The organism is Bacillus sp. LBA3-1-1.1 (assembly GCF_040676495.1).
Lineage (GTDB): Bacteria > Bacillota > Bacilli > Bacillales > Bacillaceae_G > Bacillus_A > Bacillus_A nitratireducens.
The window spans coordinates 173,015-403,700 of the sequence record NZ_JBEGIB010000012.1; the positions used below are offsets into that span (position 1 = coordinate 173,015).

Annotated in this window: 215 protein-coding genes, 22 pseudogenes, 2 riboswitches and 4 other annotated features (2 of these 243 cut by a window edge); of the genes and pseudogenes, 180 read left to right on the forward strand and 57 right to left on the reverse strand. The window is 34.9% G+C overall.

The annotated features are described in order from the left end of the window. The 15 genes and pseudogenes from MRBLBA3_RS11855 to MRBLBA3_RS11925 all read left to right on the forward strand — a co-directional run. On the forward strand, positions 1–2,338 hold the 3' portion of the coding sequence (locus tag MRBLBA3_RS11855) for a sensor domain-containing protein (RefSeq protein ID WP_363381363.1). It extends 398 nt beyond the left edge of the window; the window shows 2,338 of its 2,736 coding nt (coding positions 399–2,736); its start codon lies beyond the left edge, outside the window; it ends in the stop codon at positions 2,336–2,338. Between the two features lie 156 nt (positions 2,339–2,494). Next, entirely contained in the window at positions 2,495–3,271 is a 777-nt protein-coding gene (locus MRBLBA3_RS11860; protein ID WP_000377425.1) for a TerC family protein, read from the forward strand. Between the two features lie 103 nt (positions 3,272–3,374). After that, positions 3,375–3,567, forward strand: a pseudogene (locus MRBLBA3_RS11865) (hypothetical protein). Further along, on the forward strand, positions 3,536–6,475 hold the full coding sequence (fdhF, locus tag MRBLBA3_RS11870; RefSeq protein WP_363381365.1) for a formate dehydrogenase subunit alpha: 2,940 nt from the start codon (positions 3,536–3,538) through the stop codon (positions 6,473–6,475). The pseudogene MRBLBA3_RS11865 and the gene fdhF overlap by 32 nt, the downstream one beginning before the upstream one ends. Before the next feature lie 15 nt (positions 6,476–6,490). Beyond that, positions 6,491–6,973 carry a DUF1641 domain-containing protein gene (locus MRBLBA3_RS11875; protein WP_000729918.1) on the forward strand — a complete coding sequence of 161 codons (483 nt, stop codon included), beginning with the start codon at positions 6,491–6,493 and terminating at the stop codon, positions 6,971–6,973. A gap of 150 nt (positions 6,974–7,123) precedes the next feature. After that, positions 7,124–7,468 carry a DUF2294 domain-containing protein gene (locus MRBLBA3_RS11880; RefSeq protein WP_000041502.1) on the forward strand — a complete coding sequence of 115 codons (345 nt, stop codon included), beginning with the start codon at positions 7,124–7,126 and terminating at the stop codon, positions 7,466–7,468. Positions 7,469–7,484: 16 nt separating this feature from the next. Next, positions 7,485–8,282, forward strand: a complete 798-nt coding sequence (gene fdhD / locus MRBLBA3_RS11885; RefSeq protein WP_097809232.1) for a formate dehydrogenase accessory sulfurtransferase FdhD — start codon at positions 7,485–7,487, stop codon at positions 8,280–8,282. A gap of 20 nt (positions 8,283–8,302) precedes the next feature. Further along, positions 8,303–9,319, forward strand: a complete 1,017-nt coding sequence (gene moaA, locus MRBLBA3_RS11890; protein WP_000844110.1) for a GTP 3',8-cyclase MoaA — start codon at positions 8,303–8,305, stop codon at positions 9,317–9,319. Positions 9,320–9,526: 207 nt separating this feature from the next. Then, complete coding sequence (locus tag MRBLBA3_RS11895) at positions 9,527–10,321, forward strand: formate/nitrite transporter family protein (RefSeq protein WP_002141133.1); 795 nt, start codon at positions 9,527–9,529, stop codon at positions 10,319–10,321. 25 nt (positions 10,322–10,346) lie between these two features. Further along, positions 10,347–11,363: a molybdopterin-synthase adenylyltransferase MoeB gene (locus tag MRBLBA3_RS11900; RefSeq protein ID WP_328022930.1), complete on the forward strand. Its 1,017-nt coding sequence runs from the start codon at positions 10,347–10,349 to the stop codon at positions 11,361–11,363. Positions 11,364–11,382: 19 nt separating this feature from the next. Further along, positions 11,383–12,696 (forward strand): gephyrin-like molybdotransferase Glp, encoded by a 1,314-nt coding sequence (gene glp / locus MRBLBA3_RS11905; protein WP_363381665.1) that lies wholly within the window; start codon positions 11,383–11,385, stop codon positions 12,694–12,696. Beyond that, the gene (gene moaE, locus MRBLBA3_RS11910; protein ID WP_000529411.1) at positions 12,677–13,141 is read left to right on the forward strand and encodes a molybdopterin synthase catalytic subunit MoaE; all 465 of its coding nucleotides are present in this window, start codon (positions 12,677–12,679) and stop codon (positions 13,139–13,141) included. The genes glp and moaE overlap by 20 nt, the downstream gene beginning before the upstream one ends. Positions 13,142–13,145: 4 nt before the next feature. Further along, positions 13,146–13,382 carry a molybdopterin converting factor subunit 1 gene (gene moaD / locus MRBLBA3_RS11915; RefSeq protein WP_242399792.1) on the forward strand — a complete coding sequence of 79 codons (237 nt, stop codon included), beginning with the start codon at positions 13,146–13,148 and terminating at the stop codon, positions 13,380–13,382. A gap of 48 nt (positions 13,383–13,430) precedes the next feature. Beyond that, the gene (moaC, locus tag MRBLBA3_RS11920) at positions 13,431–13,919 is read left to right on the forward strand and encodes a cyclic pyranopterin monophosphate synthase MoaC (protein ID WP_363381370.1); all 489 of its coding nucleotides are present in this window, start codon (positions 13,431–13,433) and stop codon (positions 13,917–13,919) included. Between the two features lie 20 nt (positions 13,920–13,939). Beyond that, positions 13,940–14,995: a P-loop NTPase gene (locus MRBLBA3_RS11925; RefSeq protein WP_328022932.1), complete on the forward strand. Its 1,056-nt coding sequence runs from the start codon at positions 13,940–13,942 to the stop codon at positions 14,993–14,995. Between the two features lie 303 nt (positions 14,996–15,298). Here MRBLBA3_RS11925 and MRBLBA3_RS11930 read toward each other — a convergent pair whose 3' ends face one another. Then, a complete protein-coding gene (locus tag MRBLBA3_RS11930; protein WP_363381372.1) occupies positions 15,299–16,270 on the reverse strand; it encodes a flagellin in 972 nt (323 codons plus the stop codon). A 244-nt stretch (positions 16,271–16,514) separates the two neighbouring features. Here MRBLBA3_RS11930 and MRBLBA3_RS11935 point away from each other — a divergent pair, with 244 nt between their 5' ends. From MRBLBA3_RS11935 to MRBLBA3_RS12015, 17 genes and pseudogenes are all read left to right on the forward strand, one after another. Further along, positions 16,515–17,273: a lytic transglycosylase domain-containing protein gene (locus MRBLBA3_RS11935; RefSeq protein WP_363381374.1), complete on the forward strand. Its 759-nt coding sequence runs from the start codon at positions 16,515–16,517 to the stop codon at positions 17,271–17,273. A gap of 251 nt (positions 17,274–17,524) precedes the next feature. Continuing rightward, a complete protein-coding gene (locus MRBLBA3_RS11940) occupies positions 17,525–17,749 on the forward strand; it encodes a flagellar motor switch protein FliN (protein ID WP_328022935.1) in 225 nt (74 codons plus the stop codon). A gap of 14 nt (positions 17,750–17,763) precedes the next feature. After that, on the forward strand, positions 17,764–18,750 hold the full coding sequence (gene fliM / locus MRBLBA3_RS11945) for a flagellar motor switch protein FliM (protein ID WP_000012184.1): 987 nt from the start codon (positions 17,764–17,766) through the stop codon (positions 18,748–18,750). Between the two features lie 10 nt (positions 18,751–18,760). Then, positions 18,761–19,120, forward strand: a complete 360-nt coding sequence (fliN, locus tag MRBLBA3_RS11950) for a flagellar motor switch protein FliN (RefSeq protein WP_363381377.1) — start codon at positions 18,761–18,763, stop codon at positions 19,118–19,120. Between the two features lie 12 nt (positions 19,121–19,132). Continuing rightward, a pseudogene (locus MRBLBA3_RS11955) lies at positions 19,133–19,455 on the forward strand (flagellar motor switch protein FliN). Further along, positions 19,452–20,210 (forward strand): flagellar type III secretion system pore protein FliP, encoded by a 759-nt coding sequence (locus MRBLBA3_RS11960; protein WP_328022939.1) that lies wholly within the window; start codon positions 19,452–19,454, stop codon positions 20,208–20,210. Before MRBLBA3_RS11955 ends, MRBLBA3_RS11960 begins: the two are co-directional and overlap by 4 nt. A 33-nt stretch (positions 20,211–20,243) precedes the next feature. Continuing rightward, a complete protein-coding gene (locus MRBLBA3_RS11965) occupies positions 20,244–20,519 on the forward strand; it encodes a flagellar biosynthetic protein FliQ (RefSeq protein WP_363381379.1) in 276 nt (91 codons plus the stop codon). 15 nt (positions 20,520–20,534) lie between these two features. Then, positions 20,535–21,296: a flagellar biosynthetic protein FliR gene (locus MRBLBA3_RS11970; protein WP_363381381.1), complete on the forward strand. Its 762-nt coding sequence runs from the start codon at positions 20,535–20,537 to the stop codon at positions 21,294–21,296. 10 nt (positions 21,297–21,306) lie between these two features. Then, a pseudogene (gene flhB, locus MRBLBA3_RS11975) lies at positions 21,307–22,352 on the forward strand (flagellar type III secretion system protein FlhB). A gap of 23 nt (positions 22,353–22,375) precedes the next feature. Further along, positions 22,376–24,437, forward strand: a pseudogene (flhA, locus tag MRBLBA3_RS11980) (flagellar biosynthesis protein FlhA). A 14-nt stretch (positions 24,438–24,451) separates the two neighbouring features. After that, positions 24,452–25,763, forward strand: a pseudogene (flhF, locus tag MRBLBA3_RS11985) (flagellar biosynthesis protein FlhF). 43 nt (positions 25,764–25,806) lie between these two features. Further along, positions 25,807–26,610 (forward strand): flagellar basal-body rod protein FlgG, encoded by an 804-nt coding sequence (locus MRBLBA3_RS11990; protein ID WP_363381383.1) that lies wholly within the window; start codon positions 25,807–25,809, stop codon positions 26,608–26,610. A gap of 170 nt (positions 26,611–26,780) precedes the next feature. After that, a complete protein-coding gene (locus MRBLBA3_RS11995; RefSeq protein WP_212089984.1) occupies positions 26,781–28,079 on the forward strand; it encodes an NtaA/DmoA family FMN-dependent monooxygenase in 1,299 nt (432 codons plus the stop codon). Between the two features lie 178 nt (positions 28,080–28,257). Further along, positions 28,258–29,094 carry a TrmB family transcriptional regulator gene (locus MRBLBA3_RS12000; protein WP_212089986.1) on the forward strand — a complete coding sequence of 279 codons (837 nt, stop codon included), beginning with the start codon at positions 28,258–28,260 and terminating at the stop codon, positions 29,092–29,094. Beyond that, positions 29,087–29,812: an AzlC family ABC transporter permease gene (locus tag MRBLBA3_RS12005; RefSeq protein ID WP_212089988.1), complete on the forward strand. Its 726-nt coding sequence runs from the start codon at positions 29,087–29,089 to the stop codon at positions 29,810–29,812. Before MRBLBA3_RS12000 ends, MRBLBA3_RS12005 begins: the two co-directional genes overlap by 8 nt. Then, the gene (locus MRBLBA3_RS12010) at positions 29,803–30,114 is read left to right on the forward strand and encodes an AzlD domain-containing protein (protein WP_000425945.1); all 312 of its coding nucleotides are present in this window, start codon (positions 29,803–29,805) and stop codon (positions 30,112–30,114) included. The genes MRBLBA3_RS12005 and MRBLBA3_RS12010 overlap by 10 nt, the downstream gene beginning before the upstream one ends. A gap of 62 nt (positions 30,115–30,176) precedes the next feature. After that, positions 30,177–30,347, forward strand: coding sequence for a DUF3951 domain-containing protein (locus MRBLBA3_RS12015; RefSeq protein WP_000602249.1), 171 nt, complete (start codon positions 30,177–30,179; stop codon positions 30,345–30,347). A gap of 212 nt (positions 30,348–30,559) precedes the next feature. On the opposite strand, the gene MRBLBA3_RS12020 is transcribed toward MRBLBA3_RS12015, so the two are convergent. From MRBLBA3_RS12020 to MRBLBA3_RS12040, 5 genes are all read right to left on the reverse strand, one after another. Further along, entirely contained in the window at positions 30,560–30,883 is a 324-nt protein-coding gene (locus MRBLBA3_RS12020; RefSeq protein WP_212089991.1) for a hypothetical protein, read from the reverse strand. 11 nt (positions 30,884–30,894) lie between these two features. After that, the gene (locus MRBLBA3_RS12025; protein WP_212089995.1) at positions 30,895–31,488 is read right to left on the reverse strand and encodes a dienelactone hydrolase family protein; all 594 of its coding nucleotides are present in this window, start codon (positions 31,486–31,488) and stop codon (positions 30,895–30,897) included. Positions 31,489–31,491: 3 nt separating this feature from the next. Beyond that, positions 31,492–31,827: an antibiotic biosynthesis monooxygenase family protein gene (locus MRBLBA3_RS12030; RefSeq protein WP_212089997.1), complete on the reverse strand. Its 336-nt coding sequence runs from the start codon at positions 31,825–31,827 to the stop codon at positions 31,492–31,494. Between the two features lie 186 nt (positions 31,828–32,013). Further along, positions 32,014–32,193 carry an H-type small acid-soluble spore protein gene (locus MRBLBA3_RS12035; protein WP_001025741.1) on the reverse strand — a complete coding sequence of 60 codons (180 nt, stop codon included), beginning with the start codon at positions 32,191–32,193 and terminating at the stop codon, positions 32,014–32,016. 66 nt (positions 32,194–32,259) lie between these two features. Beyond that, entirely contained in the window at positions 32,260–33,474 is a 1,215-nt protein-coding gene (locus tag MRBLBA3_RS12040; protein ID WP_212089999.1) for a helix-turn-helix domain-containing protein, read from the reverse strand. 118 nt (positions 33,475–33,592) lie between these two features. Between MRBLBA3_RS12040 and MRBLBA3_RS12045 the strand changes: the two genes are divergently transcribed. Beyond that, entirely contained in the window at positions 33,593–34,861 is a 1,269-nt protein-coding gene (locus MRBLBA3_RS12045; RefSeq protein ID WP_363381388.1) for an MFS transporter, read from the forward strand. A 109-nt stretch (positions 34,862–34,970) separates the two neighbouring features. Then, complete coding sequence (locus tag MRBLBA3_RS12050; RefSeq protein WP_363381390.1) at positions 34,971–35,495, forward strand: hypothetical protein; 525 nt, start codon at positions 34,971–34,973, stop codon at positions 35,493–35,495. Between the two features lie 40 nt (positions 35,496–35,535). Here the strand turns inward: MRBLBA3_RS12050 and MRBLBA3_RS12055 are convergent, their stop codons facing one another. Beyond that, positions 35,536–36,429: a LysR family transcriptional regulator gene (locus tag MRBLBA3_RS12055; RefSeq protein WP_363381392.1), complete on the reverse strand. Its 894-nt coding sequence runs from the start codon at positions 36,427–36,429 to the stop codon at positions 35,536–35,538. Positions 36,430–36,594: 165 nt separating this feature from the next. On the opposite strand from MRBLBA3_RS12055, the gene MRBLBA3_RS12060 reads away from it, so the two are divergent. The 4 genes and pseudogenes from MRBLBA3_RS12060 (at position 36,595) to MRBLBA3_RS12075 (ending at position 41,532) form a co-directional block, all read left to right on the forward strand. Then, positions 36,595–37,587 (forward strand): ABC transporter ATP-binding protein, encoded by a 993-nt coding sequence (locus tag MRBLBA3_RS12060; RefSeq protein WP_363381394.1) that lies wholly within the window; start codon positions 36,595–36,597, stop codon positions 37,585–37,587. After that, positions 37,565–38,590 carry an ABC transporter substrate-binding protein gene (locus tag MRBLBA3_RS12065; protein ID WP_363381396.1) on the forward strand — a complete coding sequence of 342 codons (1,026 nt, stop codon included), beginning with the start codon at positions 37,565–37,567 and terminating at the stop codon, positions 38,588–38,590. The genes MRBLBA3_RS12060 and MRBLBA3_RS12065 overlap by 23 nt, the downstream gene beginning before the upstream one ends. A gap of 12 nt (positions 38,591–38,602) precedes the next feature. Continuing rightward, positions 38,603–40,273, forward strand: a pseudogene (locus tag MRBLBA3_RS12070) (ABC transporter permease). Next, on the forward strand, positions 40,270–41,532 hold the full coding sequence (locus tag MRBLBA3_RS12075; protein WP_328022955.1) for an MBL fold metallo-hydrolase: 1,263 nt from the start codon (positions 40,270–40,272) through the stop codon (positions 41,530–41,532). The pseudogene MRBLBA3_RS12070 and the gene MRBLBA3_RS12075 overlap by 4 nt, the downstream one beginning before the upstream one ends. A 59-nt stretch (positions 41,533–41,591) precedes the next feature. Here the strand turns inward: MRBLBA3_RS12075 and MRBLBA3_RS12080 are convergent, their stop codons facing one another. Beyond that, entirely contained in the window at positions 41,592–42,014 is a 423-nt protein-coding gene (locus tag MRBLBA3_RS12080; protein ID WP_098762877.1) for a YfmQ family protein, read from the reverse strand. Positions 42,015–42,145: 131 nt separating this feature from the next. Between MRBLBA3_RS12080 and MRBLBA3_RS12085 the strand changes: the two genes are divergently transcribed. The 6 genes from MRBLBA3_RS12085 (at position 42,146) to MRBLBA3_RS12110 (ending at position 45,751) form a co-directional block, all read left to right on the forward strand. After that, complete coding sequence (locus MRBLBA3_RS12085; RefSeq protein WP_363381399.1) at positions 42,146–42,262, forward strand: multidrug transporter MatE; 117 nt, start codon at positions 42,146–42,148, stop codon at positions 42,260–42,262. 65 nt (positions 42,263–42,327) lie between these two features. After that, positions 42,328–42,489 (forward strand): hypothetical protein, encoded by a 162-nt coding sequence (locus MRBLBA3_RS12090; RefSeq protein ID WP_000109008.1) that lies wholly within the window; start codon positions 42,328–42,330, stop codon positions 42,487–42,489. Positions 42,490–42,650: 161 nt separating this feature from the next. Continuing rightward, positions 42,651–43,286, forward strand: coding sequence for a cupin domain-containing protein (locus MRBLBA3_RS12095; protein WP_363381401.1), 636 nt, complete (start codon positions 42,651–42,653; stop codon positions 43,284–43,286). Positions 43,287–43,497: 211 nt separating this feature from the next. Continuing rightward, entirely contained in the window at positions 43,498–44,589 is a 1,092-nt protein-coding gene (locus MRBLBA3_RS12100; protein WP_001023330.1) for a serine hydrolase, read from the forward strand. A 122-nt stretch (positions 44,590–44,711) separates the two neighbouring features. Further along, positions 44,712–45,287, forward strand: coding sequence for a histidine phosphatase family protein (locus tag MRBLBA3_RS12105; protein ID WP_363381403.1), 576 nt, complete (start codon positions 44,712–44,714; stop codon positions 45,285–45,287). Positions 45,288–45,376: 89 nt separating this feature from the next. Then, positions 45,377–45,751 (forward strand): hypothetical protein, encoded by a 375-nt coding sequence (locus tag MRBLBA3_RS12110; protein ID WP_363381405.1) that lies wholly within the window; start codon positions 45,377–45,379, stop codon positions 45,749–45,751. A gap of 18 nt (positions 45,752–45,769) precedes the next feature. On the opposite strand, the gene MRBLBA3_RS12115 is transcribed toward MRBLBA3_RS12110, so the two are convergent. The 3 genes from MRBLBA3_RS12115 to MRBLBA3_RS12125 are packed head-to-tail and all read right to left on the reverse strand — an operon-like array spanning position 45,770 to position 47,386. Further along, positions 45,770–46,702, reverse strand: coding sequence for an alpha/beta fold hydrolase (locus MRBLBA3_RS12115; RefSeq protein WP_363381407.1), 933 nt, complete (start codon positions 46,700–46,702; stop codon positions 45,770–45,772). After that, positions 46,663–46,992, reverse strand: coding sequence for a DUF3147 family protein (locus MRBLBA3_RS12120; RefSeq protein ID WP_363381409.1), 330 nt, complete (start codon positions 46,990–46,992; stop codon positions 46,663–46,665). Before MRBLBA3_RS12120 ends, MRBLBA3_RS12115 begins: the two co-directional genes overlap by 40 nt. Continuing rightward, positions 46,976–47,386: a MarR family winged helix-turn-helix transcriptional regulator gene (locus MRBLBA3_RS12125; RefSeq protein WP_363381411.1), complete on the reverse strand. Its 411-nt coding sequence runs from the start codon at positions 47,384–47,386 to the stop codon at positions 46,976–46,978. The genes MRBLBA3_RS12120 and MRBLBA3_RS12125 overlap by 17 nt, the downstream gene beginning before the upstream one ends. 124 nt (positions 47,387–47,510) lie before the next feature. On the opposite strand from MRBLBA3_RS12125, the gene MRBLBA3_RS12130 reads away from it, so the two are divergent. Continuing rightward, positions 47,511–48,338, forward strand: coding sequence for a protein phosphatase 2C domain-containing protein (locus MRBLBA3_RS12130; RefSeq protein WP_363381413.1), 828 nt, complete (start codon positions 47,511–47,513; stop codon positions 48,336–48,338). 46 nt (positions 48,339–48,384) lie between these two features. Here MRBLBA3_RS12130 and asnB read toward each other — a convergent pair whose 3' ends face one another. After that, the gene (gene asnB / locus MRBLBA3_RS12135; RefSeq protein WP_363381415.1) at positions 48,385–50,208 is read right to left on the reverse strand and encodes an asparagine synthase (glutamine-hydrolyzing); all 1,824 of its coding nucleotides are present in this window, start codon (positions 50,206–50,208) and stop codon (positions 48,385–48,387) included. Positions 50,209–50,477: 269 nt separating this feature from the next. Between asnB and MRBLBA3_RS12140 the strand changes: the two genes are divergently transcribed. Both MRBLBA3_RS12140 and MRBLBA3_RS12145 read left to right on the forward strand, forming a co-directional pair. Beyond that, positions 50,478–51,044, forward strand: coding sequence for a sigma-70 family RNA polymerase sigma factor (locus MRBLBA3_RS12140; RefSeq protein WP_363381417.1), 567 nt, complete (start codon positions 50,478–50,480; stop codon positions 51,042–51,044). Continuing rightward, complete coding sequence (locus MRBLBA3_RS12145; RefSeq protein ID WP_363381419.1) at positions 51,041–52,141, forward strand: DUF4179 domain-containing protein; 1,101 nt, start codon at positions 51,041–51,043, stop codon at positions 52,139–52,141. Before MRBLBA3_RS12140 ends, MRBLBA3_RS12145 begins: the two co-directional genes overlap by 4 nt. Positions 52,142–52,179: 38 nt before the next feature. Here MRBLBA3_RS12145 and MRBLBA3_RS12150 read toward each other — a convergent pair whose 3' ends face one another. Next, the gene (locus MRBLBA3_RS12150; protein ID WP_363381421.1) at positions 52,180–53,253 is read right to left on the reverse strand and encodes a WD40/YVTN/BNR-like repeat-containing protein; all 1,074 of its coding nucleotides are present in this window, start codon (positions 53,251–53,253) and stop codon (positions 52,180–52,182) included. Positions 53,254–53,521: 268 nt separating this feature from the next. Here MRBLBA3_RS12150 and MRBLBA3_RS12155 point away from each other — a divergent pair, with 268 nt between their 5' ends. Together MRBLBA3_RS12155 and fbpA are read left to right on the forward strand one after the other, a co-directional pair. Next, positions 53,522–54,421, forward strand: a complete 900-nt coding sequence (locus tag MRBLBA3_RS12155) for a cation diffusion facilitator family transporter (RefSeq protein ID WP_098588899.1) — start codon at positions 53,522–53,524, stop codon at positions 54,419–54,421. A gap of 193 nt (positions 54,422–54,614) precedes the next feature. Next, positions 54,615–54,785, forward strand: a complete 171-nt coding sequence (gene fbpA / locus MRBLBA3_RS12160) for a Fur-regulated basic protein FbpA (RefSeq protein WP_000098301.1) — start codon at positions 54,615–54,617, stop codon at positions 54,783–54,785. Positions 54,786–54,841: 56 nt separating this feature from the next. Here fbpA and MRBLBA3_RS12165 read toward each other — a convergent pair whose 3' ends face one another. After that, positions 54,842–55,513 carry a GntR family transcriptional regulator gene (locus MRBLBA3_RS12165; protein ID WP_002094656.1) on the reverse strand — a complete coding sequence of 224 codons (672 nt, stop codon included), beginning with the start codon at positions 55,511–55,513 and terminating at the stop codon, positions 54,842–54,844. Between the two features lie 16 nt (positions 55,514–55,529). Further along, positions 55,530–56,495 (reverse strand): DMT family transporter, encoded by a 966-nt coding sequence (locus tag MRBLBA3_RS12170; protein WP_363381424.1) that lies wholly within the window; start codon positions 56,493–56,495, stop codon positions 55,530–55,532. A gap of 255 nt (positions 56,496–56,750) precedes the next feature. Here MRBLBA3_RS12170 and MRBLBA3_RS12175 point away from each other — a divergent pair, with 255 nt between their 5' ends. Together MRBLBA3_RS12175 and nhaC are read left to right on the forward strand one after the other, a co-directional pair. Then, on the forward strand, positions 56,751–57,410 hold the full coding sequence (locus MRBLBA3_RS12175) for a class I SAM-dependent methyltransferase (protein ID WP_363381426.1): 660 nt from the start codon (positions 56,751–56,753) through the stop codon (positions 57,408–57,410). A 333-nt stretch (positions 57,411–57,743) separates the two neighbouring features. Further along, positions 57,744–59,147, forward strand: coding sequence for a Na+/H+ antiporter NhaC (gene nhaC, locus MRBLBA3_RS12180; RefSeq protein WP_098323485.1), 1,404 nt, complete (start codon positions 57,744–57,746; stop codon positions 59,145–59,147). Positions 59,148–59,187: 40 nt separating this feature from the next. On the opposite strand, the gene MRBLBA3_RS12185 is transcribed toward nhaC, so the two are convergent. Next, positions 59,188–59,577, reverse strand: a complete 390-nt coding sequence (locus MRBLBA3_RS12185) for a MerR family transcriptional regulator (protein ID WP_363381429.1) — start codon at positions 59,575–59,577, stop codon at positions 59,188–59,190. A gap of 7 nt (positions 59,578–59,584) precedes the next feature. Further along, a complete protein-coding gene (locus tag MRBLBA3_RS12190) occupies positions 59,585–60,295 on the reverse strand; it encodes an SDR family NAD(P)-dependent oxidoreductase (RefSeq protein ID WP_363381431.1) in 711 nt (236 codons plus the stop codon). 190 nt (positions 60,296–60,485) lie between these two features. On the opposite strand from MRBLBA3_RS12190, the gene fumC reads away from it, so the two are divergent. Beyond that, a complete protein-coding gene (gene fumC / locus MRBLBA3_RS12195) occupies positions 60,486–61,874 on the forward strand; it encodes a class II fumarate hydratase (protein ID WP_016129093.1) in 1,389 nt (462 codons plus the stop codon). Positions 61,875–61,969: 95 nt separating this feature from the next. On the opposite strand, the gene MRBLBA3_RS12200 is transcribed toward fumC, so the two are convergent. Further along, a complete protein-coding gene (locus tag MRBLBA3_RS12200; RefSeq protein WP_000669064.1) occupies positions 61,970–62,392 on the reverse strand; it encodes a PH domain-containing protein in 423 nt (140 codons plus the stop codon). Between the two features lie 132 nt (positions 62,393–62,524). Between MRBLBA3_RS12200 and MRBLBA3_RS12205 the strand changes: the two genes are divergently transcribed. Continuing rightward, positions 62,525–62,716 carry a hypothetical protein gene (locus MRBLBA3_RS12205; protein ID WP_363381434.1) on the forward strand — a complete coding sequence of 64 codons (192 nt, stop codon included), beginning with the start codon at positions 62,525–62,527 and terminating at the stop codon, positions 62,714–62,716. A 38-nt stretch (positions 62,717–62,754) separates the two neighbouring features. Here MRBLBA3_RS12205 and MRBLBA3_RS12210 read toward each other — a convergent pair. After that, a pseudogene (locus MRBLBA3_RS12210) lies at positions 62,755–62,970 on the reverse strand (MBL fold metallo-hydrolase); the annotation flags it as partial. Positions 62,971–63,221: 251 nt separating this feature from the next. Here MRBLBA3_RS12210 and MRBLBA3_RS12215 point away from each other — a divergent pair. Together MRBLBA3_RS12215 and MRBLBA3_RS12220 are read left to right on the forward strand one after the other, a co-directional pair. Then, the gene (locus tag MRBLBA3_RS12215; protein ID WP_001280295.1) at positions 63,222–63,986 is read left to right on the forward strand and encodes a DUF2087 domain-containing protein; all 765 of its coding nucleotides are present in this window, start codon (positions 63,222–63,224) and stop codon (positions 63,984–63,986) included. A 99-nt stretch (positions 63,987–64,085) separates the two neighbouring features. Beyond that, a complete protein-coding gene (locus MRBLBA3_RS12220) occupies positions 64,086–65,495 on the forward strand; it encodes an MATE family efflux transporter (protein ID WP_212090036.1) in 1,410 nt (469 codons plus the stop codon). Between the two features lie 54 nt (positions 65,496–65,549). Here the strand turns inward: MRBLBA3_RS12220 and MRBLBA3_RS12225 are convergent, their stop codons facing one another. Beyond that, entirely contained in the window at positions 65,550–66,248 is a 699-nt protein-coding gene (locus MRBLBA3_RS12225; RefSeq protein WP_000762106.1) for a peptidase E, read from the reverse strand. Between the two features lie 542 nt (positions 66,249–66,790). Between MRBLBA3_RS12225 and MRBLBA3_RS12230 the strand changes: the two genes are divergently transcribed. The 6 genes from MRBLBA3_RS12230 to MRBLBA3_RS12255 all read left to right on the forward strand — a co-directional run bounded on the left by MRBLBA3_RS12230 (position 66,791) and on the right by MRBLBA3_RS12255 (position 70,584). After that, positions 66,791–67,189 (forward strand): DUF3942 family protein, encoded by a 399-nt coding sequence (locus MRBLBA3_RS12230; RefSeq protein WP_000347523.1) that lies wholly within the window; start codon positions 66,791–66,793, stop codon positions 67,187–67,189. Positions 67,190–67,314: 125 nt separating this feature from the next. Further along, positions 67,315–67,731 (forward strand): BlaI/MecI/CopY family transcriptional regulator, encoded by a 417-nt coding sequence (locus tag MRBLBA3_RS12235; protein WP_000495057.1) that lies wholly within the window; start codon positions 67,315–67,317, stop codon positions 67,729–67,731. Between the two features lies 1 nt (position 67,732). Continuing rightward, positions 67,733–68,545, forward strand: coding sequence for a M56 family metallopeptidase (locus tag MRBLBA3_RS12240; RefSeq protein ID WP_363381437.1), 813 nt, complete (start codon positions 67,733–67,735; stop codon positions 68,543–68,545). 54 nt (positions 68,546–68,599) lie between these two features. Beyond that, positions 68,600–69,313, forward strand: a complete 714-nt coding sequence (gene ccdA, locus MRBLBA3_RS12245; RefSeq protein WP_363381439.1) for a cytochrome c-type biogenesis protein CcdA — start codon at positions 68,600–68,602, stop codon at positions 69,311–69,313. An 18-nt stretch (positions 69,314–69,331) separates the two neighbouring features. Continuing rightward, on the forward strand, positions 69,332–69,886 hold the full coding sequence (locus tag MRBLBA3_RS12250; protein ID WP_000733171.1) for a TlpA family protein disulfide reductase: 555 nt from the start codon (positions 69,332–69,334) through the stop codon (positions 69,884–69,886). Positions 69,887–69,903: 17 nt separating this feature from the next. Then, positions 69,904–70,584, forward strand: coding sequence for a prolipoprotein diacylglyceryl transferase family protein (locus MRBLBA3_RS12255; RefSeq protein ID WP_363381667.1), 681 nt, complete (start codon positions 69,904–69,906; stop codon positions 70,582–70,584). 56 nt (positions 70,585–70,640) lie between these two features. Here MRBLBA3_RS12255 and MRBLBA3_RS12260 read toward each other — a convergent pair whose 3' ends face one another. After that, positions 70,641–71,186 (reverse strand): helix-turn-helix domain-containing protein, encoded by a 546-nt coding sequence (locus MRBLBA3_RS12260; RefSeq protein ID WP_000427648.1) that lies wholly within the window; start codon positions 71,184–71,186, stop codon positions 70,641–70,643. 149 nt (positions 71,187–71,335) lie between these two features. Here MRBLBA3_RS12260 and MRBLBA3_RS12265 point away from each other — a divergent pair, with 149 nt between their 5' ends. Next, positions 71,336–72,673 carry a D-serine ammonia-lyase gene (locus MRBLBA3_RS12265; RefSeq protein WP_363381442.1) on the forward strand — a complete coding sequence of 446 codons (1,338 nt, stop codon included), beginning with the start codon at positions 71,336–71,338 and terminating at the stop codon, positions 72,671–72,673. Between the two features lie 153 nt (positions 72,674–72,826). Beyond that, on the forward strand, positions 72,827–74,074 hold the full coding sequence (locus MRBLBA3_RS12270) for a DUF445 domain-containing protein (protein ID WP_363381444.1): 1,248 nt from the start codon (positions 72,827–72,829) through the stop codon (positions 74,072–74,074). Positions 74,075–74,104: 30 nt separating this feature from the next. On the opposite strand, the gene exsE is transcribed toward MRBLBA3_RS12270, so the two are convergent. Genes exsE through MRBLBA3_RS12290 form a run of 4 tightly spaced genes read right to left on the reverse strand, consistent with a single transcriptional unit; the run spans position 74,105 to position 77,103 of the window. Next, positions 74,105–75,061 carry an exosporium protein ExsE gene (gene exsE / locus MRBLBA3_RS12275; RefSeq protein WP_212090045.1) on the reverse strand — a complete coding sequence of 319 codons (957 nt, stop codon included), beginning with the start codon at positions 75,059–75,061 and terminating at the stop codon, positions 74,105–74,107. Beyond that, the gene (locus MRBLBA3_RS12280) at positions 75,058–76,125 is read right to left on the reverse strand and encodes a hypothetical protein (protein WP_363381446.1); all 1,068 of its coding nucleotides are present in this window, start codon (positions 76,123–76,125) and stop codon (positions 75,058–75,060) included. The genes exsE and MRBLBA3_RS12280 overlap by 4 nt, the downstream gene beginning before the upstream one ends. Further along, on the reverse strand, positions 76,118–76,561 hold the full coding sequence (locus MRBLBA3_RS12285; RefSeq protein ID WP_000972336.1) for a hypothetical protein: 444 nt from the start codon (positions 76,559–76,561) through the stop codon (positions 76,118–76,120). The genes MRBLBA3_RS12280 and MRBLBA3_RS12285 overlap by 8 nt, the downstream gene beginning before the upstream one ends. Continuing rightward, positions 76,558–77,103, reverse strand: a complete 546-nt coding sequence (locus MRBLBA3_RS12290) for an RNA polymerase sigma factor (RefSeq protein WP_306475274.1) — start codon at positions 77,101–77,103, stop codon at positions 76,558–76,560. The genes MRBLBA3_RS12285 and MRBLBA3_RS12290 overlap by 4 nt, the downstream gene beginning before the upstream one ends. A gap of 220 nt (positions 77,104–77,323) precedes the next feature. Here MRBLBA3_RS12290 and MRBLBA3_RS12295 point away from each other — a divergent pair, with 220 nt between their 5' ends. The 5 genes from MRBLBA3_RS12295 to MRBLBA3_RS12315 all read left to right on the forward strand — a co-directional run bounded on the left by MRBLBA3_RS12295 (position 77,324) and on the right by MRBLBA3_RS12315 (position 82,425). Next, complete coding sequence (locus MRBLBA3_RS12295) at positions 77,324–77,962, forward strand: response regulator transcription factor (protein ID WP_000694090.1); 639 nt, start codon at positions 77,324–77,326, stop codon at positions 77,960–77,962. 4 nt (positions 77,963–77,966) lie between these two features. Further along, positions 77,967–79,067, forward strand: coding sequence for a sensor histidine kinase (locus MRBLBA3_RS12300; protein ID WP_212090050.1), 1,101 nt, complete (start codon positions 77,967–77,969; stop codon positions 79,065–79,067). 125 nt (positions 79,068–79,192) lie between these two features. Continuing rightward, the gene (locus MRBLBA3_RS12305) at positions 79,193–80,131 is read left to right on the forward strand and encodes an ABC transporter ATP-binding protein (protein ID WP_363381449.1); all 939 of its coding nucleotides are present in this window, start codon (positions 79,193–79,195) and stop codon (positions 80,129–80,131) included. Positions 80,132–80,168: 37 nt separating this feature from the next. Continuing rightward, complete coding sequence (locus MRBLBA3_RS12310; protein ID WP_212090053.1) at positions 80,169–81,278, forward strand: ABC transporter permease; 1,110 nt, start codon at positions 80,169–80,171, stop codon at positions 81,276–81,278. Position 81,279: 1 nt separating this feature from the next. Further along, the gene (locus MRBLBA3_RS12315; RefSeq protein ID WP_212090055.1) at positions 81,280–82,425 is read left to right on the forward strand and encodes an ABC transporter permease; all 1,146 of its coding nucleotides are present in this window, start codon (positions 81,280–81,282) and stop codon (positions 82,423–82,425) included. Between the two features lie 45 nt (positions 82,426–82,470). On the opposite strand, the gene MRBLBA3_RS12320 is transcribed toward MRBLBA3_RS12315, so the two are convergent. After that, on the reverse strand, positions 82,471–83,409 hold the full coding sequence (locus MRBLBA3_RS12320) for an esterase/lipase family protein (protein WP_328022977.1): 939 nt from the start codon (positions 83,407–83,409) through the stop codon (positions 82,471–82,473). A gap of 119 nt (positions 83,410–83,528) precedes the next feature. Here MRBLBA3_RS12320 and cls point away from each other — a divergent pair, with 119 nt between their 5' ends. Continuing rightward, the gene (cls, locus tag MRBLBA3_RS12325) at positions 83,529–84,740 is read left to right on the forward strand and encodes a cardiolipin synthase (RefSeq protein ID WP_363381452.1); all 1,212 of its coding nucleotides are present in this window, start codon (positions 83,529–83,531) and stop codon (positions 84,738–84,740) included. 49 nt (positions 84,741–84,789) lie between these two features. Here cls and pyrH read toward each other — a convergent pair whose 3' ends face one another. Beyond that, positions 84,790–85,533 (reverse strand): UMP kinase, encoded by a 744-nt coding sequence (gene pyrH, locus MRBLBA3_RS12330; RefSeq protein WP_000806132.1) that lies wholly within the window; start codon positions 85,531–85,533, stop codon positions 84,790–84,792. A gap of 378 nt (positions 85,534–85,911) precedes the next feature. Between pyrH and MRBLBA3_RS12335 the strand changes: the two genes are divergently transcribed. From MRBLBA3_RS12335 to MRBLBA3_RS12360, 6 genes are all read left to right on the forward strand, one after another. Then, positions 85,912–87,183 carry a cation:dicarboxylate symporter family transporter gene (locus MRBLBA3_RS12335; protein WP_000713279.1) on the forward strand — a complete coding sequence of 424 codons (1,272 nt, stop codon included), beginning with the start codon at positions 85,912–85,914 and terminating at the stop codon, positions 87,181–87,183. A gap of 24 nt (positions 87,184–87,207) precedes the next feature. Beyond that, positions 87,208–88,647 carry an aspartate ammonia-lyase gene (aspA, locus tag MRBLBA3_RS12340; RefSeq protein WP_000224172.1) on the forward strand — a complete coding sequence of 480 codons (1,440 nt, stop codon included), beginning with the start codon at positions 87,208–87,210 and terminating at the stop codon, positions 88,645–88,647. A 74-nt stretch (positions 88,648–88,721) separates the two neighbouring features. Continuing rightward, complete coding sequence (malS, locus tag MRBLBA3_RS12345) at positions 88,722–90,434, forward strand: oxaloacetate-decarboxylating malate dehydrogenase (RefSeq protein WP_363381455.1); 1,713 nt, start codon at positions 88,722–88,724, stop codon at positions 90,432–90,434. A gap of 64 nt (positions 90,435–90,498) precedes the next feature. Next, a complete protein-coding gene (locus MRBLBA3_RS12350; protein ID WP_363381457.1) occupies positions 90,499–91,797 on the forward strand; it encodes an ATP-binding protein in 1,299 nt (432 codons plus the stop codon). 2 nt (positions 91,798–91,799) lie between these two features. Next, positions 91,800–92,732 carry a response regulator gene (locus MRBLBA3_RS12355; RefSeq protein WP_363381459.1) on the forward strand — a complete coding sequence of 311 codons (933 nt, stop codon included), beginning with the start codon at positions 91,800–91,802 and terminating at the stop codon, positions 92,730–92,732. 118 nt (positions 92,733–92,850) lie between these two features. Further along, positions 92,851–96,045, forward strand: coding sequence for an SNF2 helicase associated domain-containing protein (locus MRBLBA3_RS12360; protein ID WP_363381461.1), 3,195 nt, complete (start codon positions 92,851–92,853; stop codon positions 96,043–96,045). Positions 96,046–96,196: 151 nt separating this feature from the next. On the opposite strand, the gene MRBLBA3_RS12365 is transcribed toward MRBLBA3_RS12360, so the two are convergent. Continuing rightward, a complete protein-coding gene (locus MRBLBA3_RS12365) occupies positions 96,197–96,328 on the reverse strand; it encodes a DUF3934 family protein (RefSeq protein WP_000047589.1) in 132 nt (43 codons plus the stop codon). Positions 96,329–96,736: 408 nt separating this feature from the next. Beyond that, positions 96,737–96,996, forward strand: a binding site (T-box leader). Between the two features lie 70 nt (positions 96,997–97,066). On the opposite strand from MRBLBA3_RS12365, the gene asnA reads away from it, so the two are divergent. The 3 genes and pseudogenes from asnA to MRBLBA3_RS12380 all read left to right on the forward strand — a co-directional run. Further along, the gene (gene asnA, locus MRBLBA3_RS12370) at positions 97,067–98,050 is read left to right on the forward strand and encodes an aspartate--ammonia ligase (protein ID WP_000284895.1); all 984 of its coding nucleotides are present in this window, start codon (positions 97,067–97,069) and stop codon (positions 98,048–98,050) included. Between the two features lie 122 nt (positions 98,051–98,172). Continuing rightward, positions 98,173–98,286 (forward strand): helix-turn-helix transcriptional regulator, encoded by a 114-nt coding sequence (locus MRBLBA3_RS12375; RefSeq protein ID WP_414646009.1) that lies wholly within the window; start codon positions 98,173–98,175, stop codon positions 98,284–98,286. Between the two features lie 128 nt (positions 98,287–98,414). Further along, positions 98,415–98,756, forward strand: a pseudogene (locus tag MRBLBA3_RS12380) (XRE family transcriptional regulator); the annotation flags it as partial. Between the two features lie 289 nt (positions 98,757–99,045). On the opposite strand, the gene MRBLBA3_RS12385 reads toward MRBLBA3_RS12380, so the two are convergent. Both MRBLBA3_RS12385 and MRBLBA3_RS12390 read right to left on the reverse strand, forming a co-directional pair. Further along, positions 99,046–99,498 carry a VOC family protein gene (locus MRBLBA3_RS12385; protein WP_363381464.1) on the reverse strand — a complete coding sequence of 151 codons (453 nt, stop codon included), beginning with the start codon at positions 99,496–99,498 and terminating at the stop codon, positions 99,046–99,048. Between the two features lie 452 nt (positions 99,499–99,950). Continuing rightward, positions 99,951–101,180: an aspartate kinase gene (locus tag MRBLBA3_RS12390; RefSeq protein WP_363381466.1), complete on the reverse strand. Its 1,230-nt coding sequence runs from the start codon at positions 101,178–101,180 to the stop codon at positions 99,951–99,953. 202 nt (positions 101,181–101,382) lie between these two features. Next, positions 101,383–101,569, reverse strand: a riboswitch (Lysine riboswitch). Positions 101,570–101,761: 192 nt separating this feature from the next. On the opposite strand from MRBLBA3_RS12390, the gene MRBLBA3_RS12395 reads away from it, so the two are divergent. From MRBLBA3_RS12395 to MRBLBA3_RS12405, 3 genes are read left to right on the forward strand one after another with little or no spacing between them, the layout of a single operon-like run. Beyond that, the gene (locus MRBLBA3_RS12395) at positions 101,762–102,670 is read left to right on the forward strand and encodes a DoxX-like family protein (RefSeq protein ID WP_363381468.1); all 909 of its coding nucleotides are present in this window, start codon (positions 101,762–101,764) and stop codon (positions 102,668–102,670) included. A gap of 4 nt (positions 102,671–102,674) precedes the next feature. Then, the gene (locus MRBLBA3_RS12400) at positions 102,675–103,295 is read left to right on the forward strand and encodes a DUF4166 domain-containing protein (protein ID WP_363381470.1); all 621 of its coding nucleotides are present in this window, start codon (positions 102,675–102,677) and stop codon (positions 103,293–103,295) included. Continuing rightward, complete coding sequence (locus MRBLBA3_RS12405; RefSeq protein ID WP_363381472.1) at positions 103,292–104,917, forward strand: YndJ family protein; 1,626 nt, start codon at positions 103,292–103,294, stop codon at positions 104,915–104,917. The genes MRBLBA3_RS12400 and MRBLBA3_RS12405 overlap by 4 nt, the downstream gene beginning before the upstream one ends. A 28-nt stretch (positions 104,918–104,945) precedes the next feature. Here the strand turns inward: MRBLBA3_RS12405 and MRBLBA3_RS12410 are convergent, their stop codons facing one another. Then, on the reverse strand, positions 104,946–105,431 hold the full coding sequence (locus tag MRBLBA3_RS12410) for an 8-oxo-dGTP diphosphatase (RefSeq protein WP_363381474.1): 486 nt from the start codon (positions 105,429–105,431) through the stop codon (positions 104,946–104,948). Positions 105,432–105,755: 324 nt separating this feature from the next. Here MRBLBA3_RS12410 and MRBLBA3_RS12415 point away from each other — a divergent pair, with 324 nt between their 5' ends. From MRBLBA3_RS12415 to MRBLBA3_RS12430, 4 genes are all read left to right on the forward strand, one after another. Continuing rightward, positions 105,756–107,000: an N-acetylmuramoyl-L-alanine amidase gene (locus tag MRBLBA3_RS12415; protein ID WP_363381476.1), complete on the forward strand. Its 1,245-nt coding sequence runs from the start codon at positions 105,756–105,758 to the stop codon at positions 106,998–107,000. A 259-nt stretch (positions 107,001–107,259) separates the two neighbouring features. Then, positions 107,260–108,639, forward strand: a complete 1,380-nt coding sequence (locus tag MRBLBA3_RS12420; RefSeq protein ID WP_363381478.1) for an S-layer homology domain-containing protein — start codon at positions 107,260–107,262, stop codon at positions 108,637–108,639. Positions 108,640–108,833: 194 nt separating this feature from the next. Further along, entirely contained in the window at positions 108,834–110,060 is a 1,227-nt protein-coding gene (locus MRBLBA3_RS12425) for an MFS transporter (RefSeq protein WP_363381480.1), read from the forward strand. 29 nt (positions 110,061–110,089) lie between these two features. Then, positions 110,090–110,368 carry a hypothetical protein gene (locus MRBLBA3_RS12430; RefSeq protein WP_363381482.1) on the forward strand — a complete coding sequence of 93 codons (279 nt, stop codon included), beginning with the start codon at positions 110,090–110,092 and terminating at the stop codon, positions 110,366–110,368. A gap of 19 nt (positions 110,369–110,387) precedes the next feature. Here the strand turns inward: MRBLBA3_RS12430 and MRBLBA3_RS12435 are convergent, their stop codons facing one another. Next, positions 110,388–110,852: a hypothetical protein gene (locus MRBLBA3_RS12435; protein ID WP_363381484.1), complete on the reverse strand. Its 465-nt coding sequence runs from the start codon at positions 110,850–110,852 to the stop codon at positions 110,388–110,390. Between the two features lie 90 nt (positions 110,853–110,942). Here MRBLBA3_RS12435 and MRBLBA3_RS12440 point away from each other — a divergent pair, with 90 nt between their 5' ends. The 5 genes and pseudogenes from MRBLBA3_RS12440 to MRBLBA3_RS12460 all read left to right on the forward strand — a co-directional run bounded on the left by MRBLBA3_RS12440 (position 110,943) and on the right by MRBLBA3_RS12460 (position 114,700). Beyond that, complete coding sequence (locus MRBLBA3_RS12440) at positions 110,943–111,251, forward strand: alpha/beta hydrolase (protein WP_363381486.1); 309 nt, start codon at positions 110,943–110,945, stop codon at positions 111,249–111,251. Between the two features lie 321 nt (positions 111,252–111,572). Beyond that, positions 111,573–112,385 carry a polyphosphate kinase 2 family protein gene (locus MRBLBA3_RS12445; protein WP_363381490.1) on the forward strand — a complete coding sequence of 271 codons (813 nt, stop codon included), beginning with the start codon at positions 111,573–111,575 and terminating at the stop codon, positions 112,383–112,385. An 88-nt stretch (positions 112,386–112,473) separates the two neighbouring features. Next, positions 112,474–112,596 (forward strand): annotated as a pseudogene (locus MRBLBA3_RS12450) (MFS transporter); the annotation flags it as partial. A 345-nt stretch (positions 112,597–112,941) separates the two neighbouring features. Beyond that, entirely contained in the window at positions 112,942–113,277 is a 336-nt protein-coding gene (locus MRBLBA3_RS12455) for a YrdB family protein (RefSeq protein WP_002064764.1), read from the forward strand. Between the two features lie 154 nt (positions 113,278–113,431). Then, positions 113,432–114,700 carry an MFS transporter gene (locus tag MRBLBA3_RS12460; RefSeq protein ID WP_363381492.1) on the forward strand — a complete coding sequence of 423 codons (1,269 nt, stop codon included), beginning with the start codon at positions 113,432–113,434 and terminating at the stop codon, positions 114,698–114,700. Positions 114,701–114,856: 156 nt separating this feature from the next. Here MRBLBA3_RS12460 and MRBLBA3_RS12465 read toward each other — a convergent pair whose 3' ends face one another. Beyond that, on the reverse strand, positions 114,857–115,840 hold the full coding sequence (locus tag MRBLBA3_RS12465; protein WP_363381494.1) for a ketoacyl-ACP synthase III: 984 nt from the start codon (positions 115,838–115,840) through the stop codon (positions 114,857–114,859). Between the two features lie 179 nt (positions 115,841–116,019). Between MRBLBA3_RS12465 and MRBLBA3_RS12470 the strand changes: the two genes are divergently transcribed. The 6 genes from MRBLBA3_RS12470 to MRBLBA3_RS12495 all read left to right on the forward strand — a co-directional run bounded on the left by MRBLBA3_RS12470 (position 116,020) and on the right by MRBLBA3_RS12495 (position 122,226). Then, positions 116,020–116,568, forward strand: a complete 549-nt coding sequence (locus MRBLBA3_RS12470; protein ID WP_363381496.1) for a cobalamin biosynthesis protein CbiN — start codon at positions 116,020–116,022, stop codon at positions 116,566–116,568. A 483-nt stretch (positions 116,569–117,051) separates the two neighbouring features. Then, positions 117,052–118,311 carry a GTPase HflX gene (gene hflX, locus MRBLBA3_RS12475; RefSeq protein ID WP_000391868.1) on the forward strand — a complete coding sequence of 420 codons (1,260 nt, stop codon included), beginning with the start codon at positions 117,052–117,054 and terminating at the stop codon, positions 118,309–118,311. Between the two features lie 267 nt (positions 118,312–118,578). Next, positions 118,579–119,790 carry an MFS transporter gene (locus MRBLBA3_RS12480; RefSeq protein ID WP_363381498.1) on the forward strand — a complete coding sequence of 404 codons (1,212 nt, stop codon included), beginning with the start codon at positions 118,579–118,581 and terminating at the stop codon, positions 119,788–119,790. Positions 119,791–119,800: 10 nt separating this feature from the next. Beyond that, positions 119,801–120,718, forward strand: coding sequence for a cysteine synthase A (cysK, locus tag MRBLBA3_RS12485; RefSeq protein ID WP_000762258.1), 918 nt, complete (start codon positions 119,801–119,803; stop codon positions 120,716–120,718). Between the two features lie 77 nt (positions 120,719–120,795). After that, positions 120,796–121,308 carry a GNAT family N-acetyltransferase gene (locus tag MRBLBA3_RS12490; RefSeq protein WP_363381669.1) on the forward strand — a complete coding sequence of 171 codons (513 nt, stop codon included), beginning with the start codon at positions 120,796–120,798 and terminating at the stop codon, positions 121,306–121,308. 93 nt (positions 121,309–121,401) lie between these two features. After that, complete coding sequence (locus MRBLBA3_RS12495) at positions 121,402–122,226, forward strand: DUF4037 domain-containing protein (RefSeq protein ID WP_363381501.1); 825 nt, start codon at positions 121,402–121,404, stop codon at positions 122,224–122,226. A 41-nt stretch (positions 122,227–122,267) separates the two neighbouring features. On the opposite strand, the gene MRBLBA3_RS12500 is transcribed toward MRBLBA3_RS12495, so the two are convergent. Further along, on the reverse strand, positions 122,268–123,902 hold the full coding sequence (locus tag MRBLBA3_RS12500; RefSeq protein WP_363381503.1) for a putative polysaccharide biosynthesis protein: 1,635 nt from the start codon (positions 123,900–123,902) through the stop codon (positions 122,268–122,270). A gap of 220 nt (positions 123,903–124,122) precedes the next feature. Beyond that, positions 124,123–124,345, forward strand: a binding site (T-box leader). Positions 124,346–124,646: 301 nt separating this feature from the next. Between MRBLBA3_RS12500 and MRBLBA3_RS12505 the strand changes: the two genes are divergently transcribed. After that, entirely contained in the window at positions 124,647–125,984 is a 1,338-nt protein-coding gene (locus tag MRBLBA3_RS12505; protein WP_001088176.1) for a sodium-dependent transporter, read from the forward strand. Positions 125,985–126,023: 39 nt separating this feature from the next. On the opposite strand, the gene MRBLBA3_RS12510 is transcribed toward MRBLBA3_RS12505, so the two are convergent. After that, the gene (locus MRBLBA3_RS12510) at positions 126,024–126,728 is read right to left on the reverse strand and encodes a polysaccharide deacetylase family protein (RefSeq protein WP_363381506.1); all 705 of its coding nucleotides are present in this window, start codon (positions 126,726–126,728) and stop codon (positions 126,024–126,026) included. 330 nt (positions 126,729–127,058) lie between these two features. Between MRBLBA3_RS12510 and MRBLBA3_RS12515 the strand changes: the two genes are divergently transcribed. The 5 genes from MRBLBA3_RS12515 (at position 127,059) to MRBLBA3_RS12535 (ending at position 130,564) form a co-directional block, all read left to right on the forward strand. Further along, a complete protein-coding gene (locus MRBLBA3_RS12515) occupies positions 127,059–127,322 on the forward strand; it encodes a CD3324 family protein (RefSeq protein WP_363381508.1) in 264 nt (87 codons plus the stop codon). A 193-nt stretch (positions 127,323–127,515) separates the two neighbouring features. After that, positions 127,516–128,202, forward strand: coding sequence for a DUF421 domain-containing protein (locus tag MRBLBA3_RS12520; RefSeq protein WP_016129120.1), 687 nt, complete (start codon positions 127,516–127,518; stop codon positions 128,200–128,202). Positions 128,203–128,365: 163 nt separating this feature from the next. After that, a complete protein-coding gene (locus tag MRBLBA3_RS12525) occupies positions 128,366–129,007 on the forward strand; it encodes a FusB/FusC family EF-G-binding protein (protein ID WP_363381510.1) in 642 nt (213 codons plus the stop codon). Positions 129,008–129,170: 163 nt separating this feature from the next. Continuing rightward, entirely contained in the window at positions 129,171–130,082 is a 912-nt protein-coding gene (locus MRBLBA3_RS12530) for an RCC1 domain-containing protein (protein WP_363381512.1), read from the forward strand. 251 nt (positions 130,083–130,333) lie between these two features. Further along, complete coding sequence (locus MRBLBA3_RS12535; RefSeq protein ID WP_363381514.1) at positions 130,334–130,564, forward strand: hypothetical protein; 231 nt, start codon at positions 130,334–130,336, stop codon at positions 130,562–130,564. 137 nt (positions 130,565–130,701) lie between these two features. On the opposite strand, the gene msrA is transcribed toward MRBLBA3_RS12535, so the two are convergent. After that, entirely contained in the window at positions 130,702–131,238 is a 537-nt protein-coding gene (gene msrA, locus MRBLBA3_RS12540) for a peptide-methionine (S)-S-oxide reductase MsrA (protein WP_363381516.1), read from the reverse strand. 90 nt (positions 131,239–131,328) lie between these two features. After that, a complete protein-coding gene (locus MRBLBA3_RS12545; protein WP_000911713.1) occupies positions 131,329–132,087 on the reverse strand; it encodes an SDR family oxidoreductase in 759 nt (252 codons plus the stop codon). Between the two features lie 258 nt (positions 132,088–132,345). Then, positions 132,346–132,591 (forward strand) — a binding site (T-box leader). A gap of 67 nt (positions 132,592–132,658) precedes the next feature. Then, positions 132,659–132,897, forward strand: a binding site (T-box leader). A gap of 150 nt (positions 132,898–133,047) precedes the next feature. Between MRBLBA3_RS12545 and ilvE the strand changes: the two genes are divergently transcribed. The 6 genes from ilvE to ilvA are packed head-to-tail and all read left to right on the forward strand — an operon-like array spanning position 133,048 to position 139,948. Continuing rightward, positions 133,048–133,947 (forward strand): branched-chain-amino-acid transaminase, encoded by a 900-nt coding sequence (ilvE, locus tag MRBLBA3_RS12550; RefSeq protein WP_000528143.1) that lies wholly within the window; start codon positions 133,048–133,050, stop codon positions 133,945–133,947. Between the two features lie 22 nt (positions 133,948–133,969). Further along, entirely contained in the window at positions 133,970–135,685 is a 1,716-nt protein-coding gene (gene ilvB / locus MRBLBA3_RS12555; protein WP_212090137.1) for an acetolactate synthase large subunit, read from the forward strand. Next, a complete protein-coding gene (locus MRBLBA3_RS12560; RefSeq protein ID WP_212090140.1) occupies positions 135,682–135,912 on the forward strand; it encodes an ACT domain-containing protein in 231 nt (76 codons plus the stop codon). Before ilvB ends, MRBLBA3_RS12560 begins: the two co-directional genes overlap by 4 nt. A gap of 14 nt (positions 135,913–135,926) precedes the next feature. Further along, entirely contained in the window at positions 135,927–136,934 is a 1,008-nt protein-coding gene (gene ilvC / locus MRBLBA3_RS12565) for a ketol-acid reductoisomerase (protein WP_212090143.1), read from the forward strand. A gap of 46 nt (positions 136,935–136,980) precedes the next feature. Beyond that, positions 136,981–138,654, forward strand: a complete 1,674-nt coding sequence (ilvD, locus tag MRBLBA3_RS12570) for a dihydroxy-acid dehydratase (RefSeq protein WP_098588931.1) — start codon at positions 136,981–136,983, stop codon at positions 138,652–138,654. Between the two features lie 31 nt (positions 138,655–138,685). Next, positions 138,686–139,948 carry a threonine ammonia-lyase IlvA gene (gene ilvA, locus MRBLBA3_RS12575; protein ID WP_071733813.1) on the forward strand — a complete coding sequence of 421 codons (1,263 nt, stop codon included), beginning with the start codon at positions 138,686–138,688 and terminating at the stop codon, positions 139,946–139,948. Positions 139,949–140,035: 87 nt separating this feature from the next. Here the strand turns inward: ilvA and MRBLBA3_RS12580 are convergent, their stop codons facing one another. Both MRBLBA3_RS12580 and MRBLBA3_RS12585 read right to left on the reverse strand, forming a co-directional pair. Next, the gene (locus MRBLBA3_RS12580) at positions 140,036–140,263 is read right to left on the reverse strand and encodes a hypothetical protein (RefSeq protein WP_000916800.1); all 228 of its coding nucleotides are present in this window, start codon (positions 140,261–140,263) and stop codon (positions 140,036–140,038) included. Positions 140,264–140,315: 52 nt separating this feature from the next. Continuing rightward, on the reverse strand, positions 140,316–141,419 hold the full coding sequence (locus MRBLBA3_RS12585) for a CapA family protein (protein WP_212090149.1): 1,104 nt from the start codon (positions 141,417–141,419) through the stop codon (positions 140,316–140,318). Between the two features lie 213 nt (positions 141,420–141,632). Here MRBLBA3_RS12585 and MRBLBA3_RS12590 point away from each other — a divergent pair, with 213 nt between their 5' ends. The 3 genes from MRBLBA3_RS12590 (at position 141,633) to MRBLBA3_RS12600 (ending at position 144,564) form a co-directional block, all read left to right on the forward strand. Further along, positions 141,633–142,352 (forward strand): DUF554 domain-containing protein, encoded by a 720-nt coding sequence (locus MRBLBA3_RS12590; protein WP_212090152.1) that lies wholly within the window; start codon positions 141,633–141,635, stop codon positions 142,350–142,352. 14 nt (positions 142,353–142,366) lie between these two features. After that, positions 142,367–143,233, forward strand: coding sequence for a GNAT family N-acetyltransferase (locus MRBLBA3_RS12595; protein ID WP_212090155.1), 867 nt, complete (start codon positions 142,367–142,369; stop codon positions 143,231–143,233). Positions 143,234–143,349: 116 nt separating this feature from the next. Next, the gene (locus MRBLBA3_RS12600) at positions 143,350–144,564 is read left to right on the forward strand and encodes a multidrug efflux MFS transporter (RefSeq protein ID WP_002202429.1); all 1,215 of its coding nucleotides are present in this window, start codon (positions 143,350–143,352) and stop codon (positions 144,562–144,564) included. 54 nt (positions 144,565–144,618) lie between these two features. Here the strand turns inward: MRBLBA3_RS12600 and MRBLBA3_RS12605 are convergent, their stop codons facing one another. Beyond that, complete coding sequence (locus tag MRBLBA3_RS12605; protein ID WP_363381522.1) at positions 144,619–145,380, reverse strand: DODA-type extradiol aromatic ring-opening family dioxygenase; 762 nt, start codon at positions 145,378–145,380, stop codon at positions 144,619–144,621. Positions 145,381–145,584: 204 nt separating this feature from the next. On the opposite strand from MRBLBA3_RS12605, the gene MRBLBA3_RS12610 reads away from it, so the two are divergent. The 22 genes and pseudogenes from MRBLBA3_RS12610 to MRBLBA3_RS12710 all read left to right on the forward strand — a co-directional run. Then, complete coding sequence (locus MRBLBA3_RS12610) at positions 145,585–146,508, forward strand: alpha/beta hydrolase (RefSeq protein WP_212090164.1); 924 nt, start codon at positions 145,585–145,587, stop codon at positions 146,506–146,508. 55 nt (positions 146,509–146,563) lie between these two features. Then, the gene (locus MRBLBA3_RS12615) at positions 146,564–147,169 is read left to right on the forward strand and encodes a pentapeptide repeat-containing protein (protein ID WP_212090167.1); all 606 of its coding nucleotides are present in this window, start codon (positions 146,564–146,566) and stop codon (positions 147,167–147,169) included. A gap of 81 nt (positions 147,170–147,250) precedes the next feature. Beyond that, entirely contained in the window at positions 147,251–147,895 is a 645-nt protein-coding gene (locus MRBLBA3_RS12620) for a LytTR family DNA-binding domain-containing protein (RefSeq protein WP_000389700.1), read from the forward strand. Positions 147,896–148,022: 127 nt separating this feature from the next. Further along, positions 148,023–149,537 (forward strand): acetyl-CoA hydrolase/transferase family protein, encoded by a 1,515-nt coding sequence (locus MRBLBA3_RS12625; RefSeq protein ID WP_212090170.1) that lies wholly within the window; start codon positions 148,023–148,025, stop codon positions 149,535–149,537. 230 nt (positions 149,538–149,767) lie between these two features. Then, complete coding sequence (locus tag MRBLBA3_RS12630; protein ID WP_212090173.1) at positions 149,768–150,211, forward strand: GNAT family N-acetyltransferase; 444 nt, start codon at positions 149,768–149,770, stop codon at positions 150,209–150,211. A gap of 27 nt (positions 150,212–150,238) precedes the next feature. Further along, a complete protein-coding gene (locus MRBLBA3_RS12635) occupies positions 150,239–150,598 on the forward strand; it encodes a YunG family protein (protein ID WP_000370947.1) in 360 nt (119 codons plus the stop codon). Between the two features lie 53 nt (positions 150,599–150,651). Continuing rightward, a complete protein-coding gene (locus tag MRBLBA3_RS12640; RefSeq protein WP_212090176.1) occupies positions 150,652–151,977 on the forward strand; it encodes a bifunctional S-methyl-5'-thioadenosine deaminase/S-adenosylhomocysteine deaminase in 1,326 nt (441 codons plus the stop codon). Positions 151,978–152,269: 292 nt separating this feature from the next. Then, positions 152,270–152,404: a hypothetical protein gene (locus MRBLBA3_RS12645; RefSeq protein WP_255259101.1), complete on the forward strand. Its 135-nt coding sequence runs from the start codon at positions 152,270–152,272 to the stop codon at positions 152,402–152,404. Then, positions 152,401–152,676, forward strand: a pseudogene (locus MRBLBA3_RS12650) (phage holin family protein); the annotation flags it as partial. The gene MRBLBA3_RS12645 and the pseudogene MRBLBA3_RS12650, both read left to right, overlap by 4 nt. Continuing rightward, positions 152,676–153,185: pseudogene (locus MRBLBA3_RS12655) on the forward strand (N-acetylmuramoyl-L-alanine amidase); the annotation flags it as partial. The pseudogenes MRBLBA3_RS12650 and MRBLBA3_RS12655, both read left to right, overlap by 1 nt. Before the next feature lie 99 nt (positions 153,186–153,284). Then, complete coding sequence (locus MRBLBA3_RS20100; RefSeq protein WP_369811979.1) at positions 153,285–153,449, forward strand: N-acetylmuramoyl-L-alanine amidase C-terminal domain-containing protein; 165 nt, start codon at positions 153,285–153,287, stop codon at positions 153,447–153,449. A 169-nt stretch (positions 153,450–153,618) separates the two neighbouring features. Next, positions 153,619–153,873, forward strand: a pseudogene (locus MRBLBA3_RS12660) (hypothetical protein); the annotation flags it as partial. A 182-nt stretch (positions 153,874–154,055) separates the two neighbouring features. Then, positions 154,056–155,684: a peptide ABC transporter substrate-binding protein gene (locus MRBLBA3_RS12665; RefSeq protein WP_363381527.1), complete on the forward strand. Its 1,629-nt coding sequence runs from the start codon at positions 154,056–154,058 to the stop codon at positions 155,682–155,684. Between the two features lie 464 nt (positions 155,685–156,148). Then, positions 156,149–156,648: pseudogene (locus tag MRBLBA3_RS12670) on the forward strand (ABC transporter ATP-binding protein); the annotation flags it as partial. 38 nt (positions 156,649–156,686) lie between these two features. Further along, on the forward strand, positions 156,687–156,896 hold the full coding sequence (locus tag MRBLBA3_RS12675) for a hypothetical protein (protein ID WP_001036913.1): 210 nt from the start codon (positions 156,687–156,689) through the stop codon (positions 156,894–156,896). Between the two features lies 1 nt (position 156,897). Continuing rightward, positions 156,898–157,182, forward strand: a pseudogene (locus MRBLBA3_RS12680) (DUF4176 domain-containing protein). 78 nt (positions 157,183–157,260) lie between these two features. Further along, entirely contained in the window at positions 157,261–157,641 is a 381-nt protein-coding gene (locus tag MRBLBA3_RS12685) for a hypothetical protein (protein WP_212090184.1), read from the forward strand. Positions 157,642–157,962: 321 nt separating this feature from the next. After that, a complete protein-coding gene (locus tag MRBLBA3_RS12690) occupies positions 157,963–160,008 on the forward strand; it encodes a class I SAM-dependent methyltransferase (protein ID WP_363381529.1) in 2,046 nt (681 codons plus the stop codon). Positions 160,009–160,010: 2 nt separating this feature from the next. Beyond that, positions 160,011–160,400, forward strand: a complete 390-nt coding sequence (locus tag MRBLBA3_RS12695; RefSeq protein WP_212090190.1) for a hypothetical protein — start codon at positions 160,011–160,013, stop codon at positions 160,398–160,400. 483 nt (positions 160,401–160,883) lie between these two features. After that, positions 160,884–161,267 (forward strand): hypothetical protein, encoded by a 384-nt coding sequence (locus MRBLBA3_RS12700; protein ID WP_245003017.1) that lies wholly within the window; start codon positions 160,884–160,886, stop codon positions 161,265–161,267. A gap of 142 nt (positions 161,268–161,409) precedes the next feature. Further along, positions 161,410–163,362, forward strand: a complete 1,953-nt coding sequence (locus tag MRBLBA3_RS12705; protein ID WP_212090193.1) for a bifunctional metallophosphatase/5'-nucleotidase — start codon at positions 161,410–161,412, stop codon at positions 163,360–163,362. A gap of 342 nt (positions 163,363–163,704) precedes the next feature. Next, positions 163,705–164,325, forward strand: a pseudogene (locus tag MRBLBA3_RS12710) (SPASM domain-containing protein); the annotation flags it as partial. 162 nt (positions 164,326–164,487) lie between these two features. On the opposite strand, the gene MRBLBA3_RS12715 reads toward MRBLBA3_RS12710, so the two are convergent. Beyond that, the gene (locus tag MRBLBA3_RS12715; protein ID WP_212090195.1) at positions 164,488–165,018 is read right to left on the reverse strand and encodes a GNAT family N-acetyltransferase; all 531 of its coding nucleotides are present in this window, start codon (positions 165,016–165,018) and stop codon (positions 164,488–164,490) included. A gap of 143 nt (positions 165,019–165,161) precedes the next feature. Between MRBLBA3_RS12715 and MRBLBA3_RS12720 the strand changes: the two genes are divergently transcribed. From MRBLBA3_RS12720 to MRBLBA3_RS12735, 4 genes and pseudogenes are all read left to right on the forward strand, one after another. Continuing rightward, positions 165,162–165,860: a response regulator transcription factor gene (locus MRBLBA3_RS12720; protein ID WP_212090197.1), complete on the forward strand. Its 699-nt coding sequence runs from the start codon at positions 165,162–165,164 to the stop codon at positions 165,858–165,860. After that, positions 165,850–166,916: pseudogene (locus tag MRBLBA3_RS12725) on the forward strand (sensor histidine kinase). Before MRBLBA3_RS12720 ends, MRBLBA3_RS12725 begins: the two are co-directional and overlap by 11 nt. Before the next feature lie 82 nt (positions 166,917–166,998). After that, positions 166,999–167,859, forward strand: a complete 861-nt coding sequence (locus MRBLBA3_RS12730) for a M23 family metallopeptidase (RefSeq protein ID WP_212090202.1) — start codon at positions 166,999–167,001, stop codon at positions 167,857–167,859. A gap of 12 nt (positions 167,860–167,871) precedes the next feature. After that, positions 167,872–168,720, forward strand: coding sequence for an alpha/beta fold hydrolase (locus MRBLBA3_RS12735; protein WP_363381533.1), 849 nt, complete (start codon positions 167,872–167,874; stop codon positions 168,718–168,720). 66 nt (positions 168,721–168,786) lie between these two features. Here MRBLBA3_RS12735 and MRBLBA3_RS12740 read toward each other — a convergent pair whose 3' ends face one another. Then, complete coding sequence (locus MRBLBA3_RS12740; protein ID WP_097809162.1) at positions 168,787–170,082, reverse strand: Nramp family divalent metal transporter; 1,296 nt, start codon at positions 170,080–170,082, stop codon at positions 168,787–168,789. Between the two features lie 495 nt (positions 170,083–170,577). On the opposite strand from MRBLBA3_RS12740, the gene MRBLBA3_RS12745 reads away from it, so the two are divergent. Further along, on the forward strand, positions 170,578–171,537 hold the full coding sequence (locus MRBLBA3_RS12745) for a rhodanese-related sulfurtransferase (protein WP_212090207.1): 960 nt from the start codon (positions 170,578–170,580) through the stop codon (positions 171,535–171,537). A gap of 48 nt (positions 171,538–171,585) precedes the next feature. On the opposite strand, the gene MRBLBA3_RS12750 is transcribed toward MRBLBA3_RS12745, so the two are convergent. Then, positions 171,586–173,061, reverse strand: a complete 1,476-nt coding sequence (locus MRBLBA3_RS12750; protein WP_212090210.1) for a hypothetical protein — start codon at positions 173,059–173,061, stop codon at positions 171,586–171,588. A gap of 175 nt (positions 173,062–173,236) precedes the next feature. On the opposite strand from MRBLBA3_RS12750, the gene panE reads away from it, so the two are divergent. After that, complete coding sequence (gene panE, locus MRBLBA3_RS12755) at positions 173,237–174,181, forward strand: 2-dehydropantoate 2-reductase (RefSeq protein WP_363381536.1); 945 nt, start codon at positions 173,237–173,239, stop codon at positions 174,179–174,181. Positions 174,182–174,242: 61 nt separating this feature from the next. On the opposite strand, the gene MRBLBA3_RS12760 is transcribed toward panE, so the two are convergent. After that, positions 174,243–174,371, reverse strand: a complete 129-nt coding sequence (locus MRBLBA3_RS12760) for a hypothetical protein (protein ID WP_000031870.1) — start codon at positions 174,369–174,371, stop codon at positions 174,243–174,245. A gap of 139 nt (positions 174,372–174,510) precedes the next feature. Beyond that, positions 174,511–174,657: riboswitch (cyclic di-AMP (ydaO/yuaA leader) on the forward strand. 144 nt (positions 174,658–174,801) lie between these two features. On the opposite strand from MRBLBA3_RS12760, the gene MRBLBA3_RS12765 reads away from it, so the two are divergent. From MRBLBA3_RS12765 to MRBLBA3_RS12815, 11 genes and pseudogenes are all read left to right on the forward strand, one after another. Then, positions 174,802–176,628 (forward strand): APC family permease, encoded by a 1,827-nt coding sequence (locus tag MRBLBA3_RS12765; protein ID WP_212090220.1) that lies wholly within the window; start codon positions 174,802–174,804, stop codon positions 176,626–176,628. Positions 176,629–177,232: 604 nt separating this feature from the next. Further along, complete coding sequence (nheA, locus tag MRBLBA3_RS12770; protein ID WP_212090223.1) at positions 177,233–178,393, forward strand: non-hemolytic enterotoxin NHE subunit A; 1,161 nt, start codon at positions 177,233–177,235, stop codon at positions 178,391–178,393. A 37-nt stretch (positions 178,394–178,430) separates the two neighbouring features. Continuing rightward, a complete protein-coding gene (gene nheB / locus MRBLBA3_RS12775; RefSeq protein ID WP_000162972.1) occupies positions 178,431–179,639 on the forward strand; it encodes a non-hemolytic enterotoxin NHE subunit B in 1,209 nt (402 codons plus the stop codon). Between the two features lie 107 nt (positions 179,640–179,746). After that, on the forward strand, positions 179,747–180,826 hold the full coding sequence (nheC, locus tag MRBLBA3_RS12780; RefSeq protein ID WP_363381540.1) for a non-hemolytic enterotoxin NHE subunit C: 1,080 nt from the start codon (positions 179,747–179,749) through the stop codon (positions 180,824–180,826). 233 nt (positions 180,827–181,059) lie between these two features. After that, complete coding sequence (locus MRBLBA3_RS12785) at positions 181,060–181,686, forward strand: LysE family translocator (protein ID WP_016129143.1); 627 nt, start codon at positions 181,060–181,062, stop codon at positions 181,684–181,686. 663 nt (positions 181,687–182,349) lie between these two features. Next, positions 182,350–182,697: pseudogene (locus MRBLBA3_RS12790) on the forward strand (acetyltransferase); the annotation flags it as partial. Between the two features lie 280 nt (positions 182,698–182,977). Further along, the gene (locus MRBLBA3_RS12795; protein ID WP_212090229.1) at positions 182,978–184,345 is read left to right on the forward strand and encodes a short-chain fatty acid transporter; all 1,368 of its coding nucleotides are present in this window, start codon (positions 182,978–182,980) and stop codon (positions 184,343–184,345) included. A gap of 95 nt (positions 184,346–184,440) precedes the next feature. Beyond that, a pseudogene (locus MRBLBA3_RS12800) lies at positions 184,441–184,638 on the forward strand (IS4 family transposase); the annotation flags it as partial. Between the two features lie 71 nt (positions 184,639–184,709). Further along, positions 184,710–184,793: pseudogene (locus tag MRBLBA3_RS12805) on the forward strand (HAD hydrolase family protein); the annotation flags it as partial. Positions 184,794–185,717: 924 nt separating this feature from the next. Next, a pseudogene (locus MRBLBA3_RS12810) lies at positions 185,718–185,831 on the forward strand (Holliday junction resolvase RecU); the annotation flags it as partial. A gap of 152 nt (positions 185,832–185,983) precedes the next feature. After that, the gene (locus tag MRBLBA3_RS12815; protein ID WP_212090231.1) at positions 185,984–186,931 is read left to right on the forward strand and encodes a sugar-binding transcriptional regulator; all 948 of its coding nucleotides are present in this window, start codon (positions 185,984–185,986) and stop codon (positions 186,929–186,931) included. A 48-nt stretch (positions 186,932–186,979) separates the two neighbouring features. Here MRBLBA3_RS12815 and MRBLBA3_RS12820 read toward each other — a convergent pair whose 3' ends face one another. Then, complete coding sequence (locus MRBLBA3_RS12820) at positions 186,980–187,342, reverse strand: hypothetical protein (protein ID WP_000477042.1); 363 nt, start codon at positions 187,340–187,342, stop codon at positions 186,980–186,982. Positions 187,343–187,498: 156 nt separating this feature from the next. On the opposite strand from MRBLBA3_RS12820, the gene deoC reads away from it, so the two are divergent. The 6 genes from deoC (at position 187,499) to MRBLBA3_RS12850 (ending at position 192,281) form a co-directional block, all read left to right on the forward strand. Next, complete coding sequence (deoC, locus tag MRBLBA3_RS12825; protein ID WP_001017444.1) at positions 187,499–188,170, forward strand: deoxyribose-phosphate aldolase; 672 nt, start codon at positions 187,499–187,501, stop codon at positions 188,168–188,170. A gap of 105 nt (positions 188,171–188,275) precedes the next feature. Beyond that, positions 188,276–189,457, forward strand: a complete 1,182-nt coding sequence (locus MRBLBA3_RS12830) for a NupC/NupG family nucleoside CNT transporter (RefSeq protein WP_000876193.1) — start codon at positions 188,276–188,278, stop codon at positions 189,455–189,457. Positions 189,458–189,493: 36 nt separating this feature from the next. Further along, positions 189,494–190,795 carry a pyrimidine-nucleoside phosphorylase gene (locus MRBLBA3_RS12835; RefSeq protein ID WP_002165965.1) on the forward strand — a complete coding sequence of 434 codons (1,302 nt, stop codon included), beginning with the start codon at positions 189,494–189,496 and terminating at the stop codon, positions 190,793–190,795. Positions 190,796–190,828: 33 nt separating this feature from the next. Continuing rightward, positions 190,829–191,224, forward strand: coding sequence for a cytidine deaminase (locus tag MRBLBA3_RS12840; RefSeq protein WP_000358534.1), 396 nt, complete (start codon positions 190,829–190,831; stop codon positions 191,222–191,224). Between the two features lie 163 nt (positions 191,225–191,387). Further along, on the forward strand, positions 191,388–191,783 hold the full coding sequence (locus MRBLBA3_RS12845) for a DUF2871 domain-containing protein (protein WP_000737877.1): 396 nt from the start codon (positions 191,388–191,390) through the stop codon (positions 191,781–191,783). 15 nt (positions 191,784–191,798) lie between these two features. Next, on the forward strand, positions 191,799–192,281 hold the full coding sequence (locus MRBLBA3_RS12850) for a CcdC family protein (protein ID WP_212090234.1): 483 nt from the start codon (positions 191,799–191,801) through the stop codon (positions 192,279–192,281). 50 nt (positions 192,282–192,331) lie between these two features. Here the strand turns inward: MRBLBA3_RS12850 and MRBLBA3_RS12855 are convergent, their stop codons facing one another. Beyond that, entirely contained in the window at positions 192,332–192,562 is a 231-nt protein-coding gene (locus tag MRBLBA3_RS12855; RefSeq protein WP_061689763.1) for a DUF896 domain-containing protein, read from the reverse strand. A 247-nt stretch (positions 192,563–192,809) separates the two neighbouring features. On the opposite strand from MRBLBA3_RS12855, the gene MRBLBA3_RS12860 reads away from it, so the two are divergent. Beyond that, positions 192,810–193,727 (forward strand): HPP family protein, encoded by a 918-nt coding sequence (locus tag MRBLBA3_RS12860; protein ID WP_212091527.1) that lies wholly within the window; start codon positions 192,810–192,812, stop codon positions 193,725–193,727. A 51-nt stretch (positions 193,728–193,778) separates the two neighbouring features. Here MRBLBA3_RS12860 and MRBLBA3_RS12865 read toward each other — a convergent pair whose 3' ends face one another. Both MRBLBA3_RS12865 and MRBLBA3_RS12870 read right to left on the reverse strand, forming a co-directional pair. After that, positions 193,779–194,510 carry a sulfite exporter TauE/SafE family protein gene (locus MRBLBA3_RS12865; RefSeq protein ID WP_245003019.1) on the reverse strand — a complete coding sequence of 244 codons (732 nt, stop codon included), beginning with the start codon at positions 194,508–194,510 and terminating at the stop codon, positions 193,779–193,781. A 15-nt stretch (positions 194,511–194,525) separates the two neighbouring features. After that, entirely contained in the window at positions 194,526–195,509 is a 984-nt protein-coding gene (locus MRBLBA3_RS12870) for a F510_1955 family glycosylhydrolase (RefSeq protein WP_363381545.1), read from the reverse strand. Between the two features lie 221 nt (positions 195,510–195,730). Here MRBLBA3_RS12870 and MRBLBA3_RS12875 point away from each other — a divergent pair, with 221 nt between their 5' ends. Both MRBLBA3_RS12875 and MRBLBA3_RS12880 read left to right on the forward strand, forming a co-directional pair. Continuing rightward, entirely contained in the window at positions 195,731–197,014 is a 1,284-nt protein-coding gene (locus MRBLBA3_RS12875; RefSeq protein WP_212090240.1) for an aminopeptidase P family protein, read from the forward strand. A gap of 118 nt (positions 197,015–197,132) precedes the next feature. Then, positions 197,133–198,773, forward strand: a pseudogene (locus MRBLBA3_RS12880) (multicopper oxidase family protein). A 39-nt stretch (positions 198,774–198,812) separates the two neighbouring features. Here the strand turns inward: MRBLBA3_RS12880 and MRBLBA3_RS12885 are convergent. Continuing rightward, positions 198,813–199,370, reverse strand: a complete 558-nt coding sequence (locus MRBLBA3_RS12885) for a hypothetical protein (RefSeq protein WP_000458524.1) — start codon at positions 199,368–199,370, stop codon at positions 198,813–198,815. A gap of 438 nt (positions 199,371–199,808) precedes the next feature. Here MRBLBA3_RS12885 and topB point away from each other — a divergent pair, with 438 nt between their 5' ends. Then, positions 199,809–201,953: a DNA topoisomerase III gene (gene topB / locus MRBLBA3_RS12890; protein WP_212090246.1), complete on the forward strand. Its 2,145-nt coding sequence runs from the start codon at positions 199,809–199,811 to the stop codon at positions 201,951–201,953. 440 nt (positions 201,954–202,393) lie between these two features. On the opposite strand, the gene MRBLBA3_RS12895 is transcribed toward topB, so the two are convergent. Next, positions 202,394–203,062 (reverse strand): YczE/YyaS/YitT family protein, encoded by a 669-nt coding sequence (locus tag MRBLBA3_RS12895; RefSeq protein ID WP_212090249.1) that lies wholly within the window; start codon positions 203,060–203,062, stop codon positions 202,394–202,396. 138 nt (positions 203,063–203,200) lie between these two features. On the opposite strand from MRBLBA3_RS12895, the gene MRBLBA3_RS12900 reads away from it, so the two are divergent. Continuing rightward, positions 203,201–204,076, forward strand: a complete 876-nt coding sequence (locus tag MRBLBA3_RS12900) for a LysR family transcriptional regulator (protein WP_363381549.1) — start codon at positions 203,201–203,203, stop codon at positions 204,074–204,076. Between the two features lie 710 nt (positions 204,077–204,786). Continuing rightward, a complete protein-coding gene (locus MRBLBA3_RS12905; RefSeq protein WP_212090253.1) occupies positions 204,787–206,034 on the forward strand; it encodes a DUF4153 domain-containing protein in 1,248 nt (415 codons plus the stop codon). A gap of 127 nt (positions 206,035–206,161) precedes the next feature. On the opposite strand, the gene MRBLBA3_RS12910 is transcribed toward MRBLBA3_RS12905, so the two are convergent. Next, the gene (locus tag MRBLBA3_RS12910) at positions 206,162–207,127 is read right to left on the reverse strand and encodes an arsenic resistance protein (protein WP_363381551.1); all 966 of its coding nucleotides are present in this window, start codon (positions 207,125–207,127) and stop codon (positions 206,162–206,164) included. Between the two features lie 312 nt (positions 207,128–207,439). Here MRBLBA3_RS12910 and MRBLBA3_RS12915 point away from each other — a divergent pair, with 312 nt between their 5' ends. The 5 genes from MRBLBA3_RS12915 to MRBLBA3_RS12935 all read left to right on the forward strand — a co-directional run bounded on the left by MRBLBA3_RS12915 (position 207,440) and on the right by MRBLBA3_RS12935 (position 212,868). After that, entirely contained in the window at positions 207,440–208,132 is a 693-nt protein-coding gene (locus MRBLBA3_RS12915) for an FMN-dependent NADH-azoreductase (protein WP_000522520.1), read from the forward strand. 237 nt (positions 208,133–208,369) lie between these two features. Next, positions 208,370–209,728, forward strand: coding sequence for a branched-chain amino acid transport system II carrier protein (gene brnQ, locus MRBLBA3_RS12920; RefSeq protein ID WP_212090270.1), 1,359 nt, complete (start codon positions 208,370–208,372; stop codon positions 209,726–209,728). 86 nt (positions 209,729–209,814) lie between these two features. Further along, positions 209,815–210,234 (forward strand): VOC family protein, encoded by a 420-nt coding sequence (locus MRBLBA3_RS12925; RefSeq protein ID WP_000750832.1) that lies wholly within the window; start codon positions 209,815–209,817, stop codon positions 210,232–210,234. Positions 210,235–210,563: 329 nt separating this feature from the next. Next, entirely contained in the window at positions 210,564–212,213 is a 1,650-nt protein-coding gene (locus MRBLBA3_RS12930) for a copper resistance CopC/CopD family protein (protein ID WP_212090273.1), read from the forward strand. A gap of 34 nt (positions 212,214–212,247) precedes the next feature. Continuing rightward, positions 212,248–212,868 (forward strand): YcnI family protein, encoded by a 621-nt coding sequence (locus MRBLBA3_RS12935; RefSeq protein ID WP_363381555.1) that lies wholly within the window; start codon positions 212,248–212,250, stop codon positions 212,866–212,868. 213 nt (positions 212,869–213,081) lie between these two features. Here the strand turns inward: MRBLBA3_RS12935 and MRBLBA3_RS12940 are convergent, their stop codons facing one another. Both MRBLBA3_RS12940 and MRBLBA3_RS12945 read right to left on the reverse strand, forming a co-directional pair. After that, positions 213,082–213,192 (reverse strand): YjcZ family sporulation protein, encoded by a 111-nt coding sequence (locus tag MRBLBA3_RS12940; protein ID WP_212090277.1) that lies wholly within the window; start codon positions 213,190–213,192, stop codon positions 213,082–213,084. 424 nt (positions 213,193–213,616) lie between these two features. After that, entirely contained in the window at positions 213,617–214,810 is a 1,194-nt protein-coding gene (locus MRBLBA3_RS12945; RefSeq protein ID WP_001009374.1) for a NupC/NupG family nucleoside CNT transporter, read from the reverse strand. A gap of 106 nt (positions 214,811–214,916) precedes the next feature. Here MRBLBA3_RS12945 and MRBLBA3_RS12950 point away from each other — a divergent pair. Both MRBLBA3_RS12950 and MRBLBA3_RS12955 read left to right on the forward strand, forming a co-directional pair. Continuing rightward, positions 214,917–215,420: pseudogene (locus tag MRBLBA3_RS12950) on the forward strand (tyrosine-type recombinase/integrase). A 187-nt stretch (positions 215,421–215,607) separates the two neighbouring features. Then, the gene (locus MRBLBA3_RS12955; protein WP_212090281.1) at positions 215,608–216,804 is read left to right on the forward strand and encodes an FAD-dependent monooxygenase; all 1,197 of its coding nucleotides are present in this window, start codon (positions 215,608–215,610) and stop codon (positions 216,802–216,804) included. A gap of 115 nt (positions 216,805–216,919) precedes the next feature. Here MRBLBA3_RS12955 and MRBLBA3_RS12960 read toward each other — a convergent pair whose 3' ends face one another. Beyond that, a complete protein-coding gene (locus tag MRBLBA3_RS12960) occupies positions 216,920–217,825 on the reverse strand; it encodes a DMT family transporter (RefSeq protein ID WP_016129156.1) in 906 nt (301 codons plus the stop codon). Positions 217,826–217,922: 97 nt separating this feature from the next. Between MRBLBA3_RS12960 and MRBLBA3_RS12965 the strand changes: the two genes are divergently transcribed. From MRBLBA3_RS12965 to MRBLBA3_RS12980, 4 genes are all read left to right on the forward strand, one after another. Beyond that, on the forward strand, positions 217,923–218,792 hold the full coding sequence (locus tag MRBLBA3_RS12965; protein WP_000156751.1) for a LysR family transcriptional regulator: 870 nt from the start codon (positions 217,923–217,925) through the stop codon (positions 218,790–218,792). Between the two features lie 120 nt (positions 218,793–218,912). Continuing rightward, the gene (locus MRBLBA3_RS12970; RefSeq protein WP_000704078.1) at positions 218,913–219,344 is read left to right on the forward strand and encodes an Rrf2 family transcriptional regulator; all 432 of its coding nucleotides are present in this window, start codon (positions 218,913–218,915) and stop codon (positions 219,342–219,344) included. Positions 219,345–219,416: 72 nt separating this feature from the next. After that, entirely contained in the window at positions 219,417–220,067 is a 651-nt protein-coding gene (locus MRBLBA3_RS12975) for a DsbA family oxidoreductase (protein ID WP_363381559.1), read from the forward strand. Between the two features lie 67 nt (positions 220,068–220,134). Then, on the forward strand, positions 220,135–220,737 hold the full coding sequence (locus MRBLBA3_RS12980) for a nitroreductase family protein (RefSeq protein ID WP_088007776.1): 603 nt from the start codon (positions 220,135–220,137) through the stop codon (positions 220,735–220,737). A gap of 163 nt (positions 220,738–220,900) precedes the next feature. Here the strand turns inward: MRBLBA3_RS12980 and MRBLBA3_RS12985 are convergent, their stop codons facing one another. Beyond that, positions 220,901–221,320: a GNAT family N-acetyltransferase gene (locus tag MRBLBA3_RS12985; protein ID WP_000860618.1), complete on the reverse strand. Its 420-nt coding sequence runs from the start codon at positions 221,318–221,320 to the stop codon at positions 220,901–220,903. Between the two features lie 184 nt (positions 221,321–221,504). Between MRBLBA3_RS12985 and MRBLBA3_RS12990 the strand changes: the two genes are divergently transcribed. The 3 genes from MRBLBA3_RS12990 to MRBLBA3_RS13000 all read left to right on the forward strand — a co-directional run bounded on the left by MRBLBA3_RS12990 (position 221,505) and on the right by MRBLBA3_RS13000 (position 224,566). Continuing rightward, positions 221,505–221,639 carry a hypothetical protein gene (locus tag MRBLBA3_RS12990; RefSeq protein WP_000997340.1) on the forward strand — a complete coding sequence of 45 codons (135 nt, stop codon included), beginning with the start codon at positions 221,505–221,507 and terminating at the stop codon, positions 221,637–221,639. A 107-nt stretch (positions 221,640–221,746) separates the two neighbouring features. After that, positions 221,747–223,357 (forward strand): amidase family protein, encoded by a 1,611-nt coding sequence (locus tag MRBLBA3_RS12995; protein ID WP_328023035.1) that lies wholly within the window; start codon positions 221,747–221,749, stop codon positions 223,355–223,357. A gap of 189 nt (positions 223,358–223,546) precedes the next feature. Further along, complete coding sequence (locus MRBLBA3_RS13000; RefSeq protein WP_212090291.1) at positions 223,547–224,566, forward strand: AI-2E family transporter; 1,020 nt, start codon at positions 223,547–223,549, stop codon at positions 224,564–224,566. Between the two features lie 45 nt (positions 224,567–224,611). Here the strand turns inward: MRBLBA3_RS13000 and MRBLBA3_RS13005 are convergent, their stop codons facing one another. Beyond that, positions 224,612–224,896, reverse strand: a complete 285-nt coding sequence (locus MRBLBA3_RS13005; RefSeq protein WP_098501095.1) for a YesK family protein — start codon at positions 224,894–224,896, stop codon at positions 224,612–224,614. 268 nt (positions 224,897–225,164) lie between these two features. Continuing rightward, positions 225,165–226,109: an L-lactate dehydrogenase gene (locus MRBLBA3_RS13010; protein WP_000715316.1), complete on the reverse strand. Its 945-nt coding sequence runs from the start codon at positions 226,107–226,109 to the stop codon at positions 225,165–225,167. A gap of 200 nt (positions 226,110–226,309) precedes the next feature. On the opposite strand from MRBLBA3_RS13010, the gene MRBLBA3_RS13015 reads away from it, so the two are divergent. The 4 genes from MRBLBA3_RS13015 to MRBLBA3_RS13030 form a co-directional block, all read left to right on the forward strand. Further along, positions 226,310–227,758, forward strand: a complete 1,449-nt coding sequence (locus MRBLBA3_RS13015; RefSeq protein WP_212090293.1) for a flavin monoamine oxidase family protein — start codon at positions 226,310–226,312, stop codon at positions 227,756–227,758. 104 nt (positions 227,759–227,862) lie between these two features. Next, positions 227,863–228,780 carry a CobW family GTP-binding protein gene (locus MRBLBA3_RS13020; protein ID WP_212090295.1) on the forward strand — a complete coding sequence of 306 codons (918 nt, stop codon included), beginning with the start codon at positions 227,863–227,865 and terminating at the stop codon, positions 228,778–228,780. A 296-nt stretch (positions 228,781–229,076) separates the two neighbouring features. After that, positions 229,077–230,294, forward strand: coding sequence for a substrate-binding domain-containing protein (locus MRBLBA3_RS13025; RefSeq protein WP_212090297.1), 1,218 nt, complete (start codon positions 229,077–229,079; stop codon positions 230,292–230,294). Positions 230,295–230,384: 90 nt separating this feature from the next. After that, positions 230,385–230,686: the beginning of an ABC transporter ATP-binding protein gene (locus MRBLBA3_RS13030; protein WP_000149305.1), read on the forward strand. The gene runs 472 nt beyond the window's last position; 302 of the gene's 774 nt are visible here — the first part of the coding sequence; the start codon lies at positions 230,385–230,387; the stop codon falls past the right edge of the window.

The following is a 230,686-nucleotide window of genomic DNA, read 5'->3' on the forward strand; positions in this document are numbered from 1 at the left end:
AGCGTATTTAATTTGTGATTTATGTATTGTTGTTACTGCCATTTTTACATTAGAGTGGTACCTGTTTAATAAACCTTCTGCAAATATCTTATTCTTATCAATTGGAGATGTTTTTCTCTCATTTATTTTTCCGATTATAGATTTATTACTTCTTTTATTAGGAGTTAGTCTAATCTTTCGACCAGCTATTTTTAATGCGAAAAGTAAATTATTTATTTTTATCCTCGTATTAACTGGATTGGCTATTACGGACTACTTGTATTTTTACTTACAAGATGATTTGTCAGATCGTTCACTTATATTATTAAGGTGTTTGTATAGAGTTTTCCTTTTATTTATCGCTATTGCTGCTTCGATCTCAAAGAATGCATCTTCTAGAAGGAATTATTTCATTATCGATCCCACATTTGGGAAGAAACTTCTTGTTATATTTCCTTATCTTGCAGTTGCGGTATTAATTGGCTTTACTTTAAAAGAGCAAACTTCCTCGGCTACACTTATTACTGGGAATTGTATTGCATTTGTATTTGTGCTGATTCGTCATACTATCGTACGAATGCAAAACAGAGATTTAACTGAAATGTTAAAAGTGTTTAATAATCAATTAGAACAAAAAGTATCTCAAAGAACAGAAGATTTAATAAACAAATCCGATGACTTGGTCAAAAATCAAGAGAGATTTAAGTCATTATATGAGTATCATCCAGATCCTATTTTAACGATTAATTCAAATGGTACTGTGTTAAATATAAACCAGGCTGGAAGTATGTTATTAGGAAAAAACAGTGATGAATTAATAGGTAAAGAGTGCTTCTCGATTTTTTTAGACGAAGATAGATCTGAATTGGAAGCAGCTCTACAGGAAGGGAAACGATGCAGTTCGGCTTCGTTACAATTACGTGTGAAAAATAATAATGAGAAGGACATTCATTTTTGGTACGTCACCATTGTTCCTATTATGATAGAAGGACAAACTTTTGGGAGTTATGTAATGGTAAAAGACATTACGAGAATGAAGAAACAACAAGATGAGATAAACTATCTAGCATTCCATGATACAGTGACGGAGATTGGAAATCGAATATTCTTCCAACAAGAATTAGAAAAATCCATTGAGCATGCACGAAAAACGCAGGGTGAATTTGGACTCTTGTATATAGATTTAAATCGTTTTAAGACCATTAACGATACACTGGGACATTCAATTGGTGACAGTGTTTTAAAAGAAGTTGCTAAACGTTTTAGGACATGTCTGTCACCGGCTATTCCTCTAGCGAGAATAGGGGGAGATGAGTTTGCGATCATAGTCCATAACCACACAGATCAACAGCTATTGGATTTGTGTGAAACTCTATTTCGTATAACTGAAGAACCATTTGTAGTTAATCAACATAGTTTTTATTTATCTCTTAGTATAGGAATAGCGGTGTATCCGTTTGGAGGAATAAATACTACTACACTTTTACAACATGCTGATATTGCTATGTATAGTGCAAAGGAAAAAGGTAATAATGCTGTTTGCATGTATGACGAGACATTATCAAAAAAAATAACAAGACAATTACGATTAGAACAGGATTTACCGAAGGCATTAGAAAATAATGAGTTGTTTTTATTATATCAACCACAAGTTGACAGTAAGACTGGTATGGTTATTGGTGCAGAGGCTTTAATTCGTTGGCAACATCCAGAACTGGGACTTATTTCTCCTTTTGAATTTATACCTATCGCGGAAGAAACGTCGCAAATTATTCCAATTGGGAAATGGACGTTACAGGAAGCGTGTCGACAACTGAAAAAGTGGCATTCTGCAGGCTATGCAAATCTAAAAATGGGGATAAATTTATCAGCTATAGAGTTTGAACAGAAAGATTTTGTTCAAGCAATCATATCTACCATAGAAGAAGTAGGGGTACCTGCTAGTTCGATTGATTTAGAATTAACAGAGAGAATAGCAATGGTAGATGAAAAAGAAACCTTATCGAAGTTAAAAGTATTAAAATCATATGGTGTACATTTATCAATTGACGATTTTGGTACAGGGTATTCTTCATTAGCATATCTCCCTTTGTATCCAATTGATACCTTAAAAATTCCAAGAGAATTTGTTAATAGGATCGAAAATTCTACTGATGGAAATGAAATTATTCATACCATTATTTCACTAGCGCATACTTTAAACATGAAAGTGATCGCAGAAGGGGTGGAAACGAAGGAACAATTAACAGTGTTACAACGTAATGCATGTTATCTAATTCAGGGCTATTACTACAGTAAACCTGTAAGTGAAGATGAATTCATCAAGTTTTTAAGCACAATGTCGCGTCACCTTTTCTAAGAAAACCACAATCTAGATTTGTTTTTTGTTGAAATTATAACAAATAGAGGACAGCAAAGTGACTGTCAAAATGTTTTAGCATTTAATTTGGCTTAATAGGAAATTCTAATGAGCAAAGACCTTATCTGATTTTAGTTTTAGAAAGGAGAGAAGCGGATGGATTCAATATGGCTAGAGTATGCTTGGGCATTGTTAATTTTAATCGGATTAGAAGGATTGTTATCGGCTGACAATGCCCTTGTACTAGCAGTTATAGCCAAGCATTTACCCGAAGAAGAGAAAAAAAGAGCTATAAATTACGGAATTATTATGGCCTTTGTTTTTCGATTCGCAGCCCTTTTTGCTATATCATTTATTGCAAATGTTTGGCAAATACAGGCGATAGGAGCAGCTTATCTTCTTTACTTAGGATTAAAGCATGTCATTCAGGCGCAATTCGGAAAAAATAATCAAAATATTCACAAGGAAGATGAAAAGGAAGCAGCAGGAAAAAGCTACTGGTTCACAGTAGGAAAGATTGCATTAGCTGACCTTGCTTTTGCGATTGATTCAATATTAGCTGCAGTCGCTCTTGCCCTCGGTCTTCCGGATTCACCGCTAGAAGATTTCGGTGGTATGGATGGAGGACAATTCATAGTTGTACTTCTCGGAGGAATTGCCGGACTTATTTTAATTAAATTTGCGGCAACTTGGTTTGTACAATTACTGGAGAAACGTCCGGCACTGGAAACAACAGCATATGCAATTGTTGCCTGGGTCGGCGTCAAACTTGCTGTAATTACACTTGCCCATGAGGATATCGGTATTTTAAGTCATGATTTTCCGCACAGTACAACTTGGACTTTAATCTTCTACGGAGTATTAGTTGCTATCGCACTAATTGGCTGGTTTGCACCGGGAAGTAAGTCATCTCAGAATAATCCTGAAAGGTAGTAAAAAGGTCAGAGCATTATGTGCTGTGACCTTTTTATCATTTTGATATTGTGTATTTTTGGATTTAACGCTATAATTACAGTGTTAAAGATGGAATCGTGATATGACCTGTTATGAATCTATCATTTTATTTATGAATAAATGGACTGGTATTTTAGCAAGATGTGCTAATAAACTACTCCACCATGATGATAACGTGCCAAAAATGTGGTGCGTATATTTTCGTGGTGGAGTTTTTTTTATTCTCAAAAAGGGGGAGTCACCATGAACGACAGCATGGTTCATATTACAATTGACGGCAAAGAATATAGTGCTGATCCTGGTTCAACGGTACTAGGCATCATTAATGAGAACGGAATTGAACATCCACAAATTTGTTACGTGCCGGAAGTGGATCCTATTCAAACGTGTGATACTTGTATTGTAGAAGTGAATGGAGAGCTAGTGCGATCATGTTCTACAGTAGTGACGGACGGTATGGATATCGAGTTGTCCTCTATTAGTGCGAAGGCAGCACAACATGAGGCGATGGACCGTTTACTAGAAAATCACTTACTTTACTGTACGGTATGTGACAACAATAACGGGAATTGTAAATTGCATAATACGGCAGAATTAATGGAAATTGAGCATCAAAAATATCCTTATGAGCCAAAAGTTGATGCAAGCGAAGTTGATATGTCTCATCCATTTTATCGCTATGATCCGAATCAATGTATCGCGTGCGGTCAATGTGTAGAGGTGTGTCAAAATTTACAAGTTAATGAAACGTTATCTATTGATTGGGAGGCAGAGCGCCCACGTGTTATTTGGGATGACGGAGTAGATATTAACGATTCTTCATGTGTAAGTTGCGGTCAATGTGTAACGATTTGTCCTTGTAATGCTTTAATGGAGAAATCGATGCTTGGTGAAGCTGGATTTATGACTGGGCTGAAGCCGGATATTCTTGAACCTATGGTCGATCTTATTAAAGAGGTTGAACCTGGATATAGCGGTATTTTCGCTGTGTCAGAAGTAGAAGCTGCGATGCGTGACACTCGTACGAAGAAGACGAAAACAGTATGTACGTTTTGTGGTGTAGGTTGTTCATTTGAAGTATGGACGAAAGGGCGCAAAATTTTAAAGGTGCAACCAACTTCTGAGGCACCAGTTAATGCAATTTCCACTTGTGTAAAAGGAAAATTCGGTTGGGATTTCGTTAATTCTGAAAAACGACTTACGAAACCTTTAATTCGTAAAAATGGAGTGTTCGTTGAATCGACTTGGGAAGAAGCGCTTCATGTAGTGGCGAATAAATTGGGCTCTATTAAAGATGAGTACGGTAAAGGCTCTATCGGCTTTATTTCTTCTTCTAAAATTACGAATGAAGATAATTATGTTATTCAAAAATTAGCGCGTCAAGTGTTCGAAACGAATAACATTGATAACTGCTCACGTTATTGTCAATCACCAGCGACAGATGGATTGTTCCGTACAATTGGTATGGGCGGAGATGCAGGGACGATTAAAGATATCGCACAATCAGGTCTCGTTATTATCGTCGGTTGTAATCCAACAGAAGGTCATCCAGTATTAGCGACACGTGTGAAACGTGCGCATAAACTGCACGGTCAAAAACTAATTGTTGCAGATCTTCGTAAAACTGAAATGGCAGAGCGTTCAGATATCTTTATTAGTCCAAAGCAAGGAACAGACCAAGTATGGTTAATGGCTATTACGAAATATATGATTGATCAAGGTTGGCACGATCAGCAGTTCATCGATGAAAATGTAAACTTCTTTGATGATTTCAAAGGTAGTCTCGCGGAATATACGCTTGAATACGCAGAAGAGATTACAGGCATTTCAAAAGAAACGCTCGTTAAAATGGCAGAAATGATTCGTGATGCAGATGGTACGTGTATTCTTTGGGGAATGGGGGTAACGCAAAATACCGGTGGTTCAGATACCTCCGCTGCAATTTCAAACTTACTACTTGCAACAGGAAACTATCGTCGCCCAGGTGCTGGTGCATATCCGCTTCGAGGTCATAATAACGTACAAGGTGCTTGTGATATGGGAACACTTCCAGGCTGGCTTCCAGGATATCAGCACGTTACTGACGATGTAGAACGTGCGAAATTTGAAATAGCTTACGGAGTAAAAATTGATAACAAACCAGGTCTTAATAATATTGAAATGCTTCACGCAATTGATGAAGGGAAAATGAAAGCTATGTACCTTGTTGGAGAGGATATGGCTCTTGTAGACTCTAACGCAAATCACGTACATGAAGTGTTATCAAGCCTTGAGTTCTTTGTCGTTCAAGATGTGATCCTTTCTAAAACAGCTCAATACGCTGATGTAGTATTACCAGCAGCGCCATCTCTTGAGAAAGAAGGTACTTTTACAAATACAGAGCGTCGTGTACAAAGGTTATATCAAGTACTTCCGACGCTAGGAGATGCGAAACCAGACTGGTGGATCGTGCAGGCAATTGCTAATAAGTTAGGCGCAAATTGGAACTATGGTCATCCAAGTGAAATCTTTTCGGAAATGGCGAGTTTATCACCACTATTCGCACACGCAAACTATGAAGTACTTGAAGGGTGGAACAGTTTCCACTGGGGAAGTTTTGATGGTACGAATACGCCGCTTCTATTCAAAGAAGGATTTAACTTCCCGGACAAAAAGGCTCGTTTTGCGATAGCTGATTGGGTACGTCCTGCTGCATTCCCAGCAGAATACGATCTTCACATTAATAACGGTCGTATGCTTGAACATTTCCATGAAGGGAACATGACAAATAAATCAACTGGTATTCAATCGAAAGTACCAGGTGTTTTCGTCGAAGTTTCTCCAGAACTTGCACTAGAACGTGGAGTGAAAACGGGATCGTTAGTACGCCTTGTTTCTCCATTCGGAGCACTTAAATTACGTGTACTTGTAACGGATCGTGTAAAAGCGAATGAACTGTATTTACCGATGAATTCGACGGATAAAGAATCGGCAATTAATTTCTTAACAGGTCCTGCCGTTGACTTGCGTACAAACACGCCTGCATATAAACAAACGAAAGTACGTATGGAAGTGTTAGAAGTTGATGGCGAAAATCCGATGCCAAAAACGAACCCACGTAATAAAAAGCGTCATCCTCAAAACGGTATTGAGGTAAATCGTAAGTGGGATCGTCCAGGATACGTACATTTAACGGATAACTAAGGGGGAGAAAAGAATATGGCAGCACCTATTCAAGCGATCCAGAAGCAGGAGCTAACCGAGGAAGAAATGAAACAACAAAAACTCGAAGACTTAAAAGAACTGCTAGCTAATAATGAAGATGCTTTAAATCAAATGTTTAATATAGTAGGTGAACTAAATGACATAGGGATGCTGGAAGCTGCAAATTCTATGCTGAAAGCGAAAGAACCAATCGCAAAAATCGTTCTAGGCCAAGTCACTCGTGAACCAGTTACAAATTTAATTAATAATATGATGGGCGCTGCAGGAGCTTTAACAGAACTTGATCCGGAACTTACGAAAAAGCTTGTAGGTAGTGTATTAACAGGTATGGATGAAGGAAACCAGCATTTGCAAAGTAATAAAAAAGTAGGAATATTAGACCTTATGAAAGTACTGAAGGATCCAGATATTAATCGTGCTATCGGATTTGGTCTTCATTTCTTAAAAGGTATGGGTAAAGGGTTAAAAGAAGAATAGATAAGCAACAATAATAGTATTTCATATGTTGCTTGCGTACTTGAGATAAGTGTACAATATGATCCATTTCGTCTCAGTATTAAATAGTTTAGACGAAATGGTCATTTTGTTAAAATAGTTGTGATGGAATATTTGGGGAGGAATGAGAGTATGTCAAAAATGGTACATGAATTTAATGATATGATCCGAAAGCTTCGAAAAGAGTTGTTCGGGAAAGGACCGGAACGAATTCATACTGTATTTACTGAAAACATGGCGATTGCTACATTATATGGGAACTTGACACCTACAGAGAAATTCATTTCGGGAACTATGGATGGTGCGGAAATGGTTCATATGGCTCGAACAAAAATGATTCAAGAAGTGTATGCGGCTAATCCTCATGAACATTTAGAAGAACTTGTTGGTGCGAAGTTAGTTCATCTGTTTTCTGATATGAAAGTAGATGAAGATATTGCAGTTTCCGTGTTTGTCTTTGATAAAAATATAACGTGAGAGAAGGATGCTCATCGTGAAATCGATTCAGGTGGAACGGAAAATTTTTAAATATGAGCAAGGGGAATTTAAACATATAGAGGACAGCATTGTAACAGAGTTTCCTGTTACGGTTAAAATTAACGGCCAGGAATTTGTTACAATGGTTAGTACTCCGGAGTATATTGAAGATATGGTAATTGGTTTTTTAGCCTCTGAAGGCATTATCCGAAAGTATGAAGATATTGATGAAATATGGATGCAAGAAAAAGAAGGCTATGTACATGTAAAAACGACGAAAATCAATCCTTATTATCGTGACATGCAAAACAAACGTTATATTACTTCGTGTTGTGGAATGAGTAGGCAAGGGTTTGTTTTCGCAAACGATGCGCTGACTGCGAAAGAAATGAATGATATTCGCGTGCAGATTTCTGCCGAGGATTGTTTTCGGTTAATGAATGATATGCAGCAATCTGCGTCTACGTTTCAACATACAGGCGGCGTTCATAATGCAGCTTTATGTGATGCGAGTGGAATTGTTTTAAGTCGCATGGATATAGGAAGACATAACGCTTTAGATAAAATTTACGGATATTGTTTAAAAAATAACATTTCGATTGGTGATAAAGTTATTGTTTTTAGCGGACGTATCTCTTCTGAAATTCTATTGAAAGTTGCGAAAATTGGCTGTGAAGTAATATTGTCAAAGTCAGCTCCAACTGAGTTAGCACTAGAGCTAGCAGAGCAGTTAGGGATTACTACAATAGGCTTCATTCGTAATAAATCTTTTAATGTATATACGCATCCAGAACGGGTTGTAAATATAAAATAAGTAGAAACGAGGCAATAATCATGAAATCTGTCACATTAGACAAATTAGATCGTCCTTTAAAGGATTTACGTATTTCTGTTACTGACCGCTGTAATTTTCGCTGTCGATATTGTATGCCAGAAGAAATATTTGGTCGTGATTATTCTTTTTTGTCTAATGATAAAATTTTATCTTTTGATGAAATTGAAAGGATTACACGTATTTTCGTTTCGTTAGGTGTAAGAAAGTTACGCATTACTGGGGGAGAGCCTTTACTTCGAAAAGATTTACCTGAACTCATACAGCGATTAAACGAAATTGAAGGAGTAGAGGATATCGGTTTAACGACAAACGGATCATTACTTAAAAAATTTGCTCCTGATTTATATAAGGCGGGTTTATCTCGCGTAACAGTTAGTTTAGATTCTTTAAATGAAGAACGTTTCTCTTATTTAAATGGGAATAGAAGTAAAGTAAAAACAGTTCTTGCAGGAATACAAGCTGCCGCGGAAGCCGGAATGAAAATTAAAATGAACATGGTTGTTCAAAAAGGGAAAAATGAACAAGACATCGTTCAGATGGCAGAGTACTTTAAAGAGAATAAGCATATCCTTCGGTTCATTGAATATATGGATGTCGGAAATTTTAACGGCTGGGAATTAGGCGAAGTAGTTTCTAAGCAGGAAATAGTAGAGATGATTCATAAAGTTATGCCGCTGGAACATATTGAAGCGAACTATCCTGGTGAAGTTGCAACACGTTATCGTTATGTTGGTAGCCAAGAAGAAATAGGAATAATTTCATCTGTAACGGATTCGTTCTGTTCATCATGTACAAGAGCACGTATTTCAGCAGAAGGAAAATTGTATACATGTTTATTTGCTTCTAAAGGAAATGATCTTAAAGAATTACTTCGCTTTGGATATACGGATGAGGAGATTACTAATGTTATTCGTGACATTTGGAATAATCGTTCAGACCGTTATTCAGATGAACGGTTGAGCAATACGAATAAAAAAGCAATGCCGAAAATTGAAATGTCGCATATCGGTGGCTGAGAAGCTACTAAAAATGTAGATTCTCTTTGTTAACGTAAATAGTGGGAAATGTGCAAGTTTTGTACATTTTCTATGAGTATAGTAAAAATGATGATTGATATTTCTGTAAGAGATATGCAGAGAGATTAAGCAGCATTCAAAAATCCTTACGATGTTAAGGGTTTTTGGTGCTGCTTTTTTTAGATGAGAAAAATGGAGGAATTGGTTATGGCATTTCATAAACCGGAACAAATTGCTGCGCTTGTGATTGAATCCGGTGTTCAAAAGGTAAGGCAACCGCTATCCGCAATGCTTATTCTTGGTTTTTTAGGAGGAGCATTCATTTCGTTAGGATTTTTACTTAATATTCGTGTTCTAGGTAATGTACCGGAGCAATGGGGAAGTTTAGTCAATTTTATAGGAGGAGCGGTTTTTCCTATAGGACTTATGCTCGTTGTTTTAGCAGGAGGAGAATTAATTACGGGAAACATGATGTCGATGGCCATGGCACTGTATGCACGGAAAATTTCATTGAAACATGTGTTAAACAATTGGGCGTGGATCACTTTAACTAACTTCGCAGGTGCACTTTTCGTAGCATATTGTTTCGGTCATCTTGGCGGGTTAACTGAAGGTGCGTATTTAAATAAGACGATAGCGATAGCTCAAGATAAATTACATGAATCTTTCGGGAGAACGTTAATTTTAGCAATTGGTTGTAACTGGCTCGTTTGCCTTGCGATTTGGTTAGCATATGGAACGAACGATTTAATCGGAAAGATCGTTGGGATTTGGATTCCGATTATGGCGTTTGTCGTAATTGGGTTTCAGCAAGTAGTAGCAAATATGTTTGTCATTTCAGCCGTAATTTTTGCGGGGCACCTTACGTGGATGGATCTTGCTAAAAACTTTGTTCCTGTCTTTATTGGAAATGTAATTGGCGGAGCTGGATTTGTTGGATTCGCTTATTTTTCTTGTTATCAGAAACAAAGTGCTACCGAAGAAGATGTCTTGAAAAAATAACAGTATGTGAAAGGAAGGCTACCTCATGATAGAGCGGTATTCACGACAACAGTTGTTCACTCCTATTGGAAAAGAAGGGCAAGAGAAAATTAGAAATAAGCATGTATTAATAATAGGGGCAGGTGCATTAGGAAGTGTAAGTGCGGAAAGCTTTGTACGTGCAGGTATCGGGAAATTAACGATTATTGATCGCGATTACGTAGAATGGAGTAATTTACAGCGGCAACAACTTTACGCTGAACAAGATGCGATAGAAAAGTTGCCAAAAGCAATCGCAGCACAGAACCGTCTCAAACAAATTAATTCAGACGTGCAAATTCAAGCGCTAGTAATGGATGCAAGAGTAGATAATATGGAAGCTTTATTAGGTGGTGTCGATGTCATTATTGATGCCACAGATAATTTCGATATTCGGTTTGTAATTAATGATATATCACAAAAATACAATATCCCTTGGATTTACGGTTCTTGTGTCGGAAGTTATGGCATGAGCTATACAATTATTCCGAAGAAAACACCGTGCTTACATTGTGTGTTGAAAAGTGTTCCTGTTACAGGGGCGACGTGTGACACAGTTGGAATTATTAGTCCAGCTGTTCAAATCGTTGCAGCGTACCAAGTGGCGGAAGCATTCAAAATTTTAGTAGAAGATTACAAAGCAGTTAGGAAAACATTTTTAATGTTTGATATATGGAGTAATCAATATCATTCTATCAAACTAGGGAAAATCAAAATGGAAGACTGTCCTTCGTGCGGAACAAATAGAACTTATCCTTATTTATCATACGAAAATCAAACGAAGACAGCTGTGTTATGTGGAAGAAATACAGTTCAAATTAGACCGGCGCATAATAGACATTACAACTTTGATGAGTTAGAAAAAGTATTAAAGAACCACGGGAAAGTTGATCGGAATCCGTATTTGCTCTCTTGCCAATTAGAAGAGTATCGCATCGTCGTTTTTCATGATGGTCGTGTATTTATTCATGGCACGAATGAAATGCAAAAAGCGAAACAACTATACTATCGGTTATTAGGATAATAGAGAGGGATGGGTAATGATGGAAAGAAGAGTGCCAATTACAGTTGAAGAGGCTGTTCGTAAAGTGATGGCATTTGCTAATTATGGTGTAAAAGAACTAGTACCACTTGAATTAGCATACGGACGTACACTAGCAGACAATATAGTAGCGGATCACGATGTGCCTTCTTTCAATCGCTCGCCATATGATGGGTTTGCTGTTAGGGCAGAAGATACTTCGCGAGCAAGTCGTGAGAATCCAATCGTATTTGAAGTCATCGGTGAAATTGGAGCAGGTTCCGTATTTCCTAAAGAAGTAGGAGCGTTTCAAGCAGTTCGAATTATGACAGGGGCACAAATTCCGAAAGGATGTAACGCGGTCGTCATGCTAGAACTGACTCGTCATCGTCAATATGAGAATATCGGAAAAAGCTATATGGAAGTGCGACGCTCATTTAAAGAAGGGGATAATATATCCTTTCAAGGTGAAGATGTTCAGAAAGGAACCGTTCTCGCAAAAAGAGGTAGTTACATTAATCCGGGTATTTCAGCTCTTCTTGCTACATTCGGTTATAGCGAAGTACCAGTAGCGAAAAAGCCTATAATTGGACTATTAGCGACTGGGAGTGAACTTCTCGATGTAAATGAAAAACTACAACCTGGGAAAATCTGGAATAGTAATACGTATATGATATCGTCTCAAATTCGAAGAGCAGGTGGAAGAGTAAAGTACTTTGGGAAGTTTAGCGACGATTTGAATACGTGCTACGAAGCAGTGAAAAAAGCGTTAAGCGAAGTGGATATGTTAATTACAACTGGTGGTGTTTCGGTAGGAGATTACGATTATTTGCCAGCGATATACGAAAAGTTAGGCGCGTCAGTTCTTTTTAATAAAGTAGCCATGCGTCCGGGTAGCGTCACAACAGTAGCACAATTAAACGGGAAATTATTATTTGGATTATCAGGTAATCCATCTGCTTGCTATGTAGGTTTTGAATTATTCGTAAAACCTAGCATTCGTGCGTATATGTTTAGCGAAAAACCACATGTAAAACGAGAAAAAGCAATGCTCGGAGAAGATTTTCTAAAACCGAATCCATTTACAAGATTTGTACGAGCGAAGCTTCAGTATAACGAAGGACAACTAATCGCTTATCCATCAGGATTTGATAAATCTAGTTCCGTTTCTTCATTAGCAGAATCAAACGTTTTTATTGTACTACAGGGCGGTACGAGAGGATATAAGAAAGGGATGTTTGTAGACATTCTTTTATTAGAAGATAACGAAGGTAGTGAATGGCCTTGGACATTCCGTAAAGTAGGGAGAGGTTTTGATGGGACAAGCACGATTTGAAATTGTCGATAATCCGATTGTAGTTGAAGAAGTAACGAATAAAGTGGCAAGACGAGAAGCTGGAGCAATTACAACTTTTATAGGAACGGTTAGAGAATTAACGAAAGGAAAACGAACGTTACATCTTGAGTATGAAGCATATAAACCGATGGCGGTAAAAAAGCTTACTGCAATTGGAGAAGAAATTAAAAAAAAGTGGCCGGATGCGAAAGTAGCAATCACACACCGAGTAGGACGATTAGAAATAATGGATATCGCAGTTGTCATTGCAGTATCGTCACCACATCGTAAAGTAGCGTACGAAGCGAATGAATACGCAATTGAACGTATAAAGAGAATTGTCCCAATCTGGAAAAAAGAATTTTGGGAAGATGGAACGGAGTGGATAGGAGATCAACTTGAAAATACTCCGTATCCAGAAGGAAAACCAAAGAAAGAAGAATGAGAGAATGATTACAATTTTACTGTTCGCAAATTTACGAGAAGAAGTCGGCTCAGAGAGATTAGTAATAATAGAAAAACGAGAGATGAACGTTCATCAATTGAAAAAATGGCTGAAAGAAAACTATCACTTACAGACGCTAGATAAAGTTATGGTGGCAATCAATGAAGAATTTGTAACGGACGAAAATATTGCAAAAGCTGGAGATACTGTCGCGTTTATCCCGCCTGTAAGTGGAGGTTAATTCTTTTTATTTGAATACCGCATCTTTTATACATTAAGGAGGATCATTATGAGTGAATTTTCGCATTGGAATGAAGAGGGAAGAGCTAAAATGGTTGATATTTCTCAAAAAGACATTTCAACACGTACAGCTGTTGCGCAAAGTACAATTTCTTTATCAAATGAACTATTTGAAGCAATTCAAAGTGGTGGATTGAAAAAAGGTGACCCGCTCCAAGTAGCACAAGTGGCTGGTATAATCGGTGCTAAAAAAACAGCGGATATAATCCCTATGTGTCACCCGATATTAATCCAAGGAGCTGATTTTTCGTTTCATTATGAAAAGACAAGTGATGGGTATGAGTTAACGATACGAGTGACAGTAAAATGTAGTGGGAAAACAGGTGTAGAAATGGAAGCATTAACTGCCGTATCAATCGCTGCCCTTACTTTTTACGATATGTGTAAAGCAGTTGATAAAACGATGGTCATGAAAGAAACATATTTAGTACAAAAAACGGGTGGAAAAAGCGGAGACTTTTTTCATCACGTAAAATAATTACAATGGAAGGAATGTGTATGATGATTACTCACGAACAGATTATGAACGCTTTAAGCCATGTAGAAGATCCAGAGTTACACAAAAGTATTGTAGAATTAAACATGGTAAGAAATATACAAATTGATGGTACAGAGGTTGGACTAGAAGTAGTTTTAACAATTCAAGGTTGTCCGTTGAAAGCAAAAATACAACAAGATATTGAAGACTCACTTCGAAACGTTGGGGCATCAAAAGTTTCTTTGACATTCGGTTCTATGACACCGGAAGAACGAGCTGCATTAACAGCGTCCTTAAAAAAAGAAACTAGAACAGAAACTGGAATGCCTAGTATGCTTCGACCTGATTCAGGAGTACGTTTTATTACTGTAACAAGCGGGAAAGGGGGAGTCGGAAAATCAACTGTGACAATTAATCTTGCTACTGCTTTAGCACGTATGGGGAAAAAGGTTGGAATTTTAGATGCAGATATATATGGATTTAGTATCCCAGCTATGATGGAAACGAATGAAAAACCGACGATGATCGACCAAAACGCAATTCCGGTCGTTAGCCACGGTGTTAAAATTATGTCGATGGGATTCTTCACAGAAGGCAATAACCCGGTAATGTGGCGTGGACCGATGTTAAACAAATGGATACAAAACTTCCTTGCGAACACGCACTGGGGAGAATTAGACTATCTTCTTCTAGATTTACCACCTGGAACAGGAGACGTTGCCATTGATGTCGCTGCAATGATTCCGCAAGCGAAGGAAATTATCGTTACGACGCCTCATAGCGTAGCATCATTTGTCGCTTCTAGAGTAGGAGTCATGGCAAAACATACGAAACACGATATTTTAGGTATCGTTGAAAACATGGCATATTACGAAGAAAAAGATGGATCAAGAAACTATCTTTTTGGAAAAGGCGGCGGCGAAATGTTAGCAGAACAACTGCAAACAGAAGTAATCGCCCAAATACCGTTTGCGAAGCGTGAAGAAAATAAAGGCTCATGTGTATATGATGAAGACTCACTTGTTGGGGAGATCTTTACTTCTTTAGCTGAGGATATTATTTATAATGAAGACTAGTATATAAAATAAGAGGAGAGATACATAGCGTATGTGTATCTTTCTTTTATCTTTTGTGAATAATTACAAGAGTTATGAAGTGCTTACGGCTGTAGTAAATTAGAAATGTTTTGTGAGACTACATTAAGAACAATTAAATGCGTATTCTTTCATTCTTATACAAGGACTGCCTGCTTCTATGCATGGATGGAGTTTCTACCTAAGCGATAAAAGGAAGTTTGTTACCTTTTATCTATATATATATTGAAAAAAATAACCTCTCTATAAATAGAGAGGTTATTTCATGAAACTAACTCAAATGGTTTATTGTAATAATTTAGAAACCATTTGAGGAGTTTGGTTTGCTTGAGAAAGCATGCTAATACCAGCTTCGTTCAAGATTTTGAACTTAGTCATTTCAGACATTTCTTTCGCCATGTCAGCATCTTCGATTTGAGAAGCAGAAGATGCCATGTTAGAAGCCTGGTTATTTAAGCTTTCTACATTGAAGTCTAGACGGTTTAATGTAGCACCTAAATCAGCACGGCTACCTGCGATAGATGCGATCATACCATCGATAGCTTTAATTGCATCGTTAGCGTTATTGATAGCAGTACTATCATCTCCAGTACCAGCTGCTGGAGCGGCAGTTGTTCCACTAGTACCAGCTGATGAAGCGGCAGCTGTTCCATTAGTGCCCGCGTTTGTTGCTGAGATAGAAATTTGGCTAAGTTTCTTTCCATCACCTTCTAAATTAGTGCTGGTAACATTTGCTAGTGTGATATCGATAGTGCCGTTAATAGCAGGATTAGTAGTACCAGAATTAGCTGATGTATTTGCATCAGTTTTGGCTTGTCCATCATCATAACTATGGATTTTAATAGATGGATTATCACCATTTAATAATGTTTTTCCGTTAAATTGAGTGTTTGTTGAAATGTAATCAATTTGATCTCTTAATGCAGAAAATTCTTTTTCTAGTGCACCACGGTTTTCGTTTGTGTTTGTACCGTTGGCAGATTGAACTGCTAGGTCACGCATACGAAGTAAGATGTTAGATACTGAGTTCATTGCTGAATCAGCTGTACGAATCATTGAGATACCATCTTGTGTATTACGAGATGCAACACCTAATCCGTTTTCTTTTGCACGCATACGAGTAGCGATTGCAAGTCCAGCTGCACTGTTGATACGTTTACCGCTTGATAAACGGTTCATAGAAACGTTCATTTTGTCTTGGTTTTGGCGCATGTATTCTTGCGTACGCATGCTATTAATGTTTGTATTAATTCTCATGTTAAGAACCCCCATTTTTTTATATTGATTTTTCTTCAAATTGAAAAATTCTAATATATGAAAAAATCGATTTCTAATTTATTGTAAGTCTTGCTATATCAAGTGTCAACTATAAATTTGGATTAACGGATATAAAAAATAACATTTTAACAATTTAGTTGTTTTTTTATTACAAAGGATTATTGCAAACTTATTTAAAAAACCCTAATATTAGATTATCTTTACTTATTGAAAAAGTGATATTATGGTAGTTGGAAATATTGTAAAAGAAGTTCTTGCTTATAAAAAAGGACTAATTCAGCAAAAGTTAAGTAGTCCGCAGGCGTTCGTTAGTAGTCGTTTTCAAGATCAATTGCAGAGTGAACCTGCGAAGGAGACGAAGGTTACTCCGCAAGCGGCAAAAGTAGAGGATATGAGTCAGGCGGTACGATCTACGATAATAGAAACGGTTGTTAATAAACCGGTTGAGCTTATTAAAGTAGAGGAAGCGAGTAAGCTTGAGGAGACGGAGAAAGCTGAAACGAAGAAAGTGGATGAAGTACAAGTCGCACAAAAAGAGCTTGAGCGACGTTTCCCAGAAACGAAAAATGAGTCTGCTGATACGTGGGGATTAACGAAAAAATATAATATTCAAAAGATACGTTATTCGAATGAAGGTAAGTATGAGGGTATTATTAATCACGCTAGTCGTACATATGGAATTCCGAAAACGTTAATTCAAAAAATGATTGAAGTAGAGTCTAATTTTAATCCGAAAACGGTGTCACATGCAGGAGCGATGGGGCTGATGCAGCTTATGCCAGCAAATGTGAAAGAAATGAGTATAAAAAATCCATTTTCACCAGCTGAAAGTATTGAAGGCGGTGTGAAAGAGTTAAGCGGTTATTTAAAGAAAAATAACGGTGATCTCGTACTAGCACTTGCTTCTTATAATGCCGGTCCTGGTAATGTGAGGAAGCACGGAGGTGTACCACCATTTAAAGAAACGCAAGGATATATATAAAAAATATTGAATATAGACGTTTCGAAATAAGAAATTTCATTTATATAAAGTGAAACTTTAATCAGTGGGGGTTTTGTTCATCTCCCACTGATTATTAGCCTTCACCAATCGGGCTTTTACGGGCAGTGGATTCCCCCACCTAACTTCTTTGCTTTCGCTGAATTTTGGGGTAGGGGTCTTACTGCCCGCAAATAGCGGGATAAATAGAGAATATGAAATGTTCGTGAACATGATATGGGAGTTGGCTAGATTTGAAATTACAAGATGATATTCCGTTAACGATTTATTTTGAAATCGGAAATACGAAAAAGAAAATTGAAGATCTGCTTCATATTACGAAAGGTACATTGTATCGTCTTGAAAATTCAACGAAAAATACGGTACGTCTTATGCTTGAGAATGAAGATATTGGAACCGGAAAGATTTTGACGAAGAATGGAAAAATGTACGTTGAAATTGTTGAATTGAAAAGGTAGGAAAGGGGATTTTCATGAGTGGCGATAAATTAAGCCAAGAGCAAATTGATGCCCTGCTGAAGGCGGTAAATGAAGGCGAGGAAATGCCAGCTTTCGCACAAGAAGCAGGGAAGCAAGATAAATTTCAAGAGTACGATTTTAATAGACCGGAGAAGTTCGGTGTTGAGCATTTACGTAGTTTGCAAGCGATTGCGTCGACTTTTGGAAAACAGACGTCACAGACGTTTTCAGCTCGTATGCGTATTCCGATTGAACTAGAGCCTTCGGCCGTTGAGCAAGTTCCGTTTACGAGTGAGTATGTGGAGAAAATGCCGAAAGATTACTATTTATATTGCGTTATTGATCTCGGCCTTCCAGAGCTTGGAGAAATCGTAATTGAAATTGATTTAGCGTTCGTTATTTATATTCATGAATGCTGGCTTGGTGGAGATAGTAAGCGTAATTTTACGATGCGTAGACCATTAACTGCGTTTGAGTTTTTAACGCTTGATAATATATTTGCTCTTCTTTGTAAAAATTTACAACAATCATTTGAAAGCGTTGTTGCGATAAAGCCGAAATTTGTAACGACGGAGACAGATCCAAACGCGCTGAAGATTACGACAGCGAGCGATATTATTTCATTATTGAACGTAAATATGAAAACAGATTTTTGGAATACGACAGTTCGTATTGGGATTCCATTCTTATCTGTTGAAGAAATTATGGATAAGTTAACGTCTGAAAATATTGTTGAACATTCTTCGGATAAGCGTAAAAAGTATACATCTGAAGTAGAAGTGAAAGTAAATCAAGTGTATAAGCCTGTACACGTTGCGATTGGTGAGCAGAAGATGACAATGGGCGAGATTGAGCAAATTGAAGAAGGCGACATAATTCCGCTTCATACGAAAGTAACAGACCAACTACGTGGTTATGTAGATGGAAAACATAAATTTAATTGTTTTATCGGGAAAGATGGAACGCGTAAGGCGCTCCTATTTAAAAGTTTTATAGAGTAGGAGGATCCATATGAAACATGAAGTATCTCCTGTGTCATTAATGGGATTGGAAGAATTTGCAGGGGGTCGAAATGAAGCGGAGAAGGCACATATTGATACCGTTTCAGATATTTCGATTGAACTTGGAGTAAAGCTTGGGAAGTCATCTATTACGCTTGGTGATGTGAAGCAATTAAAAGTTGGCGATGTTCTTGAAGTAGAGAAAAATTTAGGACATAAAGTAGATGTATATTTAAGCAATATGAAAGTCGGTATTGGTGAAGCGACAGTAATGGATGAGAAGTTCGGCATTATTATTTCTGAAATTGAAGCTGACAAGAAACATGCAGCGCTTATGAAGGCGCAAAATCAAATGCAGGATAAAGAGTAGAGGAGGAGTCATATGTCGTATATGACGACCTTATTACAAGTCGTTTTACTGTTTGGTGCGCTCGGCTATGGTGTGCGTATTATATGACGAAAAAGACGCGCAAACAGCAGTTTTATAAGCAAGGTGAAAATGGCCATATTCAAGTGAAAGACGGCGTGTATTTAAATCATCAAACGAGCGCCTTTTTATTTGAAGTAGACGGGAAGCAAGTGTTCACTGTTATTAGTAATAACGGTGTGCAATCTGTGCAATTAACAGGGACAGGAAATCAGTTTCAACAAGCACTAGAAGACGCGGTGAAGAGTGAAACGAAAAAAGTAGAGGATCCATCATGAGAATAAAGAAACAGTTATCGTTATTTGCCGTTATTTTCGCATTTTCTATTATTTTTTCATTTGTTTTTGTAAATCCAGCGTATGCAGCCACGAACGGTTTTATTAATTTCGAAAATGGAAAAGAGTTTACGAGTAATTCAAGTGTACAACTATTCGCGCTCGTTATCCTGCTATCATTATCTTCTTCTATCGTTCTTTTATTTACGCATTTCACTTATTTTATGATTGTTCTTGGGATTACTCGTCAAGGACTTGGGGTAATGAATTTACCACCGAACCAAGTGCTTGTTGGACTTGCATTATTTTTATCGCTATTTACGATGCAGCCAGTGCTTGGTCAGTTAAAGAGTGATGTGTGGGACCCGATGACGAAAGAAAAAATAACAGTAAGTCAAGCTGCGGAGACGACAGCTCCGATTATGAAAGATTATATGTCGAAGCATACGTATAAGCATGATTTAAAAATGATGCTGAAAGTGCGCGGAGAAGAGTTGCCGAAAGATTTAAAGGATCTTTCATTATTTACACTTGTACCATCCTTTACACTAACGCAAATTCAAAAAGGGTTATTGACGGGGATGTTCATTTATTTAGCGTTTGTCTTTATTGATTTAATTATTAGTACACTTTTAATGTACCTTGGGATGATGATGGTACCGCCGATGATTTTAAGTTTACCATTTAAAATACTCATTTTCGTATATTTAGGTGGATATACAAAAATCGTCGATATTATGTTTAAAACGGTCGCCTGAAGCGTTTGATGCTATGTGATAGGAGTCATATAAATGAATACGTCACCAATTATAGATATTTTTCAAACCTTTTTTTATAAAGGGATTATGATTTTAATGCCGGTTGCCGGCGTAAGTATGATTGTCGTTATTATTATCGCTGTCATTATGGCGATGATGCAAATTCAAGAGCAAACGCTGACATTTTTACCGAAAATGGCGAGTATTGTACTCGTTATTATCATTTTAGGTCCGTGGATGTTTCAAGAGTTAACGACGCTTATTTTAGATTTATTTGATAAAATTCCATCGCTATTGCGTTCGTACTAAGATAGGTGAATTGAAATGAATATGGAATTATGGGTGGCGACGTTTTTTGCGTTTTGCCGCATTACTTCATTTTTATATTTTTTACCGTTCTTTTCAGGACGATCGATTCCTGCAATGGCAAAGGTTACGTTTGGACTTTGTCTTTCGATTACAGTTGCTGACCAAGTTGATGTCTCTCACATAAAGACAGTTTGGGATGTAGCTGCTTATGCAGCTACGCAAATTGTAATTGGATTATCACTTTCAAAAATTGTAGAAATGCTGTGGAATATCCCGAAAATGGCTGGACATATTTTAGATTTTGATATCGGTTTATCACAGGCAAGTTTATTTGATGTCAATGCAGGATCACAGTCCACTTTGTTATCAAAAATTTTTGATATATTTTTTCTTATTATTTTTATTTCACTCGGCGGTATAAATTATTTTGTTGTCACGATTTTAAAGTCATTTCAATATACAGAGGCGATTTCAAAACTGTTGACTACTAGTTTTTTAGATAGTCTACTCGCAACGTTATTATTCGCGATTACATCAGCGGTCGAAATTGCATTGCCGCTTATGGGCAGTTTATTCATCATTAACTTCGTTCTTATTTTAATCGCAAAAAACGCACCGCAATTAAACGTTTTTATGAATGCGTACGTTATTAAAATTACGTGTGGTATTTTATTTATTGCGATGAGCGTACCGATGCTCGGTTATGTGTTTAAAAATATGACAGACGTATTATTAGAAGAGTATACGAAACTATTTAACTTTTTCTTAACGAAGTAGGGGGACGCGCATGGCAAAGGATAATAAAACAGAAAAGGCCACCCGCAGAAGCGTAAAAAATCACGTGAAGAAGGGAATATCGCCCGGAGTAAAGATTTAAATAATTTATTTTCCATTCTCGTATTAGCAGTTGTCGTTTACTTTTTCGGAGATTGGCTCGGTTATGAGATTGCGAACTCCGTAGCGGCGCTGTTTGATCAAATTGGAAAAAATACGGATGTGACGGAGTATTTGTATTTAATGGGCATTTTACTTCTTAAAGTATCGGCTCCTATATTAATACTCGTATACGCTTTTCATTTATTCAATTATATGATTCAAGTTGGTTTCTTATTTTCTTCTAAAGTCATTAAGCCGAAAGCATCACGTATTAATCCGAAAAACTATTTTACGAGACTGTTTAGTCGTAAAAGTTTAGTAGATATTTTGAAATCACTGTTTTATATGGGACTAATCGGTTATGTTGCTTACGTTCTTTTTAAAAAGAATTTAGAGAAAATCGTTAGTATGATTGGATTTAACTGGACTGCGTCACTTACTGAAATTATTAGGCAAATTAAATTTATCTTTTTAGCTATTTTAATTATATTAATCGTTCTTTCTATTATTGATTTTATTTATCAAAAATGGGAGTACGAACAAGATATTAAGATGAAAAAAGAAGAAGTAAAACGAGAGCATAAAGATAATGAAGGGGATCCGCAAGTAAAGGGGAAACGAAAAAACTTTATGCATGCGATCTTGCAAGGAACAATTGCGAAGAAGATGGATGGCGCAACATTTATTGTAAACAACCCGACTCATATTTCGGTCGTACTTCGATACAATAAACACGTCGATGCGGCGCCAATTGTCGTTGCAAAAGGGGAAGATGAGCTCGCATTATATATACGAACGCTTGCCCAGGAACAAGAAATACCAATGGTGGAAAACCGTCCGCTTGCTCGTTCTTTATATTATCAAGTCGAGGAAGACATGGCGATTCCAGAAGATTTATACGTAGCTGTAATTGAAGTTATGCGCTATTTAATTCAGACGAATGAACTTGAAGTATAGTAGCGCGTTTGGAGGAGATCTCTTTGTTTAAGATAGATTCTGCAAGAACCTATTTTTCTATCTTTTTAGCAGCGTCATTCGTAGTGGCGCTCTTAATTCCACTTCCACCATTTATACTTGATATCGTTATCGTTTTTCTACTAAGTATGTCAGTGCTTATTTATATGCGAGCGACAAGTATTAACGAGTGGGATGAATTAAAGTCATTTCCAACGATGTTGTTATTAATCGGGATTTTCCGCGTATCGATTAACGTTTCGACGACGCGAGCGATTTTAACAGACGGAAATGCCGGTCATGTAATTGAAGAGTTCGGCCAGTTCGTAATTGGCGGGAACTTATTAATTGGTATCGTTATCAGTATTAATCATATTCCAGCTTATCGTTGCAAATGGTGCATCTCGTACAGCTGAAGTTGCAGCTCGTTTTACACTTGATTCTTTACCAGGGAAACAAATGTCTATCGATGCTGACTTAAACCAGCGCATTATTACAGAAAAAGACGCACAGGCGAAACGAAAAAAATTAAATATGGAAACAGAGTTTTACGGAGCGATGGATGGTGCCGGAAAGTTCATTAAAGGAGACGTTATTTTCGGGATTGTCATTTTATTCGTAAACATTATTTTCGGTTTAATTGTTGGTATGATGCAGCAAGGAATGAGCTTTGGAGAAGCAGCCATTCATTATACACAGTTAACTGTCGGTGACGGAATCGTAAACCAGATCGGTTCGTTAATGCTCGCAATTTCAACAGGTATTATCGTAACGCGAGTATTTGACGGTTCACCTGATACAGTAACAGAAGGAATCTTTAAAGAGTTATTAGCACATGAAGTTGTTGTCTATGCGCTTGGTGGTTTATTTATCGCAATGGGTATTTTTACTCCGTTACCATTTCTACCATTCGCTCTCGTTGGAGGCACGATCATCTTCTTAGGTGTTCATAATAAAAAGCGAATAAAGAAAGAAAAAGAAGACGAGCTTCAAAAAGAATTAGAAATGATTCAAGGCGATGAAGAGCAATTGCAACAAGTGGAAGATTCATTCGGCGTGTTTACAGATAAGTATCCAATTATCGTAGAGCTCGGATTAGATTTAGCGGCGCTTGTAAAGCAAAAAATTAAAGGGGAAACAGCTCGAGATAAAGTTGTTCTGATGAGGAAATCGATTATTACTGACCTTGGTATTAACGTTCCTGGGATTAACTTTAAAGATAATACGAGCTTTAGACCACGCGGACGTTACATTATTCGTATTAAAGGTGCGAAGGCCGCTGAAGGTGTTTTAAAATCAGGTTACTTATTAGCACTGAAAACACCGAACGTAATGGCGGATTTAGATGCAGAGCCAGCGAAAGATCCAATTTTCGGCGAAGATGGATATTGGATTTTGGAGCATATGGTACAAGATGCACAAATGAAAGGCTATCAAGTGTTAGAGCCACTTAGCATATTAATTACGCATTTAGATGTTGTCGTTAGACGAAATCTTCACGAGTTAATTCAGCGTCAACATGTGAAAGATTTAATTCAATCGCTGGAAACGGATAATGGAGTTTTATTAGAAGAAATTAAGAAGAAAGAAATCGATTTATCACTCGTGCAAAATGTTATTAAACAATTGCTGAAAGAAGGAGTTTCAATCCGTGATTTACCAACGATTATTGAAGGGGTTATTGACGGGAAAGAAATTTATCAAAACCATGTTGATGGTGTCACTGCATTTGTTCGTGAATGTATTTCAAAAGTTATTTGTGAGAGTGCGAAAAATCCTGATGGAAAAATCTATGCGGTGCTCTTCTCTGATTCAATTGAATTGGATGCAGATGTTGTGAATAATTCATACCAAGGTTATTTATTAAACTGGGATTTAGATTTAGAAACGCGAGTAGTAGAGCAAGTACAGCGTGTTTTCAAACAGGCTCATTTAATGGGAAGAGATCCAGTATTATTAACACGCAGAAAAGATTTCAGATTTGCGATTGTGAGACTTCTTGAACGTTATCAAATAGAAGCTAAAGTATTATGTATTAGTGAACTAGCACCAGAAATTGTTGTAGATCAAATTGCTTATATTGAATAGTAGGGGGTGAAGTAATGGAAAGTACAGAAAAAAAAGAAGCGTTAATGCGAATAAAAGCAGCTTCGAAAAATGAATTGTATCGAAAGTTATTTGACCAATATAGTACAGATTATTACTATGTTGTCGATGAAAGTGTAAAACGAAACATCCCGTTTTTCTGGAAAAAGAATTATGAAATGTTAGTCGCTTTTCCCGAAGATAAAACAGGATGGAAGTAAAGAAGGCGTAGCCGAGTTTCATGACCAATTAATGGATGTTGTAAATGAACCTTCAGAAGAAATTGTGAAGGGAAATGGAATTCAATCGGTTTTGCACAATTTAGAAAATGTAACAACATCTATGTCGTACGCAGCGATGCAAACAGGAAATAGTGAAGAATGGGCAAGAAAAAAAGAGAAACTATTACAACTGTTTGAAAAAGGGATTGTCGTGGTGAAACGTGCGGAGGCGACGAACGTTACGAAAAAACAGCCTGCTGTGAAACAAGCTATTCCTGTAAAGAAAGAAGAAGTAGTTGTTAAAAAAGAAAAGCAGGAATCTGTGCCATTTATTATTCAAAAAGTAATACGAATGCTAGAACAAAACGATGTGGAGCATTATTTCATTCATGCATATGCTGAAAAATTAAAAATGAAGTTTGAGAATGCAACGATGATTACAGAAGAGGAAGTCATCGGATACATATTGGAAGATATGAAATCTCATTTTCATACTGAAAACGTATTTGAAAAAGAAGTACAAACGATTGCATTAATCGGTCCAACTGGTGTTGGAAAAACGACGACGCTTGCGAAAATGGCATGGCAGTTTCACGCTAAGAGAAAAACAGTTGGTTTTATTACGACAGACCATTCTCGCATTGGAACAGTGCAGCAATTACAAGATTACGTAAAAACAATTGGGTCAGAAGTAATTGCTGTGCAGGATGAAGCAGCTATGACAAGGGCACTCACTTATTTTAAAGAAGAAGCACGCGTCGATTATATATTAATAGATACAGCCGGGAAAAATTATCGTACGTCAGAGACAATTGAAGAAATGATTGAGACGATGGGACAAGTAGAGCCAGATTATATTTGTTTAACGTTATCAGCTTCTATGAAAAGTAAAGACATGATTGAAATTATTACGAACTTTAAAGATATTCATATAGATGGTATCGTGTTTACGAAATTTGATGAAACAGCGAGTAGTGGTGAATTGTTGAAAATTCCAGCTGTATCATCAGCTCCAATTGTATTAATGACAGATGGACAAGACGTAAAGCAACATATACATATCGCTACAGCTGAACATTTAGCAAAACAAATGTTACAAACATCGTAAGAAGAGAAGTGAAGAATAAGGCATCTGCCTTATTCAAACGAGTATGAACGGTCTTTATATAGGTTCTATGGGTATGATGAATTACATGCAGCGCATTAATGTTCATTCGAATAACGTTGCAAATGCTCAAACGACAGGATTTAAAGCAGAAAATATGACTTCTAAAGTATTTGATGTGCAAGACACATATCGCCGCGGAGATGGATCGACGACAAATATCGGTTCGGTCGATTATGCTGTAGTACCAGCCGCAACGCATGTGAACTTAGTACAAGGAAATATACAAATGACAAATAGTGCTACAGATTTCTTTTTAGATGACGGTACAGCCGGTACAACATCATTTTTCGTTACATCTAAAAACGATGAAACGTTTTTAACGAGAGATGGTAGTTTTACAATAAATAGTGATTGTTATTTACAAACATCTTCAGGTGCTTATGTTATGGATGTAAATAATGAACGTATTCGTATTCCTGAAAATGTTGATTTCTTCGTATCTAATAATGGAGAAGTCTATAGAGAAGTTAACGATGGAACTTTGCAAAAACCAGATATTAAGAGAATAGTAATTGCACAGTTGCAAACAAAAACAGTAGATGCAGAAGCGAATGCACGTCTAATGCAAAGAGAGAACGAAAGCTTTACACTAGCAGAAGGAAACATTGCTGATTTACCGAACGGAACAGGGGCAGTAAAAAATCATATGCTAGAAAATTCAAATGTAGATATGACGAAAGAGATGGCAGATCTTATGACGAGTCAAAAGATGATTCAAGCATCGCAGCGTGTCATGACTTCGTTTGATAAAATTTATGAAAAAGAAGCAAATGAAATATTGAAATAGGAGACTTCCGTTAGCGGAAGTCCTTTTTTATTATTGCTTTTATTACAGTTACACCATAAAATGATAATGATTATCAATATCGTTTTATCCATTTTCATAAGATTGGAATTTCATAATGACAGCAACATTTGTTTAACAAAGTGAATTAAAAACAAGGGGATGGTGTGTATATGTCTACAAAAAAACAACTTTGCATTGGATTATGTTTAATTTCTAGAAAGAAAGAGCAAGAGAGTGAGTTTAATTCGGGAATTGATGAACAAGTAGAGTTAGCGAAACAAGCAGAAAAATCGAAGTTAGATTTTGTTTTTAAAGCCGATTATTTAGTGGCGCATCCAGATTTAATTGCTCGTAATAAGGGGAATGTAATTTTAGATCCGACATTATTGTTTACTGCTATTGCTTATGCAACAGAAAAAATTGGAGTGGTTACGACAGCTTCAACATCATTTTATCCACCATACATACTAGCGAGGCAACTACAATCTTTAAATTGGATTAGCAATGGCCGAGTAGGATGGAACATTGTCACATCCATTGACGGTGCAGAAAATTTTGGTGAGGCAGGGATGCCACCATCTGAGGAACGATACGCGAAAGCGGCAGAATGTACAGAGTTAGTAAGAAAACTTTGGAGGAGTCATCCTTATGAGGTTTTGAAAGAAGATAACACAGATGTAATTAGAGAGATGGTAAAGCCTATTGAGCATCGTGGTGAGTATTTTGAGGTGAAAGGCCCACTTAATGTCCCGCAGCACATTTCTGGAGAAATGCCATTATTTCAAGCTGGTGCATCAGAGCCTGGTCGGAATTTCGCTGCTTCTGTTGCGGATGCGATTTTCGCCGCAATGCCAGATGTAGAGTCAGGAATTGAACTTCGCCGAGATTTAAGAAGAAGGGCAGTGCAACATGGTCGGCAGTCAGATGATATACGTGTATTGCCTGGTTTATATTTCTTTATTGGCGATACATATGAAGAAGCTTTAGAAATGCACAGGCAAGCTCATCAACATCTCACAAAAGAGAAGAGATATGCTTTACTTGAAATGGTTCTCGGACTAGACGTTAGAGGGATTCCGTTAGAAAGTAAGGTAACAGAAGATATGCTACCAAGCAGGGAGCAAACTGTGCGTAGTAAAACACATGCCGAATTATTACGGAATTACATCATTAAAAATGAGCCAACTGTTGAACAAATACTGGAGCGACCAGAAGTTGTTGGCTCTGCTCATTGGGTAGCGGTTGGCACATCACAAGACGTTTGTAAGCAAATTATGGATAGGTTTGAAGCCGGAGCATTAGATGGATTTATTGCAATTCCAGGGGGACCTCCAAAATCATTGGATTTATTCTTTAGTGAAGTCATTCCGTTATTCGTGAGAGCAGGTGTGTTTAGGGAAGAGTATACAGGTTCAACCTTACGTGAGCATCTGGAGGGGAACATATCAAATACTTTGCAGTTCAAATAAGTGGAATAGTATGTACAAAAAGCCTTTCACAAGAAGGCTTTTTATTTTGTTTTAAAATTTCAGAATTATCAATTGACTTTATAGGTCTTCTTTTTTATATTGGTAGGTATAGTAATAACTACTAATATAAAATGCATCGTTTTGAAATGAGAGTTATTTAGATTGTGAGGGATTACCGATGGATGAAATTATAAAAGAATTACAAAAGTTAGGTTTTTCTCAATATGAATGTAAAGCGTATATTGGTTTATTAAAACATTCCCCAGTAACAGGTTATGAAGTTAGTAAACAAACAGGAGTACCCCGTTCGATGATTTATGAAGTACTTGGCAAGTTGATGGATAAAGGTGCAGTACATTTAGTCCCTTCTGAACCAGTGAAATATGTACCAGTACCAGCTACTGAATTAATGGATCGAATGCGAAAAGACTTTGAAAAATCCTTTGAATTTTTAGATCGAAAATTAAATTGTTTAGAGCAGGAGCGACAAATTGATGTAATTTCGCATATTCGCTCGAATGATCGTGTTTTAAAAGAAATATGCAATATAATTAGTAGAGCAAAGGAAGAGTTATGGATTTCTGTATGGGAAGATCAAGTGCATGAGATTGAACCGCTTATTCATACAAAGGAAGCGGAAGGAGTACATATATTTTCAATCTTATTTGGTGCCCCAGAAACAAAAATAGGAGCGACATTTCATCATAATTATATGACGCCTCACGTTGTTGAAAAGAGAATGGGTGGTCATTTAACTGTTATCGCACGTGATGGGGAAGAAGTGTTAATTGCTAACTTCTCAAATGATAGCACTTCATGGGCCGTTACAACGTACGATCCAGCTTTAGTTCTCGTTGCTACGGAGTATGTGCGGCACGACATTATGGTGGAAGAGATTACAAAGGAATTTGGAGCTGATAAGTTAGATACGTTATGGCGTGAGAATATAGATTTAGTTCATGTCGTAACAGGAAAACGGACTATGGAAGGAATGGAGGATGATACGAATGAGTAAAGCTCAGGCCCATGTAGCTTTGCAGAGCGATGATACATTTCAGCAAGGAGTAAAAGATTGTTTACCAACTGTATTTGGTTATTTAAGTATCGGTATAGCAGCTGGTGTAATTGCAAAAACAGCAGGTTTCTCCATCATTGAAATTGCGTTTATGTCCACTTTAATTTATGCAGGTTCTGCCCAATTTATATTAGCTGGTATGTATGCAGCTGGCGCTCCTGCTTCAGCAATCATTTTCACCGTCTTTTTTGTTAATTTACGCCACCTTCTAATGAGTGCTGCCCTTGCACCATACTTTACGAAACTTCCTCTATTAAAAAATGTAATTATCGGTTCTCAAATTACAGATGAAACGTTCGGCGTTGCAGTGCAGCATGCAGCGCAAAAAGGATATTTAGGTGACAGGTGGATGATGGGGTTAAATGTCACAGCATATTTAAATTGGATTCTTGCTACTATTATTGGCGGGCTGTTTGGTGAGTGGATACCAGATCCGCATACGTACGGCATGGATTATGCATTACCAGCAATGTTTATCGGATTATTTGTACTTCAGCTCATAAGTAGTAAACCGAAACTAGCAATTCATCTTACTGTTGCAATTGTAGCGATTATTATCGCATATGTTTCACACTTATTTATGCCAGACAGTATAGCAGTTATTATCGCAACATTACTAGCTGCGACGATTGGAGTGGTGATTGAAAAATGGAAATGAGATTAGACGTATTATTACTTTTACTAGCAGCAGGAGCTGTCACACTCGTGCCACGTATTTTACCTCTTCTCGTATTTAGTAAACTACAAATTCCAGACTGGGGTTTGAAATGGTTGAATTACATACCGATTGCGATATTAGCAGCACTTTTAGCTCAAGTACTATTTATGCACGAGACGGTGCAGTGGGATTACCTTATTGCGGCAATTCCAACATTTCTTGTTGCAATATATACTCGTAGTCTATTAGGAACAGTATTAACAGGCGTCATTGTGATTATTTTGTTACGTTTCTTTTTCTAAAAAGGATTCCATTCATATAATAGCGAACAGTGTAATAATATGAAACATATAGGGGTGGTGTTATGATACTTTTAACGATAGGAGCAATTTTATTAACGTTATTTACTTTCTTTATTATCGGCTTTATTACGTTTATGATGTTTGTTGATAAGGCGACACCTCAAATTTATTATACACCTTGTGAAACTATGACAATAAAATCTAAAGGTAAAAATAGAAGGAAGAAAAGTTGATATTGGGCTTTTCTTCCTTTTGTTTTTACATTCCCGAAAGAACTAACAACAATAATCCAAATAGAAAACTAATAAAGTGAAACTTTAATCAGTGGGGGGGTGTTCATCCCCCACTGATTATTAGTTGAACCAATCGGGCGTTAACGGGCAGTTAATCTCTCACCTAACTTCTTTGCTTCAGCCGAATTTTGAGGTGGGAGTCTTACTGCCCGTTAATGCGGGATAAAAGAAAGAAAACCGATAGATATGGAAAAAACACGATTGTTTTTCCATTCGCGTGCGAAAACGATAAAGCCTAAAACGCAAAGGAAAAACCAAATAGGTAGAAATATAAATCGGCTAACCTTCTCAGGTAGCAATGAATAAAAATTTGTTAAATATAATATCCAATTCGCAAAAAATAGAGCACATACGATGAATGATTGTAAGTATGGTCTGTTTAAAAAATTTCCTTTTTTAACTGTCATAAAAATGAGAGCTAATGCTGAAGTAAAGGGAATGATTATGAATATGAGCAATAGTAATGTTAGTGGCATATGAAACTCCTTTACAACATAGTTTTCATAAGAAACGAATCTATTATTTTGTATACTTGCGTTGTAGATTGTTCGTTATATGTTACTGCGGATGGATTTAAAAATCCATGTTCGCCATGTAGTTGTTTTATTTCTAATAGCGGATTCCTTTGTTGCTGTAATGCTTTCATTAAAGAGGATACTGAAAAACTAGCTTCTTGTTCAGGGAAAATAAGTAATGTAGCACATGTAGGTTTAATGTGAACATAGTCACGTATACGGGAACCGTAACATCCAATCATAAAATCTATTTTTGGATTGTTACTACAGAGCCAAGCGATGGTAGCCCCAACACTAAAGCCGATCAGTCCTATATGCGTGTAATCATTTGAAAGGGTAGAAATTACCTCATTAATTTGTTCTTTCCCATAATCAAATCCAATATGATTCATAAAATATTGATATGCTTTTTCTTCATCACTATAATGAAATGAATTTTGTAGTTGTAAAAGGTTAGGACAGAATACATCTATATAAGATGTATTGAAGTGGTCAATAACATGATGCATATGATCGTTCACACCGTATATTTCATGAATAGCAACGAGAGCCAATTTTTTCTTCATAAGTTACAAGGTACCTCTATGAAACTTATATTCTTTCTCAACAAGGCAGATACGCAGGTGGAAGTTTTCATACCATTGTTCACGGCCTCTTTTTTTTGCTTCTTTATGTAAGGCGTTCTTTTTCCAATTTTCAATTGCTTCAAGTGAATCCCAATAAGAAATAGTAATTCCGAGTCCGGAATGATCACGTGCGCTTTCGACACCTAAAAATCCAGTTTGCTGTTTCGCAAGATCCTCCATCTTTTCGGCAACGGCATTATAGTCTGTTGTATCACTTGATAAATTAGAAGTGAATATAACTGCATAATAGGGCTTGTTTTTTTCTAAATCAGATTTCATTATCTTTCCCCCTTAATGTATAGTGCGAATAATTAATTCATAGTTTGTATTTTAGCAGGTTAAAAAAAGAAAAGAAGTAGAAGATTCTTATTTTTTTAGGTGTTGTAAAACAGAGGGTAGAAGGAATTTATATTAAGTAATCTAAAGTAAGAAAAATGCCACTTCAAAAAATTGAAGTGGCATTTCTTATATTTCCTCTAAGCTATTAACTGGAACCGTTAATTCGCGTCCTGGGTTTTGTACTTCATATATGCGGGCGGTTTCGTTACTTTCGTCGACGTGTTGAATCATAACAGGCATGCCTTGAAAACTTACATTAGCTTGCTCCGCTGAAACAGAAAGCTCTTTTGCACGTTGAATATTCATTTATATTCCTCCCATCATTATTATCTTTGCTAAAAAGGAGGAATAATATACCATTTCGAGACATCCTTAAAGTTTTTGTATTATTTGTAATGTTTTTTTAATAAATACAGAGAAAACAGAATCCGGATACGATTGTATCATTTCATTTGCTTTTTTTGCTTCTTCAAGAGCTCTTTTTTTATCATCCAGTTTGACGTAACAAAGGGCACGATATGCACCTGCTGTTGTAAGCCACGATTGATCAAGCGGATGGTTCATATAATCTGGTATAATACCACGTTGCAATGCTTGTAAAGCTTCTTCGTAACGTTTTAATCCGTATAAAGATTTTCCTTTTTCAAGATAATACAATCCGTCGTCTTGAAAAATGGGCTGATCTTTTAGTTTTTCTCGAAATTGTTCTAGATGTTTTAATGCGATTGTATATTCATTAGTAATCGTGTTGTAGTAGTAAGCTTTTAAAATATTAGTCATCGCAATGGATAGAGTATCTTCTGTAAAAATGGCAAATTGCTCAGATTTTTTTATGTAATATAAATATTGTTCTTTATCAACTGTAATGACTTTTTGATAAGATAAAATCCGGTAAAATGCATCTGTTTTATAATACACTTGATGTTTTTTTGAAAATGCGAGTGTCTCTAATATCGTTTCTTCACATTTTTCATAATCGCCACATGCTAGTAATATGATGGCTTCATATAAACATAAATCAATATGTATAATAAGATCCATTTCTAAATGTTTCTCTTCATAATCATTTCTAATATTAGATATAAGTTGTAAACATTCTGCATACTTTTTACGTGTGAATATCGCAAAAGATAATTTTAATTTTGTTTCCGTACTGTCTCGGTATAACTTATATTTTTCAAAAATAGAAACAGCTTTTTCTACGTAAGATTCAATGTTGTAATCTTTTATAATCACCGCAGCAGTTACAAATTGTTTGTATAAACGAGCCGTATTTAAAGTAGAAGGTAGCTCTGTTTGAACGATAGGTAGTAAAGTCTCGTACACTTCATCACATTTGTTTTCCTTTATGAGTTGCTCCATTTTTGTAATGAGTTCTACAATTTCTCCATCATCATCTTCTAATAAAAAACTCGCTTCACATTCAAGCTTTTCAGCGATATATTGTAATGTTTTCATGGAAGGTGTAGCTTTTCCATTTTCAATTTGACTAAGCATACTTTTTGTAAGTTCTGAACCTGCCAGCTCTGTTTGTGTAAGTTTTTTTTCTTTACGTAACGCTTTAATTTTTTCACCGAGAGTTGCCATATTATTGCTCCTTTATAATTGGAAAGTTAAATTGTATTTAACTTTTTGTTGTAAAAATTGGAAAGTCGATTATATAATAAGTTTAACACAATTTAACTTTTAAGGGGAGAGAGTCATTATGGGAGATGTAAGTATAGGACAACATGATACAAGAATGAAGATTGCAACGAGAAATATTATTTTAATGATGATTGGAAAGATGACGTCTTTATTAGGGGCAGGAATTTATACATTTGCCATGGGGTTATACGTTTTAAAGACAACTGGTTCAGGAATAGGTTTTGCAACTACGCTCGTTTGCGGATCACTTCCAAGGATGATTTGTGGTCCGATTGCGGGTGCTGTAGCTGACCGTGTGAATCGAAAGTGGCTTGTCATTGGCACTGATTTATTAAGTAGCTTAACGATGCTTATTATGTTTATTCTTGCTACTATATTTGGACCATCACTTCTTTTTATTTATGTTTCAGCAGCATTATTATCAATTTGTGCAAGTTTTTATTCTGTTGCATTAACTTCGTCTATTCCTAATTTAGTAGATGAGGGGCGTATTCAAAAAGCGAGTGCTTTAAATCAAACGGCGGCTTCTTTATCAAATATATTAGGGCCGATTATTGGCGGAGTTGTATTTGGTTTCATTTCCATTAAGTCGTTCTTTTTGTTAAATAGTATTACATTCTTTTTAGCAGTGATTGTGCAATTATTTATCGTATTTGATTTATACAAAAAAGAAGTGGCTGAGAGTAAAGAGCGTTTCTTGACGAGTATAAAAGAAGGATTTTCATATGTAAAACGACAGCATGAAATATATGGTCTAATGAAAATAGCGCTGTGGGTAAACTTTTTTGCGTGTGGGCTAACCGTAGCACTTCCATATATTATCGTCCATACATTGCATCTATCTTCAAAGCAACTTGGTACTGTAGAGGGAATGTTAGCAGTCGGGATGCTAATGGGTGCGATTGCTTTATCAGTGCGTAAAGAAGTGAAGAATCCGTTTCGTTCTATTTATACTGGACTGTTTTTATTTGCGGGTTTAAGTTTATGTACAGTCTTCCCATTGTTAGTTACCATTCCCAAAGTGGCAAGTTTTATTTACTATATTGCTTTTATGATGTTAACGGGTATATCAATTATGATTGTAAATATTCCGATGCAAGTACATATGCAAAAAACGACAGATCCGAGCTATTTAGGGCGTGTGTTTGGCCTACTTGAAACAATTGCTACTGCAATCGCACCGCTCGGTATGATTGTATATGGATTATTATTAGATATGTTACCGACTAGCATTGTTATGATGACAATAGGTGGAGGATTATTGTTAGTTGTATTAGTTGGAGTAAAGCAGCATATGGCGAAAGGAAAAGTGAATGTTTCAGCTTAAAAGAAAATTTTAACAAAATAAAAATGACCAAATTAGTATTTTAGTTTTTGAAACTCTTTTTCATGTATGTTAAAGTAAAGTGAGCAGACAAAGAAAAGGAGAAAACATCATGAAAAAATTAAGTTTTGTTATGCTTTTTTTGTTAGTCGTAATGACTGGATGTAGCAATTATGACACGTATATTGAAACAGGTATGCAATCATTGAAAAATGAAAAATATAGTGATGCGATTATGTGGTTTGAAAAAGCGGGAAAAGAAAAATCAGGAAATGAAGCGAAGGCATATAAAGAAGTCGCTCAGTTATTGGATCACGGTGCGACAGCATTAAAAGACGGTAAGTATTTAGAAACGAAAGACATTGCAAACGAAGTGTTGCAAAAGAAAAAAGACGATGCACTTGAAAAGGCCGTCAAATCAAATGCAGAAAATATGCTTCAAAAAGCAAAAGATGTGGAAGAAAAAGTAAATGAAAGAGTGGCGAAGCATAGAAAGGTAGAAGAAGAAGGAATCGATAAACTTATTAAAGCTGTCGATAGTATAGATGAAGTGAAAGAAAAAGAGAAGAAAGTATCAGAAGCATTAGATAAAGCCGAAGAGGCGCAAGCAAAAATTGAGGAAAAGAAAAATAAATAGAGTTATAGTTTAAAAGGCTGTCGTGTATAACGACAGCCTTTTAATTTTTTTCTGCAAAAGAAGTAATGCTATGTAGTAAAAAAGAAATTATTTTAGAATTCCATCTGTCCTCATGATGAATGGTATAAATATTACGCTGAAATTCAAAATCAGGGATCGGTATATAGCATAGCTCATTTCGCTGTACTTCTTGTTCAATAGCAAGTTTAGAAATAAAGGCGACACCATTACCATATTTTAAAATTTGTTTCATCGTTTCTAATGAATCTAATTCAATTTCAGATTGGAATGTAATGTTATGTACTAACGTCCATTGTGTAAGTAAATCGCTCGTTGTAGATGGGTTACGATGCAATAGTATACGCTCCTTCTCGATATCTTGTAATGATACATTTTCATTTTTTGAAAAATGATGTTCTTTGGAGAAAGCAAGAACAAGTGTATCAGGTATTATATTCGTTTGTTTTAAAAGTGGTTCATCAAATGGTGTAGCAGAAATTATCCCGAGATCAATTTCATGATTTTGTAGCATCGTTCGAATTTCAGGAGCTGTTTTTACCATGAGTGTTATTTTTACATTGGGAAATTCGCATTGAAATTGGTGAACAACTTCTGGTAAAAGATAAGTCGCTGGTACATAACTAGCACCAATTGTTATAGCGCCTTTATTAAAATCTTTAAACTCTTGTGTGACCCGCCTAGCTTCTTTCATAAGTGCATCTATTTTGCAAGCATAATGATGCAATGCCTCGCCAGCCTCTGTTAAGAAATATCTTCCAGAACGTAATTCAAATAAAGACACACCGAGTTCTTCTTCTAAGCTTTTTATATGAAAGGTAATAGTTGGTTGTTTAACGCCAAGTTTTTCTGCAACAATCGTAAGTTTTTTGTATTTCTTAATAAGCACTACAACTTCTAATTTTAAGAGATTCATAATAAGTGGGCCCCTTTTTCTTCTAACTATAGAAAAAATCTATAGAAATAAATAGATTATTAGAGATTTTTTAATTTAATCTTTACAGTACATTAACATTCAGTATAAATCTTCCAGATAGAATGAATGAAAGCAGGTTAAGAATGAGGGGAGAGAGGTGAAACGATGGATATTAAAATTCATGGATTAGAAAAGGCATTTGGAAAAACGCAGGCGTTAAAGCCGTTACAGGTTGTCATGAAACAAGGAGAATTCACTACACTTTTAGGACCTTCAGGATGCGGGAAAACGACTTTACTTAGAATGATTGCAGGGCTTGAAGAACCAGATAAAGGTGAAATATATTTTGGAGATAAGTGCATGTATTCTTCGACAAAAAAAATAAAAACATCTCCTCATGAACGGAATATCGGTATGGTATTTCAAGATTTTGCTTTATGGCCACATATGACTGTATTTGAAAATGTTGCATTTGGTTTAAGGGCTACGAAGCAAACGAATCAATTAAGAGAAAAGGTAGAAGATGCGATAAAGCGAGTTCGTTTGCAAGGTATGGAGAAAAGATATCCGCATGAACTCTCAGGTGGACAGCAGCAACGTGTCGCATTTGCTAGAGCAATTGTAACAAAGCCTCATTTTATTTTGTTCGATGAACCGTTAAGTGCACTTGATGCAATTTTGCGAGAAGAAATGCGATTAGAACTTATGGACATCGTTCATTCAATTGGTTTAACGGCATTGTATGTAACACATGATCAAACAGAAGCTATGTCAATGTCAGACCAAATTATTGTCATGAAACAGGGTGAAGTATTACAAAAAGGAACACCAGAAGACATTTATGTGAAACCGTCTCATGAATTTGTTGCAAAGTTTGTTGGCAAAGCAAATTGGCTTGTAGAGAATAAACAAATGATTCGTCCAGAGCACGTGAGCTGGACAAAAAATGACGTGTGCGATACGTATACAGGTGAAATTCAGTACGTTACATATGTAGGAGAACGTTATGAAGTGAAAGTAAATATGGGGACACTCGGTGTATGGACAGCTTATCACAATAGTAAGCTAAGCGTCGGTAAACCGGTATCGTTATATGTATCAAAAAAATGTATTCATCATATAGGGGGAGAATCGTATGAAGAAATTCAGTTCGCTTAAGTCTTTATTTGTATGTACTTTACTATTTTCTGCAGTAGTAACAGGTTGTAGTTCAAAGACAGGTAGTGCAGATGCAAAAAGTAAAAATACTAATGAAAAGAAAATTGTTGTATATAGTGCAGGGCCAAAAGGATTAGCAGAAAAAATTCAAAAGGACTTTGAAAAGAAAAGCGGTATAAAAGTGGAAATGTTTCAAGGAACAACTGGTAAGATTTTAGCGAGAATGGAAGCTGAAAAGAAAAATCCAGTCGTTGATGTTGTCGTACTCGCTTCTTTACCAGTGATGGAAGGATTAAAGAAAGATGGTCAAACGTTAGCTTATAAAGAAGCGAAACAAGCTGATAAGCTTCGTCCAGAATGGTCGGATGATAAAGGACATTATTTCGGGTATAGTGCTTCAGCATTAGGAATTGTGTACAACACAAAAAATGTGAAGACAGCGCCTGAAGATTGGAGCGATATAACGAAAGGGGAATGGAAAGGGAAAGTGAATCTTCCAGATCCAGCACTTTCAGGGTCGGCTTTAGACTTTGTAACAGGATACGTGAAAAAGAATGGAAAAGATGGATGGAATTTATTTGAACAGCTTAAGAAAAATGAAGTTACAGTAGCAGGGGCAAACCAAGAAGCGTTAGATCCAGTAGTAACAGGTGCGAAAGATATGGTAATTGCGGGTGTTGATTATATGACGTATAGTGCAAAAGCAAAGGGTGAACCGGTTGATATCGTATATCCAAAAAGCGGAACAGTCATTAGTCCACGTGCGGCAGGCATTATGAAGGATAGTAAAAATGTAGAAGGTGCAAAAGAGTTTATTGATTATTTATTATCAGATGATGTGCAAAAACAAGTTTCTAAAGCGTATTTATTGCCAGGTAGAACAGATATAAAAGCTGAAAATAGACCAAATGTAGAAGAGATTCCAGTATTAAATATTGATTGGAAAACAGTTGAGAAAGAACATGATGAAATAGGAAAACAATTTAAGAAAGTATTTCAATAAGATGGTGATTACATGGTAAATCGATTCGTATCAGTAAGACAAGTTGGAATGACGGTAGCGTTGTTACTTGTGGCGATGTTAATCGTCATTCCGCTTTGTCTCATTTTATTTTCTAGTGTATATGAAAATAGTGGTTGGAATTTTTTAAAGCCTTTTGAAGTCATGCAGAGTGGTGGATTAGCTGGGATTTTTCTAAATTCGATGCTGCTAGGTGTACTCGTTGTAATAGGAGCTACCATATTTGCATTTCCATTGGCATTCATTATGAGCAAAACAGATGTAGGAAAGTATAGTAAGTTAGATATTGTTTTTATGATTCCATTTATGACTCCGCCTTATATCGGATCAATGGGATGGATTTTGTTTATGCAACCTAACGGCTATTTTGAACAATTTTTTCCAGGATTAAAGTCGATCTCATCATCGTTTTTTAGTTTAGGCGGTATGGTTTTAATTATGAGTCTGCATTTATTCCCATTTCTTTACTTTATGTTGAAAAACACGTTACTTCAAATTGGAAGTAGTAAAGAAGAGGCTGCAGCGGTTCATGGTGGGAGCTTTTTCTATCGTTTACGAAAAATAATATTCCCATTATTAGTATCAAGTTATGTAATGGGTGCTTTACTTATTTTTGTAAAGACGATTGCTGAATTCGGAACACCGGCTACATTCGGACGTAGAATAGGATTTCACGTGCTAACATCAGAAATCCATAAATTTATTTCGAGTTGGCCAATTGATTTTAGTAGTGCAACAGCATTATCTTCTTTATTACTAAGTGCGTGTATGCTTATTTGGTATATGCAAAATGTATTGAATCGAAAGTATTCATATGCCATGGTTAGTGGAAAAGGTGTGAAATCTAAAAGGTATACTTTGTCTATATTTGCGCGCGTTATAGCATGGTTTTATGTAATTGGTTTACTAATAGTAGCAATTGGCATTCCATACTTTTCTATACTGATCGCTTCATTGTCGAAATTAAGAGGTGGTGGCTTACATGTAAATAGCTTTACAACGAGCCATTATGAAGCATTGTTTACAATGGGTTCTCCAGGATTAGAAGCTTTATGGAACAGTTTTCATTTTTCACTCGTAACAGCGATTGTTGCTGTAATTATTGGAGTCTTTTTAGCACTTATGATTCGAAAGGGGAAAAATTCCTCTGAAAAATGGCTTGATATGTGCGGTATGTTACCGAATATGGTACCAGGAATAGTGATGGTTGTAGGGCTTATTTTATTTTGGAATTCACCATATATGCCTATGTCAATTTACAATACACCTGTCATGGTTATCGTAACGTATGTGGTTCTTTTTCTACCTTATACGGTGCAGTATGTAAAAGCTTCGCTCGGACAAATTGATGATTCTCTTATACAGGCGGGAAGCGTCTTTTCTGGGAACTATATTTATATTTTTAGAAAAATAATATTGCCTCTTATTATTCCAGGAATTCTTGCTGGATGGGCGATGATATTTACGATTTCGATAAGAGAGTTAGTAGCGTCGCTTCTCGTATTACCTCCATCAGTAGAAACGTCAGCAACGTTTATTTTTGCTCAATTTGAACAGGGAGAAGTATCTATAGGAATGGCGATGGCCGTTGTTTCTGTTTGACTTACAACAATGTGCTTATTACTTCTGCAACATATGGAGCAAAAACGAAAAGGGGTAGCATGATGAGGGTAGAAGTATGGGGAGGAGCAGGAGAATACGGTCGTTCCTGCTATTTTGTGAAAAATAAAGAGACGAAAATCGTATTCGATTGTGGTATTAATCGATCGTATGAGGATAGTTATCCAAAAATAGAGAGAGAAGTTGTTCCATTTTTAGATGCGGTATTTTTATCACATATTCATGAAGATCATACGATGGGTTTACCTTTATTGACGAAGTATGGATATAAGAAAAAAATTTGGACAACTCGTTATACGAAGGAGCGACTGCCAGCTTATTTTGAAAAATGGAGAAACTACAATCTGAAGCAAGGGTGGAATTTACCTTATAACGACCAAAATATTAAAGATTTAAATTATGTGTGTATTGATGAGATTGGTAATCCAAATGAATGGATACAAATTACTCCTGCATTGCGGTTTCAATGGGGGTATAGTGGACATGTATTAGGAGCTGTTTGGTTTTTAGTGGATATGTGTAATACATACGTATTTTATTCTGGGGACTATTCAGCAGAGTCTAATATACTACGAGCTAATTTACCTGAGAAGTTACGAAGCGATATAAAAATCGCAATTGTGGATGCCGCTTACCACACTGATGATGTTTCGCAAATTGAAAGATTAGACGAACTATGTGCAGAAATTGAACGAGTTGCGCAAAATAAAGGAATAGCATTACTACCACTGCCTCCACTTGGTAGGGCGCAAGATATAGTATTTTATTTATATGAACGATATAAAGAATTTCCGCTTATAGTAGATAAAGAAATTTTGGTCGGTTTTGAAGAGATGTTCATATATAAAGATTGGCTGAAAAATAATGAAAAACTTGAGCGGATTCTAGAGAGTTTAAAAAGAAACATAATAGTTATGGATAATGATATATGTATGCAAAATAGTTACGGAATAGTTGTAATGAGTGATGCGAATATGCAAACGAAACGAGCACAGTTGTATTATGAACAACTTCGGCATGAAGAACGAAATTCCATTATCTTTACTGGACATATTGCGAAAGGGAGTTTTGCAGAAAAGATGATGAAAGAACGTGTAAGTAAAGGATGTAGAGTGGAACGAGTTCCGTATAAGGTTCACCAAAGTATAAGTGATGTTAAAGAAATGTTAAATACATTATTACCAGAACATACGGTGTTAGTACACGCTTTGAAAGAGGATACGGATCAATTACAGAAAAAGCTTAGCATAGCAGGATATAAAAATGTATATTCACTTGCAATGGAATGCGTAGAATTGACTTAACATGTATAGGAAAAAAGGAATCCGTAGCCAGATGGATTCCTTTTTCTAATATATGAGTATTAAGCTAAATCAGCTGATACGAACATATCATTATTTTGAAGGTTTTTAGAGCGTAAACTATAAGCAACTACCTTCTTTTTATATTGCTTTACAACGTCGACATGTTCTTCATGACTATAAATATAAAAGGTAAAATCTTTTTTGCCACGTTTTGCATTGATAATTAAAGGAGTGCCCTCATTGTGTGGTGGTGCATAATAGCGATCTAAAAATAAACCTTCGTTAAAATCATGAATAATTTTGGATTTCTTTTCGCCTTCTAAGTTATTTCCATTGATTGTAACAGTCACATTCTCTTCTTCAAGTTGTGGATGTGTTTCGTACTTGCTAATAATGGATTCAATAACAGAGTTAGGAAGGCTAGAAACGATAATTTTAAATGCCCCAAATACAACTAACATTACAATAAACCAAGTTGTCATAGTATTTCATCCCCTTTATCCCACAGTAACGGTCCGTAAAAGCCTGGTTGGTGCGGGCTAATAATCAGTGTGGGATAGATACCCCTTACTGACTAAAATTTCACTTTATCCTATTTAACAATATAACTCATATGGTAATAGTACATATGTTGAAGTTTTGTATAATTTGTGAAAAATATGCCATTTTTATGAACGAAATGTTAGAAAAATCAATTTTGTTACAAAAAGTTGAAATTGAAGTATTTTAAAAGAAAAAGGTTTATAATAAAAATATAACTAATAACAACATTACTAATTATAAGGAAGTGTAACTATGAGTACTGTAACAATCGTATATGGTATTATTCTTTCTACAATTATTGTTTTATTTATTGTCGGGGTTTCACGTTATATTCATAAATGGAAAGAAGGCGTTGCGAAATTAAATCACATTGAAGAAGAACTTAGTGATTTAATGTTACATCATGGTAAGTAAAAAGTTTATTTTTTAACTGAAAAATGTGAAGAATATCACAAAACATGCTGTCGTAATGAAAGCATGTTTTTTTGTTATGTTGTTAATAGGCACATTCCTAAAAAAATCCCATACGATACAGTGTGAAATCAGAAATGTTCGGAGCGGGAAAGAGGGATAAAATGAGTAATTCAGGTTATGTTACAGATAATAAAAATTTAAAGAAAAGCTCAGGAACGCCAAATCTTTTCTTTGATTCAAGAAAGAATGTCTTTTTTAAAAGAGATGAGAAAAATGTTGCGTATGAAGTAACGTCAACACAATTACCGGCGATGATTGGAGGAGCCTTTGTTGATTTGTTTATGACGAAGGGGCATATGCGAGAACCACATTGGCATCCGAATGCTTGGGAATTAGATGTTGTTGTCTCAGGGGAAGCCGTTACTTCTATATTAAATCCTGAAACGAATCAATTGCAAAATTATCATTTGAAAGCGGGGCAAACGGTCTTTATTCCAATGGGATGGTGGCACTGGATCACGGCCGTAACAGAGGAAGTACAGTTACATTTATTCTTCAATAACGATCAGTTTGAAACAGCAGAAGGATCAGACATACTTAGATTAACACCGCCAGAAGTATTTCAAGCTGCATACGGTGTAAGTGCAGAAAAATTGGGAAAGGATCTTTCGCCAATTAAGGAATCAGTTGTAATTGGTCCTCCTAACTCAAATCGACTAAATAGCGTTAAAGAAAGTGACGACTCAAATATAGTTGTTACGTTAAATGGACACCTAACATCATGTGAAATAGAGTAACTCTTTCTTTTTTTTAGGAAAAGTCACTCTATTTTGTATAATTTTGTATTTTTATTCGTTATAATTATTATATAGAAGGGAATTTGTCCCGCATTAACGGGCAGTAAAACTTCCACCTCAAAATTCGGCTGGGGCAAAGAAGTTAGGTGGGAGATTAACTGCTCGTAAACCCCCACTGATTATAGTTTCACTTTATTAGAGGGGGCATATTGTGAACATATTAAAGATTATAGGAATTGTTGCAGGAGTGATTATAGTAGCCGTTATAGCTTTCTTTGTCATTATGAGATATTATTTGTCGAAAGAAGATCCTAATTACGTATTAAATTACATAAAAGAACATAAAGGTGATGAATCACTTTCATTACTAATTAGAAGAAATGGCGAAGTAGTAACATCTGTAAATGAAAATAAAAAATTGCCATTAGCGAGTACGGCAAAAATCGTAATAGCAGTTGAATTTGCTAAACAAGTGTCAGAAGGAAAAGTAAGTCGTGATGAACAAATTTCATTGCAGGAACTAGAAAAATATTACGTTAAAAACACGGATGGTGGAGCGCATCCTGCGTGGTTAGAAGATGCCAAAGCTAGAGAGTTAGTGAAAAATGAACACATCGCTTTAGAAGAAGTCGCTAAAGGGATGATTCATTATAGTTCTAATGCAAATACAACATATTTGTTAGATAAGCTTGGAATAGAAAGAGTAAATGAAAGTATAAAAGAGTTAGAGCTTACTAGTCATGACAAGTTCACGTCGTATACTGCTTCACTATATATGAGAGGGTATGTAGAAAAAGAGCTTCATCAGCCAGAAAATCAATCGTTAGAAATGATACGTAACATGTCAAAGGATGAGTATAATAAACATGTGTTACAAATTCATGAATGGATGAAAGATGAAGAAGAATGGAAAAAAAGGGATATCCCATTAAAAGTAGATATGGAATTTCAGCGAATTTGGTCAGATCGATTAGTGGGTGCAAACGCTAAAGACTATATGAGTATAATGAAAAAGATAAATAGTAGAAATTATTTTCCAAAATCAATGCAAGAAGAAATCGAGAATATTTTCAAAGGAACAGTTAATAATAGTAAGTTAGAATACGCTGGTCAAAAAGGTGGCTCTACCGCATTCGTATTGACAAAAAGTTTGTATACTACAGATAAGAAGGGGAATAAAGTAGAAGTTGTAATTATGTTTAACGATATAGAAGATCAAGTTGCATACCAAAAGCTGAGAAATAATATAGATTATTTTATTCAAGATACTATAACAGATGAAGAGTTTAGAAGGAAATTATAACGAAATAATTTTATTATGTAAAAAAGGGCGCTTTTTAGAAAGCGTCCTTTTTCTTTTCATAATACAGGATTTCTTATTTACTTCATTGAATATAGATTGAAAATAAGAAGGGAAGTTGAAAAATGACCACAATATATTTCGTTCGCCATGCCCACTCTACATATACAAAAGAAGAACGGGAAAGGCCTTTATCTGAAAAAGGTTTGTTAGATACGCAGCATGTAACACGCTTATTAAAAGATAAACATATTGATGTTGTGATTTCTAGCCCGTACAAAAGGGCAATGCAAACTGTGCAAGGGATTGCGAATACATATAATTTATCAATACAACTGGAAGAAGATTTAAGAGAGAGGTTATTAAGTAAAGAGCCAGTAACAGATTTTAACGATGCTATTCAGAAAGTGTGGGAAGACTGGACTTTTGCATACGAAGGTGGGGAATCAAGTAATATAGCGCAAAGGCGTGCTGTAATATGTATGCAAAATATATTGGGAAAATATAAAGGTAAGAATATTGTAATAGGCACTCATGGGAATATTATGGTATTACTAATGAATTATTTTGATCCGAAATATGATTTTCAGTTTTGGAAAACCCTTCATATGCCTGATGTGTATAAATTAACTTTTGATAATAATCGTTTCATTTCTGCTGAAAGAGTAGAGAAAACAGGTCATCGGATAAACATTTTGTAAAAGTTTATCAAAAAAAGAGGAAAGAGAGAAGGTATTGTAGAAGTATGACTTTGTAACATAAAAAATATTGGTTAAAGGAGGCTGTTTACATGTTTGAGAAAGAGAAAGAAGGGCTTATTGAAGTTCACAACGTATATGAAATCGCACCAGCAGATGGAGCAATTATAGGTATGGCAACGGAAGAAGAAATGGAGATTGCTGCTGAACTAGAGTTACAGTACTATGCCCATTCTCGTTTATTAGAAGCAAATATTCAGTTAGACGGTCCCTCCTATAAAGAGTTACTTCAGGAGTTCCAGGAGTACGAAAGAAAATCAATGAACTTTTGGAGAGCAATACATAAACGTTTAGCTGTGCCATGGGCATGGGTATTACGTATTGATGTTGCGAATGGTCCTATATATGTAAGCAATGGGAGTTCGTATTATGAAGAAGTTGATGATGACGAAGAAGACTATGAATAGATAAGTAAGGAAGCAACTTCAGTTGCTTCCTTTTTTTATTGACAATGAGTGAATGGCTTCAATGATAGTATCTGGGCGATCATTTTCTATCCCATGACTAGCATGTTCAGCCAAAAAATATTGGCTATTTATTGAGAGATTTAGTTGTTCACGAATAAGTTCTTGCCACATATCTTCAAGTTGTGTAGCTTCTTCTTTGGGCATACCGCCCTCAATCAATTGAGCAACAGAATATTGAGGATCTCTACCGATAACGATTAATGGTATTTCTAATGCTTTATGTTGTTTTTTAATTGAGCGAGCGCAATATTTCCACTCGGACAGTTCAGCAGCTGTCGCTTTATATAAGGAAGGAGATGTGGAAAATTTGATATGCTGTTTTGTTGTATTGCCGAGCATAGATTTTAGTTCATTATAAAGTGCGTCTGCATCCATGTTGGAGTAAGTATGATATTTTTGTAGCCACATATCATCAGAATCAGTTTGATCAGAAACCGGTAAATGCAGTTCATTTAATCGGTGTAAGTTCATGGAAGTAGAATCAACTAAAAGAAGTGCTTGCAGCCTATCTTCATGTAACATTGCAAAATGTTGTGCGCATAAACCTCCATAGGAATGACCGATTAAAATGATTGGCTCATAAATATCTAGTTCATGTAGTAACATATGTAGTTCTTTTACGACTTGCATTGTTGTACGTGGATTAGTTCCTAGCTCAATTTTTCCATAACCTGGGCGATGATATGAAATGACTGTAAATTTTTGTGAAAGCTTTTCTATAATAGGAAGCCAATCATAAAATGAGCATCCCATTCCTGTTTGAATGACTACAGTTTGTTTACTGCTACCTCTTATATATACTTCTACAGTTTGTCCAAATATCTCTACTGATCTATTAATAGTAATTCCCCCTAAGCTTGAAATACTTTTTGGCAAGTAAAGGCGATACACCAGGCGACTATGCCAAAGAGTATAGATGTACTAAGTGAAAAGGAGTTCTTTAAACTGATATAAACAATAAATAATAGTAGTGCAGATGCAGGAAATCCATATAATACGCCTAAAGCGAATTGACTTAATTCTTGTTTACTCCCACCTTCGAAAGAAATCCAAAATAAACTAAGCAAACTAATAAGAGGAAGGGCTGCGATAAAGCCACCAAGCGTACTAAAATATTTGGCAAATTCGGTTACACCCCCAATAATGAGGGCGGAGACGATGACCTTAACGAGGAAATGCATATTTTGCCTCCTTAGCTAATAACGAAAAGGCTGTTTCTATTAGTTGTTGCTCTTCTTTTGATAACTGTGATTCTAATATTTGTATCTTTTCTTTGTCTAGCAAAGTATGCTTTTCTAATGCTTCAATTCCTTCTGTCGTTAGTGTAAGGTTCACAACTCGTTCATCTTGTTTATTTCTTTCTTTAATGATAAATCCTTTTTGAATAAGACGTTTTACATGTTCGGACGCTGTGTTATGAGATAAACCAAGTTCAGAAGCAATTTTTCCAATTGTTATATCTTTCTCTCGGGAAGTGATTTGTAAAATACGAATTGCTTGATGAGTAAGATTGTCTTCATATTCATAGCGTAAGTGGTAGTAGATTGTCTCCCAATGTGGATTAATGTCTTTCATATTATAATTCCCCTTAATTTTTATGTCGTATTATAAGATATATTCGCTTTGTAAGAATTAAAATCCTGTTATTTTCATAATAAATGTTGAAAAAGTTTATTTTTATTGAAATATAAGGTAATCTATGTGTAAAGGTATACATTTAGCAAGAGAGAGGATGATAGCTGTGAATACATTTAAATGGATTAGTCATGAAAAGATGTATGTAGATCAAATACATGTTGAAAAATGTGGTCCTCTTTCAGTCGGCGTATATGGAGGAAATCAAGAGAGTGATGCATATGAAAGAGGAGATGCAGTGCTAGCTTGGTGGGATCCGAAATTAGAATTTGAATTTGTTATGATTTTTGATACACATCATAAAACGAAAAATATACATTATATAATAGAAGCGATTTCAGAAAGAGAAGAAAAACTAAAAGAGTTATTTTCATACCCAATCCATTTAGCTTTTCATCATACACATATGTATTTATTAGCGTTATTTACAGATGAGCTCTTTATTGAGAAATGTGACCAAGATGATGAGGAACTTGCATGTTTAATTTGTTTACGAAAAGGCGAGTTCTTATATTGGCTATCAGTTGGTGATTGCTTCGCGTATTTATTCCATTCAGAGCAAACGAAAAATGGAAAAGGTAGGCTAAATAAGCGTAAGAACTATGAATATATAGGAAGAAAAAATGTTTTTGCAGCGAATACACCTTGTTTTACATCAGGGGTAAGGGGATTAGAAAAAGGTCAGAATCACATTGTAATGGCAACGGATGGTATTTTAGAGTGTGATAAACTAAAGTTTGATGATGATCAATCTTTAGTAGAAATATTACACGACGGAACTTGTTTACAGATTGAGCCTGTATTAACAAATGTACTTCAGTGGAAAGGTAGAGATTGTGCCACTATTATTGGATGGTCCATCGATACTGAAAATAGACAATGTGCCAATTAATAAATGAAAGAGAGTTCAAGTTTTTTTGTCCTTGAACTCTTTTTTGTTAAGCAATATGAATATGATACGTTTTTAACCATTCATTTACTTGTAGCATATACTCCATAGCACTTCTTGCTTCAAAATTGTTAATTTCTTTATTACTTTGATCGACAATAGCAAGTAATGTGGAATGATTAATAAGTGAGAAAATAGGATTGTTTTTATTACTGCACATGTCGAGTGATAAATGACGGATTGTTTGTAAATAATGTGGATCTTGTGAAGTTGGATAAGCACTTTTTCTTCTATTTCGTACGTCATCAGGTAAAGCTGGTTTCAGTGCTCTACGTAAAATGCCTTTTTCAATATTATCAATGCTTTTTATATTGAAAGGAACATTCCATAAATATTCAACTAATCTATAATCGCAAAATGGTACACGAACTTCAAATCCTACAGCCATACTCATACGGTCTTTACGGTCGAGTAAGAACGGAAGGAATCTCGTTAAAAATAAATAAAACATTTGACGTTGTTTCGCGGATTTTTTACTTTCCCCTTCAAGAGTAGGTACTTCAAGAGCAGCCTCATGGAATCGTTTATTAATATAATGCTCAGGATTACATTGATTTGTTACTTCGCTTAATAATAGAGAAGATGTGTTTTTCCAGTTTGTTAACCACGGAAACTTATCTACATATAATAGTTCTTCTTGATGAAACCAAGGATATCCCCCGAATACTTCATCAGCAGATTCTCCAGATAAAGCTACGGTTGCATCTTTCTTCATTTCGCAAAATAGTAAATATAGTGAAGTTTCCATTTCGCCAGCACTCGGTAAATCTTTCGCGTGAAGGGGAACGAATAAGTGATTTGCTAACTCTTCAGCATTCACAATAATATCATGGTGCGATGTCCCTACATGTTCAGAAACGCGTTTTACCCAAGGAGCATCTAAACCAGTACGTGCAAATGTCAGCTCGAAATCTTTTGCGCTATTTACAAAATCAACGGAATACGTATGAAGTGTTTTATTTTCCGCTGCAAATTCTTTACCCGCTAGTGCAGTAATACCGCTAGAGTCTAATCCGCCTGATAACATACAGACGAGAGGAACATCGGCAATTAATTGTCTTTTTACTGTATCTTGTAAAATAGATAAAATATGTGATGATGTATCTTCAGTAGAATCTGTATGAATCTTACTTTCTAAATTCCAATACTTTTGAACTACTTTTTTATCACGTGTGAATGTTATAGAATGTCCAGCACGAACTTCTTGAATATGTTTAAAGACGCCACATCCTGGAGTTCGAAATAAGCCTAATCCAAATATTTCATTTATGCCGTCCGCATCAATTTCAGCAGGAACAGATGGATGAGCTAATAATGCTTTTATTTCAGATCCGAAAATAATACTGTCATTTCTTTCTGTATAAAAGAGTGGCTTTACCCCTAAATGATCTCGTGCTAAAAATAATTGTTGCTTCTGATCATCCCATAAGGCGAAAGCGAAAATTCCGTTTAAATGTTGTACGCAATCTTCTTTCCATTCTAAATAAGCATGTAGTAATACTTCTGTATCTGAATGCGTTTCAAATGCATGACCACATTTTCGAAGTTGTTCTCTCAGCTCACGGAAATTATAAATTTCTCCATTATAAGTAAGAGCATACGTATAATCACCAGCACGAAATGTCTTCGGCTGTGTCCCGCCTTCTGGATCAATAACAATTAAACGCCGGTGTGCAAAGGCCGCACGAGGTGAAAACCAAAATCCTTCAGCATCAGGTCCACGATGCCCAATACTATTTGCCATCTTTTCTAAAATAACATGTTGATTTGAAAGGTCCTTTTTCCAAGCTACCCAACCTGTAATTCCACACATACATATCTCATCTCCTAATTTAAAATTATAAAAGTAGATTAATTAAATGAAATGTACACCAGGTTAAAGAGTGTTTGCATAAATAGTGTACTACACTAATTGAATTACAGACTTGAGAAAATTTTCTTCAAGCTTATATTTATATGAGACAATGGCTAAGGAAAAGTATCCCATTACATACAAAAAATAAAAAAAGATGAGAGGAAAAAATTTCCAAAACGTTATATAGGGTGTAAAAGCTTTTACAAAAAAATAAGGGGACTCGCTACATGAAATCAAATGAGAAAAATTTTATAAAAAGATTACAGCGGCAAAAAGAAGATGCGCTAGAATTTGTTGTCGATACATACTTACCACTCATAAAGGGGATAACGCATAAAGTTCTTCTTCCAGTTCAAAATGATGGTCTCATAGAGGAATGCATAAATGATATTTTTCTGTCCATTTGGAATAACGCAAATAAGTTTCATGGAGAGCCGAGTGATTTTAAAAAATGGATTGCAGCGATTGCAAAGTTTAGGGCAATTGATTATTACCGGAAAGCGACTAAAAAAGTAGAAATCATTTCAGATGAGTTTCATATAAGTACGGAAAAATCGGCAGAAGACGAATTAATTCTTATGGAAGATAGGGAAGAATTATTGAAGCTTATTAATCAATTAGAACCGTTAGATCAAAAAGTATTCATTATGAAATATCTCCTCGGTATGAAGACAGAGGAAATAGGAGACAAGTTAGGATTAACCAGGGCGGCGATCGATAATCGAGTGTACCGTGGAAAAAAGAAACTACAACAAAATGCTACGAATATTAGTTTTGGAGGTAGTGCAATATGAAAGACATTTATGAACTATTAAATGATATTGATACAGATGAAAAAGAACTTGAGGAAATTGAGGCTTCTGAAATTGAAAAAGAAAAAGTGAAGCGTAATGTAAAACAATCGATACGTACGAAGAAAAAGATGAAAACTTGGAAAAAAGGTGTCGCTGCTGCATCTATTTTAGTAGGACTCTCAGTTGCAACACTCGGTATCGGATTTCCTACATATGCCGGGGGATTGCCAATTGTAGGTGACATATTCCGCTTTTTAGATAACGGTAGAACAGGATTATATGAAAATTATAAAGAGTTTTCGACTGAATTGAATATGACGAGAGAGAGTAATGGGGTTAAGGTTACAATTAATGATGTAATTTTTGATGGCAGAACATTATCTATAACGTATTCACTGGAAAGTGAGCAAGACTTAGGGGATGATCCTATTATATTAGGCAGATTGGATATAATGGACGCTCATGGTAGTTCAGGAAGTGGGAAAATGACTAAAGTTACTGAAAAAAAGTATGTAGGTATGGTAACAACGACGCACCATGATAGTAATAAAAAGGACAAAGTAAATTTTAGATGGAATATAGAGGGAATAGAGATGCCAGATAGGAAAAAATCAATACAAGGTAATTGGAATTTCGCGTTAACTGTAAAATCAATGGATAGTAAAGAGAGAACAATTGGTGGAAGTTCGGAAAAAGAAGGTATAAAGGCAAATATGGAAAAGGTCGCAATGTCGCCGGTTTCATTTATTCTTTATTACAATCAAGAAGTTTCTAAGGGTGCGAGGAAAGAATGGGATAGTGTAGATGTTGAATTGACGGTTAAGGATGATTTAGGGAATGATTATTCGGGTGAAGGAAATGGAGGAAGTGGCAACGATCCTTACAATATTCGATGGAGTGCTACATTCCAAAAGTTAAACGAAAATGCAACAAAGCTTATCGTTACACCTCATGTGCATTTGCAAGTTCATACACCTGAAAATCATGGTGGAGTGGAGTATGTGAATGGGAAAGAGAAGAAAATAGAAGTGCCGAAAAAAGAAGCGAAGAGTAAAGATATAGTGTTAGATGATATTGTCATTGATTTAAAGAAATAAATAAAGAGACTGCCTTAAATGAAGACAGTCTCTTTTTGTTAAGAACTAGTAACGAGCAATGCATGTGGATGCTGCGTTTTATACTCATCTTTCCATGTAATGTTTAGTTGTTCCCACATTTCACCGCTATCAGTGGATTGAAAGATGCCATTGTTATTTAAAGTGTAAAACGTATGTGGTTCGGCTGGATTTGTAGCAAACATCGAAATGACTGTACCAATTGCAGATGGTAGACCTTGTTGTACTTGCTTGAACGGAGTATCTTTCGTTTTTCGATAAATATAAGATTCATAAGGAATACGGTGATGAGCGAGATCGGCACTTGGTGCGGCAGAAACGAGAATTGTATCGCAATCAGCCGGATCGATAGCCATGCTGTATAAATAATGATGCTCAAGTCCGTCACTACATGAAATCCAGCTGTTTCCACTGTTATAACTTTCAAGGTATGCGCGATCAGGTCCGCCCATAAATCCATCACCACATGATGCATAAAGGCGATTTGGAGCTTCAGGGTGCATGAGTAATTGATGCACATCGATAGGAGCACCGAACTTTTTATCAATCCATGTATGCCCTCTATCATTACTTTGAATAACAGCACCAGCTTCAATTGAAACATGGATTGTATTTGGGTTGTTTGGATCAACTGTAATCCAGCGTACGTGATGGGTAAAAGGTCTAGGCGGGAAAGCCCACGTATAAGAAGATAATAATGATTTCATATTTTTAAGTTCAGTCCACGTTTCACCACCATTTTCTGAACGGAATAAAGCACTAGGTTCTGTTCCTACATAAACGACGCCATATCCGTTAACTTGTTCATTAGGGCTTATCGTAATGGAAGTGATCGAAGAGTGTAAAATCCCATCTTCTTTCGGGAAATCAAAGTAACGATATGAATCTCCAATTGGTTTCCACGAATCTCCGCCATCGTCACTTAGCCATAAACCTCGTCCAAATGTGCCACAATATACACGATTCTTTTGGAATGGATCAACTGCGATACAAGTAGGTTGCATATTTTGTAAGTGATATGCGGTTTCATAGTTACCATATCGTTCTTTTACAACAATAAGTTCACGTTCCATACAGAGAAATAGTCGTTTCAATTCAATAACCTCCTTCAAATTTCTTTCATTAGTAAACAATATGAAGCTGAAAAAGAAGTAGTCTTATTTTTTGTTGAGAAAAAGGACTTGTTTGAAAAAAAGCGAAGTGTGTATACAGAGGAAGCGGGATAAAGTGAAACTTTAATCAGTAGGGTATTGTTCATCTTCTACGGATTAGTAGCATTCACTATCGGGCGTTAATGGGGGATAAAGATAGGGAATGTGTTTCATACTAACATACAGATAGTGCACTTAAAGGAGCATTTGTATGGGACACTCACATGATCACGGTCATTCAAAAAATAAAAAAGCGTTATTAATTGCCTTCTTATTAACAACAAGCTTTATGATTGCTGAAGTTATTGGGGGATTTGTAACAAATAGCTTAGCACTATTATCTGACGCGGGGCATATGTTAAGTGATGCAGTATCCTTAGCGCTAAGTTTACTTGCGTTCAAGCTTGGAGAAAAAACAGCAACAACTGCGAAAACATACGGGTATAAACGAGTCGAAATGTTAGCGGCATTATGTAACGGTGTCGTTCTTATTGTCATTTCAGTATACATTTTTATTGAAGCAATTCGCCGTTTTAAAGAACCAGTTGAGATTGCTAGTAATGGGATGCTCATTATTGCTGTACTTGGTCTGCTTATTAATATTTTATCAGCTTGGATATTAATGAGAGGCGGAGATGTGAAGGGGAATTTGAATTTAAGAAGTGCTTTCTTACACGTATTAGGCGATCTATTAGGATCAGTCGGAGCGATTATTGCTGCGCTATGTATTAAATTTTTCGGATGGACTGTTGCAGATGCGATTGCTAGTATTCTTGTGTCTATTTTAGTCATTATTAGTGGATGGCGTGTAACACGTGATACGGTCCATATATTAATGGAAGGTGCACCGCAGCACATAAATGTTGAAGAGGTAAAAAGTACATTATTAAATATTACGGTTGTAAAGGAAGTACATGATTTGCACATATGGTCTGTCACATCTGATTTTCAAGTATTAACTTGCCATTTGATTATTAAAGGTAATGAAACGCAAAGTGTATTAAAAGAGGCTACGGATGTATTAAAGGAGAAGTTTCATGTAGAACATGTCACTATTCAAGTAGAAATAGACGGTGAATTTAATCATAGTGAGACAACTTGCAAAGTATGAAAGAAAAAGGATAAGAAAAAGTGTCATAACATTTTTCGCGCAGCATACATATATATAATGTGGCCACAAATACTTTGTAAGGTAAATATTTCATAAGATTACTTTACTTATTAAGAATCATCTTTTATAATCAAAAGTGGTAATTGATAAAGATTATCATTTTCAATGATCGTAGAAAGGAGTTTTTTAAAAGATGAGTAGTCAACTCCGTTTTGCTGTTGAAAATCGTAAGAGGCATTTAATTGATGAGTTAATTGGAGCAGGTGTGTTTAAGATTCGCGACCGACAATTATACGAGCTGTCTTTAGAGGAATTAGAAAAAGAGTACGAAGACATGGAAGATTATGCAGATATTCAGGCATAGCTATATAGATTAATAAAAGATGAGCTGGTTACGTTTTTGTGTAACCAGCTCTATTATTATTTCATAGAAATCATTTTTTGTATCTCTTTCATAGGACGGAGCCAGTTTTGAGACATCATTTGTTCCATTTGTTGTTCATTTTGCTTTTGAAGAGCTTGAATGATAGAGTGATGTTCTTTAATAGATTGACTCGCAGGAACAAAGTTTTGGAAAAATAAATATTCAAGACGTAAAACGTGAAGCTGCATATTTTCTAGAAAAGGTTCAATATATCGATTTTTAGCAATAGACGTAATTGTATTGTGAAATTGTATATCTAGTTCTAAAGCTCGTTTTGAGTTTTTTTCCTCTATAGATTGTTGGAAATCATCATTTATCTCGGAGAGTAGTTTAATATCAGAGTCTGTAATGTTTTGAAGTGCTTGCTTTCCAATAATTGAGTGAAGACCAGCCATTGTCTCATAAATGATAGATACATCTTCAAATTTAATAGGAGTAATTTTCGTTTTTTGGCCGGGAATCATTTCGACTAACCCAGAAAGCTCTAAAATTTGTAAAGCTTCTCTAACTGGTGTTCTGCTTACTCCTAGTGCTTCCGCCAATTCCCCGTCATTAATTTTTTCATCAGGTTGTAAAACACCTTCTATAATCCAATCTTGTAGTTGATTTAAAACGAGTGACTTTGCGGAAATTCTTCCGGTTTTTTTATAGTTTTGAGGGACAGGCATAATGAATTCAATCCTTTCATTGTATATTGTGTCTTTTTTCATTAATGAGTTTTAGCTTCGATTGTCCTTCATCTGGTTTTTGGCTTAATATGAGCACCATTATGATGACACAAAAAGCACCTAATATTTGAAAAGATTGAAATGGTACGTGCAATATAACGACAGAAGATATAATAGCTGCAAGCGGTTCTGTGCAACCAAATAATGTTGTTTCTTTTGGAGTAAGGTATCTTATGCTGTCTAAATATAAATAAAATGCGATAAGTGTTCCGAAAATAACTACAAAGGCAATGAGCGGAAGGGTACTTAGTTTTACATATTTCATAGTTGATAATAAAATGAATTCGTTTGTGGAAATAAAGTGTAAAATCGTTACGCCTACTCCCCCAATAATCATGCCCCATCCAACGATAACGGATGAAGACCATCTTTCTAACAATTCCTTTGAATATAAGCTATAAAATGCGAGAGATAATCCAGATAAAATGCCCCAAACGATAGCTGGTGTAGAAACAGCCAAGTTATGAACAGACCCGTTTGTTAGTAATAGAAAAGTCCCTACTAATGAAAGGGTAATTGAAATAAAATCAATTTTTGATGGACGAACGTTCCATTTGAAAAGTAAATATACAGTAATAAATATAGGAGCTAAATATTGTAATAATGTTGCAACGGCAGCGTTTCCCTCTTTAATGGAAGCGAAATACGTATACTGTACAGCAAGCATACCGAATAGGCCAAACAAAATCATTTTATAAGCATCAGATTTTTGTTTCCAGATGCCGAATATCTCTTTTCTGCTCGTTCCGAATGATGAAATAATGAGCAAGATGACGCCGGATATAAGCAGACGAATGGTAACTAACCATTCAGTAGAAACTTTTTCGGATTGAAAAAGTTGTTGCGCTGCTGTTCCTGACAACCCCCATAAACAAGCGCCGATTATGACCATTATAATTCCTTTTAATCGATTTGGATCCATAAGGTATGTAGTCCTCCTTCCCCAAAAATATATTGTATACAATATGCAATATATCACGAAATGGGGGATTTATAAACTAAAATTTCTGATTTCCTTAAGTGGAAATTGTATAAGGTGTAGTTAGGTCTACAATACAAGGAAGTAGGTTAAATAAAGCAAGTTAAAATTATAAGATTGAATCATAATCAAGAGGATAAAAAAATAAAGATAAGAGTAATTTGATTTGCTAAAAATATATGTAGAAGGAGATATGTGATGAGCTGGGTTACTCATAAACCAACATTTGAATTTGATAATTATAGTCATTTTATTCGGGCGAATACGGCGTGGGTTGGGCATTTAGATTTCGCATATGATTTAGTAAGGTTTGAAAAGCCAGAAGTATTAGTTGAGTTAGGTACACATTTAGGGGCTTCCTTTTTCAGTTTTTGTCAAGGGGCAAAAGATGGAGGATTAAATACAAAATGTTTTGCTGTAGATACTTGGACGGGAGATGAGCATACAGGTCCATATGGGGAAGGTGTTTTTCAAATAGTAAATAAAGTAGTAAATACGAGTTATCCTAATATAGGTAATTTAATTCGTTCTACTTTTGACGAGGCAGTGGATCAGTTTCAAGATGGAACGATAAATGTGTTGCATATTGATGGTTATCATACGTGCGAAGCAGTTTCTCATGATTATAAAACATGGTTACCGAAACTTGCGGATAACGGTATCGTTTTATTTCATGATATTGAAGTTAAAACTGGAGACTTCGGCGTGTATAAGTTTTGGGATGAAGTTAAAGCGAAGTATCCTCATTTTCAGTTTGAGCATTCATATGGGCTCGGAGTGTTATTTCCGAAAGGTTGTAGCGATAAGTTTGTGGAAATACTTAAAAATAAAGAAGAAATACAAAATATGTATAAATAAAAGTGGAGCATGCATCATTTTAATGATGTGTGCTTTTTTATGTGGGGAAAAATGGTACTCCTTAAAAGGTGAGGATAATAGTAAAAAGTTTTGTTGTGGCAAATATTAAAAAAGTTATTCTTGAATTGTTCTATCTAAATAAAAATGTAACATTTTTTATATTTTCCATTGCGAAAAGTAACATCTACTTTTACAATAGAAAAGGTGTCCATATATTATACTGGAAAAATAAATCGAAATAATATGAAAATTTTGTTTTGTCTTCGCTAATTGTATATTACATACATGTAAGACGACATACGTCATGTTATCGACTTGTAAGGAGAGAAAAAAATGAAAAGTGTAAGATTACCATCGATGCTAGAAATCATAGTTCTTTTATTACTATTTCTTGCTGTTGTCTTTTCCTTCCAAACGATTTTTGATCTCCCAATTCAATTAGCGCTATTTATTTCATGGTTTTTAGTAATTGCGCTTGGATTAAGATTAGGATTTCGTTATCAAGAATTGCAAGATGCAATTACGAAAGGGATTTCTAACGGATTGGAAGCAATACTGATTTTAGTTGCAGTAGGTGCTTTAATTGGAACTTGGATTGCTGGTGGCGTTGTACCAACATTAATCTATTATGGATTAGAGTTTATTCACCCTAGCATATTCCTATTAGCAACATTAATTATTTGTTCGATAACTTCTATCGCGACAGGAACATCATGGGGAACAGTTGGAACAGCAGGTATTGCTATGATGGCGATTGGTGAAGGACTTGGCTTACCACTTCCGCTTGTTGCTGGTGCAGTTCTTTCAGGAGCTTATTTCGGCGACAAATTATCACCACTTTCTGATAGCACAGTTCTTGCAGCGTCTATGGCAAAAGTAGATGTTATTGCTCACGTTCGAGCTATGCTCGTATTAGATGTTCCGGCTTATATTATTACCAGCATTATGTTTACTGTTGCTGGATGGATGTATGGCGGGGATAATGTAGATCTAAATAGAGTAGAGTTTTTAAAAGAATCTTTATTAAAGCACTTTGATATTAAAATATGGATGCTTGTTCCAGCTGTAATCGTTATTGTGCTATTGGCGATGAAGAAACCATCTATGCCAACAATTGCTATGGGAGCTTTAATAGGTGCAATTTGGGCAACTCTTTTCCAAGGAATGCACTTTGGAGAGGCAATTGGAACAGCATATAATGGATTCTCAATTCAATCTGGTGTCGAGTTTGTTGATAAGTTATTAAACCGTGGTGGAATTAACGGTATGCTTGGTTCAGTAGCCGTTATTATTTTCGGGTTAGGTTTTGGTGGACTACTTGAAAAGCTAGGTGTTTTAAAAGTAATCGTATCAAAATTTGAGAAGAAATTAAATTCTGCAGGTAATGTAACATTGTCTACATTAATCGTGGCATTCTTAGCTAATATATTTGGTTGTGCGATGTACGTATCACTTATTTTAACACCGAAAATTATGGAAGATAGCTATGATAAATTAAAAATAGACCGCCGTGTATTAGCGCGTAACTCAGAAGTAGGTGGAACGTTAACTTCTGGTATGGTTCCGTGGTCGGATAATGGTATTTTTATGGCTGGTATTTTAGGTGTAGCAACGTTCTCATACGTTCCGTTTATGTGGTTAAGCTTTGTATCGTTAATTTTAGCCGTTATTTACGGATATACAGGCAAGTTCATTTGGTATGTAGATGATGCAGATAAAGGAAAACAAGCATCATAAAATAAAAAATCACCTTCTACAATATGTAGAAGGTGATTTTTTATTTTATAATAGGAGTTGAAGAAGTTATTTCGTCCTCATATTTAGCAATTTTTTGTTGTATCTTTTTTAAGTTTTTTTCAGTGTCTTGAATGAGCTGTAAGACGTTGGTCTCCTGTTGTTTCATTAATTCCAACCGTTGAAGGATGGTGGATTCTCCCGCCATAGACCAGTCGATAAATTGTTTTATTTTTTGAATTGGCATACCGGTGTGTTTTAAACATAAAATCATCTCTAAATATTTCAGTGCTTCTTCATCAAAAACTCGATCTCCTTTTTCATTTCTTTTAAGAAAAGGGAACAGTCCTTGTTTATCGTAATAACGTATTTGAGAAATAGTTAAGTGGTGCAATTTGGCGACTTGCCCAATTGTATAATACATATCATTCACCCCTTTATTACCAAGGTATAATGCCGTCTTTATTTAGTATTTTACCATTATAGTTTGTTTCACTTAATGCATATTTAATAATAATTTTAGCACTTTCATTGGTCGTATGGCCACCTGGGGAATTTCCATTTAGGTCAGTAGTTGTAAAACCAGGAGTTACTCCGAAAATTGCTGGACCGTTAGTACCAAATTCTTTGCTAAATGCTAATGTTAGAGCATTAATAGCTGTTTTTGAAGAATTATATCCTAATGTATTAATTGGGTGTGTTTCACCGCTAGCAAACATTGTTAGTGAGGCCATGTCAGTTGTTACATTTATAATTTTACTGTTGTTTGATTTCTTTAATAATGGTAAAAAGGCTTGCACCATTTGGAATGTTCCAAAAAAGTTAACTTCAAATCCTTGGCGTAAAGTTTCAATATTTAATTCACTAGGTAGCGTATGGAAGTCGAGTGCTATGCCTGCATTATTGATTAATAAATCTAAGTGGTCAGTCGTTTCATGGATTTTTTTGATTGCTTCTTGAATGGATTGAGCACTAGAAATGTCTACTTGAATATAGGAAACGTTTGAAACATTTAAAGATTCTACGGCTTGTTGTCCAAGTTGTTTATTACGAGCACCTAAAAATACGTGATAGTCTTTTTCTGCTAATTGACGAACCAATTCATATCCGATCCCTTTATTCGCACCTGTTATGAAAGCATATTTTTTCATTTTGAATTCCTCCAGTAGTGTTATAGTAGGTTACAATGGAAAGGATACAGCCTAAACTTAAGTTTAGGTCAAGAGGAATTTTCAAAAAAAACATTGAATATTTGTATATGTGAGTGAGAATCCTTATCATTTGATTGAAAGTCTGTTAATATAAGAGATGTAGGTATTTTATTTTCAAGGGGATGAAAAAATGGAGTACAGAATTGAAAGAGATACATTAGGAGAAATAAAAGTTCCAGCTGATAAATTATGGGCAGCGCAAACGCAGCGTAGTAAAGAAAACTTCCCGATTGGAACAGAGCAAATGCCGCTTGAAATTGTAAAAGCATTTGCCATTTTAAAGAAAAGTGCAGCGCTTAGCAATCAAAAATTAGGAAAGCTATCAGAAGAAAAAGCAGAAGCAATTGTGGCAGCAGCTGACGAAGTGATTGCAGGGAAATGGAATGAACATTTTCCGCTTGTCGTATGGCAAACGGGTAGCGGTACACAGTCAAACATGAATGTGAATGAAGTAATTGCAAATCGAGGGAATCAAATTTTGAAAGATAAGGGATCTGACGTACATATTCATCCGAATGATGATGTGAACATGTCTCAAAGTTCAAATGATACATTTCCAACAGCGCTTCATGTAGCATGTGTAATTGCAGTAGAAAATCACGTATTACCGGCAATTACGAAATTAAAAGAAACTTTAGCAGAAAAAGTGACTGCATTTGAACATATTATTAAAATCGGTCGTACGCATTTACAAGATGCAACACCATTAACGTTAGGACAAGAAATTAGCGGATGGCACCGTATGCTTGAAAAAACAGAGCGTATGATTGCAGATAGTAATACATATATGAAAGAATTAGCAATTGGTGGTACTGCGGTTGGAACTGGTATTAATGCTCATCCTAAATTTGGTGATATGGTAGCAGAGGAAATTAGTCAATTTACAGGTAAGCAATTTATTTCTGCACCAAATAAGTTCCATGCGTTAACGAGTCATGATGAAGTTGTATTTGCACATGGAGCATTAAAAGCATTAGCTGCTGATTTAATGAAGATTGCTAACGATGTACGCTGGCTTGCAAGTGGTCCACGTAGCGGTCTTGGGGAAATTATTATTCCTGCAAATGAGCCAGGAAGCTCTATTATGCCAGGTAAAGTAAATCCAACGCAAAGTGAAGCATTAACAATGGTTGTAGCGCAAGTTATGGGAAATGACGCAACAATCGGATTCGCTGCGAGCCAAGGTAACTTTGAGCTAAACGTATTTAAACCAGTTATTGCATATAACTTCTTACAATCCGCTCACTTATTAGCAGATGCAGTTGTTTCATTTAATGATAATTGTGCAGTTGGTATTGAAGCAGATGAAGAAGTAATTAAAGAGAATGTGAATCGTTCATTAATGCTTGTTACAGCATTAAACCCGCATATCGGATATGAAAATGCAGCGAAAATTGCTAAGCATGCTCATAAAGAGGGCTTAACGTTAAAAGAAGCAGCGCTGCAATCTGGACTGCTAACAGAAGAGCAATTTGATGAAATTGTAGATCCGAAAAAAATGATTGCTCCGAAAGAGTAATAGAAGAAGCCAAGATTCTTAGTTTAGAATCTTGGCTTTTTTGATATTCATTTTTATGTTTCCGCCACTTGTACTACTGCAAGCTCCAAAAGATATTATTTGTTAGCAGACGTATTCATTACTTTCATATGTGGGCAGTTCTCTTTTAAAAGTGAAATGAATCTTTCTTCTTCTTGTGGTACGAAAGTTGTCACTGAGTCAAATAAATTATAATCAATTTCTAATTGCTGCCTAGTCCATTTTTCTGAACGGAGTGTTTTGCCAGAGTATTTAATGTGACGAATATCTTCAAATGGAATTTCAGTACGTAATATGAAACCGTGTTTTACAATAAGAGAAGATTCCGTTATGTTGTAGTGAGAGAAATAGAATGAAGAGAGATTCACGATATTTAACAGCATCATAAGAGTGAAAAAAATAGAATTTTCGTTTTGGAAGAATAGCGAAATGAAAAAAATAATTATAAATAATGTAATAAAAATGACGTGAAATGGATTTTTTTTCGCTTTAAACTTCAAGTTAGTCACCTCGTTATACGTGTTCTTTAACTAAATTAAATCACAACATCGTAATAAACCGAAAGGATATGCAGAATTGCATATTCTTTCGGTTTATTATTCGTGTAAAATTTTTTGATAGGATAAATTCAAATGAAGTTTTTAGTAGTGGAGTGGCATAAAGTGACTAACAAGAATAGAAGTGTAGTGCTAGTCATAATTAGTTGTATGATGATTATGAATGGCTGCTCAAATAGATTCGTTGAGGATGGAAAGCGAAAACATGTATTTGTACAAGCGAGTAAAGTTTTAGTAGAAGTTATTTATAAAATATATAAAGGGTAAAAAGGGTGTTTCTATATGTGGAAACACCTTTTTTGTAGTTAAAATTGAATACTGAAGTTTTGGAATGAGTGAATGCCGGTTCCATGTTGAACGAGGTTGTTATCACTTAAATATTGAATAGCGTATTTTACTTCATTCAATATAGTAGGTGAAAGACCAAGAGTATGATGTGAACCGTAAATTTGTTCAATGGGCAAGAAAGTTGTGATTTTGTCTAGAGATTGAACTAAATCTGTAGGATTTGTTTTATCGTAAACCAAGGATCTTTTAAAGTAACCATATTTTATTTCACATCCTAATAATAAGTGGTTTCTAAAAACACATTCGCTGTTTGTTGTGATAAGTCCTTTTTATAACGTATAAATAGATGTTTTAATTAAAGTTTATAAAATAGGTAAACGAAACATTGAAATGTTTACTTTTGATATGGTAAGATGATGTAGTGATAATAAACGTTATTGTAATTTGTTTGTTTTTAAGTAAACCTTTTAAAGGAGTGTTTAGTATGAGTGATATTTCAGAGAAGTTTTGGGATGCATCGGTAGAGGAATTAAAGAAAGGGTATGTGTTTGACGAGGTAGCAGAAGAATATATTTGTTTAGCTTGCGGAGAAACGTTTATAAAAGGGGTTATTTATCAAGAAAATCAAGTTTTGTATGAAGCAGAGAAGTTTATACAGTTGCATATTCAAAATGAGCATACATCTATGTTTGAATATTTATTAAATCTTGATAAGAAGTTTACGGGTTTAACTGAGTTGCAAAAGAAGATGGTGCAGTTTTTCCATATGGGACTTAATGATAAAGAGATTGTAAAAGAAATGGATGGCGGGAGTACGTCGACAATTCGCAATCATCGATTTACATTGCGCGAGAAAATGAAGCAAGCGAAAGTATTTTTAGCGTTAATGGAATTGTCAGAAGAAAAATCAAAAGTTCAAACTAAATTTGTACCGATTCATAGAACAGCTACGATGGTGGATGATCGATACAATATTACAGAGGAAGAAAATGCTGAAGTTCTAACAGCACATTTTACAGAAGGTTTGGATGGACCGCTTTCTAAATTTCCGAAAAAGCAAAAGCGTAAATTAATTATATTACGTCATTTAGTGAAGAAATTCGATAGTAACAAAAAGTATACTGAAAAAGAAGTAAATACAGTTTTAGAAAATATATATCCGGATTTTGTAACTTTGAGAAGATATTTAATCGAATATGGTTTTTTAGATAGAACAGCTGATGGAAGCCAATATTGGGTGAAGTTATAATAATACGGAAAAGAAGATGAATAGAAGCACATCGTTATAACAACTATACAAAGAGATAGAAGTTGCAAAACAGATTTTTAATAAAAGGAGAAATGAAATTTGAAACCACCTACAGATAACAATAAAGAAGGTGCGGAGTCACATAAGTTAGAAAGTGAGAGTAAACCGATTTGGAAATCGATGTCCATGTTTTTAGTGCCGTTACTTTTAAGTAATGTATTACAGTCAGTTGGACAGTTATTTGGAATGGTAGTAGTAGGAAGGTGGCTTGGCGTAAATGATCTAGCAGCTATATCGGCATTCTTCCCGTTATTTTTCCTGCTCGTTTCATTTGTAATTGGAATTGGTTCTGGTAGTTCAATTTTAATTGGTCAGGCATTTGGTGCTAAAAATGAAGAGCGCTTAAAAGCTATCGTTGGTACGACGCTTACGTTTACTTTTATTATCGGAGTCGTGTTGGCGATAATAGGAAGTATTTTTGCGATGGATATTATGCGTCTTATGGGAACACCAGAAAATATTATTGAAATAAGTGTGCATTACGCAAGAATTTTATTTATATCTATGCCAATATTATTTTTATATTTTGCATACACAACATTTATGAGAGGTACAGGAGATTCTAAAACGCCATTTTACTTTTTAATCGTAAGTACAGCGCTAAATATGATCTTATTACCAATTCTTATTTTTGGTTGGTTAGGAGCTCCGAAATTAGATGTTTACGGGGCAGCCTATGCTTCAGTTATATCTACAGTTATTACGTTTATTGTCATGCTAGTGTATTTAAAGAAGAAAAATCATCCACTACAATTAGACGGGACAGTAAGAAAATATCTTCGTATGGACTGGGAGTTATTAAAGTTATTGTTACGACTTGGTATTCCAGCGAGTATTAATATGATATTAGTTTCATTATCAGAAATTGCAGTAATTGCATTTGTGAATCGCTATGGATCAGATGCAACAGCGGCGTATGGTGTTGTGAACCAAGTTGCAAGTTATGTACAAATGCCAGCGGTTAGCCTCGGTATTACCGTATCAATTTTTGCAGCGCAATCAATTGGTGCGAACCAATTTGATCGATTGCAGAAAGTTGTTAAGGCCGGAATTATTATGAATTATATCATTGGTGGTGTATTAATATCTCTTATTTACTTGTTCTCAAGAGATATTTTAGCACTATTTTTAACAAGTCAAAATACAATTGACATTGCTCATAGTCTAATCATGATTACATTATGGAGCTACTTAATTTTCGGTCATGCACAAATTATTAGTGCGACAATGCGAGCAAGTGGTACTGTACTATGGCCAACTGTAATCAGTGTTGTATCAATTTGGCTTGTTGAAGTACCTGTGGCGTATTATCTTTCTTACCATACGAGCCTTGGAATAGAAGGGATATGGATTGGGTATCCAGCTGCATTCATCGTCAGCTTAATATTACAGTATGCATATTATAAGCTTTCATGGCAGAAGAAACGAATTACACGATTAGTGAGTTAAAAGATGAAAATGTCCCTAAGTCATTATACTTAGGGACATTTTTTTGATGAATGCTTATAAATAACTTTTTAAAGTTATGTCAAAATGTTGTCTAATGAGTTTTCCATTATTCATATAAAACTCCCAAGCTGTATCTGGCGCACCTATAATTTCAAATGAACCTTCTGTAATATATAAAGCGCAATTATCTTCTAATGCAATGCCCTCTATATTACCTTGGTGAGTTTGTAAAAACGTATGGAAGGCATTCATTCTATTTAATTGATTGTAATGAGGGCAAAATCTTTTGTTAACAATACTCCAGCCACTACTTTCTATATAACCAGAACCTTCATAATCTGAACGTATGCTAGATGTAAACCAGCACATAGCGCCGGCACTATATCCTGCAATAAGTGTTCCACGTTTTAAAGCAAATAGTAACTTTTCATCTAGTTTATGTTCTTTCCATTGTTCAAGCATGTGAACGTAATTTCCACCGCCAAGATAAATGAAATCGGCAGAATAAATCATCTCATCTATTTCATATTTAGTAGGTGTTTCGGTTGAAATGCGTAAAATTTGAACCTCACAATGTAATTGCTTTTCAAATGTTTCTAAAAATAACTTTATATATCCTTCATCATCATGACTAGCTGTTGGAATGAATAATACTTTTGGGTATTGTTTATTTGTTAATTCTATAAGTCGTTCATTAATATGCAAGTGATTTGGATCTTGTAAATCACCGCCACCAATGACAGCTAATTTCATAGTAAAGCACCACCTAATAATATTTGTTATGTAAAAATTCGATAGTGGGGAGTTACATTCCTTCTGTGATTTAATGAATAAGGGGAAATAAAGCAAACAATATATTGAAATAGCATGAGGTATTGATAGCTGTAGGTAGAAAGGAATTAGAAGCAGTTTATCCCGCTATTTGCGGGCAGTAAGACTCCCATCTCAAAATTCGACTGGAGCAAAGCAGTTAGGTGGGAGTCGGGCTGCCCGTAAACGCCCGATTGGTGAAGACTAATAATCAGTGGGGATGAACAAAACCCCCACTGATTAAAGTTTCACTTTATTGATATATAATACTGGATAATATTGTTTCAAAGTATGGAAACAATATGTTTAAATGAATATAATGACGTACTAATGAATATTGAAAGAGTATTTATATTAAAAAGTACGGGGAATACCAGTAGTCTTACAAAAATGTTTTTTCCTTTTTATAGGAATTTATTTCATAATATGGTAAAAATATATTAATATATTTATTAGCGTAAACTGAAAAGAGGGAGCGTGAAAGAGTGGATTTTCGATTTGAGTTCGCAGCGAAGGTGAAAGAATATTTAGATGATGAAAAAGATGAAAAAATAATAAAAGATGGACACAGAGATATAATTTATAAATATTTATATCCGTTAGAGAGTGAAATTGGAATTTTTAAAAATCCTAACTTTACTTTTTTTGCATCAGGAAGACGTTCACATATAGTATTAGAAAATATTGAATTTAAAACAGAAGTAAACGTAGAAAGTAATATAATTGAAATTGCAAAAATAGTGGATAATGTGGTGATTCCATTAGATACTATCGTAGCTAAGGATCGGGAATTATTTGCACTCGGGCGTAATGAGAAATTTAGCGTGCAAATATTAGAATATTATCTTTATGATACATTTGGTGAGAAGTTAGGTTTACAATGAATCGAACGCGGTACAGCTAACTAATTAGTAGAGATTAGGATTCATTTAAGTATCAGTTAATATCATTTATGTTTGACCTTCTATATATTTTATACTACAATCTGTAGTGTGAAAGGAGCCATACGATGTTTACTCAAAACTACAAATTAAATGAGCAAGGGTTAAATCACTTTTTCGGACCGCTTGAAGCGAAAATAATGGAAATTGTTTGGGCTACTCAAGGTATTACCATTAAAGATGTGCAACAGAAATTAAGTGAAGAAACCCCGGTGAATTTTAATACTGTAATGACAGTTATGAACAGATTAGTAGAGAAAGCACATTTAGAAAAGCATATTGTGAAAAGAAGTGGTATGTATCGTACTACACAAACGAAGGAAGAATTTTTATCTAATCAAACGAAGAAAATGACACAGGAATTAATGGGTGAATTTGGAGATCTTGTTGTGAACCATATGATAGATGAGTTAGAACAAGCTGATCCATCTTTAATAAAAAAATTAGAAGAGAAATTAAGTCAGCTAAAAAAAGAGGACCGATAAAATGAAGTGGCAAATGCGTAAAATCGTTTTGTTAGCAGTGACTATTAGTGTGCTTTTTTTAAACATGTTAGTATACTACGTTACATACCCATTTCTTTTTCAAAATAAAGTATTTTTCCTTTCGCAATTTTGTTTATTTGAATTACAAAAACATATGAGGGAACTATCAATACTTCGTATAATGATAGCCGGATTACTGTTATTTACTGTAATCATTATGAGTAAAAGAATTTGGAAGCAATTTTTTTATAGTAAAAAATTGAAAAGAAATCTCGTGTCCATTACTAGAAAAGGAAAGCAAGTGTACGTATTATCAACGTTACAGATTACGGCATTTACAATTGGATTATTTCGACCGAAAATTGTCATTTCAGAAGGAATGTTTCAGGTATTTTCTGAGGAAGAAATTGATGCGATTGTATTACATGAGGAATATCATCAAAAAAATCGAGATCCATTAAAGTTATTTTTCTTTACCTTGTTAGCTGAAGGAATGATGTATATTCCTATATTAAAAGGGATGCTGCAGCGTTATCATGTATATCAAGAGCTATCAGCAGATAAATATGCGATGCAAAAAATGAAATCTTCCTTTGAGCTAGGTAGTGCATTATTAAAATTAATTAAAATAAAGACGATGGAAAATCAATGTATTACAGCGTCGTTTGCGAAAACCGCAATTAATTTAAGAATTGAGCAAGTGTTGAATGAAAAAGTTGTTAAGCTGAATATGCCATTACATACAAATTCAGTATATGTAACGTTAGGGCTATTTTGTATGTCGATTGTACTTATTGTCGGAGAGTGCATATAGCCTCTTTTTTTAATAATTAACACTACACATTGTAGTGTATTTAGGAGGGATAAAATGAATGCGGCGGATTTAACAATTTGGCTAGTAGTAGGGGCTGGGATACTTTCATTTATATCACCATGTTCTTTACCGCTATATCCATCTTATTTATCATATATTACAGGTGTGTCTATTCAAGATTTAAAAGAAAATCGTGGAATTATGCAAAAGTCAGCGATTATACATACAGTATTTTTTATGATTGGTTTCTCGGTTATTTTTTATGCGTTAGGTTTATCGGTAAGCTGGATTGGGGTTACTTTTTCATCTAATCAAAGGCTGATTCAGCAAATTGGTGGGATATTTATTATTTTGATGGGGCTATTTATGACTGGATTGATTCAGCCTAAGTGGCTTATGGCAGAGAAAAAAGTACAATATAGAAGTAAATCGACAGGGTATATTCGCTCAATTTTGGTCGGCATGACATATGCAGCAGGATGGACACCGTGTGTTGGACCGATATTTTCTGCAGTGCTTATGCTCGGTGCGACCAATCCTGAAAGTGCGCTTCTGTATATTACAGCGTACACACTTGGATTTGCAGTTCCGTTTTTCGTGATGGCATTTTTTATCGGAAAGGTAAAATGGATTGTTACATATGCCAATGTCATGATGAAAATTGGCGGTGGAATGATGATACTAACAGGGGTTTTATTATATACAAATCAAATGACGAAAATTACAGCATTTTTTATTCGTATATTTGGTGGATTTACAGGATTTTAGAAATGAGGAGGAAGAAAAGTGAAGAAACTAATTGCTATTATACTGGCCGGGGCACTAATTTGGACAGGGGTTAACTTTTATAATACAAAGAAAGAAGAAAAAGAAAGAAAAGCGAAACAAGCGGAGTTACAAGAGAAAGAAGTATTACCACAAGTAGGATTTAAAGCACCAAACATAACATTAAAAGGATTAGATGGGAAGTTGTATTCATTAAATGATGCAAAGGGAAAACCATATGTTATTAATTTTTGGGCATCGTGGTGTGGTCCATGTGAAATGGAGGCTCCTGATTTAGTTCGTTTGTATGATAAATATAAAAAGGATGTTGAAATCTTTGCGGTAAATGCAACAATCGGGGATCCAGTACAAGAAGCGAGTGCATTTGCAGATCGCCACGGATTTACATTTCCAGTTCTATTAGATATGGACGGAGTAGCTGGATTAGATTATAAAGTATTCTCTTTACCAACGACATTTTTTGTTAATAAAGATGGAATTATAGTAGATCAAGCACGAGGTGTATTACCTCCAGATCAATTAGAAAAGAAGTTTAAGAAATTAATTGAGAATTAAGAGGGGATTTCATAGTGATGGAGTGGATGGTGAGGTTACAACCAGTTTCTCTTATAATAGGAAGTCTATTTGGATTTACTCTAATGAAACTAAGGATGAAAAAGCAAAATATTCAATATGAAAAAATGATGGATGCAGTAACGAATGGTTTTCTCATCATTGTATTAGTATGGAAATTCGCACCGGCAATTTTAAATCCGGTATGGGCCATTGGGGCGCCAATGCAAGCATTATTAGCTGTAGGAAGTATTCAGCATATTATAGTAGGTCTTATTATGGCTAGTATTTATATGGTTTGGAAAAGTAAAAAAGAGCAATTTTCTCTTCGGATTTTACTTGATACATTGCCTTTTGGATTGTGCGTGAGTATTATCTTTTATTTTCTATTCCATCAAGAAGTAGGTGCACAAACGACACTGCCGTGGGGGATGAAAATATATGAATCAAAATTTTTGTATCATCCTATTTTCATGTATGAGATTATACTCGCACTCTGTATAATTGGCTCGTTATGGATTGAAAATGAAAGATTAGGAAAGGGAAAGAATATAAGCTTTTTTCTAATTTGCGAGGGAATTGCTCATATCATTATTTCACTTATTAGTGAACAAAATTCAGTTCTATTTGGTCTTTCAATACAGCAAATACTCAGTTTTTGTGTTATTAGTTTAGGGATCTTGTTCGTACCAAAAAAATAAAAGTAGCCATGCACGGAGAGCATCTATGCATGGCTATTTCTGTATCATTATATGAATTAAAAAATCGGTGGAGTAACAGAAAATAAAACAATCGCATTTTTCTCGAATTGATTTACCCATTTATGTTTTAAATAAGCTGGTATTTTTACGCTATCACCAGTTTCTAATGTGTATTCTTCTTCATTTAAGTGCAATGTGATTTTTCCATCTAATACAAATGCTAATTCTTCTCCTTTATGTTCTAGAACATTTTCTGATGAAGCAGTATTCGGTGGGATAGTCATAATTGCTGTTGCTAAATTTCCTGTGAAATCAGGTGATAACAATTCATATGATAAATTATCGATAATCATTTTTTTTCTTTTATGAGAGCGCACGATTAAATCATCTGTATTTGTTTCTTCAAGTAAAAAACTAAATGTTGGAACATCAAGAGCTTTTGCGAGTACCTTTAACGTTTGAATGGAAGGGTTAGCAGAACCACGTTCAATTTGACTAAGCATGGATGGTGTGATTTCGGCCATCTTTGCTAATTCTTTACTAGTTAATCCTTTCTCTTTTCTTTGTTTTTCAATTTTTTTACCGATATCTATATTCTCCATAATAAATGCTCCTTAATAATTATTAAATTATATTTAAATAAATTAAATTAAAATTAACTAAAATGAATTATTTATGTTAAACTATATTAAAATTAATTTAATTATAATTTATTATATGGCTAGCTACAAGGATATGAGGAGGAAGAGGAATGAAGGAGATAGAGGCATTAAAAGAGCAATATCCACTAGTAAATAACTTAATCGCAACAGAAGAAGTATTTTGGATAAACCCGAATATGGAAAAGTATGAAACAGCAATAAAAAATTCGCCACTTAATGAAGAGCATGTAAAAGACGCGGAAGAGAGATTAAAGCGTTTTGCACCATATATTGCGAAAGTATTTCCTGAAACGAAAGAAACGGGCGGTATTATAGAATCACCTTTAGTGAAAATCTCTTCTATGAAACAATCTTTAGAGAAAAATTATGGGCAACCTATTTTAGGGGAATTACTATTAAAATGTGATAGCGGGCTTCCGATATCAGGATCAATTAAAGCTAGAGGCGGCATTTATGAAGTGTTGAAATATGCAGAGCAACTGGCACTTCAGCATGGAATGTTAACAGAGGAAGACGATTATTCAATTTTAGATAGTGATAGATTTAGAGGTTTTTTTGCGAAGTATTCAATTGCAGTAGGTTCTACTGGAAATTTAGGGCTTAGCATTGGGATTATGAGTGCGAAATTAGGTTTTAATGTGACGGTCCATATGTCAGCAGACGCAAAAGAATGGAAAAAAGATTTATTAAGAAGTAAAGGTGTAAACGTTATTGAATATGAAGCTGATTATAGTAAAGCAGTAGAAGAGGGAAGACTGCAAGCAGATGCAGATCCTAGCTGTTATTTTGTTGATGATGAAAACTCACATGATTTATTTTTAGGATACGCAGTAGCAGCGTCACGTTTACAAAAACAATTAGAAGAGTTAGAGATTGTAGTAGATGAAGAGCACCCTTTATTCGTTTATCTTCCGTGCGGAGTAGGGGGCGGACCTGGCGGAGTAGCATTTGGTTTAAAGTTATTGTATAAAGACAACGTACACTGTTTCTTTGCGGAGCCTACGCACTCTCCATGTATGTTACTCGGTTTAATGACAGGGCTTCACGATAAAATTGCCGTTCAAGATATCGGGATTGACAATGTAACTGATGCGGATGGGCTTGCAGTAGGAAGACCATCTGGATTTGTCGGTAAAACGATGGAACCATTTTTGAGTGGAAATTACACAGTAAGTGATGAAGCGTTATATAGATTATTAAAAGAACTGGCTGATACTGAAAATATTTATTTAGAGCCTTCTGCGTTAGCGGGTATGATAGGGCCGTTGAATGTATGCAAAACTGAAAATGAATATTTACAAAAACAACAGTTAACAGAGAAGATGAAGGATGGTACTCATATTGTGTGGGGCACTGGTGGAAGTATGGTTCCAAAAGACGTGATGAATGGGTATTATAAAACAGGTGTGGAATTAACGTATAAATAAAAATGAGGCTATTTACAGCCTCATTTTTTTCATGTACATAAAATTCTTTGTTATTTTCGCACTAGTTCTTTATAGTATAGATATAAAGGATTGCTAATATCGAATGAAAATAACAAAAAGCTTTATTTTACATAATAAGAGGATGTGTATACGATGTCATTACAGACTAAATATATAGCGGGTATTTCGCTTGGGGTTATGGGCGTAGGTTTTGCGGCTTCCATCCCTTTTCAAGGAACGGTAGCTGGGGAGATTATTCAAGGGGGATTTGAAGCTGGGTTAGTTGGTGGACTTGCGGATTGGTTTGCGGTTACAGCTTTATTCCGTCATCCGTTGGGAATTCCAATTCCACATACAGCATTATTACCTAAAAATCGGAAACGGGTAACAAAGGGTCTCGTTTCTACGTTAGAAAACGAATGGCTAACGAAAGAAAGTATTACAAGTAAATTAAAAGAAATGCAGCTAGCGCAAATGGTACTGCAAATTGCTGAGAAAGAGTTACAGTCTGATGCTGTGAAAAAAGGGATTGTAACAATTGCTGAGAAAGCGATTCTTCAAATAGATACGGAAAAATTGGCAGTTATTATTGAAAAAGAATTAAAAACATATTTGCATACAATTAACACAAGTAACATATTACAAGTTCTTGTGGATCAATTAGTAGTGCAAGAATATGATGAAAAAACACTTGATTACATATTAGTAAAAGTGAAAGATTGGACAGCTCAAGATGAAGCGCGTTATCAGCTCGGAAGCTTAGGCATGAAGGCGATGGAAAACATAAAAGTAGATGGATTCCTACAGTTTACTTTGAAATCTTTTATGAATATTGTTGATGAAGATAAAATTGGCGGCATTTTGCAGAAGTTTATTATTAGCAATATTAACAGCTTGCAAGATGCTGATAATAGCACAAGACAACTTATATTAGCGAAGATTCGTCAAGAAATTATAAATGTAAAAGAAAATGAATCTTTATTACAGGAATTAGAGAAGTGGAAAGAAAAATGGATTGCAAATTGGGATGCTACTGAAAAAATAAAAGAGATGCTAGAGCAAGTACAACAAAGGGCAGTTACCTTTGTGAAGAATGAAGAATTTGCTGATAAATATGTTGTTCCATTCTTACAAACACAAATGAATAAAATAAAAGAAGACGAACTGACTGTTCAAAAAATAGAAGATTGGTTACAAAAACAAGTTGTTACTATTGTTGAAAAGAATCATTCGAAAATTGGAAAGCTTGTGCAAGAAAACCTTGATAAGTTAGATGATAAAACATTAATCGAAATGATTGAAAATAATGTCGGTAAAGATTTGCAGTGGATTCGTGTAAACGGGGCTGTTTGTGGTTTTATGATTGGATTAGTTTTAGAAGGAATAAAAGCGATTATATAAGAAAAACCTTCCACAATTGTGGAAGGTTTCTTATTTTTCGATGACACTCATATTTATATTATAAGCTTTCTCAATATTTAATTTGTACGTCCCATTTCCTGTTTTTATCGAGTTTTTATACCAATGTTCTTGCTCGTTTAATTCTGGATTTTCTTCTGAAGAATTATTTTCTTTTTTCGTTAAATCTTCTACTTGTTCCCAAGGTGTGTTTCCATGAGTTTCTTTTTTGTTTGTTACGGCGATTAAAGATACATCACTTTCTTTTGCTAAATGAACAGATACATTCGAACTTTCTTGTACAAACCAATTATTTTGTAATTGGCCTGGATAAAGGGATAGTTCGTTATTTGAAGCACGAACTTCTACATTTTTATTTTGCGGAAGAACGAGTGTTGGTTTTACCTGTGGTGCTGAGTTAAATAACGTATGCTGAACCGGTAATGATTTTAACGTTATATACATCGTTTCTCCAGCCGTTTGAACTGAAAGGAAATCATCTCTTTTTAAATTAGGTTTTTCATTTGCTTTTGTCGTCATTTCATATGTTCCAAAAAGATGAATTTGATTTGTATTATCACCCTCTATCGTTAGAGGGTGATGCCCCGCATCCACTACGATTTTTTTGATAGATTCAGGTATATCAAGTTGTCCGTCTGGAATATTACTCGTTTGTCTAGTTGTGTTAATAGAATGACGAACTTCTTCTAGCAATCCAGTTGATAATAAGCAGTAAAAAGCAATTCCAACACTTCCTAAAACTCCGATAAAGAAAATACTAAAAATATCATATTTAATAAATGAATGTTCCTTCTTAGAAAATAGAAGGTATAGTAAAATTTCAGCGCCAAGTATGATAAGTAAAACAGGCCACCAGGCTGTTAATGTATCTAATGCTTGAACTCCTTTTACGACTGAAAATAGTAAAAAGCAACCTAATGTAATAATGGAGAGCCCCATTGAGAATGTTCCAACGCGCCATGTTCTCATTCGTTTGTACCACCTTTGTTTTCTTTATTTCCAAGTAACAATTTAAAGCCGCCACCAATTAAAAGGAGAGCAACGATAGATGTTTGGAAATAGCGATAATATAGTTCGCTAAGATGAATATTAAATATAGTTGCAAAATAGTCATTCAAAATAGGAAGGACTGTTTGATCTAATAAATAATAACCACCGAGTGTAATTAACCCAATACCGATCCATCTTTGATGATTGATAAAATAGTCAATGATAGGTTCGTCATTTACACGTTCTTTTCCGTATTTTGCAGTTTGTTGTAACGCATCAAAAAAGCTATAGAACCAAATGATTGGTACTAAAAATAAAAACGCAGAAAGTCTTAATAAGTCGAGCAAATAAATAGATAGTAAAAAGGCTGCCATAAGCTGAAGACCACGGCGCTGTAAGCCTAAATACATATGTCCTGCTCCAGGAAACATTGCTAAAATGGAAGCGAATGTTTTATTTTTCTTTCCTTGTTCTCGGTGCTCTTCAAACTCTTCGAAAATAGTACGGTCATCTAGTTGCTCTCCGCGTTCTTTTTTCTGTAGTTGTTGAACAACATCAAAGAAGTTATAAATCCATAAAACAGGTAGCGTAATAAGGAAGATAAGGAAACTTTCTTGAGATGTTAAGAGTGCAACGAATATAATCATACTTCCTATTCCTGTACAAGCTACTAAAAATGTAAGTCCTCGCTGCATAAGTCCTAATTGGAAATGGCCAAGTCCAGGGATAATTGATAGGAGAATGATATAAAATCGTTCGCTCTCTTTAACGGATTCTCGATTTTCTCCAGTTTGCTGTTTCTGTGATTGCTTCATTATTGTAATGATTAAGTCTATTATATTTATCACCCATAATACTGCTAATAAAAATAAAGGGAGAAAAATAATTTGGTGATTTCCAAGAACGGTAAACCCTACTGTTGCAATAAATAGTAATAAAGATCCACCACTATATAAAATAAACCGTCCGAATCTCTTTAAATATAAATGTCCAAGCCCAGGAATTAGCCCTAATACAAGTGCTAAAAAGGGATTTTTATTCATGCTTTAAACCTCCGTCCTTTTTCGATGTGTCTACTGCTTTGTTTACAAGTTGCTGTGAGATAGAAGTCTCATTATGTTTCGAAGATTTTTCGAAATTAGATGTCGCTGTGAAAATATATTGGAATAAACCACTTACCATAAAAATGATTGTAGCCGCAGTTGCAATTATGTAGTGAATAATCGTGCGCTTTAGTGAGTTTGTTTTTATATTTTCATTAGATTGTAGTGTTTCAAAATTAATTTGCGTCATAACTTCGTTCGTAAATGAATCATCATTTATCATTGGAAGGTTTTCATGTTGTTCATCAATACTTTCCATATAAAGTGCTAAACAATGATCACATTCATAAAGGTGTTCTTCCATAGATTCACGTTCATTGCTTGCTATAAAATCTAAAGTATAATTGCGCCAATCTTCTTTTGAATAATGCATCATAGAAACTCTTCCTCCTTCCAATGTTTTTTAATCCATTTTCTTGCCCGATACAGTTTCATTTCGACTGTTTTCACTTCGATATTTTCCTGAAAAGCAATTTCTTGATAACTTTTTTCCTCTAAATAATGTGCGAGAACGACATCACGGTAATTTTCCGGAAGTTCTCTTAGTTTTTGAGCAATCAATAATTTTTGTTCTTTCGTCAATAGTAAAGCTTCAATGTTATGAGAGGATTTTATATTTTCCTCAGTTTCTTTACATAAGGAGAGTTCTTCGTGTTCTCTAGCTTTCTTCCTTTTATAATCAATAGCGTGATTGGTGGCAATACGTGCCATCCACGTTTTTAATCCGCGAAATTGATAATTAGGGAGAGAGCTGTGAATTTTTACGAATACTTCTTGTGTAACATCTTTAGCATCTTCTTCATGTCTTAAAATAGAAAAGATAACTTGAAAAATATAATGACGATATGTTTGTACAAGGATACGAAAAGCATGCTCGCTTCCTTGCTGTGCTTTTTCAATTAATTGTTTTTCCTCAATCGCTTTCTCCCTCCTTTTTGACGCATTCTATTATATAGACGTAAGAAACGATAAGTCACCCTACACATGTTGTAAAAAAAGAATAATATATTTTTAGGAAGGAGGCTATATGAAAAAAGGTGTGAAAAAATGGTAAAGAGAAGTATATAATGAGCAAAGAGGAAATGCTACATGGAGAAAGGATGTGAATGTTAGTAGGATAAGGTCCATACTAACAAACATGAAAATTAAAATATTAATAGCCGATGATAATTCTTTTATTAGAGAAGGTATGAAAATTATTTTAAATACATATGAAGAGTTCGAAGTATTAGATACCGTAAATGATGGAAAAGAAGCTGTAGCGTATTGTAAAAAGTATGAAGTTGATATTGCGCTTTTAGATGTTCGTATGCCAAACATGAACGGGGTAGAGGCGACGAAAATAATTTGTGAAGAGACGAAAACGAAGCCTCTCATTTTAACGACGTTTGATGATGATGAATATATTTTGGATGCAGTAAAAAACGGGGCGAAAGGTTATTTGTTAAAAAATAACGATCCAGAGCGTATCCGCGATGCAATAAAAGGAGTATATAACGGTCAAACTGTTATGCAAGATGTAGTACTTGATAAAATTAAGTCTAATTTAATGGAAAGTAAAGAGGAAGAATCTAAAATTGATAAGAGCCTTTTCACAGAAAGAGAGCTTAGTATTATCGCATTAATTGCGAAAGGTTTCTCAAATAAAGAAATTTCGAAGCAACTTTTCATATCTGAAGGAACGATTGCAAATTATATTACATCAGTTTTAGGGAAAACTGGACTAGAACATCGCACACAAATTGCGATTTATTACTTAACAGGGAAAGTAGATTAATGTTATGGAATTTTGGTTAACTGTAAGTAAATTAATTGTCTTTATATATATTGTGTTTAGTTACATTTATTTAAATGTCGCGAACTTACCATGGATTATACTTACTTTGCTTTTATATCTTTCTGTAAACGTGCTGATCTCCATATTTAAAAAAGATACGTACAAAAACATATTAACTTGTGTGTCAATTGGCGTAGTTATGTTATTTACATGGAAGGTTCATCCGTTTTTTATTTTGTTTTTACCATTGAACTTATATGAAATTATATTTCATTATATAGAGAAGAAATGGCAGCTTTTTATCATTATGATGATTCCTATTATCTTTACAGAAGAAAGTATTCGAATGACATATGGATTAATTGTTGCATTTTCTTTCATCGTATTAACTATGGCAGAACGGTATATATCGCGTGTATTAAAGCTTGAATCACAAAATGATAAGATGCGAAAAGATATGCAGCGACTGACGAAAAGCCTAAATGAAAATAAAGAGTACATAAGGCAATCGGAGTACACATTTAAGTTAGAAGAGAGAAATCGGTTATCACAAGAAATTCATGATAAAATCGGTCACTCGATGACAGGTGCGCTAATTCAAATGGAAGCAGCAAAGAGGTTAATGGGGATAGATAAAGAAAAATCTGCCGAGTTATTACAAAATGCAATTCATATTTCGAAAGATGGAATTGAAAGTATTCGGGTTACATTAAAAAATATGAAGCCACCAACAGAGCAAATTGGTATTCATCGTATGAAATTATTCATAGAGGAATTTGCCGGTAAGCATGATATAAATATTCCTTTCGTATATAAAGGGAATTTGGATATGATTTCTCCAATTCAGTGGAAGATTATCGGTGAAAATATTACGGAGGCACTAACGAACGCGATGAAATATGCTGATGCGACAGTCATTTCAATCGATATTCATGTACTTAATAAGATGGTGAAAGTGCAAGTGAAGGATAACGGAAAAGGTGCAACTCTCGTTAAGAAAGGCCTCGGTATTATGGGGATGGAGGAGCGAACAGCGTCTATAAACGGTAAAATCATTGTAGATGGAACAAGTGGTTTTTCAGTAACGATGTTGTTGCCGATATGAGGGATGAATCATCTCATATGAAAAAAGTGAATATTCTCATGTGAAAAGAGTGAACTTCTGCACTGAGCAGGTTCATTTTTTTTGTTTATAATGAATAGCAGAGAAACTGAAATAGGGGTGAAATGATGAATACATTAGAAATTAAAAATTTAACGAAAAAATTTGGTGATTTCATCGCGGTAGATAATATGTCTTTATCTATTAAAGAAGGAGAGATATTTGGCTTTTTAGGATCAAATGGTGCTGGTAAGAGTACAACGATAAATATGATTGCTGGGTTGTTAAGAAGTAATGAAGGTGAAATTAGCATACTAGGAAAAAATATAAAGAAACATAATCGATTTGCCAAAATGAACATCGGTATCGTTCCGCAAGATATTGCGATTTATGAAGAGTTAACTGCCTATGAAAATGTGAAATTCTTTGCTGGATTGTACGGGTTAAGAGGAGCTGAGCTAAAAGCGAGAGTAGAGGAAGCACTTCAATTTGTAGGGCTTAGTGATAAGCAGAAAAGTTACCCGAAAAACTTTTCTGGCGGGATGAAACGAAGACTGAATATCGCTTGTGCAATCGCTCATAGACCGAAGTTAATTATTATGGATGAGCCGACAGTTGGAATTGATCCACAGTCAAGAAACTATATTCTCCAGTCTGTTCGAAAATTAAATGAAATGGGAAGTACCATTATTTACACGAGCCACTACATGGAAGAAGTAGAAGAGATTTGTACAAAAATAGCAATTGTAGATCACGGTAAAGTAATTGCAGAAGGCACGAAAGAACAGTTAAAAGCGATTATTACCGATACGAAAGATATTTGGGTTGAGGTGAAATCAGTAGAAAATTTAGATGTAGAAAAATTAAAAGAGATAAACGGTGTGAAAGCTGTTCAAATTGAAGAGAACGTAATTAAAGTAAACTCGGATGCAGGAGTAAATAATTTAAATAAAATTATTCAGCATTTCATTAATCATGACATTGAAATTCGTTCGTTAGAGGAGCAGGCCCCGAACTTAGAAACAGTATTCCTTACGTTGACTGGAAGAAACTTACGAGATAAATAAAAGGTAAATGAAGAAAAGGTAAAGGGAGGTTCATCAATTGAACATCTTCAATATTGCAGTTATGCATATTAAAAGAGATTTCAGGGACGTAAGAACTTTAGTTTTTATGTTAGCATTTCCGATTGTACTTATGCTTGTGTTAGGAACAGCGTTAACGAATGCATTTGATAGCGATAGTCAAGCGATTAAAGATATACAAGTGCTCTACAAAGATGAAGCGAGTAGCACATTTTCTCAATCGTTCGAAGCATTTACGAAAGAAGTCGATAAATCGGGTATTCATTTTAAAAAAGCTTCCGGCAGTATAGATGGGAAAGAAGAAGTGAAGCAAAATAAATATGCTGCTTATGTAGAATTAAATAAAGATGGTGCAAAATTTTACGGAAGTGACAAAAGTAGTATTGAGGGAAGTATTGTGGAAGGTATGCTTACAACATTTGTTGATAAGTATAATGTAGCGGTCGAAGTTGCAAAAATAGATCCTAGTAAGGTGAGCACAGTTATTTCAAACGGAAATCATAATGATTATATAAAAGAAACATCTTTACAAGCTGCACAAAAACCAGGTTCTATGGATTACTATGCGGTTGTAATGACAACGATGATTGCACTATATGCTGCGATGGGAGCGAGTTCTTTAATTCGAGGAGAACGAATACGTAAAACAGGAGATCGCCTCATTGCTGCACCTATAAGTAAGGCTGAAATATTCATTGGAAAAGTACTTGGTAGCCTAGTAGCAAATGCTCTGTGCATATTACTCGTCATGTTATTTAGTAAATTTGTTTTTCAAGCGAATTGGGGCGACCATCTTGGAATCATATTTCTTATTTTATTAACACAAATCTTCCTAGCAATTAGCTTCGGTTTAGGAATCGGATATATTACAAAAACACCGGAATCATCTAGAGCGATTATTATGGTTATTGTGCAATTAGCATCTATTTTTGGTGGTGCATATTTCGTAATAGAAGAAAATTTCGTTACGAATTTATCACCATTAACGTGGGCAAACACAGCTATTATGAAAATTATTTATGCAAATGATGTAGGAGCAGCACTGCCGGTAATATCTTTAAATCTTGGCATTTCGGCACTCTTTTTATTAATTGCAATTATTGCATTACGTAGACGGGAGGGGCTATAGTATGAAAGATATTTTATGGCTCATACAAAAAACGTTATCTGTACTTTTGAAAAATAAAAAAGGGTTATTCATTATTATTAGTTTGCCGATAATCGGAACACTAATCTCCTTCTCAATGTATGGGAATGTGGGGCAAGGGACGTTAAATATCGGGGTTATAAATAAAGAAAATCAATCTATAGCAAATGATACGGTGAAATTTTTAGAAGGATTAAATCATGTAAAGGTAAGTGAAATTAAAGAATCTGAAGTAGAAGATAAACTCACTTCCAAAAAACTTGATGGAGTTATTACATTAGATTCTGGTTTTTCAAAAAGTGTTCGAGAAGGGAAACCAGCTCATATTGAAATTTCATCGATTAAAGGTGATCAAGTAACAGGATTTATAAAATCATATATATACAACTATATTGATAATGTAGCAGCTATTAGTAAAGTGGCAGGAACAGATCAAAGTGCATTTGATAGTATGTACGCAGGATATCAAAAAGGTTCATTTAAAATGAAAACGGAGACGCTAGAAGATACTTCGAAAAATAAAGATATGACAAACCAAACGATGGGTTATCTTATTATGTTTATGCTATTTTCAGCAGCGAACTTATCAGGTTATATTTTAAAAGAAAAAGAAAATAGAACGTATTTTAGACTCTTATCAACGCCGATAGATGGGAAGAAATTCATATTATCTAATGTCGGGGTAAATATGATGCTATTAACAGTACAAATTCTGATTACAATCTTATTCCTAACGAATGTTTTTCATACAAATATCAATATGCCTTTCATAGTGATGATTGGTGTACTCATGCTATTTGCTTTAATAGCGATTGGAATATCGTTAGTCCTTGTCGCTTTTTCGAAAAACTCAGCATCAGCAAATGCACTGCAAAATATGATTATTGTACCGACATGTTTACTGGCTGGATGTTATTTTCCGTATGACATTATGCCAAAAGCGGTACAAAAAGTAGCTGATTTTCTTCCGCAGAGATGGCTATTAGACACAGTATCAAAACTACAACAAGGAATTCCAATTTCAGATTTGTATTTAAATATTTTAATCTTAGTCGCCTTTGCGGTAGCATTCTTCTTAATTGCTATTTATAAGTTTGGAAGAAATAATGATGCGAGGAATTTTGTTTAATGAAAAAAGGTGTGGCGTAATGCCACGCCTTTTTTTGTTCGTAATTTAGAGTGTCTTTTGTAATATAGGGATACTTTTATAGAGCACTTCATTATGTGAACCATGCACAACATATTTATTGCCATCTAAAAGAAAAACGCTATGTACAACAGCGTTACCGTCACCATGCTTTGTTAGTATATCACCGACGACTTTTCCATCTGCCCATTCTAGTTTGAAATGTGAAGGGACGACTTGTAAATATTGAATTGTTTCCACTCCATCTCCTGCAATGAGTGTAGTTTCAATATTTCTTTTCTCTATAATAAATCTATTTTCATTTAATGTATCGAGGAAAGGGTTTTTCGTTTTCATCTTGTTATAAGGAAGAAATGTAATAGAAGAGCTAGATCTTATAAATAAATAATTTCCGTAATCTTTACAAGGAATAACATCTTGTAATCCTGGAAAGTAAAGGTGTATCGCTTCAACTTTATTGATTTTATAAATGGTGCTTAAGTAGTGAATGTATTGTTCCATATAAAAATGAACGATATTTATTTTAGAAGATGCATGTACTGGGAGACCACCTCCAGTCCAATAACTATAATTTGGGGGAGATCCAGTGTTTGGTGTACAGAGTATAATAAGTTGCTCCACATCATTTTCATATTCTTCACTTTGAACGTAAGAACGTGCAAGAAGCCCGCCCATACTATGACAAACTAAATTTAGTTTGTCGCAACCTGTAAAAATTTTAACATAGGCAATTGTTTTTAATAAATATTTTTGAGTGGAAAAAGCAATACGCTGACGCCAGTCATAAAAACAGATAAACAAGTTTTTATTTCGTTCATAGCCGATACTTTCTAACATCATAATGAATGGTTCATAAATAAACGAAGAAAGCCCAAAGTTCCAATTACCGGTACCAGGAATAATAATATTACTCATTGAACCGAAAAGACCTGGGATAAAAATAATAGGAGTTTTTGCTCTTTTCATAGTCTGCTCTCCTTTAAGTTTTTAACATCCGACAAAAAGTAAGAAATACATTTTGTATGAAAACATACTTTAATGAAACACTACGAAATAGTAAGTAATATGAGCGGAAGGAAATCAAAATGATTAAAAAGATATTGCGAGTTACTTCTATTATTATTGCTATTTTCGTTTTTATTTTAATTTGGATGCATATCGATGTTACTTTAGGTAGGAAAATGGAAGCCGGGAAAAATATGCCGACAGAGTATGCACCTCATTATAGTGACTTTCAATTATATGTAGAAGGGAAGTCGTTTTATAAACAATTATTTACTGATATAAGAGAAGCGAAGCAATCTATTTACACGTATTTTTTTATTTTGTCGGATGATAAAAGTAGCCATACCTTTTTAAACTTATTAAAAGAGAAGGCGAAAGAAGGAGTAAATGTCTATTTATCGGTTGATCGCATTAATGATTTATCATTTGAAAGAAAGATGAAAAATGAATTGCGGGAAAGTGGTGTACATTTTACATATAGTAGAAAACCTGAATTGCCATTCGGATTTTATTCACTTCACCATCGTAATCATCGGCGTATTACGACGATGGATGGGGAGATTGGATATACAGGTGGTTTTAATATAGGAGATGAGTACTTAGGGAAAGATAAGCGATTTGGATATTGGCGTGACTATCATGTAAGGATAAGAGGAGAAGGAGCAAAAGATTTAGAGGAACAATTTGCTTTAGATTGGAAGCGAGATACGAAAGAAGATATAAAGAGAAGTACGAATAAAGCCAGTAAAGGGAACACATTACATACGATGACTAGTTACAATGGGCACCACGTCGCTGAAAAGTATATAGAGTTAATCAAACAAGCGAAACATTCAATCGTAATTACAACGCCTTATTTTATAGCGAAGAATAAAGAGTTAATGAATGCTTTAATTGCGGCGCAAAAACGTGGTGTTACAGTGAAAATACTTTGGTCATATAAACCGGATATACCTCTTATTAAAGAGGCGGCATATCCTTACATCCGTCAAACTGTTAAAAACGGGATTACTGTGTATGGTTATAAAAAAGGGATGTTTCATGGAAAGTTAATGCTTATTGATAATGAATTAACTGTTATCGGTACAACGAACATAACTGCACGTAGCTTTTATATTAATGATGAGATGAATTTGTATATTCATGGTGGACCTATCATAGCACAAGTGAATGAGGCGTTAACGCAAGACATTGGTGATTCGAAAGAGATGACAGAAACATTTTTTGACAACTTATCTTTCTGGGAGCGTTGTAAAGAGAAAGTAGTTGGATGGGTTGATTTTTATTTGTGATGATTAACGAAGGGTGTCTATAAAAGGCACCCTTCGTTAATGGAAAATACTATTTTTCATGCACAAGCATCGAAACATCATCATTAATCAATGTCCCAACATGTTCACCTAAACAAATTCTTTTCATAACGCCAGGCTCATCAAAGTTAAAGACGTGTGCCGGTAAATTATAATCTCGAGCAAGCAATAAAGCCGCTTGATCCATTACTTGTATGTTTTGCCTAACAACATCGTTATAGTTCAGTTTTCGATACATTTTCGCTGATTTATTATGTTTCGGATCACTTGTAAAGACGCCGTCGACTCCTTGTTTTGCGACTAAAATGGCGTCGCTATTCATTTCAATGGCTCTTTGTACACTTGGATAGTCTGTTGTAACGAATGGTTGCCCGTTACCACCACCGAATATGACGACATAACCGTTATCTAAATGATGTACTGCACGTAAGCGAATATAAGGTTCAGCTACTGCATTAAAAGGGATGGAAGTCATAACGCGTACTTCTCTATCTGTTTTACTTGTTAAAACGCCGCGAAGCATTAAGCTGTTAATAATCGTACCTAGCGTACCGATATTATCAGCTTCTACACGATCAATTCCCCATTCTTCAGCTAGATGACCTCTGAAAATGTTACCGCCGCCGATGACAATGGATACTTCGATGTCTAGATCAATAATGGATATTATTTCGTTTGCGATATGTTCTAACCGTTTGGAGTTAAAGCTATTTCCTGATTGATCAGCAAGCGCGCCACCGCTTAGTTTAATTAAGACGCGTTTATATGGTTTCATAACAATTCCCCCTATATAAATGGCAATAAAAAAGGAACAAAGGCGAATGCCCTTGTTCCTTACTGAGAAAATGAAAAAGAAAAGAAGAAGATAGGCTGAATTTCTGTACATAATTTTTCATACCATCCACTCCTTTTCATTTCGATTTATTGTAAGTGTATATCTTTTCGATTATACAAAACAATCTGATTACTTATCAAGTATATTTTATCGCTTTTTAACAAAATGGTGTCAATGAAAAATTGAAGAAAAATATTTGAATTTTTTGTGACGAACTTGTAGGTTTTTGTATGATTTTGTAGGTTCGCCTATATGATGTGTGAGTAAGCTTTTATAAATACTAAATGAAAGCGTTCGCATAAAAGGGGATGAACATAAATGAAAAAATTCGGATTGGCAACACAAATTTTTGTCGCACTTGTTTTAGGGATTGTAGTAGGGGCAATCTTTTATGGCAATAAAACGGCGATTTCTTATATCACACCAGTTGGGGATATATTTATTCATTTAATTAAGATGATTGTAGTGCCGATTGTTATTTCAGCATTAATTGTTGCGGTAGCTGGTGTAGGAGATATGAAAAAGCTTGGGAAACTAGGCGGGAAAACAATTCTTTATTTCGAAATTATTACGACAATTGCTATTTTAATGGGATTAATTGCAGCGAATATATTCCAGCCAGGTACTGGCGTTGATATGAATAATTTGCAGCAAAGTGATATTTCTTCTTATAAACAAACAGCAGATGCAACAGAGAAGAAAGGTTTTGCTGAAACGATTGTTCACATTGTACCGAAAAACGTATTTGAATCTATCGCACAAGGTGATTTATTACCGATTATATTCTTCTCAGTACTATTCGGTTTAGGAGTTGCGGCAATTGGAGAAAAAGGAAAGCCTGTCTTTAACTTTTTCGAAGGTGTACTCGAAGCGATGTTTTGGGTCACAAATCAAGTTATGAAATTTGCACCATTTGGTGTATTCGCATTAATTGCTGTTACGGTTGCAAAATTTGGTGTAGCCACACTACTTCCTTTAGGAAAACTAGTGCTAGCTGTATACGTAACTGTTATACTATTCGTTGTGATTGTATTAGGTATTAATGCGCGAATGGTTGGAGTAAACATTTTTACATTAATGAAAATTTTAAAAGAAGAACTTATTCTTTCATTTACGACAGCAAGTTCAGAAGCTGTTTTACCTAATATAATGAGAAAAATGGAAGAGTTCGGTTGTCCAAAGGCAGTTGCCTCTTTCGTAATTCCGACAGGTTATACATTTAACTTGACTGGGTCAGCTATTTATCAAGCGTTAGCGGCATTATTTGTTGCACAAATGTACGGTGTACACATGTCACTGACGGAGCAAATAACGTTATTATTCGTTCTCATGTTAACATCCAAAGGTATGGCGGGAGTTCCAGGTGCATCATTCGTTGTTGTATTAGCGACGTTAGGATCAATGGGCTTACCGTTAGAAGGTATCGCATTAATTGCGGGAATTGACCGTATTTTAGATATGATTCGCTCAGCTGTCAATGTATTAGGAAATGCATTAGCTGCCATTGTTATGTCGAAGTGGGAAGGCGAATTCGACAATGAGAAAGCAAAACAATATGTAGAAACAGTCAACCAAACAAAAGCAGCATAAGAAATCGTTAAGGAGTGAAAAGTCATGGCAACATTAACTGAAGTTAAAAATGGAGTACGAATTGAAAAAGATTTTTTAGGTGAAAAAGAAGTGCCAAATTATGCGTACTACGGCGTACAAACTATGCGTGCAGTAGAAAACTTCCCAATTACAGGATACAAAATTCATGAAGGCTTAATTAAAGCGTTCGCAATTGTTAAAAAAGCAGCAGCACTTGCTAATACAGATGTAGGAAGATTGGAATTGAAAAAAGGTGGTGCTATCGCAGAAGCATCACAAGAAATCCTTGATGGAAAATGGCATGATCATTTCATCGTTGATCCAATTCAAGGCGGTGCAGGAACTTCAATGAACATGAACGCAAATGAAGTCATTGCCAATCGCGCTCTTGAATTATTAGGAATGGAAAAGGGAGACTATCATTATATTAGTCCAAACAGTCATGTAAATATGGCACAATCAACAAACGATGCATTCCCAACAGCGATTCATATTGCAACATTAAATGCATTAGAAGGCTTATTACAAACGATGGGTTATATGCATGATGTATTTGAATTAAAAGCAGAACAGTTCGACCATGTTATTAAAATGGGTCGTACGCATTTACAAGATGCTGTGCCGATTCGTCTTGGACAAGAATTCAAAGCGTACTCTCGTGTACTTGAACGTGATATGAAACGAATTCAGCAATCACGTCAACATTTATATGAAGTAAACATGGGAGCAACTGCAGTAGGAACAGGCTTAAATGCAGATCCAGAATATATTGAAGCAGTTGTAAAACATTTAGCTACAATTAGTGAACTACCACTTGTTGGTGCAGAAGATTTAGTAGATGCGACGCAAAATACTGATGCGTATACTGAAGTGTCAGCGGCATTAAAAGTATGTATGATGAATATGTCTAAAATTGCGAACGACCTTCGTTTAATGGCATCAGGTCCACGCGTTGGATTAGCGGAAATTATGCTACCAGCTCGTCAACCAGGTTCATCTATTATGCCAGGTAAAGTAAACCCTGTTATGCCAGAAGTAATTAATCAAATTGCGTTCCAAGTAATTGGTAACGACCATACAATTTGTCTTGCTTCAGAAGCAGGACAATTAGAATTAAATGTTATGGAACCAGTACTTGTTTTCAACTTACTTCAATCTATTAGCATTATGAATAACGGTTTCCGTGCCTTTACAGATAATTGCTTAAAAGGAATTGAAGCGAATGAAGATCGCTTAAAAGAGTATGTTGAGAAGAGTGTAGGAATTATTACAGCCGTGAACCCTCATATCGGCTATGAAGCAGCAGCTCGCGTTGCGAAAGAAGCAATTGCGACAGGGCAATCCGTTCGAGAACTATGTGTGAAAAATGGTGTATTGTCACAAGAAGAATTAGAGTTAATTCTAGATCCATTCGAAATGACACACCCAGGGATTGCAGGAGCAACTCTTTTAAAGAAAAATTAAAAGAAGAGGGGGACAATCCCCTCTTTTTTGTTTACAATATAGAAATGCTATATATGAATAGAGGTAGGGATGTTATGAGTAAGTTTACAGTGGCTTCTAATGGTTCATTAGAAACGACATTAAGAGGAGTAGAAGTATTATCAACACCACTTTTAAATAAAGGGGTAGCTTTCACGCAAGAAGAAAGAGAAGAATTAGGTTTAAAAGGGTTATTACCGCCAGCAGTTTTAACGCTAGATGAACAAGCACGTAGAGCGTATGAGCAATTCTGTTCTCAGCCGGATGATTTATTAAAGAATGTATACTTAACAGCGTTACATGATCGAAATGAAGTGTTATTTTATCGTATTTTAACAAATCATTTACGTGAAATGTTACCAATCGTATATACACCTACTGTTGGTGTAGCAATTCAAAGATATAGCCATGAATATCGTAAACCACGCGGTGTTTATTTATCAGTTAATGATCCTTCAGGTATTGAAGAAGCATTTGCAAATATCGGTGCAACAGCTGAGAATATTGATTTAGTTGTTGTAACAGATGGAGAAGGTATATTAGGAATTGGTGACTGGGGTGTTGGTGGTATTAACATCGCGATCGGAAAGTTAGCTGTATATACGGCCGCAGTTGGAATCGATCCTAGTCGTGTGTTACCAGTAATTTTAGATGTAGGTACAAATCGTGAGGAACTATTAAATAATCCATTTTATATTGGAAATCGTCATCCACGTGTAACTGGTGAAGCTTACGATGAATTTATTGATACATTTGTACAAGCAGTAGGCAATAAGTTCCCGAAAGCGCTTTTACATTGGGAAGACTTCAGTTCTCGAAATGCACGAAAAATTTTAGATAAATATCGTCATGACGTTTGTACATTTAATGATGATATTCAAGGTACAGGTGCAGTTTCACTTGCTGCAGTATTATCGGCAGTGAAAGCTTCTGGTGTACCATTAAGTGAACACCGTGTAGTTGTGTTTGGTGCTGGTACAGCTGGAATCGGTATCGCAGACCAAGTAAGAGATGCAATGGTCCGCGTCGGCTTATCAGACGAAGAATCTCATAATCGTTTCTGGTGTATCGACCGTAACGGGTTAGTTACAGATAATATGGAAGATCTTCTTGATTTCCAAATTCCGTATGCAAGAAAAGAAGCTGAAGTAAGTGAGTGGAAACAAAATGGTGTGATCGGACTTGCTGAAGTTGTGAAACATGTAAAACCGACAATTTTAATCGGTACATCTACTGTTGCCGGCGCATTTAAAGAGGAAATTATTAAAGAAATGGCTTCTCATGTAGAGAGACCAATTATATTACCAATGTCGAATCCCACGCCACTTGCTGAAGCGAAACCAGCAGATTTAATCGAGTGGACAGAAGGAAGAGCGTTAGTTGCAACAGGAAGTCCATTTGAACCAGTTACATATAACGGTGTAACGTATGTGATTGGGCAGTCAAATAACGCACTTATTTTCCCGGGACTAGGTCTTGGTACAATTGTTGTTCGTGCAAGCGTCATGACTGATGGTATGTTCGCAGCAGCTGCTGAAGCAGTTGCAAGTATGGTAGATGCAAGTCAGCCAGGAGCACCTATCTTACCAGAAGTTGAAGAGTTACGTAATATCTCGGAAATGGTTGCAATTGAAGTAGCGAAAGTTGCAGTTGCAGAAGGTGTTGCTAGGGAGAAATTAAGTGATAACGATATCAAGATTGCAGTGAAAGAAGCAATATGGGAACCGGAGTATCGCCAAATAAAAGCGGTAGAAAAGGTTAGAATATAGGAATAAAGCCCGTTTATAATTATAAGCGGGCTTTCACTTTTACTATTGAAAAAAAGCATAGGAAGTGACACCTTTGAATTGGAATCAATTATGGAAGAAAGATATGTATCTTATAATTATATTAATGGTTGTTGTTCCGATTGCTGGAGAGCTGAATTTTCATCCTTTCAACGATACGTTTCGCGTTAGCTTCGGGACACCGCTTTTCTTCTTTTTATTACTATTTTTAAGAAGAATACCAGCAGCTGCTGCAGGTATTCTTGTTGGTATATCTGTGGTCTTATTCCGTGTGTGTCTCGATTGGGTATTGCAAGGGTCATTTCATATGACAGAATCATTTTATTTGCGCTATCCCGTTTTCTTTTATTATTTTATTTATGGAAGTCTTTTTTCGATTTGTAGGGTGAATAAATTCCATCAGAAGCCAATTGTTATAGGATGCCTTGGAATTACAATTGAAATTATCGCTAGTATGTCAGAACTTGCGTTTTATCATATGTTAGTGCTCGGGACAACAATAACCGTTTCTGAAGTGAATAAACTAATCATTATTGCTATTTTTCGTAGTTTCTTTGCGCTTGGTTTTTTAAATATGATGAATTTATATGAAACGAAGTTAAAAGAATCACAAGTTCGAAAAGAAAATGAGAAAATGTTGATGCACCTTTCTAATTTATATGTAGAGTCTGTTCATTTGAAAAAAACGTTGCAAAATGCGGAGTTAATTACACAAGAAGCGTATCAATTATATCGGGATTTACAAGCGAACGATGATTCGAATGGTAAAACAGCATTAAAAATAGCGGGAGAAGTGCACGAAATAAAAAAGGATAATCAAAGGATTTTTGCTGGACTATCTAAACTATTATTAGATAAAAATGTAGCTGAGTATGTAGAAGGACATGAGCTTGCAGAAATGATTGTGAGAATAAATGAGAAGTACGCTGACATGTTAGAAAAAGATATACGTTTTTCTAAACATATAGAAGGTGAGCATGCAGAATATCATGTGTATACAGTCTTATCCATTTTTAATAATTTAGTTGCAAATGCGGTTGAAGCAATTGAGAATAGTGGCGCTATTATTATTAAGTTATATAAACTTGATAAACGTATATTTTTTGAAGTAATTGACGATGGGCCTGGTATTGCGCAAAAATATAAAAAACTAGTATTTAAGCCAGGATTTACTTCGAAGTATGATCAAACAGGAACACCATCTACAGGAATTGGGCTTTCTTACATAAACGAAATGGTAACTGAGCTCGGAGGAGAAGTGAGATTGGAAGATGGGGAAATTGGTGAAGGTTGTAAGTTCGTCGTTTGTTTACCGGAGTGCAGTTTAAAGCGGGGAGGGGAATAAAGTTGTTTTATTATATTGTAGATGATGATGAAGTTTTCCGCTCCATGCTTTCACAAATTATTGAAGATGGCGATCTTGGGGAAGTAATTGGAGAATCGGAAGACGGAGCTTTTATTGAAGCAGATCAACTAAATTTTAAAAAAGTAGATATTTTATTTATTGATTTATTAATGCCAATGCGAGACGGCATTGAAACAGTTCGCCATATCGCATCCTCTTTTACTGGGAAAATTATTATGATTTCTCAAGTTGAATCGAAGCAGCTTATAGGTGAGGCCTATACACTTGGTGTGGAATATTATATTGCAAAACCATTAAATAAAATTGAGGTTATATCTGTTGTACGGAAAGTGATGGAACGTATTCGTTTAGAGCGCTCTATATATGATATTCAAAAATCATTGAATAACGTTTTCAAGTGGGAACAGCCGCAAGTTCGAAATGAGCCAATGCAAGAAGGGAAAAAAATAACGGATTCAGGACGCTATTTATTATCAGAACTCGGTATCGCGGGAGAGAATGGAAGTAAAGATTTACTTAGTATGTTGGAATATTTATATGGGCAAGAAAAAGAGCAAACGTTTGAATTTGGATTTCCTGCGCTAAAAGATATCTTTCATCATATAACTATAAGAAAATTAGAGAATATAGCTTCAGATGCAGATATAGATAAGGAGAGAAAAGCATCTGAACAAAGGGTACGTAGAGCGATTTATCAATCGTTAAATCACTTAGCTTCTCTTGGATTAACAGACTTTTCAAATCCAAAATTTGAAAGTTATGCTCCGAAATTTTTTGATTTCACTGTAGTTAGAAAACGGATGACAGAAATGACAAAGGAAGAAGTAGCAACTTCTGGACATACGCGAATTAATACGAAAAAATTTATTCAAGTGTTGTATTTTGAGGCGAAACGGTTGATGGAGATAGAGTGAAAAAAGGTGCTTATATACGAGCATCTTTTTTTATTAAATCTACATTTTATATTTTCTCGTAGAGCATGTAAAATGTTAGTTAAGAGAAACTGGTTTTAAATTAAGGAAGTGTCAAAAAATGAGTTTTGTATTAAACAAATCGATTATTAAAGAAGTATGCGGAGAGACCTCATATAAAAGAGGCGAAGCTTATTATAAATCAAATAAAGTAATAATAAATCATTATGATGAAAATAAAGAAATTTGCGAGGCGACGGTAAAAGGGAACGAAGATTTTCATGTTACAGTAGAAAAAGCTAAAAAAGGTGATGTTGTTGCGAAATGTAGTTGTCCTTTGTTAGCGTCTTTTCAAACATACTGTCAACATGTTGCGGCAGTATTGATACAAATAAATTATAATCAGCAAACCGGTGGAATGGTGCCTATTAGTAGCGGAAATGAACAATTAACAAGCGGGATGTTTCAGTTGTTTGCAGACAAACCACTGCGGCCAAAAAGTAAACAACACCGCTTTGATACACGTGAATTACTTCATGTTGAATTTATTTGTACACCAGTAGTTACGAAAAAGGGCGGGGCACTTCTAGGAATTCAGTTGAAACTTGCCAAAACGTATTTCGTAAATCATATTAGAGAATTTCTTTCTAATGTGGAGAAAAGAGAACCTTTTAATTGTTCCAATGAATTTACATACACACCAGATGTACATAGCTTTAGGCAAGAAACGGATGCGATTATTCAGCAACTTATTAAAATGTATCATAACGAAAAAATGTATGAAGATACACTGGAAGTACATGCGAAACAAGATGATAGCATGATTTTAATACCGCCAGCTTCGTGGATGGATATGCTTTCTTTCCTTTCTAAAGCTGAGTTTGTCAGACTTAATCAAGATGGACAATCTTTTCACGGTTTACAAATTTCAAAAGGACTACTTCCTTTACATTTTGAGTTTAATAAAGGGAGTAACGGTGGGTTTACACTTTATATTGACGGCTTACAACAAGTAGACGTAATGGATACGTATAGTTATGCTCTATTTGGAGGGAAACTGTATCAGTTGAACGCTGAGGATTGCAAGCGGCTTATCGAATTACAAAAAATGATGAATCGTTCTAGTAGTAACCAATTGTATATTCCAGCAGATAAGATGGAGCACTTTGTAGCAAAAGTTGTACCAGGGTTAATGAAGCTAGGAACTGTGCGAATAGATGAGGTAGTATCAGATCGTGTTGAAACACCCGCATTAAAAGCGAAATTATATTTAGATCGAGTGAAAAACCGCTTATTAGCAGGTCTTGAATTTCACTATGGAAACGTCCTGATTAATCCGTTAGAAGAGGATGGACAGCCGTCTGTTTTTAATCGTGATGAGAAAAAGGAAAAAGAGATTTTAGACATTATGCGTGAAAGTGCCTTTGCGAAAACGGAAGGCGGTTATTTTATGCATAATGAAGAAGCTGAGTATAATTTTTTATATCATGTTGTTCCAACGTTAAAAGGTTTAGTTGATATTTATGCGACGACAGCAATCAAATTACGTATTCATAAAGGAGACACCGCTCCTCTTATAAGGGTTAGAAGGAAAGAGAGAATTGATTGGTTATCATTTCGCTTTGATATAAAAGGTATTCCAGAGGCAGAAATTAAAGGGGTATTAGTTGCTCTTGAGGAGAAGCGAAAATATTATCGTTTAGCAAGTGGTTCCCTACTATCACTTGAAAGTAAAGAGTTTAATGACATTAATCAGTTTATAAAAGAATCTAGTATTCGAAAAGAGTTTTTAAAGGGAGAAGAAATAGACGTCCCTCTTATTCGTAGTGTGAAATGGATGAATTCACTACAAGAAGGAAATGTTTTAAGTTTAGATGAGTCTGTTCAAGAGTTAGTAGAAAATATTCAAAATCCGAAAAAATTAAAGTTTGCTGTGCCAAATACGTTAAATGCAGAAATGAGAGATTATCAAGTATACGGATTTCAGTGGATGAAAACACTCGCACATTACCGTTTTGGGGGTATTTTAGCAGACGATATGGGACTAGGAAAAACGTTGCAAAGCATCGCTTTTATAGATTCTGTTTTGCCGGAAATTCGAGAGAAGAAACTGCCTATATTAGTTGTTTCTCCATCTTCCCTTGTTTACAACTGGCTTAGCGAGTTGAAAAAATTTGCTCCACATATTAGAGCGGTTATTGCCGATGGAAATCAAGAAGAGCGCCGAAAAATTGTAAAAGATATAACGAAATTTGATGTTGTCATTACGTCATACCCTTTACTAAGAAGAGATATAAGGTTATATGCAATACCATTCCATACGTTATTTCTTGATGAAGCACAAGCGTTTAAAAATCACACGACGCAAACTGCAAAGGCAGTAAAAACGATTCAAGCAGAGTACCGTTTTGGATTAACGGGAACACCTGTAGAGAATTCATTGGAAGAGCTATGGTCTATTTTCCATGTCGTCTTTCCAGAATTATTACCAGGAAGAAGAGAGTTTGGTGATTTAAGACGTGAAGATATTGCGAAGCGGGTAAAACCATTCGTGTTGAGAAGGTTAAAGGAAGATGTATTACAGGAGCTACCAGAAAAAATTGAGCACATACAATCATCAGAACTTTTACCAGATCAAAAGAGGCTTTACGCAGCTTATTTAGCGAAGTTAAGAGAAGAAACGTTAAAACATTTGGATAAAGATACGTTACGTAAAAATAAAATTAGAATATTAGCTGGTTTAACGAGGTTAAGGCAAATTTGTAATCATCCTGCATTGTTTGTTGATGACTATAAAGGGAGTTCAGCTAAATTTGAGCAGCTGCTAGAAATTTTGGAGGAATGCAGAAGTACAGGGAAGAGAATTCTTATATTTTCTCAATTTACGAAGATGCTTTCGATAATCGGACGGGAATTAAACCGTCAAGCCATTCCATACTTTTATTTAGACGGGAGTACACCTTCGCAAGAGCGTGTAGAGCTATGCAATCGGTTTAACGAGGGGGAAGGAGATTTATTCCTGATTTCTTTAAAGGCTGGTGGTACAGGACTAAATTTAACAGGTGCAGATACAGTTATATTGTACGACTTATGGTGGAATCCAGCTGTTGAACAACAAGCAGCGGATAGAGCGTATCGAATGGGACAAAAAAATACTGTGCAAGTGATTAAGTTAGTAGCACATGGAACAATTGAAGAAAAAATGCACGAGTTACAAGAGAGTAAGAAAAATTTAATCGCTGAAATTATTGAACCAGGAGAAGAGAAATTATCCTCTATTACGGAAGAAGAAATTCGAGATATTCTTATGATTTAATATGGAAAAAGCTATGCTTTCAAATTTATGAGAGCATAGCTTTTTTGTTGTAATAATTATATTTTGTTTTGTAAAAAGTAAAGAGATAAAGTGAAACTTTAATTAGTGGGAGTCCTACTGCCCGTTAATGCGGGATAAGACACTATTTATTTTATTTCTTTGTACCTTTACTTTTGTATGGTTTTGCAGCTTTCTTTTTCGCACTTGATTGCCAACGGTTCCATCCTTTACTTCCTGTACCTTGTCCTACACCTTTTTTCGGTTTTGCTTTCGTTTTACTCATATGATCACTCCGTAATATAAAAAATCTTATTTGATAATAGCCAATGTTTTAGAAAAATACTATCGATAAATGACTATGTTTGCTTTAAGTAAAAACAAACTGCTTGAATGCTATAGTATACCATGAAATTGCGAGTAAACTGAAAGGAATTATAAAGAAAATGAAAATAATAAGAAATACTGCGGATTCCATATTTCGAACAATCACACTACTTGTTGTATATATGTTAGTTTCAATTAGTGAAACATTTTTTGGATTGAAGAGACAAAGGAAATAAAAATGTTATATTAAGAACAGTCGGTAAAGACGTAAAATAAAGAATTGAAAAATATTTTTAAACTTTTTGTTGACTTTCTCTATTTTTTGTATAGAATAATCATTAATAAAATGTTTCAGAGATGTGACAACAAAACGACTATGAAAGGACGAGTAGTAGTAGGATGTAGTTTAAGCGAGTCAGGGACGGTGTGAGCCTGATACGAAGCCTATTATGAAGAACCTCCTGGAGTCGCTAACCAAAATCCTTTATAGGAAAGTAGACTTAGCCGGGAACTTCGCCGTTACAAGAAGAACAGTATCGAGATTTTTTCATCTCCGTACTGTATAAGTGAGCAACCTCTGTTGCTAATTTGGGTGGTACCGCGGAACCAAAGCCTTTCGTCCCAGTTTTTTGGGGAAGAAGGGCTTTTTTTGTTGGCTTCTTTTCACAACATCCAAACATTTTAGGAGGAAACCACCATGTATCAATCATTAATGACAGTAAGAGAGACTCAAATCGCAATTAAGGAAGTTAAAACATTTTTCGAGGATCAATTAGCAAAACGCCTTGAACTATTCCGCGTATCTGCACCATTATTCGTAACGAAAAAATCAGGATTAAACGATCATTTAAACGGTGTAGAACGTCCAATTGAATTTGATATGTTACATTCAGGAGAAGAATTAGAAATTGTTCATTCACTAGCGAAGTGGAAAAGATTCGCATTACATGAATACGGATATGAAGCTGGTGAAGGTTTATATACTAACATGAACGCGATTCGTCGTGATGAAGAACTTGATGCAACGCATTCCATTTATGTTGACCAATGGGATTGGGAAAAAATTGTTCAAAAAGAATGGCGTACTTTCGATTACTTACAAAAAACAGTACAAACAATTTATGGAATATTCAAAGAATTGGAAGATCACTTATTTGAAAAGTATCCGTTCCTTGGAAAGTATTTGCCAGAAGAAATTGTTTTCGTTACTTCTCAAGAACTAGAAGATAAATATCCAGAATTAACACCGAAAGATCGCGAACATGCAATTGCGAAAGAACATGGTGCAGTCTTTATTATTGGAATTGGAGATGCACTCCGTTCAGGTGAAAAGCACGATGGACGCGCATCCGATTATGATGATTGGAAATTAAACGGTGACATTTTATTCTGGCACCCAGTACTACAAGCTTCATTCGAATTATCATCAATGGGAATTCGTGTTGATAGTAAATCACTTGATGAGCAGTTAACGAAAACGGGAGAAGACTTCAAACGAGAGTATGATTTCCATAAAGGTATTTTAGAAGATGTACTACCATTAACAATTGGTGGTGGTATCGGCCAATCAAGAATGTGTATGTACTTCTTACGTAAAGCACATATCGGTGAAGTTCAATCTTCTGTATGGCCTGACGATTTACGTGAAGCTTGCAAGAAAGAAAACATTCATCTGTTTTAATATAAGTGAGAGGGAGAGTAGCTGTGGAATAAGAGCTATTCTCCCTTTTTTATTATGTAAACGAATGGTTTCTTTCTTTTCTATATCTTGTTATGTAATAATTTGTTAAAGGAGGGGACGTTATGGGCTTAGGAGAACAACTTAAAAGATTACGAGAGTCAAAAGGGTTTTCGCAGGAAGATGTCGCTAAAAAGATTGGTGTGACAAGGCAAGCGGTTTATAAAGTGAAACTTTAATCAGTGGGGCGATTTATCCCACTGATTATTAGTTGAACCAATCGGGCTTTTATAGGCAGTTAATCCCATCTGGCTACCTTGATATATTTAAAAGCTCCGATGGGATTTAGTGCCTGTTAAAGCGGGGGAAATGGGAATATGATAAAAGCTGTCCGGATATTGATAATTTAATTTTACTGAGCGAAATGTACAATGTTACGCTCGATGAATTAATAAAAGGGAATCAAAACTTTAAAGAGAAAATACATATTGATGAAGAAAATGAGGATTTTGAGAAAGAGAATGAGTTTGGCTTTTATATTGGATTTGGTTTGCTAATTATGAGTGCTTTCATTGATTATGAAGGAATTCAAGAGATTTTATTAGGAATTGCACTTTTTATGATGGTCTTTTATTCTGACGTGAAGAAAGTTATTTTGAATGAATTTCGCTCGTTATTTAAAGGGAAAAATATATATGATAAGAAGTGAGAAGAGGCCGTTATATTTCCTGGGAAAGGGTATTGTAAATAATCCGATTGTTTTATAATGATTTTCGGATATAGAGAATGTGTTAAAAAGCTGTTTGTATAGAGTCTTGAAATCTATGTGTAAAATGCTAATAAAGTTATTTAATTTTAAAAGCTCAAACGAGCATAGCCCCGTTCTAAAGTTAGGACGGGGTTGAAAATCTAAGTTTTATTGAATAAGAATTTTCTTCAAATATTTTTACTTCAGTACTGTATATTTCAGTAAAGACTTTTTATAAAACATTACTTACTTATTTGTTACCGAGTTCTTCCGCTAAACCGATTAAAATTCCTTCGGTTCCACGAATGTAGCAGAGTCGATACGAGCCCTCGTACTGAACTACTTCGCCAACGAGCTGAGCACCATGCTTAGTAAGTCTGGATACCATTTCGCCAATGTCTTCAACGGTGAACATGACGCGCAGATAACCGAGGGCGTTTACAGGAGCTGTCCGATGATCCGCTATAGTAGGTGGGGTGAGGAATCGCGAAAGTTCAATTCGACTGTGGCCATCTGGCGTAACCATCATAGCAATCTCTACGCACTGAGAACCGAGTCCTGTTACGCGACCAGCCCATTCACCTTCGACAGTGGCTCGCCCTTCGAGGTTCAAGCCAATCTCCTCGAAGAAAGAGATTGCGTCATCAAGGGATTCTACAACGATGCTGACATTGTCCATTCTTAGTAATTTGTTTTTTGTCATTGTCTTTATCTCCTTATGTGTAAAAATATATTATTTGATCATTCTCATAATTATACTATTAAAAAGTTACAAATTCCTTCTAAGCAAAAATACCTTGTCACAGTGTAGGAAAAAGTGACAAGGTGTTTTCGGGTATAGTATATACCATCTTGTTAACGAACAACACTTCGTAAAACATCTACTATTGAAATGTGCGCGAACTTTATTTCGTGAATGCTATCATGTTCAAGTAGTTTCAAGAACTTGATACTGTAGTTGCTATTCGATAAAATAACTTCGACTTCCCCACAAAATATTCCTATCCTGTACGCCATTAAATGGCCCGATTGTTGTAAACGACTTTATTTTAACGTAAATAACTTTCTTGTTACTCTATACAATGCAAACAGCTTTCTATTTATATAGGAAGGAAATAGATTCATATAATTTGTTGTAAGTTTTACCGGCGGAAATTAGCTCATTTGCACTAAAGGTTCAATTTTTGCCATAAATGATTGATGTAGTGCTTCAACACTTGTTACTAAATGAAGGCGGTCAATAACGACAGACACTTTAATTTCTGATGTACTTACCATTTTAATATGAATATCTTCTTCTTTTAAAGTAGTAAACATATTTGCAGCAACACCTGGATTAGAGACCATACCAGATCCTACAATGGATACTTTTGCTAAATGATTTTCATATTCTACAGATTCATAGTGAAGTGTTTCTTGATTTTGTTCCAATACCTCTAATGTTTCTTTTAAATCATTAGAATGGATTGAGAAGGAGAGGTGAACAGTTCCTTCATTTGTAATACTTTGAATGATGATATCTACATTAATATGTGCCGCTGCTAATGTAGAGAAGACTGTTGAGAGTGCACCTTGTTCTAATCCTTTCATTGTGACGCGTGTAATATTATCTTCAAATGCAATACCTTTAACGATTGATTGTTGTTCCATGTTACATTCTCCTTTTACAATTGTTCCGTTTTCTTGTTCCATACTTGAGCGAACTTCTAAAATGACATTGTGATTTTTAGCAAACTCAACAGCACGCGGGTGTAATACACCAGCACCGAGGTTTGCAAGTTCTAACATTTCGTCATAAGAAATTTCATCTAATTTATAAGCATTTTTTACAACTCGTGGGTCCGTCGAATATACGCCGGTCACATCCGTGTAAATATCACATTTTTTTGCTTTCAGTGCAGCGGCTAATGCAACAGCAGTTGTATCAGAACCACCGCGGCCAAGCGTTGTAATTTCATGGTTTTCACTGATTCCTTGGAAGCCAGCTACAATAACAATCGTACCTTCAGTAAGATAAGATTGAATTCGATTTGTATGAATGTCAGTAATCCGTGCACTACTATGTACAGATTCTGTCGTAATACCAGCTTGCCATCCTGTTAATGAAATCGCATTATAACCTTTTGCTTGTAGTGCCATCGTTAATAATGAAATAGTCACTTGCTCTCCTGTTGATAGAAGCATATCCATTTCACGTTTACTTGGGTTTTCAGTAATAGCGTTAGCCAGTGCGACAAGTTCATCTGTACTTTTTCCCATTGCTGAAACGACAGAGACAATGCTATGTCCTCGTTCATATTCTTCAATAATTAAATTTGCTACATGCTGAATGCGTTCGACGCTTCCAACAGAAGTACCGCCAAACTTTTGTACAATCGTTTCCATTACGAATTCCTTCTTTCGTCCATTTTTAAGAATAGGTTAGGACATATACAAATCCCAATATTCCTGTAGTTACCAGAGAGAAAAACAAAAAACACCATCTCAAATAAGTGAGGATGGTGCTGTTACAGGAAAAGGGAAACAGAAAACGGAGCTAATAAAAAAACCGCCAAAAAAGGAATATCATAAAAAATGATATCTCTTTTTTGTAGATAGCTCTTCATACGTACACGTCTGTACATATGACAGTTCTGTTTCTATTCGAAAACAGCCCCAATCGATAAATGCAGAGAAATTTATCAATTTCGGCAACACTTCCTTTCTTCTAAATTCATAGACATCTCTGTGTCTCCTTTAGAATACTTATAAGCGTTGCAACCTCTATCTCACGTTTTAGGCGAGAGTGTTTGATTTATGAAGTTGTTGGTAACATTTGTTTTATAATAATTTAAATTTTTCAGGGAATCAAGTGTTTTATATATTTTTTAAAAATTCCATCTTTTTTGGGGGTTAGTTTGTGAAAAGTGTAGCAAAATAAATTCGTTGCATGTACATTAAAAATATAGGGCATAGGAGGTGGAAGGATGGGCAAGAAAAAGCCTATTTATGTAGCGAGAGAAATGAAAACAACAATGAAGAAATTATGGAAATATACGCAAGAACCAGACCTACATACAGAGTGGGATGCACGTTTTACAGAAATCTCGTATTTGGAGAAAAAAGAGGGGGAGCCGCAGAAGTTTCTATATAAAACGAAGATTGGTTTCGGACTTGAAATAGCTGGAGAAGGAGAATCGATAGGTGAAGTAAGAAAAGAAACTGGAGAGCGCATTTCTTCTTTAAAATTTTGGACAGACAATCAATTATCACTTATACAAATGGGGCGTGGTTATTGGAAATATACACCGAATGAAGAACATATTTATTTTGAGACGCAATATGATTATGATACAAGGTTTGGTCGTATAGGAAATACGATAGATTCATATGTTTTTCGACCTTTATTAGGTTGGGCGACAGCATGGAGTTTTGATGCTTTAAAATTATGGTTAGAAAAGGGACTTCATCCTAAGTTGCTAATTAGAAGAACAATGACGTATTGGCTCGTTTGCTTTTTATTTGCCTTCGTATGGTTATATCAAGGGATTGTACCAAAATTGATGTTTACTCATTCAGAAGAAGTAAAGATGCTTTCTGCATTAATCGGATCGAATGAAAGTAGTATTTTTATACTTAAAATAGTTGGATTTTTAGAAATAATATGGGGTGTTATGTGGCTATTGCCACTTCAAAAGCGAAAACTATTTATATTGCATATTATATTGTTGATAGTTTTAACATTAGCGGCAGGATCGACGAATATCGCTAGTTTTACGCAACCATTTAATCCAATTACATTAAACCTTCTTTTAATAGGGTTATCGATTGTCGGTTATATGAATTGCACTAATTTGCCAAGCGCAAAAAATTGCAAGAGGAAGAGAAAGGGATAAATGTATGGTTAATATTTATGAGAGATTATTAGGAGATACCTATAAAAATCTTCATCCAAAATTACAGAAGCGATATGCGATTACAGAAGAGAATAGTTTTACAGGAGAAGGGGAAATGGATGAAATTTACGGTGGCTCTTTTTTCGTTAAATTGATTTTGAAAATTGCATCGAAGTTTCGAATGTTTTTCTCTGAGCGAGGAAAGAAGGTGCCATTTACGATACATAATACCGCTGAGCGAGATGAACAGGGGAAAGAATTTGTACGGTGGAATCGTACTTTTTATTTTCATAATAAGAAAAGATATTTTAACGCTGTTATGCAGTTGGATGAAGAGAATAATGAAATTGTAGATTATTTTGGTGAGCCACATTTACTCGTTTCTACATTGAATTTTTATATTGATGAAAAGGGCGGGATGCATATTTCTTCAAAGAAACAATGGTTTTTTATGTTTGAAAGAAAAATACCGTTACCTAGATTTTTATACGGAGAGGCGAAAATTGTAGAAAGTTATGATGAAATACTACAATGCTTTCGAATTCATGTACAAGTACGAAATCCGTTAATTGGCTCACTATTTTCCTATAAGGGGACATTTGTGGAAAGGAAATATACGAGATGAAAAATATACTATTTGGGCTTGCTTGTTATATTATATTTCTAATATACGAGTGGTCGAATGTAAATCCTGTTGAAGCAATTATATTGTTATCTATTTTGTTATTTATACCGATGTCTTTTTGTATTATTGACAAGAAAAAAAGAAATGGATCGTATGTATTATTTTATAAATTTGTATCGTTTTTATATCCAATCGCAGCAGTTAGTGCGATGCTAGCTTTCGTAACAAATCACTATTTCTTTGCGCTAATTTGGTTTGCATATACAGGAATCGTTGCGTTATTTGGTGTAAGTAGATTGCTAGAAAGAGGATGGAAGCCTCTAGAAGAAACAGCTATAGATAGTGCGTTTATTTATTTGTTTCTAGGTGGCTTTTGGCTCTTTGCTTCTGTAGCGAAACTTTCAATTATGAACTTTAGTTCTGACATTGTTTTACTCACAGCTGCACACTTTCATTACTCGGCATTTTTATTGCCGTTATCAGCGGGTTTACTTGGAAGAAAAAGAGAACGGGGAAGTAAGTTATATGACGCTATTATTTTTATCATCGTCATTTCTCCAATGACGGTTGCAATAGGAATTACGTATTCGAGGACGTTTGAATTCTTTGCAGTATTCATATATTTATGTGCCATTTATGGATATGGGATTTACGTATGGAAAACGAAATTCAATGCTATAAGTGCAAAGGTACTTTTAGTTCTTTCTTCTAGTGCACTTATGGTAACAATAATGTTTTCACTCATATATTCATACGGAAATTTCAAACAAGTAATGACGATTACAATTGCACAAATGGTCTGGATTCACGGCGTGGTAAATGGAATTGGAGTAGCGTTACCAGCATTTGTTGGCTGGATGATTGAAAAGAGTACTCCGAATTATAAATATTACGGGAAACCAATGAGCAGGTTAAGAGGAACCGCGACAGTTGGTGAAGCATTTTTACATAACAGAAATTTAATAGATAGCAAGGAATACAAAGGTTTAGTTGATAAAATGAATGATTTTCATAGTGAGGCATTTGACGCGATGAAGATTCCTTTAAGTATTATTCGTTTTTATGAAAATACAAAAGAGTATCAGTTACAATCGCATATTAAATGGACTCGTTGGTTCCACCCGGTTGCATTTTGTTATGCAAAAATGAGTAAGCGTGTAGGACAAATACATTTAGGAATGGACGGCAAGTGGGAAACGATGCATGGCTCTATCATGGGGATAATAGATGAGAAGGATGGAAGAGAGAATGTAAGGGCTTGGCTAAGAAAAAATGAAGCAGGAGAATCTATTTTTGTAGCTCTTTACTCAAAACATACACATAAGAATGAGACGTATATGAATATTGGATTACCTTTACCATATTCGAATATGACGGGAGTTTTGAAATTATGTAATAAGAGTAATGATTTAATCATTACTAGTAAGCTGAGAAGAAATGGTAAGGGAGATGAAGGGATATACTTACATACTCGCTTCTTTACAATACGCTTACCATTAGCAGAGACTTTTATGATTAAAGAGGGCAAGGATCAAATATTAACAGCTAACCATCGAATGTGGATATTCGGAGTTAAGTTTTTAGAAATTGATTATGAGATTAAGAAAATAGAAGAGAAGTAAGAAAAGCTTGGAGAGATTCCAAGCTTTTTTATGTATGGGTAATTGTCATAGCAACTTGTTTATCTAAGTCTTGGTCCCAAACACGTTGAATTTCAAACGTACCTTTTTCAAAAAATAATGGGAATCTTTCTTTAAACCAATCTTGCATAGGAAGATTTAGTGCTGTATCGATTGGTACCCATAATAATTCGCCTTCAGGAGGATTCAAAAGGAGTTCACCTTCAAATGAATCTGTCCAATAATTAAATACCATATATCGAACATTTTCTTTCGGATTTACGTATTCATCTAATCCCTTAAAAGTTAAATTTGAAACAAGTAATCCAGTTTCTTCTTTTACTTCTCGTTTAGTAGCTTGAACGATACTTTCTGGGAAATCTACTTTACCACCAGGAGCGATGTAACCAGGGAAGCCTAGATGATCGGGGCGCTGTATTAGCAATACTTCATTATTCCACTGAATCATACACATTGTATAAATGCGGTGTTCTATATCTTTCCAATTCTTGCTCATACGAATCTCTCCTCTTATAAAGTGAAACTTTAATCAGTGGGGGGTTCTTCATCTCCCACTGATTATCAGCCCTCACCAATCGGGCTTTTACGGGCAGCCCGACCCCCACCTAACTTCTTTGCTTTTGCTGAATTTTGAGGTGGGGGTCTTACTGCCCGTTAATGCGGGATAAAATGAGTCTCTTATAGTGTAACTATAGTTATTTGTTCCAAAAAATACAATAATAAGACAAAATTATACAAAATAAAATTGACTATTACTAATTTTCAGAACTATAATTACTCTGTTACATAAAACATTGTACTTGAGAGGGGAATATATTCTATGAAAAATAGAATAATTGCAGCAGGAGTAATTGCAGCTAGTATATTATCTTATTCATCTAGTAGTTTCGCACAAACAAAAACATTTCCAGATGTCCCAGCTAAACACTGGGCAGAAGATTCTATTAACTATTTAGTAGAAAAAGGTGCAGTTAAGGGTAATGGTGCAGGAATGTTCGAGCCTGAAAAAGAAATCACTCGTGCAGAAGCAGCTACAATGATGGCTAAAATCTTAAACTTACCAATCGATTCAGGTGCTAAACCATCTTACGCTGATGCTCAAAAACACTGGGCTACTCCAATCATCGCAGCTGTAGAAAAAGCTGGCGTTGTTAAAGGTAAAGATAACGGCACATTCGATCCAGACGGAAAAATCGATCGCGTTTCAATGGCATCTCTACTTGTAGAAGCTTACAAATTAGATTCTAAAGTAAACGGTACTCCAGCAACTAAATTCAGTGATTTAGAAAAAAGCTGGGGTAAAGCAAAAGCTAACATCCTAGTTGAATTAGGGATTTCTGTTGGTACTGGTAACAAATGGGAGCCTGAAAAAACTCTAACTAAAGCAGAAGCAGCTCAATTTATTACAAAGGCTGACTCAATTCAAGTTGGAAATCCATTAGTGGAAAAGGTAGTTATTATTGATCCTGGCCATGGAGGATTTGATCCAGGGAATCCAGGGCAAGGTGTAAAGGAAAGTGAAATTGTATTTGATATATCTTTAAGATTACAGCAATTGTTAGAAAAAAATACACCTTTAAAAGCTTTGTTAACACGTGAAGAGAACGGAAATCCAGGAAGTAACAGGAATGAGTCTCTTGTGAATCGAGTGAAATTTGGTCAAGAGAACAATGCAGATATATTTGTAAGCATTCATGCAAATGCTTCTGAAAATCATGATGGTCATGGAACGGAAACATATTATTATAAAAAATCCAAGTCTGGGGAAGAGACACAGCTTGAAAAGGATAGCAAAGTATTAGCACAAAAAATTCAAAACCGAGTAGTAGAAGCACTACATACAAGAGATAGAGATATAAAAGACAATCATTCATTTTATGTAGTAAATAAAAATACAGTACCAGCAGTTTTAACAGAGCTTGCCTTTATAGATAACAATATAGATAATGGGAAATTAGCTACTGAGTCAGGAAGACAAATTGCTGCAGAGGCAGTTTATGCTGGTATTTTAGATTATTATGAGTGGAAAGGTTTCAATGTTTCAAAGTATCGTTTAGCTAAATAAAAAACATCGTTTGTTAAGCCCATCGTCTATATAGAGATGGGCTTTTTATATGTGTTTATATAATTTTGTATCGAAATAAAAAGATATATCGTATTATGCTGATTATAAATAAAATAATGGTAGATTAGTTTATTTTTATCACGTATACTTGTACTGTTGACTAATTAAATTAAGAGTTTGTTAGTTTAATAGGGAAAATTTTATTATAAAGGGAGGCAAGTTAACACGGGACAAGCATATACATAACGTGTTAAAAAATATGAAAAAAATTATTTCTAATGTGTTAGCAGTGACAGTCGCACTTCAAGTAGTGATGGCTCCAGCAACTTCATTTGCAGCTGAAAAGGAATTTCCAGACGTTCCGAAAGGTCATTGGTCATATAAGGCAATTACTAATTTAACGTCAAAAGAAATTATTGCAGGATATGATAATGGTAAGTTTGGATTTGGGGATATTGTAAATCGTGAGCAAGTAGCCGCATTAATATATCGTGCATTAAAACCAGAAGCGAAAAGCGAGTATAAAAATCCATACTCTGATATTAGCGAAGGGACAACAATGTTCCAAAAAGAAATTTTAGCTTTAACAGATATGGGGATTTTCGTAGGTGACGGTAAAGGAACATTTAGACCGAAAGAATCTTTAACTCGTGCTGAAATGGCTGTAATTTTACAGAAAGCTTTTAAACTAAAAGTAAAAGCTAATCATACATTTAATGATGTTCCGAAAAATCATTGGGCAAATGATGCGATTAGTGCATTAGAGTCTAACGGCGTTGCTGCAGGTAATGGCGCAGGTGCATTTAATCCAACTAGTGTTTTAACACGTGAAGAATATGCGCAATTTTTATATAATGCCATGGCATCATATATCGATTTAGATGTAACATTACCTTCTAATGTAACACCTCAAGAGATTGATAATTATATTAAAAGATATCATCTTGATAGTCCGCTTGTTGGAGTTGGGCAAGACTTTATTAAAGCGCAAAACGAGTATGGCGTGAACTCTTTATATTTAGCAGCACATGCAATCTTAGAGTCTGGATACGGGAAATCAGAAATTGCATATCGTAAACATAATTTATTTGGACTACGAGCGTATGATTGGGACCCATTCGCACATGCAAAATATTTACCATCTTATGGATTAAGTATTTCATACAATGCTGATTATGTGAGAAAGAATTACTTAGAACAAGGTGCTAAGTATTTCAACGGTTACACATTACCTGCGATGAATGTAATGTATTCAACTGACAAAGAATGGGCTGGCAAAATCGCCAATATTATGGAACGTATTAAGCCTTTCAATAACAAAGATTATCAAAATGTAAACCGATTGCCGAAAAACCCTAATACATTAAATGTAGAGGCATTAGGTGAAGCAATTCCATATAAAGATTATGCGAAAGATGCGAAAGCTACTGTTCAATCAGTAGGATCTTACTATCAAGTTCCATTCCCGTTTAACAATCCAATTAAGAGTGTACCAAATGTTACACAAAATGAAGTTGGAAAATTAGAGAATGGTAAAAAAGTAAATGTATATCGTGAAGATCCAAATGGCTGGGTAGAATTCTCATTTGAAAATGCTCAAGAAAAGTATTGGACATTGAAGAAGAACTTAAAATTATAAATAAAAAAGGTGTTTTCATATATGAAAACACCTTTTTTATTTGTATTCAACACGTAATATTTGTTGATTCATTATGATTTTCTTTTTTATATTTTTACCGATGATTAACAGTTTCGTATATAATTAAAAGTATTGAAGTTTGAATTTTCTGTGTTTAATCCTAGATATTAACTTGATTTGAAAGGAGGAGAGATATGCAAGGAGAAATACCAACAGAGAAAAATTTAGGTTATGTCGGTAAATTGTTATTGCCAGTTAAAGTGTCACCACACTTTAAGTTTTTATGGCTTGGGCAATTACTTTCGACTTTAGGTAGTTCGGTACCGATGGTTATTCTGCCAGTCGTTGTATATTCATTAACTGGTTCAACAGTTGTAATGGGAATGACTATGGCAATGTACATGCTTCCTAATATTCTTGCGTTACCGTTTGCTGGATTAGTCGTGGATCGAATTGACCGGGTGAAATTGATGTTATTTGCAACACTTATATTTATGGACGTTTTAACAATTCCACTTTTATATGTACTCGTGGCATTATATGGACTTATGGAAGGTATATTTCAGCCGGCGTATTCAGCTGTAAGAGCAAAAGTATTTGTACCGGAAATTCGAAATGCAGCTAATGCATTAACGCAAATGAGTAATCAAGGTATACGACTAATTGGACCGGCTCTTGGAGGATTGATCGTTTCAGTTGCATCTGCCGGAATAGGATTTGGATTGGATGCAGTAACATATTTGCTATCATTTTTATGTTTATTATTTTTAAGAGAAATAAAGTTTAATAAAGTACAGAAATTTGAAAGAAGTAAAGTCCATTACAAAAAAGATTTTATGGAAGGGATTCTTGTTCTAAAAAGTCATCCGTGGCTATGGATTACAATTTTAGTCTTTTCTTTCATAAATATTTGTTATGCAGGAATTATCGTTGTATTAATTCCATGGTTGTTTAATGTTCATCATCATTTTGAAGCTTACGTATATGGATTGGGTATGGCTTCTTCTGGTGCTGGAGCTGTAATTGCAGCACTAATTTTTGGTGGGAGGCAGCAGTGGCGGAAGAGGGGATTACTAGCATATGGTGGTGTGTTAATAAGTGGAATAGTACTATTAATTATGCCTTTCGTTTCTTGGGCACCTGCTTTAATAGCTTTAATGGCAATGGAAGGATTTGGTATGATGATATTTGGGCTCATTTGGGAAACAAGTTTACAAGAGCTTGTACCAGAAGAAGCTTTTGGAAGAGTGGCAAGTCTTGATATGTTAGGTTCATTTGCTTTATTACCATTAGGGTATGTAGTTGTAGGCTGGTTAGCTACTGTAATAGGTGGAAAGATAACAATTATAATGCTAGCTATTTTAGTACTCATAACAATTGGAATGGCATTGTCTGTACCAAGTATTCGGCGGTTCGATTGATTATGTAGGCTAAAAAGGGGATATGGTATATGACTATAGAAAACCTACATGATTTAGTAATAGGTGAGTTAGGTTGTAAATATGTTTTGGGAGAAAAGGTATTTGCAGCAAAGAATTTTACGGTGTATATTGCGACTCCTATAGAAAGTAAAATGGCATATAATCGATTCATCTTAATTAAGCATTTGTCTAATGAAGAGCCTTCTGTACATGTTTGGGACAAAAAAGTTTGTGTAGACGCTACAAAAATACATATTGCAAAAGAATTGACAGAAGCAATTCAATCGGGTTTTGTAAATGAAGAGTAAGCCCTAATCAAATTAGGGCTTACTCTTCATTAAACACAAATGTTTGTTTCATTTTTTTACTCTCATTTATTGGATGGCCGTTGTAAGAGAAATTTTTTTCTTCCCAAGTAATGACGACTTTAAAATTATGGCTATTAAAGTCTAATGGGAATACCATGTAGTCAAAGCTTGTATGACTTTTTGAAACGTTGTTATTTGATGTAATAGGATTGAAGGTAACTTTAGATGTAGGTGTGTTATCAAGTATTTCCACTGATACATTTGATACATCATTACCGATGTTTTTTACGAATAAACTATACGTATCATATACACCGTGTTGTGGTTGCACCGCTTGTTTGTTTGAGTTATGAGATTTGTCAATTTCGATATACCACTGTTTAGACTTTGACGCAATTGGTAGTGATTGAAATGTGTATGCACTAGCTTGTATTGGTAGTGCTAAACAGATTAGTGCAAAGAGAGAAAATATTTTTCGTTTCATCTTTAGAGAGCTCCCATTCTTTAATGGATTTATTGGTTATTATCTTCTCTTTTTGAGATAATATACCATGTGGTTTAGGGGAAGGGTATATTGAAAGACTTAGTAAGCATGGGAAGCAGCATGTTTCTACAACTGTTATTTTTGTATATATTTATTTCTGGTGTTTTATTGGAACTCAATCCATGGTATGCGGTAGTGGTTTATGTGGCTATTGCTATAATAAGTCTTCTGCTAAGAATATACTCAATTGCTTTCTCTATGAAGAGTAGCTTGAATACTATTTTTCTAACACTACCAGTTGGAATTGTAATAACATTATTTTCAATATCAATTATTGGATTTACAGTGTTTGCTTACTTTTTACCAGAAGGAGATATTCCGCCTGTAATTCGTTTGTAGTATAAGTGAATCGATAGAGCTCCTATCTTTTCGTTATTAATCTTCCCAAGTATGTCACACGCAGATTTAACAAAACAAGGAAACTATGTAGAGCTTTTTCGGCATAGTTTCCTTGTTTTGTTTTTTTGATTAATAATAAATGCTTGCTAAAGGATATTAAAAGGTATATCTGGGGGATTAATTTATCAATATAAAGAAGCGTCAGACTTACAAAGGATAGATACAGGTGGAGGGGATGAGTATTAGTCGAATGTTAATATGAAAAAATTACCAATAAATATGTTAAAATAACATTGTCATATAACAAGGGGGATTCGTTTGATGGAAAAAGAGCATCTTGCTAAAGTAGATTTAACGAAAAGAATTGAATCAAAATCTAAGTACAATAAGAAACTTGAAAAATATCAAATGCGCTTATTGGCACTACAGCAAATTTTAAAAGAAGAAAAAATCGCTGTTATGCTCGTTATGGAAGGTTGGGATGCAGCAGGTAAAGGCGGAGCGATTAAGCGAGTAACTGAACATCTTGATCCGCGTGGATTCCAAGTAAATCCAATTGGGGCACCTGCTCCTCATGAAAAGCGGTATCATTATTTACAACGTTTTTGGCGAAAACTCCCTCAATATGGGCAAATTACTATATTCGACCGTTCATGGTATGGTCGTGTATTAGTTGAACGTGTTGAAGGGTTCGCCACAAAGGAAGAATGGACGAGGGCGTATGGTGAAATTAATGATTTCGAGAAGCTATTAACAGATGATCATTACATAATAGGAAAGTTTTTCTATCATATTAGTAAAGACGAACAGTTAAAACGATTTAAAGAAAGAGAGAACAATCCTCTTAAAAGATGGAAAATTACAGATGAAGACTGGCGTAATCGTGAAAAATGGGATGAGTATGTCGAAGCAATGGAAGAAATGTTTGAAGAAACAAATAAGCCGAATGCAAAATGGCATATTATTGCGAGTAATGATAAATTATACGCTCGTTTGAAAACATTGAAAGTGAGTATTTCATTAATTGAGGATTATTTCTTAGAACATAATATAGAATTACCTTCGTATTATTATGAAATAAAAGAAGGTAAGAAAAAGGAAATTGGATCTGTGCAAGATGCAGGAGTCAAATAGTAAAAAGGTTTGTATAGGAAATATGAAGGGAAGCTGTCTTGTAATTTGGTTTTACCAAATTACAAGACAGCTTTTTAGTTGGAAGTATTTTATATATTTATATAAAGCGAGTGTACCAATTATTTTAGTTTGTGCTTTAGTAAGTTTGTTGTTTTGGGAAGGGGAAGCTTTAAGAAAGAGAAGAGGGGAAAGAGTAGTAGGGGAATTGTAAGGGGAATAGGCTAAATATGAATCGCATTTTAATTATAGAACGTTAGCTGTCAAAAAAATTATAGAGTTATTTTGGGAACTCCTCGGTAATGGGCGAAACGTAAACCGTGAAGTTCTTTATTTTGTGATTATAGGCATATGTATCACTGTCATTAAGTATTTGCTTTCATTCATTATCCGTCAAGATCAAGTTTTCGAAGTTTAGAAAGATAAACTGAATAATATTAATAAATTGTATAATTGTTTTTTACATGTCATAAATGGGCACGTATCAAGTTCAAATAACGGATGCATAATATTATTTTCATAGGATTTTAAACATATTTTTCAAAGGGGTGTTCTTTAAATGTTTATAAAACCTATAAATTTAGCGATTCGATTTTTTCTAGAATTATGTGCTCTTGCATCACTATGTTATTGGGGCTTTCAATTTTGGGAAAGTGTATATGTGAAATTTATTTTTGGCATTGGCTCACCACTACTTTTTGCGACAATATGGGGGATTTTCATTGCACCGAAAGCATCATTAAAACTGCCAGAACCATATAGGTTTATGTTGGAAATCATATTGTTTGGAGTTACCTCAGTTGCTCTATATGTTGTTGATCAAATAACCTTAGCTATTATTCTTGGAATGGTATTTATAATAAATCGCACTTTAATCATTATTTGGAAACAATAATTTTTTTGCTAAGTTTCTTCACGAAAGGAACTTAGCATTATTTAAGGTGTAGGAGTAACGAAATATGGATAAATTTAAGCGCTTTAAATTTTGGGATTTTGTTGTTTTATAGTACATTAACAAGAGATATTAGTTTCATAGGGAGGGTGAGGAAATGATAGATACAGCAGATGCTTTAATAAGTAAGCGTATGTATACAGAAGAAGAGCAACAAAAATTATATAAACGAACGTTACTAATCGTAAGCATTTCACAAATGTTCGGCGGAGCAGGGTTAGCTGCTGGAATTACAGTAGGTGCACTTCTTGCACAGCAAATGCTTGGGACAGATGCATATGCAGGATTACCGGCTGCCATGTTTACAATGGGATCTGCGGTAGCGGCTTTCTTTGTTGGGAAGTTATCGCAAAAATATGGTCGCCGGATAGGGCTTGCAACAGGGTTTATAGTAGGGGGACTAGGGGCTATTGGAGTTGTATTGGCTGCGTTAACAAATAGTATTATTCTTTTACTAGTTTCTTTACTCATATACGGTGCAGGTACAGCGACGAATCTACAAGCTCGTTATGCTGGTACCGATTTAGCAGATAAAAAACAACGAGCAACTGCTGTTAGTATTACGATGGTTATGACGACTTTTGGTGCGGTAGCTGGTCCGAATTTAGTAGGTGTAATGGGGGATTTTGCTGATTCAATTGGAATTCCTAACCTTGCTGGTCCGTTCATATTATCGGCAGCGGCATTTATACTTGCGGGTCTTGTACTTTTTGTTATGCTTCGTCCAGATCCGTTAATTATTGCTAACATAATAGAAACATATAAACAAGAACATACATATAAAGGGCAACCAGTAACAGAAGAAATGATAGAAAATAAACGTGGTGTTACTGTTGGAGCAATCGTAATGATACTTACTCAAATAGTGATGGTTGCGATTATGACTATGACGCCAGTACATATGGGACACCATGGTCATGGACTAAGTGAAGTAGGGCTAGTCATTGGATTCCACGTAGGGGCAATGTACCTTCCATCGCTTGTTACAGGAATGTTAATTGATAAAATTGGCCGTACTACGATGAGTATAGCTGGTGGGATGATTTTACTTGCAGCGGGTGTCATAGCTGCGATAGCACCGAGTGATTCTTTACTATTATTAATTGTTGCTCTTTCTTTACTTGGATTAGGGTGGAACCTTGGATTGATTAGTGGTACAGCTCAAATCGTTGACTCCACAACTCCTTCTACACGTGCTAAAACACAAGGGAAAATAGATGTTTTTATTGCGTTAGCCGGAGCTTCAGGTGGAGCGATGTCAGGAATGGTAGTAGCTAATTCCAGTTATGCGGCATTATCATTAGCGGGAGGGGCTGTAGCCTTACTGCTTATTCCAATTGTGATATGGTCTCGGACAGGTAAATAAAATTTAAATGAAAGAAGCGGCGTTCAAAGGGAGATAATAAATCTTTGGATGCCGCTTTTTTGTGATTAACTAATAGTCTAACTGGAATCGATAGATATATTCAGAAAATCATTGATATAATTTCATTTACCGTAATGTTAACTGTATAAAAAAGTGTTAGTCTAAACCCCACTCCACAATAAGCCCTAAATGCGTAAGACCACCGCCAAAACCGTACAGTAAAAGTGTATCTCCGTTATTTAATTTCCCTTCTTTTCTAGCTAAATCTAAAGCGAGTGGAATGGAAGCTGAAGATGTATTGCCCATGTATTTTACACTAGTTAAAGTTTTTTGAATTGGAATTTCAGTTTTCTCGCAAATAGATTCAATCATCCGTAAGTTAACACTGTGTGGTACGAACCGGTCTATATCATCTATTTGCATATTTGTGGTATGTAATAGTTCTTTTATACCTGCTGGCACTGTGCGTGTTGCCCATTTATATACTTCTCTTCCGTTTTGAACGATTTTTTCATTTGTTTGCAGTGGTGTGCCATTCATAGTAGTAGATAAGTTTGTTCTGTATAGATGAATGCCACCAGCACCATTTGTTCCCATGTGAGCAGCGATAAAGCTTGGTTTATTTTCATCTCTTTCTAATAAAATAGCTCCAGCGCCATCACCGAACAAAATACAGGTCGTTCTATCGGTGTAATCAGTAACTTTAGATAATGTCTCTGTCGCTATGACGAGTACTTTTTCATGTGATCCAGAAGTGATTAAGCTATTACCGACATGCAGTCCGTATGTGAAACCAGCGCAAGTCGCATTTAAATCAAAAGCTAGTGTATGAGGTATGTTGAAGTATTGTTGTATTTGGCAAGCAACACTAGGGAAAACATAGTCAGCAGTAGTTGTAGCGACGATGATACAGTCAATATCTTCTAAGTTTTTCTTATATGTTGTACACAAATTTTCGATTGCTTTAATGGCTAAGTGTGAGGAGTATTCGTCTTTGTTAGCAATCCTTCTTTCCTTCATTCCTGTTCTTTGCACAATCCATTCATCATTCGTATCGATCATCTTTTCTAAATCATTATTAGATAATATTTGATCTGGAACATAAGTACCAATTGCAGTAATACGAGATTGAGAATTCATAAGAACATCTCCTAACTTATTTTTATAACCTGATACTAATATCAGGTTATAAAAATGTCAATAAAGATTTTCTGTTTAATAAAATCAATATATTTTAATGAACAGAAAGGGGTTTGAGGAGTGATGTCCAAATAATATACGGAAAGCTTCTAAAATTGATAATGAAGGGTTTGAGATTCTTGAAAAGAATCGTATATGTATTGTCTCTTGTTTTAATTTGTAGCTTTACTTATTTTATTTTACCAGAGAAGTCTTATGCTTGTGAGTGTATGAAAGCATCACCAGAAGAGAGGTTACAAAATAATGATGTAGTGTTTGAAGGTAAGGTATTAGAAGTTCAAGAGAAGGACGGGAAAATTAAAACATTATTTGAAGTGAAGGAAATTTGGAAAGGGACAAGCTCCTCGCAAGTTATTATATATACAAGTTTTAGTAGCTGTACATTTCGTTTTGCAGAGGGAGGAGAGTATTTAGTCTTTTCTTCTTATAGAGGGGAGGGAAAATTAGAGACATCTATGTGCAGTGGAACGAAGAGATTAGATGAGGCAGAGATGGAGAGAAATACGTTAAGTCATATTGCGAAGGAAGCTGTTCCGACGAAGAAAGTCGATTTAAAAGATGAAATGGTGAGTGGTTTAAGTTGGTGGCAAGTTGTTACCATTTCTATAGGCCTGTTACTGATAGTAGCTCTTGTGATTTTTATTGTAAGAAGAACGCGCAAAAAATGACGATTAAAGTAAAAATACAAAGATTTTCTTTCTGTTTCTATGGGTGGTTTAATCTTGTGAAAGCGAATTACTTATGCTACACTTTATGTAACTTAAAATGAACGGAGGGGCTTCCTTTGATCTTAATCAGATTACGTCTCAATACTTTGTGCCAATAATTGAATAGCGCTCAAAGGCTCTGTCTGTGTACAGAGTGAACGGGATTGGTCTGCCTATTTTAAAGGAACCCTTTTTATTAAGCTTATATGTGAAAAAGAGGGAGGGACGAATACGCCCTCTTTTTGTTTTGCCTTTATAAATAGAATGGGATAGTATAGGTGAACACTTGTTGGATACGTATACTATCTTGGGACTTTTTGACCATGTTATAGAATGAAAGCACTGCTTTCTTCTATTTCTTTGGTGAACCCTTATCCGTTTACGAAAACACAGGCAGTGACCTGTGTTTTTTATTTTGCGTAATCGAAATGGAGGAATAAATATATGGAAGAATTATTACAAAGAGCAATATTAGTTGGAGTAAATTTAGGTAATGAAGCTGATTTTGCATATTCGATGGAAGAGTTAGCAAATCTTACGGAAGCTTGTGATGTGGAAGTAATCGGTCAAGTGACGCAAAATTTACAACGAGTAAATCCGTCGCATTATATTGGAAAAGGGAAGATTGAAGAAGTAGCAGCGTATGTGAAAGAAGCAGATGCAAATATGGTCATCTTTAATGACGAATTATCTCCTTCACAAATTCGAAATTTAGAAGAGGATTTAGATTGTAAAGTAATTGATCGTACCATTTTAATTTTGGATATTTTTGCGCAACGTGCGAAAACGAAAGAAGCGCAGTTGCAAGTAGAAGTGGCCCATCTTCAGTACATGATGCCTCGTTTAATCGGTCTTCGTGAATCGTTAGGAAGACAGAGCGGGGGAGTTGGCACGAAAAATAAAGGTGTCGGTGAGAAGAAGTTGGAATTAGACCGTCGTAAAATTGAAGAACAAATTGCAGCTCTAAATAAAGAATTAGAGGCACTTGTTGCACAGCGTCAAACGCAGCGTAAACAACGTAAGAAAAATGAAATTCCAGTTGTGTCATTAGTAGGATATACGAATGCAGGTAAATCAACGATAATGAATACAATGCTTGAAATTTTTAATGGTACTGTAGAAAAACAAGTATTTGAAAAAGATATGTTATTTGCGACGTTAGAGACATCTGTACGAAATATTGATTTGCCGGATAATAAATCATTTTTATTAACGGATACTGTTGGATTTGTAAGTAAATTACCGCATCATCTTGTGAAAGCATTCCGTTCAACGCTAGAGGAAGTGGCGGAAGCAGATTTACTCATTCACGTTGTAGATTATTCAAATCCCAATTATGAACAATTAATTGATATTACAAATGAAACGTTAAAGAAAATTGGTGTGGAAAATATCCCGACGATTTATGCATATAACAAATCAGATATGGTGGATGTTGAAATTCCGAAAGTGCAAGAAGATCGCGTGTATCTATCTGCGAAGAAACATGTTGGAATTGAAGAGCTTGTAGAATTGGTTCGCTCACACATTTATAAAGAGTATACGAAGTGTGAAATGTTAATTCCATATGATCAAGGACAGGTAGTTTCGTATTTCAACAATCATGCGCACGTTTTATCTACGAGTTATGAAAACGAAGGTACGAAAATTGCACTAGAATGTAAGACGAGTGATTATGAGAAGTATAAGCGTTTTGCTATTTAATAGAAAAGGCGATCCTAATATGTTTTAGGGTCGTCTTTTTTTTCATAGTTGCAAGCCTTCACGTCTTTCTAACTTAGTATAAAAGAAAGTACAGAGAGTTCATATAAATAAATCTGATAAAACAGATAGGAAAAATTTAATATTTATGAAGTGATATTTCTGGAAAAAGAAATGAAACCAGTATAGAATAGAAATGTTTCAAAACTCAGAATTTATTACACTAACTGTAATAAATATATATTTTGTACAGGAAGGAGAGATTCGTATATGCAGGCAGTTTCACAAAAAAGTGCAGTGGAAACACCGACGATATATCGAATATTATTTGCGATTAGTTTCGGACATTTTTTGAATGATTCGATGCAAGCGGTTGTACCAGCGTTGTTTCCTATTTTGGAAAAAACGATGAATTTATCTTATATGCAAGTAGGATGGATTGCGTTCGCGTTAAATATGACGTCATCGATTATGCAGCCGGTTTTTGGTATGTATTCAGATAAGAAGCCGTCACCATTTTTATTACCACTTGGTATGTTTTCGAGCATGCTTGGGATGATTGGGCTCGCGTTTGCTCCGAATTTTATGATTGTTATTATTTCTGTTTTATTTATTGGATTAGGTTCCGCGGTCTTTCATCCTGAAGGTGCCCGCGTTGCTTATATGGCGGCAGGTGCCAAACGTGGTTTAGCACAAGCGATTTATCAAGTGGGAGGAAACACAGGTAATTCTCTAGCCCCTATTTTTACAGCATTAATTTTCGTCCCGCTTGGTCAAATTGGTTCTTTAGGGTTTACAGCCTTTGCAGCAGTAGGAATTGTATTACTAATTTTCGTATCAAATTGGTATAAAAATGAATTAGCCACTGGTGCTGTAAGAAGGAAAAAGAGGGCTGCACTTGAGGCTGAAAATGCGATTGTAAGTACGCACATTAAATTTGTTATTATACTTCTTGTTTTTCTAACATTTGTACGTTCTTGGTACGGTGCTGGTATCGGGAATTTCTATCAATTCTATTTAATAGAGCATTATGGCTTATCTATAAAAAACGCACAGTATTTCGTCTTTGCTTTTATGATTGCTGGTGTATTAGGTACTTTCTTTGGTGGTCCGTTAGCAGATAAATTCGGTAAGAAAAAGATAATTGTATTTTCAATGCTCGGTTCAGCACCGCTTGCGCTTTTACTACCTCACGTTTCGCTCGTGTGGGTTGTACCATTATTTTTATGTATTGGTTTTATTAGTTCAAGTAGTTTTAGTGTAATTGTTGTATATGCACAAGAGCTTGTTCCTGGAAAAGTAGGGATGGTATCAGGATTGATTGTTGGCCTTGCGTTTGGTCTTGGAGCATTAGGTGCTGTAGTCCTTGGAAAATTAGCTGATATGTATAGCCTTCAATTTATTATGCTATTATGTAGTTGTTTACCATTAATTGGACTTACTTCATGGTTACTGCCGAATGATAAGAAAACGATAGAATAGGGGATGCGCTATGAAATTATGTGAAAACGTTACAGAATTAATAGGAGATACACCTGTCGTCCGATTATCTAAATTTATTCCAGAGGACGCAGCGGATGTGTATGTAAAACTGGAAATGTTTAATCCGTCACGCAGTGTGAAAGATCGTGCAGCCTATAATTTACTTCATGCCGCTGAGGAAAAGGGACTTATAAAACCTGGTGATACAATTATTGAACCGACAAGTGGAAATACAGGAATTGGCTTAGCGATGAATGCAGCTGCGAAAGGATATAAAGCGATTTTAATTATGCCAGATAATATGTCCAAAGAGCGTATTAATTTATTGAAAGCATACGGCGCAGAAGTAGTTTTAACACCAGCAGAACAAAGAATGCCAGGAGCGATTGCGAAGGCGGTAGCGTTACAAAAAGAAATTCCAAATAGTTTTATTCCGCAGCAATTTGAAAATCCAGCAAACCCGAATATACATCGTTATACGACTGCACTTGAAATTTATGAACAAATGGATGGAGAGCTTGATGCATTTGTAGCAACGGCGGGAACGGGTGGAACAATTACAGGGACTGGTGAAACGTTAAAAGAGAAACTACCAAACTTATATATTGCAGTAGTAGAACCGAAAGGATCCCCAGTGTTATCTGGCGGTGTTCCAGGCCCTCATAAACTAGTAGGAACAAGTCCTGGTTTTATTCCGAAAAACTTAAATACAGAAGTGTATAACGAAATTATTCAAATTGCAGATGAAGAGGCATTAACGACAATGAGAAACTTAGCAAGACAAGAGGGCTTATTAGTAGGGCCATCTTCAGGAGCTTCTGTTTACGCAGCAATTATGATAGCGAAACGATTAGGCGCTGGTAAAAAAGTTTTATGTATTGCACCTGATACAGGTGAGCGTTATTTGAGTATGGGATTATTTGAATGAAATTGATAGAAACACCTTAATAGCGAAATAGAGCTATTAAGGTGTTTGTTTTAGGTTATTAAGAGGGGAGAATGACAATGAAACTATTAAAACCAATACATGAATATAGTGGGGAAATTATGGCATATAGACATGCGTTTTTACAATCAGGAGAACAACCACACGGCAGCAGTTCTTTACAAAATTTTGATTCTCTCGATGAGTGGTTTGAAAAAGTGAGTAAACAGGAACTGGGAGAAAACTTACAAGGTAATCGAGTACCGTCTAGCCAATTTTTAAGTTTTGAAAAAAGGGAACTTATAGGTTTTGTGAATATTAGACATCGATTAAATCCAGAATTATTACTGGAAAGCGGTCATATTGGTTATAGTGTCCATCCGAATAAACGTCGCCAAGGTTACGCTACGAAGCAACTGCAACTTTCATTGGCTGAGGCGCAAAAATTAGGGTTGAAGAAAGTGTTAATAACTTGTGATAAAGAAAATATTGGTTCTGCTAAAACAATACAAAAGGTTGGCGGTGTGCTAGAAAATGAAGTAGTTTCTTCTAATTCTGGCGAAATTGTTCAGCGTTATTGGGTAGAAATATGATTTAGTAGGAATTTGAAAAGGTAATGTAATGTTTAATATCGAAATAGATAAATGAAAAGTAAGGGGAGTACTGCAGTTTTAGGGGGAAATGCAATGGGATTAAAAGAGAAAGCGATAGAGATGTCGGAGATTTATTGGCAAAACAAGAAAGTCGAAGCTATTATTTTAGCAGGATCTGTAGCGAGAAAGTTAGAAGATGAACATTCAGATATTGAATTACATATTTTATGGTCAGAACCACCAGAGGATGAAGAGCGTCTAGGTCCAATTAACAATATTGGTGGAACGATTTTGTCATATCATCCCTATGAGGATGAAGAATGGTCGGAAACGTATTTGACGAAAGAAGGAATTAAGCTAGAGATTAGTAACTTTTTAACATTGACAGTAGAAAAGATTATTTCAGAAGTTGTAGAGCAGTATGATATAAATTATGAGAAACAATGTATTGTATCATCGGTTCATGATGGTGTGAGTTTGTATGGAGAAGTAAAAATACATGCTCTAAAAGATAGGGTTGAAGTATATCCAGAAGAATTGGCGAAAAGGATGATTTCAGAAAATCTTTGGTTAAGCAATCGTTGGCATAATCGAGAGGCTCTTTTAACACGAAAGGATTGGCTTATGCTTTACGATGTTATTTGTGAAGTACAAAGAGATTTATTCGGTGTTTTATTTGGTTTGAATAAACTGTATGTACATCATCCTGCATTTAAATGGATGGCTTATAATGTAGAGCGTATGAATATCAAACCTGAAAATCTATATGAGCGTATGGCGAATACGTTAATAGGGAAACCGGAGTATAGTGTACAGGAGTTAGAAGTGTTGATCGAAGAGGTATTACATTTAGTAGAACAATATGCTCCAGAATTAAATATTGCTGAACAACAAAAGCGCATTCAATATGCGAAGTAAAAAAACAAGAGATGTAACAACGCGTTACATCTCTTGTTTTTTTATTTTACTAACTTTCCTAATACAGGTAAACGTTGAATACGATCACCGAGAATATGCGAAGCAAGTCCACTCGTTAGTACGAATAAAAGATAAACAAGTCCTCCTGCTGCGGCGCATATAAACACAATAATTAATGATTCTATATAAGATTGGCCAGGAATAATCCAACTTATAAATGCTCTTAATGCGATTACAACAGCAGACATTGCCGCGGAATAAATCGTAATAAGAAATACTGTTTTTGCTGTTTCGCCAATTTTAAATTTCGCAAACTTAACGATGCAGTACAACATAATAATATTTGAAACGAGATAGCCCAGAATTGTTCCAAGCACAGCACCATGTCCACCGAATAAATGTAAGAGCGGTGTGTTCACCACAATTTTAACGAGAATACCGACTGAGAATGCAATCATTGTTTTTCTTTGATAATCAATTCCTTGTAATATAGCAGCTGAAACTGTGAAAATCGCACTTAATACAGCAGAAGGTGCAAATGAAATTAAATATTGTGATCCACCAAGTGCAATTTCAGGATTTACATAAACCATGCGGAATGCATCGTAAGCGATACTAGCTAGGCCGAATGCGGCTGGAATAGTGAAGAATAACAACACTTGAAATATCTTTGAAATTTGTCCTTGTAATTCATCTAGCTTCCCGCTTGTAAATGATTTCGTTATAGCTGGAATTATCGTTAATGAGAATCCGGTTGCAAGTGAAGCGGGAATCATAATTAACTTTTGTGCATAGTTCGTTATATAAGCGAAAACTGCATTCGCGGTTTCTAAAGGCTCTCCCATCGCTCTAAGTACATCAGCTACAGTATATTGATCTACTAACGTATAGAGCGGAATTGCAATACCGACAAATACAATTGGGATTGCATATCGAAGTAATTCTATATAAATATTTTTTAATGGAATATCGGATGCCCTTGACTTTAATTCACCTTCAGGAGGCTTTAATCCATTATATTTTTTCCAGTACATCATTAAAATAGAGACGCTGGCAAGTGCCCCGATAACAGCACCAAACGTAGCAACCGCAACAGAAGAAGCTACTGAACCACCTAATAGTTTTGAGACGATAAAACTACCAACTAAAATGAAAACAACGCGTGCGATTTGTTCCACAACTTGAGAAACAGCACTTGGTTTCATATGTTGAAAACCTTGGAAATAACCACGTGTAACACTCATAGCCGGTACGATAATAAGCGCGAAGCTTAATGCTCGCATTGTAAGTGTTACGTCGGCGATAAATTGTGGATCTGGCGTTTTCGAGCGAATAATAAATTGTGATATGTACGGTGCTCCAATAAATAAAATTAAAAATCCTAAAAAGCCCATAAACAACATCAATTTTATGCTAGAGTTGTATAATTTTTTACTTGTACTATAATCACCAAGCGCATTATGTTTTGCAACAAATTTGGAGACGGCAATAGGAATACCAGCTGTTGAAAAGCTTAATAAAATACCGTACCAAGAGTATGCATATCCGTATAAAGCGACCCCTTGCGTTCCAACTAATAATTGAAAAGGGAAGAAGTATATAAAACCTAAAATTCGTGAAATCATTGTTGCACCACTTAATAAAGCAGTGCCTTTTAAAACTTTTGAAGTGGACAAAATCCTTTCCTCCTACTCGTGCTGTCGTGCATTCATCGTATACTACTATAAACCTGCTAGAGAAGTTAATACAGTATAAACCATAAATGTTCTAATACTATTCATATAAAAGTCATATTTTGAATTTTTAAATAGAATATAATACATAAAAATTCAAAATATAAGTTGACACTATTTTTAATGTGTGATAAAAATGATAGTAATCAATTCGGAAAATAATATTTGGGCAATGAAAGGGTATAGTAGTGAAAATCTCCCTATTTCAGAGAGCTGATGGTTGGTGTGAATCAGTATATAGATTATTCATGAAGTTCGTCCTGGAGCATCTTTCATAAATCTCACATTATGAGGAAATGAAAGACGGTAGTTTATACCGTTATCAAATAAAGTGGTGAAGATTGTTTCACAACTAGGGTGGTACCGCGATATTTATCGTCCCTACGTATTTACGTAGGGACGTTTTTTATTTAGGTCCTAACTTTGTTGTGGCTTCATAACTAGGGTGGTACCGCGATATTTTATCGTCCCTACGTATTTGCGTAGGGACGTTTTTTATTTAGGTCTTACTTTTGTTGTATCTTCATAACTAGGGTGGTACCGCGATATTTTTGTCGTCCCTACGTATTTACGTAGGGGCGTTTTTTATTATTAGGGAGGAAGTGAACGTATTAGAAAAGAGTATGGATAGAACAATATAAATACCGGATTGTAAAACAGAAAAAGATAAAGAGAGGAGATTAACAAATGAATTCACAGCAATGGACATCGAAATTAGGTTTCGTATTAGCTGCAGCAGGTTCAGCGATTGGTCTTGGAGCGATTTGGAAGTTCCCGTATATGGCCGGAATTGGAGGGGGCGGCGCGTTCTTCCTTATTTTCATCGGTTTCACATTATTAATTGGTTTACCGCTATTATTAGCTGAATTCGTTATCGGAAGAAGTACACAAAAAGAGGCTGTTGATGCTTATAGAGAAATCGCACCAAAAACACTATGGCCTTGGTTAGGTAAGTTGGGAATTGTAACTTGTTTCATACTACTTTCTTTCTACAGTGTTGTAGGGGGATGGATTATATTATACTTATGGAATGCAATTACAGGTAGACTATGGGAAGGCAATGGTGCATACGAAGCTACGTTTGGTGAAATCATTTCCAATCCATATTTAGCAGTTGGATCACAGCTATTATTCATCCTTATTACTATTTTTATCGTAAGTAAAGGTGTGCAAAATGGTGTTGAAAAAGTAAATAAATATTTCATGCCAGCATTATTCGTTTTATTCTTTGTATTAATTGTTCGTGCACTTACATTAGACGGTGCTGGAGAAGGAGTTCGCTTCTTCTTACAACCTGATTTCTCAAACGTAACGTCAGAAATTATTTTATATGCAATGGGGCAATCGTTCTTCTCACTATCTGTTGGTGTAGCCGTTATGGTAACGTATAGCTCGTACTTACCGAAAGAAGAAAGTTTACCGCGTTCAGCATTTTCTATCGTAGCTTTAACGCTTGTGATTACATTACTTGCAGGACTAGCAATTTTCCCAGTTGTATTCGCATTTGGAATGGAACCATCTCAAGGACCTGGACTATTATTTATCGTATTACCAGCAATTTTCAGTAAAATGGCGTTCGGAAAATTATTCTTCATTGTTTTCTTATTATTATTCTTCTTTGCTACTATTACATCAGCAATTTCGATGTTAGAAATTAGCGTTGCATCTTTAACTGCAAAAGGTAAAGGGAAACGTGAAAAAATGGCCTTAATCGTAGGATTATTAATCTTTGTTGTTGGGGTGCCATCAGCATTATCATTCGGTTTGTTAAGCGATGTGAAACCATTTGGAAAAACAATTTTTGATTTAGCAGACTATGCGGTTAGTAACATACTAATGCCACTTGGTGTTTTATTAGTTTCTATCTTTGTTCCTTTAAAAATGAAGAAAGATGTATTAATGAAAGAGCTTGGTGTAAGTAAAAATAAAGGCTATAAATTATTCGTATTATGGTTATTCTTACTTCGCTATATTGCACCAATTGCGATTATTATTGTATTCCTAAATGTACTTGGAATTATATAAAAAGAAAGGTAGCGTATCGTGGTATGATACGCTACCTTTTTACTTTGCTCTTTTTTGTAATTCGTTTACTGTTACGAACTGATAGCCCTTCTTAGATAAAGAGTCTAAAATACCTTCAATGGTCTGTAAATTTTCATTAGACTCATCATACATAGAGTGCAGTAAAATGATAGAACCTGGTTTTACGTTTTTAGCAACATATTCAATTTTATCGGCCGCAGATTTATAAAAAGTATCAGGTTCAAGGTTCCATGTGATTGTTTCGATATTGTTTTTATTTAAATAATATGGCAGACCAATTAGCTTTTTACCGTTTGGTGGTCTAAAATCAATTTCGCCTGTAAATCCTGTTTGGCGGATTAATGAATTCGTTTTTTCTATTTCTTCTTTAATAAAAGAAGGTGTTTTAAAAACCATTCTGTTATGAGAATATGTATGGTTTCCAATTTGGTGCCCAGAGTGTACGATAGTTTCTCCTAACGATAGGTTTTTCTCTAATTCATTTCCGATTAAAAAGAAAGTAGCTTTTGCACTGTATTTATCTAGTAGCGGTAATATTTGTTTTACATTGTTAGTAGGGCCATCATCAAAAGTTAAAGCAATCACTTTTTCATTTGTTTCTACTCGGTTTGTTAAATCTCCAAACAATTGAAAACTTCTTGCGTTCATCAATTTGTATGTTCCGAATAATGCTATAGTAATAATGAATAATGTAACGATTGTAATGATTATTTTCTTCTTCATAACGCAACATCACTATACTTTTTGATTGGACTAAAAAGTATTATATCAAACTAAGTAATTTCGTGCTTTAAAAAGGATGTGGATGCAAGGGGAAGGAATTTATCATATAATAAAATGCAAAAGGTATATTAGGAGGTGTTTATATGGCGATTACAATTCAATTGCCAGACACTGCAACGTCTCATGCAAAGCCAAGTATGGAAATGGCGATACTTTGCGTGAGGTAGACAAGTAATATACAATTAATCGCCAAGATGAGCTTGTATCATTTTTTATATTTGGCTTTGCACCTTATTGAAATGAACCATAAAAAATAAGGGGCGAGCAGAAATGAAATACGTAAAAGCTAAGGCCGTTTTACCAGAGAGTTTAATTGCTGAAATTCAAAAGTATATACAAGGTGAAACAATTTACATTCCAAAACAAGAAACAAAACATTATAAATGGGGTACACGATCTGGCGGAAGAAAACAACTGGATGAAAGAAATAAAGCAATTAAAGCCGCTTTTAAAAGTGGAATTGCAATTCATCAATTAGCAGAAGAATATTTTCTTTCTGGAGAAACGATTAAAAAGATAGTGTATTCCAAATAAATTTTAAAAAAGAGTCTGATTCATATGTTATTTTGAATCAGATTCTTTTTTATAGGTTCATTACAAAATTGGATTCGATATTTTTAGTATGAATGGGCATGATAATAGCAAAAATGAATCGTAATTGTATAGTATTGGGGCGTGGATGGGAAATGAAAACGTTATATTTCATATGACAGAAAGGTGAACCTATATGAATCATCTTGGACAAATAACAATAGAATTGATTTTTGGTTTTTTTGTGCTATTGATTGCTACTAAAATATTAGGGAAGACACAAATATCTCAGTTAACGCCATTTGATTTTATTTCGGCCATTGTCCTTGGAGAATTAGTAGGAAATACTATATATGATCCGGAAATAAAAGTATGGTCTATTTTATATGCAGTACTTGTATGGGTAGTGTTAATTTATACAATAGAAGTAATAACGCAAAAATTTAGAGGGACGAGAAGTTTTTTTGAAGGCTCTCCGTCAATCATTATCCGTAATGGATATATTGACCGGGAACAACTAAGTTCAAATCATTTGGACATAAACCAATTACAGCAAATGCTACGGCAGCAAAAAGATATTTTTTCAATCCGGGAAGTTGAGTATATGATTTTGGAACCTAACGGAAACATAAGTGTTCTGAAAAAAAGTAAATATGAAACTCCCACTATAAATGATTTAAGTTTAAAGCATAAGCCTGTATACTTACCCATTTCATTAATTAGTGACGGAAAAGTAGTGAAGGATAATTTAAGGGAAGCGGGCTTTGATGAAGGGTGGCTGTATAAGCAAATAAAGCAAAAAGGGATTACTAAATTTGAGGATGTACTATATGCGGAATGGAAAACAGATGAAGGATTCTTTTGTCAGGAAATGAATAGGTAGAAAATAATCGATGTATAAAAATGGTTATAAATTCTATGTTAGCACTTATTTTGGACGGCGTATGTTTATGTAATGTTCATTTCTAAATTATCTTTTACATATCAAAAAACGTAATCATTGTATACAATAAAATTAGATCAACAATTTGTATGGAGTGATAAAGATGGAAGCTTTTATTAGAAGTGATCAATATAATTTTATAAAGTCACAAGCTTATATTTTAGCAAATGGGCATGCAACGGCAAATGATAGAGGTGTAATTCAAGCGTTAAAATCACTTGCGATTGAAAAGATAATACATGTATTTGAAAATTTAACGGATGAACAGAAAGAGTTAATTGATACGGTATTAACAGTTCAAAATAGAGAAGATGCAGAATCGTTTTTAATGAAAATAAATCCGTATGTAATTCCGTTTCAGGAAGTTACAGTACAAACGTTAAAGAAATTATTTCCTAAGGCGAAAAAGTTAAAACTTCCTGATATGGAAGAACTGGATATGAAAGAATTAACTTATTTAAGCTGGATTGACAAGGGATCAAGCAGGAAATTTATTATAGCGAAAAATGATAAAAATAAGTTTGTTGGTCTGCAAGGAACATTTCAAAGTTTAAATAAAAAAAGCATTTGTTCATTATGTCATGGGCATGAAGAAGTAGGAATGTTTTTAGTTGAAATTAAAGGTGATGTACCAGGAACTTTCGTTAGAAAGGGAAACTATATTTGCAAAGATGGTGTAGCTTGTAATCATAATATGAAATCGCTTGATAAGTTACAGGATTTTATTGAGAGACTAAAGAAATAAAATAGAAGACCTCTAGTATTTAAACTGGAGGTTTTTATTTTTTGAAGAAGAAGTAATAGGTTCCTTTGGAGATGTAGATTTATAAAAAAGTTAGTTCATTTATAATGAAATTTGATGAAAATATCTATTTGGATACAGTTGCTTATATGCAAGGAGGTAAAACATGAATTACATTTCACCGAAAGAAGAGGTGTTAAAAGTGAAACGGTGGCCTAAAAATACGATAGCAGCGGGTCGTGGTCATACCGTTGCTCTTAAATCAGATGGTACGGTAGTAGCAGTAGGGCGAAATAAAGAAGGAGAATGCAATGTAAGTGGCTGGCGTGATATTGTATCGGTCGCAGCGGGCAATGTTCATATGGCGACGAACACGGGTAATGCTCATACAATCGGTCTTAAATGTGACAGTACTGCGGTTGCAGTGGGTTGGAATAATCATGACCAATGTGATGTAAATGATTGGCATAATATTGTATCGGTTGCGGCGGGGTGGCGCCGTACCATTGGCCTTAAACCGGATGGCACGGTGATAGCAGTGGGCCGAAATAAAGAAGGAGAATGCAATATAAGTAGTTGGCGTGATATTGTGGCGGTCGCGGTGGGTGACTGGCATACAGTCGGTCTTAAATTGGACGGAACGGTGACGACTGTGGGTAATAATCGATATGGCCAATGCAATGTAAGTGGCTGGCGTGATATTGTGGCGATAGCGGCGGGATATCTTCATACAGTTGGTATTACATCTGACGGAACGGTGACGGCTGTGGGTAATAATAAACGGGGGCAATGTGATGTAAGCGATTGGCGCGATATTGTGGCGATCGCGGCAGGGAGTAGTCATACAATCGGCCTGAAATCGGATGGTACTGTAGTAGCTATGGGTTCAAATGAGTATGGTCAATGTAATGTAAGCGATTGGAGCGATATTGTAGCGATAGCGGCGGGGTGTGCACATACCGTCGGCCTTACATCTGACGGCACGGTGGTAGCAGTAGGTGATAACGAATATGGCCAATGCGATGTAGACAGCTGGCACGGTATCCGACTACCCGATCCCAATATTTTGTCAATCTAAATATTTGTTGATGGGGAATAAGAATGTTTAATTTCTAGTAAATCGCTGGTAATATTATGTTATTTCAGGCGTAATTATGGAATAGGATATGTAGAAAATAATCAAATTTAAATCTGCTGAGTAAGAATCTCTATTCAAAAGGGGTTCTTATTCTTTTCCATAAAATGAGGGTCTAAATGGAATTTTCGAACAAACTATATTTCAAATACAGTAGAAGACATAGTTTACAAAGCATAAGGAGAGGTGAAGAGATGTTTAAAAAGTTTTTGCTTTTTTTACCAGATTTTTCACTTGTATGTATCATTCTCTACATAACGTACACAAATTCTCTTAGTTTTGGACAGATGTTATTAATTGCGATTGTAATTGGAATAATTGGTACGCTTGTTATAAGAATATGTAAGGATGTATTCACGTACATCAAGTGGACAATTAAACAAAGGAAATCTAGAATATGTTTAATAGCTATTAGGAGGAGATGAAATGACTAATAAAAAGAATAGAGTAAAAAACGAGATAGTACTTTGGACATTAACAGAGGTTGTTCTTTTAATTGTATGGTACTTTTTTCAAAGATAAAAACGCATCGCACTTTGAAAAAAAGCACGATGCGTTTTTATTATTTTTTTTGCCAATTTTCTTTTATAAAGTCTTCACGGCCAGATTCTTTTTGCTCAGTAGCATATTTCTCTGGATTCTTTTTATAGAAATGTTGGTGGTACTCTTCTGCTTCATAAAAAGGTGCAGCAGGAAGAATTTCAGTCACAATAGGCTCTTTAAACATACCGCTTTCTGCTAGCGTTTGCTTCGATTTTTCTGCAAGCTCTTTTTGTGTTTCATTATGATAAAAAATTGCTGTGCGGTAAGAGGGACCACGGTCAAAAAATTGTCCGCCATCATCAGTCGGATCGATTTGTGGCCAATATAAATTTAGTAATTTTTGATACGGGAAAATAGAAGGATCAAATGTAATTTGGACGACTTCTAAATGTCCAGATGTCCCTGATTTTACTTGTTCATATGTTGGATTTTCTATATGACCTCCTGCATAACCAGAAAGTACTTTATGAATACCAGGAAGTTCATCAAATGGTTTTACCATGCACCAAAAGCAACCACCTGCGAAGGTTGCGAGTTCGTATGTTTTTTCGGACATTGCTGTAATCCTCCTAAATGTATATGTTTTATATAGTATTATATAAATTGTTTTATTGCGCAATAAAAAAGATTTGAAAATATATGTTTTTTATAAACAAGATCCTCCGCTAACATCAATTAATTGTCCAGTAACCCAGCGGCTGTCTGGAGAAGCAAGAAAAGCAGCGGTATCGGCAATATCTTCTACTTCACCTAAGCGATTGAAAGCGGAAATAGTAGTAGCGTACTGTTTCATCATTGGGTCGCTCAATAGTTCTGCGTTCATATCTGTTTTAATAAAGCCTGGAAGTATTGCATTCACTGTTATTCCTCGTGCTCCGAGTTGTTTTGCAAGCGTGAAAGTCATCGTGTTAATTGCACCTTTCGTCATACTATATGCAACGAAATCAGGCAAAGAAATGCGGGTGGCAGCTGATGAAATATTAATAATTCGGCTATTGTCACGTAAACGTGGTAGTGCTTGTTGAATGATAAAGAATGGTGCTTTTGCATTTACTGAAACCATTCTATCAAAAAATTGTTCAGTCGTTTCTTCAATAAAAGCACCAGGACCGATTCCAGCGTTGTTTATTAAAATATCAAATTGTGTTCCACCAGTTCTTTTTTGTAGTTCGTTATCTAGAGAAATATACAGGTTATCTACACCGTGTAAAGATTCAAGATTTGCACCGATAGAAAAAGCTGATCCGCCATTTGATTGAATTTCATGAACAGTTTCTTCAGCATCTTCTTTTCGATTTCCATAATGAACAGCAACTAATGCACCGTCGTTTGCTAACCGTTTTGCGATAGCACGTCCAATTCCTCGGCTTGCTCCTGTAACTAATGCTATTTTACCTTTTAACATAATTTTCTCATCTCCTCATAACTTGTATATGTTTTTAAGTTGTTTTTCTTTATGTAGTAAAGCGAACATACTTAAGTAATATATGAGTATGTGTAAGAAGTTCATTCCGATTTTGTTTTGAGAAAAAATAAATAGATTTCTAGTGAATAGAATGAATTTTAATTTTTTTCTAAAAACATGTTGACAATGAAAAGAGTCGCGTCCTATAATACGTGTAACAAATAAAAGTTAATTAAGAATTTTCTAACTTTATATGTTGTATATGCAAAGAAGAGGAAAGTAGATGATTATGGTCGTTTCAGAGAGCTACTCCTAGGCTGTGAGAGTAGTAGCAATCGAATCATTGAAGATCACCTCGGAGCATCGCTTGCGAAAGGGAAACTGAGTAGAGGGCGGCGGCATCGTCTCCGGTAAAAGGACGGAGGTCTGATTGGACCTATGAAGCTTATATTTCGTGAGAAGTATAAGGAAGCTGAGTGGTAACGCGAAACTCTCGCCTCAGCAATCAAAGCTACTAATTTGTAGTAGTTGATTGCTGAGGCGAGAGTTTTTATTTTAAAAAATAGAATAAAAGAATGCGGGGAAGAGGAGAGTAAATGATAAAGATTGTTTCAGAGAGCCGCCCAAAGGCTGTGAGGGTGGTAACAATTGAATCATTGAAAATCACCTCGGAGCACTGCTTTTGAAGTTAGTAAAAAGTAGCGGAGTTGTTTCCGATAGAAAAACAAAAGTCTAATTGGACTTGCAGAGCTTATATTTCGTGAGAAGTGTAAGGAAGCTGAGTGGTACCACGAGTCTCTCGTCTCAGCAATGGATTGCTACAAGTGTGTAAGTAATCGATTGTTGAGACGAGTATATTTTTAAGATTAGTATACTGAATATTCTGTTAAAATACTCATCTCAGCAATCGATATAGAAATAGGTTGCAAAAATAGAGAGAAAAAAGAGGAGCGATGTGAGATGGGAAACCAGTACATTTACATGAATGGGGAATTTGTAGAAAAAGAAAAGGCAGTTGTTTCAGTATATGATCACGGCTTTTTATACGGGGACGGTGTATTTGAAGGGATTCGTAGTTACGGAGGAAATGTATTTTGTTTAAAAGAACATGTGAAACGATTATATGAATCGGCGAAATCTATTTTACTTACAATTCCAATGGCGGTTGACGAAATGGAAGAAGCAGTTTTACAAACATTGCAAAAAAATGAATACGCAGATGCCTACATTCGATTAATTGTTTCAAGAGGAAAAGGTGACTTAGGACTCGATCCGAGAAGTTGTGTGAAACCGAGCGTAATTATTATTGCAGAGCAATTAAAGTTATTCCCGCAGGAATTTTATGATAATGGACTAAGCGTTGTATCTGTTGCATCGAGACGTAATACGCCAGATGCATTAGATCCACGTATTAAGTCAATGAACTATTTAAATAACGTACTTGTAAAAATTGAAGCGGCACAAGCAGGAGTGTTAGAGGCCCTTATGTTAAATCAACAAGGATATGTTTGTGAAGGGTCTGGAGATAATGTTTTCATTGTGAAAGATGGAAAAGTGTTAACACCTCCTTCGTACTTAGGGGCGCTAGAAGGTATTACGAGAAATAGTGTGATTGAGTTATGTGAGCGACTTAATATTCCGTGTGAGGAAAGGCCGTTTACTCGCCATGACGTATATGTAGCAGATGAAGTGTTTTTAACAGGAACTGCAGCGGAACTAATTCCTGTAGTGAAAGTAGATTCAAGAGAAATTGGAGATGGAAAACCAGGAGATGTAACAAAAAGATTAACCGAAGAATTTAAAAAATTAACGAGAGAAAGAGGAGTACGTGTTCCAGGATTGGCGGAAAGTTTAGCGTAAATAGGGAGAGGAGTTAATTGAAATGGAGGAACAGTATACAGCATATGATGAACTGCAGAGTGAAGAAGCTACAGGTGCTGGACACGTTATTCAATGTTTGAAGAAATTAGGTGTAACGACTGTTTTCGGTTATCCGGGCGGCGCGATTTTACCAATATACGATGCGTTATACGAAAGTGGTTTAAAGCACGTGTTAACTCGTCATGAACAAGCTGCCATTCATGCGGCAGAAGGATATGCGAGAGCTTCTGGAAAGGTTGGGGTAGTCTTTGCTACCTCTGGCCCAGGGGCGACGAATTTAGTTACGGGTTTAGCAGATGCTTATATGGATTCGATTCCTTTAGTAGTCATTACAGGGCAAGTTGCAACGCCTTTAATTGGTAAAGACGGATTTCAAGAAGCGGATGTTGTCGGAATTACAGTACCCGTTACGAAGCATAATTACCAAGTTCGTGATGTGAATCATTTATCACGCATTGTACAAGAAGCTTTTTACATCGCCGAAAGCGGGCGCCCAGGACCAGTGTTAATTGATATTCCAAAAGATGTTCAAAATGAAAAGGTAACAAGTTTTTATAATGAAGTAATTGAGATTCCAGGATACAAACTAGAGCCTATGCCAGACAGTAGGAAGCTTAGAGAGGTAGCTAAAGCTATTTCCGAAGCAAAACGCCCACTTCTTTATATCGGCGGAGGTGTCATTCATGCAGGTGGATCTGATGAACTCATCCAGTTTGCGAGGGAGAATCGTATTCCTGTCGTTTCCACTTTAATGGGAATTGGTGCATATCCGCCGGGAGATTCGTTATTTTTAGGAATGCTCGGCATGCATGGAACGTATGCTGCAAACATGGCAGTAACAGAATGTGATCTACTACTTGCTTTGGGTGTTCGCTTTGATGATCGTGTAACAGGAAAATTAGAACTCTTTTCTCCGCATTCGAAAAAGGTACATATTGATATAGATCCTTCGGAGTTCCATAAAAATGTAACTGTGGAATATCCGATTGTTGGAGATGTGAAAAAAGCGTTACACATGTTGTTACATATGCCAATTCGTACACAAACAAATGAATGGCTTACGAAAATAGAGGAATGGAAGGAGGAATATCCTCTTTCCTACAATCAAAAAGAAGGTGAGTTAAAACCACAGCATGTTATTAGTCTAGTAAGTGAATTAACGAATGGTGAAGCGATTGTTACGACAGAAGTAGGACAACATCAAATGTGGGCTGCGCATTTTTATAAAGCGAAAAACCCACGGACTTTTCTAACATCTGGCGGACTAGGAACGATGGGGTTTGGTTTCCCGGCGGCAGTTGGTGCTCAGCTTGCAAAAGAAGAAGAACTTGTCATCTGTATTGCTGGTGATGCTTCTTTCCAAATGAACATTCAAGAGCTGCAAACAATTGCTGAAAATAATATTCCTGTCAAAGTATTCATCATAAACAACAAATTTTTAGGAATGGTAAGGCAATGGCAAGAAATGTTTTATGAAAACCGTTTGTCGGAATCGAGAATTGGGTCACCAGATTTTGTGAAAGTAGCAGAAGCTTATGGTGTAAAAGGGCTAAGAGCAACAAATTCGTTTGAGGCGAAAAAGGTAATGTTAGAAGCATTTTCTCATGAAGGTCCTGTCGTAGTTGACTTTTGTGTAGAAGAAGGTGAAAACGTCTTTCCAATGGTTCCGCCAAACAAAGGGAATAACGAAATGATTATGAAGAGGTGGGAAGAATGAGTCATACTTTTTCATTAGTTATTCATAACGATCCGAGCGTCTTATTACGTATAAGTGGAATTTTTGCTCGGCGTGGTTATTATATTTCATCTTTAAACTTAAACGAAAGAGATACAAGTGGTGCTTCTGAAATGAAACTAACAGCAGTTTGTACTGAAAATGAAGCAACGTTACTTGTCAGTCAGTTGAAAAAATTAATCAATGTACTGCAAGTAAATAAATTATAAGGAGTGTATGGAATATGAAAACTTATTATGAGAAAGATGCAAATTTAGAGCTATTAAAAGGGAAAACAGTTGCGGTAGTCGGATATGGATCTCAAGGTCATGCCCAAGCACAAAACTTACGAGATTCTGGTGTGGAAGTTGTAGTTGGTGTTCGTCCTGGTAAATCATATGAAGTAGCAAAAGCAGATGGGTTTGAAGTAATGTCCGTTTCAGAAGCGGTTCGAACCGCACAAGTTGTACAAATGTTATTGCCGGATGAACAGCAAGCTTATGTGTATCGAACAGAAGTAGAAGAGAATCTTCGTGAAGGACAAATGTTACTTTTCTCACATGGATTTAATATTCACTTCGGGCAAATTAATCCGCCAAGTTACGTAGATGTAGCGATGGTCGCGCCGAAAAGTCCAGGTCATCTCGTTCGCCGTGTCTTCCAAGAAGGAAATGGTGTCCCAGCATTAGTCGCAGTGCATCAAGATGCAACGGGAACAGCACTACATGTAGCATTAGCGTATGCAAAAGGTGTAGGTTGTACACGTGCAGGTGTAATTGAAACGACATTCCAAGAAGAAACAGAAACAGACTTATTCGGTGAGCAAGCAGTACTTTGCGGAGGAGTAACAGCACTTGTGAAAGCTGGTTTTGAAACGTTAACGGAAGGTGGATATCGTCCTGAAATTGCATACTTTGAATGTTTGCATGAATTAAAGTTAATTGTGGATTTAATGTACGAAGGCGGATTAACGAGTATGCGTCATTCTATTTCAGATACGGCAGAGTTTGGAGATTATGTAACAGGATCGAGAATTGTTACAGATGAAACGAAGAAAGAAATGAAACGTGTTCTTGCAGAAATTCAGCAAGGTGAATTTGCGAAGAAATGGATTTTAGAAAATCAAGCAGGGCGTCCAACGTATAATGCGATGAAAAAAGCAGAACAAAATCATCAGCTAGAAAAAGTAGGAGCAGAGCTTCGTGAAATGATGAGCTGGATTCATGCACCGAAAGAATTAGTAAAGAAATAGATTAAGAGAGTATAAGTGAAAAATACGTAAGAGGGGATTTGACAAGATGAGAAGTGACATGATTAAAAAAGGTTTTGATAAAGCGCCACATCGTAGTTTATTAAAAGCAACTGGTTTGAAAGATGAGGATTTTGATAAACCGTTTATTGCGATTTGTAATTCTTTTATTGAAATTATTCCAGGGCATAAGCACTTGAACGAGTTTGGGAAACTTGTAAAAGAAGCCGTTCGTGCGGCAGGCATGGTGCCATTCGAATTCAATACAATTGGAGTAGATGACGGTATTGCGATGGGACATATCGGTATGCGTTATTCGCTTCCGAGTCGTGAAATTATTGCAGATTCAGTAGAAACAGTTGTAAATGCACATTGGTTTGATGGCATGATTTGTATTCCAAACTGTGACAAAATTACACCTGGTATGATGATGGCGGCTCTTCGTATTAACATTCCAACTGTATTTGTTTCAGGCGGCCCGATGGCTGCGGGAAAAACATCTAAAGGAGAAGTTGTCGATTTAAGTTCCGTTTTTGAAGGGGTAGGAGCTTATCAATCCGGGAAAATTTCAGAAGAAGAATTAAAGGATATCGAAGATCATGGCTGTCCATCTTGTGGCTCTTGTTCGGGTATGTTTACCGCGAATTCTATGAATTGTTTATGTGAAGTGTTAGGTTTAGCCCTTCCAGGAAATGGTAGTATTTTAGCGATTGATCCAAGACGTGAGGAGTTAATTAAACAAGCAGCAGAGAAATTAAAAATTTTAATTGAGAGAGATATTAAGCCACGCGATATTGTGACAGAAGAGGCAATTGATGATGCATTTGCACTTGATATGGCGATGGGAGGATCTACGAATACAGTATTACACACGCTAGCGCTCGCACAAGAGGCAGGATTAGATTACGATATGAACCGTATTGATGCTGTTTCAAGACGTGTACCGCATTTATGTAAGGTAAGCCCTGCTTCTAATTGGCATATGGAAGATATTGATCGAGCAGGCGGGATTAGTGCAATTTTGAAAGAGATGAGCAGAAAGGAAGGGGTACTTCATCTAGATCGAATAACTGCTACTGGGCAAACATTAAGAGAAAACATTGCTCATGCAGAGATTAAAGATAAGGAAGTTATTCATTCTCTCGAAAACCCTCATAGTGAAGAAGGGGGATTACGTATATTAAAAGGAAACCTTGCGAAAGACGGAGCGGTTATTAAAAGCGGGGCAACAGAGGTAAAACGATTTGAAGGACCTTGCGTTATTTTTAATTCACAAGATGAGGCGCTTGCGGGCATTATGCTTGGAAAAGTGAAAAAAGGAGATGTCGTTGTTATTCGTTATGAAGGACCAAGAGGCGGCCCTGGTATGCCAGAAATGTTAGCTCCGACGTCAGCAATTGCCGGCATGGGATTAGGTGCTGATGTTGCGCTATTAACGGATGGACGTTTCTCCGGTGCTTCACGTGGTATTTCGGTAGGGCATATTTCACCGGAAGCAGCTGCAGGTGGAACGATTGCTCTTCTTGAGAAAGGGGATATAGTTTGTATTGATGTTGAAGAACGTTTGTTAGAAGTAAGGGTGAGTGATGAAGAATTAAATAAGCGTAAAAAAGAATGGAAACGACCAGAACCGAAAGTGAAAACTGGCTGGCTTGGACGTTATGCACAGATGGTAACATCGGCGAATACAGGTGCAGTTCTAAAAATCCCGGATTTTGATTGAGCCAATTTAAAAGAGATAAGGATGATATGAAATGGTGCAAAAGGTAAAGGAGAGAGTGAAAATTGAAGATATCTTAATGGCTCATAATTGCATGAAAGATATCGTTATTAAAACACCGTTACAACGTGATACAGTTTTATCTGAGAAATATGATTGTGACGTTTATGTGAAACGAGAAGACTTACAATTGATTCGCTCTTTCAAAATTCGTGGTGCGTATAATTTGATTCAAAGCTTACCGAAAGAACAATTACAAAACGGCGTTGTTTGTGCAAGCGCTGGTAATCATGCACAAGGAGTTGCTTACACTTGTAATTTATTGAAGATTCCGTCGAAAATTTTCATGCCGACGACAACGCCTAAACAAAAAGTATCACAAGTACAATTTTTCGGTGGTGATTTTGCGGAAATTGTATTAGTCGGTGATACATTTGATAGCTCTTTCCAAGAAGCACAGCGCTATTGTGATGAAAATAAGATGACATTTGTTCATCCGTTTGATGACCCGTATGTCGTTGCTGGTCAAGGAACAGTGGCGGTTGAAATTATGCATGATATGGAGAAACCAGTTGATTATATCTTTACAGCAATCGGCGGTGGTGGGTTAGCATCAGGTGTTGGTACATATGTGAAAGGTGTTAGTCCTGCTACAAAGGTCATTGGTGTAGAACCGATGGGGGCTGCATCTATGAAGGAGGCTTTTCTTCAAAATGAAAATGTGGCATTGGAGAAAATAGATAGTTTTGTTGATGGGGCAGCGGTTAAAAAGGTAGGGAAGTTAACATTTGAAACTTGTAAAGATGTAATTGATGATATTGTTTTAGTACCAGAGGGAAAGGTTTGTACGACGATTTTAGAACTGTATAAGAAAAATGCAATTGTAGCTGAACCCGCTGGTGCGCTTTCAATTGCAGCGCTTGATCTTTACAGAGATGAAATAAAAGGGAAAACAGTAGTATGTACGTTAAGTGGTGGAAATAATGATATTGATAGAATGCAAGAAATGAAAGAACGTTCTCTCATTTATGAAGGATTAAAGCATTACTTCATCATTGAATTCCCGCAGCGTTCAGGAGCACTAAGAGAGTTTCTGGATAAGGGATTAGGCCCAGAAGATGATATTACACGATTTGAGTACATTAAGAAACATAATAAAGAAAATGGTCCAGCGCTAGTCGGTGTAGAATTAAAACATAAAGAAGATTACGAGCAATTAATTAGTCGTTTTAAAGAAAATGATATTCAATTTGTGGAGCTTAATAAAAATCCTGTTTTGTTTGATTTACTTATTTAGTAGAAAAAAGTAAACATATGATTGTATTTGAAATGAAAAAAGATAGATACAAGCAGAGGAAATAGTGCTTGTTCTATCTTTTTATAGTTAAACTAAATACGCTCCATATTCAAGAAGGATAAAGCTAGTTAACCAAAAAAATATGGCAATACGAATGATTATGTACATTGTAAATTCAAAGGGAGAAAGTTTTCTCTCTCGTTTTATTTTTTTTAGTAGCCTAATAGAAAAAACTGAACATAAAAGCAGGATTGCTATAGATATTTTATATATGTTTTCTAACAGACTTACATTTTCTAATAAGTTTTTTAGCATGTTCATCACCTACCCTGTAATGTATGTTACAGAGAAATGGCACTCGTGCTGTTTAGTTGCGTTTGTTTATTATTTTCCCTGTATCATCAATTTCTACATCAGTTGAAACTGCTTGTAAATATTGTAGAGCTTTTTTCTTTTCTTCCTCATTTACAGGAGAAACTTGGTTGTTGCGAATGATGTAAGGATTGAATGACATTTGGACATCATTTCCTTTAAAGGTTAAAGTTAATACGCCAGTTTCGGCGCTTTTTCCATTCACATAACTTGGGAATAAAAAGTTCCCTAATGAGTAAGCGATAGGAACTTTATTATAATACTCAAACCCTTGTAACCAATGTGGATGACTGCCGACAATAGCGTCAGCTCCTGCTTCAACCATTTTAGGTACATATTGTTTTTGGTATTCTATTGGACGATTTGATTTTTCAACGCCCCAATGCATATAAACGATCACATAATCAGCATCTTTCTTTTGTTCTTGAATCGTTTTTGTTACAAGATCTAGATCATATCCGTTCGTAACGCCAGGCTTATTTTCACCAGCTACCCAATTAAAGTTAGGCATAAATCGAACGAAGGAAAGAAATTTAAACTTTTTTCCTTTTACAGTTAGTTCACGAGCGGTATAAGCATCTTCAGTATTTTTTCCGGATCCAGTGTAAGGTAGTTTTAATTTTTCGACGTGAGAAATGGTGTCTAGTAGTCCATCTTGTCCATAATCAAGCGTATGGTTATTGCCAATATTGACAATATCGTATCCAGTATTTTTTATTGCTTGTAGTGTGGATGGGTCGCTTTTAATCCAAAATTGTTGTCCAGGTACTTTTTTTTCTCTCGTTGTAAATGCTGACTCTAAATTAATAAAAGAAATATCAGCTTTTGTTATTTCTTCTTTTACATGTTGGAATGGATAATCAGCCCCATTTTTTTCGATTACGGGACGTAATTGCCAATCGAACATTGTATCACCAGAGAAGGTGAGTGTGATTTCAGGCTCTTCTATTTTCTTTTCGCTTTTTGAAGCTGTTTTACTAGATTTGTTTTGCATATCAGGTTTGTCTTTCGCTTTTGAAATAAAAGAGTAGTTGATTAATAACACAATTGGTGTAATGAAAAAGGCTATTAACAGAAATCGTTTTAATAAAGTTTTCATAAATACCTTCCCTTTTGAGTTTATCCCGCAATTAGATTAACAATGAATCTACTAAAGGCAATCGGTCTTTGTATAGTAACAAAAAAATAGCGGGTTATGTAGTGAAAAACGTTTGTTAATATTCACAACATTAAGTTAACATATAGGTAACCTGTAAATCAATGTATAAATCAAAATATAGAAATGAAGAATTCGAAGGGTGAAGAATGAGAAATGGTTATATTAGGAGCAGTTGTAAATGGGATTTGTATTATATTTGGTACTTTACTTGGTAAATTATTTAGTGCGATTCCAGAAAGTATGAAGGGAACAATTATGCATGCAATCGGTTTAGCGGTTACTGTACTTGGACTTCAAATGGCATTAAAAAGTGAAAATTTTCTTGTTGTCATACTAAGTTTAGTTATTGGTACGGTAATTGGAGAATGGCTACAATTAGAAGAAAGGTTAAAACTGTTAGGGGATTGGCTAGAAAATAAAGTTGGATCGAAAGGGAAAGGGAGCATATCAGAAGGCTTTGTAACAGCCACGCTTATTTTTGCAATTGGTGCAATGGGGATACTTGGTGCATTGGACAGTGGGATCCGCGGAAATCATGATATTTTATTTACAAAGGCGATTATCGATGGATTCATTTCTATTATATTAACGACAACTCTAGGAATTGGTGTAGTATTTTCAGCGATTCCAGTGATTTTATATGAGGGAGGTATTGCAGTTTTTGCAACACAAATTAATAGTTTTGTTCCAAAAGAATTAATGAATCAATTTATAGTGGAAATGACGGCTACTGGCGGTATTATGATATTCGCAATCGGATTAAACTTACTTGGAGTTATTAAAATTAAAGTGGCAAATTTACTTCCAGGCATATTAATGGTTGGAGTAATTGTTTCTATTATATATGGTTATGGTTTGATAATAAGTCATTAGGGGAAGGGATATAGATGGTGGAATTCCAATTTACAAAACGTGCATATAAAATATTGGAGATCGCAGCAGAAGAGGCTGAGTGTAGTAAAGGTATTATCCATCCAGTTCATCTATTTATAGGAGCTTGTAAGGAAGGTACTGGAGTTTGCGCGGAATTACATATGTATTTATTTCACACGGTGGGTATGGATTTTTTAGCAAAGATATCGTTACTCCAACAATATTATGCAAATGAAATAGAATACATAAATGTTGGGGAGTTTAAAGTTTCAAATAAGACGATAGAAGTTTTAAAAGTAGCGAAGAAACGGATGGAACGTTTTCAGCAAATAGTAATAAATGAAGGGCATGTTTTATATGCAATTTTTCAAGGGGATACAGTTATTGATAAGGTTATAAGTAAAAAGATGAAAAAAGATGTATTGCAAATTACATCTGAACCAAGAGACTTGACGGTTGCATTAAAAAGATTTGATCCTATTTGTAATAGTTTAAGCTGTAATATTAGAAAAGCGATCTCTTCTGATTTTGAAAAGTTGGCACGTTTTGTTAAGGATGAATTTGGTGAGCGTTGGTCAAAATCTTTAGATTATGGATTCCGGACGTATAAAGAAGAGTTACCTATTTTTATTGCTGAACAAGGAGGAGAAATCATTGGTTTCGCTTGTTATGACGTTGTGAGAGGAAAGAAAGGGCTGTTTGGCCCGATGGGTACAGCGAAACATAATCGTGTAAACGGTGTTGGGAAGACGTTATTGAATCATTGTTTATATAACATGAAGAAAAGCGGATATGAGTATGCAATTATAGGACAAGCAGGTCCGATTGAGTTTTACGAACGATGCTGTAATGCACGTTTAATACCCATAGGAGATAATTAACTCTATCCCTTTGCAAAGAATGCAAAGGGATAGAGTTTTATTATGTATAAAGCAAATTACTAAACTTTTTCTAGAAAACGGTGTAGAATGGGTATCGAATGAAAGAAGGTGTGAAAATGGCCAGCTGGAAACGAAATTTAATGATTTGTTGGCTAGGTTGTTTTACCACTGCAGCCGGTATGAGTTTAGTAATTCCTTTTTTATCTTTTTATATTGAGGAATTAGGGGTGACCGGCACTTCTAGTATTGCACAGTGGTCGGGACTTGCATTTGGTGTGACATTTTTAATGGGTGCGATCGTATCACCAATATGGGGCAAGCTTGGTGATATACATGGACGGAAATTGATGCTTATACGTGCGAGCCTTGGTATGGCGATAATTATGACGCTTATGGGGTTTGTGACGGACGTGTATCAACTAGTCGCACTTCGGTTTTTAATGGGAGCGGTATCAGGTTTCCTTTCTACAGCGATGACATTTATTGCTGCAGAAACTCCGCAAGAACATTCAGGTTGGGCGATTTCTACAATCTCAACTGGAGGCGTGAGTGGTTCATTACTTGGGCCGATACTCGGAGGTTATTTGTCAGAGTTAATCGGAATGCGCCATGTTTTTTTAGTTACAGGAGCTTTCTTATTCCTTTCCTTTCTTATCGTCTTTTTCTTCTTACATGAGGAGAAACATTCTGCTAAAGCAAAAAAGGCACAGCCGAAAAAAGTATGGACGATGGTCCCTGCGAAACATTTAATAATAAGTTTATTTGTAGCAACGTTTATTATTCAGCTTGCAAATATGTCGATTCAACCTATTATTACGTTGTACGTAAAGCATTTGGCAGGACCAGGAACAGATCATATTGAAATGCTTGCAGGTGCAGTCATGTCTGCAACAGGATTAGCAGTAATTTTAGCAGCTCCTAAGCTAGGAAGATTATCAGATCATATTGGACCTCAAAAAACGTTAGTTGTAGCGTTGTTTGCTGCCGGAATTATTTTTATTCCGCAAGCATTTGTAACCTCAGCTTGGCAACTATTAATTCTTCGCTTTTTATTAGGTATTGCACAAGCAGGACTATTACCTTCCGTACAAACTCTACTAAAACAACATACGCCAACCCATGTAACGGGACGAATATTTGGATATAATCAATCGTTTCAGTTTTTAGGAAATATGATTGGTCCAGTACTTGGTGGGCAAATTGCAGCTCACGCAGGCTTCCAATATGTTTTCTTCTCTACATCATCATTATTATTTATTGCATGTATTTGGGTTTATTTTCATAGTAAGAATGCAGAGGTATCAGAGAAACAACATTTGGAAGTTAGTTAATTAGGTGAATGAACAGTAAAAAGGATGAAGCGATAGTTGCTTCATCCTTTTTTATTAAAACTGAAGGAAAAGATAACTTAATGTACCAAGCTCGTAGCTACGGTGAATGACTTTCCCTGTCTGTTCACCACTACCCATTGCGATAAATAAAGGTACAAAATGCTCTGCTCGTGGAACAGCCAATTGTGAATGAGGCGCATTTTTCTCCCAATTAAACAATGCATCTTTATCATTGGTCTGCATATGTTTAATAATCCAATCATCAAATTCAATTGCCCATTTTTCAGGTGTTGTTTGATTCCATTTCAATGCTCGTAAATTATGAACAGTAACACCGCTGCCAATTACTAAAATATCTTCTTGTCCAAGTCCTTTTAGTGATTCTCCAATTTCAAATTGTTCTTTTGCAGGAAGGAATGGATTTACTGATATTTGTATGACAGGAATATTTGCTTCTGGATACATACGGTGCAGGAGTGTCCATGAACCATGATCTAACCCTCTCGTCATATTATGATGGACTGGAATGCCTTTGTTTTTAAATTTTGTTGCTAGCATAGACGCAATGCTAGAAGAGCCTTTCGCACGATATTTGATTTCGTATAACTCAGGAGGAAAACCTCCAAAATCATAAATTGTTTCATATTCTTCATCTGAAGAGGAAATCGTTAATACTTCACTTTCCCAGTGAGCGGTAAAAATAACAATAGCTTTCGGTTTATATGTTTCTCCAAGTGTCTTTAAAAAGCGTGTATAGTCTGTATCTTGAATAGCAAGCATTGGTGAACCGTGTGCTAAAAATAGTGATGGCATCATAGTAAAAACCTCCTAAAAATTATATAGTTACTTTATGTAAGTAACTATATAATTTTATTTCAGGTCCGTCAAGAGAATAGTTTGAAAGATAAACAATGAATGAATGCATTTGTCATAATAGAAGCAATTGCATATAATACATAATAAGAATAATGAATGGATATTCATTTTTTGAGATACATAATAGATTTGGGGGCTGACGAAATGAACGTACAGGAAAGTTTCGTTACGGCATTGGATGGATCGGAAATTTATTTGCGTAAGTGGTTACCAGAAGGAGATCCGCGAGGGATTATTCAAATTGCACATGGTATGACAGAATATGCAGGTGTTTATACAGACTTTATTGATGCTTTATTAGAAGCAGGATATGGTGTTTATGCTCATGATCATAAAGGGCATGGGAAAACAGTAAAAAGAGAAGAAGACTATGGTCATTTCGAACCAAATATAGGTTGGAATCAGGCTGTGTCTGATGTGATTTTTGTTTCGGAAATGATAAAAGAAGAGCAGACAGGTCCATTGTTTTTACTTGGACATAGTATGGGATCTTTTTTATCAAGAAGAGCTGTACAACTTAGAGGTGAACTATATGATGGATTTCTTATTTCAGGAACTGGTGGAAATCCAGGGCTTTTAGGAAGTATCGGTTATAAAGTAGCGACAATTGAGATGAAATTACGCGGGCCCAAAACGAAAAGCCCGATGCTAAACTTTTTATCTTTCGGAAATTTCAATTCGCACTTTAAACCAAATCGTACAAAATTTGATTGGTTATCTTCAGATATGAATCAAGTTGATAAATATATTGCGGATCCGTTATGTGGATTCATTTGTACGACGAGTTTTTATCGAGAATTATTTTCGGGTGTACTAGAAGTAAATAAACTAGAAGAATACAAGAAGACGCCAAAAAATCTTCCAATACATATATTCTCTGGTGATCGTGATCCCGTTGGAGATATGGGAAAAGGTGTAACAGAAGTTTATGAAAACTATAAAAAATGTGGTGTGAAAGACGTGACACTACGTTTATATGAAAATGGTAGACATGAAATGTTCCATGAAGTGAATAGAGATGAAGTGTTTAAAGATTTGATTTCTTGGTTAGATAGACATATTGTATGAGAAGAAACCTCACTTTTTTGAAGTGAGGTTTCTTTGAGGAAATGGAGGAAAGATTATGGGTGGATTTGTAAATAAAGAATATATAGAAATAGATTTTCAATATGAATTGATTAAAGAAGAGGAATTAAAAAATTGTACCTTCATAAAATGCCGTTTTAGAGGGATAGACGCACCAGAAGTTTTTACTAAAAATTGTAATTTTATAGAATGTGATTTTACTGGTTCTCTTTTTAATGCTTCTATCCATCAAGGAACTACATTTGCAAATTGTAAGTTTGTTGGTACGAATTTATTCGTATCTAAGTTTGAAGAATGTAAAATGACTGGCTCCGATTTTGAAGAAGCGAATTTAGACGGAATAACAATAATATCGGGTGATTGGTCATATACAAATTTAAGGTTCGCGAACTTAAGTAAACAAATGCTAAAGGGTGTACGTTTAATTGAAGCTGACTTATATGAATGTAATTTAGAAAAAGCAGATTTACGTGAAGCGGATTTAACAGGTGCACAATTAGGTAAGGCGAAACTTAGTGGTGCAGATTTGAAAGGAGCGATAGTTGATAGAATTGATTTTACAAGTTTTGATTTAAAAAATGTGAAATTAGATATAGCACAGGCAGTTGCAGTGGCAAGATGTTATGGGGCTAAGGTGAACTAAATTGTTTGTAAAACCGTTCAAATTGCTGAACGGTTTTACAAATCATAATAGTAGTATAATAGTAAATGAGGTGTTAATACTATGGAAGATAAAACATTAGGTATACTACTAGATGTTGTTGGGGAATTATTTTCAGATGAAATTTCAATCGCCGTTTCGAATACGAAAGAATATATTTACTATCGGCCAAGTAAACGAATTGATTTAAAGATTAGCGCCGGTGATCCTATAAAGGAAGGGACGATTGCTCATAAAGCAATGGTAACGAAGCAAAAAGCCTCTGAGTTTATTAACCGGGATGTTTTCGGTATTCCTTATCATGGAATGGCCGTACCATTTTCAAATAATGGAAAGATTGAAGGTTGCGTGACGGCAATTTATCCCGCTTTAACGGATGGTAAGTCAGTCGTTACTTTAAAAACAACAGACGGATGGGTTCCGGTTCCTTTTTCAAAGGTGATGTATTTAGAGGCTAAAGATAAAAAGACGTATGTGAATTCAGAAGAGTTAACAGGAACACATAAGTACTCTCTACAAGAATTCGAATATTTGCTTCCGAAAGATTCATTTATTAGGTGTCACCGTTCATTTATTGTAAATGTTAATCATATTAAAGCGATTTATCCTGATACCCATTCTACTTTTTTACTTTCTATGGATAACGGAGAGAGGGTACCAGTTAGTCAATCGTATGCTAGCTATTTTCGTAAGCTTCTAGGATTCTAGATTTTTCTGCTTTAGAACCTAGATCCGCTGTTTTATCTGAATTTTCGGCATTGTGTACGAAAATCCCTATTTTGATAGTGTTAATGTGTAAAATAATTATAAATATTCATTAAGAGAGGGATTACATATGGAGAATAATTTGGATAGAATCAGGGATCAACGTTTAAAAAATCGGGTAGTTACACCTGAAGAAGCAGCTTCATGGATTCAAAGTGGAATGACTTTAGGATTAAGTGGATTTACACGTGCTGGGGATGTAAAAGCAGTCCCATTTGCGCTAGTGAACCAAGTTAAGAATGATAAATCTTTTAAAGTAAATGTTTATACTGGAGCTTCCTTAGGTTCGGATGTAGATAAATTATTTGCTGAGGCAGGAATTTTAGGGAAAAGGTTGCCTTTCCAAGCCGATGCGACTATGCGAAAAGGAATTAATAACGGAGACTTTTTATTTGTGGATCAGCACTTGTCTCATACAGCAGAGTTACTCCGTGCTGACGTTATGGATATAGATTTCGCTATTTTGGAAGCGGTTGCGATTACCGAAGACGGAATGATTATTCCAACCACTTCAATTGGAAATTCCTTAGCATTTTCCCTAAATGCTAAGTCCATTATTATTGAAATGAATATGGCTCAATCCGCGCAACTAGAGGGGCTACATGATTTATATGAACCAGGTAAACAAGGAGAGAGACTTCCAATTCCGCTCGTAAAAACGGATGATCGAATTGGAACGATCGGTATTCCGATTGATGCTGAAAAAGTGAAGGGAATTGTGTTTACGAATCAATTGGATTCGCCATCGACAATCGTTCCTCCAGATGAAGAAACTGTTATTATGGCACAACATTTAATAGAGTTCCTTCGAAAAGAAGTCAAAGTAGGCCGATTAACAAATAGTTTAGCGCCGTTACAATCGGGAATTGGTTCAGTGGCCAATGCAGTTCTTCATGGAATGTTAGATTCGGAATTTGAAGATTTAGAAGTGTATTCCGAGGTTTTACAAGACGCGGTCTTCGATCTTATGGATGCTGGGAAAGTCAATTTTGCTTCCTGCTGCTCCATCACGCTTTCTGAAGAGAAAATGCAACAAGTATTTTCTAACTTTCAAAAATATCGTGACAAATTAATGATGCGCCCGCAAGAGATTTCTAATCATCCTGAAATCATTCGCCGCCTTGGATTAATCTCTATTAATACTGCTTTAGAATTAGATATATACGGAAATGTTAACTCTACTCATGTTTTAGGTACAAAAATGATGAACGGTATCGGTGGTTCTGGTGATTTTGCGAGAAATGCACGTCTAGCTATCTTTGTTACTAAATCGATAGCAAAAGGTGGTAACATTTCAAGTATTGTTCCTTTCGTTTCTCATGTAGACCATACTGAACATGATGTAGATGTTATCGTGACTGAACAGGGGTATGCTGACTTAAGAGGACTTGCGCCAAGAGAAAGGGTGGAACTTATTATTGAGAATTGCGTACATCCAATGTATCGTGACCAGCTAAGAGCTTATTTCGAAGAAGCACAAACAAGAGGTGGACAAACTCCTCATGTGTTAGAAAAAGCTTTTTCTTGGCATACGAATTATGCTAAAAATGGAACAATGCTTGAAGCGGTATTAGAAACTGTATAGGTGTGTATTATAGGAGTAGTAAAACAAATAATTCTTAATATAATATGCCAGATAGGTTAAAAGAAAAAGAGCGCCAATTTTCAGGAATGGCGTTCTTTTTCTTTTTAAAAATTGTTACCTATAATAAAGATTTACAAAAATAATCTCTAATCTATGAAAATAAAAGGTTTTTCAAATTATTTTTCGAATCATTTTTATAGTTTACATATCGAAGGTGAGGAGAAAGAATCATGAAGATAAGAAAAGCGTTATTAAGTGAAGCGAATGAATTAAGTGAACTCGCACTACATTCAAAAGCAACGTGGAACTATAGTGAAGAATTCATACTTGCTTGTAAGGAAGATTTAACAATTACAGAAGAGTACATAAAAAATAATTTTGTATATGTTTTAGAAAACGATAATACGAAGATTGGATTTTTCTCATTTTTACGTAATGACAATGCTCTCGATTTTCTATACATGCATCCTAGTTACAAAGGGAAAGGGTACGGGAAAATACTTTGGGAGTTTGTAATAGAGCAAGCAGAGGGACTAGGAATAAAAAGTTTTACAATTGATAGTGATCCAAATGCAAAAGGGCTTTACTTGAAGATGGGAGCAAAGTTAATCGGAGAGACACCATCAACGGTTTTTAAGGAGCGTTTACTGCCTCTTTTGAAATATGATGTGTAAAACTATTAATAGTAGGAGAAGCTGAAAATGGATAATGTAAAGGGAAAAAGAATATATGAAGCACTAATAAAATCGTGGTCAATTGAAACAAGTTCAAAGTGGACAATTGAAAATCCAGCAAAGGGACAGTGTGGTGTAACGGCTCTAGTCGTTCAAGATATATATGGAGGGAAAATTAAAAAGACAAAAATAGGAGAGGTGTGGCACTTTTATAACTGTATAGGTGGGCAGAGGTTTGATTTTACAGAGACTCAATTCAATGAAAAATTGAATTATATGGATGAGAAATCAAATCGGGAAGAAGCATTTGCAGATACAAATGAAAAACAATATAGCATTTTAAAGGAAAAGACAACGAAAGAATTAAAATTATCTTTTGACTCTTAATCTTTAATAAGTTACTATAATGGTGGTAACTTATTAAAGGGAACTTCATAGAGTTGAAAGGGGAAATACTTTTGAAAACAACTTATGTAAACGCTACAATTGCAACGATGAATGAACAAAATGAAGTGATAGAAAATGGATATATCATTGTAGAAAATGATCAAATTATAGATATAAATAGCGGAGAATTCGCTAACGATTTTGAAGTAGATGAAGTAATTGACATGAAAGGAAAGTGGGTTTTACCAGGACTTGTCAATACACATACACATGTTGTTATGAGCCTTTTGAGAGGTATCGGAGATGATATGTTATTGCAGCCATGGCTTGAGACGAGAATTTGGCCACTTGAAAGTCAGTTTACGCCAGAGCTAGCGGTCGCTAGCACGGAATTAGGATTACTTGAAATGGTGAAAAGTGGTACAACATCATTCTCTGACATGTTTAATCCAATTGGAGTAGATCAAGACGCAATTATGGAAACGGTATCAAGGAGCGGGATGCGAGCTGCTGTTTCAAGAACTTTATTTAGCTTCGGAACGAAAGAAGACGAAAAGAAAGCGATTGAGGAAGCTGAGAAATATGTGAAGCGTTATTATAACGAAAGTGGCATGTTAACTACGATGGTTGCACCACATAGTCCATATACATGTTCTACAGAATTGTTAGAAGAGTGTGCACGTATTGCCGTAGAAAATCAAACGATGGTTCATATTCACCTTTCGGAAACAGAGCGTGAAGTACGTGATATTGAAGCACAGTACGGAAAACGTCCAGTAGAATATGCAGCAAGTTGCGGGTTGTTTAAACGCCCAACAGTTATTGCGCACGGTGTAGTATTAAATGAAAATGAGCGTACTTTCTTAGCAGAACATGATGTTCGCGTAGCTCATAATCCAAATAGTAATTTAAAACTGGGATCTGGTATAGCGAATGTAAAAGCGATGCTAGAAGCAGGAATGAAAGTAGGAATTGCAACAGATAGTGTGGCATCTAACAACAATTTAGATATGTTTGAAGAAATGCGTATAGCAACTTTATTACAAAAAGGTATTCATCAAGACGCAACAGCATTACCAGTTGAAACAGCTCTTTCTCTTGCGACGAAAGGAGCAGCTGAAGTAATTGGGATGAAACAAACGGGATCACTTGAGGTTGGTAAGTGTGCTGATTTTATTACAATCGATCCATCGAATAAACCGCATTTACAACCAGCTGATGAAGTGTTATCACACCTTGTATATGCTGCTAGTGGAAAAGATATAAGCGATGTAATTATTAACGGAAAACGTGTCGTTTGGAATGGCGAATGTAAAACGTTAGATGAAGAGCTTATTATATTTGAAGCAAGTCGTTATAAACGTGGTTTACAAAGATAGGTATTTATATACCTTTTTGAGAAAGCTATCCTTTCTAGAAAATAGAATAGGGTAGCTTTTTTTATTGAACGAATAAACATTCAAAAGAATGTGACATTTTTCTGTTGGTATTTCTGCTGTAATATGTGCTGTATTAGGAGATAGTATTACATCACTAAATTATGCAGACACTCCTTATTGGAAAGTGATTAGTAATGTTAATAATATAATTCCTTACAACTATGGTATTTCGGGGTCTCGTATAGCAGTGTGGGAAGGACACGACCAGCCAATGTGTACAAGATATGCAAACATGACCGATGACGCAGATATCATTACTGTTTTCGGAGGTACAAATGATTACGGGAATACGGTTACACTTGGAACAATAAACAGTGTAGATACAGGTACTTTTTACGGAGCATTGAACGTCCTGTGTGCAGGTTAAAAAGTAAAGTTGGCTTCAAAGGCATCGCAAAAAGGCGGTGCTTTTTCTTTTGATCGGAGTGGCAACCCAATTAGATACAGCACTTGGAAGTAATAGTGCTATTCGTGAAGCGACAATTTTTTATCGGAAATGAGTTGCTTTCACTTTTAGAAAACGCTGGTCGTATGGAAATTCCGCAACCTTCAGCACTAACGAGTGTAGTTGAAATTTTAAGTGACAAGAGCAATAAGACAAGTTCTGAATATGATAATAAAAAAGGAGATGTTGAATAATGACTCGTTATAGTTTACACGGAGGGCACAACAGTATTGTACAAGGGGCTAATTCTGGAAATCGAAAAGAGCATATTATGGATCGTCAGGTGAAAGATGCGGTGGCAGCTAAGTTAAGAGCTTTAGGACACACAGTCTATGATGATACAGACGAAGTAGGAAGCACTCAAGCGCAAAATTTAAATAATATCGTTCGAAATAGTAATTCCCATAATGTGGATTTGGTTGTTTCTTTTCATCTTAATGCAAGTGATGGGAATGGGCAGGGTGTGGAAGTTCTGTATTATGATCAAAAAGACCTAGCGGCTAAAATCTCAGCTCAACTAGCAAAAGATATTGGATGGCGTGATCGTGGTGCGAAACAACGTACTGATTTAGCCGTATTGAATGGAACTAAAGCACCAGCTATTCTTATCGAATTAGGATTCATCGATAACGAATCCGACATGGCTAAATGGAATGTTGATAAAATCGCAAATTCTATCGTATATGCTCTAACGGGACAAACTGTTGGAGATGGCGGAGGAAACGGCGGTTCTAATGGTGGATATCAATATGTTAAGTCTGGTGAATTCGGGACAAACTATCTAAATGAAGCGATTCAAGCTATGGTTGAACGAGGAACAAAGGGGAAAGTTGTTGTTAATCCATTAACAGGTCTTGCTTATATCCAAACTGAGGTATTGCCTAATTCAGAACTAGATAAAATCACTTGGTGGATGGATACTCGACCAGGTGGTAAGTGGTGGTATGAATATATTAAAGTGAATTAATAATTTTTTAACAAAAGAATAGTTTGGTGACAAAAAATAAAAGCCGTTAATTACGGCTTTTATTTTTATTTTTGAGGATGAGCTATCTCCATTCTCTTTAATTCTTTTTTGTGTTCTTTCTTTATTTCATCTGGAATGATGATTTCAATGTTACCTCATATTTTTTTATATTCCTGATGTGAAATTTCGTGACGAAGAAGGGATACTTCATGGAGTCGAAGTAGATCGGTCACAGAAAATGAAAGTGAATGAAGAGAAGTTAAAAAAGTATGAAGAGTTCACACAAATATATAAGCAGAAATATAACGGGAAGATGCCAGTCATTCATTTCTTTACTGTCCCAAAATACAGAGGAAAGAAACTGGAAGAGTTAGCAGCTAAGTATGATGTGTTTGTGAAGGTGTATGTAATAGAAGAAATATAAAAAGCGCTAACAAGTTTGCAAACGAACTTGCTAACACCTATACGAAATAGACATAAAATATCGCTGATATGTCGCTAAATAAAATGAGAATAATTAACGACTAATAATGAATAATGGTTTATTATAATGGAAGCAACAAAATATAACGTTTTATAATATTTTATATTTAAGGAGCGCAATTCATGAAGCGAAAAAAGAGCCGTTTAATGGTAATGGCACTTGTTACATCTTTATTTTTAACAGCTTGTAATAATAAAGCGAATAAAAGTGATGTAGAAGCTAAAAAACAAGTGTTAAATGTAACAGTATCAGAAGAAATTCCTTCCCTTGATACTACGAAAACGATGGATGGTACATCAGCACACGTTATGCAAAACATATTTGAGGGATTGTATGTGCTAGATGATCAAGATAATCCAACTTCCGCTATAGCAAAATCTTTTGAAAGAAGTGAAGATGGTAAAAAATATACATTTGATTTGCGTAAAAATGCAAAGTGGTCAAATGGAGACTCAGTAACAGCAAATGATTTTATGTTTGCGTGGAGAAAAGCGGTAAGTGCTGAAACAGCGTCTCAATATGCATACATGCTGTTTTATATAAAAAATGCGAAAGAAATAAACAGGGGGACAATGCCTCTTGATGAACTCGGGGTTAAAGTCATAAATGATTATAAGTTAGAAGTGGAACTAGAACAGCCGATTCCATATTTCTTACAGTTGCTAGCCCTACCTATATACTTACCACAGCATGAATCATTTTTGAAAGAACAAGGGGGAAATTACGGGCTCGAACCTAATAATCTCATATATAATGGTCCATTCGTGCTAGAGACATGGAAGCATGAACAAGAATTTCAATTGAAGAAAAATGATACATATTGGGATAAAAAGAAAGTGAAATTAGATGAAATAAACTTTCAAATTGTGAAGGATACAATGACAGCAGTAAATTTATATGAAGCTGGCGATTTGGATCGAGTATCAATTAATTCTCAATTTGTAGACAAGTATAAAGGGAATAAGCAATTGCATATGTCGAGCGATCCTGGAATTGCAATGCTCCGTTTTAACGAAAAAAATAGCGCACTAGCAAATAAAAAAGCTCGTCAATCCATTTCATTAGCGTTAAATAAAGAAGATTTTGTTGCCCATTTTATTAATAATGGAGCGAAGCCTGCGAATGGGCTCATACCAGAAGGTCACAAAAATGAAGAAACAGGTAAAGATTTCAGAAAAGAAAATGGAGATATTTCTCCATACGACTTACAAAAAGCGAAAAAGATTTGGGAAGAAGCGAAAAAAGAACTTGGGGTAGAACAGGTAAAACTCGAGTTTTTAACGTTTGAACAAGATAACGCAAAACGTATGGCGGAATATATAAAAGGTGACTTAGAGAAGAATTTGCAAGGACTCACGATACAAATTAAACAACAGCCATTTAAGCAAAAGTTACAATTAGAACAAACAGGTGAGTACGATATATCTATGGTAAATTGGGGACCAGACTATAAAGACCCAATTAGTTATTTAGAGATATTTACGACAAGTAACCCAAATAATAAAATGAGTTACTCCAATCCTCATTACGACGAACTAATAAAAAAAGCTAAAAATGATTTTGTACTAGATCAGAAGAAAAGATGGGAATCGTTGCGAGAAGCTGAGCAGGTCATATTAGAGGACGCTGCGGTAGCACCGCTTTATCATATTGGTTCCGCTTATGTACAAAAGGATTATGTAAAAGGAATTGAAAAGCATCAATTTGGTGGTGTTTACATTTATAAGAATGCTTATATTGATAAGAAATAAATAAAAAACCTTACTTTTAAAAGTAAGGTTTTTTTACAGAGTGCAGGGGAATCTTTTAGTGGTGTTCCCGCCTTATAAAGGAGATAAATGAAAAATTGTAGCTATGTATTCATAAGAAATTGTAAAAAATTAGATCGAGCAATTTATTTAAGTAAAAAGAAGTTAGTAGTAAACGAAATTAAATAGTTAAAAAAAGCTGAATTCGCTCTTGATTCACATAATTTCAAAAACGAAATATGTGAATGCTATTCTATTCTTTGTAGGATTTTAATATTAGAAAAAGAAGAATAGAAATATAGCATACATGGAATAAGGGAATGCAGTACAGATCAGCATACAAGCATTTTCTTACTGTAACTATGTTTGTTTTTAATTATATAAAAAAAATATTAGATTATATATTTTGTCCTTGGTATACTTAAAAGGTAATTTGGGTATTAAGATGAATTGATAGAGGTGTTTGTGTGAAATTATTTGATTATTATAAAAAAAGGGGAAGTTTAAGTGTCTGATTGGAATTGGGCTTTTTCTTTATGGATTAATTGGTATGTATAATACCTGGGGTAATATTAATTGGGGACCAGTAATTTTCATTATTATAGTTTCGTTTGTTGTTTTTGGTATTGGATTTTGGCAATTAAGAAAAGGGAATTTATTAAAAGAGAATATAGTTGAAAGCGGTTTAAATTTTTGGGATATCGATACTTACATTTTATTAGAATTGCCCGAAAGTAATAAGCATTTGGGTTTATATACTCCTGATGGGAAATATGTAGCAGGAACAAAGATGATTTCTTCAACATTACCTTTTTTTAAAAATAAACAAGTTTTTGGATTGGAAACAAATAATGGAGAAATACTTGCATATTTTCATAGTGAATCTGAAAATTATGATTGGGCTATTTATGATTCAAATTATAATTGTGTAGGTATGTTTAAAGAAAATATTGTACAGGGATTTGGTGGAGAGTTTGCTATTAAAGAATAAAGGAGAAAATTAGTGTGAATAAGAAAGTGAAAATTTTAAAATATTTTATGATTATATTAGCTTGCATTGCAATTTTTGGGACAGTTTTACCTAATGCATTAGATCCAAATGAATCATTAGCAGGTAACATTTCAGTTGCAATCTTCGGTACAATTGGAGCTTGTTTACTATTTTCTATTATTTATTTTATTGTAAAAAAAGCTATTTTAAGAGGTGCGAAATAAGGTGGGACAAAATTTAGAGTTAGAATTACTTCCAATAGGTTCTGTTGTAATGTTTAAAGATTGGGAACATCCATTAATGGTTTATGGAAGAAGATAGATGGATTCTGAAACAAAAAAAACATGGGATTATGTATGTTGTTATTTCCCTCATGGTAATATTTCTTCAGAGTACAATTTCTTTTTGAATCATGAAGATATCTCTAGTGTGTTACATCTTGGTTTTATTAATGAAACAGAATTAGAGTTTCAAAAATTATTTAAAAAAGAAATTGAAGAAAAGCAGTGATTCTTTTAAGCTATTGGTGTTTTTGAAATAGTTAAAGAATGAATCTTAATTCATATACATAAAGAAAGGTGAATTTCTATGAAATTACTACGTTTATTTATGATTCTCACTCTTGTTGTATTGTTAAGCGCATGCAATACAGCAACACAAGTCACAAAGGTTCAAAAAAATGGCGAAACGAATTTGAAAATTGGTTCGTTGCAAGGGTATTACGATGTGCAAACGCTTAAAGCTGAAAAAGGAAATGTGGAAATTCCTTATGAAGCAGCCGTTGAAGAAGGTACGATTTTATTGCAAGTTACAAAAGATGATAAGGTTATTTATGAAGAAGAAGTCACTTCTCAAAAAGAAGGTTTGCTTTCTTTTGAAGCGCCAAAATCCGGATCATATGATTTAATTGTACGCGTGAAGGGTGAAAAAGAGAAAGCAAAAGAAATTCAAATACATACTAAGCTATGAAAAAACGGCAAGTGGAGTGCACCCGCTTGCCGTTTCCATGTTCAGTTGATTCTGTCACAACATATGTTCATCAATTTAAGAAGCGATCCGCCGAAATTCCTGATGAAGTTAAAATAAGAGATGAATAAAAGAATGTGTTACAAACTTGGCATGTTAGTAACGAAATTGATAACTCTCTTTTACATGATAAAAAGACTAGGTTTGATGCATTTGTATTTGAAAGAGATGTAGATGGTAAATAGCAAGTAGTAGCATTTAGGGGGACATAAGGTGATGATCTTTTTGGAGAAGGTGTCCCAGTACTACAGATATTGATTATATATGGGGGTAAATAAGTTGAAAAACATTGAAGTTCTAAACAAATACATTGAAGGATTTTCTGATGCTCTCCCTACGTGGTTAAAGCATCTAATCGAGGCAGAGGAGATACATCAAAACTATGAGAATGTAAAGGTACTCGGTGCATTAAAGACAGATGCAGTGTTGTACTATGTACACCGTACGCTGCAAGTGTTAGAGGGGTTGTCTTTAGATGAAGAAGCGTATCGCATTATTGAACAGGTATTAACGTATAGTGAGCTTGCAAAGGTAGGCTCTTTAAAACAGCGGGAGCAATGGAAGAAAAACGGGATTAACCTATTGGTACATAACGAGGGTTCTGCTGATATCTTTACTGATATTCAGTTTAGCGAACGTATAGAGACAAACTTAAATTCTACTGAGTATTTGTTTGTTCGAGATTTAATTAGAACACATGGATTAATCGGACAGTATATCCGCGGGGAGGCTCGCTTAGACTCTCATGTTGATTTGATTCACACGTATAAAGAAGAGTACGGAGACGTTAGGTTAAAGGAGATTCTATACTATCTTAATCAATGTATTATTGAGGGCGTATCAAAATCCTTGTGGAGTGAAGTAAAGGACGATGTGAAGATTACAATTGATGGTCTGTTTGATGGTTATGCGGAGCCATTTACTTCTCGCATACATAGACTCACGCCAAAACATCAGGAGTCAGCATTTGAAAAAGATATAATTATGGGGAGCGAGAAGAGTGGCGTTCAAATCTTCTTATCTGATAAGGATTTGTGGTATGTAGAACCGTCTATGCATGCTCTTAGCTTCGAGGATATTTGGACAGTTTTTGTTATGTTAAAGAACGAGATAGGCACTGGAAAGGTTCAGCATATCCATTTCGAGAAATTGATGCAGCAGTTGCACTATGATTTCAAAGACGAGAAGAAGGACAACGTGTATCGTAAGCGGGTTATTGAGAAGTATCTACGAGAGTACCGTGAGAACGAGAAGCCAGATACAACGCATGTTTCTTTTGAGGCTAAAGTTGATGAAGATATGAAGACTGCGTACGTGTCGTTTCAGTTTTCTGCTGTAGGTGAGGCGTTAATTACATTCTGTGTAGAGGCAGAAAAGATAGATATGATGCATGCTCGGGCAAATGTGCTGCTATTTGATTTCTTCGGGTTACGTAAGGATGCGTATGATAGATTCCATAACGAAGAAGTGTATCTGGAGCATATGAATAGTTCGGCTGATGATAAACGAATTATTCTTGATTATATAAAGGGAGATACGGTTGTAGATGTCGGAGCCGGTGGTGGTGTCATGCTAGATATGATTGAAGAAGAGACTGAAAATAAACGAATCTACGGTATCGATATTTCTGAAAACGTGATTGATACGTTGAAAAAGAAGAAGCAGAAAGAGGATCGGTCTTGGGACGTCATTAAAGGGGATGCAATCAACTTAAGTAGCTCGTTTGATAAAGAATCGGTTGATACGATTGTATATTCTTCTATCCTTCATGAGCTGTTCTCCTATATCGAGTATGAAGGTAAGAAATTCAATCATGAAGTAATTAAAAAGGGGCTGCAAAGTGCCTATGAGGTGTTAAAGCCAGGGGGGCGTATTATCATTCGTGATGGCATCATGACCGAAGATAAAACGTTAATGCGTGTGATTCGTTTTAAAGATGCGGGCGGAATGAAGTTCTTAGAGCAGTATGTCCATGAATTTAAGGGGCGTATAATCCAGTATGAGGTACTTGCAGACAATACAGTCAAAATGCCTGTTAACGATGCGATGGAGTTCTTATATACGTATACCTGGGGCGAGGATTCCTTCGTTCATGAGGTGCAGGAGCAGTTTGGAATCTTTACGCCAAACGACTATAAGGATTTCGTAAAGGGTATCTTTGGAGATAAAGTAAACATCGTTCAAGCTATGAACTATTTGCAGGATGGCTATACAAATCATCTTAGCGAGAAAATTGAGTTTAAAGATGAGTCTGGGAATGCAGTTGCGCTACCGGATAGTACGTTCTTTATGGTTTTAGAAAAGAGGTAATGATGTTGAAAGTTTTTAAAAATACAATTTTATTTGTTTTATGTTTAGTAGTTCTTAGTGGTTGTTTTACAAGAGAGGGAACTATCGTTGGTGGTAAAGTCCATGGTGCTTCAGATGGTATATCTGGGAAGTATAAAAAATTTACTGGCTCTGCGACTCAAGATATGAAAGTTAAAAAAGGTGAGAATTGGATATTTTCTTTTGACGATAAAACGAAACAAGGAACTATAACTGCTTATGTTGTAGATTCAAATGATAATACAATATTAAAGTTTAATAGTGGAAAAGGCGAAAATAATATTAAAGTACCTAAGGATGATACATATAAGGTTAAAATTAAAACGGAAGAACATCGTGGGGAATTTCAAATAGCATGGAAAAAAGAAAAATAGTTTTCTCATTTTTAATTAAATTGTTTTGAATTTGTATTATGGTGGAAAATATATTGACATTCCCACCCCTAAAAAGGCAAGCTGACTAACGTCAGTGGGATTCTTACTACCGAAGGCGAAGTCCATTTTTGGTATTGCTGACGTGCAATATTGCGGTGTGCCATCACCAGTATTTTGGAAAAACCCACGCTAAAAACATGCAGGGTTTTATAGAGTTTTTCGGCTAATCCAGTAACAAAAGAGAACCCACACTATGACAGGAATGTATAAAAAATTGCATGGATTGATAGAAAGAGAAAGAGGTAAATTCTTTATGAGAGTAGGGATCTGCTTTTTCCTTGCTACCGATAAGTGGAGTTATGTAAACCTCGCATATATAGAATATACATTATTTTTTACTTATCTAACGGAACCGTTTTGTTAAGGGGAGATGGTTATAATATTCTCAATTGGAAAGTGCAATTTATGGGAGGATAGACCAAAATGCTTGAACCGAATATAAAAATAAAAAGAATATGGGAAGATACCGGTTTTTTTGAATTGAATTTTGATTTTACTGGATTTTATGGTACTGCGAACATTAATATATATACCACCAATGAAGAACTTGAAGTTTTAAAAGAGGGAATAATCAAGCTTTCCACTTTTAAACTACATGAGTTTCAATGGGTTTCAGGTGAGGATATAGACAATGTAACTCATTTCTTATCTATGAGATTCTTCTTACATGACAAAAGAGGAATTGTAGGTATTGAGGTAGTAGCAGACAATAAGCAATCAAAACCTTATTGGATGCGTTCAAATCTGTTTATTCTTACGGAACTTAATCAAATTGATGATTTTATAAAAAATAGAGCAGTTAATTAGTGAGGCAATTACTGAGTTGGAAGGCATAATTCCAGTCGGATAGTGATAATTTTTTGTAGTTGAAGTTTTCCAAATAATAAGTTACATTTTTAAAGTTCAAGCAACTTTATGACATTACAAAAAGGGGAGAAATATTGTTATTATGCAAAAAATGAAATGGAAGAACTATGTATGTTATTTTGTAATTCTTATGCTTCTTGTAACAGCAGTAACAGTCAAACCAGCTATCTCTAAAGCTGAGGAATCTGATGTTAATATTACATTGTTGGGTACTGCAGATATTCATGGTAGATTTATGCCTTGGGATTATGCGCTTGATGGTGCAAATACGAGTGGAAGTTTAACGCAGCTTTATACGGTTATAAAGAAGGTGCGTCAGGAAAATCCCAATACCATATTAGTAGATGCTGGGGATACAATTCAAGGAAACTCAGTAGAGTTATTCAATGATCAGCCACAATCGCCAATGATGGTAGCGATGAATGCAATGGGATATGATGCTTGGGCATTTGGAAATCATGAATTTAACTTTGGATTAGATACATTGAAAAAAGTTAGTGAGCAATATAAGGGAAAGACGTTAGCAGGAAATATTTACAAGGAAAATGGAGAGCGTTTTCTTCCTGCATATACGATTGTTGAAAAAGACGGAATTAAAGTCGGGATTATTGGCATGAATACACCAATGATTAGTGATTTTGAAAAAGGGACAGATCATTTGGATGGTTTAGTGGTGAAAAATCCAGTAGAAGAGACAAAGAAGGCCATTAAAGAATTAGAAGGTAAAGTAGATGTAATGGTAGGCGTTATGCATATGGGACTAGAAAATGAGAATGGAATCCCTGGTACTGGTGTTCAAGATATTGCGAATGCTTGTCCGGAACTAAGTGCTATTTTTGCAGCTCATATGCATAAACTTGTTAAAAAAGAAGTTGTAAATGGCGTTATTATTACAGAACCAGATAAATATGGAACACATATCTCACGTATTGACCTTACTTTTACAAAGCAAGATGGAAAGCTGGTTTTAAAAGATAAAACTGCTACCGCTATACCTGTAAAAAATACTGATGGAACAACAGTAGTATCTGATCCTACACTTGAAGACACACTGACACCTTTTCACGAGTATGCGAGGGGAGATGCAAATATTGTAGTCGCTCAATTAAAGGGTAGAAACCTTGTTCCTGAAAATGAAATAAAGGGTATTCCAAGTGTGCAGATTCAAGAGACACCTTTATCAGATTTCTTTCATGAAGTCATGCTCTACTACAGCAAAGCAGATGTAGTAGCCCATCAAATTGATAATGATAATGCCCGTTTGGATGTAGGTCCTATTAAGAAAAAAGATATTGCGTATAATTATCAATATGCTTTGGGAGAAATTACAGTATATAAGGTAACTGGCAAAGATTTAAAAGACTATATGGAATGGGCAGCAGGGTACTTTAACTCATCTCGTGCCGGAGATGTAACAGTTAGCTTTGATAAAACCCGCCGTGCTTCTAAATACAGTACGAACGATTTCTTCGGAGGCGTAAAATACGAAATTGACTTAACAAAACCATATGGAAGTAGAATTACAAATTTACGCTCTATTCGTACAAATAAACCAATCAAAACGAACGATGTTATGACGCTGGGAATGAATGCATATAGAATGGAGGCTCTTCAGGCGAAAGGTGGAGCTTTAGAGGGGCGTAAGTTTGAACAAATTTGGTCATCTAAACAAGAGAATGCATTCGGAGAAACAGGTGGAACCATTCGTAACCTTGCTATTACATATTTAAAAGAGGTAAAGAAGGGTGTATACACGCCAAAAGTTATGCATAATTGGAAAATTACTGGTGTAGATACACATTCTTCAGGGCATAAGGCTGTAGTGGATCTTATAAATAAAGGAATTTTAGAAATTCCAAAAACAGAAGATGGAAAATATACAAATATAGCATCTATAAATACTAAAGATTCAATTACAAAAGAAGAGATTGTAGCACTCTCTCAAAAAGCTAATATTAATCCGAATCAGTTTAATCATGTAAAAACAAAAGGTGAATTTTACAAAAAACTTAATAGGATTATTAAAAAAATATAAGAAAAATGGTTCTGGTGCGAAAAATCTATCAACTTTGGACATACTGATACTACTACTCTACAAAGGTGTGTGATTGGTATGGAAACAAGTTGTACGAACAACTACTTTGAGTTTGGCGTTGTAAAGAAAATCCTTAATTTAATAATCTTCAACAAACGGGCGCGATTGTTGAACAACAATTAAAAGGGCGATACATATTAGTCATGCATAATATGTATCGCCCTTTATTTTGTATGACTTTTTACGATTTAGGTCTTGATAACTAAAAAAGATGTGATGTGTTGAAGAAATCCGCGATGTTTATAAAAAGTTGTGAAGCTTTGCCCTTTTAGATAATTTAGTCTAATAGAAAAATTAGAATGTGTACTCTGGAGTATATTTTACCTAGTTCCAACAGGACGAGGTAAGGAAAAAGATATGATTTCACTAGCCCAACATGAAAAGGTATTCCATTGGCTATATCAACTTAGTAAAAAGGTTTATTTTGATATTAAAACAACAGCCGGTCAGCACTATAGTCGTGTTGTGATTCAAGAAAAAATGAAGGAACATAAAAAGGAAAATCAGGTCATTCAATATCAGGATGTATTGATGAATGGGACGACGGGGCGAATTGATGGGCTTGGGTGTGCTCCAAAAGGGGTGAATGATGGAAACGGTTTTGTATTTATTTCTCATATTGGATATGTATATCCAAGTGGGCTATTGCCGATTAAAACTGGGAATATTAGAACAACATCGCTAGCTGAGATTTATCGAAACTCCCCTGTTTTTCAAAACCTTCGTAATCCGGATAAGTATAAAGGAAAGTGCGGTGTTTGTGAGTTTCGATATGTTTGTGGGGGATCTCGTTCTAGAGCATATGCGATGACGGGGGATTACATGGAAAGTGAACCTTTCTGTGTATACATTCCAAAAGCATTGCGAAAACAGAAAAAGAACGTAAAAACGGTACATGAGTAAGATTTTGCTCATGTACCGTTTTTTTAGATTGTATAATGTATTGTACTTCGCATCAGTCGTACGATGATCTAAGAAATGAAAACCGTTCGTTTTTCCATCCCTCATTAAAAATCCACTACCTGAATCCGTTGTACTGATATGAGTTTTTACACATTAATTCTATTAAATCGATTTTAATAAAGAATAAAAATTCGTATCATATGGAATATCATCTTGATACATATAATTTTTTAGAACTCCTTCTTTTTCAAAACCTAATTTTAATAGCACTTTATTTGAAGCCTCGTTTTCAAGAAAGGCAATTGCCCCGATACGTTTTAAATGGAGCGTATTGAAGCCGTAACCTATTATTTCAGAAACTGCCTCAGTAGCATATCCATTTCCCCAGTGTTCAGGCAAAAAGGCATAACTAATATTTGCTCGTTTATGTTCAGAAGACCAATCATGAAAACCAATTGTTCCAATGATTCCTTTCTTGTCTTTTAATTCGATGCCCCATTTTATACCGCGTCTTTCATTGTAACTCAACTTAAAATTGTTAAGGATTTGCTTTACTTGATCGAGATTTTGTAATGGTTTTTGGCCATAATGGCGCAGGACATCGGAATTAGAAAAGCAATCTAATATACTCGGTGCATCTTCTTCAGTAAGTTCTCTTAAAATAAGTCGCTCAGTTTTTAATATAGGAAACATGCCTTCACTCCTGTTCATATGAAACTAGAATGTATTTGTTATTGTATACTTTAATCTGAAAATAAAGATTATTCAAGGTGTAATGATGATTTTAATTTATGTTAAAATTGATTGTGGAATATATTTCAAAAAGAGGTTTAGATATGGAGAAAAACTCAATTTTAATTGTAGATGATGATCGAGATATTATTCGATTCATTAACGTAAATTTAGAGCAAGAAGGTTTTACTGTTTTTAGTGCTGACAACGGAGAAGAGGCGTTAGAGGTATTGAATAATAATGATGTTCAACTTGCTATCCTTGATGTTTTGATGCCTCAAATGGATGGGATTGAATTGTGTAGAAGGATAAGAGAGAAATATAGTTTGCCAATTATGTTTTTAAGCGCTAAATCATCAGATGTAGATAAAGTAATTGGGTTTAGCACTGGGGCAGATGATTATATTGTGAAGCCGTTTAGTACAATTGAATTTATAGCAAGAGTGAAAGCTCAATTAAGAAGGTATACATATTTTAATCAAAATACCGTTCAAGTAATAGAAAAGAAAATAAACATTAGAGGTTTAGAAATAGATGAAGTGTCGAGAACAGTAATGTTATATGGAGAAACAATCAATCTTACGAAAACTGAATATGATATTTTGTGCTTAATGGCAGTTACGAGGAATCGTGTGTTCACTATTGAAGAAATATATGAGAGCGTTTGGAAAGAAAGGGCCTATGAAAGTAATAATACAGTAATGGTTCATATTGCAAGATTGAGAAATAAAATTGAAGAGAATCCAAAAGAGCCGAAGTTTATTCAAAATGTTTGGGGAGTCGGATATAAAATTGAAGATTAAATCATTACAAGGCATTAGAGCTAAGTTTTTTATCGCGTTCATATGTAGCATTTTGTTAGCAACTGTAAGTATAATAGCGTTTCAAATTGTAATTGGAAATATATATAGTCATGTTACTGCGTTAGAGGAAAAATATTCATTTTTATATTTAATAGCTTTTTTAATTTTTACTACAATATACTTTGCATTCATGACAAAAACAATGATGAAAAGATTATCTGAAATTAACAAGAGTGTGAAGGAAATAAGTAGTGGTAATTTGGAAATACATATACCTATTTCAAAAAATGACGAGATTGGTGAATTAGCAGCGAATGTTAATAGAATGGCCAAAAGTTTAAAAGAGTCTATCGAGAATGAAAAAAAATCGCAGGAAATGAAAAATGAAATGATTAGTAATATTTCTCATGACTTACGAACACCTGTAACATCTCTAATAGGTTACGCGGACCTGTTAGGGAATCAGCTTCATTCAAATGGAGAAGAATGTGAACAGTATGTAAGTATATTAAAGCGAAAAAGTTATGAATTAAAAAATCAAGTAGATGATTTATTAGAATATTGTCAAATAAATTATAGAGAGATTGAATTACATAAAAGTGTAGTAAATATGAAAGCGTTCATTGAACAAATCATGATTGATTTTGTACCACAGCTAGATGATGCCGATATGAGCTTTTGTATTAAAGGTGATAAAGAGTTACATGTGGAAATGGATGTAGCGCTTGTGGTGAGGCTATTCGAAAATGTAATTAGTAATAGTATTATGTACGGGAAAGACGGAAAGGAGCTTTTAATTCAAGTTTCTAAAAGAGACATGAATGTTGAAATAGAAATTAAAAATTTTGGACAATGCATTCCGAATGAGGACCTTCCTTACGTTTTTGAAAAGTTTTATCGTGGTGAAAAATCACGTAGCTCTCATACGGGGGAAAAGGGATGGGACTTGCAATTGCGAGAAGTATAGCAGAACTTCATAAAGGAGATATCACTGTGCGTAGTAACGATAAAGAAACTGTTTTCACTATCGTTTTACCGCAGTATAAAGAAATGTAAGAAAGTCGTAAGTATTTCTTTTGTATGTCGTAATTTTCACTTCGTATCATGTAGAACAAAGATATGAGAGTGGGGATACAACATGTGGAAGAAATATGTATTGGTAATTTTAGTTGCGTTTTTAATTATAAGTTGGAGTGTAGTTTGTTTAGCTAATGGTGTTATATCAGTCATTGTTTGGTGGAGTATACAAGCCTTTAGCTTAGTATCAATCTTTATTTTGATAGGATCAGCATTACTATTTGTGTGGAAAGGCATTTTCAGAAAGCGAATAGATAGAATATTACTCTTCATAGTTCTTTTCTCTATAATTGGAGCTTGGCCTTTAGGATGGTTTGCTAACATAGGGGGACTTGCTTATCCAGCAGATGTACATTCTATAAGCCCTAAAATAGTCGTTCGTTTTCCCTTAGATGAACGAGCACTAGTGGGCTGGGGCGGTGATCGATTAGAAACGAACTATCATGTTATAAAACCAAATGAACGATGGGCATATGATATTCTTATTCCGCCTGCTGAAATGAAAAGTAGTAAGTTAGAGGATTATGGAATATATGGAGCGAAAGTAATGGCACCAGCTTCTGGAACAGTTGTATCAATTGATAATCATGAAAAAGATTTAGTTCCGGGATCGGATGATTTTCGGTCAATGGCGGGGAATCATATTTATTTACGACTAGATGAATCAGGGACATTTTTGATTCTTGCCCATTTAAAGAAAGGATCAATTAAAGTTAAAGAAGGACAACATGTAGATGAAGGAGAGGTACTTGCTCAAGTCGGTAACTCAGGAAGTTCAAGTGAGCCGCATTTACATATTCATCATCAAAGGCAGGATCCATCCAAGGTGAGCATATTTCTTTCGGAAGGACTACCACTTTACTTTCGAACTGAAAAAGGTGCGATAATGCCGGAAAAAGGCGAATATATAAAAGGAAAATAGGGGGAAGCGTTGATGTGGGAGAAATGTTATGTTGAAACTGATAGAGGGAAATTTGAGTATTTTCAAAAGGGAGAAGGAAAACCACTTTGTATAACACATTTATACAGTGAGTTTAATAGCAATGGTAACTTATTTGCTTCTGCATTTACGAATCATTACACAGTGTACCTTATAAACTTAAGAGGGTGCGGAAATTCTACACATGATACCACTAAATATAATCTAGGAATGGTAGATGCAGTACGTGATTTAGAGGCGATACGTGAAGCGTTAAATATTAAAGATTGGACGTATGCAGGTCATTCTACAGGTGGAATGCTTGCTTTACAGTATGCGATAATGTGTCCAGAGAGGCTTGTGAAAATTATAGCTGGCGGATTATGTGCATCAGCTGAGTATATGAATCACAAAAATAGTATTTATTGTAGAGAAAATAATCAAAATGCTCGTTTAAGAGAAATATTTGCAGTGCTCAGGGACATGGCTTCTACAATTGATGAGAGACGTGCCGTAAACAAAGAGTGGACAATGATGTCTTTATATAATGAATCAGCTTATGATGAAATGATTACTAGACCGAACAGCGGTAAAACAGTATCAAAACGTCTTGATTATTTTTCTTATAAGGAGTTACCTACATTTGATTTACGTTTACAATTAGAGAATGTAAATATACAAGCCCATATTTACGCTGGAATTTATGATGCACAGTGTCCTCATGAATTTGCAGTAGAAGTAGCGGAGCTTATGCCAAATGCAATAATGTCGACATTTGAATACAGTAATCATTTTCCATTTATTGAGGAGGAAGAAGAGTTTATAAAATTTGTTGAAAGCACGGTCTGTCATGTAAATAGATGATGAAAATTTATAATTCAAAAGAGAAGGCTGTCTCCGACACAAACTTGAGACAGCCTTCTTCTTTCGTTAACCTACAAATGTTTGATACAGTAAGAAAATATTTAAAATGATAACAAGTGCAGCAATGATCCAAGCGATAAAGGTTGTAATGCGATGGTTAACAAGTGCGCCCATAATCTTTTTATTACTTGTGAACATGATGAGTGGTACTAATGCAAAGGCAATACCGAATGATAAGACGACTTGGCTCATGACGAGAGCGTAAGTTGGATTTACACCTAAAGCGATAATAACTAATGGTGGAATCATTGTAATAAATCGGCGTAAGTATAACGGAATATGCATTCGAATGAATCCTTGCATAATAATATCACCTGACATTGTACCGACAGAAGAGCTAGATAATCCAGCTGATAAGAGTCCGATTCCAAATAAAGCAGCTGATACAGGACCGACTAAAGTACTGAACTGGTTAAAAGCAACATCAAGATCTTCAACATGCAAGCCGTTTTTAAAGAATAAAGCGGCTGCTACAATTAACATACTCGCATTAATTGCTCCAGCGATAACCATTGCAATAATAATGTCGATGAATTCGAAGCGGAAAATCTTTTTCTTTTGTTCATCATTTGTTCCGACTACGCGGCGCTGCGTTAAGGCTGAGTGTAAATATATCGCGTGTGGCATTACTGTCGCACCTAAAATTCCGGCTGCTAAAAGGATGCTATCTACACCTTGGAATTTTGGAGTGAAAAGTCCTGAGAGTAGAGGACTTAATTCCGGTTTTGCGTAAAAGACTTGGATACCAAAAGCGATAACAACGATAAAAATCATCCCTGTAATGATAGCTTCTAATGGACGAAAGCCTCTGCGTTGAAATTCAAGAATAATAAATGACCCAACCGCTGTAATTAAAGCAGCTGGTAACATCGGAATTCCAAATAGTAAGTATAAGCCGAGTGCTGCTCCGATAAATTCAGCTAAATCTGTAGCCATAATAACGAGTTCCCCTTGTATCCATAAACCAATGGAAACTGGTTTGGGGAAGTTTTCGCGAGCTACTTCAGGAAGATTTCTCCCAGTAGCGATTCCTAATTTGGCTGATAAAGTTTGAATTAATACAGCCATTAAATTAGAAGCGAGTATTACCCAAAGTAATAAATACCCATATTGTGACCCAGCCGCGATATTTGTCGCGAAGTTCCCGGGATCAATATAAGCAACTGATGCGATAAAAGCAGGTCCTAAGAATGGTAACAGTCTTTTAAAGCCTTTTGTTTGTCCACTTAACGCTAAATGGGCTGATTGAACTGTTGTACTTTGAGAAGGGACTTGTTCATCTTTTGTTATATCTTTATTCATAGTAGTATTCCCCTTTGAAATCTTAACTTGATGAAATTATTGTATTTATTCTTACTCATTATTTCAATACATTTAAATATATTATGTGGCAATTTCATTTGAACACGAAAGTTTCCTTAATGCAAATTATATGACTTCGTGCAAAGAATGGTGTGACGATGTGAAAAATGTTTTGGGAGTTTATGGATGCTGAATAAGGGGGAAGATAATAAATTATAGGGTTGTTTTTGAAATTTATGTGAACATAGAGCTTATATTACAGCATATTAATTGATGGAAATGAAATTGTATGATATATAATATATTGGGATTACAACATAACCATAGTGTTTTGTGATGTAATCTTGTTTTTATTTTTGTTAACTTATAGAAAAAATTGTAAATAGAAGAAAATAGGCTAAGTACAATTTAGTATGTATTTTCTTATTATATATGTTTTGATATGAACGTTAACTTATACATGATTTTAAAATTTAGATAGGTGGTAGAAATACATTGGCAACTACAAAACCATATAGAGTATTACTATATTACATGTACACAACAATTGAAAATCCAGAAGAATTTGCTGAACAGCATTTAGAATTTTGTAAATCACTTGAGTTAAAAGGAAGAATTCTTGTAGCGACAGAAGGAATTAATGGAACTTGTTCTGGAACTGTTGAGCAAACAGAAAAATACGTGGAAGCGATGAACAATGACCCACGTTTTGCTGGAATCGTTTTTAAAATTGATGAGGCAGATGAACATGCATTTAAGAAAATGCACGTACGCCCTCGTCCAGAGTTAGTTACACTTCGTCTAGAAGACGACATTAATCCGAAAGAAATAACGGGTAAATATTTAGAGCCAACAGAATTCTATGAGGCAATGAAACAAGAAGATACAGTTATCATTGATGCACGAAATGATTATGAATTTGATTTAGGACACTTCAAAGGTGCAATTAAACCAGATATTGAATCATTCCGTGAATTACCAGATTGGATTAGAGAAAATAAAGAAACACTTGAAGGCAAAAAGATTTTAACGTACTGTACAGGCGGAATTCGTTGTGAGAAGTTCTCTGGTTGGTTAGTTCGTGAAGGTTATGAAGATGTAAGTCAGCTTCATGGCGGAATTGTAACATACGGAAAAGACCCAGAAGTACAGGGTGAACTTTGGGATGGCCAATGTTACGTATTTGATGAGCGTATCGCTGTACCAGTAAACCAAAAAGAGCACGTTATCGTTGGTAAAGATCACTTTACAGGTGAACCTTGTGAGCGCTATGTAAACTGTGCAAACCCTGAATGTAACAAGAAAATTTTATGTTCTGAAGAAAGTGAAGCACAACATTTACGTGCATGTTCTCATGAATGTCGTGTACACCCACGTAATCGTTATATCGTGCAACACGAATTAACAGAAGAGCAAGTAGCTGCTACATTAGAAAAAATCGAAGCAGGGAAGTAAGCATAATAGAAAACAGATGGTAGCATCGTGCTGCCATCTGTTTTTTAGTTACTTTGTACTATCCTTCTCTTTCACAGCAGAAAGTACAGTTTGTTTTACCCATGCTTTTCTTCTTTTATGTTGTAGACTCCATTGGTATAAACTTTGCGCACCTAATATAAGTGAAATGACTATGCCACTGATTGCTATTAGAAGCGCGAAAAATTCAAGTGGCGACGATATTTTTTTTGAATCGGTGTTTCTTAAAAGATCAATCATAGTAAACCCCAACATTTGGCCTACTACAGAGTAGAGCGTTAAAATTAATAATAAAAGGCTATCTTTTTTAGAGGTGACGTTTTCTTGATATTTAAACAGACTATCAAGATTTTGTTTCGCATTCGCGTATAGAACCTCAATGTTAAATAGCCTTCTTAAGCGAAAAAAAATATCTTCACTCTGTGATTGGGATACTAATTCTAAAGAAAAGTAATTCGCTGTAAACGAATTGATTGAATAAATTAATTTCTCTATTTCATTTGTATCTTGTTCAATATTTAACTCGGCATAAGCGTTTGCCATCTTTAATAAAACAACTTTATGAAATAAGTTTAATAATAAAGCGTAATAAAATTCCCCGTACATTTGACTAGCAAGTTTAGCGATTGCTTGTTCACCTTCATTTGTTATACATGTAAAAATGTGTTCTTCCATAACAAAGTAGCGATTAGGAGCCCATCTTTGATAAGAATGTTTTGTTAAATAATCTTGAATATAAGGAACATTATTTGCGCTAATATACGGCTTGCCATCGTCTGTTAATCCGGAAAGACTGGAAGTTCGGTATACATCGATTATATGAAGGTCTGACTCTTTATTCACGGATAATAAAGTTTGTACATACATTCGTTGATCTTCAAAGAATGGGAATGTTTGAAAGTAAGAGCTCCGCAATCTCTTTTTCTCAAAGAAGTCTGTTAAGCCATGAAATAAATCGCCGAATATAAGCTTCTCTACTTGTGAATATTGTTTTCCATTACATTCAATACAAATAGTCTCAGTTGTGTCATTTTTAGTTTCAAGTACACGGAAGCGGGCAGCGAATTCAATTGCTTCTGATAATGTCATGTTTGGAGAGGTTTCTACTTCTGTCCGTATTGTTAAGAAGCCAAGCTCATAAGGGCAAAGTGTTACGTCAATAGAGTGTATTTTGAATGGAACGGAAATAAGATTTGTTGTTAAATGTCCAGTTAGGTTAAGGTCTTTAGAATAGCGCTGTAATCCTTTTTGATGCTCTGAGTGAGGAAATAGAATTTTATTTGTAAAGGAAAGATAGTATGCTTCCATATTTTGATGTGAAACTTGAAACTTTCCGTAGTATGTATTTTCATTTTCAAGGTGATCGAGTCGAAAAGGGCGAAAATCATTTTTCTGTAAGAAAGGGAACATATTTTGTTCATATCCAGTTTTAAAAGAAAACGGGAATATAAATTGAAATACAGCTGTTGTTACATCTTTTTCTTCAATTGCTTGTATTGCCTCCATTTACATTGTTTCCTTTCCATGTATGCTATAAAAACAACATGCCCAAATTCATTTGAAAATAACCACTGTTTTATACTCTATTAAGAATGAAAATTCAGCTTATTTAATAGGGGACATGTATAATGTTATGTATACTAAAAGTTATAAAATTGTATTTTGAAAAGGGGGATGTTATATGCGGATTTTAGTATTAGGAGCTGGTGGCGTTGGAGGTTTTTTTGGAGGTCGATTAGTAGAAAAGGGAGAAGATGTTACGTTTCTTGTTCGTAGTAAACGGAAAAAACAATTGGAGGAAAGAGGACTTGTAATCCGAAGTATTAACGGGGATTTTTCCTTCCAACCGAAATTAATAACGAAAGAAGATCGAACTTCTCCATTTGATGTCATTTTATTTTCAACAAAAGCGTATCACTTAAACGAGGCAATTCAAGATTTGAAGCCGTTTGTAGGTGAAAATACTGTAATAATCCCATTATTAAATGGTATCGCTCATTTATCGCTGTTACAAAAGGAATTCGGTGAAGAGAAAGTAATTGGCGGTCTATGCTTTATCGAGACAACATTAAACGATCAGGGAGAAATTGTACAAACGAGTGCTGCCAACAGACTTGTATTTGGAGAAATTAAGTCTCAAGATTCAGAGAGAATCAATCATATTTCTAAAGGATTTGCAGGTACGAAATCTAGTTTTGTTTTAAGTGAAAATATTACGCAAGATATGTGGCATAAATATTTATTTATTACTGTAATGTCAGGTGTGACAACATTAATGCGTGCACCAATAGGACCGATTCGCGAAAGCGAAGGTGGACGCGATTTTATCCAAAACTTATTTGAAGAATCTGTGCAAATCATGAGGGCATTAGGAGCTCCGGTAAAGGAGAACATTGTTGAGGAACATATGAAAACAATTGATAAAATTTCGTATGATATGAAATCATCGATGCAGCGTGATATGGAAAAAGGTTCGTCCATTGAAGGGAAGCACTTACAAGGATACTTACTAGATTTAGCAGAACAATTTTCTATAGAAGCACCATTATTAGTAGCAGTATATCAAAATTTAAAAGTGCATGAAGAAATGGTCTTTAACAGATCGGCAATAGAATTGGATGTATGAAAAAATAAAAAAGAAAGCAATATATAAATGTATTGCTTTCTTTTTTATTTTTTATGACAAATTATTTATTTCTTTTAACCCTTTCTGTCAAGTTTATTTCTTGTTCGCGTTTCCCATACAATTGATTAATTTCATTTGCTAATGCATCTAAATAGGAATCGGAAAAAATAGGCTTCTTTTCTTTAGACATATAGGTCTCCTTTATCGATTTTTTAGTATTCATTATGTATATTTATCGGCGGATTATGCGCAATCATTTTAATTTTTTCTTTTTAAAAATTTTTGTTTACATTTTGAAAATAAAGGAGTATTATAATCCACAGTTTCAATTTTCTAAATCGCTGAAACCGCATGGTGCGGGGGACCCGTTCTTATGGATTAGTACTTAATCCAATGGGGTGAATCCTTGAAAAAGGTAGGGCTACTCAAAGGTCCGAATCCGACAGCTAACCTCGTAAGCGTTATATTGAGAAGGAAGGTGGAGCTTGTGCGACAAAAAATATAATGTCTACAAGTCTATTTCGTTACGGCTTGTAGACATTTTTTGTTTTCTGAAGAAATAGTTTATACGCTGTAACTAGCAGAAAATTTCGTACAAAATTATTGGAGAGTGGATAGCAGTGGTTTCATCTATCAAAAGGTTTTTAATTGGAAGGCCGTTAAAATCAACTGAGTTAGGAGAGCAAAAGCTTAATAAAACGAAGGCGCTAGCCATTTTATCTTCTGACGCATTGTCATCAGTTGCATACGGACCAGAGCAAATATTAATTGCACTAGCAGGCCTTGGAGCGGTAGCTTATTGGTATTCTATTCCGATCGCTGTTGGGGTATTAGTATTATTGACAGCTCTTATTTTATCTTATCGACAAATTATTTTTGCTTATCCGCATGGCGGGGGTGCATACGTAGTATCAAAAGAAAATTTAGGGATGAATCCAGGATTAATAGCTGGAGGATCTTTATTAGTCGATTATATTTTAACTGTTGCAGTAAGTGTATCTGCAGGTACAGATGCGCTCACATCAGCTTTCCCTAGCTTACATGCACATAATGTAATCATTGCGATTATATTTGTTATATTGATTACTATTTTAAATTTAAGAGGGGTAACGGAATCAGCTTCTGTTTTAGCATATCCAGTTTATTTATTCGTTTTAGCACTATTTATATTAATTGGTGTAGGGATATACAATATTTTAACTGGTCACGTGTCACCGACTTTACACACGCCGATTGGAACACCAGTTGCAGGAATTAGTTTGTTCTTACTGTTACGAGCATTTGCTTCAGGAAGCTCTGCTTTAACGGGTGTTGAGGCGATATCTAACGCAATCCCAAACTTTAAAGATCCTGCACCTAACAATGCAGCGAAAACATTGCTTGCAATGGGTGCATTACTTGCAGTTTTATTTTCAGGAATTGTCTTTTTAGCTTATTATTACGGAATTAATCCAAGTAAGGAAGTAACAGTCGTTTCACAAATTGCTGAACAAACTTTTGGACGTAATTTCATGTACTATTTCATACAAGGTACAACAGCTTTAATATTAATTCTTGCTGCTAATACAGGTTATTCTGCATTTCCGCTATTAGCAGTTAACCTTGCGAAAGATAAGTTTATACCGAGAATGTTTACGATTAGAGGAGACCGCCTAGGTTACTCAAACGGTATTATTATACTTGGAATCGCTTCAATTATTTTAATTGTAGCTTTCCAAGGGCAAACAGAACATTTAATCCCGTTATATGCAGTAGGTGTATTTATTCCATTTACACTTTCTCAAACTGGGATGGTATTAAAATGGCTTCGTGAAAAACCTGAAGGATGGGCTTTGAGATTAACGGTCAATCTAATTGGTGCAGTCATTAGTTTTATCGTAATGAGTATGTTCTTTTTAACTAAATTCGCACAAGTTTGGTCGATCCTTATTTTCTTACCTGCCATTATCTTCTTGTTCCATCGAATTAAGAAGCATTATGATGCAGTGGGGGATCAATTAAGTTTAAAAACTTGTGAACCACTTGTTCCGATTGAAGGGAATGTAATTGTCGTTCCTGTAGCAGGTATGACTCATGTAGTAGAAAATTCACTGAACTATGCTAAAGCTCTTTCTGCAGATCAAGTTATCGCTGTGTATGTTGCTTTTGACAGAGAAGAGGAAAAGAAATTTGAAGAGAAATGGGAGAAGTGGCAACCTGAAGTAAGGCTTGTTACATTACATTCTCATTATAGAAGTATTATTCAGCCGCTAACAAAGTTCATTGATACAGTGCAATATAAAGCGAGTGAATCAAATTACCGGGTTACAGTCGTTATACCACAGTTTATTCCGAAAAAAGGCTGGCATAACATTCTTCATAATCAATCTAGTTTACTCATTCGTGCGTATTTACTCTATAAAAGAAATGTTGTTATTACGACAGTTCCATATCATTTGAAAAAGTAATAAGATTTTTTAAGGATAGCTTCACGAAAGTGAAGCTATCCTTTTTGTGTATATGTTATGCATAATTGCATATAGGCCTTAAAGTTATATCACCATAATATTCTCACTTATGAGTAAACAGTGTTTTTTGTTGTGATATATGGATATTTTAATGGGGAAAGTTAAGTGGATTTTATTTTGGAATAAGGACATGAGGGCTTGAAAATAAAGGGAATTAAAATACTTCTTTACGGTAGATGAATAGCTGTGTTTAAATGACCTTACAGTACAAAACTTAAATAAAAACAAAACGGAATTTCATATTTACGTACGTTATTTAGCTTAAAATGAATAATATTTTCATGTAATATATTCACTGTGTGAATGTGGAAATTGCGATGAAACAGAAATTTTATACAATATTATTCATACTAAGCACATGTGAAAAGTTATGAAATGTTTTATAACAATAAGTAAGTACTGTAGAAATAAAGTTTGAGAGAGGTGGTTCGTACATGACTCACGGTGAGAACGTTCTCTATTTTTAACCATCTCAAATCATTCGCAAGAAAATAGAATACTAAAATGCGATAGTAATAGTTGCTAATACATAGGAGGAGTTAAAGTGAAAAAGACTTTAATTACAGGGTTATTGGTTACAGCAGTATCTACGAGTTGCTTCATTCCTGTAAGCGCTTACGCTGAAGAAGGGCAATCAAAGGTGAAAGTATTAAACGTGCAAAATGTAATTGCTCCAAATACATTATCAAATTCAATTAGAATGTTAGGGTCACAGTCACCACTTATCCAAGCATACGGATTAGTTATTTTACAACAACCAGACATTAAGGTAAACGCTATGAGTAGTTTAACGAATCATCAAAAATTTGCAAAAGCGAATGTACGAGAGTGGATTGATGAATATAATCCAAAGCTAATCGACTTAAATCAAGAGATGATGAGATACAGCACTAGATTTAATAGCTATTATAGTAAGCTCTATGAACTAGCAGGAAAAGTAAATGAAGATGAACAAGCAAAAGCAGATTTTACGAGTGCATATGGAAAATTGCAATTGCAAGTACAAAGCATTCAAGAGAGTATGGAGCAAGATTTATTAGAGTTAAATCGATTTAAAACAGTATTAGACAAAGATAGTAACAACTTATCAGTAAAGGCTGATGAAGCAATAAAAACACTGCAAGGATCAAGTGGAGATATCGTGAAATTAAGAGAAGACATAAAAAGAATTCAAGGGGAAATTCAAGCTGAACTAACTACTATTTTGAATAGACCACAAGAAATTATTAAAGGTTCTATTAATATCGGTAAACAAGTATTTACAATTACAAATCAAACTGCACAGACGAAAACAATTGATTTTGTTTCTATCAGTACTTTAAGTAATGAAATTGTAAATGCTGCAGATAGTCAAACGAGGGAAGCCGCTCTTCGTATTCAACAAAAGCAAAAAGAGTTATTACCACTTATTCAAAAGTTATCACAAACTGAATCAGAGGCAACTCAAATTACATTCGTTGAAGATCAAGTAAGTAGCTTTACAGAACTAATTGATCGCCAAATTTCAACTTTAGAGACGTTATTAACGGATTGGAAAGTTTTAAACAATAATATGATCCAAATTCAAACAAATATTGAAGAAGGCACGTATACAGACAGTAGTTTACTTCAAAAACATTTCAATCAACTTAAAAAAGTAAGTGATGAAATGAATAAGCAAACAAATCAATTTGAAGATTACGTTACAAACGTTGAAGTACATTAAACAGAAAAATAATTAGCGATATAGGGAGAGAAGAAAAATGACAAAAAAACCTTATAAAGTAATGGCTCTATCAGCACTTATGGCAGTATTTGCAGCAGGGAATATTATGCCGGCCCATACGTATGCAGCTGAAAGTACAGTGAAACAAGCTCCGGTTCATGCAGTAGCAAAAGCTTATAATGACTATGAAGAATACTCATTAGGACCAGAAGGCCTAAAAGATGCAATGGAAAGAACAGGTTCAAATGCTTTAGTAATGGATCTGTACGCTTTAACAATTATTAAACAAGGAAATGTTAACTTTGGTAATGTATCGACTGTTGATGCAGCTTTAAAAGGAAAAGTGATTCAGCACCAAGATACAGCTAGAGGAAATGCGAAACAGTGGTTAGATGTATTAAAGCCGCAGCTTATTTCAACGAATCAAAATATTATTAATTACAATACGAAATTCCAAAACTATTACGATACTTTAGTTGCTGCGGTAGATGCGAAGGATAAAGCAACTCTTACGAAAGGTCTAACTAGATTATCAAGTAGTATAAATGAAAATAAAGCGCAAGTAGATCAGTTAGTAGAAGACTTGAAGAAATTCCGAAATAAAATGACGTCGGATACGCAAAACTTCAAGGGGGATGCAAATCAAATTACATCAATCTTAGCTAGTCAAGATGCTGGAATTCCGCTTCTGCAAAATCAAATTGCAACGTATAATGAAGCAATTAGTAAATATAATGCAATTATTATCGGTTCATCTGTTGCGACAGCTTTAGGCCCGATTGCAATTATCGGTGGTGCAGTAGTTATTGCTACTGGTGCAGGAACGCCGCTAGGAATCGCATTAATTGCAGGTGGTACAGCAGCTGTAGGTGGTGGTACAGCTGGAATCGTATTAGCGAAGAAAGAGCTTGATAATGCACAAGCAGAAATTCAAAAGATAACAGGACAAGTTACAACTGCGCAATTAGAAGTAGCAGGATTAACGAACATTAAAACGCAAACGGAATATTTAACAAATACGATTGATACTGCAATTACAGCGTTGCAAAATATTTCAAATCAATGGTACACAATGGGATCAAAATACAATTCTTTACTTCAAAATGTAGATTCAATTAGTCCAAATGACCTTGTCTTCATTAAAGAAGATTTAAACATCGCGAAAGATAGCTGGAAAAACATTAAAGACTATGCAGAAAAAATTTATGCTGAAGACATTAAAGTAGTAGATACGAAAAAAGCATAATCGAATACGAATCGTTAGAGCGTTAAGTATTGATGAATAAGTTGAAGCTCCTGTTCAGTTGTGAGCAGGAGCTTTTGATATCCTTATATAGAGAATAGGTGAAAAGTATGGAGAAAAGATTTTATAAGAAATGTCTTTTAGCAATAATGATTGCTGGAGTGGCAATGAGTAATGTGCTTCCTTTACATCCTTTTGCAGCGGAACAAAACGTAAAAACATTGCAAGAAAATGCGAAAAATTATTCTCTCGGACCAGCAGGGTTCCAAGATGTAATGGCGCAAACGACATCGAGCATATTCGCAATGGATTCATATGCAAAATTAATTCAAAATCAGCAAGAGACTGATTTGAGTAAAATAAGTTCAATTAATAGTGAGTTTAAAGGAAATATGGTTCAGCACCAAAGAGATGCAAAAATTAATGCGGCGTATTGGTTAAATAATATGAAGCCTCAAATTATGAAAACGGATCAAAATATTATTAATTACAATAATACTTTTCAAGCGTACTATAATAGCATGCTAGTAGCGATTGATCAAAAGGATAGCGGTAAATTAAAAGTGGATTTAGAAAAGTTGTATGCGGATATTGTAAAGAATCAAAATGAGGTAGATGTATTATTAGGGAATTTAAAAGCTTTTCGCGATAGAATGGCGAAAGATACAAATAGTTTTAAAGAGGATACAAATCAATTAACAGCGATTTTAGCAAGTACGAATGCTGGTATTCCAGCATTAGAGCAACAAATAAATACATATAACGATTCGATCAAAAAGAGTAATGATATGGTCATTGCTGGTGGCGTACTTTGCGTAGCATTAATAACATGTCTTGCTGGTGGACCGATGATTGCGATTGCGAAAAAAGATATAGCAAATGCAGAAAGAGAAATAGCCAATTTAAAAGATAGAATTTCAGGAGCACAAGCAGAAGTCGCAATTTTGACTGATGTGAAAAATAAAACAACAAACATGACAGAAACAATCGATGCAGCAATCACAGCACTGCAAAATATATCAAATCAATGGTATACGGTAGGGGCAAAATATAATAATTTACTACAAAACGTAAAAGGAATCAGCCCTGAAGAATTTACCTTTATAAAAGAAGATTTAAATACAGCGAAAGATAGCTGGAAAGATGTAAAGGATTATACAGAAAAATTACATGAAGGCGTGGCAAAGTAAACAGTGGACTAGTTCCGCTGTTTATTTTTTATTGCGTTTTTAGTGAGAGTTGAACTTGTAATTTGATATATAAGTTTTTCATGTGTTTTATCAATGTGGCTCTGGGATAGTGTTTAGTCAAATTGATACTAATAACTTTAATAAACTTCCGATCAAGCTTTTTATATTTAATGTTTTAATGAAAAAAGCTATACTGTAAGCAAAATTAAAAATTGGAAAGGAAATACTAGAACATGGAAAATTATTTATTATTTATCCTTACAGCAATGCTAATCATAATAATGCCTGGTCCTGGTTTTGCACTAGTTACAAAAAATACTATCTCGTATGGTAAAAATGGTGGGATGAAGACTGTCTTAGGAACGATATCTGGAATGATGATTCATACAATAATGGCTACGCTAGGACTCTCTGCCATCCTAATGAAATTCTCTATGTTATTTACATTTATAAAATATGCTGGAGCTTTTTATTTAATTTTCTTAGCTGTAAAGTCAATTAAAAGTGCCTTACATAAAAAAGAAGATATGTCAGGTTCAGTAGTAATGGACTCTAAGGATATTGGAGCAATTAAAAGTTTTAGACAAGGATTTACTACGGCAATTTTAAATCCAAAAACTGCTGTGTTTTTCCTTAGTTTTCTACCCCAATTTATTGTGAGTAATCAAAATCATTTCCTCCAATTTCTTTTATTAGGAGTCACATTTACGACTTTGACAGCAATATGGTATTTACTTTATATCTCACTTATACGTCAATTAAGAACTTTTTTAAGAAAAGAAAAAGTAAACCGTACAATAGAGGGTATTACTGGTACAGTATTATTAATATTTGGAGTTAGGTTATTTTTCCAAAAATAAATATGTAAATGAAATGAGAAAGAAATAATGGCGATTATTTCTTTCTCATTTCATTTATTCTAAAGCTACTATTTTATAATTGATTTCACACCTCCATACTAATTTTATATACATATAGGGGGATCGCCACATTGCTATCAAGCTAGCGAAAGGCCCCCATGTTAAGTTGTATTATTTATTGAGAAAAAACAAAAGCACTCCTTAGAGTGCTTTTGTTTACTTGACTACTTTATCCATAACCTCTTTATGTTTATTAAACTCATCATAGTACTTCTTAGCTTCTTATTTAGGTTTTGATTCAGTTGCATTTTTCTCGTTTGTGCTACAAGCAGCCATTCCCATAATTAATGTGCTACATGCTAATGCTGTAAGTAATTTTATTTTCATATATCTGTTCGCCGTACATTCAACTTGTAAGATTTATAGAAGGTGTAACAAATCTAGTTACATTTATCTTGTTATATTATGCCGAAATGAAATAAAAAAGGCGCTCTAAGGTGCCTTCCTCCGACTTGCCCCATCTTAATTTTAATAATATTAAGTTATTTTGTTCGTTGAGGAATATGGTTCAAATCTGTGGTAGCACCACATCGTTATCAAGCTAATAAAAAGAAATACCCCAAAAATGAAAAAAATGGCTATTCCTGTGGATTTAAAATAAAGATTCCTGTAGTTGAAGAGTTAAAAAATGAAGGGAATTTAGGAAACTATGTCATTATTGGATTAGGTACAAATGGAGCCTTTACTACTGAGCAACTTGTTTCATTAATAAAATTAATTGGAAATGAAAGTAAAATGACATTTATTAATACGAAGGTACCACGTCCGTGGGAATCAATCGTGAATGAGAGATTGAAAGTAAAGGTATCTGAATATCTGAATGTAGCTCTAGTTGATTGGTATGCAGCAAGTGCTGGAAAGAGGGACTATTTTGCACCTGATGGTGTGTATTTAACCAAAGTAAGTGCAGAAGCATACGCAGCACTTATAGCCAAAGCGGTGAATCAATAATTAGATATGTTTTATTAACTTCTTTTGCAGTCATCAATAATTTCTGTCATTCATTATACGTCAAAAAAACGAAGTCATAAGGAATGTATAAAAAATGTATAAAAATTAAATTATTCTAGTATAAATATAGAAGTGGATTATGAGGTGGAAATAGCAGATAGAGATAAAAAATTTCATTAAATCGAGTGGGGGAAGAATTTGCAAGTGCAAAAGGATTTTATTTTCTTTTGTGGAATGTTATTTATATTTACCTTATTAAAATTTAGAAAGGAGAATATTTATGAAACATTCCTTATTGGAGACAAATACAGATCCAGGAAAGAAAGAATCTTTGCTTACACGGTGTGCAAATGTATTTTCGAGATGGTCTCAGAAATATGTCCCAGATGCCTTTGTTATTGCTGTGCTGCTCACTTTATTTACTTTCATTATAGCTTTGTTGATGAATCCCTCAAATCCGTACAAAATCGTAAAATCTTGGGGGGATGGGTTTTGGACTTATTTAACGTTTACAATGCAAATGGTATTGCTAATGGTTACAGGGATGACGCTAGCTTCTGTCCCGTTTATTAATAGAGGCTTGCAGTCCGTTGCAAAGTTAGCCGATACGCCTCAAAAGGCTTATACGATGACATTTTTGATCAGTGCAATTGCATACTATATCAATTGGGGACTAGCCGTAGTTGTGGGAGCGATCATTGCGAAGGAAGTAGCGAAAAAGAATCCGAATGCACATTTTCCATTACTTGTAGCAGCTGCTTATGCTCCGACAGCCTTATATAGCGCAGGTCTCTCCAGTTCTATTGGCCTGACAATTGCCACAAAGGATCATTTTCTTGTAGATGTGATTGGAATTATTCCTACCTCACAAACAATTTTTAGTTACTCTACTCTAATTATTTTTTTCACTCTATTCATCACGATGCCAATTATTATTGTACTTATGGCTCCAAAAAGCGGGATTATCAGTTATAAAGCACTCGAAACAGATACAAATTCTTTTGTAAAACCTCCTCAAAAGAATTTAACTATTGCGGAAAAACTGGAATGGACACCGGTTCTAGGAATAGTATTAGGCGCAATCGGCACGTTGTATTGTGTTTATGAATTCATAAACGGTCATAGTTTAGATTTAAATATCATTAATTTGTTTTTCTTGTCACTTGGTTTGCTCCTGCATGGTTCTCTTGGCAACTTTGCACAAGGATTCAAAGAATCTGCGCAATCAATTTCTCCAATTATTCTACAGTTTCCATTTTATGCGGGGATTATTGCTGTTTTAGGTAGTTCAGGATTGGGAAGCTCAATCATTGAATGGATGGCATCCATTGCGTCAAAGGATACATTTGATATATTTACATATTGGTCAGCGGGATTGGTGAACTTATTAGCACCATCTGGCGGGGGGCAATGGGCTTTGCAAGGGCCACTGCAGGTCCCGGCAGGCTTGAAGTTAGGTGTAGATCCGGCTACTATCGCTATGGCGGTAGGCTGGGGGGACGCATGGACAAATTTGATTCAGCCGTTCTGGGCACTACCTCTTTTAGGAGTGCTGGGCTTGAAAATTAAAGATATCATGGGTTATTGTTTCATTCTCTGCATTTGGGTCGGGATTGTTACAAGTTTATTGATGTTATTTGTATATTAGCTTTCATAGGAATACACATCACTATCAAGTAATACCATTAAAATGAAAAAAACGTTATTCTTTCTGTAAAATCATAGGAAAGGATAGCGTTTTTTATGTCTATTTCTGTATCTGATGAATTACAATTATTTGCTGAAGAATTTTAAAGATTCTTATCTCCAAATACCTTACGAGATATTGCTAGAGATGTTGGTTATGTGCAACAAACTGGTAGGTACCAAGTAAAAGATTTAGTTACTTTATGTGTTTGGATGAGTCAAAATGCCGCTAAAACTTCTTTCACATGTATGGAATATACAGGGGTTTATAACTTGATATAGAATATAAAAGGAGGAATTTATACTGTAAATAAGGGGACATATATATGGAATTAGAATCCGGGGTTAAAGCAATCGTTTTAGATTTAGATGGTACTTTATTAAATTCACAAAAGAAAGTGTCAGAAAGAATATGTAGTAGTGTATTTATATTTACAATTCAGTAGCTTTGAAAGTTCATTATTTATAACAAAAATTTCATTTTGTATTAGTTTAAAACCCAAAAAAGAGCACTGTATTAAGTGCTCTCGTGATGAGATTCATTTTATAAAGAAAGGAACACAAAATATTATGTGTATGTCCAGGTGATTGTGTGCATTTTTATAAACAAAGAGCAGTTAGCAAAAAGCTAACTGCTCCCTACAAGGAGATACAGAGAAAACTACTTTAAATGAGCTTTGGCATACAGCCTATCAACAGTATTGACGGAATATTGAGTTTTAATCAAGGGGGATTATATTTTACAAATTAGATTATGATAGTCGATATTCTCCATATTGACCAGAAAAGAACCAAAAATTCTATTGAAATTCCAAGTGTTCTTTTCCTAGTTTTTTGAAATTCTTTTATTAAATAGCCAACAGCACTAATTGCTATAAGAATGAAAAGAATAAGTTCTAGTGTAACTGGCATTTGATCTACTCCTAATCTCTTAGTTTAATTTAGTATATAACGATTATAAGATATTTTTTGTGGTTAGTGGTGAAAAATTAAACAAAACCATCTGTTTACGAAAAAAGGTCCTATTGTCTCCAACAGAACCTCTCCTAAAATGGCAAAGAGTAACTCTTACCTTACTCTTCTGCTATAAAATACATAAAATGCGTATAGATGTGTAGAACAAGAAATTCCAATATAATTATTTGAATAAAGTGTTTAAAAGTGTTTTATCAGAGCTTAATATGAGGAATTAAATTACAAATGTTGATTTATCAATGGATAGTAATGATGCGCTATTACATGATAGTTAATAAAGTGATATCGCAATAATAAAATATAGAATGTTACATATTCAATTGAAATAGAAAATTACAAGTGGAAAATGCGGAATAACAATGGGACTGGGAAATCATGGTATGGCATTTGAAATGCTTATTAATCTAGTGAATGAAATGTATAAAAGAAGGGGAGTGGAGCTTATAAACAAGGGCCCAACTCCTATAAAGGTGTAAAAAGTCAGCTACACAATAAGTTTCATTGTATATACTAAGTGTAGTAGAAGTTCAGTTAGATAAAATTCGGTAGTCGAATTTTTTTGCATAAAGCTGTATAATGCTTGTAACGAAAGGGAAATACAGGAAAGGATTTGTAATGAGTTACTATGGATAAGGATAAACAACAATTAAGCGTTGAAGTTGCAAGATTATATTATCAATCAGATTATAGTCAGCAAGAAATTGCTAACAAATTAAATATCTCAAGACCGACAATCTCTAGATTATTAAAGTACGCAAAGGAAAAAGGATTTGTTCAAATTAGTATAGCGGATCCATTTGCTGATTTAGATAACGTTGGGAATTTACTTAAAGAAAAGTACAACTTGTTAGAGGCACATGTTGTGTTTTCTCCAGTACCAGAATATGCAACGATTACGGAGTATATTAGTAAGTATGCTGCTGAGTATATGGAAAAGACAGTGAAAAACGGTGATATCGTTGGTGTAAGCTGGGGAATGACGATGTATGAAATCGCCAGAAAAATCGTACCACAACATGTAAAAGGCGTAGAGGTGGTCCAATTAAAAGGTGGGATTAGTCACTCAAGTGTAAATACATATGCGAATGAGACGATTGCTTTATTTGCAGATGCGTTTCAAACGACGCCAAGAAATCTACCCCTTCCGGTTATATTTGATAATGCAGTGACAAAAGAATTAGTGGAGCAAGATAGACATATTCATCACATTATCGAAATGGGAAAACAAGCGAATATTGCAGTTTTCACTGTTGGAACAGTGCGAGACGAAGCGCTATTATTCCGATTAGGATATTTCGATAAGGATGAAACGAACATTTTGAAAAAACAATCGGTCGGTGACATTTGTTCACGTTTCTTTGATGGAGACGGAAATATTAGTAGCGAAGAAATTAATAAGCGTACAATTGGAATTGAGTTAGAAGAATTAAAGTTAAAGAAACGTTCTATTTTAGTTGCAGGTGGTAATAGAAAAATAAAAGCAATTGATGGTGCGTTACGTGGCGGGTATGCAAATGTATTAATTATCGATCAGCATACGGCGAAAGAATTGTTACATTATCAAAAAGGTTAGAAATAAAAGGCTTTCTCAAAATGTTAATTTTGAGAAAGTCTTTTATTTTTAGTATGAATAAATCAATGTGTAGTACCTTGTAAAGTATTTGTAAGGAACGCTCTTTGATTGATCTCCTTTTTCAAAAATTAGTGAGTTAGCCATAATATCTCTATCTACAAAAGTCCATCCATCTTGCTCCATCATATCGATAAAAGGTTCCATTTTTCCGCGCTTTACTAAGTAGGGGTATTGATTATCTATCGGTTCTACTTCCACCATTTCTTTATCTTGAATAACCATCTTAGACATAGCTAAAGCAAATGGAATGGGATTTCCTTCTTGGAAAATAACATCCCTTTTATAAAAAATAAATATGGATAGTGAGGTGCATACTAGCAATGTGAATATAAAGAATTTTGACTTAAACAAGTGGTACACATCCTTTATTTACAAGCTTATACTACTTTCAATGTATTACAAGAAATTCCCTTCTAAAAAAGAATGAACAAAATTTCAAAAGTGTATTTACATTTGTTCAACTAAGAGTTAGAATGAAGTTGTTAAAAGATATGAGGAGTGAAGATAATGAATATTGCAAAGTTAATTGACCATACAATTTTAAAAGCTAATACTACAAAAGAAGATGTTATGAAAGTAATCGAAGAAGCAAAGGAATATAAATTCGCTTCTGTTTGTATTAATCCTACATGGGTGAAGCTAGCTGCTGAAGAATTAGCTGGACATGATGTAGACGTTTGTACTGTAATCGGTTTCCCATTAGGAGCAAGCACTACTGAAACAAAAGCTTTCGAAACAAAAGATGCTATCGCAAAAGGTGCAACTGAAGTTGATATGGTAATCAACGTAGGCGCTTTAAAAGATGGCGACAATGAGTTCGTTGAAAAAGATATTTATGAAGTAGTACAAGCAGCAAAAGGAAAAGCTCTTGTAAAAGTAATCATTGAAACTTGCCTATTAACAGATGAAGAGAAAGTACGTGCTTGTGAATTATCAGTAAAAGCTGGTGCTGACTTCGTAAAAACTTCAACTGGATTCTCAACTGGCGGAGCAACTGCTGAAGATATCGCATTAATGCGTAAAACAGTAGGACCAAACGTTGGTGTAAAAGCATCTGGCGGCGTTCGTACACGTGAAGATGCAGACAAAATGGTAGCTGCTGGAGCTTCTCGCGTTGGAGCAAGTGCTAGTGTTGCAATCGTATTAAATGATGCAAAAGGTGCTACAGATAACTACTAATCAATAAAGAGTGAAGAGCAATAGATACACGTTTAAAGTAAAGTGTATCTATTGCTTTAACAATTGAAAAGAATGTAAGCGGATACGAATGGGAGGAGACGGCTTATGAAATACTTAATCGGTGTTTTAGGCCTCGTATTGATTTTAGGTATCGCTTGGCTTGCTAGTAATGATAGAAAGAAAGTCAAATATCGCCCAATCATAACGATGGTTATATTACAATTCATTTTGGGATTTTTATTATTAAATACAAGTGTAGGGAATATATTAATTAGCGGAATAGCAGATGGTTTTGGAGAATTATTAAAATATGCCGCTGATGGTGTGAACTTCGTATTTGGTGGATTAGTAAATCAAAAAGAGTTTTCATTCTTTTTAAGTGTATTAATGCCAATCGTATTTATATCAGCTTTAATAGGTATTTTGCAACATATTAAAGTATTACCTATTATTGTGAAATCTATCGGTCTAGTATTAAGCAAAGTAAATGGAATGGGGAAACTAGAATCATATAACGCGGTAGCTTCTGCGATTTTAGGACAATCTGAAGTGTTTATTTCAGTTAAGAAACAACTAGGATTATTGCCAGAGAAAAGAATGTATACATTATGTGCATCTGCAATGTCTACCGTTTCTATGTCTATCGTTGGATCATATATGGTGTTATTAAAACCGCAATATGTTGTAACCGCTTTAGTGCTTAACTTATTCGGTGGTTTCATCATTGCTTCTATCATTAACCCGTACGAAGTTACTGAAGAAGAGGATATGTTAGAAGTACAAGAAGAAGAGAAAAAGACATTCTTTGAAGTATTAGGGGAATACATTATAGATGGATTTAAAGTTGCGATTACAGTGGCAGCTATGTTAATTGGTTTCGTTGCTCTTATCGCATTCATTAATGCAGTATTTAAAGGTGTAATCGGTATCTCATTCCAAGAAATTCTTGGCTATGTATTTGCACCATTTGCATTTATTATGGGTGTACCTTGGCATGAAGCAGTTAATGCCGGAAATATTATGGCAACAAAATTAGTATCAAATGAGTTTGTCGCTATGACAGATTTAGCAAAAGGAAACTTTAATTTCTCAGATAGAACGACAGCGATTATATCTGTATTCTTAGTTTCATTTGCAAACTTCTCTTCAATTGGAATTATTGCTGGAGCAGTTAAGAGCTTAAATGAAAAACAAGGGAATGTAGTCGCAAGATTTGGTTTGAAATTACTTTTCGGTGCAACATTAGTAAGTTTCTTATCAGCAACAATCGTTGGCTTATTATTTTAACAGATTCATATAATATAAAAAGGAATGGTGATTGTAATGAGAATGGTAGATATTATTGCGAAAAAACGTGATGGAAAAGAATTAACAACTGAAGAAATTAATTTCTTTATTAACGGTTATACAGACGGAAGTATTCCTGATTATCAAGCAAGTGCACTTGCAATGGCAATCTTTTTTAAAGATATGACAGATCGCGAACGTGCAGATTTAACGATGGCAATGGTTGAGTCTGGAGAAACGATTGACTTATCAGCAATTGAAGGCATAAAAGTAGATAAACATTCAACTGGCGGTGTTGGTGATACAACAACTTTAGTATTAGGACCATTAGTTGCTGCTTTAGATGTACCAGTAGCAAAAATGTCTGGTCGTGGTTTAGGACATACGGGCGGAACAATCGATAAATTAGAAGCAGTGGAAGGGTTCCATGTTGAAATTACGAAAGAGCAATTCATTGATATTGTAAATCGTGATAAAGTGGCTGTTATCGGACAAACAGGAAACTTAACACCTGCAGATAAAAAGATTTATGCACTTCGTGATGTAACAGGAACAGTAAACTCGATTCCTCTAATCGCAAGTTCAATTATGAGTAAAAAAATAGCAGCTGGTGCTGATGCGATCGTACTTGATGTAAAAACAGGTGCTGGCGCATTTATGAAAACAGAAGAAGATGCAAAAGAATTAGCTCATGCAATGGTACGTATCGGAAATAATGTTGGACGTCAAACGATGGCTGTTATTTCAGATATGTCACAACCTCTTGGCTTTGCGATTGGTAACGCTCTAGAAGTGAAGGAAGCAATTGATACTTTAAAAGGCGAAGGTCCAGAAGATTTAACAGAATTAGTACTTGTATTAGGTAGCCAAATGGTTGTACTTGCGAAAAAAGCAAATACATTAGAAGAAGCTCGTGAAATGTTAATTGAAGTTATGAAAAATGGAAAAGCAACTGAGAAATTTAAAGAGTTCTTAAGCAATCAAGGCGGAGATAGCTCGATTGTAGACAATCCAGAAAAAATGCCACAAGCGAAGTATGTAATTGATGTACCTGCAAAAACTTCAGGTGTGATTTCAAACATTGTTGCAGATGAAATCGGTATCGCAGCTATGTTATTAGGTGCTGGTCGTGCGACAAAAGAAGATGAAATCGATTTAGCGGTAGGTTTAATGTTACGTAAAAAAGTTGGCGATGCAGTAAAAGAAGGCGAGCCGTTCGTAACGATTTATGCAAATCGCGAAAATGTAGAAGATGTAAAAGCAAAAATTTATGAGAACATTTCTATCGCTGAAACAGCAGTGGCTCCTAAATTAGTTCATACAGTTATTACTGACTAATCAATATTGCATTTACTTTGAGGAGGAAATAATATGGATAAGAAAAAATATATTGAAGAAGCAAATAAGATGTTATCGAAAGCGTATATTCCGTATTCTAAATTTCCTGTTGGTGCAGCATTAGTTACAAAAGAAGGTAAAATCTATACTGGTTGTAATATAGAAAACGCTTCTTACGGTTTATGTAACTGTGCAGAAAGAACAGCAATATTTAAAGCAGTATCAGAAGGTGAGCGCGACTTTAGTTACTTAGTCATTACAGGAGAAACTGACGGACCTATTTCACCATGTGGTGCTTGTAGACAAGTGATTGCTGAATTTTGTGATCCGAAAATGCCAGTTTTACTAACGAATGTAAAAGGCGATGAAAAAGAAGTGACGGTTGAACAGTTATTACCGGGTGCTTTCACAATTGAAGATTTAAAATAAGTAAAAGCCATTCCACAAGGAAAAGTTGTGGAATGGCTTTTTTGTTTCCAATAATAGAATGTAACATTCCGTTCATATTCCGTTCATAAACTTTACGTAAAATAATTGGAGTGAATATGGAAAGTGACGATATAAATTGTCGTTCTACAGCAGGAGGAATATAATGAAAAAATTATATAATGCAGCATTCATTTACTTAATTATTGGTTTATTATCAGGTGTATTTGCAAGAGAGTATACGAAAGCGCAAGGAATTAAAGGATCCACTATGTTGCAATTAGTGCATACACACGTATTAGTGCTCGGCTTCGTATTCTTTTTGATCGCTTTAGCTCTATTTAAAGTGTTTAATGTCCATGAAACAAAAAGTTTTCGTGCGTGGTTTGTTGTTTATAATGTAGGATTAATTTTTACTATTGCTACAATGGTATTTAGAGGTCTTCTACAAGTAAACGGAACTGACTTTAATGGTTTAAGCCATATGGCTGGATTAGGTCATGTCATTATAAGTATTGGGCTTGTTTGGTTTATGATTTTGCTAAAAAAGTCTTTTAAATAGATAGGAGTGGAGAATATGAGTTTAGCACTTTTATCAAGTATTGTAGCGGTTTGTATGGCTGTTGGAGTGATGTTTCTTCGCTTTAAGTCAGCGAAAAAACCGGTAACGAAAAAGAAAATTATATTACCGCCAATCTTTATGAGTACTGGTGCATCGATGTACTTCTTACCAGAGTTTCGGTTAACATCGTTAGAAATAGTAGAGGCAATTAGCGTAGGACTTATTTTCTCTATGTTTCTTATTAAAACAACTAAGTTCGAAATAAGAGGCGAACATATATATATGAAACCGTCTAAAGCATTTATATTTATTTTAGTTGGATTATTAGCAGTACGAGTAGCATTAAAATCATATTTAAGTCAGTCGATTGATTTAACCCAATTAAGTGGAATGTTTTTCTTACTCGCTTTTGCGATGATCGTATCGTGGAGAATTGCGATGTATCGCTCGTATACTAAATTAGAAAAGACAATAAAAAGAGCTGGAATTTCTATATAGGAAATCCAGCTCTTTTTATGTTTTATACGATCGTTTTTTTAGCCTTGATTTCATTTGCTTAATTTTAAACGTATTTGAGCATCTTGTAAGGCAACTGGTGTAACGTTAAGACCATTTTGATCAACGATTTTTGTATTTAATAAAATGGAATCTAAGCTCCCGCGAAATGTTTTTGTATAGTTTTGACGCAACATTTGTTGCTCTTGTTTTTCATCAACTGTTAATCCAGATGCTTTTTCTTTTTTTGATAATTCGTTAATACGGAATAAAATGTTTTTCATTTGTTTTCACCTCTAGTTAAATTTAATTACATTAGTTACTTACTAATGTATAGTTATTTTAACCTATCTTTTAATAAGTGTCAATGCCCATAAACATGCCTTGTTTTGTAAGTGTAGGGGGTGATAAAGAATGAAAAAACTACAAATACTTGAAATAGAAAAGATGTTAATATACAATACCTTAGTAGGGTATATTAAGGTATTGTTTTACTTTATGAGAGTAATAAGCAAAAAGGAGTATGTAATAATGAATGCAGTAATTTCAAAGAAAGAAACAATCATCTCATATACGATTGCTATTTTATTTATTTTAGCTATGGTAACAGCAGGTGTGTTATTAAATGATCCAGAAGTCATTTTGCCGGAAATAGCAGCAATGGCAATTGCTTTATGGGTGTATCGTGAGCCAGGGTGGTTAAGACAACCAGAAAAAATCTTTATTGCACTGTCAATAACAGCTGTTATTGGTTTTGCAGTGAATCAAATGGATATTTCCTATATAGGAAAAGTTAGCTTAACACTTATATTAATGATGTTGTTTTTACGTATTATTCAATCCAATTTAGCACCATCTATTGCGACAGGTTTATTACCATTAGTAACAAATGCGACGGAATGGTCATTTGTTATCTCAGTCTTCGTTTTGACATTTATTTTAATGATTGGTGTTCTTATTTTTAAATTGAATAACGGTATTGAGAGAAAAGTTAAAATCCAATATAAATATATGGTTGTATTTCTATTTTTAAATTTTGTATGGATCAGTTTATGTTGGATAACTGGTTATGAACAATTAGCGGTTATTCCGCCAATTCTAGTCGTTGTGTATGAATCACTTCAAAAACCGATGTACAATGAAAAAATGGCATGTAAACAAATAGTAGTATTAACTACATCAGCAACTGTTGGAACTTTATTGTATTTTGCAATTGATTCATGGATTGTAGTCACTTTATTCAATATGATATTAATGCTTATTTTATTAAAAATCGTTGGAGTACGTATTCCAGCAGCTTATGCATTTCCGTTACTTCCGCTCGTATTTCCTGATGAAATGATAAAAATGTTACCAGTAGGCTCATTCATTGCAGGGGTATTTTTATTTGGTGCAGTACTACTGTATAAAAAGTGGGAGATGAAGCAAAAGGGTATGCAGAAGAGTTGAATATAATGGAAAAAAAGGTAAGTTCAAGTCACTGGAACTTACCTTTTTTATTTATATCCAATATAAGGATATATCATAAAATCCAATTAAAATGAGTAGTACTCCTGTTATAAGTTGAATGATTTTTCCTATTTTTCTGCTCTTTTTAAGTAGTGCCCCATTTAATCCAAGGTAGGAGATGATGGACATTAATACAACGATAGGCAGAGCAGTTCCTATCGAAAAGAATGTTGGAAACAAGTAACCATAATTATATGAGAAAGATAAAGGGATTAACGTTCCGAAAAATAGAACGAACATAGTCGGACAGAAAGCTAAGGAAAAGAAGAATCCAAGTAAAAATGAGCTGACCTTACTTTGTTTTTGTATAAATTTGATAGGGAAGATGGTAGAGAAGAAATTACCTCCTTTTATAATGCCTGACAACATTAGCCCCATTAAAATTAATAAAGGTCCAATCATTTTTCGTAACCATGGGAAATACAAAGTTAATATTTGCTGAATCTCTTTTCCTAAGAACCATACTAAAAGTCCAAGCGTCGTAAAAGCTATTATTTTTCCTAAAATGAATAACAATATATGTTTCCATGCATGTCCTTTTTGTAAAGATTGATTCCCATAAAGTGTAATAGCGCTAATGTTTCCTGTTAATTGGCAAGGAGCAAGGGTACCTACAATGCCTAATAAAAACGCAAATAAAAGAGGAATTGATTTCGTAGCATTCGCGACATCCATTAAAGGAGACATGAGTTGATAACTCAACTCGCTAATTGTTGAAAACACGTTATATTCACCTTTCTAATTAAATTGGAATTTTCCATTTCTAGTAAGCTGTTTCCACGTTTTACCGTCATCTGTAGAGAGGAATACATTTGCTTTCATTGTAGCAAAAACTATTTCAGCTGAATTTTGAGGATTTTGTGATATGTACATAATTGTATCTTTAGAATCTAAAGGTGGTATTTGTATACTCCTCTCTTCATTTGTAGCAATTGATTTCTTCATTACGATTTGCTTATTGATAGGGGCGTAAATAACATCTTCACTACTTAATGTAACGGCTGTCGATTCAAGTGATGTAGAGAATAGTTCAAATGTATTTCCGTAATCTGTAGATAAATAAACACCGTCTTTAGCGCTTACCGCGACTACACTAGCTTGATCCGGATGTACGGAAAAGGAATGAATCGTACTTGAAAGACCTTTTAACTTACTATTTTTCCAATCTTGTCCGTTGTTCGTACTGAAATAAAAACCTTGTTTTAATTTAGAATTTGGACGCTCATTGGATAAATAAATTGCTTCCGTATTATATCCGACAGCAAGGTTATGAAAATCAGATTCTCCATAAAACGCTAGCTTTTCAAGGGTATTACCGCCATCAGAACTTTTCATTAATCCTAAAGGATTTTTTAAGTTTGCTCCTGGTTCAGGATGCCCGCTAGCAAAAAATCCATTTTTTGTTGCCTGAAAGCCCATATAATCGTGTAACTGTGTAGTAGTTTCAAACCATTTGCCATCTTGATAAACTTTTATACCACTGTGCGTGGCGATAGAAATCCCAGGCATATTTCCTGCATAGCCAATTCCATGAATGTGCTCGATTTTTCCAGATGTAATTTCTTTATAGAAGTTTTGCGGAATCTTATTTGCTGTTTCTGTATTTTGGGGTTGAGATTGCACGGTTTCTTTTTTCACTGGTGCTGTTTCGACATTGCTAGAACATCCTGAAATTATGAATAAAGAAGTAATTGCTAACCCTGTTGCTACATAATGTTTCAAATTTGTAGGCCCCTTTCCTATATATGAGATTTTAAGTATATGGAATAAATGTCAAGAAATTGTGGAGTGATATGCATAATTGCGAGTGAAAGAGCGCCTAGTATGAAAGTTTTATTTTCTATATGAGCACTATTAATTGACGAAAAATTATAACAATAATAGAATAAATTGTATTGGGTAATTAGATTTACCAGTATACATAGAACGCTAGGGGGGTTATTATGGAATCAACATTTTTTGCTCAAAATAGAGAACGATTAGTAAACATATTACCAGATGAATCTATTACTATTTTATTTGCTGGGCAAGCACCTCATATGTCAGCGGATGCACATTATAAATTTGTGCCGAATCGAAACTTTTACTATGTAACAGGAATTGATGAACCAAATGTTATTTTCATGTTGAAGAAGTTTGGAGGTAGTGTAGAAGAAACTCTTTTCATTGAAAAGTCAGATCCAGTAATGGAAAAATGGGTCGGTAAAACAGTTTCTAACGAAGAAGCAGAGAAAATTTCAGGTCTAAAGAAAGTCGTATATTTAGATAGCTTTGAAAAGACAATGGCAAATACACTTTTCACAGAAAATGTGAAACAAGTGAATTTAGACTTGGAACTTCGTGAGTGGAACGGTACTGAGACGAAAACGTTAGCATTTGCTAAACACGTAAGAGAACAGTACCCGCACATAACAATTGGAAATGTTTATTCAAACATTTGTGAATTACGAGTGTTTAAAACAGAGGAAGAAATTGAAATCATTAAAGAAGCTATCGCTGTTACTAAAGAGGGTATTTATAACGTGCTGAAGCATGCAAAAGCAGATGCGATGGAATATGAATTAGAAGCACATTTTGATTTCACGCTGAAATCATCTGGAATTAAGCATCATGCGTTCAATACAATTTTGGCGAGTGGTAAAAATGCTACAGTTCTTCATTATGAAGACAATGATGCACAAATTCAAAATGGTGATTTAGTACTGCTAGACTTAGGCGCTCAAAAAGACTACTATAACGCTGATATTAGTTATACATTCCCGGCAAATGGAACATTCTCTAGTCGCCAAAAACAAATATATAATATCGTGTTAAAAGCATTGAAAGAAACAACTGAGCTTATTAAGCCAGGATTAAAGTTTGCTGCATTAAATGAGCATACAAAAAAAGTACTAGCAGAAGAGTGTAAAGCAATTGGTTTAATTCAAGAAGATGAGGAACTATCTAAATATTATTATCATGGCGTGAGTCATTTCCTAGGTTTAGATACTCATGATGTAGGAACATACAAAGATAGAGTATTAGAAGAAGGTATGGTCATTACGATTGAACCAGGTCTATATATTGAAGAAGAATCAATTGGGATTCGTATTGAAGATGATATTCTTATCACAAAGGACGGGTATGAAAACTTGTCTAAAGATATCATTAGAGAAGTTGAAGAGATTGAAGAGTTTATGAGAGAAAATAATGTAAATGTAAAAGAAGATGAAGTTGTTACGAAATAATAGTTAGAAGAGGCGCTCAATTTTGGGTGCCTTTTTATTTTGCTCATTTTATATCTTCATATTTTCTTGAAAATTGTCTTCTATAATAATCTTGAAAAAGAAAAAGGAGGAATTTTCCATGAAGAGATTTGTATTAACAGCAGTTACAGTCTCCGTAATATTTTTAATTGCTGCGTGTTCTGCGACCACAAATACAACAAATGATCATAAAAATATGAATGATAAAAAAACAACACAGACTGAAACGGCTACAAAGCCATTGAAAGTTGTAAAAGGGCCAGAAGTTACTTTAGTAGCGAAAGAAGAAAAACAAAAGCTAAGTAGCGGTGTTATTGTTCCAGTCTGGACATTTAATGGCTCATCCCCAGGTCCAGAAATCAGAGTGAAAAAAGGTGAAAAGGTTAAAGTGACATTAAAAAATGAATTACCTGCACCAGTATCTATTCATTGGCATGGGTATCCTGTCCCAAATAACATGGATGGAATTCCAGGCGTGACACAAGATGCGGTTGAATCAGGAAAAAGTTTCACCTATGAATTTGAAGCGAACGTACCAGGAACGTATTGGTATCATTCACATCAAGATTCTGTAAATCAACTAGATAGAGGCTTATATGGTGCTCTTATTGTAGAGGATACAAATGAAAAGTATGATAAAGATTACACGTTAATGTTAGATGAATGGGTAACAGATAAAGAAGAAATTAATAAGCAGTTAAAAGAAATGACAAAAGGGCCAACAGGTAATAAATCTAAGGATAATGAAAATACGAAAAAGAATGATGATAGGAAAGGCATGGACCATTCCGGTATGGACATGAAGAGTGATAAAAAAGAATCTGACAATATGGCAGGCATGGATCATGGAAATATGAAGATGGAAGGACATGATATGAGTATGTAAGACTTATTCACAATCAATGGTAAAAGCGAAGATTTAGTAGAGCCATTAAAAGTGAATAAGGGTGATAAAGTTCGTCTTCGACTCGTTAATGCGGGTTATCTATCACATGATATACACGTTCACGGTCATGATATAAAAGTAATTGCAACAGATGGTCAACCAATTAACGATCCAAAAGTTATAAAGGATAAAGTAATTTCAATCGCACCGGGTGAACGTTATGATATTGAATTTACTGCTAATAATCCTGGGAAATGGTATGTTGAAGACCATTCAGAAAATAAAGGCGCAAAAGGAATGAAAGCAGTTATTGAATATGAAGGTAGTAAAGAGATGAAAGACAAAGCAAACGAAAAAGAAAAACTACCAAAATTAGATATGACGAAATATGGTGCTAAAAAATTAGGTAGCTTCACGTTAAATCAGAAGTATACTGCCACATATAATATGGACTTAAATACGCAAATGAATGGAAATGAAATGGTATATACAATTAACGGAAAGGTATTTCCGGATATTGATCCAATTCCAGTAAAAAAGGGTGATTTAGTAAAAGTAAAATTGGTAAATCGTTCTAAAATGGACGATCATCCAATGCATTTACATGGTCACTTCTTCCAGGTGTTGAGTAAAGATGGAAAACCGATAGAAGGTTCTCCAATTGTGAAAGATACATTGAACTTAAAACCAGGAGAAGAATATGAAGTAGCCTTTGTAGCAGACAATCCGGGTGAATGGATGTTCCACTGTCATGATTTACACTATGCTTCAGCGGGGATGGTAACAGAAGTGAAATATACAGATTATAAATCTGATTATGTTCCAAACCCTAACATTCCTAATAAGCCAGAATAATATAAAGCAGTTATCCATAGGATAACTGCTTTATATATTTTAGTCTTTAGCGTTATGCATATGTTGATCATGCTCGGATGAAGATGGGGGAGTGTGATCTGGGAATGTCACGAATACAGTAAGAACAATTACTACGCTGATGGAAAGTAATAATAGAAACCGACGATGGATAAAAGTAGAAAAGGTTTCAGATAAAAGCTGAATCATACATGACATAGTTATCGTTATAGTAAGTAAAAGACTAATAAACAGTATACTATGAGCTTGTTGAGCGTTTAACATTTCTGTAATCATTGCGCCCATCATACTTGCCATTAATCCAGAGAACATTCCTTCTAAGGCGGTATACAGGTGAAAACGTAGACCGACTAAAAAACCGATAAAACCACTGATCAAAATAGCAAGCAAAGTAGAATATAGTAATTCTCCTTTCAAGAGAATCCCTAAATAAAAACCGATACTTAAACCGATACTCATACTAAAAGACATAATAAATACCATATACTCCATTAGGGTACCCTTACGTTTAGAAATATATGATGTAATAATAATCGAGATACAACAAAGTGTTAAGGTAGTTAGCGTATAAGCAAACATCAAGATACCTCCCTGTCCTATCGTTCACTTCATCATATGTTCAAATGGAGAATACTTATGCTAATATATATCTGCAAATTATCTGCACAATTTAAAAAAGGTAAGTTCAATATAATTCTCAAATAATGATGGTTATCTTAGTAGACGATGCTTTATAAAGAATTGTTGTATTTTTATTTGGAGAGAATATATGTAAGCAAGTAGTAGTGAATGGAAAAGACGCTCGATTTTTGAGCGTCTTTTTTGTCTATGAGCGTGCGAAAGAAATTGTTATATAATGAGTTTCTATTGTGAAGCCATAAAGAATAAGCGTATAATATTATAGGTCTTCCATTTGTGAGACAAACCGCGAATGATAAATAAGATTGTTGTATTATCATCGCTTCTAAACAGATATACAATGAAAGTAACACTGGAATACAGATAGGGAGTTATAAAATGAAATTAATCATAGCCGAGAAACCAGATCAAGGTTTGGCTCTTGTTTCACAGTTTAAATATCGCCGAAAAGATGGATATTTAGAGGTAGAAGCGAATGAGTTATTTCCAAATGGAGCGTACTGTACATGGGCAATTGGTCATTTGACGCAGTTATGTAATCCAGAGCATTATCACGCAGAGTGGAAAAAATGGTCACTTAATACGTTACCGATGATTCCAGAGCGTTTTCAATTTGAGGTAACAAAGTCAAAGTATAAGCAATTTAACGTTGTGAAACAGCTGTTACATAATCCACAGGTAACAGAAATTATTCACGCGGGCGATGCTGGGCGTGAAGGGGAACTGATCGTACGAAATATTATTAATCTTTGCAACGTGCAAAAGCCAATGAAGCGTCTTTGGATTTCGTCTTTAACGAAGCAAGCTATTTATCAAGGATTTAAAAACTTACTTGATGAAGCAGATACGATTAATACGTATTATGAAGCATATACAAGATCATGCGCTGACTGGGTCGTTGGTATGAATGCATCGCGTGTCTTTAGCATTTTGCTAAAGAAAAAAGGAATGAATGATGTGTTTTCCGCTGGTCGTGTACAAACACCAACATTAGCACTCATTGTAAAGCGTGAGAAAGAAATTGAGAACTTTAAGTCAGAGCCGTTTTGGGAAGTGTTCGCAACCTTTAATATAGAAGGAAAGAAGTATGAGGGGAAATGGGAGAAAGATAATGAGTCCCGCTTAAATGATCCTGATTTGGCAAATAAAATTGCAGCGTTTTGTCAAAACAAACCGGCTGTAGTAAAAGAAATGAAAACGGAGCGTAAAGAGTTTCAGCCACCGTTTTTATTTAATTTATCAGCACTGCAAGCAACGGCGAATAAAGCCTTTAAATTTTCACCGAAAAAGACACTTGATATAACGCAAGCACTATATCAAAAAGGGATTGTCTCTTATCCCCGTTCGGATTCTAACTATGTTACACAAGGAGAGGCAGCGACGTTCCCTGATATTTTGCAGAAGTTAAGTCAGTTTGATGAATATAAAGGTTTATTGCCAGCACCAGTTGAATCGATTATGAATAATAAGCGTTATGTGAATGAAAAGAAAGTTACAGATCACTACGCAATTATACCGACAGAGCAAGTTACAAATCCAAGCAAACTATCAGGTGATGAAAAGAAAATTTACGATATGATCGTAAGAAGACTGATTGCGGCACATTATGAAGTAGCAATCTTTGATTACACAACGATTACAACTCTTGTGGACGAACGTGCTGCGTTCATTTCGAAAGGAAAACAGCAAATTCAAGAAGGTTGGCGTAAAGTTATTTTCCAAGACGATAAAGATGACGAAACGATTCTTCCAATTGTAGCTGAAGATGAACAAGGAAAAGTTGTAAAGGTGAAAGTGAAAGAAGGAAAAACACAGCCACCGAAGCGTTATACAGAAGGACAACTTATTACGTTAATGAAAACGGCCGGTAAGTATTTAGAGAATGAAGAGCTTGAGAAAGTATTAAAGAAAACAGAAGGTTTAGGTACTGAGGCAACGCGTGCAGGTATTATTACGATGCTGAAAGACCGTAAATATATAGATGTACAGAAAAACCAAGTGTACGCAACCGATAAAGGAAAAGTATTAATTACAGCAATTGGTGATAAAATACTGGCTTCACCAGAAATGACAGCAAAATGGGAGCAACGCCTTGCGGAAATTGGAGAAGGTACAGCTTCACCAGCGACATTTATGGAACAAACGAAAAAACTATCAGCTAAAATTATTGAAGACGCGGTAGAAATGTCGGAGAAATGGGATTTCACTGGATTACATGTTGAATCGGTTGAACGAAAAGGATCGAAATTTACAACGGGTAAAAAGGTTGGTAGTTGTAAAAAATGTGATGGCGATGTGATTGATAAGTCAACGTTTTACGGTTGTTCTAACTATAATACAACACAGTGTGACTTTACCATTTCGAAGAAGATATTAAGTAAAACAATTTCGCAAAAAAACATGACGAAGCTATTAAAAGGTGAGAAGACCGATTTAATTAAAGGCTTTAAAAAAGGCGAGAAAACATTTGATGCGAAGTTAGAGTGGAAAGATAATAAGATTAATTTTGTTTTTGAAAATTAAGTGGTTTCAACAAATGAAAAAGCTCTTTCCCGAGTAAAATGTTCTGTATTAGGTTTGAAAATATAGATAGAAAAGAAAAAGCATGACAATTTTATGTCATGCTTTTTTATTTTATAATTACAGAGTTTTGTATACTAGCACTAAAATTTATTTGAAATAATTGCTTGAAAAGATGGTATGAAATAGTGTTAAGTAGCAATAAAGTCTTTTAAAATATAAAAAAGTTGTTTAAAGATCCTTCTTTAACTAAACGGCAGGTTAGTTTTAATACAATGTTTGTTTTATCATTTAACCAAAGTGATAGAAGGTCAAAGAAAAGGCAGTAATAAAGAAGTGCCATTCCTAATGTGGACTGGCACTTGGTAAGGTGTAAAATTCATTATTTGATTTCGGCTGAGGAATTTGATTCATCTATTTTACCTGTACTTTATTATGATTCCTTAGACAGCCTTTTCTGTTTTAAATACCCATTGTTGGAGAGGTGGTTGATAATACGGTATCATCCACCCTAAAATTTTGCCGATAAAATAGGCAGCAATTAGTGTGCCGATTCCGATTGAGCCTAATGATTGAATGAAAACTATACAGATTGCACCAGCCACACAAATGTTTATTAAATCGCTCAAAATTTTTGCTTTACCGAATTTTAAATTAAATTTTTCACTAATTGCATAAGTTAACGCATCATACGGCATTAATGGCAGTTTCGCTGTTGTATAGCCCATTAAACCGACCGCTATAACAAATAAACTAACAATCAAATATACACTTCGAGCAAGGAGAGTTTCAGGTGCAGGGAAAAGTTGTATAAGGAAGAGCGTTGCATCCATGAAAACCCCAAATAAAAACGAAATAATGAATTGACTCACAAATTCATTTAACTCCATTCGTTTACTTAAAATCACTTGAATAATAATGTATAAAACATTTGCAAGCGCCATTGTCACACCAACCGTTAAACCAATCGTTAGCGTACTTGCATATGCTAATGATGACACAGGCGATACACCAAATCCTGCTTGAATCGACATGCTAATGCCAATTGACATAAAAAATAACCCGAGCACGTATAAGATGATGCGCTTCAAGGTTCTGCTCCAATGATTCATAGTATCTCTCACTTTCTAGTTAATATTATCAATATAAAGACTATAGCTATAGAATTAAATATAACGCTAAATTCGACATATGAAAAATATATATATGATAAACTAATTATATCAAAAAACATATGACGGAGAGATACAATGGATTTTCGACAATTATATTACTTTAAAGAAATTGTGAAACAAGGAAGCATTTCTAAAGCAGCAGAAGTGCTCCATATCGCCCAGCCCCCACTTAGCCAATTATTAAAAAAGCTTGAAACTGATCTTGGCACAATTTTAATTCATCGATATCGTCAAAAATGGGAGCTTACAGCAACAGGTGAAATACTATACCAATATGCCAATCAAATGTTAATGCAAATTCAAGATGTAAAGCAGCAAATTCAAGAAATTGAACAAGGTATAGGCGGAACAGTAAGTATCGGTGTATCGTCTACATGTTCGAATATGCTCATTGACTATGTTAGTACGTTTAGAACACAATACCCTAATGTCAAAATAAAAATAGTAACTGGAAATTCAGAAGAATTATTAAAAAGACTAGAACAAAGAGAAATTGATGTTGCCTTACTTTTACGATTGGGCAATAGTGAACAATATGAGATGAAAATATTAAAAAAACAACCAACCGCTGTGATTATTCCATCAAGTTGGGTAACATCGTTTTCATCACAGCATGTGACGATTGAACAGATTGCCCAGTTTCCATTCATTATGCTAGGAGCAATGGAAGGACTCTCCTTCAATGAAGACCTTTTCAAAGTATTTGATGAACATCAAGTCAAGCCAAATATCATTATTGAGTGTAAAGATATAAGGATGGTTGTAGCACTTGTTAGTAGAGGACTAGGATTATCTGTTATTCCAAGAATGGATTACACATCATCATTTTTAGAACATACAACGCTTTTTGAATTGAAACAATTTGATTTTCAGTTAGAGCCTGTAATAGTAAAATTAAAAGATCAAAGAATTTCCAAAGTAGCATCTCAATTTTGGGAAATGGTTGATTAGGAGATATGAACAAAGCAAAAATAGCCTTCAATCAAGTAATAAAGACATCTTACGAAAAATTGAGCCGGGATAAAAAGTTCTTTACTTAAGGAAGTTTCAAAACTGACTGTAGCTATATAAATAAAAGGTAAAAAGTTCTTTACTAATTTGAAAAACGCAGTAATTACATTACTTATTAGTAAAGAACTTTTTATACAAGGACATAAGTGGTTTCAACAAATGAAAAAGCTCTTTCCCGAGTAAAATGTGCTGTATTAGGTTTGAAAATATAGATAGAAACGAAAAAGCATGACAATTTTATGTCATGCTTTTTTATTTTATAATTACAGAGTTTTGTATACTAGCACTAAAATTTATTTGAAATAATTGTTTGAAAAGGTGTTATTAAATTGGACGCTTATATCATTTTGATCATTTCTTTTATATAAAGGAAAAATAAGAAATTAGAAAATAAAAACAAGCAATGAAGAGAACAGCTGAAAGTAGCTTACACCGATGTTTATAAAAAGTTATAGAGCATTTCTTTGAATGAGGAATGCTTTTTGTTTTTGCTTGGAATAAAAATATACAACAAAAATATTTTATAAAATAATAAAAATTTATTGTAAAACAATAAAATTTATATTAAAATCAAAATCATAATAAATAAGTGTGGTGCTTTTTATGGAAAAGGTAACAACTTTATTTTTTTAATTAGAGGAGGTATAAATATGAACATTAACAATTTGATTATTGAAAATATGGATAACCCTCATGAGTTGGAGAGAATGTATAGAAAAGACCCAAAAGCTTTTAAAAAGTCATTCTCACAAGCATGGGATGAAAACCCTGATTCTCAGGTGCTAGCTGCTTGGTATGAAAGGTTGAATTTCAAGGAGACGGAAAATAAAGAAAAAATATCGCTGTTTCAAAAAGGTTTCTTATTCATGGGCATGTTAGCTATTCTAGCTGGGCTAAGCACTAGAATCATTTTCCACTTTGTTGAGCAGGAAGCAATTGCTCCAATTAACCTAGCTTTTGGTGTAATTCCTTTTATTACTGCTTATTTTATTTACAATAATACTCCGAAAAAAAGTATTATTTATTTCCTTGCAGCGTTGTTCTTAATTGCCGGGTTGTATCTTAATATGTTGCCATTAAATTATAAAGACAGTAGTATCCTTGCGTATTTACATCTTCCTATATTGTTATGGGTCTTAGTAGGGCTTGCGTTTACAGGAAATGAATATTCAAAAGGCAGTACAAGGTTAGCTTATATTAAATTTAATTTAGAATATTGTCTTCTCTACGCGAGCATGGCAGTGAGCGGAATGATACTAGCAGTATTCACTATGAAGTTATTTAGCTTCGTTGACTTGGATATAGGAGAATTCTATTTTAGTAATGTTGTTTTATTTGGTGCTGCGGCCCTCGCTGTAGTGGCTACATACTTAGTATCAATGAACCTTAAACTTGCTAAAAATATTACACCATATATAGCTAAAATTTTTAGTCCGCTTGTACTGATTACATTGTTGATCTATCTTATAACGGTTATATGGAGTGGAAAAAATCCATTCTTGGACCGCAATTTTCTAATGGCCTTCAACGGAATACTCCTTGGTGTATTGGCTGTTACCATATTTTCTATCGTTGAGAGTGACTCAGACGAGAAAAAGAGCATTTCAGATTATATAAATTTTGCCTTAATTGTTCTGGCACTTATTATTGACACTGTCGCTTTGTCAGCTATCGTATTCAGACTTTCTTCTTACGGGATTACACCTAATAGACTTGCTGTTTTAGGCGTAAACATACTGATTTGGGCGAATCTCATTTGGATTATGTTTTCCTATATGCGTTTTCTACAAAACAAATCAGGACCAACAGCTATCCAAGATGCCGTTACGAAGTATCTGCCAATCTACGGACTTTGGGCAGCTTTCGTTATATTTACTTTTCCTATAATTTTTAATTAGAAAGGCATTGTTAATGTAACGACAAATTAATTTTCTATAACGTATAAAATCCTTAGAGCGGATAATTATCGTTGCTTCTATAATTTCTCGAAAATAAAAAAACGTCCCAAAGTAGGACGTTTTTTTATTATGTATATTGCTGTTTTTTCTTAATAAGTAACAACGTTTGTGAAACACAAGCAAGTACTGGCAGTTCAATTAACGGTCCAATAACGAGTGCAAGTGCAATAAGAGGCTCGTCAGGAAAAGCTGTTACAGCAATAGCGAGTGCAACAGGTGAGTTTCTTGCTAATGTTGTTAAGTTTAGACTTACTGTATCTTTATAAGATAAACGCATCATGCGCCCGATAAATTGTCCTAGGACAAAATTAATGATGAAGAACAATAGAACCGGAATGAGTAATAGTAAAACGACATTCATATTTTGTAGTAAATATTTACCTTGTGATGCAAACATCGCTACGATTGCTAAACTTAAAAATACAATTTGCGCAGAGCTGAAAAACGGAATGAGTTTATTCTCGAGTGTTTCAGTTTTTTTCAGTTTATTCATAATGAACTTTGTAGCGAGTGCAAGTACAAATGGTAAGACGATTACGATAACAATGCTTTCTACTAAAACAGAAACCGCTACAGTCTTCATGACACCAGCAAATAAAAATAAATAAATGGGAAGGAGTAGTACTTGCAAAATTAAATTTACAGGCAAAATTGCAGTAGAAAGTGCTACATTTCCTTTCGCTATTTCAGTAAAGATTAAATACCAATCTGTACATGGAGTAACCATTAACATAATAAATCCAATCCAAAGTGCTGGATGATCGGAAAGAAATAGTGCTCCTAACCCCCAAGCGAGTAAAGGTGTCCATAAAAAATTAATGGTAAGGCTCGTTCCAGCGAATTTTAAATTACGGAATCCATTTTTTATTTCTTTCAATGGAATGCTGAGGAATAATCCATAAAGCATGAAAAATAAGAAGGGAACAATAAATTTTTCCGAATACATATGTATCATATTAAATTGTCCTAATATAACCCCGAACATAACAGCTGCAAGAATGATAAAGGTTTGAACCTTTTCTAAAGTACTCATTAATAAACCCTCTCTATAGATGAATTTCTCTCTCTAGTTGTATTATACAAGGTATTTCACTTATGTGTTTTTGAATTGATCATTTTGACTGAGGAAATATCTTTATTAAATATTTTTAATTCGAGATATTATTTTTCATTTAAAGTTACTTGACTAAAGTAAGTAGGTGTATTACAATCACTTACATAAGGTAATTAAATAACAAAAAGTTTTGATTTGCTTAGGTTAAGGTATCAATTGGAACTTTTTATTAGAATAAGAATTTTTATGATGATGAATAATGAATATGATAAGAAAGTTTAGGTGAAGAAAATGGGATTATTTAGCTCATTGTTTGGTAAAAAAGAAGAAAATACAAAAGTAGAGGGGAATAAAACAATGTCAAAAGTATTATTTGTAAAAGCAAACGATCGTCCAGCGGAGCAAGCAATTAGTTCAAAGATGTATGAAACATTTGTAAGTGCTTATAAGGAAGCAAATCCGAATACAGAAATTACGGAGTTAGATTTATTTGCATTAGATCTTCCGTATTACGGAAATATCGCTATTTCAGGTGGATATAAACGTAGTCAAGGAATGGAGATAACAGCTGAAGAAGAGAAGGCAGTTGCTACAGTAGATAAATATTTAAATCAATTTTTAGAGGCTGATAAAGTAGTATTTGCATTCCCATTATGGAACTTTACAGTACCAGCACCATTAATTACTTACATTTCATATCTTTCTCAAGCTGGAAAAACGTTTAAATATACAGCAAACGGCCCAGAAGGTTTAGCTGGTGATAAGAAAGTAGTTGTATTAGGTGCTCGCGGTTCAGATTACTCTTCAGAACAAATGGCTCCTATGGAAATGGCTGTTAATTATGTGACAAACGTACTTGGGTTCTGGGGCATTACAAATCCAGAGACAGTTGTAATTGAAGGGCACAATCAATATCCAGATCGCTCACAACAAATTGTTGAAGAAGGTTTAGAAAACGTTAAAAAAGTAGCTGCGAAATTTTAATTAATGATAGTAAATGGAAAAACCAACATGGATGACCATGTTGGTTATTTAGTCTATTTTCTATGTTAAAAAATGTATATTTATAAAATAAATGAAAAGTTTGAAAATAGTATTGCAAAATATTATATATCAAACTATAATGAGTTCAAGAATAGTTGATACTTAAATTAAATATTCAGAAAATTCAATTAGTTAAAATTGGAAATAAGATAAGGAAATTTGAATGGGGGTTATATTATGGCGAATAAAGTACCGTTTTCGTTCATAGTAGTTATCGGATTAATGTTATTTGCACTATTTTTTGGAGCAGGAAATTTAATATTCCCAGCGATGCTTGGCCAATCGGCAGGAGAGAATGTATGGATTGCTAACGCTGGATTTTTAGTAACAGGTGTTGGATTACCATTACTAGGTGTATTAGCATTTGGTTTTTCAGGTAAAGATGATTTACAGTCATTAGCAAGTCGAGCTCACCCGGTATTCGGGATTGTGTTTACGACAGTTTTATACTTAGCGATCGGTCCGTTATTTGCAATACCAAGAACGGGAAATGTTTCTTATGAAATTGGTCTTAAGCCGTTTATGCCAGAGGGATTAGGTTCTACACCGTTAATTCTTTTTACAATTATATTCTTTAGCATCACTTGTTTTTTTTCGCTAAATCCTGCGAAAATTGTCGATATTGTTGGAAAAATATTAACACCAATTAAATTAACATTCATTGGTATTTTAGTAATCGTTGCTTTTATTCATCCGATTGGAGAGATGCAAGCACCAGTTGAAGGATATACATCACATGCATTTTTCAAAGGATTCCAAGAAGGATACTTAACAATGGACACGCTTGCATCGTTCGTATTTGGGATCATCATTATTAATGCAATTAAAGAAAAAGGTGCGAAAACGAAAACACAAATTATGGTTGTTTGTGCAAAAGCGACAATCATCGCAGCATCTATTCTAGCAATTATTTATACAGCACTTTCTTATATGGGAGCTTCAAGTGTTGCGAAGCTTGGACATTTAGAAAACGGCGGAGAAGTATTAGCGAAAGTTTCTAACTACTATTTTGGATCATATGGCGGGGTATTATTAGGATTAATGATTACAGTTGCTTGTTTAACAACTAGTGTGGGACTTGTATCAGCGTGTTCTTCATTTTTCCATAAGTTATTCCCAAATGTTCCTTACAAGGTAATTGCAATTACGTTATGTGTGTTTAGTGCTATTGTTGCAAATGTTGGATTAACGCAATTAATCGCAGTTTCTGTTCCAGTATTAACAGCAATTTATCCACTAGCAATCGTGTTGATTTTCTTAACATTCTTCCACTCATTATTCAAAGGAAGGGCTGAAGTTTATCAAGTGAGTTTAATCGTAACGTTTATCATCAGCTTATTTGATGGATTAAGTGCAGCTGGAGTTAACATTGAAGTAGTAAGCCGTGTGTTCACTAAATTCCTTCCGATGCAGGAAGTAGGATTAGGCTGGATCTTCCCAGCGATTATCGGCGGATTTATCGGATATGGCATTAGCATTTTAAAAGTGAAAAATCAAGTTCAACCAGCAGCTAGTGCGAATAAGAAAATAGGTTGAATTTAAAAAGTTATAGAATTTGATTCTATAACTTTTTTTGTTACTATTGATAAGAATAGAAAAAATAAAGTAGTAGGGGAAATAAAATGAAAAAAACAATTGATCATATCGGCATCGCAGTTCGTGATATAGATAGTACGATTCATTTTTATGAAAAGGTTTTATCAGGAACTTTAATAGATCGATACGTAAGTGAAGCACCCGGTGTTGAAAGCGAAGTAGCTATTCTTGAAGTTGATGGTGATAGAATCGAATTACTTGCTCCGACGAATAATACAACTTCTCCAATAGCACGATTTATAAAGCAAAAAGGGAAAGGTGTTCATCACGTCGCGTATCGTGTAGATGATTTAGATGTAGCTTTAGAAGAATTAAAAGAACAAGGTATTCGCACACTAGAACACACACTTCGAATGAATAAACATGGTAGAAGATTAATTTACCTTAATCCGGCGGATACAGAAGGCACGATCATTGAGTATTGTGATTATCCTGAAGAGAAATAGAAGAAGGATATTTTTAAAAAAGGTGTTACGTAATAATGTAACACCTTTTTATTTATGCATTTCACATTTTCTTCACAAATGATTCACGATAACTTTTCTTCTTAGGGAACTTACATAAATATATTTTATGATATAATTACAATCAACTTTAAAAATATAAGTTATTTCAATTAAAGTAGTTACTATTGTATTGGAAGTTTAAAGGTGGGGAGAAATAAATCATCATATTGTATGAAAATTTATACTTCATCAGGTTAATATTTCGTCAGGAAATCAAACTAGGAAGTATAAAGTAATGAAAGTGTAGCGATGAAGAAGAAAGAAGTGAAATGAGTGTGAAAGTAATAAGAAGATTAGGGGCATGGTTGCTAATCGCGTGCGTGTTTATCATATTAATCCCAAAAAGCGCGTCTGCTCATGCGTATGTTTTAAAATCAAACCCTGCTGAAAATGAAACGTTGAAGAAAGCACCAACTGTTGTGAAAATTGAATTTGATGAGGATATACAAGTTTCACACTTTAATACATTGTTTGTAAGAGATACCTCAGGTAAAAGAGTAGATTTAAAAGATGCTCATATTGATAAAAAAAATAAAAAATTATTAGAAGCAGGGTTAAAGGAGAATCTTAAAGACGGTCTCTATTCTATTCAGTGGAAAGCTATTTCAGCTGATGGACATCCAATTCAAGGAGTTATTCCGTTCCGTATTGGGCCAGCTGCAGCGGGAGGGGAAGATGTACAAGTAGAGGAGATGGGTTACGTTCCACAAATCGATATGATTGTGGAACGCGGGATTCTATATACAAGTTTCTCACTATTTTTAGGAGTTCTATTCTTTAATCTTATTATATATAAAGGGAATGCAACCCTTGTTCGATCAAATAGTAAAAAAATAATATGGATCTCATTATTTGGTATATTCATTAGTTTACTATTCAATTTACCATTGCAAGCGAAAATAAATGCTGATGTTTCATGGCTAGAAGCATTCGATCCTATATTATTAAAAGAAACATTACAACTATCTGTTTTTGGTTATGTATGGATAACTCAAATGGCTCTTATTAGTATGCTTATGATTATTACTTATTTTGCAGTGAAGCGTGAGAAACTTTCGTCGTTTAAAGTATGGAGCATTCCAATGCTACTGTTTGTTGGGTTACTTGTTATGAAAGCCATTAATAGTCACGCATATGGTTTAAAGTTTAAAGACATTGCTGTCGTGATGGATTTTCTGCATTTATTCGCAGCTTCATTATGGATTGGCGGTCTATCATCGATTATTCTTCTTTTACGTAAAGAGGATGACAAGTGGACTATGTATTGGGATGCAATTAAGCGTTTTTCACCATGGGCAACAGGTGCTGTCATAGTGATTTTATTAACAGGCCTTTTTAACAGTACATTTTTTATTCCCACGATCCATTCCCTATTTGATACGAAGTATGGATTGGCCTTATTAGCGAAGATGCTCTTATTTGTTTTCATGGGGGTATTGGGAATTATTCATTATGTGAGAGGGAAAATGCGAGCACAGCAAGGATTAGGAGTTACGGTGAAAGTAGAGTTTATCATTGGAATTATCATTTTCGTAATCGTAGCTTTTATGACAAACGTACAAACACCGCCGATGCCTCCTACTGGACCTTTTACAGAGAGTAAACAATTAGATAATGGATATGAAATTACTTTACATGTAAGCCCTAATAAGGTAGGACAGAATACATTTCATATTACTTTAAAGGATGAGAACGGACAGCCTGTTACTGAAATGGAACAAATTATATTGACTACTCAATCGTTAGATATGAATATGGGAAAAGGTTCATTTAAGGTTTCAGCCGTTTCACCGGGAGAATATGAAGCGGAAGGCATGTATATTAACATGACAGGAAACTGGAATATACATGTTCATGGATTAACAAAATCTCTTGATAGCTTCGATACAGATTATAAATTTATTGTAGGTGGCAGATAAAGGGACGTTACAGATGAAAAGGAGTTAATAGAAAATGAAGCGTATAAAAAAATTAGGAACAACAATGATCGCAACAATAATTGCAATGGGAATTTTTTCGATACCTGTTAGTGCTCACGTAACTGTGCAACCAGCAACTTCGGATGTTAACTCATGGGAGACATACACAATAAAGGTACCAGTTGAAAAGAATATGGCAACAACAAAAGTTACACTGAAAATACCATCTGGAGTCGAGTTTCAACAGTATGAGCCAGTACCAGGATGGAAAGTGGAAGAACAAAAAGATGCAGCTGGAAAAGTTAAAACTGTAATATGGGAAGTAACAGGAGATGGGATTTTACCTGGTCAGTTCCAGCGATTTACTTTCGTCGCTAAAAATCCAGATAAAGAACAAAAAATAGCGTGGGGTGCATATCAGCAATATAAAGACGGAGAAATTGTTGAATGGACAGGTGATGAGAAAGCTGAGAAACCACATTCCCTTACTACGATTGCCAAAGGTGCGTCATTGACAGGAGAACATGGTGAAGTGTCTAGTGTAGAAAAGAATGAAGGCACTAGTAATATGCAAGTAATGGCGATTGTTTTATCTATTTTGGCAATTGTATCGTCGGTGGGTACTTGTATTTTTGTAGTACGTCGTAAAAAATAGACAACCAAGTAGGTGTGGAGTGAGGGGAAAACGGGCGATAACGTCAAAAGCTTACCTATCACTATAGTAACGAAGAAAGCCCAATTCTCAATTTTATTGCTGAGGAATTGGGCTCTTTAATAAATTTCCTTAACTTTGTAAATTCGCATTTTCCCGACGCCATCCCGTATAGAAAAAAGACACTCATATAGGAGTGCCTTTTCTGATGTTTTTTTAGCAGAAGCAAACAGCTCCAACTATGATTAATAAAATAAATAATACAACTAATAAAGCAAATCCTCCAGAAAAACCACAACCTCCGCCGCAACTACCACCAAATCCCATAATAGTTCCTCCTTTAATAAGGGGGGAAACAAGGGTAGACTCATGTATTTTAACGGATTCAATTTCCTTTATGTTTTTACGAATTAATTGAGCAGGTCCTTTAAGAAAAAAGAAAAGACACCCTAAGGTGCCTTACTCCAACTTGATAAACACAGTATATGTATTGGACTCCCCTCGATAAAACTTTTCAATATGTTTATTGTATATATTTTAAAAGGATTTATTCCACTACTGACTGCAGCAACAATTTTTTGCTAATTCAAATGGCTAATTCAAATCCTGCGTGCTCACTGTAATATACTCTTCACTTTCCTTGAGGAGGGATTCTTCTTGGCTAAGAAGATAAGAGGGACAGATTTTCTTATGCCTTGCACTGTGTACATAAATTTCATCCGTAAGGGTGTCAAGTATCTTCGATATTCATTTACCATACAAAAAGCCCCACAAGCATAGCACTTAATAAAGAAACAGCCATTCCACTAACAAGAAGCTTCCAAACATTCTTACCGATAATTGATGATTTTTCTTCGCCAAATAATGAATTGTAAGTTCCATAAATCATGCCTACTGTACTAAAGTTAGCAAAAGAGGCTAGAAATGTTGTTGCAACTGCAATAGTATGCGGATGTAAAGAGTTTAGGTGTGATTTTAAATCCATCATTGCAACAAATTCATTCGTTGTTATTTTAATCCCCATTAATTCAGCAACATACATAGCATCACTGCCTGATACACCGAGTAAAAAAGCGAAGGGACTAAAGATAATAGAGAAGATTTTTTGAATTGTTAAACCTGTTACAAAAAAACTTAAAATCCCATTTAAACATGCTGTTAATGCTACATATCCAATTACCATGGCTAAAATAACAATAACCATATTCATCCCAACTAACATGCTGTTTGAAATGGTAGAAAAGAAATCTTTTTTTTCATTTTTTGAAGGTGAATAAATAATATCTTCTTCTTTAGTGACTTCTATAGGATTTAAAACATTGGCTAAAATTAATGCGTTAATACAGTTTAAAGGAATGGCGCTGAAAATATATGTTGCTGGAACCATTGATAGATAAGCACCAAGAATGGAACCGCTGACGCTACTCATACTCATAATTCCAAAAGTCAACAAACGATTTTCTTTTAAAACAGATAATTGATCACGAACAACTGCAAGTGCTTCCGTGTTTCCTAAAAACATCATTTGAATGGAAAAGAAGCTTTCTAACTTTGGTAAACGAGAAATCTTTGAAATGATTGCACCTACTTTATCGATAATCCAAGTTAAAATTCCAAAATAAGAAAGAATATCAAAAAAAGTGATAACAAAAATGATAGGAAGTAATGCGCTAAAGAAGAAGTCAATTGTTTGATTTTCCATAGCTGAAGGAAATGCAAATCGAATACCTTCATTCGCACATGATAGTAGCCAGCTGAAAAATGACGCAATTTTATTAATTATGATACTACCCAATTTGGTACCTAACATAAACCATGTAATAAAAAGTTCCAATATTATTAGAATACTGATTGGTCTCCATTTTATTTTTCTTTTATTAGGCGAACATAGGAAAACGAATAATATTACAATGAAAATCCCTAAAATATTTAATATGAAATTCATGTCAACAACTCCTTGAGCTTTATTATTTGTATATAAAAAAGCTCTTATTCTTCCTACTTTGGCTAATGAACAAAAGTATGAAGAATAGGAGAGGAACGAAAAATTGATGGTTTATAAACATCCCAATACAACGAGAGAAATCATATCATTATTTGAATTTTTGTATTCTAGGGGCTGCCGTATTGGGGAAGTCGTAAAACTGAATCGTGATGATATTAACTTCTCAACGAATGCTGTCATTGTGCATGGGAAAGGTGTTAAAGAAAGGGAAGTATACTTTAATACTCGTTGCACTATTTGGTTAAAAAGGTATCTAGATGAAAGAGATGATGAGGGGCCTTGTTTGTTTATTACGGGAAGAAGGCTCAAAAGACGAATAAGTATTGATAACCTAAGATTTATTATCAAACGTATATCAAATTGTACTGAGATTAAATAGAGTATTCATCCTTATCAATTACTTCACAGCTATGCTACATATATGATTAACAACGGTGAGCCACTTGAAGTAATAAAAAGCTTACTTGGTCATGAGAAGAATGAAACCACAAGAATATTTGCTCAGCTGAGCGGAAAGTTGAGACACAATTTTTATATTAAATATTTATGAAAGCTACTGAAATTAATTTTTAATCAAAATCGAGGGGTGCATATAAAAAGACGTATCTTTTTGAAGTGGACCATTTTGTTGGAAAATTAAATTCCTGTTATTTTGTTGTGGTAAATAAGTAGAATAGGTCGTGAATATACTGTGGAGATGTTAAGGCTTTAATTAGGATAGGAGTGAATAAGCAATTATGATACAAACGATGAGCGTCCTTATTTCTGGTGCGAGCATTGCCGGCCCGGCACTTGCTTACTGGCTTCAACGCCACGGATTCGACGTGACTGTAATAGAACGTGCACCAGCATTGCGCACGGGTGGTTACGGGGTTGATATCCGTGGTGCAGCTATTACGGTGCTTAAGGGGATGGACATACTTGATCAAGTTCGTGCAGCTGACACGAACATGACTGGTGTTTATTTCGTGAACAGCGAGGGTAAGTTCGAAGGTCAAATAAGCGAAGCGAGTATGGGGAACCAGCAGGGTCTGGACATAGAAATCATGCGTGACGATCTTAGTAACATTTTGTACGATTTAACCAAGGATACGGTTGAATATATTTGGGGCGATTCGATTACCACTATACATGATACTGAAGCTGGTGTAGAAGTTCAATTTATTCATGGCAAGCCACAGAAATTTGACCTGGTCATCGGTGCGGACGGGCTCCATTCTAATGTGCGCACCTTAACTTTTGGTGACGAAGCACAGTTTAAACGTACCCTTGGCTGTTATATCTCAATTTTTAACCTCGAGAATTACCTTAACCTCGACCACCACCAGCTGCTTTATACGATACCAGGCAAAACAGTAGGTATGTATAGTGCTCGTGACAATACCGAAGCAAGGGGGATGTTCTTGTTCCAATCAGAGGCATTGAAGTACGACCGCTATGATATAGAATCTCAAAAGAAACTTGTAGAAAATGCCTTCTTAGGCCAGACAGGTTGGGAAACCTCGCATCTACTCAAGACAATGAGAGATGCGACAGACTTTTATTTTGACGAGATATGCCAGATTCACATGCCGACCTGGTCAAAGGGGAGGGTTACATTGGTAGGCGATGCAGCGTATGGCCCATCCCCTTTATCGGGTCAAGGCTCTAGCCTGGCGCTTGTCGGGGCTTTTGTATTAGCTGGTGAACTCAAAGCTGCAGATGGCGACTTCGCCCGTGCATTTATTGCCTATGAACAAAAAATGAGAAAGTTTGTTGAGAAAAATCAAAAAATAGGATTAATGGCTGCCGGGAGTATGGTTGAAAAATCAAACTTCAAAATCTTTCTTCGTAACTTAATGTTGCGTATACCAACCATTATGGTTGTACAATTTAAGATGATTTCGAAAATGATAGCGAAAGCTGCTAACGGGATAGAGCTGAAAGATTATTGATATGGATAGTTATAACAAAAAGAGAGATTTCCCTTTTTGTTGGTACTTAAAGTGATGGTACACAAAATAGACATAAGAAAGAGCCTACAAAAAGTAGGCTCTTTCTTATGTCTATTTATTTCACTTCAACTTGCTGCCCTACAGCAAGTGTTTTCGGCTTTATATTTACAAAACAAATACTTACTACAATAAATAAAAGTCCGATGAATAAGCTAATCGTAATTGCCTCATGTAAGAAAATTGAACTTACAATAATAGCGATAAGAGGGATAAGGAATGTATAAGCTCCAACTTTACTTGCCTCACCAGCTCCAACGAGTGTGAAGTAAGCAAGCCACCCCATTGCAATAACAAAGAATGAGATGAATAGTAGTACACTTACAAATGGTATACTCCAAGCGATGTTAGACCAGCTTTCAAATTCTGAACCAAATCCGATTAAGCAAAGTCCGCCAATAATAAGCTGAAGTGTTACCATCCAAATGGCATTAACGCGGTGTCCAGTTTTCTTAATAAATACTGTACCGAGTGCCCAGCCGATAGCACAGCCTAAAGCAAGTAGAACACCGATAATAGAAATATGTCCAGTTAAACTACTAGAGCTAATAACCCCTACACCAATAAATCCAAGAATAAGTCCGAAAATTTTCAAGCCATACATTGCCTCTTCAAGCCAAATCCATGAGAAAATGCCGAGTAAGACAGGTTGGAGAAATACGATTGCGGAGAATAGTCCGGCGGGCATGTATTGAAGTCCGACAGTTTGTAATCCGTAAAATAAAATAATATTGAGTAAAGATGAAATAAAATATAGATGCCAAGTTTCCTTTAAATTTAACTGTTTGTATTTCGGTAATGCGAAAATAAGTAGGATAAATCCTCCTATTAATGTTCTAATCCCTGCAAAGAGTACGGGTGGTGTGTAATGCAAAGCGAATTTTGATAACGGCCAATTAATTCCCCACATAATAACGAGAAAGGTAAGGATTATTGTCGCTTTAGTTCGAGAAAGCTGTGTCACGGTAAGACCTCCTTGTTGTCATTCATTTCACTATGATATGATATCGAATATGATAAATAAAATGAATCTTTTTTATAAGGAGTATAAGTGATTAGTTATGACCATTACACAACTTCAAGTATTAATAAAAACTGTTGAGTTAGGTAGTTTTACGAAGGCAGCCGGGGAGTTAAATATGACACAGCCAGCCGTTAGTCATGCGATTTCAAGTATTGAGTCAGAGTTAGGAGTTACTATTCTAATACGCGATAAACGAAAAGGGTTAATCGTTACGGATGTTGGAAACAGAATTCTTGTACATATTAGAGAGATTTTGAACGGTGTTGAGAAGATTGAACAAGAGGTGGCGATGGAGAAAGGACACGAAGTTGGGACGATTAGAATTGGGAGTTTTCCAAGTGCTTCTGCACATTTCTTACCCAAAATGATAAATCTTTTTAAGGAGAAGTATCCGAACTTAGAAGTCGTTCTTTGTGAAGGGACGATTAAAGAAGTTGAAGAGTGGTTAGTATCGAGGGTTGTTGATATAGGAATTGTTATTTTGCCTAATAAAGATATGGAGATTGTCCCATTAACGAAGGGGAAAATGGTTGTTATCTTAAGAGAGGATCATCCTCTTTGTAAGAAGGACTTTATTACAATTAGTGATTTAGAGAATGAACCGATTATATTATGTAAGGGCGGATACGAACCACCCATTATTGATATGTTTAAACAAGCCAACGTACCACTTCGGGCTGAGTATATAATTTCGACAGTTACTACAGCTTTAAATATGATTCAAGAAGGATTAGGTATTGCAATATTAGCTGAATTATCTTTAACGAATTTACCACAGAATGTGCAAACGAGAGAATTGGAACCGCAAGTATGGAGAGAAATTGCTTTAGCTGTTCCTTCATTAAAGGATTCTTCAATCGCTGTGCAGCTATTTATTGAAGAATTTCAAGCGCTATTTGCAGAATAAAAAGAGGTGTCTCATATATCATAATGGGACACTTTTTAATTTGCTTATAAAAAATCTATGAAAAGGATTGACTTATTTTTTAGTTGTAACTATAATGATTACATCAAGATGGTGATTACGATGAAAATTAGTAGCCGCTTTTCTATAGCTGTTCATATTTTATCTATTTTGAAAAACAATCCATCTTCACTTTGTACTTCAGACTATATGGCTGAAAGTGTAAATACAAATCCGGTAGTAATCCGTAAAATTATGTCGTACTTGAAACAAGCTGGATTTGTTTACGTAAATCGCGGACCAGGTGGCGCGGGATTATTAAAGGATTTACATGAAATCACGTTGTTAGATGTGTATCATGCAGTAAATGTAGTGGAAGAGGATAAACTATTTCATATTCATGAGCAACCAAATCCAGATTGTCCAATTGGCGCGAATATTCAAGTGGTGTTAGAAGTTATATTAATTCAAGCACAATCCGCGATGGAAGAAGTTTTGAAAAATATTACGATGGGGCAGTTGTTTGAATCTTTACAAGAGAAAATGAATGCTTAAAATAGTATCTATATTTTTTTGTTATCGATGTAACTGTTTTGATTACAACTATAAAGGTAAGGTGTAAAAATTATGACTGTAAAAATGAAAGTATACTCAGACTTTATATGTCCATTTTGTTTTTTAGCAAAAGGTCCATTAGATGAAGTAGCGAAAGAGAAAGATGTAGAAATTGAATTGATGCCATTTGAATTACGTCCAAGTCCATATTCAAAAATAGATCCATGGAATGAGCCAGAAAAATTAGGCTCATGGGATGCTTTCATTCTTCCTACAGCGAAAAAATTAGGAATCGATATGCGTCTGCCACGTGTTTCTCCGCATCCATATACACATTTAGCTTTTGAAGGATGTCAATTTGCGAAAGAGCGTGGACTAGGAAATGAATATCATCACCGCGTATTTACAGCATTTTTCCAAGAAGAACAAAACATTGAAGATATTGATGTGTTAACAAAATTAGCGGTAGAAGTAGGGCTTCCTGAAGCTGAATTTAAAGATGCTTTAGTAACACGTAAATATAAAGAAAAGCATCAAGCAGCAATTAAGCATGCATATGATGAAGCGAATATTATGGCGGTACCAACTGTCATGATTGGTGATGAGGTCATTCAAGGGCTTGCTAGTAAAGAAACGCTAGAAAGAGTAATTGATAAAGAAATGGAAAAGGATAAAACAAATTCATTTGAAGGCATGCAATGTAATACGGATGGATATTGCTAATTCGTTTTGCATGAAAGAATCGAATTGATTTGTTTAAATAAAAAAACATACATTTGGAGGAATTAAAATGTCAGCAACTACAACAAACTTAAAAGAAGCAATCGTGAACCGTCGTTCAATTCGTAAAGTAACAAAAAATGATGCAATTACAAAGGAAAGAATTGAAGAAGTATTAAAAACAGCTTTACATGCACCAACTTCTTTCAATATGCAAAGTGGCCGTATGGTTGTATTAATGGATGGACAGCATGAAAAGTTTTGGGATATCGTAAAAGAAACGCTTAGATCACGCGTGCCAGCAGAAAACTTTGAAGCGACTGTAGAAAGACTAAAAGGTTTCCATGCAGGTGTTGGGACTGTGTTATTCTTTGAAGATCAAGCAACAGTAGAAAAAATGCAAGAAAATGCACCATTATATAAAGATCAGTTCCCATTCTGGTCTCATCAAGGAAATGCAATGTTACAACATACTGTATGGATGTTATTATCAGCTGAAGGAATTGGCGCATCATTACAACATTACAATCCAATCGTAGATGCTGAAGTGAAAGAAACATGGAACATTCCAGCAGAGTGGAGTTTAGTAGGACAAATGCCATTTGGTGAGCCAAATGAACAACCAGGAGAAAGAACGTTCTTACCTACTGAAGATGTAGTGAAATTTTATTAAGAAATTTAAAATATACAGAGTTAAATAAATGAAAGGAGAGTACATATTAGCTATATATGTACTCTCCTTTCGTATGTAATGTTTAAATTCGATTGTGGAAAAGGTTACTGCAAGAATAATTTCTTTCATACGAAGCGAAGTTTTCCCTACAATTAAAAATCTATCATGTTTTTGAAATGACAGTAAACATCCCCGTCATGTTTGGTGAGTAATTTTTAAAATCAAATTTTTCATAGAACGATTCTTTACCTTGTGATGCAAATAAACCGACAAACGCCTTATCAGGGGCATTCTCATTTAAGTATGCAATCAAACGATGCATGATTTCTTTCCCGATACCATGTTTCTGATAATCTGGATGAACCACTATATCTTGAATATAGAAATAGATAGATCCATCGCCAACAATTCTCCCCATGCCGATAATTTGTTCATTATCTTTGACTGTGATGCAGTGAATAGAATGCTTCAGTGAAGTATCCGCTACTTCAAAATTCATATAATTAGTCCATCCAACAGAATCACACAAATATTTATACTCTTCTAATGTTGGAATGTTATGTTTAAACTCATATGTTTTCAAAATGTAACCTCCATGTCCTTAAATTCAATTAGTATATAAATTCGACATTTTTTTATCTTTTCCTCTTACGTAACTGCCTTTATCCATTGAGTTTCGTACAGTGTCCTTAATTGTATTTGTGTTAATTTATAAGAGTTTAGGGAAAAAATATAAGAAATAACGTAGTAAGAAGGGAAGTGGAAAAATGAATGATGAGAAAAAATATACAGTAGTAGGTACTGATGTTGAGGAAGTAAAACGTTTAAATAAAGATTCAGGATTAACGTATAATCAAGTGAAGGAATTATTAGCGAAGCAAATGCAAAAAAGAAGTAATTAGATTGAAATCTTTCATTTTTTCATTTAGCATTTTGACTGGAGAGAGTTAAGTAAAAGGTAACTCTCTTTTTTATATAAATGAGCAACTTTTAGAGTGGAGGAAACAACATGAAAAAATGGGTGAAAATAACGTTGTCTATCGCCGGAGGTATTGTCCTAGTGGCATGTGCCGGAGGATATTACGTGTATAAAAATTATTTTCCGAAGGAACCTGAACGTATTGTATATGATAAAGACAGAGTGTTAAAACCGATACATAATCAGCTTAAAGGGATCGACATAGATAATATAAAGATAAAAGAAAAAGAAGTTGTAAATGCGACTGTGGATGAGCTTCAAAAAATGGTCGATGATGGAAAATTGTCATATAAAGAATTGACGAGTATTTATCTTTTTAGAATACAAGAACACGACCAAAATGGAATATCATTAAATGCTGTTACAGAGATTAATCCAAATGCAATGGAGGAAGCGAGAAAGTTAGATAAAGAGAGGGCTTTAAATAAGAAATCGAACTTATACGGCATTCCGGTTATAGTAAAAGATAATGTACAAACGGAAAAAGTGATGCCGACAAGCGCAGGAACTTATGTATTAAAAGATTGGATTGCAGATGAAGATGCGACGATTGTGAAGAATATGAAAGAAGAAGGTGCATTTGTTTTAGGGAAAGCAAATATGTCTGAGTGGGCGAATTATTTATCTTTCACAATGCCAAGTGGGTATAGTGGGAAGAAAGGACAAAATTTAAATCCATATGGTCCGATTATATTTGATACATCAGGATCGAGTTCAGGATCTGCTACAGTAGTTGCAGCTGATTTTGCACCGCTTGCAATCGGGACGGAAACGACGGGATCCATTGTAGCACCGGCAACGCAACAATCAGTAGTTGGGTTACGTCCATCTTTAGGTATGGTTAGTAGAACTGGAATTATTCCGTTAGCTGAAACGCTTGATACTGCAGGGCCTATGGCAAGAACGGTAAAAGACGCGGCAACGTTATTTAATACAATGGTAAGTTATGATGAAAAAGATGCTATGACAGAAAAAATGAAAGATAGAGATAGAATAAATTATACGAATGATTTATCGATAGATGGATTAAAAGGGAAAAAGATAGGGATTCTTTTTTCTGTAGATCAACAAGATGAAAATAGAAAAGCAGTAGCAGAAAAGATTAGAAAAGACATTCAAGATGCAGGTGCGATATTGACTGATGATATTCAGTTAAACAGCGAGGGTGTAGATAATCTGCAAACATTAGAATATGAGTTCAAGCATAATGTTAACGACTATCTTTCGAAGCAAAAAAATGTGCCTGTAAAATCGTTAGAAGAGATTATAGCGTTTAATAAAAAAGATAGTAAAAGACGAATGAAATATGGACAAACATTAATTGAGGGGTCTGAAAAATCTGCTATAACGAAAGATGAGTTTGAAAAAGTAGTTCAAACGAGTCAAGAAAATGCAAGAAAAGAGCTAGATAGGTATTTAGTAGAAAAAGGTTTGGATGCTCTTGTGATGATTAATAACGATGAAGTTCTTCTATCAGCTGTGGCTGGTTATCCAGAATTAGCAGTGCCGGCAGGGTATGATTCTGATGGTCAGCCTGTAGGCGTAGTGTTTGTTGGGAAACAGTTTGGTGAAAAAGAACTTTTTAATATTGGATATGCGTATGAACAGCAATCTAAAAATAGACGATCTCCTAAAATATAGAGTTGATAAAGTAGTTTTTAGAAAAGTATTAGATAAAAAAATCCGACAATAAAAAAGAAAAAAAGGATTCTTCCCAATTAGTAAGAAAGATTGTCTATAGAAGCTCATAAAATGTAATAGTATTACAATGAATAAGTGTGTGTTGCAATATATCAATTTCCATCCATTGAAGGGGGAGGTTAAATCTTAATGAATGAAGTGAAAAATTTTTTTCGAAGTAGAGGGTTTCAACGGTTTCTCGTTTTAATAATATTAGCATTTGTATTATATGGATTAAAAAGTATGATCAATTTAATTTTGATTACGTTTATACTGACATTTTTAATGGATCGGTTTCAACGGTTTATTTCAAAGAAGTTGAAAGTAAATAGGAAGGTAGTTATTGCTTGTTTATATATAATATTAGTGACCTTTATTGTCACAACATTGTATAAGTATTTACCGGTACTAACGATACAAATTTCACAATTAATTTATCAATTTAAATTGTTTTTTCAACATCCACCTGATAATGAGATGATTAGATACGTACTTTCAGCAATTAATGAAATGGAAGTATCAAAATATATTGAACAAGGTGTGGATGTCATTTATCAATCAATAGCAAACATAGGAAAGGTAAGTTTGCAAATACTATTGTCTCTTATTCTAAGCTTATTTTTCTTATTAGAAAAAGAGCGGATTATTTCATTCACGTCTAAATTTAAAGATAGTAAATTAAAGATTTTTTATGAGGAGATTGCATATTTCGGCGAAAGATTTGCGAGATCGTTTGGAAAGGTGATTGAAGCACAGTTTTTAATTGCGGTTGTCAATTGTGTGCTCACTGTAATCGCACTTGTCATTTTAGGATTTCCACAGCTCCTTGTATTAGCTGTCATGGTCTTTCTACTCGGTTTGATTCCAGTTGCTGGTGTTATTATTTCCCTGTTTCCACTTTGTATCATTGCCTATAACGTCGGTGGAGTTATGTATGTTGTATACATACTAGTATTCATTACAATAATCCATGCTCTTGAAAGTTATTTTTTAAATCCAAAATTTATGTCTGCAAAAACGAATTTGCCTGTCTTTTATACATTTATGATTCTCATCTTTTCAGAGCATTTCCTCGGAATATGGGGGCTTATTATCGGGATACCGATCTTTATCTTTTTATTAGATGTACTTGACGTAAATAATGATAAATCGATTAAAAATAATAAGTGATAGAAATAACCGATGTTGTCTTTTGGGGAAAACATCGGTTATTTCTTATTTTTTCTTTGGAGGAGGTAGTTTTATAAATTTATTTGCAATTAAAGCTATAATAACAGCAGTAAAAATAAACACCGCGATTATGCCGACCCCCATACCTGCCCATCCTCCTATAAGGAAGATACTGATCGGTATTGCTAATAAGCTTAAAATAATAAGAATCAATCCGAGATTCTTATCATATTTTTTGGTTGGAAATAATGTTCGGATGATTAAAAAGAGAAAAAGTATTAATGCCGCTACAGCTAGTAAGAGGATGACAATTGTCCAAGAATCATTCATAAAATCACTCCCTTCTATCCCGCATTAACGGGCAGTAAAACTCCCACCTCAAAATTCGGGTGGAGCAAAGAAGTTAGGTGGGAGATAAACTGTCCGTAAACGCCCGATTGGTGAGGGCTGATAATCAGTGGGGGATGAACAAAACCCCCACTGATTAAAGTTTCACTTTATTATAGATAATATTACCGTTTAAATTGAGGGGGAACTGTAAAAATATAAAAAAGCAATCCAATATAAATTGGATTGCTTTTTTGATTAAAATATATGATTAAAGAACAGGAGCCATTGTTTCTTTCAATACTTGAACAGAGTGATCGAATTTTAATTCTTCTTCTTCACTTAATTCAACTTCTAAAATTTCACGAACGCCTCCGCGGTTTAAGACAGCAGGTACGCCAATATAAACATCTTGTTGGCCGTATTGACCTTCAAGGTATGCTGATACAGTTAATACGCTGTTTTCATTGTTTAAGATTGCTTTCGTAACACGCAGCAGTGACATGCCGATGCCGTAGTATGTAGCACCTTTTCGTTCAATAATGTGGTAAGCTGCATCACGCACGTTTATGAAAATATCATCTAAATCTTTTTGGTTATATGTGTTGTCTTTTTCAAGAAGCGTTTCTAGTTTTTGAATGCCAATTGATACATGGCTCCAAACAGGAAGTTCTGTATCACCGTGCTCTCCGATAATATAAGCGTGAATGTTATGAGGCCCAATGTCGAAGTACTCACCTAACATATAGCGGAAACGAGCTGAGTCAAGAGTTGTACCAGAACCAATTACGCGTTCTTTTGGCAATCCAGACTCTTTCCAAGTTACGTAAGTTAAAATATCTACAGGGTTAGTTGCGATTAAGAAGATGCCATCAAATCCACTATCCATAATGCTACGAACAATTTGCTTGAAAATTTTAGCGTTTTTCTCAACTAAGTCTAAGCGTGTTTCACCTGGTTTTTGTGGTAACCCAGCAGTAATTACAACAAGATCTGCGTCTTTACAATCTTCATAACTACCTTTCCAAACCTTTGTTGGAGCTGGTGCGAAAGGAACCGCATGGCTTAAATCCATTGCTTCTCCTTCAGCTTTTGCTTCATTTACATCCACTAAAACAAATTCTTCAGCTACAGCTTGGTTAATCATGCAGTAAGCATAACTACACCCAACTGCTCCTGTTCCTACTAATACAACACGGTTAATACCTTTTTTCATTTCAAAATTCCTCGCAATTTCATTAATTTTATTATGTAAGATAATACGTCTTACTTCTATAGTTTCATATCTATTTTATTACATTTTATAAAAGATATTCAAGTAATTGAAAATGTATCCGCTCAATTACTTGAATGAAACATAGTAATCCCGTTAAACGAATATAATTCAGTAAAATCCTTCATAAAAGGGGAATTGGCATGGGGAATCCATTATCGATGGAAGAAATGCTTCAAATTATTCATGAAGGGCTTGCCAAAACAAATAACCCCAAACGGATTACAATTGCCGGTGCAGGGATGTCTGGGTTAGTTGCAGCATCTTTATTAAAAGAGTCTGGACACGAGGTAACGATTATAGAAGCGAATAACAGAATAGGTGGCAGGGTGTATACGATTCGTGAACCATTTAGCGCAGGGTTATATTTTAACGCAGGCCCTATGCGTATTCCGGATACTCATGATTTAACTTTATCCTACATTCGTAAATTTAAACTACCGTTAAACCTTTTTATTAATAAAACTTCTTCAGATATAATTTATACGAATAACAAAAGAACGAGATTGGATGTGTTTGAAAAGGACCCAAGTGTACTTGGATATCCAGTTTTAAATAAAGAAAGGGGGAAAACGGCAGAAGGATTAATGTTAGAGGTATTGGAACCGATACTTAATTATATTAAGAAAGATCCTAATAAAAACTGGATTATTGTTGAAAAAAAGTATAAAACATATTCGCTCGGTTCATTTTTAACCGAGTATTATTCAGATGGGGCAATAGATATGATCGGAGTACTTCTTGATATGGAAGCATACATGGGAATGTCTTTAATTGAAGTATTACGCGAAATGATCTTTTTCACTTCAACGACGAAATATTATGAGATAACAGGCGGGATGGACGCATTACCAAATTCATTTTTACCAGAGCTAAAGGATAATATTTTTATGCCGTATAAAGTAGAAAAAATTATACAGGAAGATAATAAAGTAATGATGCAAGTAACACATGAACAAACGTTAAATTCATGTATAGTAACTGGTGACATCGCTATTGTCACAATTCCATTTTCAGCTTTGCGATTTGTAGAAGTCCAGCCGTATCATTTATTCTCTTATTATAAAAGACGGGCAATTCGTGAATTGAATTATATTGCAGCGACTAAAATTGCGATAGAGTTCAAAAGTAGATTTTGGGAAAGAGCGGGGCAGTGTGGTGGGAAATCTATTACCGATTTACCGATACGTTTTACATATTATCCGAGCTATGGCATTCAGACACCAGGGGCAGCTATCGTTATAGCAAGCTATACGTGGGCAGATGAAGCGTTGACGTGGGATAGTCTCCCGAATAGAGAACGTATTCGTTATGCATTGAAAAATTTAGCGCAAATTTATGGGAATGTGGTTTATAGTGAGTATGTTGCGGGAGAATCTTTTAGCTGGAGTCAAAATCCGTATTCTTGCGGAGCATTTACAGCTTTTGAACCAGGGCAAGAGCTTGAATTGTTTCCATATATTACGCCGCCAGCGGGTAGAGTGCACTTTGCAGGAGAACATACGACGTTAACACATGGATGGATGCAGGGAGCAATCGAGTCTGGAATTAGAGTTGCTCATGAAGTGAATGAAAATGAAACGATAATCTAGCAGTTTTGTTTACAAATAAGTATTCTTTTAATAAAATGATAAATATAAATCGTAATAATTACGCTTTGAAGAAATTTGAAGTAGAGAAATGGATGGTCGGTCAAATGAGTAAAGTAGAAATTCATATATTAGGTGGTTTTTTAGGTAGCGGAAAATCAACATTGCTGCAAAATTTATTATTAGCAGAAAAGAAGAAAAATAGAAAAGTTGCAGTTTTGATGAATGAAATCGGTGAATACTCGGTAGATACAGATATTATTGGAAAAGAGAATGTGTTAAAGGAACTTCTGAAAGGATGTATTTGTTGTACGTTAAAAGAAGAGCTTGAAATACAATTACATTCACTATATCAACAGGAAAGACCGGATGTAATTTATATAGAAACAACAGGCGTCGCACATCCAATTGAAGTGTTAGATGCATGTGTATCACCAATTTTAGCTCCTTTCCTTGAAGTGAAATCTATAGTAGTCGTATTAGATGCAGTAAGATGGTTAAACCGAAGCATATTAAGCGCAAATGTACAACAGCTATTACATGAGCAAATGAAATATGGAAGTCATATTCTCATTAATAAATCAGATTTATTAACAGAGGAAGATAAAAATAAAGTATTTGAAGATGTAAAAGCAATAAATAATCATGCGAAGCTGTACGAAACAAAATATTGTAATATATCTTTAGAAGACATAGAAGAAGCTGAATTTACGAATGATGGGGAACATGAGACACTACATGTTAAACAGCATTTACATATACAAACGATGACGTATCAATTTACGAAATCGATTGATCAAGATATATTATACGAATGGCTTTCGAATTTACCAGATAGTATTTATCGCGTAAAAGGATTTGTGAAATTCCATGGAGATAAATACCCGCATCTATTCCAATATTCGTTCGGGGTACCGACTTTACTGGAACAAGACTTCGGCTTCCCGACAAACTTAGTAGTAATAGGAGAAGGGCTAGATAAGAAACAATTGGCTGAAGGGTTAGAGAAGGTCGAAAATAATTAATCCATTTTTTTAATCGTTTTTTAGGTAAGCTGCAAATAATTGACTTAATGTATTAAGTCAATTATTTGCAGCTTTTTGCGTGATGATTAATGTAGTGAAACAGTAATTTCATTTGAACAACCGAATATATATTGATTGTATGTCCGTTTCCATTTAATAGGAAGGTGATTATAGATTTATGCCGAATGTAGAGGTTACTACAAGAGTTTCCATTACCAATTTTAAAGTCATGATTACGGGCAGGGGAATTTGGCGTGTTTGATTCTATCAGAAAGAAAAGTATGGGGAGGATCACAATGTCGATGAAAAAACGTAAATGGCTAAGAACGATGGTTACTGGTTGTGTTTTAGGGTCATTATTAGTAACAGCGGCTTGTTCAGGAAAGAAGACAAGTACAGAAGATGAAAAAACGATTAAGGTAGGGGTTCTTGCTTCATTAACAGGTCCATTAGAATCTTATGGAAAACAAACGGTAAATGGATTTGAATTAGGGTTAGACTATGCAACTGGTGGAACAGGGAAAGTAGAAGGAAAGAAGATTAAGTTTGTTGTAGAAGATACAGAAACGAAAGCAGATGTAGCAGTTAAAAAGGCTACAAAATTATTAGAAGAAGAGAAAGTTGATTTTTTAGTCGGATCGTCTAGTTCAAGTGATACATTAGCAGTATTACCACTAGCTGAAGAATATGAAAAAATTATGGTTGTAGAACCGGCAGTTGCTGATAGTATTACCGGGAAGAACTGGAATAAATATATTTTTAGAACAGGAAGAAACTCTTCACAAGACGCGATTGCTGGGGCTGCCTCAATTGCTAAAAAAGATGTAAAGATTGCGACGTTTGCTCCAGATAATGCTTTCGGTCGTGAAGGAATTGCAGCATTTAAAGCGGGAGCGAAGAAATTAGGTGCGAATATTGTAAACGAGCAATACGCGGATACGAATTCAACGGATTTCACTGCGAATATTCAAAATATTATTAGCTCAAAACCAGATTATTTATTTATCGTTTGGGCAGGTGCGAATTCACCATGGAAACAGTTGAAAGATATGAATGTGGAAGCGCAAGGGATTAAAATTTCTACTGGTGCACCTGATATACCAGCATTAAAAACGATGGATGCGCTAATGGGGATGCAAGGGTTTTCCGTTTATTATCACTCACTTCCAAAGAATAAGGTGAACGATTGGCTAGTAGAAGAACATAAAAAACGTTTTAATGGTGCTGTTCCAGATTTGTTTACAGCAGGAGGAATGTCAGCAGCAATTTCTATTGTCGAAGCTTTAAAGAAAACGAAGGGCGATACAGATGTAGATACACTTATTAAGAAAATGGAAGGGATGGAATTTGAGACACCGAAAGGAAAGATGAAATTTAGAGAAAAGGATCATCAAGCATTACAAACTCTTTATTCTATAACGCTGAAAAAGCAAGAGGGTGTTGATTATCCTGTACCAGTGTTAGAGCGAGAATTAACAATGAAAGAAACAGAACCGTCTGTTCAAAATAAATAGACTGAATTTTCTGTTGTTTTTGTATAAAGAGGGGATACCCTCTTTATACTTATTTCTTTCATAAACATGGCTTTCTGTGGGAGGGATTTCATGACACATTTGTTAGAGACGAAAAATCTTTGTGTGTCTTTTGGGGATCATCATGTTATTAAGGATGTTAATTTAACGGTACAAAAAGGAAAGCTCATTTCAATAATTGGACCGAATGGCGCTGGAAAGACAACACTATTCAATTTATTAAGTGGGCAAATTTCGCCGACGAAAGGTGAAGTTTATTTTAAAGGGCAGGATATTACAAAATTATCAATTTCAGATCGAACGCGTTTGGGGATTGGTCGTTCTTTTCAGCTGACAAATATTTTTCCAGAGCTAACAGTACTTGAAAATGTGCG

What these genes read in the sequence shown, in the direction of transcription:
- MRBLBA3_RS11860 (WP_000377425.1), top strand. Translation starts at nt 2,495, where the DNA reads ATGGATTCAATATGGCTAGAGTATGCTTGGGCATTGTTAATTTTAATC.
- fdhF (WP_363381365.1), top strand. Translation starts at nt 3,536, where the DNA reads ATGAACGACAGCATGGTTCATATTACAATTGACGGCAAAGAATATAGT.
- MRBLBA3_RS11875 (WP_000729918.1), top strand. Translation starts at nt 6,491, where the DNA reads ATGGCAGCACCTATTCAAGCGATCCAGAAGCAGGAGCTAACCGAGGAA.
- MRBLBA3_RS11880 (WP_000041502.1), top strand. Translation starts at nt 7,124, where the DNA reads ATGTCAAAAATGGTACATGAATTTAATGATATGATCCGAAAGCTTCGA.
- moaA (WP_000844110.1), top strand. Translation starts at nt 8,303, where the DNA reads ATGAAATCTGTCACATTAGACAAATTAGATCGTCCTTTAAAGGATTTA.
- MRBLBA3_RS11895 (WP_002141133.1), top strand. Translation starts at nt 9,527, where the DNA reads ATGGCATTTCATAAACCGGAACAAATTGCTGCGCTTGTGATTGAATCC.
- MRBLBA3_RS11900 (WP_328022930.1), top strand. Translation starts at nt 10,347, where the DNA reads ATGATAGAGCGGTATTCACGACAACAGTTGTTCACTCCTATTGGAAAA.
- glp (WP_363381665.1), top strand. Translation starts at nt 11,383, where the DNA reads ATGGAAAGAAGAGTGCCAATTACAGTTGAAGAGGCTGTTCGTAAAGTG.
- moaE (WP_000529411.1), top strand. Translation starts at nt 12,677, where the DNA reads ATGGGACAAGCACGATTTGAAATTGTCGATAATCCGATTGTAGTTGAA.
- moaD (WP_242399792.1), top strand. Translation starts at nt 13,146, where the DNA reads ATGATTACAATTTTACTGTTCGCAAATTTACGAGAAGAAGTCGGCTCA.
- moaC (WP_363381370.1), top strand. Translation starts at nt 13,431, where the DNA reads ATGAGTGAATTTTCGCATTGGAATGAAGAGGGAAGAGCTAAAATGGTT.
- MRBLBA3_RS11925 (WP_328022932.1), top strand. Translation starts at nt 13,940, where the DNA reads ATGATGATTACTCACGAACAGATTATGAACGCTTTAAGCCATGTAGAA.
- MRBLBA3_RS11930 (WP_363381372.1), bottom strand. Translation starts at nt 16,270, where the DNA reads ATGAGAATTAATACAAACATTAATAGCATGCGTACGCAAGAATACATG.
- MRBLBA3_RS11935 (WP_363381374.1), top strand. Translation starts at nt 16,515, where the DNA reads ATGGTAGTTGGAAATATTGTAAAAGAAGTTCTTGCTTATAAAAAAGGA.
- fliM (WP_000012184.1), top strand. Translation starts at nt 17,764, where the DNA reads ATGAGTGGCGATAAATTAAGCCAAGAGCAAATTGATGCCCTGCTGAAG.
- fliN (WP_363381377.1), top strand. Translation starts at nt 18,761, where the DNA reads ATGAAACATGAAGTATCTCCTGTGTCATTAATGGGATTGGAAGAATTT.
- MRBLBA3_RS11960 (WP_328022939.1), top strand. Translation starts at nt 19,452, where the DNA reads ATGAGAATAAAGAAACAGTTATCGTTATTTGCCGTTATTTTCGCATTT.
- MRBLBA3_RS11965 (WP_363381379.1), top strand. Translation starts at nt 20,244, where the DNA reads ATGAATACGTCACCAATTATAGATATTTTTCAAACCTTTTTTTATAAA.
- MRBLBA3_RS11970 (WP_363381381.1), top strand. Translation starts at nt 20,535, where the DNA reads ATGAATATGGAATTATGGGTGGCGACGTTTTTTGCGTTTTGCCGCATT.
- MRBLBA3_RS11990 (WP_363381383.1), top strand. Translation starts at nt 25,807, where the DNA reads ATGAACGGTCTTTATATAGGTTCTATGGGTATGATGAATTACATGCAG.
- MRBLBA3_RS11995 (WP_212089984.1), top strand. Translation starts at nt 26,781, where the DNA reads ATGTCTACAAAAAAACAACTTTGCATTGGATTATGTTTAATTTCTAGA.
- MRBLBA3_RS12000 (WP_212089986.1), top strand. Translation starts at nt 28,258, where the DNA reads ATGGATGAAATTATAAAAGAATTACAAAAGTTAGGTTTTTCTCAATAT.
- MRBLBA3_RS12005 (WP_212089988.1), top strand. Translation starts at nt 29,087, where the DNA reads ATGAGTAAAGCTCAGGCCCATGTAGCTTTGCAGAGCGATGATACATTT.
- MRBLBA3_RS12010 (WP_000425945.1), top strand. Translation starts at nt 29,803, where the DNA reads ATGGAAATGAGATTAGACGTATTATTACTTTTACTAGCAGCAGGAGCT.
- MRBLBA3_RS12015 (WP_000602249.1), top strand. Translation starts at nt 30,177, where the DNA reads ATGATACTTTTAACGATAGGAGCAATTTTATTAACGTTATTTACTTTC.
- MRBLBA3_RS12020 (WP_212089991.1), bottom strand. Translation starts at nt 30,883, where the DNA reads ATGCCACTAACATTACTATTGCTCATATTCATAATCATTCCCTTTACT.
- MRBLBA3_RS12025 (WP_212089995.1), bottom strand. Translation starts at nt 31,488, where the DNA reads ATGAAGAAAAAATTGGCTCTCGTTGCTATTCATGAAATATACGGTGTG.
- MRBLBA3_RS12030 (WP_212089997.1), bottom strand. Translation starts at nt 31,827, where the DNA reads ATGAAATCTGATTTAGAAAAAAACAAGCCCTATTATGCAGTTATATTC.
- MRBLBA3_RS12035 (WP_001025741.1), bottom strand. Translation starts at nt 32,193, where the DNA reads ATGAATATTCAACGTGCAAAAGAGCTTTCTGTTTCAGCGGAGCAAGCT.
- MRBLBA3_RS12040 (WP_212089999.1), bottom strand. Translation starts at nt 33,474, where the DNA reads ATGGCAACTCTCGGTGAAAAAATTAAAGCGTTACGTAAAGAAAAAAAA.
- MRBLBA3_RS12045 (WP_363381388.1), top strand. Translation starts at nt 33,593, where the DNA reads ATGGGAGATGTAAGTATAGGACAACATGATACAAGAATGAAGATTGCA.
- MRBLBA3_RS12050 (WP_363381390.1), top strand. Translation starts at nt 34,971, where the DNA reads ATGAAAAAATTAAGTTTTGTTATGCTTTTTTTGTTAGTCGTAATGACT.
- MRBLBA3_RS12055 (WP_363381392.1), bottom strand. Translation starts at nt 36,429, where the DNA reads ATGAATCTCTTAAAATTAGAAGTTGTAGTGCTTATTAAGAAATACAAA.
- MRBLBA3_RS12060 (WP_363381394.1), top strand. Translation starts at nt 36,595, where the DNA reads ATGGATATTAAAATTCATGGATTAGAAAAGGCATTTGGAAAAACGCAG.
- MRBLBA3_RS12065 (WP_363381396.1), top strand. Translation starts at nt 37,565, where the DNA reads ATGAAGAAATTCAGTTCGCTTAAGTCTTTATTTGTATGTACTTTACTA.
- MRBLBA3_RS12075 (WP_328022955.1), top strand. Translation starts at nt 40,270, where the DNA reads ATGATGAGGGTAGAAGTATGGGGAGGAGCAGGAGAATACGGTCGTTCC.
- MRBLBA3_RS12080 (WP_098762877.1), bottom strand. Translation starts at nt 42,014, where the DNA reads ATGACAACTTGGTTTATTGTAATGTTAGTTGTATTTGGGGCATTTAAA.
- MRBLBA3_RS12085 (WP_363381399.1), top strand. Translation starts at nt 42,146, where the DNA reads ATGGTAATAGTACATATGTTGAAGTTTTGTATAATTTGTGAAAAATAT.
- MRBLBA3_RS12090 (WP_000109008.1), top strand. Translation starts at nt 42,328, where the DNA reads ATGAGTACTGTAACAATCGTATATGGTATTATTCTTTCTACAATTATT.
- MRBLBA3_RS12095 (WP_363381401.1), top strand. Translation starts at nt 42,651, where the DNA reads ATGAGTAATTCAGGTTATGTTACAGATAATAAAAATTTAAAGAAAAGC.
- MRBLBA3_RS12105 (WP_363381403.1), top strand. Translation starts at nt 44,712, where the DNA reads ATGACCACAATATATTTCGTTCGCCATGCCCACTCTACATATACAAAA.
- MRBLBA3_RS12110 (WP_363381405.1), top strand. Translation starts at nt 45,377, where the DNA reads ATGTTTGAGAAAGAGAAAGAAGGGCTTATTGAAGTTCACAACGTATAT.
- MRBLBA3_RS12120 (WP_363381409.1), bottom strand. Translation starts at nt 46,992, where the DNA reads ATGCATTTCCTCGTTAAGGTCATCGTCTCCGCCCTCATTATTGGGGGT.
- MRBLBA3_RS12125 (WP_363381411.1), bottom strand. Translation starts at nt 47,386, where the DNA reads ATGAAAGACATTAATCCACATTGGGAGACAATCTACTACCACTTACGC.
- MRBLBA3_RS12130 (WP_363381413.1), top strand. Translation starts at nt 47,511, where the DNA reads ATGTGTAAAGGTATACATTTAGCAAGAGAGAGGATGATAGCTGTGAAT.
- asnB (WP_363381415.1), bottom strand. Translation starts at nt 50,208, where the DNA reads ATGTGTGGAATTACAGGTTGGGTAGCTTGGAAAAAGGACCTTTCAAAT.
- MRBLBA3_RS12140 (WP_363381417.1), top strand. Translation starts at nt 50,478, where the DNA reads ATGAAATCAAATGAGAAAAATTTTATAAAAAGATTACAGCGGCAAAAA.
- MRBLBA3_RS12145 (WP_363381419.1), top strand. Translation starts at nt 51,041, where the DNA reads ATGAAAGACATTTATGAACTATTAAATGATATTGATACAGATGAAAAA.
- MRBLBA3_RS12155 (WP_098588899.1), top strand. Translation starts at nt 53,522, where the DNA reads ATGGGACACTCACATGATCACGGTCATTCAAAAAATAAAAAAGCGTTA.
- fbpA (WP_000098301.1), top strand. Translation starts at nt 54,615, where the DNA reads ATGAGTAGTCAACTCCGTTTTGCTGTTGAAAATCGTAAGAGGCATTTA.
- MRBLBA3_RS12165 (WP_002094656.1), bottom strand. Translation starts at nt 55,513, where the DNA reads ATGCCTGTCCCTCAAAACTATAAAAAAACCGGAAGAATTTCCGCAAAG.
- MRBLBA3_RS12170 (WP_363381424.1), bottom strand. Translation starts at nt 56,495, where the DNA reads ATGGATCCAAATCGATTAAAAGGAATTATAATGGTCATAATCGGCGCT.
- MRBLBA3_RS12175 (WP_363381426.1), top strand. Translation starts at nt 56,751, where the DNA reads ATGAGCTGGGTTACTCATAAACCAACATTTGAATTTGATAATTATAGT.
- nhaC (WP_098323485.1), top strand. Translation starts at nt 57,744, where the DNA reads ATGAAAAGTGTAAGATTACCATCGATGCTAGAAATCATAGTTCTTTTA.
- MRBLBA3_RS12190 (WP_363381431.1), bottom strand. Translation starts at nt 60,295, where the DNA reads ATGAAAAAATATGCTTTCATAACAGGTGCGAATAAAGGGATCGGATAT.
- fumC (WP_016129093.1), top strand. Translation starts at nt 60,486, where the DNA reads ATGGAGTACAGAATTGAAAGAGATACATTAGGAGAAATAAAAGTTCCA.
- MRBLBA3_RS12205 (WP_363381434.1), top strand. Translation starts at nt 62,525, where the DNA reads ATGAAGTTTTTAGTAGTGGAGTGGCATAAAGTGACTAACAAGAATAGA.
- MRBLBA3_RS12215 (WP_001280295.1), top strand. Translation starts at nt 63,222, where the DNA reads ATGAGTGATATTTCAGAGAAGTTTTGGGATGCATCGGTAGAGGAATTA.
- MRBLBA3_RS12225 (WP_000762106.1), bottom strand. Translation starts at nt 66,248, where the DNA reads ATGAAATTAGCTGTCATTGGTGGCGGTGATTTACAAGATCCAAATCAC.
- MRBLBA3_RS12235 (WP_000495057.1), top strand. Translation starts at nt 67,315, where the DNA reads ATGTTTACTCAAAACTACAAATTAAATGAGCAAGGGTTAAATCACTTT.
- MRBLBA3_RS12240 (WP_363381437.1), top strand. Translation starts at nt 67,733, where the DNA reads ATGAAGTGGCAAATGCGTAAAATCGTTTTGTTAGCAGTGACTATTAGT.
- ccdA (WP_363381439.1), top strand. Translation starts at nt 68,600, where the DNA reads ATGAATGCGGCGGATTTAACAATTTGGCTAGTAGTAGGGGCTGGGATA.
- MRBLBA3_RS12255 (WP_363381667.1), top strand. Translation starts at nt 69,904, where the DNA reads ATGGAGTGGATGGTGAGGTTACAACCAGTTTCTCTTATAATAGGAAGT.
- MRBLBA3_RS12260 (WP_000427648.1), bottom strand. Translation starts at nt 71,186, where the DNA reads ATGGAGAATATAGATATCGGTAAAAAAATTGAAAAACAAAGAAAAGAG.
- MRBLBA3_RS12265 (WP_363381442.1), top strand. Translation starts at nt 71,336, where the DNA reads ATGAAGGAGATAGAGGCATTAAAAGAGCAATATCCACTAGTAAATAAC.
- MRBLBA3_RS12270 (WP_363381444.1), top strand. Translation starts at nt 72,827, where the DNA reads ATGTCATTACAGACTAAATATATAGCGGGTATTTCGCTTGGGGTTATG.
- exsE (WP_212090045.1), bottom strand. Translation starts at nt 75,061, where the DNA reads ATGAGAACATGGCGCGTTGGAACATTCTCAATGGGGCTCTCCATTATT.
- MRBLBA3_RS12280 (WP_363381446.1), bottom strand. Translation starts at nt 76,125, where the DNA reads ATGAATAAAAATCCCTTTTTAGCACTTGTATTAGGGCTAATTCCTGGG.
- MRBLBA3_RS12285 (WP_000972336.1), bottom strand. Translation starts at nt 76,561, where the DNA reads ATGATGCATTATTCAAAAGAAGATTGGCGCAATTATACTTTAGATTTT.
- MRBLBA3_RS12295 (WP_000694090.1), top strand. Translation starts at nt 77,324, where the DNA reads ATGAAAATTAAAATATTAATAGCCGATGATAATTCTTTTATTAGAGAA.
- MRBLBA3_RS12300 (WP_212090050.1), top strand. Translation starts at nt 77,967, where the DNA reads ATGGAATTTTGGTTAACTGTAAGTAAATTAATTGTCTTTATATATATT.
- MRBLBA3_RS12305 (WP_363381449.1), top strand. Translation starts at nt 79,193, where the DNA reads ATGAATACATTAGAAATTAAAAATTTAACGAAAAAATTTGGTGATTTC.
- MRBLBA3_RS12315 (WP_212090055.1), top strand. Translation starts at nt 81,280, where the DNA reads ATGAAAGATATTTTATGGCTCATACAAAAAACGTTATCTGTACTTTTG.
- MRBLBA3_RS12320 (WP_328022977.1), bottom strand. Translation starts at nt 83,409, where the DNA reads ATGAAAAGAGCAAAAACTCCTATTATTTTTATCCCAGGTCTTTTCGGT.
- cls (WP_363381452.1), top strand. Translation starts at nt 83,529, where the DNA reads ATGATTAAAAAGATATTGCGAGTTACTTCTATTATTATTGCTATTTTC.
- pyrH (WP_000806132.1), bottom strand. Translation starts at nt 85,533, where the DNA reads ATGAAACCATATAAACGCGTCTTAATTAAACTAAGCGGTGGCGCGCTT.
- MRBLBA3_RS12335 (WP_000713279.1), top strand. Translation starts at nt 85,912, where the DNA reads ATGAAAAAATTCGGATTGGCAACACAAATTTTTGTCGCACTTGTTTTA.
- aspA (WP_000224172.1), top strand. Translation starts at nt 87,208, where the DNA reads ATGGCAACATTAACTGAAGTTAAAAATGGAGTACGAATTGAAAAAGAT.
- malS (WP_363381455.1), top strand. Translation starts at nt 88,722, where the DNA reads ATGAGTAAGTTTACAGTGGCTTCTAATGGTTCATTAGAAACGACATTA.
- MRBLBA3_RS12360 (WP_363381461.1), top strand. Translation starts at nt 92,851, where the DNA reads ATGAGTTTTGTATTAAACAAATCGATTATTAAAGAAGTATGCGGAGAG.
- MRBLBA3_RS12365 (WP_000047589.1), bottom strand. Translation starts at nt 96,328, where the DNA reads ATGAGTAAAACGAAAGCAAAACCGAAAAAAGGTGTAGGACAAGGTACA.
- asnA (WP_000284895.1), top strand. Translation starts at nt 97,067, where the DNA reads ATGTATCAATCATTAATGACAGTAAGAGAGACTCAAATCGCAATTAAG.
- MRBLBA3_RS12375 (WP_414646009.1), top strand. Translation starts at nt 98,173, where the DNA reads ATGGGCTTAGGAGAACAACTTAAAAGATTACGAGAGTCAAAAGGGTTT.
- MRBLBA3_RS12385 (WP_363381464.1), bottom strand. Translation starts at nt 99,498, where the DNA reads ATGACAAAAAACAAATTACTAAGAATGGACAATGTCAGCATCGTTGTA.
- MRBLBA3_RS12390 (WP_363381466.1), bottom strand. Translation starts at nt 101,180, where the DNA reads ATGGAAACGATTGTACAAAAGTTTGGCGGTACTTCTGTTGGAAGCGTC.
- MRBLBA3_RS12395 (WP_363381468.1), top strand. Translation starts at nt 101,762, where the DNA reads ATGGGCAAGAAAAAGCCTATTTATGTAGCGAGAGAAATGAAAACAACA.
- MRBLBA3_RS12400 (WP_363381470.1), top strand. Translation starts at nt 102,675, where the DNA reads ATGGTTAATATTTATGAGAGATTATTAGGAGATACCTATAAAAATCTT.
- MRBLBA3_RS12405 (WP_363381472.1), top strand. Translation starts at nt 103,292, where the DNA reads ATGAAAAATATACTATTTGGGCTTGCTTGTTATATTATATTTCTAATA.
- MRBLBA3_RS12410 (WP_363381474.1), bottom strand. Translation starts at nt 105,431, where the DNA reads ATGAGCAAGAATTGGAAAGATATAGAACACCGCATTTATACAATGTGT.
- MRBLBA3_RS12415 (WP_363381476.1), top strand. Translation starts at nt 105,756, where the DNA reads ATGAAAAATAGAATAATTGCAGCAGGAGTAATTGCAGCTAGTATATTA.
- MRBLBA3_RS12420 (WP_363381478.1), top strand. Translation starts at nt 107,260, where the DNA reads ATGAAAAAAATTATTTCTAATGTGTTAGCAGTGACAGTCGCACTTCAA.
- MRBLBA3_RS12425 (WP_363381480.1), top strand. Translation starts at nt 108,834, where the DNA reads ATGCAAGGAGAAATACCAACAGAGAAAAATTTAGGTTATGTCGGTAAA.
- MRBLBA3_RS12430 (WP_363381482.1), top strand. Translation starts at nt 110,090, where the DNA reads ATGACTATAGAAAACCTACATGATTTAGTAATAGGTGAGTTAGGTTGT.
- MRBLBA3_RS12435 (WP_363381484.1), bottom strand. Translation starts at nt 110,852, where the DNA reads ATGAAACGAAAAATATTTTCTCTCTTTGCACTAATCTGTTTAGCACTA.
- MRBLBA3_RS12445 (WP_363381490.1), top strand. Translation starts at nt 111,573, where the DNA reads ATGGAAAAAGAGCATCTTGCTAAAGTAGATTTAACGAAAAGAATTGAA.
- MRBLBA3_RS12455 (WP_002064764.1), top strand. Translation starts at nt 112,942, where the DNA reads ATGTTTATAAAACCTATAAATTTAGCGATTCGATTTTTTCTAGAATTA.
- MRBLBA3_RS12460 (WP_363381492.1), top strand. Translation starts at nt 113,432, where the DNA reads ATGATAGATACAGCAGATGCTTTAATAAGTAAGCGTATGTATACAGAA.
- MRBLBA3_RS12465 (WP_363381494.1), bottom strand. Translation starts at nt 115,840, where the DNA reads ATGAATTCTCAATCTCGTATTACTGCAATTGGTACTTATGTTCCAGAT.
- hflX (WP_000391868.1), top strand. Translation starts at nt 117,052, where the DNA reads ATGGAAGAATTATTACAAAGAGCAATATTAGTTGGAGTAAATTTAGGT.
- MRBLBA3_RS12480 (WP_363381498.1), top strand. Translation starts at nt 118,579, where the DNA reads ATGCAGGCAGTTTCACAAAAAAGTGCAGTGGAAACACCGACGATATAT.
- cysK (WP_000762258.1), top strand. Translation starts at nt 119,801, where the DNA reads ATGAAATTATGTGAAAACGTTACAGAATTAATAGGAGATACACCTGTC.
- MRBLBA3_RS12490 (WP_363381669.1), top strand. Translation starts at nt 120,796, where the DNA reads ATGAAACTATTAAAACCAATACATGAATATAGTGGGGAAATTATGGCA.
- MRBLBA3_RS12495 (WP_363381501.1), top strand. Translation starts at nt 121,402, where the DNA reads ATGGGATTAAAAGAGAAAGCGATAGAGATGTCGGAGATTTATTGGCAA.
- MRBLBA3_RS12505 (WP_001088176.1), top strand. Translation starts at nt 124,647, where the DNA reads ATGAATTCACAGCAATGGACATCGAAATTAGGTTTCGTATTAGCTGCA.
- MRBLBA3_RS12510 (WP_363381506.1), bottom strand. Translation starts at nt 126,728, where the DNA reads ATGAAGAAGAAAATAATCATTACAATCGTTACATTATTCATTATTACT.
- MRBLBA3_RS12515 (WP_363381508.1), top strand. Translation starts at nt 127,059, where the DNA reads ATGAAATACGTAAAAGCTAAGGCCGTTTTACCAGAGAGTTTAATTGCT.
- MRBLBA3_RS12520 (WP_016129120.1), top strand. Translation starts at nt 127,516, where the DNA reads ATGAATCATCTTGGACAAATAACAATAGAATTGATTTTTGGTTTTTTT.
- MRBLBA3_RS12525 (WP_363381510.1), top strand. Translation starts at nt 128,366, where the DNA reads ATGGAAGCTTTTATTAGAAGTGATCAATATAATTTTATAAAGTCACAA.
- MRBLBA3_RS12530 (WP_363381512.1), top strand. Translation starts at nt 129,171, where the DNA reads ATGAATTACATTTCACCGAAAGAAGAGGTGTTAAAAGTGAAACGGTGG.
- MRBLBA3_RS12535 (WP_363381514.1), top strand. Translation starts at nt 130,334, where the DNA reads ATGTTTAAAAAGTTTTTGCTTTTTTTACCAGATTTTTCACTTGTATGT.
- msrA (WP_363381516.1), bottom strand. Translation starts at nt 131,238, where the DNA reads ATGTCCGAAAAAACATACGAACTCGCAACCTTCGCAGGTGGTTGCTTT.
- MRBLBA3_RS12545 (WP_000911713.1), bottom strand. Translation starts at nt 132,087, where the DNA reads ATGTTAAAAGGTAAAATAGCATTAGTTACAGGAGCAAGCCGAGGAATT.
- ilvE (WP_000528143.1), top strand. Translation starts at nt 133,048, where the DNA reads ATGGGAAACCAGTACATTTACATGAATGGGGAATTTGTAGAAAAAGAA.
- ilvB (WP_212090137.1), top strand. Translation starts at nt 133,970, where the DNA reads ATGGAGGAACAGTATACAGCATATGATGAACTGCAGAGTGAAGAAGCT.
- MRBLBA3_RS12560 (WP_212090140.1), top strand. Translation starts at nt 135,682, where the DNA reads ATGAGTCATACTTTTTCATTAGTTATTCATAACGATCCGAGCGTCTTA.
- ilvC (WP_212090143.1), top strand. Translation starts at nt 135,927, where the DNA reads ATGAAAACTTATTATGAGAAAGATGCAAATTTAGAGCTATTAAAAGGG.
- ilvD (WP_098588931.1), top strand. Translation starts at nt 136,981, where the DNA reads ATGAGAAGTGACATGATTAAAAAAGGTTTTGATAAAGCGCCACATCGT.
- ilvA (WP_071733813.1), top strand. Translation starts at nt 138,686, where the DNA reads ATGGTGCAAAAGGTAAAGGAGAGAGTGAAAATTGAAGATATCTTAATG.
- MRBLBA3_RS12580 (WP_000916800.1), bottom strand. Translation starts at nt 140,263, where the DNA reads ATGCTAAAAAACTTATTAGAAAATGTAAGTCTGTTAGAAAACATATAT.
- MRBLBA3_RS12585 (WP_212090149.1), bottom strand. Translation starts at nt 141,419, where the DNA reads ATGAAAACTTTATTAAAACGATTTCTGTTAATAGCCTTTTTCATTACA.
- MRBLBA3_RS12590 (WP_212090152.1), top strand. Translation starts at nt 141,633, where the DNA reads ATGGTTATATTAGGAGCAGTTGTAAATGGGATTTGTATTATATTTGGT.
- MRBLBA3_RS12595 (WP_212090155.1), top strand. Translation starts at nt 142,367, where the DNA reads ATGGTGGAATTCCAATTTACAAAACGTGCATATAAAATATTGGAGATC.
- MRBLBA3_RS12600 (WP_002202429.1), top strand. Translation starts at nt 143,350, where the DNA reads ATGGCCAGCTGGAAACGAAATTTAATGATTTGTTGGCTAGGTTGTTTT.
- MRBLBA3_RS12605 (WP_363381522.1), bottom strand. Translation starts at nt 145,380, where the DNA reads ATGATGCCATCACTATTTTTAGCACACGGTTCACCAATGCTTGCTATT.
- MRBLBA3_RS12610 (WP_212090164.1), top strand. Translation starts at nt 145,585, where the DNA reads ATGAACGTACAGGAAAGTTTCGTTACGGCATTGGATGGATCGGAAATT.
- MRBLBA3_RS12615 (WP_212090167.1), top strand. Translation starts at nt 146,564, where the DNA reads ATGGGTGGATTTGTAAATAAAGAATATATAGAAATAGATTTTCAATAT.
- MRBLBA3_RS12620 (WP_000389700.1), top strand. Translation starts at nt 147,251, where the DNA reads ATGGAAGATAAAACATTAGGTATACTACTAGATGTTGTTGGGGAATTA.
- MRBLBA3_RS12625 (WP_212090170.1), top strand. Translation starts at nt 148,023, where the DNA reads ATGGAGAATAATTTGGATAGAATCAGGGATCAACGTTTAAAAAATCGG.
- MRBLBA3_RS12630 (WP_212090173.1), top strand. Translation starts at nt 149,768, where the DNA reads ATGAAGATAAGAAAAGCGTTATTAAGTGAAGCGAATGAATTAAGTGAA.
- MRBLBA3_RS12635 (WP_000370947.1), top strand. Translation starts at nt 150,239, where the DNA reads ATGGATAATGTAAAGGGAAAAAGAATATATGAAGCACTAATAAAATCG.
- MRBLBA3_RS12645 (WP_255259101.1), top strand. Translation starts at nt 152,270, where the DNA reads ATGACCGATGACGCAGATATCATTACTGTTTTCGGAGGTACAAATGAT.
- MRBLBA3_RS20100 (WP_369811979.1), top strand. Translation starts at nt 153,285, where the DNA reads ATGGTTGAACGAGGAACAAAGGGGAAAGTTGTTGTTAATCCATTAACA.
- MRBLBA3_RS12665 (WP_363381527.1), top strand. Translation starts at nt 154,056, where the DNA reads ATGAAGCGAAAAAAGAGCCGTTTAATGGTAATGGCACTTGTTACATCT.
- MRBLBA3_RS12685 (WP_212090184.1), top strand. Translation starts at nt 157,261, where the DNA reads ATGAAATTACTACGTTTATTTATGATTCTCACTCTTGTTGTATTGTTA.
- MRBLBA3_RS12690 (WP_363381529.1), top strand. Translation starts at nt 157,963, where the DNA reads ATGGGGGTAAATAAGTTGAAAAACATTGAAGTTCTAAACAAATACATT.
- MRBLBA3_RS12695 (WP_212090190.1), top strand. Translation starts at nt 160,011, where the DNA reads ATGTTGAAAGTTTTTAAAAATACAATTTTATTTGTTTTATGTTTAGTA.
- MRBLBA3_RS12700 (WP_245003017.1), top strand. Translation starts at nt 160,884, where the DNA reads ATGCTTGAACCGAATATAAAAATAAAAAGAATATGGGAAGATACCGGT.
- MRBLBA3_RS12705 (WP_212090193.1), top strand. Translation starts at nt 161,410, where the DNA reads ATGCAAAAAATGAAATGGAAGAACTATGTATGTTATTTTGTAATTCTT.
- MRBLBA3_RS12715 (WP_212090195.1), bottom strand. Translation starts at nt 165,018, where the DNA reads ATGTTTCCTATATTAAAAACTGAGCGACTTATTTTAAGAGAACTTACT.
- MRBLBA3_RS12720 (WP_212090197.1), top strand. Translation starts at nt 165,162, where the DNA reads ATGGAGAAAAACTCAATTTTAATTGTAGATGATGATCGAGATATTATT.
- MRBLBA3_RS12730 (WP_212090202.1), top strand. Translation starts at nt 166,999, where the DNA reads ATGTGGAAGAAATATGTATTGGTAATTTTAGTTGCGTTTTTAATTATA.
- MRBLBA3_RS12735 (WP_363381533.1), top strand. Translation starts at nt 167,872, where the DNA reads ATGTGGGAGAAATGTTATGTTGAAACTGATAGAGGGAAATTTGAGTAT.
- MRBLBA3_RS12740 (WP_097809162.1), bottom strand. Translation starts at nt 170,082, where the DNA reads ATGAATAAAGATATAACAAAAGATGAACAAGTCCCTTCTCAAAGTACA.
- MRBLBA3_RS12750 (WP_212090210.1), bottom strand. Translation starts at nt 173,061, where the DNA reads ATGGAGGCAATACAAGCAATTGAAGAAAAAGATGTAACAACAGCTGTA.
- panE (WP_363381536.1), top strand. Translation starts at nt 173,237, where the DNA reads ATGCGGATTTTAGTATTAGGAGCTGGTGGCGTTGGAGGTTTTTTTGGA.
- MRBLBA3_RS12760 (WP_000031870.1), bottom strand. Translation starts at nt 174,371, where the DNA reads ATGTCTAAAGAAAAGAAGCCTATTTTTTCCGATTCCTATTTAGATGCA.
- nheB (WP_000162972.1), top strand. Translation starts at nt 178,431, where the DNA reads ATGACAAAAAAACCTTATAAAGTAATGGCTCTATCAGCACTTATGGCA.
- nheC (WP_363381540.1), top strand. Translation starts at nt 179,747, where the DNA reads ATGGAGAAAAGATTTTATAAGAAATGTCTTTTAGCAATAATGATTGCT.
- MRBLBA3_RS12785 (WP_016129143.1), top strand. Translation starts at nt 181,060, where the DNA reads ATGGAAAATTATTTATTATTTATCCTTACAGCAATGCTAATCATAATA.
- MRBLBA3_RS12795 (WP_212090229.1), top strand. Translation starts at nt 182,978, where the DNA reads ATGAAACATTCCTTATTGGAGACAAATACAGATCCAGGAAAGAAAGAA.
- MRBLBA3_RS12815 (WP_212090231.1), top strand. Translation starts at nt 185,984, where the DNA reads ATGGATAAGGATAAACAACAATTAAGCGTTGAAGTTGCAAGATTATAT.
- deoC (WP_001017444.1), top strand. Translation starts at nt 187,499, where the DNA reads ATGAATATTGCAAAGTTAATTGACCATACAATTTTAAAAGCTAATACT.
- MRBLBA3_RS12830 (WP_000876193.1), top strand. Translation starts at nt 188,276, where the DNA reads ATGAAATACTTAATCGGTGTTTTAGGCCTCGTATTGATTTTAGGTATC.
- MRBLBA3_RS12835 (WP_002165965.1), top strand. Translation starts at nt 189,494, where the DNA reads ATGAGAATGGTAGATATTATTGCGAAAAAACGTGATGGAAAAGAATTA.
- MRBLBA3_RS12840 (WP_000358534.1), top strand. Translation starts at nt 190,829, where the DNA reads ATGGATAAGAAAAAATATATTGAAGAAGCAAATAAGATGTTATCGAAA.
- MRBLBA3_RS12845 (WP_000737877.1), top strand. Translation starts at nt 191,388, where the DNA reads ATGAAAAAATTATATAATGCAGCATTCATTTACTTAATTATTGGTTTA.
- MRBLBA3_RS12850 (WP_212090234.1), top strand. Translation starts at nt 191,799, where the DNA reads ATGAGTTTAGCACTTTTATCAAGTATTGTAGCGGTTTGTATGGCTGTT.
- MRBLBA3_RS12855 (WP_061689763.1), bottom strand. Translation starts at nt 192,562, where the DNA reads ATGAAAAACATTTTATTCCGTATTAACGAATTATCAAAAAAAGAAAAA.
- MRBLBA3_RS12860 (WP_212091527.1), top strand. Translation starts at nt 192,810, where the DNA reads ATGAATGCAGTAATTTCAAAGAAAGAAACAATCATCTCATATACGATT.
- MRBLBA3_RS12875 (WP_212090240.1), top strand. Translation starts at nt 195,731, where the DNA reads ATGGAATCAACATTTTTTGCTCAAAATAGAGAACGATTAGTAAACATA.
- MRBLBA3_RS12885 (WP_000458524.1), bottom strand. Translation starts at nt 199,370, where the DNA reads ATGTTTGCTTATACGCTAACTACCTTAACACTTTGTTGTATCTCGATT.
- topB (WP_212090246.1), top strand. Translation starts at nt 199,809, where the DNA reads ATGAAATTAATCATAGCCGAGAAACCAGATCAAGGTTTGGCTCTTGTT.
- MRBLBA3_RS12895 (WP_212090249.1), bottom strand. Translation starts at nt 203,062, where the DNA reads ATGAATCATTGGAGCAGAACCTTGAAGCGCATCATCTTATACGTGCTC.
- MRBLBA3_RS12900 (WP_363381549.1), top strand. Translation starts at nt 203,201, where the DNA reads ATGGATTTTCGACAATTATATTACTTTAAAGAAATTGTGAAACAAGGA.
- MRBLBA3_RS12905 (WP_212090253.1), top strand. Translation starts at nt 204,787, where the DNA reads ATGAACATTAACAATTTGATTATTGAAAATATGGATAACCCTCATGAG.
- MRBLBA3_RS12910 (WP_363381551.1), bottom strand. Translation starts at nt 207,127, where the DNA reads ATGAGTACTTTAGAAAAGGTTCAAACCTTTATCATTCTTGCAGCTGTT.
- MRBLBA3_RS12915 (WP_000522520.1), top strand. Translation starts at nt 207,440, where the DNA reads ATGGGATTATTTAGCTCATTGTTTGGTAAAAAAGAAGAAAATACAAAA.
- brnQ (WP_212090270.1), top strand. Translation starts at nt 208,370, where the DNA reads ATGGCGAATAAAGTACCGTTTTCGTTCATAGTAGTTATCGGATTAATG.
- MRBLBA3_RS12925 (WP_000750832.1), top strand. Translation starts at nt 209,815, where the DNA reads ATGAAAAAAACAATTGATCATATCGGCATCGCAGTTCGTGATATAGAT.
- MRBLBA3_RS12930 (WP_212090273.1), top strand. Translation starts at nt 210,564, where the DNA reads ATGAGTGTGAAAGTAATAAGAAGATTAGGGGCATGGTTGCTAATCGCG.
- MRBLBA3_RS12935 (WP_363381555.1), top strand. Translation starts at nt 212,248, where the DNA reads ATGAAGCGTATAAAAAAATTAGGAACAACAATGATCGCAACAATAATT.
- MRBLBA3_RS12940 (WP_212090277.1), bottom strand. Translation starts at nt 213,192, where the DNA reads ATGGGATTTGGTGGTAGTTGCGGCGGAGGTTGTGGTTTTTCTGGAGGA.
- MRBLBA3_RS12945 (WP_001009374.1), bottom strand. Translation starts at nt 214,810, where the DNA reads ATGAATTTCATATTAAATATTTTAGGGATTTTCATTGTAATATTATTC.
- MRBLBA3_RS12955 (WP_212090281.1), top strand. Translation starts at nt 215,608, where the DNA reads ATGATACAAACGATGAGCGTCCTTATTTCTGGTGCGAGCATTGCCGGC.
- MRBLBA3_RS12965 (WP_000156751.1), top strand. Translation starts at nt 217,923, where the DNA reads ATGACCATTACACAACTTCAAGTATTAATAAAAACTGTTGAGTTAGGT.
- MRBLBA3_RS12970 (WP_000704078.1), top strand. Translation starts at nt 218,913, where the DNA reads ATGAAAATTAGTAGCCGCTTTTCTATAGCTGTTCATATTTTATCTATT.
- MRBLBA3_RS12975 (WP_363381559.1), top strand. Translation starts at nt 219,417, where the DNA reads ATGACTGTAAAAATGAAAGTATACTCAGACTTTATATGTCCATTTTGT.
- MRBLBA3_RS12980 (WP_088007776.1), top strand. Translation starts at nt 220,135, where the DNA reads ATGTCAGCAACTACAACAAACTTAAAAGAAGCAATCGTGAACCGTCGT.
- MRBLBA3_RS12990 (WP_000997340.1), top strand. Translation starts at nt 221,505, where the DNA reads ATGAATGATGAGAAAAAATATACAGTAGTAGGTACTGATGTTGAGGAA.
- MRBLBA3_RS12995 (WP_328023035.1), top strand. Translation starts at nt 221,747, where the DNA reads ATGAAAAAATGGGTGAAAATAACGTTGTCTATCGCCGGAGGTATTGTC.
- MRBLBA3_RS13000 (WP_212090291.1), top strand. Translation starts at nt 223,547, where the DNA reads ATGAATGAAGTGAAAAATTTTTTTCGAAGTAGAGGGTTTCAACGGTTT.
- MRBLBA3_RS13005 (WP_098501095.1), bottom strand. Translation starts at nt 224,896, where the DNA reads ATGAATGATTCTTGGACAATTGTCATCCTCTTACTAGCTGTAGCGGCA.
- MRBLBA3_RS13010 (WP_000715316.1), bottom strand. Translation starts at nt 226,109, where the DNA reads ATGAAAAAAGGTATTAACCGTGTTGTATTAGTAGGAACAGGAGCAGTT.
- MRBLBA3_RS13015 (WP_212090293.1), top strand. Translation starts at nt 226,310, where the DNA reads ATGGGGAATCCATTATCGATGGAAGAAATGCTTCAAATTATTCATGAA.
- MRBLBA3_RS13020 (WP_212090295.1), top strand. Translation starts at nt 227,863, where the DNA reads ATGAGTAAAGTAGAAATTCATATATTAGGTGGTTTTTTAGGTAGCGGA.
- MRBLBA3_RS13025 (WP_212090297.1), top strand. Translation starts at nt 229,077, where the DNA reads ATGTCGATGAAAAAACGTAAATGGCTAAGAACGATGGTTACTGGTTGT.